The organism is Falsiroseomonas sp. HW251 (assembly GCF_050563545.1).
Taxonomy (GTDB): Bacteria; Pseudomonadota; Alphaproteobacteria; order Acetobacterales; family Acetobacteraceae; genus Falsiroseomonas.
Genome location: NZ_JBNXUM010000008.1, coordinates 1 through 220,121 on the forward strand (window position 1 = coordinate 1; position 220,121 = coordinate 220,121).

The window sequence follows — 220,121 nt, forward strand, 5'->3', positions numbered from 1 at the left end:
AAACCCCGCCTGCCCCGGGCCAGTCGCCCAACCAGGGACACCACCTCGGAGGTGATGGGGTCTCGCCGATACCGTGGCGAGGGCGACGAAGATAGCGGCCGGAGCCGCTGCTTTCAAGCCCTGCCTTTTCGGCGACCGTCGAACCGCGTGGTCCGTCGGTGAGGCGCTGTTTATTGGTCTCACCGACCGGTGTCAACGCGCTGTCATGCAGCGCGCATCATGGCAGCCATCCCGCGGCGCATGCTTGACGCATGCGCCTGCGAATCAAGCGGCTTCCCGACGCGATTCCGGCCCGGCCTGCGTCACCTCGAGCCCGTCCGGGCCCGCGGTCACACTCAGCCGCTCGCCATCCCTCACGCGGCCTTCCAGCAGGAGGTTCGCCAAGCGGTCCTGCAGGCTGCGCTGGATGACGCGCTTGAGCGGCCGCGCCCCATAGGTCGGGTCGTAGCCTGCCTCGGCCAGCCATTCCCGCGCGCCGGCATCCAGATCCAGCGTGATCTGCTTGTCCGCCAGCAGCTTGCGCAGCCGGCCGAGCTGGATGTCGACGATCGCCGCCATGTCCCCTCGTGCGAGGCGCCGGAACAGCACGATCTCGTCCAGCCGGTTCAGGAATTCCGGCCGGAAGCGATCCCGCACTGCTCGCATCACCGCGGGTCGCGCGGCCTCGATGTCGGACGTCTCCGGCAGTTCCGCGATCGCCTGGCTGCCGAGGTTGCTCGTCAGCACGATGATGCAGTTGCGGAAGTCGACCGTCCGACCCTGCCCGTCCGTCAGCCGCCCGTCGTCGAGCACCTGCAGCAGCACGTTGAAGACGTCCTCATGCGCCTTCTCGACCTCGTCGAAGAGCACGACCTGGTAGGGGCGGCGCCGCACGGCTTCCGTCAGCACCCCGCCCTCGTCGTACCCGACATAGCCGGGTGGCGCGCCGATCAGGCGGGAGACCGCGTGCTTCTCCATGAACTCCGACATGTCGATGCGCGTCATCGCGCGCTCGTCGTCGAAGAGGAACTGCGCGAGAGTTTTCACCAGTTCCGTCTTGCCGACGCCGGTGGGCCCGAGGAAGAGAAATGACCCGATGGGCCGGTTGGGATCCTGCAGCCCTGCACGCGCACGCCGCACGGCCTTGGAAACCGCCTCCAGCGCCTCCTCCTGGCCGATGACGCGCTTGCGGAGCTCGTCTTCCATCCGGAGCAGCTTCGCGCGCTCGCCTTCCAGCATCTTCTCGACGGGAATACCGGTCCAGCGGCTAACGACGGCCGCGATGCCCTCTTCGGTCACCGCCTCGTTCACCAGGCGCGCATCGCCGTCGCTGGCCGACGCCAGCTTCTTCTCGAGCTGCGGGATCGTCGCGTAAAGCAGCTCCGACGCCTTCGTCAGGTCGCCGCGGCGCTGTGCGAGCTCGACCTCGGTGCGGGCCCTGTCGAGCTCCTCCTTCACCTTCTGGCTCTCGACGACCTTGCCCTTCTCGGCCTCCCAGCGCTGCGTCATCTCGCGCGAGCGCTCCTCGAGCTCGGCGACTTCCTTCTCGAGCTTGCCGAGCCGGTCGCGGGACGCGGCGTCGGTCTCCTTCTTCAGCGCCTCGCGCTCGATCTTGAGGCGCATGAGGTCGCGATCGACCGCGTCCAGCTCCTCGGGCTTGCTGTCCACCTGCATGCGCAGGCGGGAGCTCGCCTCGTCCACCAGGTCGATCGCCTTGTCCGGCAGGAAGCGGTCGGTGATGTAGCGGTTGGACAGCGTCGCGGCGGCGACCAGGGCGGCATCGGTGATACGCACGCCGTGATGCAGCTCGTACTTCTCCTTGATGCCGCGCAGGATGGAGATGGTGTCCTCCACGCTGGGCTCGCCGACGAAGACAGGCTGGAAGCGACGGGCGAGCGCCGCGTCCTTCTCGACATGCTTGCGGTACTCGTCGAGCGTGGTCGCGCCGACGCAGTGCAGCTCGCCGCGGGCGAGCGCGGGCTTGATCAGGTTGGACGCGTCCATCGCGCCATCGGCCTTGCCAGCGCCGACCAGCGTGTGCATCTCGTCGATGAAGAGGATGATGTCGCCGGCGGCCTGCTCGACTTCCTTCAGCACGCCCTTAAGACGCTCCTCGAACTCGCCGCGGTACTTCGCGCCGGCAACCATCGCGCCGAGGTCGAGCGCCATGACGCGCTTGTCCTTCAGCGCCTCCGGCACGTCGCCCTTGGCAATGCGCAGCGCGAGCCCTTCGACGATCGCGGTCTTGCCGACGCCGGGCTCGCCGATCAGCACGGGGTTATTCTTCGTCCGCCTCGCGAGGACCTGAATGGTCCGCCGGATCTCCTCGTCGCGTCCGATGACGGGGTCGAGCTTGCCGTTCCGCGCGGCCTCGGTGATGTCGCGCGCGTACTTCTTGAGGGCGTCGAACTGCTCCTCGGCGTTCTGGCTGTTCACCGTGCGGCCCTTGCGGAGATCGGCCACCGCCTCCTCGAGGCGCTTCGGCGTGACGCCGGCCTCGCGCAGGATGCGCGATGCGTTGCTATCGACGGCGAGCAGCGCCTGCAGCAGACGATCCTGCGCGACGAACTCGTCGCCGGCCTTCTGCGCATGCTGCTGCGCGGCGTCGAGGACGCGGATGATCTCCGGCGTGAACTGGGGCTGGCCGGCGCCGCCGCCCGAGACCTTGGCGTGCTTGGCGATCTCGGCATCCACGGCCTGCTTGGCGCGGTTCGGGTCCCCATTGGCGTTGCGGATCAGGCCCGCGGCCGCGCCCTGCTCGTCATCGAGCAGCGCCTTCAGCAGATGTTCGGGGGTGACGCGCTGGTGGTATTCGCGGATCGCGATGGTTTGCGCCGCCTGCAGGAAGCCGCGCGCACGGTCGGTGAACTTCTCGATGTCCATTCCTCGGTCCCTCTCTTGAGCGGACGTGAACGATGAGGCCGATGTGCCTGCCGTCCCCGATCGGGCAACGGAGGATCACCGGATGCCAGGAATAGTGGTATGCGGCCCCCCGCGGTTTCAAGGAAAAGGCGTATGCGCGTCGAGCGTATCAGTCGCTATCCCGTGAAGGGTCTGTCGCCGGAATACCTCGAGGACGTCGAGCTTGCCGCCGGCGAGGGCGTTCCGCACGACCGCCGCTTCGCCTTCGCCCATGCCGACGCGCCCTTCGATCCCGCGGACCCGAAGTGGCTGCCGAAGCGCCACTTCGCCTGCCTGGCCGCGCATGCGCGCGTCGCCCGCGTCCACTCCGCCTACGACCCGCGATCGAACACGCTGCTGCTTCGGACAGAGGGTGCGGCGCCGCTGGCCGCCGACCTCTCCGACCCCGCGCAGCGCGAGGCCGCGGCGGCCTGGATGACGGCCCTCATGGGCGAGGAAGCCCGCGGGCCCATGCGCTTCGCGGAGGTCCCGGGCCACGCCTTCACCGACATCCCGAACAAGGCCGTCTCCCTGATCGGCCTGGCCTCGATCGCCGAACTCGGGGAACGCGCGGGGATGGTGCTCGATCCCCTGCGCTTCCGGGCGAACCTGCTGTTCTCCGGGGCGGCGCCCTTCGCGGAACTCGATTGGGTCGGGCGGGAGATCCTGCTGGGCAAGGCGCGCCTGCGCGTCTTCAAGCGCATCGTCCGCTGCCCCGCGACCACCGTGAACCCCGCCACCGCGCAACGCGACGCCAAGCCACCGCTCTGGCTGCGCGAACACTACGGCCACGCCGACATGGGCATCTACGCCGAGGTGCTGGATGGCGGCACGGTCGCCGTCGGGGACGGGCTGGAGCTGGTCTGAGGGGGTCGCGAGCTGCCCGGGGAGGACGCTGTCCTCCCCGTACCCCACCTGCAAAGGGCCAGTGGGCCCTTTGAACCCATTGGTTCAACGACGAAGGGGCAGGGGACAGGAAGCCCCCTCCCCCTTCGTCGTTATACTAATCGCGGGTCCAGAGGCCCGCCGGCCCCTGGCGGGGTGGGTACGGGAGGGGCGGCGCCCCTCCCGAATGCAACCCGCGACAACCCTCAGTTCGGCTCCCGCCCTTCCGGCAGGCGGTCGTCCTGCTGTTCGCCGTCCAACGCCTGGCCGTTGGCGTGGCCGTTCATCTCGGGCTGTTCCGCGCCGCCTTCCTGGCCGTCCTGGTCGGGGCCGTTCTGGTAGCGGCTGCGCGGGTGGTGCTGCTGCCCGCCCTGCTGCTGCTGGGCCTGGTTCATGGCGTTAAGGATGCGGAAGTAGTGTTCCGCATGCTGGAAGTAGCTCTCGGCCATCACGCGGTCGCCCGCGCCGGTCGCGTCGCGGCCGAGCTGGAGGTACTTCTCGAAGAGCTGCTGCGCCGTGCCGCGGATGCGGACGTCGGGGCCGTTGCTGTCGAAGACGTGGTTGCGGTTGAGCGGCTGGTGGCCGCTGCCTCCGCCGCCGCTGCTGCTCTGGCGGTAGCCGCCGCCACCCCCGCCGCCGTGGCGGTGATTGCCTCGGCTGCGCATGCGCTTCATGTTCATGTGTCGGGCGTTCGCCGTCTCGCATAGGCGCTGCCGGCGGGATGACCCGACCGGGAACGCGGTCTCGCTGGTTGCATCAGCGGCCGCCGGGGAGCCGTTGGCCCGTCCTGGGGCTGCTGGCTTGGCCGACGCTGCCGGGCGCATTCCGCCCGGTGCCGCGACAGCAACCTAATGTGCCGGCCGCCCCGCGCCAATGGATTTTTTCAACGGCGTTGCCGTCCCGGACGGAGGACCAGCGCCCGTTCGACCCCGCCGAGGTCGCTCCGGCACCCCTCCGGGACCAGCCCACCCGAGAGGGCGAGGGCCTCCACCGCCTGGCGCTGGCCGGCGCCGAGCTCGATCACGGCGGCCCCGCCGGGGGCCAGCAACCCCGGCAGGATCGCGGCGAGGTGACGGTAGGCCTCGAGCCCATCCGCCCCACCGTCGAGCGCCGAGCGTGGTTCGTGCCGCGCGACCTCCGGCATCAGCCCGGCGATCGCGTCGGATTCGATATAGGGCGGGTTGGAGAGGATGAGGTCGAAGCGGCCCGCCAGCGCCGCCGCCCAGTCCCCGGCCAGGAAGGCGGCGCGGTCGGCCAGGCCGTTGCGGGCGGCGTTGGCGGCGGCCAGCGCCGCGGCCTCGGGCACCAGGTCCACGCCGATGCCGAAGGCGTTCGGCCGTTCGGACAGGACCGCCAGCAGCAGGCAGCCCGTCCCGGTGCCGAGGTCCAGCACCCGGATCGGCGCCGCGGGCTCGGGGAAGAGGTCGAGCGCGGCCTCGACCAGGGCTTCGCTGTCGGGGCGCGGGATCAGCGTTGCCGGCGAGACCGCGAGGTCCAGCGTCCAGAAGCCCTGCATGCCGAGGATATGCGCGACGGGGGTGGCGACCAGGCGGGCCTCCAGCGCGGCGCGGAAGCGGGCGGCCGCGTCGGGCGGGACCGCGGCGCGGGGGTCGCGCAGCAGCGCCTCGGTCGTGGCGCCGAGGGCATGGGCGAGGAGGAGGCGGGCCTCGAGGCGCGGGTTCTCGATGGCGGCGGCGCGCAGCACCTGGCCGGCCTGGCAGAGAAAAGCGCCGACGCTCTCGCCGGGGTCGCAGGACATGGAGGTGGTCTGCGCCAGGCGCGGGCGGGCGGGCAAGCCAGGCATTTTAGGCTTTTGGGATTTTAGCCTTTTGGCCCTCAAGCCGGGCCCGCTTCGGACAAATTCCCCGCCCCACCCGGCCGGGGGGATCGGCGGCGTTGATGGGATAGGACGAGGCATGGCGGGAACAATACAGGAACATACCGTCAGACCGCAACGACGAATGGCGCGGCACCGCCGGCTCGGCCAAGCTCGGCACCCCTTCCGGGAAGGACGCCATGGACGACCTGCTGCCGATCGCCGCGCAGGCCGGCGCGCTGCTCAAGGCGCGGAAGGAGACGATCGCCGTGGCGGAGAGCGCGACCGGCGGCCTGGTCTCCGCCGCCCTGCTCGCCGTGCCCGGGGCTTCGGCCTATTTCCTCGGGGGCGGGGTGGTCTACACGCGGGCGGCGCGGGCGGCGCTGCTCGGGATCCCGGCCGAGAGCCTCAAGGCCACGCCGGGCGCCTCGGAGCCGATGGCGGCGCTGCTGGCGGAGGGCGCGAAGGCGAGGCTCGGCGCAACCTGGGGCCTGGGCGAGGCCGGGGCGGCGGGGCCGACCGGCAACAGCTACGGGCATGACGCCGGGCACGGCGTCTTCGCCGTGGCGGGCCCGGTCGCCCTGACGCGGACCATCGAGACCGGCAGCCCCGACCGCGTCGGGAACATGCGGGTCTTCGCGGCGACGCTGCTGACGATGCTGACGGAGGCGCTCGACGCCGCGCCCTGAACAGGGCTGGGCCGCCCCCCTGCCCCTGGACGCCGTCGCCCGGGGCGGGCAAGCCGTCGCCCAACCTGCCGAGGAAGCAAGCATGCCCCGCTCCGAGATCGCGGACGCCAACGCCATCGTGGCCTCGGTCACCCATCTCCTCGACCTCGTCCACGAGGCCGAGGAGAACGAGGTCCTGCTGCGGATCTATGCCGACGAGGACGCCTTCCGCCTGGCGCATCCGGATGCCGAGCACCTCGACAATGCGCTGCATGCCCGCATCGTGCGGACCGCCGCGCGGGCGGCCTGGCGCATCGGCTACGACATCACGGTGATCCGCCTGCGCGCCGCGCCGCTGCGCGCCTGGCTGTCCCGCCAGGGCCCCTCCGGCCCCGGCGCCGAGGCCTATGAGGGCGAGCCCGGCGACACGCTGGAGGACGAGGCGGCGCTGCGCGCGCTCGGCCTGAACCCGGCCGAGCTGAAGGAAGCCCCGCGGAAGCCCGCGCAGGGCAAGACGCTCGCCGCCCGCATGGCGCGCTGGGCGACCGACCCGGAGGCGGATGAGAGCCTCATCGGCGACCTCACGGAGGAATTGCTGTCCCAGCGCCTGGACGGCGCGCTCGGCCCGCTCGCGACGATGCTGGAGCCCGAGGACTTCGCCTATGCCAGGCACGAGATCGACCTGACCGCGTCCGCCTGCGTGATCGGCGACAAGGGGAAGCAGCGCGAGGGGCTGCTTTTCGTCAGCCCCGTGCTGCGCGAGGGCGACGCCCCGCGCGGGCCCGAATTGCCGGCCGGGCTGCAGGCGCGGCTGACCGGCATCGCACTCGACCCGTCCTTCGTCGAGCTCATCCTGGCCCCCTTCTGGGTGCCGACCGCGGCGCTGGCGCGGCTGAAGCCATCCGAACTGCGCGAGGCCGCGGAGGCGCTGGCCAGCGGGCAGGAGCCCGTGGTGCCCCGCGCGGCACCGGCGGACCGCGACGTCTGCCTGCTCGGCCTGACCATCCCGATGGTCGCGCGCGACGAGCAGGACGAGGAGGAAGACGAGGCGGATGGCCGGCTCGATGCCTGGCTCGCCGTGGTCGCGGACGCCGCCGGCGGCGGCCGGGCGGAGCCGCCGCTGTCGCTGGCGCGCGCGCTGGACCTGCTGCGCCGGGTCAAGCTCGCCGTGCCCGACGAGGCCGGGCTCGAGGACGAGGACGAGGACGACGAGGAGGAGGAGGAGGAGGAGGACGACGAGGAGGCGGTCGAGGTGGACGAGGCGCTGGTCGAGGCGCTCGTCGAGCATCTCGCTGCCATCGGCACGGGCAGCGCGCTGCTGACCGGCTTCGAGGACGGCGTCGTCGCCATCGCGATTGCCGGCGGCGCCCCGGACATCGAGCCCGAGCCGCTGCGGCGCCTGCTGGCCGATGCGCTGGCCGAGAGCGGATTGCTCTTCGTCTCGCCGGGCGTGAAGCCTGCGCGCGGCCATGCCTTCCTGCTGGAGCGCGGCGAGGCCCAGGGCCTGTCGGCGGAGGACGCGGCGGCCGCCTTCGCGGAGGAAGCGATCGAGGACTGGGCGGCGGCGCCCGGGACCTGGGTGGCCGCGCCGCCGCTGGACTACGACCCTGCGATGCAATGAGGCGCGGCGGCCGGCTGCGCGTCTTCCTCGACCCGATCTGGCGCCCCCTTAGGCGCCCCGTCCGGCCGCGCCAGGCGCCGTAGCAGGTGCAGCGGCGGCGCGCGGTGGTTGGAGCGATTGACCTTGGTGTCCAGCACGCGGCGCCACGCCAGCATGCCGCCGACCACCCGCACGGCCTCGCGCTCGGCCAGCGGCAGTGGCCAGGCGGGGTGGTGAAGCCGGAAGACCTCCACCGCCTCGGCCCAGGCGCGGGCCTCCGGCGCGCCGTTCGCCATGAGGCCGCGGTAATGGGCCTCCGCGTCGCGGGCCGCGACGACGTCGAGGTCGAACGGGGGCGGGACGGAGTCGGAGGGCATGGATCGGATGTTAACGCGCATTAGAACAAAACACGAACTGATTCGCATGCCGTGCAGGCGGCCCAGCAGGTCCGATCGGGCGAAGCGCCCGGCGCGCTGCACTCTCCTCAAGCGCCTGCCACGCGCTTGCCGGTGTGGGGGGCAGCCCGAGGCCGCTCGCGCCGGCGACAAAGCGGCGCCAGGGCTTCAGCGGGGAAAGGCTCGGCGGTGTCGGGGTTACGCAGAGCGTTGGCGCGTGGTCCGCGCCGCCCCGCTTTGCCCAGTAGTGCGGGCCTGGAAGATCGGCTTAAGATGCCCGCATAGCGGTCCGAAGTTCGGATGGCGCACGCAGGCATGTCGGGACGCATGGGGCGGAAGGCTCGGCCAGCACGGCTCGGGGTGGTGGTGAACCCGATTGCGGGTCTCGGCGGGCGTGTCGGCCTGAAGGGCACCGATGGAGCCGAGACCCTCGCCCGGGCGCGCGAACTCGGCGCGGTGCCGGATGCGGTGCCGCGCTGCGCGGCGGCGCTGGCCTGCCTGGCGCCGCTGAGCGAGGCGATCGAGGTGATCGTGGCGCCGGGCGAGCTCGGCGAGGTCTCGGCGCGCGCGGCGGGGCTGAGCCCGCGCATCCTTTCCGGCTTGCCGGCGCCAACGGGCGACGCCGGCGATACGCGACGCGCCGCGGCCGCGCTGCTGGAACTGGAACCGGACCTTCTGCTGTTTGCCGGCGGCGATGGCACGGCGCGCGACGTGCTGGCCTCGGTCGGCAACGCCATCCCGATCCTCGGCGTGCCGACGGGCGTGAAGATGCACTCTGCGGTCTTCGGCACCACGCCGCGCGCGGCCGGCCGGACGGCGGCGAAGTTCCTCGCCGGAGAGGCCAGGCTGCGCGAGGCCGAGGTGATGGACCTCGACGAGGAGGCGCTGCGCGAGGGCCGCGTGAGCGCGAGTCTGTATGGCGTTGCGCGCGTGCCGCATGAACGCGGCCTGATGCAGGCCTGCAAGGCCGGCGCCAGGCCGGACGACGAGGCCGCGCTGGACGCTCTGGCGCGCGTGCTCGCGCGCGACTGGCCGCGCGAGAAGCTGATGATCCTGGCCTGCGGCACCACCCTGCGGCGCGTGAAGCGCGCGCTGGGCGGCGAGGGCACGCTGCTCGGCGTCGATGTCGCGCTGGACGGGCGGCTGATCGCGACGGACGTGAACGAGGCGCAGCTGCTGCGGCTGATGGAGCGCGCGCCAGCGGGGATCGTGGCCGGGGCGACCGGCGGGCAGGGCTTCCTGTTCGGGCGCGGCAACCAGCAGATCAGCGCGGAGGTCATCCGCCGTGTCGGGCGCGAGGGCATCACGGTGATGGCGGGGCAGAACAAGCTGGCGGCGCTGGATCCGCCCGTGCTGCATGTGGACACCGGCGACGCCGAGGTGGACGCGATGCTGGCCGGCTATACCCAGGTCCACACGGCGCCCGGACAGCGCATGGTGATGCGGATCGCCTCACCGGACTGAACACAACCACGAACGGGAGAATCGTATGGGACATCCCTGGATGGCGAATGCGACGGAGGAGGCGAAGGCAGCGATGCTCGCCGCCATCGGCGCGCCCAGCATCGAAGCGCTGTTCGAGCAGATCCCCGCGGAGCATCGCTTCCGCGGCACGCTCGACCTGCCGCCGGCGCTGACCAGCGAGGTCGCGCTGAAGCGGCACATGCTGTCCCTGCTGAAGAAGAATGGGGACTGCGAGCAGAACCTGTCCTTCCTGGGATCCGGCATCTGGCAGCACCACGTCCCCGCGATCGTGGACGAGGTCGTGGGACGCACGGAGTTCCTGACCAGCGTCTGGGGCACGCCGTCCTCGGACCACGGGCGCAACCAGGCTTGGTTCGAGTTCTGCTCGATGCTCGGCGAGCTCGTCGGCATGGAATTCGTCGGACTGCCCGTCTATTCCTGGGGCTGCGCGATCGGCAATGCGGTGCGCATGGCGTCGCGGCTGAACGGGCGGCGCGAGGTGCTGGTGCCGGCCGGCATGGATCCCGAGCGGCTGGACGTGGTGCGCCAGTATTGCGAGCCCGAGGGCAGCCATGGGCATATCGCGGTCGTCGCCGTTGCCTGGGACAAGGTGAGCGCGATGCTCGGCCTCGATGACCTCAAGGCGAAGCTCAGCGAGAAGACAGCTGCGGTCTATATCGAGAACCCCGGCAGCTTCGGCGTGATCGAGGCGCGGGGTGCCGAGATCGGGCGCCTGGCGCGGGCGAAGGGCGCCGAGTTCATCGTCGGCGTCGATCCCATCTCGCTCGGCGTGCTGGCGCCGCCGGGCGATTATGGTGCCGACATCGTCGTCGGCACGATCCAGACGCTGGGCGCGCATATGCTGGCCGGCGGCGGCGCTGGCGGCTTCATCGCGTCCCGCGACGAGGAGCGCTACGCGCGCGAGTATCCCACGCTCAACATCTCCATCGCGCCGACCGACAGGCCCGGCGAGCACGGCTTCGCACTGAGCCTGGCGCACCAGTCGAGCTACGGCATGCGCGAGGAAGGCAAGGACTGGACCGGCAACTCGGTCTACCTGACCACCATCGGCTGCGCCGCCTACATGGCGCTGCTGGGGCCGCAGGGCTTCAAGGAAGTCGGCGAGGTCATCCTGCAGCGCGCGCATCACGCGGCGAAGCTGGTGGCGGAGGTAAAGGGCCTGCGCGTCGTGTTCCCCGGCGGCTTCTTCAAGGAATTCGTCGTGAACTTCGACGGGACGGGGAAGACGGTCGCGCAGGTGAACGCGGCGCTGCGCGCGAAGGGGATCTTCGGCGGGCGCGACCTGTCCGCGGATTTCCCGGCGCTCGGGCAGAGCGCGCTCTACGCCGTGACGGAAGTGCACACCGCGGAGGACCTCGCCCGGCTGGCCGGCGCGCTGAAGGAGATCGTGGCATGAGCGAGCCCCGCGAATACCACCAGGCCCGCTGGAACGAGCCCGTGGTGATGGAACTCGGCGCGCCCGGCCGGCGCGGCATCACCTTCTCTGCCCCCGACAGCGCCGCCGCGGTCGGGCCGGCCGCCGACCTCCTGCCGCCGGCGATGCGCCGCGCGGCTGCGCCCGTGCTGCCGGAGATGACGGAGCACGACGCGCTGCGCCACTACGTCCGGCTATCGCAGCAGGTGCTGGGGATGGTGGGGATCAGCCTCTTTGGCACCTGCACCATGAAGTACAACCCGCGCCTGTCGGAAGCGCTTTCGCTGCGGCCGCAGATGGCGGAGATCCATCCGCTGCAGGATCCCTCGACGCTGCAGGGCATGCTGGAGATCGTCTGGAACTTCGAGCAGATCCTGAAGGCGCTGTCCGGCATGGACCGCTTCACCTTCCAGGCCGCCGGCGGCGCGGATGCCGCCTACACCCATGTCTGCGTGACGCGCGGCTGGCTGGAGGCGACCGGCCAGCTTGGCAAGCGCGACGAGATCGTCACCTCGATCCAGGCGCATCCCTGCAACCCGGCCACGGCCGCGGCGGGCGGCTTCAAGGTGATCACGCTGCCGCTCGAGGAAGGCGGCTATCCCTCCGTCGCGGCCCTCAGGGCCGCGATCGGACCCCGCACCGCGGCACTGATGATCAACAACCCCGACGACATGGGGATCTACAACCCGCACATGAAGGAATGGGTGCGGCTGGTGAAGGAAGCGGGCGCGCTCGCCTTCTACGACCACGCCAACTTCAACGGCGTGATGGGGAAGATCCGGGCGCGCGACCTCGGCTTCGACGCCTGCATGTTCATGCTGCACAAGACCTTCGGCGGCCCGAAGGGCGGCGGCGGGCCGGCGACCGGCGCCTATGGCTGCACGGAGGAACTTTCCCGATTTCTGCCGAAGCCCATCGTCAACAAGACTGCGTCAGGCTTCACGCTGGATGCGCCCGCCGATTCCGTCGGCAAGGTCCGCGAGTTCATGGGCAACCTGCACATCGTCATGCGCGCCTATGCCTGGGCGCGCGGCATGGGGGCGGAGGGGATCAACGAGGCCTCCGACCTCTCCGTGCTGGCGAACAACTACATGGAGAAGGGGCTGCTGGCGATCCGCGGCGTCTCCAAGTCGCACCCGACGATCGACGGGCCGCGCATGGAGATGACGCGCTATTCCCTCGGCCAGCTGAAGGAGGAGACCGGCATCGGCGTCGGCGAGGTCGCGAACCGCATGACCGATTTCGGCGTGGACGCGCCCTGGCTCGCGCATGAGCCCTGGCACTTTCCCGAGCCCTTCACGCCGGAGGCCGGCGAGCTCTGGTCGAAGGAGGACATCGACACCTGGGTCGCGGTGGTCCACAAGTGCTGCGAGGAGGCCTATGCGACGCCGGATGTGGTGCGCACCGCGCCGCACAACGCCGCCATCGGCAAGGTGAACGGCGAGGGCTGCGAGGACCCCGCGCGCTGGGCGACGACCTGGCGGGCGTATCTCCGCAAGCACCGCGGGGGCGCGCAGCAGCAGGCGGCGGAGTGACCACCCCGCGCCCTTGGGAGTGGCCGGAGGAACGCTGGCGGTCCGCCGTCGGCCGCGTCCGCGCGGGGCGGCGGCTGCGGCCGACATGGCCGGGCGGCGCGCGTTGCGCCGTCGCGCTCTCCTTCGACTGCGACCACGAGACCTTCGCGATGGGCGGCGGGGACGAGAGCGTGGGCCGGCTCGCCTGGGGCGAGTTCGGAAGGCGCGTCGGCGTGCCGCGGATACTCTCCGTGCTGGAGAAGCACGGCGTGCCCGCGACCTTCTTCTGCCCTGCCGTCGCCGCGCTGATCGGGCCGGAGGAGCCGGCGCGGATCGCCGCCGCGGGGCACGAGATCGGAATCCATGGCTGGATCCACGAGAACACCTCGATCCTGGATGCCGCGACCGAGCGCGAGCTGATGCTGCGCGCGCGCGACGCGCTGGCGAAACTGTCGGGGCGCGATCCCGTCGGGCATCGCGCGGCGCAATGGGACCTGAGCCCGCACACCATCGCGACGGTGAAGGAGCTCGGCCTGCTCTACGACAGCAGCATGATGGCGGATGAGGAACCGTATGAGCTGCTGCTGGACGGCGCGCCGACGGGCCTGGTCGAGGTGCCGGTGGAATGGCTGCGCGACGATGCGGTCTATCTGCTGTTCAACCGCAACCCCACGACGCGGCCCTATGCGACGCCGGAGGACGTATTGCGCATCTTCCTCCGCGAATTCGACGCGGCATGGGAGGAAGGCAGCGTCTTCCAGCTTGTGATGCATCCCTTCGTGATCGGCTATCGCAGCCGGATCTGGATCCTGGACGAGATCATCCGCCACGCCGCGGCGAAGGGCCGGGTGTGGTTCACCACGCATGCGGAGCTCGCGAGGCGCTGCCTTGGTGCGTGAGGTGGCGGTCGCCGTGATCGGCGGCGGCATCGTTGGGATGTGCGCCGCGCTGGAACTCGCGCGCGAGGGCGAGCAGGTCATCGTGCTGGACGATGCCGGGCGGCTGTCCGGCAGCAGCGCCAATGCCGGCAGCCTGCACGTCCAGATGCAGAGCCGCTTCATCCGGATGTATCCCGACCAGGTGCCGGGGCTGGAGCGGTCGCTGCCGCTTTATGTCGCGGCGGCGCGGCGTTGGGCGGAGCTGGAGAAGGAGCTCGGCACCAGCTTCGAGCTGAAGGCGTCCGGCGGGTTGATGGTGGCGGAGACACCGGAAAGCTACGAGTTCCTCGCGCGCAAATGCGCGCGCGAGGCCGAGCTCGGTCTGGATGTCGCGATGATCGGGCGCAACGAGCTGCGCAGCATCGCGCCCTATCTCGGCGACAGCGTCATCGGCGCGGAACTCTGCGCGCATGAGGGCAAGCTGAACCCGCTGCTCGCCAACCGCGCGATCCGCGAGGCGCTTCTGGCGTTGGGCGGTGCGATCGAGGGCGCGGCGCGGGTCGAGCGGATCGAGCGCGACGGCGCGGCATGGGTGCTGCACATGGCGGCCGGCGCGATCCGCGCGGGCCGCGTGATCGTCGCGGCCGGTGCGGGGACCGGCGCGCTGCTCGCGCCGCTCGGGCTGCGCGTGCCGACGGTGGCGGAGCCGCTGCACATGAACATCACCGAGGCGACGCGCCCCGTGCTGAACCACCTGGTGCAGCATGCCGAGCGCATGATCACGCTGAAGCAGCTCGCCAGCGGGCATGTCGTGGTCGGCGGCGGCTGGCCCGCGCGGATCGAGGCCGGGCATCCCACCGTCGAATTGTCGAGCCTGACGGGCAATCTGGGCCTGGCCGCGCATCTCGTCCCGGGCATCGCGTCGCTGCGGCTGCTGCGGACGTGGGCCGGCATCAACACCACCGGTGACGGGCAATGCGTGCTGGGCGAGGCGCCGGGCTGCCCCGGCCTGTTCCTCGCCGTGCCGGGCGATGCGGGCTACACGCTCGGGCCGCTGGTCGGGCGGCTCGCCGCGGCTGCGCTGCGCGGCGGTGACGCGGGCTTCGACATCGCGCGATTTTCCGCTGCGCGCTTCGCCTGAGGGCTACTCGATCGCGGCCTGGATACGCGCCGCGGCGTCCAGCATCTCGCCCAGGAAGGTGGTGCGCAGCTCCTCCAGCGCCACGCGCGAGGTCGGGCCGCAGATGTTGATCGCGCCCACCGTCACGCCGCCGCGGCCGCGCAGCGGGACCGAGAGCGACCGCAGGCCGAGCTCCAGTTCCTCGTCCACCATGGCCCAGCCCTGGCGCCGCGCCTGGTCAACCGCCTGCAGCAGCTTGCCCTTCGCCGTCACCGTCTTCGGCGTACGCGCCTCCGGCTTCGAGGCCGCCAGCACGCCCTCCGCCGCCGCCGGCGTCAGACCAGCCAGCAACACGCGTCCGACCGAGGTGCAATAGGCCGGCGTGCGGCTGCCCACGCGGAGATCCACGTTGATGAGGTGCCGGGCGGAGGGGATGTGCAGGACGTACAGCACCTCGTTCCCGTCCAGCACCGCGCCGTAGCAGCTCTCGCCGAGCTTTTCCGATAGCGCCGCCAGGATCGGCCGCGCGACGTCCCAGACCGAGGACGTCGCCATCACGGCATGTCCCAGCTCCAGCAGCCGCGGCGTCAGCGCGAAGCGCTTGCCGTCGGTCTCGGCGTAGCCCGCATGCACGAGCGTGAGCAGGAAGCGCCGCGCGGAGGCGCGCGTCAGGCCCGTGGCCTCCGCCACTTCCGTCAGCGTCATGCGCGGGCGGTCGCGCCGGAAGGCCTTCAGCACCTCAAAAAGCCGCAGCGCGGAATGCACGAGCTCACGGTCGCCACCCGCCCGCGGCTCCTCAGTCAGGCTGTCGTCCAGCACCTCGGCCAGGCCGGAATCGTTGTCGGTCATCCCGCCACCTTCCCACACCGGTGCATCTTGGCGTGCGTTCGCCAAGCGAACAAGTGGGCTGTTCGCGTGCGCGTGGCGAAACCCCTCTTGATGACGACGGAGCAATCCTGTTCACTCTGCGAAAGCCTGTTCGCAAGGCGCCACGGGGAGAAAGAGGGACATGTCCGACCGCATCACCTTGGGCCGCCGCGCCCTGATGGGCGGCGTCGCCGCCGCCGGCCTCGGCGCGCCGCTCGTCGCGCGCGGCCAGCAGCCGATCCAGTTGCGCTGGTGGTCGCCGCAGACCGCGCCGGCGCAGCGCGAAGCCTACATGTTCCAGATCCGCACCTTTGAGGAAGCCAACCCCGGCGTGCGCGTCGCCTTCGAGCCGTCGAGCGACGAGGGCTATCCCGCGCAGCTCGCCGCCGCCTTCGCATCCGGCCAGGTGCCGTCCGTGGTGACGCACCTGCCGTCCTTCGCGGTCGCGACCTACTGGCAGTCCAACCTGCTCGAGCCGATGAACGACGTGATCAACGCCGTCGGGCCCGAGAACTACTACCCCGGCGCCAACGGCATCTACGAGATCACGCAGGGCCAGTACGCCGGCACCGGCATCGGCAATTCCGCCGCCAACATGCTCTGGATGCGCCAGGACCTGATGCAGGCCGCCGGCGTCACCGAAGCGCCGCGCACCTGGGACCAGCTGCGCGCGGCCTGCCAGCGCATGCAGCGCGGCGGCGTGTTCGGCGCGCCCCTGCCCTATGGCCGCAACTCCATGACCAGCCTGATCTTCATCTGCTTCGTGCATGGCGCGGGCGGGCAGATCTTCACGCCGGACCTGCAGGTCGCGGTGGACAGCGACCAGTTCCGCAACGCGCTCGAGTTCTACAAGTCGATGCGGGAGTTCTGCCCGCCTGGTGCCACCGGCTATTCCTGGGGCGACAGCCTGACGGCCTTCGTCTCCGGCGCGACGGCGACCGGCATCTATGCCGGCCGCGTGCTGGCCAATGTCGCGGCGCAGAACCCGCGCATCGCGGCCAGCGTGACCTGCCACGACTACCCCACGGTCTCGGCCCAGGTCGCGCCCTGGACCTTCAACGACTTCCCCTCCGTCATGATCCCGCGCGCCGCGCAGAACATGCCCGTGGTGAAGCGCTTCGCCGCGCATCTCTTCCGCGCCGACGGCTACATCCGCCAGTTGCACGCCGCACCCGGCCATGTGCTGCCGGTGCTGAAGACCATCTCGGCGATGCCGGAGTACCAGGCGAATGCGATCATCCAGGCCAACCGCGCCGCGGTGGACCTGATGAGCGACCGCGCCGCGTCCGGCCACAACCTCGGCTGGGAGAGCCCGCGCCACCGCCCGAACACCAAGGCCGGCGCGATCATCGCCAGCCACGTCCTGTCCGAGGCCGTGCAGCGCTACGTCCTCAACAACGAGCCGATGGCGCAGGTGGTCTCCACCACTGCGCGGCGCCTCGATGAGCTCATGAAGGCCTGAGCAGGGCGGGCGCATGTCAGCGCAGGCGCCCGCCATTTCCGGCGTGACGGCCGCGGATCGGGCGGCGCGCAATCCGCTGGACCGCGGATACGCGCTGCTCGGCATGATTCTGATTGCGCCGACGGTGCTGATCTTCTGCGCGGTGATCGTCTATCCCCTGGGCTCCGCGCTGTACCTCTCGCTGTTCTCGGTCTTCACGCCGACGCTGGCGTCGAGCTTCATCGGTTTCGACAACTACACCGCGCTGGCAGCGTCGCCCGAGTTCTGGCGGAGCCTGCTGAACAACTTGATCTGGACCGTGCTGACGCTCGCCTTGCAGATCGTGCTGGGCGTCGCCGCGGCGCTGATGCTGAACCAGGCGATCCTGTTCCGGAGCCTCGCGCGCAGCCTGATCCTGTTCCCGTATTTCGTGTCCACCGTCGTCGCCGTGCTGGTCTGGCGCTGGCTGTTCAACGACCTCTACGGGATCCTGAACTACATGCTGATGTGGGCCGGTATCCTGAACATGCCACTGGACTGGCTGGGATCCATGCCGAACGCCATGGTCAGCGTTGTGCTGGTCGGCGCCTGGAAGTACTTCCCCTTCGTCGTGATCGCGGTGCTGGCGCGGCTGCAGACCATCCCGGAACAGCTGTACGAGGCCGCGACGATCGACGGTGCCGGCGCCTGGGGGCGCTTCTGGGACGTGACGCTGCCGCAGCTGCGCGAGGTGCTGGTCGTCGTGGTCCTGCTGCGCGCGATCTGGGACTTCAAGGAATTCGACCTGATCTATCTGCTGACCGGCGGCGGGCCGATCATCGGGACGCAGACGCTGCCACTGATGGTCTACAAGGAAGCCTTCGGCCTGAACCAGATGGGCCGGGCGTCGGCGGTCGCGGTCGCGATGATGCTGGTCATGCTGGTCTTCATGCTCGCCTATTTCCGCGCGCTGAAGTCGCGCGGCGAGGACGCAAGATGAACCTCCGCGCGCCTTATGGCACGACGAAGAAGATCGCCGGCGCCGTCGCCTTCAACATCCTGGCCTGGACGATCGTTCTGGCCACGGCCTTCCCCCTGGTCTGGATGGTCATCACCTCGGTCAAGCCGCAATTCGAGCTGTTCCGGATCCCGCCGACCTTCTGGCCGGAGACGATCACCTTCGAGCACTACGCGAACCTGCTCTGGACCACGCCGTTCCTGACCTACATGCGGAACTCGCTGGTGCTGTCCACCGCGACGACGCTGCTGGTGGTCGCCGTCGCGACGCTCGGCGCGCACAGCCTGGTGCGGTTCCGGTACCCGGGGCGGGAGAGGCTGGCGCAGCTCGTGCTCTTCACCTACCTGCTGCCATCCGTCGTGCTGATCCTCCCGCTGTACCTGATGATGGTCTGGCTCGGCGTCGCGAACACGCTGCTGAGCCTGGTGATCGCCTACACCACCTTCGCGCTGCCCTACGCGCTGTGGCTGCTGCGGAGCTTCATGCAGGGCATTCCGGACGACCTGGAGAACGCGGCGCTGGTGGATGGCGCGACGCGGATGAGCGCCTTCTTCGACGTGATCCTGCCGCAGGCGCTGCCCGGCATCATCAGCACGTCGTTGTTCACCTTCATCCTGTCCTGGAACGAGTATCTCTACGCGCTGGTGCTGGTGAACACAGATGCCGCGCGCCCGCTGACAACCGGCGTGATGAGCATGCTCATCAGCGCCTTCAACATCGAATGGTCCTTGCTGATGGCGGCTTCCGTCATGATGAGCATCCCGCTCATCATCATCTTCGCCTTCCTGCAGAAGTTCCTGACGCGCGGCTTCGGCGCGGGCGGGGTAAAGGGATGAGCGATCGCAGCGCCGAGGGCGAGGTCCGCTTCGAAAAGGTCCGCAAGGTCTTCGGGTCGAACGTCGTGGTGCGGGAGCTGGACCTGGCGATCAGGGGCGGGGAGTTCCTCTCGCTGCTCGGCCCGTCGGGCTGCGGGAAGACGACGTCCTTGCGCATGCTCGCGGGGCTGGAGTTCCCGACCTCCGGCACGATTGCGATCGGCGGGCGGGTCGTGAACGATGTGGCACCCGGCGCGCGGGACGTCGCGATGGTGTTCCAGTCCTACGCGCTCTATCCCCACATGACGGTCGCGGAGAACATCGCCTATCCCCTGAAGAAGCGCGGCGTCGCGAAGGCCGAGCGCGAGACGCTGGTCAGGCGCGCCGCCGAATCCCTGCACCTGACGGAGTTGCTGCCGCGCAAGCCGCGCCAGCTGTCGGGCGGGCAGCAGCAGCGCGTGGCGCTGGGCCGCGCGCTGGTGCGCGATCCCCGCGTCTTCCTGCTGGACGAGCCTCTGTCGAACCTGGACGCGAAGCTCCGCGCCCATATGCGCGCCGAGCTGATCGAGCTGCACCAGCGCGTCCGCCGGACCTTCGTCTACGTCACCCACGACCAGCTGGAAGCCATGACCATGTCCGACCGCATCGCGGTTATGCATGAAGGCGTGCTGCAGCAGGTCGGCACGCCCGGCGAGGTCTACAACAGCCCGGCCAACCTGTTCGTGGCGGGCTTCATCGGCGCGCCGACCATGAACCTGCTGCGCGGCCGGGCCGAGGCCGGCGGCTTCGCGCATCCCGCGCTCCGCCTCGGCCTGACCGGCGCGGCGGCTGGCGAGATGGTGCTGGGCCTGCGGCCCGAGGACATCGTGGTCGGCGACGGCCCGTTCGAATCCCGCATCCGCCTGGTGGAGCCGCATGGGCATGAGCAGATCGCGCAGCTCGACATCGCCGGCGGCGACGTGCTGACGATCCGCGCCGACGCCGCGCTGCCGCTGGCCGCCGGCGAGGCGCTGCGCTGGGGCGTGCGCGCGGCGAGGCTGCACCTGTTCGATGCCGCATCGGGCCTGCGCCTGGACGCCGCCTGCACCGCGCCGCAGCCTATCGCGGCCTGAGGAGGAATACGATGGACCGCAACAGCGTGGACTGGTCGGGCCCGATGCCCGCGGTGACGACACCCTTCGACGCCGAGGGCCGCGTGGACGCCGCTGGCTTCCGCGCCAATGTCCTGCGGCTAATGGAGGAGGGCGCGACCGGCGTCGTCGCCTGCGGCTGCACCGGGGAGTTCTGGTCGCTGGCGATGGAGGAGCGCAAGGCGCTGTACCGCGAAGCCGCGGCGGCGGCGAAGGGCCGCGGCACGGTGATCGTCGGTACGGGCTGCGTCGGTGCGGCCGACACCATCGCGCTGGCGCATGCCGCGAAGGAAGCCGGCGCCGACGGCATCCTGGTGCTGCCGCCGTATTTCGTGAAGCTGACGGATGACGAGGTCTTCGCGCATTTCGCCGCGGTCTCCGCGGCCTCGCCGCTGCCGATCGTCGCCTACAACATCCCGGGCAATGCGGTGAACGCGATCTCGCCGGCCTTGGCCTCCCGGCTGGCGGACCTCGAAAAGGTCGTGGCGATCAAGGAGAGCAGCGGCGACTGGAACAACTTCTACGCCACGCTGCTGGCGGTGAAGGACCGCATCCGCGTCTTCTGCGGGCCGTCGTCCGTGTTCGGCGTGCCGGCGGTCCATGCCGGCGCGGACGGCACGGTGGACTGCTTCCCCAATGTCTGGCGCGGCACGACGGAGCTCTGGTACGCCGCGCGCGATCCCGCCCGCCAGGCGGAGGCAGAGCGGCTGCAGGCGACGTCACGCCGCCTGACCGACCTTTTCGTCAGCGGCGGGCGCACGCTCTATCCCGCGACGAAGGCGGCGATGGATCACCTCGGCTTTCCCGGCGGCGGCGTGCCGCGGCCGCCGCTGCAGCCGCTCAAGGGCGAGCCGTTGGATGGGCTGAAGCGGGGCCTTAAGGAACTCGGGATCGGCTGAGATGGACCTCGGGATACGCGGCCGCCACGCCATCGTCTGCGCGGCTTCCAAGGGCCTCGGGCGTGCCTGCGCGGAAAGCCTGGCGCGCGAGGGGTGTGACCTCACCATCATGGCGCGCACGCCAGGCCCGCTGGAGGAAGCGGCCGAGGCGATCCGCCGCGCCCATGGCGTGCGCGTGACCACCGTCGCCGGCGACGTCAACAGCGATGCCGGGCACGACGCGCTGCTGGCGGCCTGCCCGGCGCCGGACATCCTGGTGACCAGCCCCGGCACCCGCCAAGTGCCAGGTGACTTCCGGACGTGGGACCGCGCGGAATGGCAACGCTGGTGGAACGAGCATTTCTACACCGCGGTGGAGCTGATCCGCCGCACCGCGCCCGGCATGTGCGACCGGAAGTTCGGCCGCATCGTCAACATCAGCGTCTCCTTCATCAAGTTCCCGCAGGTGGGCTTCGCGCACAGCCATTCCGCGCGGGCGGGTCTGGCGGCGGCGATCGCGTCCATGGCGCGCGAGCTCATTCCGCACAACGTCACCATCAATAGCGTCTGCCCTGGCCTGTTCGACACCGAGGCGCTGCGCGTGAACCTGCATGGCCACGCAAAGCGCGGGAACACGACCTATGAGGCGATCGTACAGGACCGGCTGAAGACATGCCCCGCGGGCCGCTTCGCCGATCCGATGGAGTGCGGAGACCTCGTCGCCTATCTCTGCAGCGCGCAGGCCGGCTTCATGACGGCCCAGAACCTCGTCAACGACGGCGGCGTCTATCAGGGCCTGTTCTGATGGACGCGATGCTGCCCGCCGCCGGCCGTGTCGTCGCGATTTCCGGCGCGGGGCGCGGCCTCGGCGCGGCGATCGCGCGGCGGCTGCATGCGGAAGGTTTTTGCCTGGCCTGCGGCGTTCGCGATCCCGCGCGCAAGCTCGCGCTGGAGGGCGGCGCGCGCGTCACCTGGCATCGCTACGACGCAATCGATCCCGCCAGCGCCGCGTCCTGGATCGAAGGCGCGGTCGCCGCGCATGGCAGGCTGGACGCGCTGGTGAACAATGCCGGCATCCTCAAGCGCTTCACGCTGGAGGAAGGCGACGAGGCCGCGCTCGACGAGATGTGGGCGGTGAACGTGAAGGGCCCGCTGCGCGCGATCCGTGCGGCGATGCCGCATCTGCGCGCCTCGGGGCATGGGCGGCTGGTCAACGTCGCCTCCACCGACGGCAAGCGGATCCGCGATCCCTCGGCGCCGCTGGGCTACGCCATGACCAAGCACGCGCTGATGGCGCTGACGCATGCCGCGCGCTTCGCGGGACATGAGGCCGGCGTGCGCGCGACCGCGCTCTGCCCCGGTGCGATCGACACGGAGCTGATCGCGGGCCTGCCCGGCGCGACCCCCGCCGCCGGGCGCATGAGGCCCGAGACCATCGCCGAGATCGTCTGCCTGCTGCTCCGCCTGCCCGACCAGGCGCATGTTGCGGAGATGATTGTCAACACGCGCCTCGAAGCCATGCTCTGACCTCAACAGGAGGGACCCGCCATGACCGATCTCCGCGTCGCCGCCTCGACTTTTCCCTTCCTCTATTCCCATTCCGGCCATGGGGCGCTGAAGCACCTGGCGTCGCAGGGCTACCGCAACTTCGAGCTGATGATCTTCCCGCCGCATCTCTGGCCGTCCTCGATGTCGCCGGCGGAGAAGAGCGAGCTGAAAGCCTGGCTCGACGGCAACGGCTACCGCATCACGAGCTTCTGCTACCCGCTGCTCGACAACAACCCGAACAGCACCTGCCCCATCATGCGGCGCTACACGCTCGATCGCTACAAGGAGGCGATCGACCTCGCGGACCAGCTGAACTGCCCCTTCGTCTGCGCGATCCCCGGCCCGGTGAACTCGCTGATCAACCCGCCGGTGCCCTGGATGCGGGAGTGGTTCGTGCAGGGCATGAAGGAGCTCGTGGCGCACGCCAAGGGCAGCCGCACCGAGATCATCCTGGAGAACGTGCCCTTCACCTTCCTGCCGACAGCGAAGGACATGCTTGATGTCGCCAACGACATCGACGCTTCCGTCGGCATCAACTTCGACGTCTGCAACAGTGCCTACATCAAGGAGGATCCGGCCGCCGCGATCCGCATGCTCGGCGCGCGCGTGAAAAACGTGCACATCAGCGACAGTGGTTACGAGGTCTTCAAGCACGATCGCCTCGGCACCGGGATCGTGCAGCCCGGCCCGGCCGCGGTCGCGCTCAAGGAGATCGGCTACAGCGGGCTGACGGTGCTCGAGATCATCACCGACGCCTGCCAGCCCGGCACCGACCCCGATGGCGACCTCGCAGCCAGCCACGACATCCTGGCCGCGCAGGGCTGGGAGAAGCGCCCGGCGAAGCGCTGATCACTCCAGGCCGCCATCCACACGCAGCAGGCGGCCAGTGATGGCGGAGGACAGGTCGCTGGCGAGAAACAGCGCGGCGTTGGCGACCTCCGCCTCCGTCGCGATGCGACCCAGCGGCGTCTCCGCGTCATGCGCCGCGAAGGCTTCCTCCGCTGCGGGGCCGCCGGAAGCGGCGCGCGCGGCGATGCGGGCCCGCAGTGCCTCGGTCGCCACCGGCCCGGGGCCGAGCGCATTGACGCGGATGCCGCGCGGCCCGAGTTCCTGCGCCGCGACGCGCACGATGCCGAGCACCGCATGCTTGGTGGCGTTGTAGAGCGCCTGCCTCGGCGCGCCGCGTTCCGACATGATCGAGCCCATCGCGACCACCGCGCCGCCGCGCGGCATCAGCGGCATGGCGTGCTTCAGCGTGGCGGCGACGCCGCGGACGTTCACCGCGAAGACGCGGTCCCAGTGATCGAGGTCGAGCGCGGTCAACTCGCACCAGGGCGGCACGATCCCGGCATTGGCGACCAGCACGTCCAGCCGGCCGTGGCGCGCGGCGACCTCGGCGAAGGCCGCCGCGACCTGCGCCTCCTCGGCGACGTCGCAGGCGATGTCGCCGCCGGCGAGGTCGAGTGTCACGACATCAGCGCCCTCCGCGCTGAAGCATGCGGCGATGGCTGCGCCGAGGCCGCGCGCGCCGCCCGTCACCACCGCGACGCGGCCAGCCAGCAGACCGCCTCGACCCGCCATGGCTCCCTCCCGCGCGATGCCTACATCGCGGCCGGCGCGCCCGTGTCGCCCTCGGCGAAGCGGGTGAAGCGCAGCGGACGGGGATCCAGAATCGGCGCATCGCCGGCGACGAGGTCCGCCGCCAGCCGTCCCGCGGCGGGCCCGACGCCGAAGCCGTGGCCGCTGAACCCCGAGGAGACGAAGAAGCCCGGCAGGCCTGGCACCGGACCGATCGCCGCGACCGCGTCGGGTGTCGAGTCGATCCAGCCGCCCCATTGCTGCGCGACGACGAGCCCCTTCAGCGCGGGGAAGACCTGCCCCAGCGCCTCCAGCGCGGCGCGGATCGTCGGCGCGTCCGGCGCGGGGTTCAGCACGCGCGTCCTCTCGAAGGGCGAGACGGTGTCGAGCGACCAGCGCGCCAGCGCCTCCGGCCCGCTGAAGAAGGACCGCCCGATGCCGACCGAAATCGATTCCGACCAGCGGTCGCGCAGCATCGGCAGGAACTGCCGGGCGTAGCGCAGCCCCTGCGGCGTGACGTCGATGCGGCCGCGGTTGCGGATCGCGACGGTATAGCCGCCATCGAGCCGCCGCCGGAGCGTGACGCCGGGCGTGGACAGCCCGCCCTCGATCACCGCCGGCCCTGGTGTCGTCGCGAAGGCGGTGGAGCGGACGCCGGATTGCGGGAAGTCGATGCCGTGCCAGCGGCAGAACAGCGATGTCCAGGCGCCTGCCGCGCAGAGCACGCGCGCTGTGCGGATGCGCCCCCGCTCCGTCACCACGGCGCTGACCGCGCCGGCCTGCGTTTCCATCCCGCGCGCGGCGCAATCCTGGTGGATGGTCGCGCCCAGCCGCCGCGCGGCCTCGGCCAGCGCGGGCGCCGCCATGGTGGGCTCGGCGCGGCCGTCGGAGGGCGAATGCACGCCGCCGATCCAGCGCCCCTGCCCGCCCGGCGCCATGGCGTTCGCCTCCACGGCGCCGAGCATGCGGCTGTGCACCTGGTGGTCTCGGGCCATGGCGACCCACTTCTCCCACCGCGCCAGGTCCGCCGGCTTGTCCGTGACATAGACCAGCCCCTCGCGGCGGAAGCCGAGATCCGCGCCGATCTCCGCCGAAAGCCCCGCCCAGCATTCCAGCGCCCATTTCGCCAGCGGCAATTCGCGCTCGTCGCGGTTCTGCTGGCGCACCCAGCCCCAGTTGCGGCCGGACTGCTCGGCGCCGATGCGGCCCTTCTCCACCAGCGCGACGCGGTGGCCCTTCTTCGAGAGAAAGTAGCAGGCGGCAACGCCGGCGATACCGCCGCCGATCACGACCACATCGGCCTCGACGGGCAGATGCGGATCGCTGGCGACCGGCACCAGGGGGAAAGGGATGTCGCGCGCCGGATCACTTGGCCTGTCCATCACGCCTCCTTCGCCGCGCCCGATTCGGCGCCTTCAATAGCGCGCCTTGGCCTCCACCTCATAGCCGCGGCGGGCGATCAGCATGGTGCGGTCGAATTCGCAGACAAGCGTGCCGTGCTGGTTGAAGCCGCGGGTGCGGACGCTGACGATGCCGGCGTTCGGACGCGACTTCGATTCGCGCTTGTCCAGCACCTCGCTCTCGGCCGCCAGGGTGTCGCCGGCAAAGAGCGGGTGGGTCAGGCGGATCTCCTTCCAGCCGAGATTGGCGATCGCCTTCTGCGAGACGTCGGACACACTCATGCCCACCAGCAGGGCGACGGTGAAGGGCGAGCAGACGATGCATTTCCCGAACTCGGAATGCTTCGCGTACTCCGTGTCGAAATGCATGGGGTGCTGGTTCATCGTCAGCAGCGTGAACCAGGTGTTTTCGGTTTCCGTGACGGTGCGGTTGGGGCGGTGTTCGTAGACATGCCCGACCTCGAAATCCTCGAAGTAGCGGCCGAAGGATTCGCGGAAGCGGCCGGGCGCGATCTCGTTGTGAGTCTGGACCATGGCGGGTTCCTCCGATCGGCTTGCGACTTGTCCGGACAAGTGTCCTGGCGCCGCGCGGCCGCGTCGTCAAGCCAGGCGGCGATAGGGCGGCGCTGCCGGCACCGGCGTGTCGAAGATGGAAAGCTGCGTGGCGGCGACGATCAGGCCGAGCTCGCGGCAGCGCGCAGCCGCGCGCTGCCGATGACCGAGGGCGTCGCCGCAATCAGCATGGCGGCGGCGAGCCAGGGGCTGCCCGCCGGCAGCACCGGCGCGAGCAGGGCGTAGACGATGGCCGGCATGCCAAGCGTCACCCAGGCCAGGATCAGCAGGGCGAGGCCCGCCCGGCGCAGCACGCCCGAAAGCGCCGCCGGCTCGATCCGCAGCAGCGCGAGCATCATGATCGCGAGCGAGACGCGTAGCAGCGCGGGCCGCGTCGCCCCGGCCAGCGGGGCCAGAGCGATGCCGGCCAGCGCCGCGCCTGCGATCAGCGCCATGCCATACGCGGGATCGCGGCCGTTACCCGCGCAGCGAATGCGGCAGGATGGTCACGAGGTCGGGCACCAGCGTGATCAGGCCGGTGAAGATCATCATGATGACGCAGAAGGGCCAGGCATAGGCGGCGATGCGGAAGATGCCTTCCCTGGTCAGCCCCTGGATGACGAAGAGGTTGAAGCCGACCGGCGGCGTGATCTGCGCCATTTCGATCGTGATGATCAGGAAGACGCCGTACCAGATGGGATCGAAGCCCGCCGCGACGGCCAGCGGCAGCGTCACCGGCAACGTCATCACGATGGCCGAGAGCCCGTCCAGCACGCAGCCCAGCGCCAGGTAGAACAGCAGGAGGACGAGGATCAGCATGTAGGGATGCAGGCCGAGCGCCTGGATCGCATTCGCGACATCCGCAGGAAGGCCAAGCCGCGCCATCGCCTTCGACAGGAACAGCGCGCCGACCAGGATCAGCCCGATCATGGAGCAGGTGCGCACCGTCCCGAGCAGCGCCTGCCACAGGCCGCGCAGCGTCAGCGTGCGCTGCCCGACCGCGACCAGCAGCGCGCCCAGCACGCCGATCGCCGCGGCTTCGGTGATGGAGGCGAAGCCGAAATAGAGGCTGCCCATCACGAAGCAGATCAGGAAGACGATGGGGACGAGGTTCGCCAGCGCCTTCAGCGCCTCGGCCCGCGGGATGGCGGGCTCCATCGGGGGCACCAGCGACGGCTCGCGCCAGGCCTTGAAGGCGATCCAGCCCATGAACATCGCGGCCAGCACGATGCCGGGCAGGACGCCCGCCATGAAGAGCTCGAGGATCGAGACATCGGCGACGACGCCGTAGACGATCATGGGGATAGAAGGCGGGATGAGGAAGCCGAGCGTGCCCGCGCCGGCGAGCGAGCCGACCGCGAGCCGCCGGTCGTAGCCGCGCGAGAGCAGTTCCTGCAGCGTGATCCGCCCGACCGTCGCGGTGGTGGCGGCCGAGCTGCCGGAGACCGCGGCGAAGAGCGCGCAGCCCATGACGTTCACATGCACCAGCCGCCCCGGCAGCCGCCGCGTCCAGGGCGACAGGCCACGGAACAGATTCTCCGACAGGCGGGTGTGGAACAGCAATTCGCCCATCAGGATGAAGAGCGGCAGCGTGATGAGCTCGACCGCCGTGGAGGACGACCAGATGTCGCCGGCGAGGAAGCGGTCCACCCGCATGTCGCGGAAGGCCGCCAGCGCGACGATGCCGATGGACATCAGCGAGATGCCGACCCAGATGCCGCCCGCCAGCGTGACGAACAGCATCCCGAGGACGAGAACGAGCGGCGCGGTCATTCGACGCCACCGCCGGTGAGGCCCGCGGAGAGGTCCGCCGGCAGTTCCAGCACGAGCCGCGTCAGCCGCGCGAGGAAGGCCAGCCAAAGTAGCGTGACGCCGAGCGTCAGCAGGCCCTGCGGCAGCCAGAGCGGCGTGTTCATGGGGTAGAAGCTGGTGGAGCCGAAATCGAGCGTGCGGAACCATTGCTGCCACAGCGCCCAGGTCGCGAAGCCGATCACGCCGATGGCGAAGACGGTGCCGGCCATGTCGAGCAGCCGGGCCGCGCCGGGCGGCAGCGCCTGCATCAGCACCGCGACGCGGATGTGGCCCCCCTGCCGCAGCGTCCAGCCCGCGCCGCAGAACAGCACCACGCATTGCAGGTAGACCGGGTACTCGACTGCCCAGGGCTGCGACCACTCGAAGAAGGACGTGACGATCACCTCCGTGATCAGGATCAGCGCGAGCGCCGCGGCAGCGATCGCCGCGACGCCGGCGCCGACCGCGCAAGCCGCGTCGATCGCCGCGAGGATCGCCCTGACGGCGGCCGGCGGTTCCCGTCCGTCGGTGCGGGCGATCACGCCCGTCCGACGCGCTGCTTGAACTGCTGGATGACCGGCGCAGCGGCGGCGTTCTGGCGCGCGAAGTCGTCGGCCATGGTCGCGGTGGCGGAACGCAGCGCGGTCAGCAGCGCGGGCGCGGGATCCTCAACGGTCATGCCGTTCTGGCGCAGCTCGTTCATGCGGAGGTCGTGTTCGCCCTTGGAGACGCTCCAGAACTCCGGCTCCAGCCGCCTGGCGAGATCCACGATCTGGGTGCGCGTCGCCGCCGGCAGGCGCTGCCAGGCATCCCGGTTCACCACCATCAGGTTCGACGCCCATAGGTGGTTGGTGATGTAGGTGTGCTTCAGGAACTCCCAGTAGCGCTGCGCGACCGCGGTCGTGCCGCTGGTCATCACGGCGTCCACGCGGCCGGAGGCAAGCGCGGGCACGACATCGGGGTTGGTCAGCTGCTGCGGCACCATGCCGAGCCGCGTCACCATCTCCGCCGTCACGCGGTCATAGGTGCGCATGCGGATGCCGCGGAGGTCGCCGGCCGCCGTGATCGGTCGCTTGAAGTACATGCACTGCATCGGCCAGGGCACGATGTAGAGCACGATATTGCCGCGGCGCTCGAGCTCCCTCTCCCAGGTCGGGCGAACGAGCTCGTGCATGATCTTCAGCTCGTCGTAGTTGGCGATCAGGAAGGGAATGGATTCGATGCCGAGCAGCGGCACGTCGCCCACGTTCTGGAAGCCCGCCATCTCCGCCATCGGGACCACGCCGTCGCCGACGGCGCGCACCGTCTCGTTCGCGCGGACACCGAGCGAGCCGCCGGGGTGAACGGTCATCTGGACGGCGTTGTTGGTGACAGTCGCGACCTCGCGCGCGAAGCGCTGGGCGTTGACGGTGTGGAACTCGCTCGGGCCCCAGGGGATGGAGACATCCCAGCGGACGGGCGCCTGGGCGCGCGCGGCGGTGGCGGTGCCGGCGAGTGCCAGGCCGCCGGCGGTGCGCAGGATGTCGCGTCGCTGCATCGTTCGTTCCCTCGTCTTCCCAGTGGCGGCGATCTGACCATGCGGGCGGGGGCGAGGCAACACTTGTTCGGACAAATCCCGCCGACCCCTGGCCAGGCGCTTCGGGGGGTGGCTAGGCTGCGGGTAGTCCAGCGGGAGCATGCCCATGACACAGGCCGAGGCACATTTCGGCGCGACGATCGGCACGCTGCCGGACAGCGTGGCGCTGCTCCGGCGCCACGCGCCGGAGGCCTTCGCGGCCTATCTTTCCGCGCGCGAGGCCGCGTATCGCCTTCCCGGTGCCGGCGGGCATCTCGATCTCGCCGCGAAGGAACTTGTCTTCATCGTTCTCGACGTCGCGGCCGGCCATGCCGAGGGCGCGGTGGCGCATGCCGAGGCCGGGCTGCGCGCCGGGCTGACGCCAGCGCAGATCATGGAGGCGCTGTCCATCGCCATCCTGGTCCATGGCCACCAGTGCTGGGCGCGGGCCGGCGCGGCAGTGATGCAGCGCGTGGACGAGCTTGCGGCATGACCGGCGCGGTCCGCCTGCTGCGCCGGGACGTGGTCGCGACGCTGCTGCTAGACCAGCCGTCGCGACGCAACGCAATGACCTCGGCGATGTGGCGCGCCCTGCCGGGACTGGTGGAGGAGGCCGCCGCCGATCCCGCGGTCGCCGTGCTGCGCGTCGAGGGCGCGGGCGGGCATTTCTGCGGCGGCGCGGACATCGCGGAATTCGCGGAGACCTACGCGACGCCAGCCAGCACCGCAGCGGCGAACAGCGACATCGGCGCCGCCGTGGAGGCGCTGGCCGGCTTCCCGAAACCCGCCATCGCGGTGATCCGCGGCGCCTGCGTCGGCGGCGGCGTCGCGCTGGCGCTGGCCTGCGACCTGCGCTTCGCGGCCGCGGATGCGCGCTTTGCGATCACGCCCGCGAAGCTCGGCCTGATCTACGGCCAGGCCGACACGACGCGGCTGATGCGCGCGGTGGGCGCGGCGCGGGCGAAGGACCTGCTGTTCACGGGAAGGCTGTTGGATGCGGCGGAGGCGCTGCGCATCGGCCTGGTGGATGAAGTCCGCGCGCCCGACGTGCTGGACGAGGCGGTCGCCGCCTGGCTTGCGCCGGTGTCATCGGGCCCACGCGCGGCGCTGCGCGACATCAAGGCGATGATCCGCGCGGTGCAGGACGGCGCGCCGCCCGGCTCGCCCGCGCTGCGCGCGCTGTTCGACGACGCCTTCGCCGGCGAGGACTTCCGGGAGGGCTACCGCGCCTTTCTGGAAAAGCGGGCGCCACGCTTCACGGCGCGCTGAGCGCCTCAGCGAGGCCGGTGAGCAACGCCTCGGCATGGGCGCGGCCGACGAGTTGCACCGAGGCCGGCAGGTCGTCGGCGGGCCAGGGGATCGCGATCGCCGGCAGGCCCGCGATGTTCGCCAGCGCCGTGAAGTCGGCCTGGTCCGGCGGGGTCGGCATGCCGAAGGCAAAGGCGCGCTGCGGCGCGGTCGGCATCAGCAGAGCGTCGCAAGTATCGAGCGCCCGCAGCGCGCCGGCGCGCGCCTCGGCAAGCCGGAAGGTCGCGCGCGCCAGGCGCACCGCGCCGGCGTCGCGGCCGTATTGCAGCGCGGCGCGGAAACCGGGCGAGGTGGCGGCGGGATCCGCGATGAGCGCCTCATGCAGCGCGGCGGCCTCGGCCTCGATCAGCAGCAGGCCGGCGCGGCGCACGGCGCCGGGGTCCCAGCCCGGCACGGCGACCGGCACCACGGTGGCGCCGAGGTGGCGCAGGCGTTGCGCAGCGTCATCCCAGGCGTCGCGGATCGCCTTCTCCAATGGCGCGACGAGCACGGGTTCGGGCAGGCCGATCCGCAGGCCGTGCATGGTCGGTGCGGCATCCGGCACCGCGCGCCAACCCGCGGGCGCGGGGCGACAGGCGGGGTCGCGCGGGTCGTCGGTGACCATGGCCTCGAGCCCGCGCGCGGCCAGGCGCGGCGTGCGCGCCAGCATGCCAACATGGTCGAGCGACGGCGACAGCGGAACCACGCCGTGGCGGGAGATCAGGCCGGCCGTCGGCTTGATCCCCGTCACGCCGCAATAGGCCGCGGGGATGCGCACGCTTCCCATGGTGTCGGTGCCGATGGCGAGGTCGGCGAGGCCCGCCGCGATCGCCGCGCCCGACCCGCCGGAGGACCCGCCCGGCGTGAAGCCGTGCCGCAGCGGGTTGTGGCAGAGGCGCGGCACGTCGGTCGTCGCGCCGAGCGCGCCTTCATGCATCGCGACCTTGCCGAGGATCGCGATGCCGGCGGCGCGCAGCGCCGCAACGCAGGGCGCGTCCTGATCGGGGATGCGATGCATGCCGGCGAAGCCCGCGCTCGTCGGCATGCCCGCGACGTCCACATTGTCCTTCACGGCGAGCCTCAGGCCGGCCAGCGGGCCGGCGCCGCCCGACTGCGGCGCGTGGTGCCAGAAGATGTCGTGGGGATCCGTCACTTCCGCTCGTCCAGCAGCCGGATCGGCTTCTGGCGGCTTTCGACCTGGGTCAGCGCCGCCAGCGCGCCCGGTGCTTCCAGCGCCACCGCGATCTCCACGCCGAGCCGCGTCTTGAGCAGGCCTTCCAGCCGCTCGCGCAGCCCCGCCGTCATCTCGCCGCGGACCTCGACATGCGCGGTCATCGCGTCGCGCGTGCCATCCTTGTGCACGCGGCAGATGAACTCGCCGGTCGCGCCTTCGGCCTGGTCGACCAGCAGCGCGCCGATGCCGGTGGGAAAGAGGTTGATGCCGCGCAGCTTCACCATGTTGTCGCTGCGGCCGAGGAAGCCGCGGATGCGGCGGAAAGGCAGGCCGAGCGGGTTGGCGCCGATCACCTCCTCCGTCACGTCATGCGTGTTGAAGCGGATGATCGGGAAGATGTCGTCCTTGAAGAGGCAGGTGCAGATCATGTCGCCGAGGCGCCCTCTGGGCACCGGCGCGCCGGTGTCGGGATCGGCGATCTCCAGCGCATGCGCGTCTTCCCACACATGCATCCCCGTCCGGTCGGGGCCTTCGCCGGCGATGATCCCGGTGTCGCCGACGCCGTACCAGTCATAGACCGCGGCGCCGCCCCAGGCGGCCGAGAGGCTCGCCTGGGTCTCGCTGCCAAGATGGGCGCAGATCAGCCGGATCGGGATGTCGCGGCCGGGTTCGAAGCCTTCCTCGCGGGCGACATCGGCCAGGCGGCGGATGAAGTCGGCGAAGCCGACGATCGCGGTCGCGCCGAATTCCTTCATGATGAAGACCTGCTGCGCGCTGCGCGTCTCGACGCCCGTGCCGGCCGACATGAAGCGCGCGCCGACCCAGTGCTGCACGGTCTCGCGGACGTAGTGGCCGCCATTGATCAGGCCATGGCCGTAGACGCTGTGCACGACATCGTCGCGCGTCATGCCGGCGAGGAGGTAGAGCCGCGCGAGCAGGCGATTCTGCACCTCGCGCGATTTCGGCCCGAACAGCAGCGGCTGCGGCTTGCCGGTGGTGCCGCTGGTGGTGTGGAAGATGATCTGCGGACGGCGCTCCGGCGGGTGCGCGTCCTGGCCGTGGAAATCGCCGAGCGGCGGGAAGCGCGCGACGGAATCCATGATATCGGCCTTGTCATAGGTCGGCAGCTTCGGCAGGTCGTCGAGGCTGCGGATGTCGCCCGGCTCGATGCCCTTGGCGCCCCAGAGGCGTTGGTAGAAGGGAACTCGCCAGGCGAAGGCCATGACTCGGGAAAAAGCGCGTTCCTGCCGGGCGCGAAGCTCGTCGCGTGACATGCAAGCGAGCGGGCCGGGGAAGTCCGCGCCGATGGGGTAGTCGCGGCGCAGCGCGTCCGGGTCCATCGCGGTGATGTAGTCGTAGGTCATGCGCGGTGGTCTCCCGGCAGCGCGGCGTTCAGCGCGGCGACCGTGCCGCCCTCGGCGAGCGCGAGCGCGGCGGCGACGATGGCGTCCGGCGCGACGCCGGCGCTGCCCATCAGCATGCATGCCTTGGCGACGATGGCGGCGTCGTCCAGCGGATTTTCGGGGTCGCCGAGCGCATCGGGCATCGCCTCACGCAGCGTCGTGCCATCCGCCAGAGTCACTGCGACGGCGGCGCCGAAATGCGCGGGATAGGCGCGGGTGAGCGCGGGATCCTCCGCGACGGTCACGCGGGCGCGCAGGGCAGAGAGGTCTGCGCGGTCCAGGGCCGGCGGATCGAAGGCGGAGAGCGGCGGCTTGCCGTCCAGCAGCGCGACGGCGACGGCGTGCTGCAGGGAGAACTTCGCCTCGACCGTGCTGCGCGGCACGGCGCGGTCGCAGAAGGCCAGCGCGTCGGCGTAGCTCTCGACGCGCACGGCTTCGATCGCGCGGCCGGCGACGCGGTCGCGCAAGGCAAGTGCGGCGTCGATGGTGGGATGCGCGTGGCGGCAGGCGGGCCAGGGCTTGAAGCTCGTCTCGTGCGCCAGCCAGGGCGCATCGGGCGTGTCCAGCACGCGATACGGCTTCGCATCCGATGCGAGGCCGGCGAAGACGCCCTGCGGGCCTTCCAGGATCAGGCGCGGACCGGTCAGGCCGAAGGCCGCAAGCTGCGCCGCTTCCAGTCCCATCGCCGCGGCGCGCGCGGTGTGGAGTTGCTTCGTCATCACGGGCTCATGCCGGCACTGCCAGACGCCGCCGGCCTGGGTGCCGGCATTGCCGAGCGCCCAGACCAGGCGTGTCGCATCCAGGCCGAGCAGCGAGGCGCAGGCCGCCGCCACGCCAAAGACGCCCATCGTCGCCGTCGGGTGGAACTTCGCGTAGTGGCCGCCGCCCATGGCGCGGCCGATGCGGATCTCCGCCTCGTAGCCGCGCAGGATCGCGTCCAGCAGCGCGCCGGCATCCGCGCCGCGTTCCACCGCCAGCGCAAGCGCGGCAGGGATCACCACCGGGCCGGGATGCAGGATCGCCTCGCGGTGGACGTCGTCCATCTCCAGCACGTTGCCGAACGCGCCGTTGGCGAAGGCGGCGTCGCGCGCGGTCAGGCGCGGGCCGAGGATCACGCGCGCCGAGCCCGGCGGCTGCGACGCGGCCTGGGCGCGGAAGACGGCGCCGGCCTCGCTGGCCGCGCCCGCGACGGCACAGCCGATCCAGTCCAGCAGGTGCAGCGTGGCGCGGCGGCGATCCGCCGGCGCGATGCGCCGCGCCAGCAGCGCAGCGAGCCCCTCGGTCAGCGAGGCGTCAGTCATGGGCGCGGCGCCGCGCATCGGCCACCACCTCGGCCGTGTGCTCGCCGAGCGCCGGCAGGCGTGGGTTCAGCGATCCCGGCTCGTCGCGATACTTGATGGGCAGGCCGAGATGCAGGTTGCCTTCCTCGTCGCGCACCAGCATGTGCCTTGCGACACTGTGCGGCTGGTGCAGCGCCTCCTTCAGGTCGAGCACCGGCGCGAAGCAGACGTCGCGGCCGGCGAACCAGGCTTCCCATTCTTCGCGCGTCTTCGTGGCGAAGGTCTCGCGGAGGAAATCCTCGGCCGGCTTGTGCGCGGGGCCGGGCGGGCCGGAAGCGCCGGCGATCAGGTCGTCGCGGTCCAGCGCGTGCAGCAGGGTCTCGACGAATTTATGCTCGCTGCCGCCGAGCACGACCCAGCGGCCGTCCTTCGTCGCGTAGATGTTGTAGAAGGCGCCGCCGCCCCATTGGCGTTCCTCCTTCGGGCGGGGCGCGCGGTCGTCGCCGAAGACGGCGCCGGTGGCGTTGGGCAGCCAGGACAGCGTCGCGTCGAACATCGCGATGTCGATGACGTCGCCGCGTCCGGTCTTCTCCCGCCGATACAGCGCCATCAGGATCGCGGACAGCGCCAGCAGGGACGCCGTGACGTCGGCGACCGGCACGTTGGGATGCGTCGGCTTGCCGTCCTGGCCGAGGTTCACGCTGACCGTGCCGGCCAGCGCCTCCACCGCCAGGTCATGCGCGGGGCGGTCGCGCAGCGGCCCATCCTGGCCGAAGGCGGAGATCGAGCAATACACCAGGCGCCGGTTCAGCGCCGTCATCGCGGCCGCACCGATGCCGAGGCGTTCCGCGACGCCGGGACGGAACGATTCCAGCATGACGTCGCAGGTCCTGGCGATGTCGTGCAGCGCCGCGAGATCGGCCCTGTCCTTCAGGTTCAGGACGATGGATTTCTTGCCGCGATGCGTGTTGCGGAACCAGACGCTCTCGCCATTCGCGCGCGGGCCGATGTTCCGCACCGGCTCGCCGGAGGGCGGCTCCAGCTTGATCACCTCCGCGCCGTGGTCGGACATGACGGTCGTCAGATAAGGCCCGGGCAGGAAGAGCGAGAGGTCGAGGACGCGCACACCGTTGAGCTTCATCACACCGCCCCCAGCGTGCGGAGATGCGCGATCTCGTCTGCCGTGTAGCCCACCGCGGCCAGCGCGGATTCCGTGTCGGCGCCATAGCCCGGACCCGGGCGGCCGGTCAGACGCGCGCCGTCGAGTCGGATCGCGCTGGCCACCGTCGTCAGGTCGCGGCGATGCGGATGATCCAGGTGCAGCACGCCGCCGCGGTCGCGCAGATACGGGTTGTCCAGCGCCTCGGCGAGCGTCAGGACCGGCGCGACCGGCACCTTGCCCGCGAGCAGCGCGACCCATTCGGCCGAGTTCTTCACCGCCATGACGGGGTCGAGGATGGCCATCAGCACGTCGCGATTCGCCAGGCGCTCATCGAAGCCGCGGAAGCGCGGGTCCTTCGGCAGGTCGGGCAGCCCGATCGTCTCGCAGTACCGGCGCCAGAAGCCCGGCTTGATGCACATGACGAAGACATGGCCGTCGGCCGTCGGCATCATCTCGCAGGGCACGATGAAGGGATGGCCGCCGCGAGGGCGGCGCGGCACGGCGAAGCCCTCGTTCAGGTACCAAGTCGCGACATAGGTCAGGTTCTGGATCGCGACATCGTAGAGCGAGACGTCGAGGTCGCGGCCGATCCCCGTCGCGCGCGCGCCCATGACGCCGGCGAGGATCGAGATCGCGGCCGTCAGGCCGGAGAGCATGTCGATCACCGGCAGGCCGGCGCGGGCGGGCGTGCTGCCAGGCTCGCCGGTCAGCGCGCAGAAGCCGGCCTCGGCCTGGGCGAGGTAGTCATAGGCCGGCCATGACGCGCGCGGCCCGTCGCGGCCATAGCCGGAGATATGCACGCAGACGATCGAAGGCTTCACCTTCGACAGCGCGGGCCAGTCGATCCCGAGCCGCGCGGGCAGATCGCCGCGCAAATTGTTCGCCACGGCATCCACGTCGGCGACGAGGCGATGCAGCGCCACCTTGCCCTCGGGCTTGCGGATGTCGAGCGTGATGGCGCGCTTGTTGCGGTTGAAGGACTGGAAGTACTGGCTGTCGTTCTCGCCGAGACGGTAGTCGCCGGTGTGCCGCGCGATGTCGCCGGGCGGCCCGCCGTCGGCGGTGGGCGGCGATTCCACGCGGATCACCTCCGCGCCGAGATCGGCGAGGTTCATCGTCGCGAAGGGGCCGGCGCCGAACTGCTCGAAGGAGAGGATGCGCAGGCCGGCGAGAGGCAGGGGTTTCACGCCGGATTCCGCGCGATGAGCTGCCTGGCGATGATGATGCGCTGCATCTCGTTCGTGCCCTCGCCGATACACATCAGCGGCGCATCGCGGTAGTAGCGCTCGACGTGGTATTCCTTGGAATAGCCGTAGCCGCCATGGATGCGCATCGCCTCCAGGCTGTTCTCGACCGCAGCCTCGGAGGCGAAGTACTTCGCCATGCCGGCTTCCATGTCGCAGCGCTCGCCCTTGTCGTAGGCGCGCGCGGCGTCGTAGGTCAGCAGCCGCGCCGCCTGCAGCCGCGTCGCCATCTCGCCGAGCTTGAGCTGGATCGCCTGGTGCTCGCAGATCGGCTTGCCCATGGTCTTGCGGACCTGGCTGTAGCGCACGGAATCCTTCAGCGCTGCGGAAGCGAGGCCGCAGCCGCGCGCCGCGACGTTGATGCGGCCCAGCTCGAGACCCGAGAGCGCGGCCTGCAGGCCCTTGCCCTCGCCGCCGATCAGGTTCTCGGCGGGGACGACGTAGTCCTCGAAGACGAGCTCGGCGCTGTCGATGCCCTTGTAGCCCAGCTTCTCGAGCTTGCGGCCGACGCGGAAGCCCGGACCCTTCGGCGCAAGGACCATGGACATGCCCTTGTGGCGCGGCTCGGCCTGAGGGTCGGTCTTCACAAGCAGGGCGAAGCAAGTGCCTTCAATGCCGTTGCTGATCCAGGTCTTGGTGCCGTCGATGACATAGCCTTCGTTGGTGCGGCGCGCCCGTGTGCGGATTGCCTGCAGGTCGGTGCCGCAGTCGGGCTCGGTCAGGGCCAGGCCGCCGCGGATCTCGCCGGTGGCGAATCTCGGCAGCCAGGCGCGCTTCTGCTCCTCCGTCCCCATGCGGGCGACGATCGCGGCCATGATGAGGTGGCTGTTGAAGATGCCGGACAGCGACATCCAGGTCTCGGCAATCTTCTCCACGATCTTCGCATAGGTCGTGGCGGACAGGCCGAGGCCGCCATACTCCACAGGAATCGTCGCGCCGAAAAGGCCGAGCTCCCTCATCTGCGCCACCATCTCGTGCGGGTATTCGTCGGCATGCTCGAGCCGCAGGACGTGCGGGCGCACATCGCGCTCAAGCCACTTCTCGATGGCGTCGAGGAGCGCGTCGTCGTCAGCCTGGCGCGCGGTGTCCATGTCCATCGCCTAACTCCCGCCGGATTTGTCCGGACAAGTTAGCGCAAGCCGGCCCGCGGTCAACCGCGGCCGGCGAGAAGCGTCGGCAGCGCCGCGATGTCGGGCAACGCCTCGATCCCTGCAATCATCTCGATGACGCGGTGCGCGCGGTCGCCCGGCAGCGGCCGCTCGGCATGGCCGCAGCAGCGCAGGAACTTCTCCTCGTTCTCGGCATCGGTCAGCGCGGCCTTGGGGTGGCCATAGGCATGTGGCAGGACCATCTCGTGGACCGTGCCCGACTTCAGCGTGATCACGAAGCGCTGAGGATCGAGCGCGTTCTCGTTGGTGCTGCCGTCGGCCTCGTGGCGGATGCGGGCGGCATAGGCGTGCACGCGCGGATCGCGCAGCGCCTCACCGCGGAAATGCGGGACGTCGCAAGCGCCGTTCGCTAGCCAAACGCCGCCGACGAAAGGCAGGCAGAGTTTGGCGTAGTTCGACGCGGGATCGGGCACGAGCGGGCGGCCGACCAGGCGGCGCACCAGCGGGGGCGCGTAGACCACGACCTCCGCGACGTCTTCGGCGCCGAAGCCGTGCTGGCGCGTCATGTCGCGCAGCGCATGCACCAGCCCGTGCGTGAGGCGGCCCGAGGGGAACGGCTTGTGGGAAAGCTCCTCGATCTCCCACCGCTTGCCAAGGCGCGCTTCAACGCGTTCCGGGTGGAACTGCCCGTCTTCGATCAGGACGTAGTAGCCGTAGCGGCCATGGAAGACGTCGAGCGGCCCGACGAGCCCAGCAGCGGCGAGGTCGGTCGCGGCGATCGCGCCGCGCGCGTTGTAGCCGATCTGCAATCCGAGCGCGGGCGAGCCCTCGAGATGTGCCTGCATCGTGCCGCAGGTCTGGGCGTACATGTGGCCGAAGGCGCTGCGGATGGTGACGGCGTCGAAGCCCGCGAGGTTGCCGATCGCGGCCGTCGCGCCGAAGCCGCCGGCGGTGGCCGGGCGGAAGAAGCGCAGCGGCGCGTCGGTCGCCATGCCGAGGTTGCCTGCGACATCCACGCCGACCGCCATGGCGGCGAGGAAGCGCCTGCCGTCCACCGCGCGGCCTCGCGCGGCCTCCCGCTCCGACCAGGCGATCAGCGCCGACAGCAGCGTCGCCATGGGATGCACGACCGCGCCTTCGTGGACGCAGTCGAATTCCAGGCAGTGAATGAGATAGGCGTTGGCGATCGCCGCCGATCCCGCGGACATGCGGTGTCCGCCGACCCAGGACGTCGCTTCCTCTCCCGGCCCCCAGGACCGCGCGAGGTCCAGCACCTGCGCGACGCCGGTCCCGGAACTGCCGGCGACGCCGACGCCGATGGTGTCCAGCAGGAAGGTCTTGGCCTTGGCGATGGCGGAAGGCGAGAGGTCCTCGAAACGCACGCGCGCGGCGTGGCGGGCCAGGGCTTCGGTGACATCGTAGCTCATCGTGCGGCGGGCTCCGCGGGGGCGGGGGTGTGGGCGGCGAAGGCGCGCGCGATCTGCAGCCGCGTCGCGAACCAGACGCCCGCCTTGCCGCGGGCATGCTGGACGAAGCGGTCGAAGGCACGGATGCGGCCGGGGCGGCCGATGATCCGCAGATGCACGCCGAGCGACATCATGCGCGGCGCGGCGGCGCCTTCGTCGTAGAGCACGTCGAAGGTCTCGACGGCGTAGTCCAGCCACTGCGCCGGCGTGTAGCCCGGCGCGAGCCAGAACTTCATGTCGTTGCAGTCGAGGGCGTAAGGCATGATGACGATGGCGCGCGGCCCGGCATCGGTCTCCACGACGTCCCAGCGCGGCACGTCGTCGGAAAAATCGTCCATGTGGTAGACGAAGCCTTCCTCGGCCAGCGTGCGGCGCAGCCGCGGCGAATGCAGGTAGCGCGAGAGCCAGCCGAGCGGCCTTTCGCCCGTCGTCGCGCGGATGCTGTCCACGGCCTTGCGGACGAAGTCGCGCTCGCGCGCCTCGTCGTAGGAGAACTGGTGGATCCAGCGCCAGCCATGGCTGCAGGCCTCGTGCCCGCCTGCCGCGATGGCGCGGCCGATCTGCGGCGCGCGTTCCAGCGCGACGGCGGCGGCGGTGAAGGTCGCCGGAATGGCGTGCTTCGCCAGGATGGCCTGCACGCGCGGCCAGCCCGCGCGTATGCCGTAGTCGTAGTTCGACTCGTTGGCGTAGTTGCGGATCGGCACCTTGAGATGAACGCCGAGCTCGTCCACGGGCTCCGGCCCCTTGTCGCCGTCGCGGACCGACATTTCCGCGCCTTCCTCGACATTCACGACGATACTCAGCGCGAGGCGCGCGTCACCGGGCCACATGGGTCATCAATCCTTCTGGCTCTTGAGCCGCATCGCGTAGGTGAAGCGTTCCGCCGGGTGCCAGCTGCGGGAGACGATCATGGTGCGTCCGTCGGCTTCCACGTAGCGGCGGAGAAAGTGCATGCCGATGTCCCGCGCGCGACGCTTCAGCGGCGCGGCGATGGCGGGAGGCATCGGGCCCGCGGTGATCTCCTGCACGACCTCGACCGCCTGCACGCCGAAGCGGTCCTCGATCGCGCGGTAGATCGCGCCGCGTTCCGGCAGGTCGGTCTCGATCGACACGAAGCGTGGGGCGATCAGCACGCTGGCGGTGGCGAGCGGCCGACCGTCCTGCCCTACTCGCAGGCCCTCCAGCTTCAGCCAGGGCTCGCCGGCCGCGCCGAGCGTCTGCGCGGCTTCCTCCGGCGTCAGCGGCGCGACGCCGCGGCTTCGCACTAGCAGCCGCGTGTCGGCCGCGTATTGCCGCAGCCCGTCGATGGAAGGAATTGCATGGACTTCCCCGCGCGAGGGCTCGCGCGCGATGACGAGGCTGCCCGAGCCTTGCCGTCGTTCCACCAGCCCCGCCTCCGCCAGGCGCCGCAGCGCTTCGCGGATCGTATGGCGCGAGACCCTGTGGCTGGCGCAGAGCTCGGCCTCGGTCGGCAGCAGCTCGCCGACGGGATGCCGGCCCTTCGCGATGGCCTCGCGCAGCCGGGCCTCGATCCGCGCGTAAAGCGGCAGCCCCTCCGCCACGTCAGTGCTTCTCGAGCAGCGCGCCGAAGCCCTGCACCTTGTCCGTGATGCCGTTCTGGCGCAGCGCCCACCAGTAGGTCGCGGTATTGATGGCGACCACGGGCTTGTCGAGCCAGAACTCCGCGACGGCGGCGAGCCGCGCCATCGCGAGGTTGGTGCCGACCTGCACGATGGCGTCCACGGAGGAATCGTTCAGCTCGATGATGCAGTCGCGCAGCGTGCGTTCGCTGACATGCGCGATGGCGACGGGGCTTTCGCATTTCAGCCCCTTCAGCGCCGCGACCTCGTAGCCGCAATCGTTGAAGAAGCGGATGACCTGGCGGTCTCCGACGGGCTGGTAGGGCGTGATGACGGCGATGCGCTTGGCGTCCGGCTTCAGCGCGCGCAGCGCGGCGCGGCAGGCATCCGACCCCATCGCCACCTTCACGCCGGCCCGCGCCTCGATCCGCTTCTCGAGCTCGACGGATCCTTCGAGCCCGTCCCAGAAGGTCTCGGCCGACATACCCATGACGAGGTAGTCGGGCTCGCAGGTCATCACGCTGTCCACGGCCTGCATGATGGTGCCGCGGATCGCGTCCATCAGGCGGTTGAAGTCGTCGTCGCCGGCGAGCTTCATGTTGGGGATGTCGATGCGGCCGAAATGGTTGGTCACGCCGACCGGCCGCATGGCGTCGAATTCCGGCTGGACGGAGGTGTTGGTGGAGGGCGCGATGACGCCGAACTTGCGCCGCCATCCCAGGCTGTCCGTCATGCCGCCGTTCTCCTTCCCGCCAGCGGCGATCCTAGCGCCGCCCGCTTGTCCGGACAACTTCCCGCGGCGGCCTCACCGCGCCGCGATGGAGGGGAGGAACAGCGCGATCTCCGGCACCACCATCAGCACGGCGATGGCCAGAATGTAGACCGCGCAGAACGGCAGGACACCCGCGAAGACGTCGCCGATCTGCCCGCCGTCGCGCCGCATCCCCTGCAGGACGTAGAGCACCGTGCCATCGGGCGGGCTGATCAGCGCGATCTCCACCAGCATGGTGACGACGACGCCGAACCAGATAGGGTCGTAGCCCAGTGCCATCACCACGGGGAAGATCACGGGGATCGTCGTGATGATCATGGAGAAGCCCTCCATGAAGGTGCCGAGTGCCAGGTAGAAGCCGATGATCAGCGCCATGATCATCCAGGCCGGCAGCGGCAGCCCGCCCACGGCCTTCGCCATCATCTGCGGGATGCCGAGCAGCGTGATGACGTAGTTCAGGACATAGGCGCCGAGCAGGATCAGCCCGATCATCGCGGTGTTGCGTGCCGTCGCCTCCGCGCTGTGGTGCAGCATGCGGAAGGTGAAGCGCCGCTCGATCACCGCGATCGCCAGCGCCGCGACGACGCCGAGCGCCGCCGATTCCGTCGGCGTCGCCAGGCCGGCATAGATGGTGCCCAGCACCACCAGGATCAGCAGCAGCGTCGGGATCAGTCCCACTAGCGCGCGCAGCTTCTCCGCCATCGGGATGGGCGGGCCGGGTGGGGGTGCCGCGTCGCGCTTCAGCAGGATCACGGCAATGAAGAAGGCCATCACCAGGATGGAGGGGCCGACGGCCGCCAGGTACAGCGCGCCGACGCTGGTCTCCGTGATCAACGCGTAGATGATGAAGGTGATGCCCGGCGGAATCAGGTTGCCGAGCGCCCCGCCCGCGGCAAGCGAGCCCATCACCATCCGCGAATCATAGCCGCGGCCCTGGAAGAACGGCATCGCGACCGATCCCATCGCGGCCGCCGTCGCGACGCTGGATCCGCTAATCGCGGAGAAGACGCCCGATGCCACGATGTTGGTGTGCAGCAGCCCCCCCGGCATGCGGTCGAGCCAGACGTTCAGCGCGCGGTACAGCCGCTCCGACAGGCCCGCCCTCAGCAGGATCTCGCCCATCAGCAGAAACAGCGGCACCGAGACCAGCACGAAGCTCGATGACGGACCCCAGGCGGTCTGGCCGAGGAATGCCCAGAAGGGCCTGTCGGAGAACGCGAAGCCCGCGAGCAGGCCGAGCACGCCGAGCGCCGCGCCGACATAGATGCCGGCCGCGAAGAAGCCGCAGAAGACGCCGAGCACCAGCAGCACCGGCCCGATCGGCACCTGCTCCCCGCCGCCGACGCCGAAGGCGGACATGCCGGCGAACAGCGCCAGCACGACCAGGATGAAGACGACGGCGATCATGCCTTGGTCTGCTCCGCCTCTTGCAGGGCTTCCAGCGCTTCCTCAGCCTCCTCGGTGTAGCTGCGGGAGGAGAGGTTGCGCTCCACCTGGGCGGCGTCGCCGGCGAGCGCGAGCAGCAGGTTCTCCACCAGCATCAGCGCGATCAGCAGCAGGAACACGATCAGCCCGCCGGCCCAGAGCCCCTGCGGGATGGCCAGCGGGATGCGCAGCGCGCTTATGTCGGTGGCGCCGAAGAGCAGGCTTTCATCCACCAAATCCCACGCCCCCATGGCGACAAAGCCTACGAAGACGCCGAGCAGCAGGAGCGAGAGCAGGTGCAGCGGCACGCGCGCCGGTCGCGGCAGCCGGTTGATCAGCATGTCGATGCGGACATGGCTGCGGGTGGCCAGCGCATGCGCCAGCCCCCAGGACAGTCCGAAGGCCAGCGCATAGCCCGAAAGCTCCACCGTGGATCCCGTGCTGACACGCAGGATGGAGCGCCCGAGCACCTCGGCCGCGATGAAGAACGCGCAGACCACGAAGCCCCAGCCCGCCGCGATTCCCATCGCGGTGGCCAGCGCGCCGGTCGCGCGGCGAAGCAGGGTGGCGAGCCTCAGCATTGGCAGGCCGGCTGCGTGACGCCCGCCACCCCCATCTCAGCGCGCCTCGAAGCGCACGCCGGAGATCGGCGCGACGATGCGATTGTAGGTCTCGCCGCAGGGCGCGCCGCAGCGGCGGACGAAGGCCGGCAGGATGTTGTCGGTCAGGAAGCCGCGCAGCGCCTGCAGGTCGGCCGGCGTCGCGCGGGTGTAGGTCATCGGCCGGTTCTCGACGAGGCGTCCGATCGAGCAGCCCGAACGCTCGCCCGCATTGCAGGCGATGCCGTCCTCGGTCGCCTCCTCGCCGAGCTTCCACTGCTGGTCCTGCAGCTCGGTCATGGCCTGGGTGATGAGGTCGCGCGCCGGCGCGTCGAGCCGGTTCCACCAGGCAAGGTTGGCGAAGTAGCCATAGACAGACCAGGCGACGGGCAGCGTGTACATGTGCGTCGTCACCTCGTACCAGCGCGCGCCGTTGCCGCTGCCCGTGCCGGTGATGGCGCAATCCACTACGCCGCGCTCCAGCGCGCCGTAGACCTCGGGGAAGCCGATGCCGACGGCCTGGCCTCCGACGGCCGCGACGAAGTCGTTGATGGACCCGCCGCCGGTGCGGATGCGCTTGCCCCGCAGGTCCGCCAGGCTGTTCACGCGTTCCCGGCAGAACAGCACCTGCGCGGGATAGGGCGCCATGCCGATGATGCGCACGCCGAAGCGCTCGAGCTGGCGGTTGAGGTCGGGCAGCAGCGCATCGGCGACCTGGCGCGCCTGGCCGATGGTCGGGTTCAGGCCGGCAAGGTCCACCATGTCGAGCATCGGCACGTCGCCCGCTACCGTGTTCAGCGGCACGCCGCCGATCTCGACCTGTCCCGACCGCACCAGGCGCACGATCTCCGGCCCGTTCAGGTTGCGCTCCGGCCAGGAGGATAGGGTGACGCGGATGCGCCCGTTGCTGCGGGCGGCGAGCCCGTCGCGCAGGACGGGGATGTCCACGCGCGTATATTGCGGGATGGCGGGGGAAGGCTGGGTGACCGCCTGGATGTTCACCTGCGGTCCCTGCGCATGGGCTCCGCCGGCGAACAGCGCGGCCCCCATCACGGCGCCGAGCAGCGCGCGTCCCGGTATCCTCATGTCCCTCGTCTCCCTGTGTCGGCCGCCGAAGCGCCGCGGCACCGCACACAGATTGCGACAAGGCGAGCCGCCCGCCCAGGGGGGATCGGCGGAGAAGTCCGGACAAATCCAGGCAGGGAGGCGCGGCCCGGAGCAGGCCCGGGCCGCGCGGTGTCGTCAGGCGTTGCGGCGCGCCGCCTCGATCTCCTGGTAGAGGGCGCGGCCGCCGGCGCCGCTGTCGGCCAGGATCGGCTCATAGGCGCCGCGGGTCGCTTCCCGCCACGGGCCGATCGGCGGGTCCACCAGGACGATGTTGCGCTCCCGCATCTGGCGCACCGCGTCTGCGGTGAAGTCTTCGTGGAACTTGATCCCTTCGGCCATGGCCTCCGCCATCGAGTCGCGGATCGCGCGCTGGACCTCGGACGGCCAGGAGTTCCACTTGGCCTGGCTGAAGATCAGCATGGTCGGCGTCTGGTGGAAGCGGCTGAAGGTGTAGTGGCGGATGACCTCGATGAACCGGTCGGCGACGATGATGTCGGCGGAGAAGTCGGCTCCGTCCACCACGCCGTTCTGCAGCGAGATGAAGACCTCGCCGAGCGGCATCGGGGTCGGCTGCACGCCGACCGCCTGGTAGGACTGCACGAAGGCGGCGGTCTGCAGCACGCGCAGCTTCAGCCCGCGCAGCTCCGCCGGCGTCGCGATCGGGCGTGACCGCGTGCCGATGTTGCGTTCGAAGATCGCGCCGAAGCCGCCGGCGACAAGGCCATGCGCTTCCACGCGGCTGAGGATGCGGTCGCCGAGCGGGCTGCGCAGCACGCGGTTGGCCTGGGCGTAGCTGTCGAAGAGATGCGGCAGCGACAGCACCTTGAACTCCGGCACGGTGCCTTCCATGGACACGATGCCGACGAAGCAGCCGTCGATGACGCCGGTGCGGGCGGACTGGATCAGGCGGGGCTCCGTGCCGAGCTGCGCGGCGGGCGAGACGCGGATCTGGGCGCGGCCGTTGGTGCGCTGTCCCACGAGCTCGCCGAGCTTGGTCGCGGCGATGTGGTAGAAGCTGCGTTCGGCCAGCACATGGCCGATGGTGATCTCCACCGGCCGCCCCTGGGCGCGGGCGACCCATGGCATGGCAATGAGGCCGGTCGTGACCCCGGCTAGCGCGCGTCGCGTGATCATTCCTGTCTTTCTCCCTCGTTGGTGGTGACGCCTCATCACAGCAGGGCCAGCGACAGCGCCGGCACATAGGTGATGATCAGGATGTCCACCGTGAGCACGGCGAGGAAGACCAGCAGCGGGCGCGACAGCTCCTCCATCGAGATCCGCGCGATCGCGCAGGAGATGAAGAGATTGGCGCCCACCGGCGGCGTCACCATGCCGATCGCGGTGTTGACGATCAGGATCAGGCCGAAATGCGTGGGGTCGATCCCCATGCCGACCGCCACGGGATGGAGCAGCGGCCCGAGGATCAGGATGGCGGGCAGCGGCTCGAAGAAGATGCCGACCAGCAGCAGCAGGATATTGACCAGCAGTAGGAAGACCAGCGGGTCGTCGGACACCGCGCGGATCGCGTCCAGCATCATGTCTGGCGCGCGCAGCAGGGCCAGCACATAGGCCAGGATCGCGGTGAAGCTGACGATAATCATCACGACCGCCGAGGTGACCGCGGCCTGGCGCAGGATGCCTGGCACCTCGCGCCACTGCAGCTCCCCATAGACCAGCGTGCCGACCAGCAGCGCGTAGAAGACGGCGACGACGGCGGCTTCGGTCGGGGTAAAGATGCCGCCGTAGATGCCGCCCAGGATGATCACCGGCATCATCACCGCGGCCCAGGCGCGCCTCAGCGCGACCGCCACGCCGCGCGTCCAGGGGCCGAGGCGGAAGGGCTCCACCTCGCCATAGCCGCGCAGCGCGCTCAGCACGACGCAGGTCACGATCAGCGAGACGCCGATCAGGATGCCCGGCAGGATCCCCGCGATGAAGAGATCGGTGACCGAGATGCCGGTCAGCATCGCGTAAATCACCATCGGCACCGAGGGCGGGATGATCACGCCGAGCTCCGCGGACGACGCGACGGTCGCGGCCGCGAAGGCGGTGGGGTAGTTTGACCGCTTCATCTGCGGGATCAGCACGGATCCGACCGCGGCCGCGGTGGCAGCGGAGGAGCCGGAGATCGTGCTGAACATCATCGAGGTCAGCACGACGGAGGCCGCAAGCCCCCCGCGCAGCCAGCCCAGCAGCGCGACCGCCAGCTCCACCAATCGCGCCGCGATGCCGCCGGACTGCATCAGGAGCCCCGACAGGATGAAGAGTGGCACGGCCAGCAGCACGAAGCTGTCCGTCGCCTCGAAGATGATCTGCGGCAGCGCGATGAAGGGGATGCCGCGATCCGCCAGCGTGACCAGCGGCGCGATGCCGAGCGCGAAGGCGATGGGCACGCCCAGCGCCAGCAGCGCCATGAGAAGAACGAAGGCGAGCGTCACGTCAGTCCAGCGCCTCCTCGGCGCCGATCGAGCGGATGTCGGCGCGCGTCGTCCAGGCCTCCAGCATCAGCCCGATCGTGTTCACCACCATCAGCGCGCAACCCACCGGGATCGCCGCATAGACCCAGTGCATCGACAGCCGCATGACGGAGCTCGCCTCGGAGCGGCCGAATTCCACGAAGGTCCAGCCGACCTCGACCAGCAGCACGAAGAAGCCGAGGCAGATCACCAGCGAGAGGTAGCGCGCGGGCTGGCCCAGCCGGCCCGGCAGCTTCGACACCGCGAAGTCGAGCGCCATGAGCTGCGCCCTGCGGCAGCCATAGGCCGCGCCCAGGAAGACCATCCAGCACAGGAGGTAGCGCGCCAGCTCTTCGGTCCAGGCGGCAGGGAAGTTGAGCCCGGCCGGGGCCAGCACGAAGCGCACCAGCACCTGCAGCAGCACCACCGCCGAGATGCCGGCCAGCAGCGCGGCCAGCGCCCAGCCCACGGCGCGGTTCAACCCGTCTATCGCGGCGAGCGCGAACCGCATGCCTTCCCCTTGGACGATGCGGGATGATTCTAGGCAGAGAGCGCCGGGGGGGACAAGATATGTTCGCACCGCAGACGGAGGGATCGCCATGCGAACAGGGTCACTTCAGGGGAAGGTGGTCCTGCTGACCGGCGCGTCGAAGGGGATCGGCGCGGCGACGGCGCGCGAACTGGCCGCTGCCGGCGCGCATCTCATCGCCCACTACAACAGCGACCGGGCGGGGGCGGAAGCCGCGGTGACCGACGTGCCGGCGGAACGGCGCCTGCTGCTGCAGGCCCATGCGGCAGACCCGATGGCGATGGACCGACTGTGGCGGGACGCCGAGGCCTGGCAGGGCCGGATCGACGCGGTGGTGCTGAACGCCGCGACGATGGTCCCGGGCGGCGGGATCGAGGACCCCGAGGTCGAGTGGGACGAGGCCTGGGACCTGCAGTGGCGCGTCAACGTGCTGGGCCCGGCGCGGCTGATGCGCCACGCCGTGCGCCACTACAAGCCGCGCGGCGGCGGGGTGATCGTCACCATCTCCTCCTGGGCGGCGCAGCGCGGCGTGACCAATCCCGCGATGGTCGCCTATGCCGCGACAAAGGCGGCGGTGAAGGCCGCGGCCCAGACCATCGCGCGGGGCTACGCGAAGGACGGCATCCTCAGCTACGTCGTCGCGCCGGGTGTGGTGCGCACGCGCATGTCGGTGGATTTCGCGGCCACCCAGGGCGGCGAGGACAAGGTCAGCGCGACGCTGGCGATGGGCGAATGGGTGACGCCGGAGGAGCTCGGCCGGCTGGTCGCCTTCCTCTGCGAAGGCAGCGTCAGGCACCTGTCGGGCGCGACGCTCGACGTGAACGGCGCGACCTACATCCGATGAGGCGGATGCCGGGCGCGCCGTCAATCGCTTCCACGGCTACGCCGCCTTGGCAAAGCCGTACTCGTCCATCATGCGGTCGAGCTTCTGCAGGAGCTTCGTCATGACCGCGACGCGCTGGCGGCCTTCCTCGCCGAGCGAGCGGAAGGTGGTGATGGGCGGTCGGACGTCTCCCACCGGATACCCCGCCGCCGCGGCCAGCGCCTTGGAGTAGCACTGGTGGCCGTAGAGGGGATGGCCTTCCTTGATGATGTTCGTGATCTCGTCCAGCACGTGCTGGATCGCGATCGCCTCCCGCACGCGCCCGGCCTCGAGCAGCGGGAAGAGCGCGGTGGAGGCACGCGGCGCGTAGTTGCCATAGGGGTCCACGTAGCCGACGGCGCCGAGCCTGTAGGATTCGACGACACGCTCGCCGGCGAAGACGTTCATCACGCCCTCCGTCGCCTCGACGATATCGAAAACGCGGCCGACATCCATGCTGGCTTCCTTGATGTAGCGGACGTTCGGCAGGTGTTTCGTCAGCCGCGCGACGAGATGCGGCTTCATGTCGACATGCGTGGTGAAGGGGTTGTTGTAGAGCATGACGGGGATGCCGACCGCCTCGCTGATCGCGGCGTAGTAGGCGAAGATCTCGTCCTCGGTCGGGGTGTAGTAGTAGGGCGGCGCGATCATCAGCCCGTCGGCGCCGAGGCGCTCGGCCAGCTTCGCATAGCGCACCGCGGTCGGGGTGTGGGCGTTGGTGGCGCCGACCATCACGGTCATCCGACCGCGGCAATGCGCGACGGTCTCGGCGATCAACTGCTCGCGCTCGGCGTCGGAGACGGTCAGGAACTCGCCGGTCGTGCCGAGCAGGATGACGCCCGGCACGCCGGAGCGGTGCTGCCAGTCCAGGAAGCGCTTCTGGGCCGCGATGTCGATCGCGCTGCCGTCCTCGGTGAAGGGCGTGACGGTGACGGTATGGCAGCCGCGGAACGGTGTGGTCATCTCATCCTCCTTGGCGCCCAGGCGGCGCGTCCCGGTCCTGCACGGGCGGGACGGGTGGCCCGGCCGCGACTGCCGATGTGCCCGTTCCGCGCGCGCTTGCCAAGCGCGCCGGTGCGGTGCGCATAGGCGACGGCATGGAGAACGCGGCGGAGTTCGTGGTGATCGGCGGTGGCCTGGCGGGCTGTGCGACGGCCTGGCACCTGGCGCGCGCCGGCGCCGAGGTGCTGCTGCTCGAGCGCGACGAGATCAATGCCGCGGCATCGGGCAACAACTCCGGCAGCATCCACGCGCAGATCCCTGTCGAGCCCTTCCTGAACCAGGGCGAGGCCTGGGCGCGCCGCTTCGCGCCGACGCTGCGGCTGATGGTGGCCGGCATCGCGCGCTGGAAGGAGCTGCCGGCCGAGCTCGGCGCGCCGGAACTCGAGGTCAGCACGAAGGGCGGGCTCGTCGTCGCGCGGCGCGCGGCGGAGCTGGACATGCTGAGCAGGAAAGCGGCGATCGAGCGGGCGGAAGGGCTGGATGTCCGCCTTCTCGGGCGGGAAGAGCTGCTGTCGCTGGCGCCCTATCTCGCGCGCGACACGGTGGGCGGGGCATTCTGCCCGATCGAGGGCAAGGCAAACCCGCTCGTCGCGGCGCATGCCTTTGCCCGCGCCGCGCAGACCGCCGGCGCGCGGATCCGGCGCCGCACCGCGGTGACCGGCCTGCGCCGCGATGGTGAGGCGTGGGAGGTCGCGACGACGGCCGGCGTGGTTCGCGCGCACCGCGTGCTGAACTGCGCCGGCGCCGAGGCCGGGAAGGTGGCGGCCTGGCTCGGCCTCGACCTGCCGATCGAGGCGCATCCGATCCAGGTCACGGTGACGGAGCGCACCGCGCCCATCGTGCCGCACCTCGTCTATTCCGCGGCCGACCGGCTTTCGCTGAAGCAGACCGCGCAGGGCAGCATCGTCATCGGCGGCGGCTGGCCCGCGCGGCTGGATGCCGCGACGGGGCGCGCGGTGGTCCGCATGGACCAGCTCGCGCCGAACCTGAGGCTGGCGGTGGAAGCGGTGCCCGCGGTCGCGCGGCTGCGCGTCGTGCGGAGCTGGGCGGCGGTGGTCAACGGCACGCAGGACTGGCGGCCGCTGCTGGGGGAGATTGCCGACGGCGTCTTCCTCTGCTTCTTCCCCTGGATGGGCTTCACCGCGGGACCGCATGTCGCGCGGCTGGTCGCGGAGCTGGCGCTCGGCCGCAGGCGCCGCGACGATCCCGAGATCGCGGGCTTCGCGCCTGGCTGAGCCGGGAACCCGTCAGTCGACTCTGAGCGCCGCGAAGAAGGCCGCCCGGTCGCGCGCGCCGCGCATCAGCAGCGACAGGTCGTTCTCCGTCAGCACCATGCGCATGCCGGAAGTGACGAAGCCGCGCCAGGGCGCCTCCTCGCGCGGGCCGCCCATGCCGGCGAACTTGCCAAGTGCCGCCGCGGCGGCGCAGACGGTTCCGACGGCCTCCTGCAATTCGAGCGCGTCGTAGCGGCCGGGCAGGCCGAGGTCCCACAGCAAATCCGACGCGCCGATGAACAGGCCGTCGATGCCCACCACGCCCGCGATCGCGGCGGCGTTCGAGACTGCGGTCGCGCTCTCGATCATCGCGACGACGACCACCTCATCGTTGAACCGCTCGCACGCATCCCTGAGCGGAAGCTCGTAGCCGAATTGCGGCAGCGTGCCGGGCACGGAGAGATGACCGCGAGGCGCGAATCGCGCGGCGGCCGCCACCGCCGCGGCCTGCGCCGGCGTGTCCACATGCGGCACGAGAAGCCCGAGCGCGCCGTTGGTCAGCAGTCCCGTGATCTCCGCGGGGTCATGGCCCGCAGGGCGCGCGATCGGCAGCACACCGGCCCGGATCGCGCCCAGCGCGATGTCCTGCGCGAGATGCGGCGCGGCGGGGCTGTGCTCGTGATCCAGCATGATCCAGTGGAAGCCGCAAGCCGCGAGGATGGCGCCTGCCTCCGCGCTGCGGGAAAAGCGCACATTGCTGCCGAGCGCGATCTCGCCGCGCGCCATGCGCGCCCGGAACGCCGTGCCGAGGCCCATCGAGATACCCTCCCCCACGGCGCACCGGCGCCCGTGTCGCGGCTTCCAACTTGGCAAGCGCGGGCGAAGCTGCCTAGGCTCACGCTGTCGCGGAACGAACGACCCAAGGGGAGACGAACGAGATGCGTGATCCGGTCAAGCGCCGCGCCCTGCTTCTCGCCGCCGCCGCGGGCCTCACCGCCCCGCAGGTCGCCCGCGCGCAGGCCACGCTCAACCTGCGCTACGCGAACGCGTCCAATGCGCAGAACATCTCGAACGTCTTCGCCGAGCGCATGATGAAGCTGGTGGAGGAGCGCAGCGGCGGGCGCATCCGCACGCAGTTCCTCTACAACCTCGGCAGCGAGCAGACGATTGTGGAGGGCGTGTCGCTCGGCACGATCGACATGGCGATCAGCGGCTATACCGGCATGCCGGAATTCGACGCGCTGTACTTCCCCTTCCTGCTGCGCGACCTGCGCCACGGCGTGCGGGTGATGGCCGGCCCGATCGGGGAACGCTGCCGGCAGGCGATGCAGCAGCGCTACAACATCCGCCTGGTCGGCGTGACGAATACCGGGCCCTTCCTGCTGTCCACCAAGACGAAGATCGGCTCCTGGGCCGATGTGCGCGGCCGCAAGATCCGCGTCCCGCCCTTCGCCGCCTATGTCGAGGCGATCCGCGCCATGGGCGCCGCGCCGACGCCGGTCCCCTTCAACGAGGTCTACCTCGCGCTGCAGCAGGGCGTGGTGGACGGGCTGGTCACCAACCTTAATGTCATGATCGTCAACAAGTTCTTCGAGGTCAGCACGAACGTCGCCTCCAACGAGTTCGGCGTCGGGCTCGACAAGTTCATCATCTCCCAGCGCAGCTACCAGCGCATGACGCCGGAGCAGCGTAGGATTTTCGACGACACCTGGGCGGAGGTGCAGCCGGCCTCGGTCGACTACGCGATCGAGAACGCGGCGAAGGATTTCGACGCCTGGCGCGCGCGCAACGGCGCCGACAGCGTCTATGCGCTGGATCTCGGCGAGCTCGAGCGCATCCTCGCTCCCTCCGCGCGGCAGTTCTTCGAGGCGACCTTCGGCCCCGGTTCCTTCGACGTCGTGCAGCGCGCCTGACGTGGAGGTCGATGGCGAGCACGGGGGATACCGCCCGCAGGGCCTGATCGCGAGGCTGCTCTGGCTCGCCTCGGGCATCCTGCTCCTCGTCATCACGGGGCTGGTGCTTTACGCGACCTTCGCGCGCTACTTCTTCGCCGCCGCGCCGATCTGGAGCGAGGACGTGCCCCGCGTCCTCTTTATCTGGCTCACCTTCCTGGCGGCGCCGGTGGCAATCCTGGCAGGCCTCAACATCCGCGTCGGGCTGGTGATCGAACGGCTGCCGCCGCGCGCGGCCAAGGCCAGCGAGGTCGCGATGCACCTGGTCGTGCTCGCGATGCTTGGCGTGCTGTTCTGGTGGAGCCTGCCGATCCTGCGCCTGCGCTGGGGCGGCACGATGATGACCACGGGCTGGACCAACGCGGTCTTCATCCTGCCGCTGACGCTGGGCTGCGTCGCCATGGCGGCGGCGCAGACGGTCCTTCTGGTCAAGGCGCTGCGCCGATGATGCTGCTCCTCCTCCTCGGCGCGACGCTGCTCTTCATCACCCTCGGAATGGAAGTGGCCTGGGCGATCGGGGCGGGCTGCCTGGTCTACATGGTCGCCTCTCTCGCCACCGACTTCCCCATCAACTTCGTCCTCTTCCCCCAGCAATTCCTGGACGGGGTGGACAGCTTCTCCCTGCTCGCGATCCCGCTCTTCATGTTCGCGGGCGGGCTGATGACGGCGGCCGGCGTGACGGAGCGGCTGGTGCGCTTCGCCTCCGCCATGGTCGGGCACGTCAATGGCGGGCTCGCGAATGTCGGCGTCACCGCGAACTTCATCATGTCCGGCATGTCGGGATCGGCGATCGCCGATGCGGCGGCGACGGGATCCGTGCTGATCCCGGAGATGAAGCGGAAGGGATACCCGGCCACCTTCTCGTGCGCGGTGATCGCCTCGGCCTCCACCGTCGGACCGATCATCCCGCCCTCGATCTCCTTCGTGTTGCTGGGTGCGATCGTCAATCTCAGCGTGGGCAAGCTGTTCCTGGGCGGCGTGATCCCGGGTGTCCTGATGTTCGTCTCGATGTTCGCGCTGACCTGGTGGATCGCGCGCCGGCGAGGCCTGCCGCGGGAGGCGAAGGCGAGCACGGAGGAGCGCCTGTCGGCCCTCTGGAGCGCGGTGCTGCCGCTGGCCGCGCCGCTGCTGGTGATCCGGTCGATGGTGATCGGCATCGCAACCCCGACCGAGGCCGCGGCGATCCTGGTGCTCTATGTCCTGATCCTCGGCACCGTCATCTACGGGACGCTGACCTTCAACAAGATCCTGGCCTGCGCGGCCCAAGCGTCGCTGGTGACCGCCATCGTCATGCTGACCGTCGGCACCTCGCAGATGTTCACCTGGCTGTCCGTGCAGGAGCAGTTCGGGGAGATGCTGACCGACGGCATGCTCTCCATCACCGACAACGTCTTCCTGCTGCTGCTGCTGACCAACGTCATCCTGCTGGTGCTCGGCACCTTCATGGAGCCGCTGCCGCTGATGCTGGTGCTCGCGCCGATCCTGTTCCCGATGTTCACCGACATGGGCGTGGATGCGATCCACCTGGGCGTGGTGATGACGATCAACCTGATCCTCGGCCTGCTGACGCCCCCCGTGGGGCTGATCCTGTCGGTGGTCTGCGTCATCGGGCGCGTGGACATCATGGACGTGTTCCACGACGCCCTGCCCTACATGGCGATGCTGACGGCGGTCCTGCTGCTCGTGACCTACTGGCCCGCGACGGTCACCTGGCTGCCGAACCTGCTGCTGCCATGACGGAGGCCGACTACGTCGTCGTCGGCGCGGGCTCCGCGGGCTGCGTGCTGGCGGACCGGCTGACCGAGGACGGGCGCACGCGCGTCGTCCTGCTGGAAGCCGGGCCGCGGGACCGCAATCCGCTCCTGCGCGTGCCGATCATGACGGGGATGCTGCTGCGCGGTCGCGCCTACAACTGGGCGATGACCGGGGAGCCGGAGCCCAGCGCGAACGGACGCCGGCTGGACCAGCCGCGCGGCAAGGTGCTCGGCGGCTCCTCCTCCATCAACGGCATGGTCTACACGCGCGGCTTCGCGCTGGACTACGACAGCTGGGCGCAGCGCGGCCTGCCCGGCTGGTCCTATGCCGATGTCCTTCCGTATTTCCGGCGCGAGGAGCATTTCGAGGAAGGCGCCGACGACTTCCACGCTCAGGGCGGCCGCGTGCAGGTGTCGCGCCCCGCGCCGGACAACCCGCTCTTCGACGCCTGGAAGGAAGCCGGTGCGCAGGTCGGCCTCAAGGCCTGCCGCGACTTCAACGGCGCCGACCCCGAGGGGGTGGGCTTCTTCCACTTCACCATCGGCGGCGGCCGCCGCGTCGGCAGCGCGCAGGCCTATCTGCGGCGCGCGGAACGGCGCCAGAACCTGGAGGTGCTCACCGGCGCAACGGCGTCGCACCTGATCTTCGATGGCGCGCGCTGCGCCGGCGTGGCGCTCGCGGACGGGCGCGAGATCCGCGCGCGGCGGGAGGTCATCGTCTCCGCCGGCGCCTTCCATTCGCCCTGGCTGCTGCTGCGCTCCGGCCTCGGCCCGCCGGAAGAACTGGCGCGGCAGGGCATTGCGGTCCGCGCCGCGCTGTCCGGCGTCGGGCGCGAGTTGCAGGACCACCAGATGGCGCGCGTGCTGATGGAATGCACCCAGCCCGTCACGCTGTTCCGACTGCGGCGCATCGACCGCGCGGCGGCGGCGCTGCTGCAGGCGCTGGTCTTCGGCACCGGGCCTGCGAGCCGCTTCCCGCTGCTCGCCGGTGGCTTCCTGAAGACCCGGCCGGGCCTCGACTGGCCGGATATCCAGTGCCATTTCCTGCCAGGCCTGACCACGGCCAGCCTGCGCTGGAATCCCTTCGCACCGCAGGGACCGCTGGACCGGCACGGCTTTTTCGCCAACGCCTATGTGCTGCGGCCCTTCAGCCGCGGGCGCGTGGGACTGTCGGGCCCGTCCGCGCAGGATCCGCCAAGGATCGAGGGTGGCATGTTCGCCGACCGACGCGACCTCGAGACTCTGCGGGATGCGATGAAACTGCTGCGCCGCATCTTCGCCCAGCCCGCCTTCGACGCCTTTCGCGGCGCGGAGATCGCGCCGGGCGCCGCCGCGCAATCCGACGAGGAAATCGAGGCCTATCTGCGGGAGACCGCGCTGACCGCCTATCACCCCGTCGGCACCTGCCGGATGGGCATGGACGCAGCCGCGGGCGACGTGGTGGATGCTCGGCTGCGCGTCTTCGGCGTCCCGGGGCTGCGGGTGGTGGATGCCTCCGTCATGCCGGCGCTGACCAGCGGCAATACGCATGCGCCAACCATGATGATCGCGGAGAAGGCGTCCGACATGATCCGCGAGGATGCGGCCGCCTAGCCGGCCATCGGTGGCACCCAGGCCAGGATATGCGTGCCGACCAGGCAGGTCTCGCCGTCCTGGTTCACGACCTGCAGCGCGGCGCGCGTGCGGGCGCGGGCCGCGTCCACCTCCTCGATCACGTAGCGGGCGGTCAGCGTATCGCCGGCGAAGACCGCGCGGGTGAAGCGGATACGCTCATAGCCCGCCGAGACCGGCGTGCCTGTCGCGCCGCGCTGCACCGAGCGCCGCGACATCATGCTGGCCGTCGTGGAGAGCAACCCCATGACATGCGCGCCATGCGCGATGCAGCGGCCAAAAGCGGTGCGGGCGGCAAAGCCGGGATCCACATGCACGGGATCGTCGTCGCCGCTGATCCTGGAAAAGGCGAGGATGTCGTCCTGCGTGATGGTACGCGTGTATTCCGCGCTCTCGCCGACGGCCAGGAAACAGGGCGGCGTCACGGAAGGCGGTCCGCATTCGCGCGCGGGGCTCGGCCGGGCAGGCGCGACGCCAGGCCCATCGGGCCGTCCTCGAACAGCGCGGCATCCATGCGCCGCAGGTCCGGCGAGACGGCGGGTACGAACGCCATGCGGGCGATCACGTCCCGCGCCTCGAGGCCCGGTGCGACCTCGATCAGTTCCGGCCCCTCGGCGCCGAGGCGGAAGACCGCGCATTCCGTGACATAGAGCACCTGCTGCCCGCGCTGCCGCGCATAGGGGCCGGAGAAGGTGACCTGCTCGACCTGCTTCACGGCCTTCTTCGACTCGCCCGCCGTCAGCGTGCCGCCGAAGATTACGCGCTTCGCGCCCTGGCTGATGTTGATGAACCCACCCGGCCCGACGATGCGGCCGCCGAATCGCGAGACATTGACGTTCCCAGCCGCGTCGAACTCCGCGAAGGACAGGAACGCCAGGTCCAGCCCGCCGCCATCGTAGAAGTCGAACTGGTAGGGCTGGTCGATCTGCGCGTCGGGGCTGCGCGCGGCGCCGGCCTCGTTCCCGCTGGCGGGCGCGCCGCCGATGTTGCCCTGCTCGTTGGTCAGGCAGATGCGGTGCAGCACCGCTTCCTCGGCTGCGACATTCGCGATGCCGGTGGAGATCCCGGAGCCGAGGTTGCAGATCGCGCCCTCGAACAGCTCCAGCGCACCGCGACGCGCGACGACGCGGCGCGGGCCGGCGGGCAGCTTCGGCACCTCGTCCAGCGTCACGCGGTGATGACCGGAATAGGCCAGGCTGTCCTGCGTCTCGTAGGTCTGCCACTGGTCCGGCACGATGACGAAGGCGTCCACCAGGATGCCCGGCACCTTCACCATCTTGGGGTGCAGGGTCGCGCGCGGCACCTTGCGCTTTGCCTGCGCGATCACGATGCCACCCTGCCGCCGCGTCGCCTGTGCCATGGAGAGCATGTCGAGCGTCACCGCCTCGTGCTCCATCGAGAGGTTGCCGTCCTCGTCGATGGCGGAGCCGCGGATGAAGCAGACATCCACCTTGTAGGGCCTGTAGAGCAGGTATTCGTCGCCCTTCAGGGTGATCAGCTCGACCAGGTCCTCCGCCGAGCGCCGGCTCTGCCGCCCGCCGCCGAGCCGCGGATCCACGAAAGTGTTGAGGCCCATCTTCGTGATCAGCCCGGGACGTCCCGCCGCCATCTCCCGCATCAACTGGGACAGCGCGCCCTGCGGCAGGGTGTAGGCCTCGATCTGCTCGTCCAGCGCCAGGCGCGCGACGCCGGGGCTGTTGACGAAGGTGCCGGAGACCGCGCGCTTCAGCAGCCCAACATGCGCGAGATGCCCGGCGCCGCGCGTCTGGCCATCACCGAGCCCCACGGGATGCAGCGCGGTGATGCCGCGCGGCGCGCCGGTCGAGAGGAAGCGCTGGCCGACGGCTTCGAGCAATGCGTCGGGGACGGCATGGCCGCCGCCCGATCCGCCGACCAGCAGCGTATCGCCATCGCGCAGCGCTGCGGCGGCCTGCGCAGCGGTGATCTCCCTCATGCGACCTCCTGCGGGGGCTTCAGCGATCCCGGCGCGTGGCACAGCACGCGATGGCCAGGCGCGATCTCGATCAGCGGCGGCGGTTCCGCGCAGACCGGCAGCGCGACGGGGCAGCGCGCGCGGAAGGCGCAGCCCTGCGGCAAGCGCAGCGTGGACGGCGGCTCGCCACCGAGCACGATGCGCTGCCGCCCGGGTTCCGGCACGGCCGACAGCAGCGAGACGGTGTAGGGATGGGCGGGGCGCGCGAAGAGTTCGGCCGCCGGCGCTTCCTCCACGATGCGGCCGAGATACATCACGGCGACGCGGTCGCAGAAGGCGCGGACGACAGCCAGGTCATGCGCGATGAAGAGATAGGCGAGCCCCATCCGCTCGCGGAGGTCCAGCATCAGGTTCAGCACCTGCGCCTGCACGTTGACGTCGAGCGCCGAGACCGGTTCGTCCGCCACGATCATCGCCGGCTCCATGGCGAGCGCGCGGGCGATGGAGATTCGCTGGCGCTGGCCGCCGGAGAATTCATGCGGGAAGCGTTCGGCCCAGGCCGGGTTGAGCCCGACGGTGTCGAGCAGCGCGCCGACGCGCTCCCGCGCCTCGGCGTCGTTGGCGACGCGGCCATGCACCAGCAGCGGCTCGCCCAGGATCTGCCCGACAGTCATGCGCGGGTTGAGCGAGGCGTAGGGATCCTGGAAGACCATCTGCAGCTTCGGACGCAGGCCGCGCAGAGCCTCGCCCGAAAGCGTAGTGATGTCCTGGTCCATGAAGCGGATCGTGCCGGCATCCGGCGCGTGCAGCCGCGTGACGAGCCGTGCGAGGGTGGATTTCCCGCATCCGCTCTCGCCGACAATGCCGAGCCTCTCGCCGGGCTGCACACGAACCGAGACGCCGTTGACAGCATGCACCACTTGGCGCGGCGCGAAGAAGGATTCCCTCGGCAGCGGGAAGTGCTTGACCAGCCCCTCCGCCTCCAGCAGCGGCGGCGCGTCGCGCTGCGCGACCACCGCGGCCTGCGCCGGGATTGCCGGAGGCGGCAAGGGCTTGCCGTCCATCGTCACCCAGCACCGCGCCATGCGGCCCGGTGCGACCTCGGCCAGCGGCGGATGGTCGACGTGGCAACGTGTGATGCGGAAGGGGCAGCGCGGAGCGAAGCGGCATCCCGTGGGCATCGCCAGCGGATCGGGCGGCATGCCATCTATCCCCGGCAGCCGCGCGGCCACCGGCGCATCCAGCCGCGGCACCGCATTCGCCAGCGCCCAGGCATAGGGATGACGCGGGTCGTCGAGCACCGCGGCGCTCGGCCCCTCCTCCACCACCTCGCCGGCATACATCACCACGATGCGCCGGCAGAGCGTGCCGATCACGCCGAGGTCGTGGCTGATCAGCACGATTGCGGTGCCGAACTTCGCGTTGAGTTCCGCCAGCAGATCCAGGATCTGGGCCTGGATCGTGACGTCGAGCGCGGTCGTCGGCTCATCTGCCAGCAGCAGGACGGGATCGTTCGCCATGCCCATCGCGATCATCACGCGCTGGCGCATGCCGCCGGAGAACTGGTGCGGATAGGACCGCGCCGCGCGCTCGGGCGAGGCGACGCCCATGCGGCCGAGCAGGCGCACGCCATGCTCCCGCGCCTCCGACCCGCCCATGCGGCCATGCGCGACGACATGCTCCGTCACCTGGCGCAGGATGCGGATCACGGGGTTCAGGCCGGCCAGCGAATCCTGGAAGACCATCGCCGCACTCGCGCCGCGCCAGGCCGTGAGTTCGGATTGCGACATCGCCAGCACGTCGCGGCCTTCGAACAGGACCTCGCCGCCTTCGATGCGCGCCGGCGGTTCCAGCAGGCGCATGACGGACTGCGCGGTGACGGACTTGCCCGACCCGCTCTCGCCGACGATGCCGAGGGTCTCGCCCCTCGCTACCGTGAAGGATACGCCGTCCACCGCGCGCACCGGCCCGGCATCGGTGTGGAACACCGTGACGAGGTCGCGGACCTCGAGGACCGGCGCCGTCACCGGTTGCGCGCCTTCGGATCGAGCCAGTCGCGCAGCCCGTCCCCCAGGAAGTTGAAGCCGACGACGACGGTCAGGATCGCGAGACCCGGGAAGGTCGCAACCCACCATTGCTCGACCAGCTCGCGGCCTTCCGCGACCATGGATCCCCATTCCGGCGTCGGCGGCACGACGCCGAGGCCGAGGAAGGACAGGCCCGCGAAGGTCAGGATCGCGATGCCGAGGTCGAGGGTGCAGAGCACGGCGATCGGGCCCAGCGTGTTGGGCAGGATGTGGCGCGTCAGGATGCGCGTCTGCGACAGGCCGAGGACGGTCGCGGCCTCGACATATTCCTGGCTGCGCTGCACGATCGCCAGGCTGCGCGCCAGGCGGGCGAATTTCGGCCACCACACCACCAGCATGGCGATGATGGTGTTGGTCGTGCCGATGCCGAGCGCGGCGGCCAACGCGAGCGCGAGGATGATCGGCGGGAAGCAGAGCACGAGGTCGGTGACGCGCATCATCGCCTCCTCCCCCCAGCCGCGCAGCCAGGCCGCGAGGATGCCGACCGCGGTGCCGATCGCGGCGCCGAGCAGCACCACGGTGAAGCCCGCCAGCAGCGAGATGCGCGAACCATGGATCAGCCGCGACAGCACGTCGCGGCCGAGGATGTCCGTCCCCAGCCAATGTGTCGCGGATGGCGGCGCCAGGCGGTTGGCGAGATCCTGCGCCTCCGGCGGGAAGGGTGCGAGCCAGGGCGCCAGGAGCGCGACCAGGATCCAGGCCAGCACGATCGCGCCGCCCGCCCAGGCCAGCCCGAAGCGCCGGACGCGACGCCGCCAGCGCGGCAGCGGAAGCGCGAGCGTCGCACTCATCGGCGCACCCGGGGATCGAGCACGGCGTAGGAGAGATCCACCAGCAGGTTCACCAGGAGATAGGTGGCGGAGACCACCAGCGTGATGCCCATGATGGCCGGGAAATCCAGCGCGGCGGCGGAGCGGAAGGTGTAGCGGCCGAGGCCCGGCCAGGCGAAGATCGTCTCCGTCATCACCGCACCGGTCAGCAGGTTGGCGTAGGCGAGGCCACCCAGCGTCACGACCGGCACGAGCGCGTTGCGCAGCGCATGGCGCAGCACGACGGCGCGCTCCACCAGTCCCTTGGCGCGGGCGACCCGGACGTAGTCCTGCTGCAGGCATTCCAGCATCGCCGCCCGCGTCGTGCGCGTGATCAGGCCGAGCGTCGCCGCCGCCAGCACGATAGCAGGCAGGACGAGATGGGCGAGCGCGTCGTGGAACGTCTCCCAGTCGCCGTCACGCGCGGCATCGATCAGGAAGAAGCCGGTGCCGCCCTCCGGCGGGAAGGCGATGGGATCCAGCCGCCCCGGCCCCGGCGCCCAGCCGAGCCAGCCGTAGAAGATCGCCAGCATGATGAAGGCGAGCCAGAAGGTCGGCGCCGACACGCCGAGCAGCGAGACGATTCGGGCCGCGGAGTCCACCACGCTGTCCCGCCAGACCGCCGCGGCGACGCCGAGCGGAATGCCGACCAGCAGCGCCAGCCCGAAGGAAACGGTCGCGAGCTCGATCGTCGCCGGTGCGAACTGGATAATGTCGTCCAGCACCGGCCGGCGCGTCGCGATGGAGGTGCCGAGGTCGCCATGCAGCAGGCCCTGAAGGAAGATCCAGTACCGGTCCCACAGCGGCAGGTCGAGGCCCCACTTCGCGCGCCAGCGCGCCACCACCGCGGGGTCGCTTGCCAGGATGTCGCCGAGCTGCGCGAGGACGGGATCGCCGGGGACGAAGTTGGAGATCAGGAAGATGATCAGGCTGGCGAAGAGCGCCATCACGACGGCCGAGACGAGGCGAAGCGCGATGTAGCGGAGCAAGCTCTGTTCCCTCTTCCTGCTGCCGATGCTACAGGCGTTGGATCGATCTAATCAAGGCGTGCCGCCGCAGAGCGGCCGGAGGAACGCGATGGACGGGGCGATCGGCCTGACGGTGGCGGAGAACGTCGCGGAGCTGGTGGTCGACCGGCCGGCCAAGCACAATGCGGTGACCCCGGCCATGGCTAAGGCGCTGGCGGAGGCCTGCCGGACCATCGATGCCGATGCCGCGGTCCGCGTCGTGCTGCTGCGCGGCGCCGGGGAACGTGCCTTCTGCGCGGGCAGCGACCTCAATGCCCTCGCGACCTACCCGACGGCCTGGGATTTCCGCAACCGCGTGGAATACGCGACGGCGATCCGCAACCTGCGCAAGCCCGTCGTCGCGGCGCTGCAGGGCTGGACGCTCGGCGGCGGGGCGGAGATGGCGCTCGGCGCCGATATCCGCATCGCCGCGCAGGGCATGCGTCTCGGCTTCCCCGAGGTGACGCGCGGCTGGGTCGGCGGCGGTGGCGCCTCCCAGCTTCTGCCTCGCATGATCGGCACGGCGCGCGCGATGCGCCTGCTGATGATCGGCGACCCGATCGAGGCGGAGGAGGCGGCGTCGCTCGGGCTCGTGGATCGCGTGGTGCCTCAGGCCGATCTCCTTCCCGCGGCGCGGGCGCTGGCGGCGCGGATCGCGGGCTTCAGCCCCGTCGCGGTGCAGGCGGTGAAGGCCTCGGTCCGGATGGCGATGGAAGCGCCGCTGACCGCGGGCCTCGCCTATGAGAACGAGATGAACGTGCTGTGCTTCGCCGCGGGCGATCACCTCGAGGGCATCCGCGCCTTCGCGGAGAAGCGAACGGCGAGCTTCAGCCGCTGAAGCCCGCCGCGCCGGCATTCAGGCTGGCTTCACCTTCCCCATCTCGAGCTGCCATCCCGCGGCAGTGAGTGGGAAGTCCTTGACGTTGTTGCGCACCGCGATCTGGTAGTTCGGCTGGAACAGGATGAAGTGGTGCGCGACATCCACGACGCGGCGCTGCCATTCCACCCAGAGCGCGGCCTCTCGCTCGGCGTTCTGTTCCTCCGCGGCTTCCTTGACCAGCGCGGTCATGTCGGGCGGCACGTTCCAATGCACGCGGCGCGCGACACGCTCCACCACCGCGGCGGCCCAGAGCTCGTTGCTGACGGCCGGTGGGTTCCAGAAGGTCAGCACGCCGCCCGCGGCCCGCCCCTGCGTGTAGAGCGTGCGCAGGTTCACCTGGTCCATCGGATTGAGCCGCACGCGGATGCCGACGCGCGCCAGGTCGGATTGCAGCTTCTGGCCCAGCACCTGGTAGCTGACGCCGGCGACGGCGGCGTTGCCGTAGGCGATCTCCATCTCGAACCCGTCGGGCACGCCGGCGGCCTGCAGCAGCTGCCGCGCGCGATCGAGGTTCGTGTTGAATCCGACCTGGCGCGCGATCGCCTCGGTGCTGCCGGAGACGCCGATCGGCAGGAAATGCGCCGGGCGCTGCGCGGCGCCGCCGAGCAGGTTGTTGATGATGCCGTCGTAGTCGATGGCGTAGCCGATGGCGTGCCGCGCCTCCTTCTTCGCCAGCACGGGATTGGCCTGCGGGTTCTCCGTGACCGCCATGTAGACGAAGTCGAGGCTCGGCATGCGGTCGATGCGCACATTGGCGTCACCGCGCAGCGTCGCGATCTGCTCCGGGATCAGGTTGAAGGCCGCGTTCACGTCGCCGCGGCGGACCGCCAGCAGCTGCGCCGCGCTGTCCGAGAGGTGGCGGATGACGACGCGCTCATAGGGCGACGCGCCGCCCCAGTAGTTGGGGTTGCGCTGCAGCAGGATCTGGTTGTTGCGTTCCCAGCGCACCAGGCGGAAGGGGCCGGTGCCGGCGGAGTTGCCGTTCAGCCATTCCGTCGCCTTGTCGCTGTCGCGCGCATCGGCCGCGTCGGTGCCGCCCTGCGGGACGAGCGCGGCCTTCTCGCAGATGCCGTTCCCGGGCGCGGCGAGTATCGGCAGGATCGGCGCGTTCGGCGCGTTCATGATGAAGTCCACGGTCTTCGGATCCACGACTTCGACGCGGTCCACGGCCTTGATGTATTGCTGCGTCTGCTCCTTCATGTTGATCAGGCGCATGAAGGTGAAGCGGACGTCCTCTGCCGTCAGGGGATTGCCGCTGGCGAAGCGGACGCCGTCGCGCAGCGTGAAGCGCCAGCCGCGCCCGTCCGGCGTTCGCGCCCATCGCGTCGCGAGGGAAGGCTTCACGTTGACGTAGTCGCCGGGCTCCAGCGTCACCAGCGCGTCGTAGCAGGCGGCCAGCGTCATCGGCGGCGTGTATTGTGCTTGGCGCACGGGATCGAGGGTGATGGTGTCGCTGATGTCCACGCCGATCACGAGCGTGCTGCCGCGCGCCTGCGCCTGCACGACGGCGGGCAGCATGGACGCCGATGCGGCGGAAAGACCAAGCAGGCGCGCAAGCGTGCGCCGGTCGATCGGGTTGCTGGACATCGAGAATTCCTCCTGCCGGATCCTTGTGTCGGATCGTGTCGGACGGCAGCCTAACCAAGCCATCCGGGGCGGGGAAGCCGGAATCCGGGGCGGGAGGCGTGACATGGATATCACCGGCGCGACACGTCTGTTCGCCATCGTCGGCGATCCCGTCGCGCCGCTGCGCTCCCCCGCGCTGTTCAACGCGGCCTTCGCGCGGCTGCGGCGCGACGCGGTCTTCGTCGCGATCCAGGTGGCGGCGGAGGATTTGGCGCAGGCCTGGCCGGGGCTGGCCGCGATTCGGAACCTGGATGGGCTGGTGATCACCATGCCGCACAAGGAAGGCGTGGCGCGGCTGCTGCCGGCGCTAGGCCCGACGGCGCGGCTGACGGGATCGGTGAACACCGTCCGCCGCCGTGCCGACGGCGGGCTGGAAGGCGAGATGTTCGACGGCGAGGGTTTCCGGGACGGGGTCGAGCGCGCGGGCCATGCGATCGCGGGACGGCGCGTCCTGCAGGTCGGATGCGGCGCGGCCGGGACGGCGATCGCCTGCGCCCTGGCCCGGGCCGGCGCGGCGGAGCTTGCGCTGAATGACGTGACGGCGGCGCGCGCGGAGGCGCTTGCGGCGCTGCTCCGGAGCAATTTCCCCGGCACGCGCGCGGTCCCTGCCCCGCCCTATCCCCGCGGCTTCGACATCGTGGTGAACGCGACGCCGCTCGGCCTGCGCGCGGGCGATCCCCTGCCTCTCGACGCGTCCGGCCTGGCCGCCGGCCAGCTCGTGGCGGACGTCATCCCGAACCCGGAGGTCACGCCGTTGATTGCCGCAGCCCGCGCGCTGGGCTGCGCGACGACGACCGGGCGCGAAATGCATGAAGGCCAGGCCCGGCTCGCGGCCGCCTGGCTCGGCATCGAGGGCTTCTAGGGCTAGGCCGGCAGGCGGTGCACCATCTGGTCCGTCTCGCCGGCCTGCACGACCTCGCCGCGCTGGTTCAGCAGGGTCAGGTCGAAGGTGACGATGCCGCGGTCCGCGTGCCGCGTCTCGCGCTTCGACACGACGCGGATGCCAGCGTGGATGCGGTCGCCGACCAGGATCGCCCCGGTGAAGCGCCAGCGCCAGCCGAGCGCCACGATTGCGGCGACGCGGGTGGTGGCGCGGTTCTTCAACCCGTCGGCCAGCGCCAGACCCAGAAGCCCATGCGCGATGCGCCCGGGATAGCCGAGCGAGCGCGCATAGTCGTCATCCACATGGATGTCGTAGAAATCCCCGGACAGGCCGGCGAAGGCCAGGATGTGGCCCTCGGTCACCGTGATGCCGGGCGTGTCCCACGCCATCCCGACCGCGATCTCCTCGAAGCGGAGCCGCCCGTCAGAGGCTGTGGACATGCAGGCCGCCATCGATGTGGAAGGAATCGCCCGTGCTGAAGGGCAGCGCGCCGGAGGCCAGCAGCGCGACCGCGCGGCCGATGTCGTCGGGCTCGCCCCAGCGCCGGATCGGCGAGAGCCCGGCGGCGATGCGTTCCTCGTAGCGCGCGGCGACCGGCGCGGTCATGTCGGTGCGGATCACGCCGGGGCGGATATCGTGCACGGCGATCCCTTCCTCCGCCAGGCGCAGCGCGAAGAGCCTCGCGATCATGGAGGTCGCGGTCTTCGACGCCACGTATTCCGCCCGATCCGGCGAGGCCATGAAGGCGTTGGCCGAGGAGATGAAGACCAGGCTGCGCGTGCCGCGATGCGGCGCAGCGGCCGCAACCATGCGGCGCGCGACGGCCTGGGCCAGGAAGAAGGTCCCGCGCGCATTCAGGCCGAAGCAGCGGTCCCAGGATTGCGGCGACACCTCCAGCAGGTCGCCGCGCTTCATAGCGCCGACGCCGGCGTTGGAGACCAGGCATTCCAGGCCACCGAAGCGCGACCACGCCGCCTCCACCAGCGCGGCGTGGCCGCCGAGGTCCGCGACGTCGCCCGGGACGAAGGCGAAGTCGCCGCCGGCGGCGCGCACCGCGGCCTCGGTCTCCGCCGCGCCCTCCTCCTCGATATCGGACGCCACGATGTCGAAGCCCGCGCCGGCGAGCGCAACACCGATCGCGCGGCCGATGCCGCGGCGGCCCCCGGTGACGAGGGCGGCGGGACGCGCGCTCATGCCAGCACCGTCCGTGCCATGATCATGCGCTGGATCTGGTTGGTGCCTTCGTAGATCTGCGTGATCTTCGCGTCGCGGTAGAGCCGCTCGACCCTCACGCCGCGGATGTAGCCGGAGCCGCCGTGGATCTGCACGGCGTCGGCCGTACGCACGACCGCGGTATCCGACGCGAAGCACTTTGCCATGCTGGCGGCCAGCGTCGCGCGACCGCCGGAATCCAGCAATCGAGCGGCTTCCATGATCATCAGGCGCGCGGCCTGGGCATCCTTCGCCATGTCGGCGATCATCCACTGCACGGCCTGGAACTCCGCGATGGGCCTGTCGAACTGCACGCGCTGCTTCGCCTGGGCGACGCTGTCCTCCAGCGCCGCCATCAGGATGCCGAGCGCGAGCGCGGCGATGCCGATGCGGCCCTTGTCCAGCACCGACATCATCATGTGGAAGCCGCGCCCTTCCGTGCCGAGCAGCGCCTCGGCCGGCAGGCGCACCGCGTCGAAGGTCAGCCCGCCGACCGGCGAGGCGCGCTGACCCATCTTGTGCTCCTTCCGCCCGCGGGAGACGCCGGGCGCGTCGAGATCGACGAGGAACACCGACATGCCGCGATGCCCGGCCGCCGGATCGGTGCGCGCCAGCACCGCGGCGAAATCCGCGACGGGCGCGTTGTGGATCCAGAGCTTCGCGCCATCCAGTACCCAGCCCGCGCCGTCGCGGCGCGCCGTGGTCTTCAGCCCCGCGAGGTCCGATCCCGCGCCTTCCTCCGTCAGCGCATAGGCGCAGCGACGGCCGGCGCGCAGCAGCGGGCGGAGGTAGCGGTCCTGCTGCGCCGGCGTGCCGTGCTGCGTCAGCAGCGTGCCGAGAAGCTCCACCAGCCCGACCTGATCGGCCACCGAGGCGTAGCCACGCGCAAGCTCCTCCATGACGAGCGCATAGGCCAGCGCGTCGGCCCCCGCCCCGCCCAGCGCCTCCGGCACGGTGATGCCGAACAGGCCGGCCGCGGCCAGCTTTTCGTAGAGCGCCCGCGGGTATTCCTCGGTCTCGTCCAGCGCGGCCGCGACAGGCGCGACCTCCGCCTCGGCGAAGCGGCGCGCGGCGTCGCGCAGCGCGGCGTGCACCTCGGACAGCCCCTGGGCTTCCAGCAGCTCGATGCTCATGCGGCCCCGCAGGAGGAACGGATGACGAGTTCCGGCGCGACGATGACGCGGCGCGTCGGCGTCGCGGGATCGGCGATGCGCTCCAGCAGCAGCCGCGCCGCGGCATCGCCGATCGCGGCGGCGCCGGCGCGGATGGTGGTCAGCGCGGGATGCCATTGCGCGGCGGCGCGGACGTCGTCGAAGCCGGTGACGGCGACGTCGCGGCCGACGGCGCGCCCGGCGCGCGCCAGGCCGACCGTCGCGCCGAAGGCCACGGTGTCGTTGAAGCAGACCAGCGCCGTCGGCCCGGATCGCGGCAGGCCCGCGACGATGGACGCGGCCTCCCCGATGTCCGACAGGCAGGGCAGGTGCCGCGCTGCCAGTCCCGCCTCTCGCATTGCCAGCGCGTAGCCCGCCAGGCGCTGGCGCGAGGTCGAGCTGTCGGCCGCGGCCCCGAGATAGGCGATGTGGCGATGGCCGAGCCCGATCAGGTGCCGCGTCGCCATCGCGCTGCCGGCGCGATGATCGGTGCCGGCATGCGCGCCCGCGCGGAAGCCACGCACGACCGTGACGCAGGGCATGCCCCAACGCGCCACGGTGTCGAGCAGCGCGGGCCGCGTGCCCGCGGCCGGCACCAGCAGCACGCCGTCCACGCGCTGCTCGCGGAAGCGTTCCAGCATCAGCTGCTGGCGCTCGCGCGACTCCTCCGTGTTGGCCAGGAAGGCGACCAGGCCGGAGGATTCCAGCGCGGCCTGCACCCCCGCGGTGAGCTCGGCATAGAAGGGGTTGGTGATCTCGCAGACGACCAGGCCGATCGCGCCGGACCGGCCGGAGCGCAGCCGCGCGGCGAGGCGATCGTAGACGTAGCCCAGCCGCCCGGCCGCGGCGCGCACGCTCGCCACCGTCTCCTGCCGCAGGCGCGGGGAGCCCTTCAGCGCGAGGGCCGCGGTCGAGCGCGCGACGCCGGCCTCGCGCGCGACATCCTCGATACGGACGGGGGTGGCGTGGCGCATGCTGTTGGACCGATCCAACAGTAGCGGCGCCGGGCCCGTGCGGTCAAACCGCGCGGGCCCGACGGGTCAGGCCGGCCTGTCGCCAGCCAGGGTGACGCGGTGCATGACGCGGCGGAAGCCGTGGTAGTCGTTGACGGGATTGTGCAGCACGCAGCGATTGTCCCACAGCGTCAGCGACCCCGCCTGCCAGCCGATGCGGCAGGTGAATTCCGGGCGTACCTGATGGCGGAACAGGTACTCGAGCAGCGGCGCGCTCTCCTCCTCCGTCATGCCGGCGAAGCGCGTGGTGTGGCCGGTGTTGACATAGAGCGCCTTGCGCCCGGTCTCGGGGTGGGTGCGGACCACGGGGTGCTCGGCCTCGTAGACCTGGCGCGCATCGGACCGGGCATTGTCCTTCATCCGGTCCTCGCGCGTCTTCGTGACATCCGCCTTGGCGGAGGAGTTCACCGCGCGCAGCGGACCGAGCAGCCGCTTCATCCCCTCCGACAGCGCCTCATGGGCGGCATGGCCGCTCGCGAAGAGCGTGTCGCCGCCGAAGGGCGGAACCTCCCGCGCGATCAGCATGGTCGCCATTGGCGGGCATTCGAGATAGGCGGTGTCGCTGTGCCAGAGGCCGCCGAAGTTCACGCGCTCATGCTCGAGCTTGACGACGGGGATGACCTCCGGCGCGTCGGGCAGACCCTTCACGAAGGGATACTCGACCACCTCGCCGAAGCGGCGCGCGACGTTGGCGAGGTCGCGCGGCGACAGGTGCCCCTGCTCGCGGAAGACGACCACCCCATGGTCGAGCCAGATCGCGCGCAGCCGCGCGACCTGTTCCTCCGGCATGTCGGGGGAAAGGCGGATACCGCGCAGCTCGGCGCCGAGCGCGCCGGAAAGACGGCGGATGACGAGGTCAACCATCGCCCTCAATCCAGCCGGATGCTGTTCGCCTGGATCACCGCCTGGAACGCGCCGCGCTGCGTCTGCAGGAAGCGCGCGAAGTCTTCCAGCCGGTGTGGCCGCGCATCGAGGCCGACGGCCGCGCAGCGCTCCTTCGCCTCGGGCGTCGCGAGGATCGCGGCGACGTCATTGGCGAGCTTCTCGCGCAGCGGCAGCGGCGTCGCGGCCGGCGCGAGCAGCCCGATCCAGGCGCCGATGTCGAAGCCGGCCAGCCCGTCGCCGCGCGCCAGCGGCGGGATGTCGGGCGCGAGCGACGACCCCTCGGCGAAGGAGATGCCGAGCGCGCGCAGCCGCCCCTGCTGCACGAGCCCCGCCGAGGCCGCCCAGGTCTCGATGGAGTAGTCCACGCTGCCGCCGGCGACTGCGGTCAGGCCCGGCGCGCTGCCCTGGAAGGGCACGTGCAGGCTCTTCAGCCCCGCCCGTGCGTGGAACATCAGGCTTATCAGATGCGCCGTCGCCCCGGTGCCGGAGGAGCTGTAGCTGTAGCGGTCCGGGTTGGCCCGCACCGTCGTAATGAACTCCGCCAGGGTGCTGGCGGGGAAGTTCGGGCCGGTCACCAGCACGAAGGGCGCCGCGCCGAAATTGCAGACCGGCGCGAAGTCGCGCTCGGCATCGTAGGGCGTGCGCTGCAGCAGGGGCGAGATGGTGACCGGGCCCGAGGAGGCGACGAGCAGCGTTGTCCCGTCCGGCGCGCCCTTGGCGACGAAGTCGGTGCCGATCATGCCGCCCGCGCCGGGCCGGTTCTCCGGCACCACGGGCTGGTTCAGCTTTTCCTGCAGGAAGCGCGCGACGACGCGGCCCGCGAGGTCGGCGGCCTGGCCGGGCGGCCAGGGGATGATGAAGCGGATCGGCGCGGCCTGCTGCTGGGCCCGGGCGAGGGACGGCAGCGCCATCCCTGCGGCGGCGGCGACGAGGGCCCGGCGTTGAAGCATGACTTCCTCCCGTTTGTGGCGACGTATGTCGCGCCGGGCCGGAAGCTTGGCAATCCCCGCGGCGGGCACCCGCAAGGGTCAGGCAGCCGGCACGCCGGTTTCGCCGCAGGCCAGCCTGCGGGCGACGTCGAGAAGCACCTGCGCGCCCGCGACAAGGTCCGCGGGCGCCGTATGCTCCCGCGGGTTGTGGCTGATGCCGTCGGCGCTTGGCACGAAGATCATGGCGGCAGGGCAGATCCGGGCCATCATCTGCGCGTCGTGCCCGGCACCCGAGGTCATGCGCCGGCAGCGCAACCCATGCCGCGCCGCGGCGTCCTCGATCGCGCGCAGGATCGCCGGGTCGAAGGTCACGGGCCCGGACCGCGCCAGGCGCTCGACGGCGATCGTGACGCCCTCTGCCGCGGCGAGCTCATCGAGGAAGCGCGACAGGGCCGCCTCCTCCGCGCGCAGCCTGTCCTCGTCGGGGTCGCGCAGATCCACGGTGAAGACCGCGCGCGAGGGGATGACGTTGATGGCGTTGGGCTCGAATGCCATGCAGCCGACCGTCGCCACGGTCGGCGCATTGGCGCGCGACACCCTGTCGCGCAGGAAGGTGACCACGCGCGCGGCCGCGAGCCCGGCGTCCCGGCGCATGGACATCGGCGTCGTGCCGGCATGGTTGGCCACGCCCTCGATCGTCACGCGCTGCCAGGAGATGCCCTGCAGGGTCGCAACCGCGCCGATCGGCACGCCCTCGCGTTCCAGCACCGGCCCCTGCTCGATGTGGAGTTCGAGATAGGCGTGCGGGCGCAGGAAGCCCGGCTCGTGCGGGCCGGCCTGGCCGATTCGCGCGAGTTCCTCGCCCAGCACCGCGCCGTCCGTCCCGACCGTGGCGAGCGCCGCCTCCACCCCGAGACCGCCAGCATGGACGAGCGAGCCCATCATGTCGGGTGCGAAGCGCACGCCCTCCTCGTTGGTGAAGGCCGCGACCGCGATGGGCCTCGCGGGTTGCACGCCGGCCTCGCGCAGCGCCTGGACCACCTCCAGCCCGCCCAGCACGCCGTAGCAGCCATCGTAGATTCCGGCATCGACAACGGTATCGATGTGGGAGCCGATCATCAGCGGCGCCGCGCCCGGCGCCCCCGCCTGCCAGACGCAGAACAGGTTGCCGACGCGGTCCAGCATCACCTCGAGCCCGGCATCGCGCATCCAGCCCGCCACGGCCTCGCGCCCGGCGCGATCGGCGTCGGAGGCGGCGAGCCGGGTGAGCCGGCCTTCGGCGTCCCGCCCGATCGCGCCGAGCGCCTGCAGCCGGCCGAGCAGCCGCGCGCCGTCGATGCGCGGCCCGGTCACGCGCGGCCGAACTCGTTCCGGTGCAGGCGGCCGCCCTGCATGATCAGGCGCAGGTTCCGCTCCGGCGCAGCGAGCAGCGTGATGTTCTTCAGCGGATTGCCCTCGCAGACAATGAGGTCGGCGAGCGCGCCTTCGCGGATCTCCCCAAGCCGGCCCTTCTCCTGCAGGATCTCCGCGTTCACGGAGGTCGCGGAGCGCAGGATGTCGGCGGGCTTCTGCACTCGGCCGCGGATCGCGAATTCCTGGGACTGCGCGTATTCCATCTCGCCCATCAGGTCGGTGCCGAAGCCCATCCGCGCCCCGGCGCGCTCGCAGGTGTCGAGCAGGGCGATGCCGGCGCGATTCACCAGGTCGAGCTTCTCCATCACGAAGCGGCTGAGGCCGAGCCTCTCGCCATGCTGGGCCGTGACCTCGTAGCAGACGAGGGTCGGGACGACATAGGCGCCCTTCTCCGTGACGTAGCGCGCGGTCGCCTCGTCGATGAAGTTGGCGTGCTCCACGGTGCGGATGCCCGCCGAGACGGCGTGCCGGATTGCCTCGGTGGTGTAGGTGTGCGCGACGACGTACTTGCCGCGGGCGGCCGCCTCCCGCGCGCAGATCTCGAGCTCCTCCCGGGAGAACTGCACGCCTTCCAGCGGATCCGACGGCGAGCCGACGCCGCCCGAGGCCATCACCTTGATGTGGTCGGCGCCCTTGCGCAGCTCGTTGCGGACGGTGCGCCGCATGTCTTCCGGCCCGTCCACGATGCGGGAGAAGAAGACGAAGGCATTGGCGTTGTAGTCGATGTCGTAGCGGCTGTCGGTGCGCCGGCGATGGTCGGCATGCCCGCCCGTCTCGGATAGCGCGGGGCCTCCGACATAGAGGCGCGGGCCCTGGATGAAGCCCTGCGCCACGGCGTCGCGGATGCCGACATCGGCGCCGCCGACGTCGCGCACGGTGGTGAAGCCGCGGTCGAGCATCGCCCGGATGCGCGGCACCGCCATGGCCGTCATCAGCGTCAGCGGGATGGTTTCGTTGCGCGACGCCACCAGGTTGATCGCGAAGACATGGACATGCGCGTCGATCAGGCCGGGCAGCAGCGTGCCGCCGCGGAGGTCGATCACCTCGGCGCTGCGGGCTGCGATCGGGCGGTCGGACACGGCCTCGATCCGCCCGTCCACCACGAGGACCTCAAGGCCGGGCAGGGCCTCGTCGGAGGTGCCGTCGAAGACGAGGCCGTTGCGGAAGAGCGTCGCGGGCATTGCGGGTTCCTGCGGGTCAGCGGAGCCGGGGGTCGAGCTGGTCGCGAAGCCAGTCGCCGAACACGTTCACGGCGACCAGCATCCCCGACAAGGTGAGCGCGGGGAAGATCACCACCCACCACTCCCCGGAGAAGAGATAGCCGTAGCCGATGCGGATGAGCGTGCCGAGCGAGGGCTCCGTCGGCGGCACGCCGAAGCCGATGAAGGACAGCGTCGCCTCCGCCATGATCGCGAAGGCGATGTCGAGGGTGGCGAGCACGAGGATCGGGTTGAGCACGTTGGGCAGGATCTGCCCGACCATGATCGCGACATGGCCCCGCCCGCCGAGCCGCGCGGCCGCCACATAGTCCTTCTGCCGCTCCACCAGCGCGGCTCCGCGCACCAGGCGCGCGAAATGCGGCCAGTGCGAGATGCCGAGCGCCAGCACGACGATCGGCATCGCAAGCGCGGCGCGACGGTCGGCCGGCAGCAACGATTGGGAAATGCCGCCGATGAGCAGCGCCAGCAGCAGCGCGGGGAAGGTGAACTGCACATCCGCGATGCGCATCAGGACGCTGTCGAGGGCGCCGCCGGCATAGCCGCTGGAAAGCCCCGCGACCGTCCCGAGCGCGACGGAGATCGCGACCGCCATCAGCCCGACGATGAGCGAGGTGCGCAGGCCGTACAGGATCAAAGACAGCAGGTCGGCGCCCTGGCTGTCGGTGCCGAGCAGGAAGCGCGGGTCGCCGCCGGCCATCAACGCCGGCGGGAGGTGGCTCTCGAGCAGGTCGAGGGACGCAAGGTCGTAGGGGTTCGTCCGCGCGAGCCAGGGCGCGAGCAGCGCCGCCGCCACGACAAGCAGCAGCACGAGCGCCGCCAGCGTCGCCGCCGGCGCGCGCAGCAGCCGCCGCAACGGCGCTGGCAGGGGGAAGCGCGCGCGGACGGCGGATGCGCCCTTCATGCCGCCCCCTGTCCCGCCATGGCGCGGATGCGCAGCCGCGGATCGGCCGCGGCATAGAGCAGGTCCACGACCAGGTTGATCGTCACGAAGAACAGCCCCGCCGTCATCAGGAAGGCCGAGATCACCGGCACGTCGGTCTGCGCGAGCGCCTGGAGGAACAGCAGCCCCATCCCCGGCCATTGGAACACCTGCTCCACCACCACCGCGAAGGCGACGAGGTAGCCGAGCTGGATGCCGCTGACCGTGATGATCGGGATCAGCGTGTTCCGCAGCGCATGGGAGAAGTGGATGCTGCGGTCCGGCAGGCCGCGGGCGCGGGCGAAGCGGATGTAGTCGGTGCGCAGCACCCCCAGCATCTCGGCCTGGACGAGGCGCGCGACGAGCGCGATCTGGCCGAGCGCGAGCGCCACCGCGGGCATCACCAGCGACTTCAGGCCCGATGCGGTGAGCAGTCCCGTCGTCCAGAAGCCGAGGCTCACCACCTCGCCTCGCCCGAAGGAAGGCAGCCAGCCCAGCATGACGGAGAAGACGAAGATCAGCAGGATTCCGGAGATGAAGCTCGGCACGGAGACGCCGACGACGGAGACCGTCATCAGCGCGCGCGCGAAGCGCCTCTCGCGCCGCGCCGCGGCATAGACGCCGAGCGGCACGCCGACCAGCACCGAGAGCAACAGCGCCGCGAAGGCGAGCTCCAGCGTCGCCGGCAGGCGCTCGGCGAAGAGATCGAGGACCGGGCGCTGCGCCCCGTAGGAATTGCCGAGCCGGAGCCTCAGCAGGTCGCCGAGATAGGCGAGGTAGCGCAGCGGCAGCGGATCATTGAGGCCTAGCCGCGCCCGCAGCGCCGCCCGGTCGGCCGCCGTCGCGTCGAGCCCGAGGATGCTCGCCACGGGGTCGCCGACGACGTTGCCCAGGATGAAGGCCAGCAGGCTGACGACCAGCATCACCAGCAGCGCATGCGCCACGCGATGAGCGAGGAAGCCGATCATGCCGCGCCTCTCACCCGACTAGGTCGCGGTCCCGCGTCCCGCGCCCGCATCAGGGCCGCAGCACCACGTCCTTCAGCATCACCGCGGAATCTGCGCGCGGCGCGATGGTCACGTTGCGGCGCATCGCCCAGGTGATCATGGGCTGGTGCAGGTAGACCGCATGGACCTCCTCCCGGCCGATGGTCAGGCCGCGGCGGTAGAGCTGCTCGCGCCGGGACGGGTCGAAGGTGCGGGTAAGCTCCTCCGTCACCGCGTCGAACTCGGCGTTGCTCCACATCGCCCAGTTGGTTCCGCCGGTGCCGCGCTCGCGGCTGCGCGTCGCCATGACGGAGACGAAGGTGTCCTGTGTGTCGCCGGAATTGCCGGCCGCCCCGATCAGATGGAAGGAGGAGTTCGGGCCGTTCACCAGCATGCGCGCGAATTCCGGCCAGACCATGCTGCGCACGCGCACCTCGATGCCGACGCGCGCCAGCATGCTCGCGACCGCGCGGCAGATCTCCTCGGTGTTGACGTAGCGGGCGAGCGGGCAGTTGAGCTGGGTGACGAAACCGTCGGGATAGCCGGCCTCCGTCAGCAGGGCACGGGCGCGGGCGACATCGGTCGGCCAGCGGACGTCGAGGTCCCGCTGGTAGCCGCCGAAGCCCGGCGCGGAGGCGGTGCCGACCACCGCCGCATGGCCGCGCATCACGCGATCCACAATCAGACGCGCGTCGATCGCCTGGGCGATGGCGCGTCGGACGCGCACGTCGCGGAAGGGGTTGGCGTTCAGCGGCTGGCCCTGCCTGTTCCAGGTGTCGAGCGCGACGTCGCGGGTGCCGTCCATCTCGACCTGCATGATGAGCTGCTGCGGCGCCTCGACGACGGACATGTCGGGCGCGGCACGGATCCGCTCGATGTCCTGCAACGGCACGTCGGTGATGAGGTCGAGCTCGCGCGACAGCAGCGCCGCGACGCGCGTGGGTGCCGAGGCGATCGGCGTGTAGATCGCCCGTTCAAGATTGCCGCCGGGGCTACCCCAGTAGCGCACGTTGCGCTCGAACACGGTGCGCGTGCCGGGCTCGTGCGAGGCAAGGCGCATCGGGCCCGTGCCGTTGGCGTTGCGCAGCGTATGGGCCTCGGTGCCCTGCGCGCCAAGATCGGGCACGCGCTCCACGCCGTTGGCGCGCAGCCAGGCCTCGCTCATCACATACAGCCGGACCATCTTGCGCGGCAGGATCGGGTCCGGCGCGGCCGAGACGACGTCCACCGTCGTCGCATCCACCGCGCGGGCCTCCCTGATGCCGCCGAACAGCGCGCGGTAGAGCGGGCTTTCCTTCTGCCGCATGATGGAGAAGGCGACGTCCTGCGCAGTGAGCGGCGCGCCATCGTGGAAGGTCACGCCGGCGCGGACGGTGAAGCGCCAGGTGTTCTCCCCGGCGGGCTGCCAGGCCGTGGCGAGGCCGGGCTCGATCTGCATCTCGGGCGTGAGCGCGACGACGGTGTCGTAGACCTGCAGCACCAGGGCGGCGGTGACGAAGTCGTTGCTCGCATGCGGGTCCATGGTCAGCGGCGGCGTCGTGCCGCCGTAGCGCAGGGTCTGCGCGTGGATCGGCAGGCCCGGCAGGAGGAGGGCGGCGGCGAGCGCCAGGACCCTGAGCAGCGGCTTCACGCGATCTCCCTCTGCGCCGTTCGGTTGACGGGATCGTGGCCGAGGTTGAAGCTTGCGGCAACCAGGTTCCGGGCGGAGGGCCGTGACGGCTTCGGGCACGACGGCCGAAGGGCGGATGGAGCTGGCGGGCGCGCAACCCGTCATCGCGGTGCGAGACCTCACCGTGACGCTCGACACCGAGGCCGGGCCCGTGCCGCTGCTGCGCGGCGTGAGCCTCGATGTCATGCCGTCCGAGGTGCTCGGCGTTGTCGGTGAATCCGGGGCCGGCAAGTCCATGCTCGGCAACGCGATCACCGGACTGCTCGATCGCCGCGTTTCCGTCACCGGCGGCGCGGTGCTGTTCCGCGGGCGCCCCATCGACGGGCTGCGCGGGGAGGCGATGCGGCGGTTGCGCGGGCGGGCCATCGCCACCGTCTTCCAGGACCCGCTCACCTCCCTCAACCCGGTCTTCACCATCGGCCGCCAGCTCACCGAGACGATCGGCGAGCATCTCGGCCTGTCCGGGGCCACCGCGCGGGCCGAGGCCGTGAGCCTGCTCGCGCAGGTCGGCATTCCCGCCCCGGAGGCGCGGCTGTCGAGCTATCCGCACGAATTCTCCGGAGGCATGCGCCAGCGCGTCGTCATCGCGCTCGCCCTGGCCGGACGGCCGGCGATCCTCATCGCCGACGAGCCGACGACCGCGCTCGACGTGTCCATCCAGGGCCAGATCATCGAATTGCTGCGCGATGTCTGCGCCTCGCGCGGCACCGCGATGCTGCTGATCACGCACGACATGGGCGTCATCGCCGCGCTCGCGACGCGCGTCGCGGTGCTCTACGCCGGCCGCGTCGTGGAAGTCGGGCCGGTGGAGGAGGTGCTGCGCCGCCCGCGGCATCCCTATACGCGGGGGCTGATGGACTCGATCCCGGAGATCGGGCGGCGGCTCGGCCGGCTGCACCAGATCCCGGGCGCCATGCCGCGGCCCGATACGCTGCCGCCGGGCTGCCCCTATGCCCCGCGCTGCCCGCGCGCGGCCGCGACCTGCGCCGACGCGGTGCCGGCACTTCAAGGGCACGGGCCCCACCAGGCGGCCTGCTTCCTGCCGCTCGAGGCCAGCGCCGCGGCATGAGCGCGCAGGCCGCGCTGGTCGTCGTCCGCGACCTCGTGCGGCATTTCGACGTGTCGCCGCCCTGGATCGTTCGCCAGTTGAACCGGGAGAAGCGGCGGATCCTGCGGGCGGTGGACGGCGTGTCCTTCGACATCCCGGCCGGCCGGACCCTTGCCCTGGTCGGGGAGAGCGGCTGCGGGAAGTCCACCGCGGCGCGCTGCGTTGCCGGGCTGCTGGCCCCGACGGGCGGCGAGGTGCGCTATCGCGGCACCGACATGCGCGCCATCACGCGCGGCCGCGCCGGGCTTCGCCGCGAGGTGCAGATGATCTTCCAGGATCCGTATGGCAGCCTCAATCCGCGCCTGCGCGTGGGACGGACCATTGCCGATCCCATGAAGGCACTTGGCGTCGCGCGCACGCGCGGCGAGATCGCCGACGGCGTGTCGAAGCTGCTGATCGAGGTCGGCCTGTCTCCGGCGGATGCGCGGAAATACCCGCACGAGTTCTCCGGCGGGCAGCGCCAGCGCATCGCCATTGCCCGCGCGCTGTCGAGCGCGCCGGCCTTCCTGATCTGCGACGAGCCGACCTCCGCGCTCGATGTCTCGGTCCAGGCGCAGATCCTCAACCTGATGCGCGACCTGCAGGCGAGCCACGGCCTGACCTATCTCTTCATCAGCCACAACCTTGCGGTGGTGGACCACATGGCCGACGAGGTCGCGGTGATGTATCTCGGCCGCATCGTGGAGATCGCCGGCCGCGACGCGATCTTCGCTGCCCCGGCGCATCCCTATACGAGGCTGCTGCTGCGCGCATCGCCCTCGGCGGCCGAGATCGGCAAGCGCTATGATGCCGCCGCGGCCGAGGTGCCGAACCCCGCCGCCCCGCCGCCCGGCTGCGCCTTCCATCCGCGCTGCCCCCATGCGACGGCGATCTGCCGGGAACAGCGCCCGGTGCTGCGCCAGGCCGAAGGCCGCCTGGTCGCATGCCACCACGCCGGCGCCGTGTGAGGCCGCGCGCCGTCTTCCGATCTTAAGGAGATGTTCGGGTGTTAGCGTCGGGCGGAACTGAACCGCATGGGCCACCCAGCGGTCCCGCTACATGATCCTGGAAGCTATTAGCACCGTCAGCGATACTGCCACCGTCCGGCTCTCGGGGCATAGGCTGACGGTTCGCGTGGCGGCGTGCGGCGAAATCTGCACTGAGGCTGCCGGGCGCGATCAAGCCGAGAGCGATGTGGAGCCGCACGGCGCTGGACTCCCTGGCTGGCCGGGCGACCGCGGCTCGGCGCACGGTTGCTACTCCACGCGGATCCCCGCGCTGCCGACCACCTCGCGCCACATCGCGATGTCGTTGCGAAGGCGCGTGGCAAAGACTTCCGGTGAAGAGGCCAGCAGCGTGCCGCCCAGGCCGCGCACGCGTTCCTGCAGCACCGCATCCTGGCGGAGCGGCACCAGGGCCGATTGCAGCCGCGCCGTGACCTCGGGCGGCGCGCCGCGTGGCACAAGCAGGCCGTTCCAGGCGGCGCTGTCGAAGCCGGGATAGCCCTGCTCGACCATGGTCGGGACGTCGGGCAGCAGCGGGCTGCGCTCTGCCGTGGTGACTGCGATCACCACCGCTTCGCCGCTGGCGACCTGGGGCGCGATGTTGACGAGGTTGTTGAAATTCACCGGCGCCTCGCCGGAGACGACTGCGCGCGCCATGTCCGGAGCGCCGCGATAGGGCACTACGACGAAATCCGTGCGCGTACGCAGGCGGAACATCTCTGTCAGCATGTGTGCAGATCCGCCGGGCGCGGTCATGGCGAAGTTCACCTGGCCGGGACGCTCGCGCAGCCAGGCGACGAGGTGGGCCACGTTCCGCGCCGGCACGGCGCGCGGGTTCACCACCAGCACGTTCGGCCCCAGCACGAGCAGCGAGACCGGCGCGAAGTCGCGCTCGATGTCGTAGGGCAGGTCGCGGTAGATCGCGGCGTTGATGCCCGTCGCCCCCGCATTGCCGAGCAGCAGCGTGTAGCCGTCCGCCGGCGAGCGGAAGGCGTTCTCCACGCCGATGCGCCCGCCGGCCCCGGGGCGGTTGTCGATCACCACCGGCCGCCCGAGCGCGGCTTCCAGATGCGGCGCGACCAGCCTGATCGTCACGTCGTTGCCCGCCCCGGCCGCGTCCGGAGCAACGATGCGGACGGCGCGCTGCGGCCAGGCGCCTTGCGCCAGGGCGGGTGCGGGCATCAGCGCCGCGGCGAGCAGATGACGGCGGCGGATCATGGTGCTGGCCTCCCTTCAGGCGCCGCGGCGGATGCGGAAGAACGGCGTCGCCTTGGCGGGCCTGATGTCCGTCAGCGTCCCGCGGTAGTGCCGCAGGTCGTAGACCCGGTAGGGGTGGCGCGCGCAGGCCTCCTCGTCGATTTCGATACCGAGGCCGGGCCGGTCCGGGATCTCCATCCAGCCATCCTCCAGCACCAGGTCCTCGCCCGGCACGACCTCCGCGCGCCAGGGCACGTCTGTCGCCATGGTCTCGAGGATCATGAAGTTCGGGATCGCGGCCGCGAGGTGCAGCGTCATCGCGTTGCCGACCGGTCCCATCGGGTTGTGCGGCGCGACCGGCTTGAAGGCGAGCTGCGCGAGCCAGGCGATGCGCTTCGTCTCGCCGAGCCCCCCGGCATGGCAGACGTCGGGCTGGAGAATGTCGGCGGCCCCCTTCGCCAGCAATTCCTGGAAGCGGTGCGGCTCATAGAGCCTCTCGCCGGTCGCGATCGGGATGGGCGAGCGTCGCTTGACCTCGGCCATGGCGTCGATGCTGTCCGGGGGGATCGGCTCCTCGAACCAGGCCGGGCTGAAGGGCGCCAACTCCTCCGCCATCGCGACAGCCGTCGGCACGTCGAGCCGGCCGTGGCCCTCGATCATGAGATCGACCTCGGGCCCGACGGCCTCGCGCACCGCGCGCACGATCGCGACGGCGCGCCGCCGCGCGGCGCCGTCCATCTGCATCCAGGCCGTGCCGAAGGGATCCCATTTCAGGGCACGGAAGCCCATCGCGAGGGCCGTCTCGGCCTTGCGGGCGAAGTCGGCGGGCTCGCGCGCGCCGGCGAACCAGGCATTGGCGTAGCAGGGCACGCGCCGGCGATGCGCACCGCCGAGCAACTCGTAGACCGGCACGCCGAGCGCCTTGCCCTTGATGTCGAGCATCGCCGCTTCCAGCGCGCTGAGCGCGGAGCGCAGCACCGCACCGGTGCGCCAGTAGCTCTCGCGCAGCATCGTCTCGACGTGATGGTCAACGGCGAATGGGTCCTGGCCGATCAGCGCGCGGCCGCATTCCTCGATCATCGCGGCGACGGCGCGCTCGCGCATCTCGAGCGTGCCTTCGCCGACGCCGGTGAGGCCGCTGTCGGTCTCCAGGACGACGAAGACGAAATTGGCGCGGAAGGCATCCACAATATGGGTGCGAAGCGCGGTGATCTTCATGCGGTGTCCTTGGAGTGAGCGGGCGGGCTCATCGCATCAGCATGCCGCCATTGACGTCGAGGACCGCGCCGGTGATCCCGACCCCTGCCTCCGATGCGAGGTAGACGCAGGCCGCGGCCATGTCGCCGACCTGCTGCAGCCGGCCCAGCGGCATGGTCGCGGCCAGCGCCGCCAGGCCCGCCGGGCCGTGCGCGGCGGCCGACATCTCCGTCTCCACCACGCCGGGCGCGACGACGTTGACGGTGACGCCCATCGGCGCGCCGGTGCGCGCGAGCGTCCTCGCCATGGTGTGCACCGCGCCCTTCGACGCGGCATAGGCGACATGGCCCTTCAGTGCGCCCTGGTGGCCGACCACCGAGCCGATCAGGATGATCCGCCCGCCCGTACCGCGCGCGCGGAAGCCTTCCATCGCCGCCTTGCAGCAGAGGAAGACCCCGGTGAGGTTGACGCGCAGCACCTCCTCGAAGGAGGCGCGGGACGTCGCGAAGATGTCCTCGGCCCGCGTGATGCCGGCGGCGCAGACCATGATGTCGAAAGGTCCCTCGGCCGCGAAGAGGCCGGCGACCTGCGCTTCCTCCGTCACGTCGCACGCCAGCACCGCGCCGGCCGCCGCGCGGTCCGCCCGTGTCACGCGGGCGCCGGCCTGCTCCATCCCGTCGGCAATGCCGGCGCCGAGGCCGCGTGCCGCGCCGGTGACCAGCGCGCACCGACCGGCGAGCGAGAAGGACGTCATCGCCTCAGCCCCCGATCATCGCGTTGGGCAGCGCCACGCTCAGCCAGGGCATGAAGGCCACCGCGAGCACCGCGGCCATGATCGCCAGCACGAACCACCAGATGGTGCCGGTCACCTCGCGGAAGGGCGTGCCGCTGACCTGGCAGGTCACGTAGAGCAGGATCCCGACCGGAGGCGTGATTCCGCCCACCACGATGCAGAGGATGATGATCATCGCGAACTGGATGGGGTCCATCTGCAGCGCGGCCGCGATCGGGATGAAGGCCGGCACCAGGATCACCATGATGGCGATGCCGTCGAGGAAGAGGCCGAGGAACAGCAGCACCGCGATGATCGCGAGGATCACCAGCGTGCGGTACTCCGCCAGGCCGCGGATGAAGGCGGCGATGTCCTGTGGCATGCGCCCGACAGCCAGGATCCAGCCCAGCACGGCGGCGATCGCGATCACGAAGAGGATGACGGCCGTGCTGATCGCGGTCTCGCGGCAGGCGCGCCAGACATGGGCCCAGGTCAGCTCGCCATAGAGGAAGCCGAGGACAAGGGAGTAGACCACGACGACGACGCCGGCCTCCGTCGCGCCGTACCAGCCGAACAGCAGCCCGGCCAGGATCAGCGCCGGCGCCGCCAGCGGCCCGGCCGCCGCGACGGTGGCGCGGCCGAGATGGCCAAGGCCCTGCCATTCATCGCGCGGATAGCCTCTGCGCACGGCGAAGATGAGCACCGTCGCCATGAAGACGAGGCCGATCAGCAGCCCCGGCACGACACCGGCCAGGAACAACTTGCCGATCGAAAGATTGGTCATCGCGGCATAGACGACCATGACGATGGAGGGCGGGATGATCGGCCCGAGCGTGGCGGCCGCGGCCACGAGGCTCGTCGCGAAGCGGCGGTCGTAGCCCTGCTTCTGCATCGCGGGGATCAGCACCTTTGCCAGCCCGGCCGCATCCGCCGTGCCCGAGCCCGAGATGCCGGAGAGCAGCACGGCCGTGGAGACGGTGGCGAGCCCGAGCCCGCCGCGGATCCAGCCGATCGCCGCGCGGCAGAAATTCACCAGCCGATCCGTGAGCCCGCCGGTGTTCATCAGCTCGCCTGCCAGGATGAACAGCGGCACGGCGAGCATCGGGTACTTGTCCACCGCATTGACCAGGCGCTGCGCCACGACCTCGAGCGGGAGATGCCCGAGGAAGGTGACGAAGGTCGCGACCGCGGCCCCGCCCATCGCGAAGGCGATCGGCGTGCCGATGGCGACGAGCAGCGCGGCGACGGCGACGAGGAAAGCGATCACATCAGCACCTCGTGCTGCGGCTGGCCGGAGCGATCGAGCGGCTCCAGCACGGCGAAGGCGATGCTGAGCACGCCGCCCACCGGCAGGGCGAGGTAGAACAGGCCGTAGGGGATTTGCATCGCCGCGCTGAGCTGCCCCATCTCGGCGACCGCCATGCTGGTGCCGAAGGCGACCATGACGCCGCTGAACCCGATCAGCACGCCGCGCACCACCGCCTCCAGCAGCGGCAGGATGCGCGCGGGGTAGCGGTCACGCGGCTGGAAGATCAGGAAGTGCATGCCGCGCTGCACCGCGACCGCCGCGCCGACGAAGACCGTGTAGATCATCATCAGCACTGCGAGCTCGGCCGTGCTCGGCAGCGAAAGGCCCAGCAGGTTGCGCGCGAGCATATCGGCGAGCATGACGAGCACGATCGCCGCGATCAGCCCGCCGCAGAGCTGCGTCAGCAGCTCCGCGAGCCGGACCGAGATCCTGCGCCGCGAGCGGGCGGAGAGGTCCATCACCGCCTCAGCGGACCGCGGCGATCTGCGCAATGAGCTCCTGCGCGCTGCGCGAGTTGTTCACGAGCTGAGGCCAGGCGGGCTCCAGCCGGGCGCGCAGCGCGGCCTGGTCAATGTCGTGCATCTGGATGCCGCGCTGGGCGAGAAAGCGGTAGGATTCCTCCTCGAGCTGGATGGCCTCGGGGTTGCCGATGCGGCGGAACTCGGCCGCACATTCGCCAAGCACCGCGCGCTCGCGCTCCGACAGGCGGGAGAAGCGCCGTTCGTTGATAACGAGCATCATGAGGTTGTACATGTGCCGCGTGCGCGTTACGTGGCGGCCGACCTCGTAGGAGCGCGAGCTGACGAAGCCCTCGGGTGTGCTCTCCATGCCCTCGACGAGGCCGGACTGCATGGCCTGGTAGACCTCGGTCCAGTCCACCGTGACCGGCTGCGCCTCCAGAAGCTGGAACATGCGGACCCAGATCGGGATCGGCGGCGAGCGCAGCTTCATGCTGCGGAAGTCGCCTATCGCGAGGATCGGCCTCGACACCGTAAAGAAGTCGCGGAAGCCGTTGTGCATGTAGGCGAGCGGCCGCACGCCCTGGCCGCGGACCAGCATGTCGGCCACGGTTCGGCCCGGCGCGTCGTCCATCGCGCGCTCGGCATGCGCCCAGTCCGTGAACATGAAGGGCAACTGGAAGGCCGCGAGCTCGGGCTGCAGATTCGACATGTAAGCCGTGTCGGTCAGCGACATGTCGATCGCGCCGAGCTTGAGCTGCTCGACGAGCTCGCGCGCCGTGCCGAGCTGGCCCGCGGGGTAGTGCGTGATGGCGAAGACGCGCTCGCGCTCGGCGCAGGTCTTGAAGCGTTCGACCGCGAGCGTGTTCTGCGACTCGATCGCGCTGTGATGCGCGAGAACGAGGCGCGTCTGCGCGGCGGCCGGTGTGGCGATAGCGAATGCAGAGGCAGCTGCCAGGGCAGCGCCCGCGATCCAGGTTTTCATGAAGCGATCCTCCCTCTCAGCCCAGCTGTGGCGGGAAGTTTTTGATCAGAGCGGATCACGAGTCAAGATATTTGATCATATTATGCGCTGCTGGCCCTGCACAGGATCAGGGATCGCGTGCTATGTGAGTGGGACGGAGGTGACGCGCGTGACGGTGGAAGCACTTGCCCTGGCGATCGAGGATGGCGCGGCGGACCGCATCGCCGCGGCGATCTCGCGCCTGATCGTCGATGGCGAATTCGGGCCCGGCGACCGGTTGAAGCTCTCCGATCTCGCCAAGCGCTTCGGCGTCAGCCTGATGCCGGTCCGGGAAGCCCTGTGGAAGCTTGAGGGCAGCGGCCTGGTGCAGAACATCCCGAACCGGGGTGCCGTGGTGCGCGCCGTGGACGCGCAGCACATCGCAAACGTCTACGAAGTGCGCGGCGCGATCGAGGCGACGCTGATCGAGCGCGTCGTGGGCGTCGTCACCACCGGCGACCTCGACCGCATCGAGGCCGCGCGGCAGGCCGTGGAGCGCGCCGTGAAGCAGGGCAACCCGCGCGCCATCCTGATGACGGACGCCGCCTTCCACGACGCCATCTATGCCATCGCGGGCAACGACCTCGCGGTCGCAATGCTGCATGGCACGGTGCAGCTCATCCGCTCGATGCGCCTGCGCGTCGGCTTCGTCCCGGACCGGCTCGCGGCTATGCTGCGCGAGCACAGCGACATCGTTGCGGCGATCCGCGAAGGCGATGGGCGGCTCGCGGCGCAGCGGGTTCGGCTGCACACCAACGGCGCGCGCCAGGCGATGATCGCGGCGCTGGACGCGCTGGTGTCTGCACCAGGACCCAGGCGGCGCCGTCGAACTGCGCCTGAGTAAGACCAGGAGCGGGCCGGCTACTCACTGGCTTGCATCAGTAAGAGAGCTCGCTTTGGATCGAACTTACGCGTAGCCGGGCGGCCGGCAGGGCTACCGCAGAAGTGGGCGGATTGCCGACCTTGCTCACGAGCTCTCACTTGCGTGCAAGGCCGGCTCGATCTCGGCCGTCAGCGGCTCGGCCCGCGGCAACAGCAGCGCGCGGCGCGCGTCACAATTCGCTCCTGCAGCAGGGGCAGGACGATTGGCAGGAGATGTCAAGGCGGTGGAGGCCCGGCTCGTCGGACAGCAGGGCCGTGGCCGCCTCTCACTTCCTACGCGGCGCTACCTGTCCGCCTTCGCGGTGTCCGCTGCCACGTGCCCACGCATCGGCCGCCTGGCCGCGAGCGGCTCGAGCAACCCCCTCGCCCGCTGCAGGCGCGCTTCCTGCTCGCCCAGAAGCGGCGGCCTGAGCGACAACAGATGATCCAGCCCGGCGAGCACGCGGCGACGATCCTCCTCGCTGCGGGCGAGCCTCGGCAGGGCCTGGATCGCGCGCTCCTCATCCGCCTCGAGCGCCACGAATTGCTGGCGCACGATCTCCTTGAAGCAGGCCAGGCCCGGGCGCTCATGTTCCGGCAGCATCGTGCCGAGTTCCTGCAGCGCGGCGAAGCCGCGCTCGTCCACGCGCCCACCCGGGCGCAGGATGTACATCACCGCCCGTACGAACGCCTCGATCGCACCCCCGCGGGCGACGGCCGCTTCGGCCTCGGCCCGCCTTGCGACCACCGACGCCTCCCGCACCACCTCCCGCTCGATGCGCCTCGGCGGTCCGCCGTTCTCTGCGGCAAGGCCCAGCACCGCCTGCAGGGCCGGCGAGCCGTAAACCGACAGGAAGATCTGCTCGACCAGCATGTCGCGCGTGTTGGCGCAGGCCTTCAGCCAGGCCTCGATGCCGTCGGAAGCCAGGTGCTCCAGCGCCGACAGCGGGTTGCGGGCATCTGCTGGCCGGCGATCCCGCCGGACCATCTCCGCCCAGGGCCCGACCGCGGCCATCCACGGATTGCGGTCGGAGAACGCGGTGAAGCGCAGCCGGTCGGGATGCAGCGCGCGCTGCGCCGCGGCCGCGGCCGGCGTGGCCATGGCGCGCAGCAGCGGTCGCGCCAGGGTGGCATAGAGCCCCTGGTTCACCTCGGACAGGCGGGCCACGGCCTCGAACCGCGCATCATCCGCAGGGTTGTTCCGCACCAGCGCCCGGACATCGTCGAGCGACCGCTTCTCCAGCTCGAAGAGATAGCGGCCGTGGACAAGCTGCGGGTTGGCGGTGTCCTCATCGACCTCGGTGATCACCGCCTCGTAGATGCCCGGCGGCATGAGGTCGATCAGGTCCATGCACTGCACGAGTTCGCCATGCTCCTTCGTCGCCACCTTGCCGGAGACGAAGATGCCGAGATGGCCGACGCTGGGGTGCAGCGTATAGACGATCGTCTGGCCGCCGGAGACCACGTCCTCGTCGCGCTCGTAGAGATCCAGGATCCAGCCCAGCGCCTGCGGCGGCGGCGTGATGTCGTCGCCCCACGAGCAGAAGACGATGATCGGCGAGCGGATGTTGCGGAGGTCGATGCGCAGGCCGTCCGAGGTACGCAGCTGGCCGGTGCTGAGCCGGTTACCGACGAAGAGGTTGTCGGTGATGTACTGCATCTCCCCGGCGTTCAGCAGCACGGGGCTGCCCCACCACTTCTCGAACTCCAGGAAGCGCGGCGCCTCTGTGTCCACCTTGGCGTAGACGTCGTAGAGCTTCTTCCAGTAGTGGTTCTCGGGGTGCATCACCTCGAAGTTCGTCACAAGGCTCGCACCGTCGAAGATGCCGGAGCCAAGATCGCCCGCGAGCGAGGTCAGCCAGGTGCCGCCTAGCATCCCGCCGAGATAGCGCATCGGGCTCTGGCCGCGGATGCCCGCCCAGTAGGAAAGCGGCGAGCCCACGAGGAGGATCGGGCCTGGAAGGTCGGGCCGAATGGCGCACATCATCATGACCTGCCAGCCGGCCTGGCAGTTGCCGATCAGGACCGGCCTGCCTTCGGCGGCGGGATGGCGCGCAGCTACCTCCTCGACGAAGCGCGCCTCGGCGCGGCAGACATCCTCCACCGTCTGTCCAGGCACCGGGTCGGGCAGGAAGCCCACGAAGTAGCAGGGATGCCCGGCCTCCAGCGCCTTGCCGATCTCGCTGTCATGCTTCATGCCGCCAATGCCAGGACCATGGCCGGCGCGCGGATCGAACACCACGAAGGGTCGCTTGCGCTCGTCCACGACGGCTCCCGGAGGCGGGACGATGCGCACCAGGCCGTAGTTCACGGGCCGGTCGAGGTCGTGGCCGTGCAGCACCAGCTCGACGTCGTAGGACAGCACGTTAGGCGCGTCGCGAGCTGCGTATTCCAGCGCGTTGTTCCCGCGCTGGCGCAGCACGTCGAGGAACAGGATCGCGCGCTGCGCGGCGTCGAGGCAGTAGGAGCCGACGGGGTCCGCCGGCCAGCCGGTGGGCGGGGACGGGGCTCGGTCCAGCACGGGAAGCGCGTTGCGCGTCGTCGCGATGATCGCGTTCGAGATGTCCTGCGACGGCATGGTTCTTCACTCCTCGTCCGGTGAATGCCAATGGAGAAAGAAGCCGACGTCGCCGGGCATCCCGTCGGGCCAGCTGATGATCTCGGCCTGCAGCTGGAAGCCCCGCTTCTTCAGCTCGCGCTCGTAAAAGGCGTAGGCGCGCGCAGCGAGCCCATCGAGGTGCTCGTGCCAGTCCCCGGCATGGTTGCTGATCGAGCGCCCCTGGTCCGGAAGCCAGTCGGATGGGCATTGCAGGACCAGCACGCGCTTCTCCCCGGCATCGACGGCGCGGCGCACGAGCCTGGCGACCTGGCCCATCGCATCCGCGGGCACTTCCTGCTCCATGAAATGTTGGCGCAGCTTTGCCCGTTCGGCCCGCGCCGCCTCGTCCTGCCTGCGTGCTTCCTCCGCCTGCGTGCGGCGCTTCTCCGTGATGTAGGCGTGGATGGCCCTTGCGCTGAGCCCGTCGTCGGTGATGTCCATAGATCCTTCTCCGCTCAAGAAACGCCTTCCGGTGTCGGCTGGTCGGCATTCCGCCGCGCCCGGTCGTGGCTCACGCCATGGTCCGGCGCACAGTGTCGAGGTCGTATCGGCAGACCCGGCAGAAGCTGAGGAACGGGTCGGGATCGGGGCGATGCGACAGCGCCTCCCGCGCGAGCTCCCCGAGCTGCATGGCTGGCTGAAGCGAGATCTCGATGATCGCCTTCAGTACCGCCTCCGCCTCCTCGACGACTTCCGCCGAGGCGAAGAGCCGCATGCGATTGATCAGGCCGATGGCCAGCAGCTCGGATTTCCCGAGCGCGAGCTTCCCCTGGTCGCGCACATAGGCCCGCAGCAGAAGATCGGAGGCGTTCATCATGAACTCCGCGTAGATCGCCTCCCGTTTCGTGGTCTCATGCGCGATTCGCTGCAGGCGTTCCTGATTGCGCTGGGTGTAGGCGGCGACGACCAGCGAGGCGCCGCCGCCGATCAGTGCACCCACAAGCGCCGCACCTGAGCTGACGAGCGTGCCGTCCATCACGGGGTTCCTGCCGGCGCCAGGTCCGCGGCCACCACTTGCTGGCGGGCAAGCACGGCACCGGCCTTCTCGTCCCGCAGGTCGCGCACGCCGGCGGCCTCGGCCACCGGCCTGATGCGGAACCACGCGACATAGAGCGCAGGCAGGAAGATCAGCGTCAGCACCGTCGCGACGGCGAGGCCGCCCATGATCGCGTAGGCCATCGGTCCCCAGAAGATGGTCGGCGCGATCGGGATCATGCCGAGGATCGCGGCGGAAGCCGTCAGCAGGATCGGCCGAAAGCGGTGCATCGTGGCCTCGATCACCGCATTCCAGGGATCGAGACCGTGCTCCACCTCAGTCCGCACCTGGTCCACCAGGATCACCGAGTTGCGCGCGATCATCCCGGTCAGTGCCAGGATCCCGAGCATGGCGACGAAGCCAAGCGGCTTGCCGGAGAGCAGGAGCGCTGCCACGACACCGATGACGCCGAGCGGCGCGACGCTCAGCACCAGGAAGAGCCGGTTGAAGCTCTGCAGCTGCAGCATCAGCACGGTGAAGATCAGCACGAGCATAAGCGGCATCGCCGCGAACACGGAGGACTGCGCCTTCTCGCTCTCCTCCACCGTGCCGCCGACCTCGACATGATACCCGGCGGGCAGGCTGGCATTGAGCTCGGCGATGCGCGGCGCGATGGCCTGCACGACCGTCGCGGGCAGAGCGCCCTGCGCGACATCGGCCTGCACCGTCAGCGTCGGCCTGCGGTTCCGGCGCCAGACGATCGGATATTCCTGTCCATACTCGACCGAGGCGATCTGGCCTAGCGCGACGGAGCGTCCACCGGGCAGCGGGACCTGCAGCGTCCGGATCGTGTCGAGCGACATGCGCTGCTCGGATGCGGCACGCACCAGCACGTCCACGAGATAGATGCCGCTGCGCAGCTCGGTCACCGTCGCGCCGGTGACGACGGTATTGAGCGCGAGCGCCAGCTGTTGGGAGCTGAGGCCGAGCAGGCGGGCCTGATCCTGGTCCACCCTGATCCGCAGGGTGCGAGCCGGCTCCATCCAATTGTAGTTGACGTTCCGGACCGAGGGATCGGCGCCAAGAATGTCGGCCACCTTGAAGGCAATGTTGCGCACCTCGCCCGCGTCCAAGCCGCGTACGCGGTACTGCAGGGGCCAGCCAACGGGCGGCCCGAGTTCGAGCGGGTAGACGCGCCCGACCACATGCGGGAAGTCGGCCTCGAGCGCCTGCTCCAGCCGCGCCCGCACGCGCTCGCGCTGTTCGAGGCCCTTGGTGACGACCACCGTCTGGCCGAAGAAGTCGTTGGGCAGCTGGAGGTTGAGCGGCAGGTAGAAGCGGACGGCGCCCTGCCCGACATAGGTGCTCCAGTGATCCACATCCGCGTCGTCCTGCAGCAGCCGGTCGAGCCGCATGGCGGCCTCGCGCGTCGCGTAAATGGACGAGCCCTCCGGCAGCTGCAGGTCCACCAGCAACTCCGGCCGGTCGGACGGCGGGAAGAACTGCTGCGGCACCAGGCGCATGCCGTAGAGGGATGCCGCGAAGATCGCGAGCGTGACGGCGATCGTGATCCAGCGTGCGCGCATCGCCAACGTCAGGACGCGCCGGAAGGCCCGCATCACCGGGCCATTGCCGACCTCATGCACCTCCTTCGGCTTCTTCAGCAGCCAGACGCCGACCAACGGCGCGAAGACGGCCGCGGCGATCCAGGACGAGATCAGCGCGATGGCGACGACGGCGAAGATCGAGAAGGTGTACTCGCCCGCCGCGCTGTGTGCGAAGCCGATCGGCACGAAGCCGGCGATTGTGACGAGCGTACCGGTCAGGCGCGGGAAGGCGGTGGAGCTGAAGGCGAAGGCGCCCGCATCCTCCTTGGTGTCGCCATGCTCGAGCTGCGTGACCATGCTCTCGACCGTGATCATCGCGTCATCCACCAGCAGGCCGAGCGCGATGATGAGCGCGCCGAGCGAGATGCGCTGGAGGTCGATCCCGAAGAAGGCCATCGCCGCGAAGACCATGGCGAGCACCAGCGGGATCGAGATTGCTATGACGGCGCCCGCGCGCAGGCCGAGGCTGATCAGGCTGACAGCAAGCACGATCGCGATCGCCTCCCACAACGCCTCCATGAACTCGTCCACCGCGTGCTCGACGGTGACGGGCTGGTCGGAGACGAGGGGCGCCTCGATCCCGACAGGAAGGTCGGCGGTGATCTCCTCCATCGCCTGCTCGACGTTGCGGCCGAGCGCCAGCACGTCGCCGCCGCTGCGCATCGCGATGGCAAGCCCGATGGCGTCCTGCCCGTTGACGCGGAACATGGGCTGCGGCGGATCGGCCGGGCCGCGCGTCACCCGTGCGATGTCGCGTAGTGGGATCATGCGTCCGTTGACAGCGAAGTTGACGTTGAGGATGACGTCCTCGTTCTCGAAGGCGCCGGAGACGCGGACCAGGATCTTCTCCCGCTCCGTCTGCACCGTGCCCGTCGGGCTGACGGCGTTCTGCGTCTGCAGGGCGGCGATCAGCGCCGCGCGGTCGAGGCCGAGGCCCGCCATCCGCTCGGTCGAGAACTCGATGTAGACGCGCTCGTCCTGCGCCCCGATCACGTCGATCTTGGAGATGTCCTGCAGCTGCAGCAGGCGCTGGCGGACGTCGTCCACGTAATCGCGCAGCTCCCGCCTGGTGAAGCCGTCGGCGGTGAAGCCGTAGACGATGCCGAAGGTGTCGCCGAACTCGTCGTTGAAGAAGGGCCCCTGGATGCCCTGCGGCAAGGTCTGCTGGATGTCGTGCACCTTCTTGCGGACCTGGTACCAGATGTCCGGCACCTGGGACGCCGGCGTCGAGTCCCGGAGATACACGAAGATCGTGACGACGCCGGCGCTGGTGTAGCTCCGGAGGTAGTCGAGGCTCGGCGTCTCCTGCAGCTTGCGCTCCAGTCGGTCGGCGACCTGCTGCAGCGTGTCCTCCAGCGTCGCACCCGGCCAGACCGCCTGCACGACCATGGTCTTGATGGTGAAGTCGGGATCCTCGCTGCGGCCGAGCGTGCGATAGGAGAAGACGCCGGCGACCACGACCATGATCATGAAATAGGCCATGAGCGAGCGGTGACGGATCGCCCAGGCCGAGAGGTTGAAGCGGGTCACGACGCGCCTCCGAGCTGGCGGACCCTCTGGCCCGGACGAAGCATCTGCACGCCCGCGGTGACCACAACGTCGCCGGGCTCGAGCCCCTGCGAGACGACGACGCTGGACGGGTCGTAGCGCGCGACGTCCACGCCGCGCAGCGCGACGCTCTGGTTGGCGCGATCGAGCACCCAAACGGCCGGTCGCCCGTTCGCCTGGGTCAGCGCGCTGGCGGGAATGGTCACACCCTGCGGCGCGGCGAGCTGGATGCGTCCGCTGACGGTGGAGCCCAGCCGCATCGCCTCCGGCGGGTCGGCGATGCCGACCTTGACCTGGAAGGTGCGCGTCGCGGGATCCGCCTGCGGCGCGACCTCGCGCACGCTGCCGATGGCCCGGATGGTCGGATCGTCGCCGAGGGCGATCTGCACGACGGGATCGCGCGGGGCGGTGCGGATGAGCACCTCCGGCACGTCGAAGACGGCGTCGCGGCCGCCTTCCTGCGCGAGCTGCGCGATCAGCTGACCGGCGCGGACCACCTCGCCGGCCTCGGCGCCCGTTGCCGTGATGGAGCCCGCGGCATCGGCGCGCAGGACCGTGTAGCCCAGCTGGTCCTGCGCGATGCGCAGCTGCGCCTGCGCCGAGGTGACCTGCGCCTCCGCGGTCTGCAGCGCCTGCTGCGCGTCGTCGAAGCGCGCGCGCGGCGTCCAGCCCTGGCGGAGGAGCTCCTGCTGCCGCCAGAAATTCTGACGCGCCTGCGTCAGCACCGCCTCGGCTGCCGACAGATTGGCCTGCGCCGATCGCAACATGTTCTCCTGGTTCTGCGGGTCCAGGCGGGCGACGACCTGGCCGGCCCGGACAAGGTCGCCGACGGCGACGGGTCGTTCGACGACACGCCCGTCGATGCGGAAGGCAAGGCTGCCCTGGTCCCGCGGGCGGACATGGCCGGTCAGCGACACGGTCTCGCCCTCCGCGCGCTGCTCGACGGTCACGGTGCGGACGGGCCGGACCTGCGCTTGGCGCGGAGCCTGCTGGTCGCAGCCAGCAACGCCGACGGCGATCAGGGCGGATGCCAGGAGTCGGGATCTGTACATGGGCCTGCCTTCGAGAGGTTGACGCGGGCACTCACGCCCGCGCCGCTCGTCCGCCGTGGCCGGTCCGACGGGCGGACCGACCACAGCGGACCCCGGGTCGGGTGGTCTGAGGGGGTGACCCGAGGCTGCGGGGTGCCTCTACGCCCGGACCTCGCCCGGGTGGGGTGAGACGTGGTTTGTTGTGGTTAGATCGGCGGTTAGGGCGAGCATGCGCGACGCGGGCAGGGCGCCTGGTCTATGGTCGTGCCGCCGAGGCGATCCTGCGCTGCAGTGAGGCCGCGATGGAGCATTATTCTCCGCTTGCCGATCCTGCCCTGATCTTCGACGGATTCCGGCTCCTGCCCCGGCAGCGGCTTCTGCTGGAGGATGGCAAGCCCGTACGCATCGGAAGCCGGGCCTTCGACATCCTCCTCGCGCTGCTCGAGCGGCGCGGCGAGCGGGTCGGCAAGGCGGAGCTGATCGCGCGCGCCTGGCCGGGCACCCATGTCGTGGAAGGCAACCTGAAGTTCCAGATCGCCGCGCTGAGGCGCGCCCTGCGTGACGGGCAGGACGGCAGGCGGCTCATCGAGGCCAGCAAGGGACTGGGCTACAGCTTCGTCGCGGCCGTGACCGTCGCCGAGGGCGGCGGCCGCGCGCCGGAGAGCCACCACTCCGCGCCGCCGGCCGAAGGCGCGCGTCGCCACAACCTGCCGGAGCAGATCACCGCGCTGGTCGGGTGCGACGACATCGTCGCGAAGCTCGCCGATCAGCTGGCGCGGAACCGCCTGCTCACGATCGTCGGCGCCGGCGGCATCGGCAAGACCTCGGTGGCGCTGGCTGTGGCGGAGCGGTTCGTCGGCGTCGAGCCAGACGGCGTGTGGCTTATCGATCTTGCGCGGATCACGGAGCCGGGCCAGCTGCTCGGCGCCGTCGCCGGTCCGGTCAACGTCGAGGTCAGGTCCGGCATGACCATGCGCGACCTCGTTGCCGCCCTGCGCGCGCGGCGGATGCTGCTGGTGGTCGACAATTGTGCGCATCTCATCGACGCCGCCGCCGAACTGGTCGCGGCAGTGCTGCGCGGCGCGCCGCAGATCCGCATCCTGGCCACCAGCCGCGAGGCACTGCGCTGCGAGGGCGAGCGGCTCTGCCGGCTCGGGCCGCTCGACGCACCGCCGGCGACGGCGAGCCTCGGCGCGGCCGAGGCGCTGCGGTTTCCCGCCGTCCAGCTCTTCGTCCAGCACGCCGCGGCCAGCCTCGACGGCTTCGAGCTGACGGACGAGGACGCGCCCCGCGCCGCCGAGATCTGCCGCAAGCTCGACGGCATCCCGCTCGCGATCGAGCTCGCGGCCGCGTGGGTGGGCGTGCTGGGGCTGCGCGGGCTGGCGGCGCAGCTCGACGACCGGCTCCGGCTGCTGACCGGGGGCCGCCGCACCGCCCTGCCTCGCCACCGGACGATGCGCGCGGCGCTGGATTGGAGCCATGACCTGCTGCGCCCGGCGGAGCAGACGATCTTCCGCCGCCTCGCGATCTTCGTCGGCGGCTTCACGCTCACCGCCGCCGCCGGCATCGCCGGCGAGGAGAGCCTGCCGGCCGACGACGTCGTGCAGACCGTACTGGCCTTGGCGGCGAAGTCGCTCGTCGTCGCCGACCTGGACTCGCCCGGGTCGCGATTCCGGCTGCTTGACACGACCCGCGCCTATGCCCTCGAGAAGCTCAGGCAGGCCGACGAGGTCGCGCCGGTCGCGCGGCGGCACGCCACATGGTTGCTGGCGCTTCTGGAATCCGTCGCTGACCGCGAGCGCCGGGAGGGCGACGAAGGATACGCGGCGGCCGAGGCCGACATTGACAACCTGCGTGCCGCGCTGGCCTGGGCCTTCGACCCCGCGGGCGATGCGGCCATCGGCGTCGGCCTGGCTGCCGCGTCGCTCCCGCTATGGTTCTCGACGTCCCTCCTGGGCGAGGCCCATGGCTGGACCGAGCGGGCGCTCGATCTCCTCGAAGAGGCAGGGCTGCGCGGCACCTGGCAGGAGATGATGCTGCAGACGGCCTTCGGGGTCTCGCTCCAGGCCGTGAAGGGCAGGACCTCCGACGCCCACCGCGCATTGACCCGGGCCTTGGCAATCGCCGAGCAGCTCCAGGACCGCAGCCATCGCCTGCTCGTGCTCCATGACCTCTGGATCTACCACATGCGCGTCGGCGAGGTCCGGACGGCGCTCGACCTCGCGCGCCAGGCCGAGGCGGTCGGTGGCGCGTTGGCCGAGCAGGGCGCGACGGCGACGGCAGCCTGGATGCTCGGCAGTACGCTGCACTTCGCCGGCGATCACGCCGCGGCGCGCGCGCAACTCGAGCCCCTGCTCCTCGAAGCCGAGCCCTGGCCGGGGCGCCACCAGATCCGGCGGGCCGGCTTTGACCCGCATGTCTCCGCACGATACATCCTGGCCCATGTCCTCTGGGTGCAGGGGCACGGCGACCAAGCGTCCGATGCGGTGCACGCGGCGTTGGAGCAGGCGCGGCGCGTCCGTCACCCCCTGACACTGTGCTCAACCCTCGCCTGGGGCGCATGCGCGCTCGCGCTTCTCGCCGGCGATCTAGAAGACGCCGCAGGAAGTGCCGCGGAGCTTATCGATCTCGCGCAGAAGCACGCTTTCGCCGACCACCTGTCCTACGGGCTGGCGGCACAGGAGATCATCCGCCTGCAGCAGGCCGGTCCGGCTGCCGGCGCCGACCAGGTTCGCGCCGCGCTTGCCCGCTGGCGTGCGTCGCAGTGGCATGCCTTCCTCAATATCGGCGACTTCGCCCTCGCGGCCGCCCAGGCAGGCTTCGGCGAGGAGATCGCGGCAACCGTGGAGGAGGCGCTGCAGCGGGCCGAGCGCAACGGGGAGTTCTGGGCCTATCCGGAGATCCTGCGGATCAAGGGCGAGCTTCTGCTGCACGATGCTCGGGTCGGGGCCGCGGCGCGGGAATGCTTCACGCTCGCGCTCGACCGGGCGCGGGCGCAAGGCGCCCTTGCCTGGCAACTGCGGTCGGCGACGAGCCTGTACCGCGTGGATCGTGATCGGGGCGACGCCGCGGCGTCCCGCGACCTGCTGGAGCGGACCATCGCCGCATTCCGCGAGGGCCTCGGTAGCCGCGACCTCAAGGTGGCCCGCCAGCTGCTTTCGGGCGCGCCTGACCAGGACTAACCGCCTCTCACCAGACCTCACCCCACGTCGCCCCGGTGGCGCGCTAGGAGCGGGATTGATGCGGCGAGGAGGAGGGAAGTGCCGATCCGCAACATTGGAATCGTGGGCGCGGGGACGATGGGGACCGGCATTGCAGAGGTCATGGCCTCCGCCGGCCACGACGTCGTGCTCGCCGACATCGACGGGGCCACGGTCGCAAGGGGGCTGACGACGATCGCCGAAAGCCTTGAAGGGCGGCTGGAGAAGGGCAGGATGTCGCCGGTGGAGCGGGACGCGACGCTCCGGCGCATCCGGCCCGTATCCGGCGACATCGGGCTGCGCGACGCCGACCTCGTGGTGGAAGCGGTCATCGAGGACGCTGGTGTCAAGGCGACGGTGCTACGGGCCATCGGCGACGCCGTGCGACCCGATACGATCATCGCGACCACCACCTCCTCGATCTCCGTCACCAGGCTGGCCTCCGTCATCGCGCATCGTGAGCGCTTCATCGGCATGCGCTTCTTCAATCCCGCGCCGGCGATGGCGCTCGTCGAGGTGGTGCGCGGGCTGCAGACCAGCGATGCCACCCATGACGCCGTCGAGGCGCTGGCGATCAAGCTCGGCAAAGTCCCGATCACGGTCAGGAACGCGCCGGGATTCGTCGTCAATCGCCTCCTCTTTCCAATGCTGAACGAGGCCTTCGTGGTGCTCGCTGCCGGCGATGCCAATCCCGCCGATATCGACGACGCGATGAAGCTCGGCTGCCGGCATCCAATGGGCCCTCTCGCGCTGGCGGACCTCATCGGTCTCGATGTCCTGCTGTCGGCGATGCAGTCGCTGCATCGGGAGCTCGGTGATCCGAAGTACCGCCCCGCGCCGCTGCTCGCCGAGCTGGTCGCCGCCGGCTACCTCGGGCGGAAATCAGGCCGCGGCGCCTACCGCTACTGACGCCGATGCCGCTGGCGCCCTGTCGGCTTGCAGAGCGCCACCAGATGACCAGGCACCACGCTGTGTCGAACCCGCTTGCGCCAGCACCACAGCAGGCTGCGGCTCACCTCGTGCCGCCCCGCTACCTCGTCGAAGCATAACGCTGGCCGCCCCACCTCGGCGACGATCCGCAGCCTAGCCTCGACACGCCATTGGCGGCGACGCTCACGCCGCCGATGCCAAGATCAGCCTTCGGCTGAGAGGCGGCGGATGGCGTCGGGGCGGTCGGCCACGCCAGGCTGCAGCTCGATTCCAAGGCCCGGCGCATCACTGACGCGCACCTTTCCATCCGCGACCACGGGCAGGTCCGTCACGAGCTCGGTGTACCAGCCCGTGTAGAAGGCGCGCACGCTCTCCTGGATCAGCGCATTCGGGGCGTGCAGCGAGAAGTGGCAGGACGCCGCATAGACCACCGGGCCGGTGCAGTCGTGCGGGGCCACGGGTACCTGCCAGGCCTCCGCCATGCCCGCGATCTTGCGCGCTTCCGTCAGCCCGCCACACCAGGACAGGTCGAGCATCACGACGCCGGCGACGCCGGTCTCGAGGTATTCGCGGAAGGCCGGCACGCCGTTCAGCGTCTCGCTGGCGCAGATCCAGGCCTCGCAATGCGGAGCATAGTCGCGGAGGTCGCGCACCGAGTCCAGGCGGAAGGGATCCTCGTGCCAGTAGGTGCGGTAGGGCGCGAGGGCACGGGCGAGCCGCTTGGCCATCGGCAGGGACCAGAGCGAGTGGAACTCCACCATGATGTCCATGCGGTCACCTACGGCCCGGCGAATCTTCTCGAAGGGCTCAAGCGCGCGCCGCAGCTCCTCCGGCGTGATGTCGAGGCCGCCGCTGCGCTCCGCCGGCGGGTCGAAGGGCCAGATCTTCATGCCCGTGATGCCCTGCTCGAGCAGCGAATGTGCCAGCTCGTCCGCGCGATGGAGGAAGGCGTCGAGATCCTCGTACGGTCCTTCCGTCTCGCCCGCATGCCAGTTCGCGACGGATTGCGCGCGGGCATCGCGGATGTACTTGTAGCCTGCGCAGGTGTTGTAGACGCGGATCGCTTCCCGCGTACGGCCGCCGAGCACCTCGCAGACAGGGCGGCCGGCGGCCTTGCCGACGATGTCCCAGAGCGCGATGTCCACAGCCGAGACAGCGCGCGTCTCCACCCCGCTGCCGCGCCAGCCCAGGTAGTCGCGCAAGGCCAGCCGCGCAGCCTCGATCTGACGCGGATCGCGACCGAGCAGCTTCGGCGCGCACCAGTCATGCAGGTAGACCTCGACCGCGCCGGGCGAAAGGAAGGTCTCGCCCAGACCGACGATCCCCTCATCCGTGTGCAGCCGGACCCAGATGAGGTTGCCGAACTCCCGCAGGCGGATGGTCTCGAGACCGGTGATCTTCATCGTCCTGGTCCGCTTGAAAGGGCCGGGTCAGCCGCCCGGCCGGCCCGCGCGGAGCTTGTCGAGTTCCGCTATCATGCGGTCCACCACGTCGCGCCCGATCTGGTCGGCGTGGCGGTTCCAGACGACGCGGGCTTGCTCGCGCATCCGGGTCTGCTCGGCCGGGGAGAGTTCGTTCACCTGCATGCCCGCGCGGCGCAGCGAGGTCAGGCTCGCGTCGTTGCCCTGGCGGTTGGCGCGTCGCTGCACGTCGCGCGCCTCCACGCTGCACTCGCGCAGCACGGTCTGCTCGGCGGGGCTCAGCCGGTCCCACAGCGCCTTCGAATAGAGGACGAGGAACGGCGTGTAGGCGTGGCGGGTCAGCGAGAGGTAACGCTGCACCTCGCTGAAGCGGCTGGTCTCGATCGTGACGAGCGGATTCTCCTGCCCGTCGATCGCGCGGGTCTCGAGCGCGGTGAAGACCTCACCGAAGGCCATCGGAATGGCGTTCGAGCCCATGTTGCGGAAGGTGTCGAGGAAGATGTTGTTCTGCATGACGCGCATGCGCACGCCGTTGAAGTCCTCCCACTTCGTGATGGCGCGGCGGGAGTTCGAGGTGTTGCGGAAGCCGTTCTCCCAGTAGGTCAGGTTCACCAGCCCGATCCCCTCGAGCCGGCGGCCCATGTCGGCGCCGAAGTCGCCGTCCAGGATCGCATCCGCTTCCTGCTCGTTGGCGAAGAGGAAGGGCAGGTCGAAGACGCCGAGCGCGGGCAGCATGCCGACGAGGGGGGAGGAGGAGGTGACCACCATCTCCTGCGTGCCGGCGCGCAGCGCCTGCGTGGCCTGGAGGTCGCCGCCCAGCGCCCCGCCCCAGAAGCCCTGGATGCGCATGCGGTTGTCGGTCCGCGCGGCAGCGCATTGCGCAAGCGCGCGCACCGCGGCGCCGTTCGGATGGTCCTCCGTGACGCCGTTCGAGACGCGGATCGTCCGGCTCTCGAAGGTCTGGGCCGGGGCGGGCGCCGCCCAGGCAAGCCCGGCGGCGGCAGTGGCGGCGAGCAGCAGGATCTTGAGCTTCGTCATGGTTTCCTCCTGTTGTTGAGCGGCCCTAGCCGCCGAGTGCGCGCAAGGGCCATGTGACGAACATCGTGAGCAGCTCGACCAGGTCGATCTGGCCGCGCACGAAGCGCAGCGGCTGCAGGACAAGGTCGGGGAAGAGCACCAGCAGGAAGAGCACCACGGTCTGTGCCAGCAGGAAGGGCAGCACGCCGCGGATGACCGCCCCCATCGGCACGCGGGCGACGCCGCAGACCACGTTCAGCACGATGCCCACGGGCGGCGTGATCAGCCCGATCGCGTTGTTCATGATGAACAGCACGCCGAAATAGACTTCGTAGCCCGGAATGCCGTTGACGCGTCCAACCTCCTTCACCAGCGGCATCAGCACGGGCGTCAGGATCAGCACCGTCGGCGCGAAGTCGAGCGCGGTGCCGACGACGAGCACCAGCGCCATGACGATCATCATGAAGATGACGGGGTTGTCGAGCAGCGGCTCAAGCACGCTGCGCAGCTCGCCCGGGATGTTCGCCTGGGTGATCAGCCAGGCGGAAGCCAACGCGGAGGCGACGAGGAACATCACGACCGCGGTCATCTTCGCAGCCGCCAGGGTCACGCCGTAGAGCTCCGACAGGCGGAGCTCCCGGTAGATGAAGGCGCCGACCAGGAAGGCATAGGCGACCGCGACAACCGCGGCCTCGGTCGGCGTCACCACGCCGAACTTGATCCCGCCGAGTATGATCACCGGCATCAGCAGCGCGAAGAAGCCGTCCCGGCCGGAGCGCAGACGATCCGTCCAGCTGCGGCGGGGCAGCGTGTCGAGCCGGTCGCGCCGGCAGACGATCGCCCAGGCGACGACGAGGGAAAGGCCCATCAACAGTCCCGGGAAGACGCCGGCCAGGAAGAGCTGCGTGATCGAGACATTGGCAGCGACGCCGAAGATGATGAAGCCGATGGAGGGCGGGATCACCGGCGCAATGATGCCGCCTGCAGAGATCAGCCCGGCGGAACGGGGGATGTCGTACTTCGCCTCGCGCATCATGGGGATGAGGATTGCCGCGAGTGCTGCGGTATCCGCCGCGGCGGAGCCCGAGAGCGCCGCCATGATGACCGCCGCGAAGATCGCGACGTACCCCAGGCCGCCATGGATGTGGCCGACGAAGCTGAGCGCGAAATCCACGATGCGGCGGGACAGGCCGCCCTTGTTCATCAGCTCCCCGGCAAGCAGGAAGAAGGGCACGGCGAGGAGCTGGAAGCTGTCCGCGCCAATGATCATGTTCTGCGCAATGATCTGCGTATCGAAGATGCCGAGCCAGAGCATCAGCGCGAGCGCGCAGGTCAGCAGGGCGAAGGCGACCGGCATGCCGATCGCCATCGCGCCGCAGAGCGAGGCGAGGAAGACGACGATCGTCATCTATTCCAGCCCCTGGCGCGTCGCCGCGCCGCGCTCGTCCTCCGCTTCGCCGGCGAAGATCGCGATCTCCCGCTCGTCCAGGCGGCCGGTCAGCAGGCGGACGAGCCGAAGCGCGACCATCGCGCCGACGCCGATCGAGGTGAAATATCCGATCCCGTGGACGAAGTTCATGGGCAGGCCGCTGATCGGCGCCACATTGCTGGCGTTGATCGCGTGCTGCTTCCAGGTGCCCCAGAAGAACACGGCGCAGCAGACCAGGACGAGCGCGTCGGACACGGCAAGGCAGGCGAGCCGGCCGAGGCGCGGCAGCACGCGGACCAGCGTGTCCACGCCGAGATGCGCATGCTCGCGATGCACCGCCACGGCCCCGACGAAGGTCAGCCAGACGAAAAAGTAGCGCGACATCTCGTCCGAGATCGCGATGCCGCTGTCGAAGACGTAGCGCAGGACGACGTTGCCGAGGACCATCGCGACCATCGCACCCAACAACGCGACCATCAGCACCTCGAGCAGGCGGAAGCCGCCATCGACAAGGCGATCGAGGAGGGTCCTGGCCGGCATCATGGGGCGCCGGCAGACGAGCGAGGCCGAGTGCGATCGCAGCTGCACGACGCGCCCATCCGATCCTCCCTCGTTCCGGTGCCCGGACAGGTTTGCAGATCAGGGCGGGCTGTCAAACATCTCGCTGGCAGATCGGGCATATTGAGTGCATTTTTTGACAGCTTTGACAGCAAGGGGGTTGTCGCCGCAAGCCATGCTCAGCGACCGCGTGTATGACGAGCTTCTCGCCTTGCTGGGCTCCCGCCTCTGGCCGCCGCATTCGCGGCTGCCCTCTGAGCTCGAGCTGACGCGCCGCTTCGCCGTCTCGCGGCCGATCCTGCGCCAGGCGCTGGCACGGTTGCGGGCCGAGGGCCGGATCGATACGCGCAAGGGCTCCGGCACCTATGTCCGCGACCTGCCGCCGCCGGTCCCGCCGGTGCTCTACGGGCAGCTCGGCAGCATCCCGGAAGTCCGCAGCTTCATGGATTTCCGCTGCAGCCTGGAGAGCGAGGCTGCGGCCTGCGCGGCCGGGCTCGCCGATCCCGCCGCGCTGTCGCGCGTGGCGGCCGCGCATCAGCGCCTCGAGGCGGCGCTGCTGGCGGGAAGCGCTGCGCGAGACGAGGACGTGGCGTTCCACCTGGCGATCGCCGAGGCCACCCGCAACCGCTTCTTCGTGACCACGCTAGAGGCGCTCGTCGAACAGATGAAGTTCAGCATGCACCTCACGACCGAACTGGTCCGGCGTCCGCAGGCGGACAGCGCGGCGGAGGTGATGGCCGAGCATGCCGCGATCGCCGAGGCGATCGCGGCCCGGGACGCCGATGCGGCGCGCGCGGCGATGCGCCATCACCTCGCGAGCGGGATCCAGCGTCTCTTCAACGGAGTGCCCTGACCGGGAGTCCCGCGCCGCCCCCTTCGTGGCAAACTCGCTGCGGTCGCGCTGCGCTTCGTCATGAGCATCGGCGACAGTCTTCTGCTGCTTCGAGCGAACGTGGCGCCTCGCCGAAACCTGCTGCTGGGTGACGCGAGGCGCTTGAAGTCGCAGGGTCTCGGCACTCGGCTTCCGCTGCGATCGCGAGAGTCTGCCCAGGGTCGACGGCAGTCGCATGCGGAACGCCAGGAGGCGGTCGTGTCCGCCCCAGGAGGCGGCGGACCGGCTGCGGCTCGCGCTAGAGCACCCACTCCGCTGCCAGCGCGCTACGGCTTGCGCTACAGCGCTGTCAGCGGCGGGGACTCAACTTCGCATGCGGGCGAGAGTATGCCCCGGTTCAGCAGAAGTGGGCGCCGCGCGTCTCCACCGGCACCGCATAGAGCGACTGGCTCGCGGTCATGAACAGGATGTTCCGCCGCGACCCGCCGAAGCAGACATTCGACGTGACCTCCGGCAGCCGGATCTGCCCGATGCGGTCGCCGTTCGGCGCGAAGACGTGGACGCCGTCATAGCCATCCCCCCCGCCGCTCGTCGCCGACCAGATGTTGCCGCGCACGTCGGCGCGGATGCCATCCGCGAAGCCGGTCTTCTGTTCGAGCGCCATGTTGGCGAAGTTCCGGGGGTTGCGCAGCCGTGGGCCGTCCACGTCGTAGGCCCAGATGATGTTCTGCGCCTGCGGGTAGTGGGTGGAACCGGTGTCGGCCACGTAGCAGGTGCGGTAGTCCGGCGAGAAGCAGAGCCCGTTCGGCTTCAACGGCTCGTCGGCGACCTTCGTCACCTGGCCGGACTGCGCGTCGATGCGGTAGATCGCCTCCTTGATGAATGGGCGCGGGCTGTTGTCGGCCTCTGGCGCGCGTTCGCCCTCATAGCTGACGAGGGCGCCGTAGCCCGGATCGGTGAACCAGATGCTGCCGTCCTCGGGATGCACGATGCCATCGTTCGGCGCGTTGAAGGCGCCGTCCGGGCCACGCGCCGCGACCACGGTGATCCGCCCATCCGGCTCGTAGCGTGCGACGTCGCGGTTGAGGTGGCGGAAGGCTATCTGGCGACCTTCACGGTCGAAGGTGTTGCCGTTCGAGAAGCCCGACGGGCTGCGGAAGCGTCGGTGGACGCTCATGTCCTCCTCGTTCAGGCGTAGCGCCTCGTTGTTCGGTATGTCGGACCACACGAGAAAGCGCCCGGTGGCGTGCCAGGCCGGGCCCTCGGCCCAGAGCGTGCCGGTATAGACGCGCCGGATCGGTGTGTTGCCGATCGCCGCGCGGAAGCGCTGCGGGTCGAGCGTGATAATGTCGGGATCGGGGTAGCGCTGCGGCGGCGCATTGGGGCCCCAGCTTCGCTGCGCGGCCGCTGGCAGGGCGAGCGTTGCGGCAGCTGCGGCGAGCAGGCCTCGCCGCGCGAGATGCGTGTCGGTCATCCTGGTGTCCCCTCCTCGGCCATGCGGCACGGGATCAACGTGGCCCCCTGGACGGGGTAAATGGCGTCAAGGCTGCGCGAGAGCATCGTGTGGCGTTCGGACCGGCCGGTCCTTTGCTGGGGTGGGCGCCGTGAGATGCATGATGGCGCGCCAAGCCGGCGCCACCGCGTCGGGCACCAGCGGACCCTCCTGAAGCTTGCCGCCACGCAGTTGCGTGACGTGGTCGACGTCGGCGATACGACCCGCGTCGGTGGCAGACGGTGCGGATGATGGGCCTCGACGCGCCCGAGCTGCACGGCCGATGCCCTCCGCCGTCCACTCCACCCTCGCGTAGGAAGCCGGAGAGGCTCAAATGCAAGGTCGCCGTTCACGTGCCGGGGCACGTGGCCGCTGACGAACCCGGCGCCACGTTGGATATTCGATGGTCCGGGGGGCGGGCGGCCGAACGGTCTGACCGACGCACAACGAGGCACTCGTTCTGATCGTCGAAAACGGATACAGGTCGATGACCCTGGTCGGCGACGTGATTTGCCCCGTGCGGCTGCTTTGTGCTGCGGGTTCTCTCGCATTGGGCAGACCTGCTGAAAACAGCGATGGTGTCTTCTCCGGGGGGACGGGACATTTTCGGGAAGGAAGACCCTGCGCACCTGCGTGCGCTCGCGCAGGAATGTCGCGACCTCGCGCGGCGCATCAGCTTCCGGCCTGACCGCGAGCGTCTCCTGGAACAAGCGACGGCCTTGGAGGCGTCGGCCGACAGCCTGGAAGCCCGTCAGGCCGCAAAGCAGAACCGCGCGCCGGACGAGACGACGTCGCCCCGGAACGCCCGCGGACCGCGATAGCCGAAAGAACCAGTCGGCGACGTAGCCGTTGCGGGACGATGCTCGCCCGCCGAATGTTCCGCCCCGCCGTCCTGCGCTCTTTCTCCACCTCCGCCCGCTGGGCGGCGTCGGCCCTGCTTGCCTTCATCGCGTTCGGCATCCGGTACTGGCTCTTCGTACGGACGCCGGTGCTGCCCGACGACTGAAAGCTAACCTCAGAGGTCGGTGAGGGCGACGTCGGCGTCAGCCTGACTCGAACGTCAACGTCATTTTCGCGGTGGCCAGTCACGAGCACGAACTGCCGCGTATTTTCGGCCGCCTCCAGGCATCGCCGTCAGCTCGAGCGCACGGCCGAACCTGACCCGGCGCCGGCTGGTCGCCGGATCTGCTCACTCGCGGGCCACCTTCGTCCGCACGACGTAGCCGGCGAAGCAGAGCCCGCGCGCAAGCCGCGGCACTCGGGTGCGGCCGAACTGAGTTGGCACGTACGCCTGTGCAGCGCCCAAGCCGGCGCAAGTTCGTGCTGCCTGCGGCAGCGGTCGGTTCGCCGAACCGCGGCCGGGTCAAAGCCGTCCTGGGCTACGTCTTCGCGCAGTCCATCCGCAGCATCGCCGCCTCGATCGGCATCCTGCCCGACCGGCCCGCGCGGCGCGCCCGCGCCGTGGTGGAACGCTGCACGCTGGTCAACAACACGCGCGGCGGCCTGTTCGAGGCCTTCATCGGCCCGGGCGCGATCGTGGCGAAGGACCAGGCGATCGGCCGCGTCGTGGCGCTGGACGGACGGGAGGTCGAAGTGATCCGGTCGCCCGTCGGCCCGGCCTACATCGCCGCGATCCGCAAGACCTGGTCGGCAGTGACCTCCGGCGAGATGGTGGCAGAGTGCAACGAGTTTGTGGCCTCGTGGCGGGGGAGGCATCGCCGGCGTCGGCGTGACGAGCGCGGCCATGGGCCGCGTCGCGCGGTGCGGTCAGCCTCGGCTCGGCTCGGCTCTTGCCAGACGGCCTTAGACCGGCCGGGCCGGAAGCGAAGCCACGAAACGTTCCTGCGGCGGCGCCTCGCCCGGATTGCGCCAGCGTAGCGCGTGAAAGGCCACGTAGGGGCGGAACTCGTCATGCAGTCGTCGCAGTTCCGTCACCGCATCGCCGTGTCCATCGACGCGCAGATCGAGGATCGCGTGCTCCTCCGCCGCCTCGTGCACGAGCAGCGCGGCCGATCGCTCCGGCAGATGGCCCGCGCCGCCGACCTGGCCGCCAGCGTCGCGGCCGGCCTCTAGCGCACGCACCAAACGCTCGCCGAGCTCGGCTGCCGGATCGGCGGCGAAGGCCGCTGCCATTGCCTCGGCGACGCCTCGGTCCTTGAGCACATTGCCGCAGGCGACGAAATCCGGCCCGCCGACATGCCCGGCCCAGTCCCGGCAGCGCGGGCCGGTATGGCAGGCGGCGTCGCCGCGCTGGTCCAGCACCGCGACCTGACGGAAGTCGAATTGCGGGTCGGCGCTGCGCAGCATCTGCAGCACCTGCGCGGCGGGATGGCCGACGCGCAGCAGCCTTGCGCCGAGCGACTTCAGGGTCGGATTCACGAAGGCCTGGCTGGTCAGCGCGCCCACGCCGCTGATCACCACGGGGCACAGCCCGCCGACCGCCAGCGAATAGGTCGCGATCCCGACGCCCAGCGCACCCGTCCGGCCGCACCGTCCCAGCAGCGTGTAGGTCATGCGTTGCCCCTCATGCCTCGGCTCGGCCGCGTTACGTCGCGTCGTGCCGGCATCGGCGATGCGGGCGCCTTCACCGCCTGGTCAAGCCGGCGAAGCAGGTAGCCCGCGAACTCCTCGGCGGCTAGCGGCAACGCGCGGCCGCGCAGCGTCACGATTTCCACATGGCCCTGCGGCATCGGCGAATCCTCCACGGGCACCACGGCCAGATCGCGGTTCGGCGCCTCGCCCGCCACCATCAGCCGCGGCAGAAAGGTGATGCCCTTGCCGTTCAGGGCGAAGCGGCGCAGCAGGTCGATGGAGTTCGTCTCCAGTGCGGGCGTCAGGCGCAGACCAGCGGCGGCCAGCGCAGCATTCAGCAGCGTGCAGGTGCCGCCGCCGGTCAGCGGGATACCGATCGGCCATTGCAGGGTCTGGCGCACCGTGACGCTCGGCAGCGTCGCAAGCGGATGATCGGCCCGCATCACGGCGCAGAGCGGCTCCGCGATACGGCCGCGCACCTGCAGTTCCGGCACGGCGCTGCACCCGAAGGCGATGCCGATATCCGCCTCCGCTTCGCGCACGGCATCCAGCACCTGCGAACTGCCCGCGACGACGACGGCGAATGCGATCCCGGGATGGTCGGCGCGGAAATCCGCGATCGCCGTGGGCACCAGGTGTGGGATCGCGGATTCGATGACGTGCAGCCGGACGGTGCCGCGACGGAGGTTCTGCAGCGCATCGAGTTCGGAGCGAAGCCGCTCCGCGTGGAAGCTGGCTTCGCGCACATAGTCGCGCAACAGCGCGCCGGCCTGGGTGAGTTGCACGCCTCGGCGACTGCGTTCGAACAGGCGCGCGCCGACCTCATCCTCCAGCGCCTGGACCTGTCGGCTGACGGCGGATTGCGCGATGCGCAGGTGAAGCGCGGCGGCGCGGATCGATCCGAGCCGCACGATGGCGTCGAAGTAGCGAAGGGATGTTCTCAGCATGGCCATTGTCCCGACCTCCACGCCAACCCAGCATGATCCAATCCCGGCATCATGCGAACGCCTATTTTTGGCGTTCCCGTTCGGCGGGCTCGCGTGGTGGCATCAGCGAAGACGGCCGCGGGGCCGCTTTCCGTCGAGGAGGCCATCATGCCGGACATCACGGGCGAGGCGATCGACCAGCTCATCACCATCGAGGCCAAGAACCGCGGCATGCCGCACAACGTGCTGCGCACGATGTACCAGGCTGCCCGCGCGCGCTCCGGCGGACGGCCGCTCAGCATGCTCTGCGCGGAGGCACTGAAGAAGGCTCTGGGGCCGAAGGACACGGTGCTGGTGCTGACTGGCGCTGGCTATGAGCCGACGATGCCGAAGGGTGAGAGCGACGGCCCGCCCGGCGCCGTCTCGCTTGCGCGCGCGCTGTACAAGGGGCTCGGCGCCGTTCCCGTCTTCGTGAACGAGGCCTGCCACGCCGATCCCGTCATCGCCTCCTCCCTCGCGGCGGGGCTGATGGTGAAGACCTTCGAGGAAGCGCGGGACTGGAGGCTCGGCGCCGCGATGGAGAATGCGCCGCTGAACCAGAACGCGGTCGCGGCCTGGACGCAGGAACTGCTGGACCGCACCAAGCCGAAGGCCGTGGTCAGCGCGGAACGGCTAGGGCCCGGCATCAACGGCATCATCCACACCGCGACTGCCCTGCCGCTGCAGGGCCCCGAGAATTTCTGCCGCTTCGAGGTCGTGGACATCTCGCCCGTGGTGACGGAGGCGAGCAAGCGCGGCATCCTGACCATCGGCATCGGCGACCACGGCAACGAACTCGGCTTCGGCGCGATCCGGGACGCCGTGGTGAAGGCGATGCCGAAGGGCGAAATCCTCTGCACGACGGTCGAGACCGACATCGTCCTGCCCGCCATGATGTCGAACTGGGGCTGCTACGGCATCGAGGCCGCGCTGGCCTGGCTGCTGAAGAAGCCGGAGATCCTGCACTCGCCCGCGCAGGAGGAACGGATCCTGCGCGCCTGCCTCGACAACGGGGGCCTCGAGGCGATGTTCTGCACCACGGAGTTCTTCGTGGACGGGTTGATGGGCGAGACGTCGATGGCGGTGTTGCAGTTCCTGCGGGACATCGTGGGCAAGAACCTCGAAGGCGGCACCACCGGCCTGACGCACTGAGCAGGGAGCGCGCGCCATGTCGGACTATGTCGGCGACAACATCGACCGGCTCGTCACCATCGAGCTGAAGAACCTCGCCATGCCGCACAACATCGTCGTGAAGATGTACGATGCGGCGCGCGCGGAAGGCGGCGGCCGGCCGATCTCGATGCGCGCCGCAGAGGGGCTGATCGCCAACGTGAAGCGCCACGATGCCGTCTTCGTCGTCACCGGTGCGGGCTATGCGCCGGGCATGCCGACGGGCGAGAGCGACGGGCCGCCCGGTGCGGCCTCGATCGCGCGGACGCTGTATCGCGGCCTCGGCGCCGTGCCGGTCTTCGTTTGCGAGAACAAGCATGCCGGGCCGATCAAGGCGTCGTCGGAAGCGGCTACGCTGATGATCCGCCCGCCGGAGCCCGCGAAGCGCGGCTTCGGCGCGGCGGTGGAAACGGCGCCGGACGATCAGGGTGCGGTGAAGGCCTGGGCGGCCGGCCTGTTCGAGCGCTGGCAGCCCAAGGCGATCGTATCGATCGAACGGCTGGGCCCGGCGAAGGACGGCGTGGTCTACAACGCGACGGCGATCCCGAAGGGCCCGGAGACCGGCATCATCGACATCGCGGAGGTCTTCCACGAGGCGGAGCGGCGCAAGGTCTTCAGCATCGGCATCGGCGACCACGGCAACGAGATGGGCTTCGGCCGCATCCCCGACGCCGTCGCGCGCATCATGCCAAAGGGCGAGACGCTGTGCACTGTCGTGCGCACCGACGTGCTGTTCCCCTGCCTGATGTCGAATTGGGGCGCCTATGCGATCGAGGCCGCGCTGGCCTTCCTGCTGAAGGATCCCGCGCTGATGCATGGCTGGAAGGCGGAGGAGCGGATCATCCGCACCTGCCTCGACGCCGGCGGGCTGGAGGCGATGTGGTGCACCACCGACTTCATCGTGGACAGCGCGGACGGCGAAAGCTCGATGGCGGTGGTGCAGCTGCTGAACAACATGGTGCGCCTGGCACTGCAACCGCCTACGCGCGGCGTGGCCCACTGACGGGGCGCTACCCCTTCAGCGAGGCCACGAACTGCTCCTGTGGCAGCGCGACCTCCGGGTTGCGCCAGCGCTGCCGGCGATAGGCGATGTAGGGCGCGTAGGTCGTGAACAGCGCGCGCAGGGCGGTCACCGCATCGTCATGCATGTCGATGCGCAGGTCGTTCTGCGCGTGCTCCTCCTGCCCGTAGACGATCAGCGCGGCGGAGCGTTCCGGCAGGTGCCCATTGCCGCCGACCTGGCCGCCGGCGTCGCGCCCGGCCTCCATGCCACGCAGCAGGCGTTCCGCGAGGTCCATGCCCTCGGACTTCTCGAAGGCCTCGGCGATGGCATCCACGACGCCCGGGCCCGCCAGCACGTTGCCGCAGGCCACGTAGTCCGTGCCGATGCGATGCCCGGCCCAGGCGCGGCAGCTCGGGCCGGTATGGCAGGCGCCGTCGCCGCGGCGGTCCAGCACCGCGACCTGGCGGAAGCCGATCTTCAGGTCTGACGCAACCAGCAGTGCCAATGCGTGCGGCGCGGTGTGGCCGAGATCGAGCAGGCTCGCACCCAGCGTGCGCAGCTGCGGGTTTGCCCAAGCCTGGCTGGCAACCGCACCCTTGCCGCGCACCACCTGCGGGGCGGAAGCGCCGACCGCCAGCGAATAGGTCGCGATCCCGACGCCGATCGCGCCGGTCCGCGCGCAGCGCCCGAGCAGCGTATAGGTCATGGCGTCCTCCTCAGGCGGTGGCGGGGATGCGGATGCAAGCGGCGCTGTGGCCAGGCCCGACCTCGATGGCGGGCGGGAGGGCGTCGGCGCAGGCTGGCATCGCGATGGGGCACCGCGTGCGGAAGCGGCAGCCCGAAGGCGGCGCCGAGGGGCTGGGCAGGTCGCCCTGCAGCACGATGCGCTCGCGCGTCCGCTCGATCTCGGGGTCCGGCACCGGCGCCGCCGACAGCAGCGCGCGGGTGTAGGGATGCGCGGGCCGTGCGAAGACCTCTGATGTCGGGGCGTGCTCCACGATGCGGCCGAGATACATCACCGCGACGGCGTCGCTGACCTGCCGGACGACCGACAGGTCGTGCGAGATGAAGAGGTAGGAAAGCCCCAGTTCCTTCTGCAGGTCCTGCAGCAGGTTGATGATCTGCGCCTGGATCGAGACATCGAGCGCCGAGACCGGCTCGTCGCAGACGATCAGCTTGGGCTCCACCGCCAGCGCGCGGCAGATCGCGATGCGCTGCGCCTGGCCGCCGGAGAGTTCGTGCGGATAGCGCTCCAGCATGCGGGACGGGATGCCGACGAGGTCGAGCAGCCGCCGCACGCGCCGCGGCCTTTCCGGCCCTGGCGCCAGGCCGTGGATCTCCAGCGCCTCCGTGATCAGGTCCACTACCGGCATGCGCGGATCGAGCGACGCCGCGGCGTCCTGGAAGATGATCTGCATCCGCCGCCGGAAGGGCAGCAGCGCGCTGCGCGGCAGCGCCGCGATGTCTAGCCCGTCGCAGAGGATACGCCCGGCCGTCGGCTGCACCAGGCGCAGCACGGCAAGCCCCGTGGTGGACTTGCCACAGCCGGATTCGCCGACGAGCGCCAGCGTCTTCCCGCGCTCCAGCACGAAGGACACGCCGTCCACCGCGCGCACTGGCGGGGCCGTGCCGCCGATCAGGCGCCGCGGCGGCGCGAAATGCACCTGCAGGTCCTGGACCTCCAGCAGCGGCGCGCTCATGCCGCGCTGCGCTTCCAGAACGGGCGGAGATCGGCGTGGCAGGCCGCGGCATGCGCCTGCCCCATCTCGCGCATCGACGGCATCGCCGTGCGGCATGCGTCCACAGAGACGGCGCAGCGCGGCAGGAAGGGGCAGAGCGACGGCGGCTCCGACAGCGAAGGCGGCAGCCCCTCGATCGGCGTCAGCCGCGCGATGTCACGGTCGATCCGCGGCGTGCAGCCCATCAGGCCCACGGTGTAGCCATGGCCGGGGCGCGCGAAGACCTCGTCCACCGGACCCGTCTCGACGATGCGGCCGGCATACATGACGTTGACGCGGTGGCAGAGGCCCGCGACGAGGCCGAGATCGTGGCTGATCCAGATCACCGCGGTGCCAGTGTCCCGCGTCAGGCGTCGCACGAGGTCCACGATCTGCGCCTGGATTGTGACGTCGAGCGCGGTCGTTGCCTCGTCCGCGATGAGCACGCGGGGCTGGCAGGACAGCGCGATCGCGATCATCACGCGCTGGCGCATGCCGCCGGAGAACTGGTGCGGGAAGGCCGAGAGCCGCTTTTCCGCGAGCGGGATGCCAACCATCTCCAGCAGCTCGATCGCGCGGCGCTTCGCGGCATCGCGGTCCATGCCGCGATGGCGGCGCAGCGCCTCCGTGATCTGCCGCCCGATCGTGAGCACGGGGTTGAGGCAGCGCATCGGATCCTGGAAGATCATCGCCATGCGGTCGCCGCGCAGATCGCGCATCTGCCTCTTGCTGGCGGTCAGCAGGTCCATGCCATCGAAGCGCAGCGCGTCGGCCGTGACCTCGCCCGGCGGCTGCGGCACCAGCCCCATGATGGAGAGCGCCGTGACACTCTTGCCGCTGCCGCTCTCGCCGACCAGGCCCAGCACCTCGCCCTCATGCAGGTCGAAGGAAACGCCGTCCAGCGCGTTGGTCGTCCCGCGGTCGGTGCGGAAGCGCGTGCGGAGGTTGCGGACCTCGAGCAGCGGCATCAGCGCTTTTCCTTCGCCGGGCCGCTGCGCCAACTACGGGGATCAAGCGCGTCGCGCAGCCCGTCGCCGAGGAAGTTGATGGCCAGCACCGCGAGCATGATCGTCCCCGTCGGCGCCAGGAACATCCAGGGCGCGTCGGCCATGTAGCGCCGCGCCTCCGCGAGGTCGCGACCCCAGCTCGGCGTTGGCGGCTGGGTGCCGAGCCCGAGGAAGGACAGCGACGCCTCCGCGATCACGGCGGCCGAGAAGCCGATGGTCAGCTGCACGACGATCGGGCTGAGGATGTTGCGCAGCACGTGGCGCAGCGCGATGCGGCCGGGCGAGGCGCCGAGCGCGCGCGCGGCGGTGACATAGGTCTCCTCCCGCGCGGCCAGCGTGCTGGCGCGCACCAGGCGCACCAGCACGGGCACCTGGACGACGCCGAGCGCGATCATGACGTTGGTGATGTCCGGCCCGAGGAGCCCCACGATCGCAACCGCGAGCAGCAACGGCGGGAAGGTCAGCATCGCGTCCATCAGCCGCAGCACGACATTGTCCACCCATCCCCCCGCCAGCCCCGCTAGCAGCCCAAGCGGCACGCCGAGGAAGGAGGCGAAGGAGACGACCAGAAGCCCGACCGAGAGCGAGACCTGCGAGCCGTAGAGCAGGCGCGAGAAGATGTCCCGCCCGAAATGGTCGGTGCCGAGCCAGTAGACCTCGCCCGGCGGCCGCAGCTTCGCCGAGAGGCGCATCTGCGTCGGATCATGCGGCGCGACCAGCGGCGCCAGCAGCGCCGCCGCGCAGAACAGCAGCAGCACGACGAGCCCCGTCATGGCCGCGGGATTGCGGCGGAACTGCCGCGCGGCGAGGCGCAGCCCCGCGGCCCGGCGAACCGGACGATCCTCCTCGATGGCGGCGGAGGCGGCGATGCCATCCGGCATGTCAGTAGCGGATCCGGGGATCGAGCACGGAATACAGCAGGTCGGCCACCAGGTTCGTGAAGAGGAAGAAGATCGCGATCACCAGGGTGAACCCCTGGATCACCGGAAAGTCGCGGCTGACCACGGCGCTCAGCACCGCCGATCCCATGCCGGGGATGGCGAAGATGTACTCGATGGTGACCTGGATCCCGACGAGGTAGCCGAATTGCACCGCGACCATGGTGACGAAGGGGATCATCGCGTTCTTCAGCGCGTGCAGCAGCACGATGGTGCCCGGCATCAGCCCCTTCGCATGCGCGGTGCGGATGTAGTCCTGCGACAGCACGTCGATCATCGAGGACCGCAGCAGGCGCGTCAGCACCGCGGTCTGCAGCGTGCCCAGCGCGACGGCCGGCAGCACATAGGGGCGGAGGGAGGACAGCAAGCCGCCTTCCGCCGCTTCCTCCGTACCGATGCCGGTGATCGGGAACCAGCCCAGCGTGATCGAGAAGACGTAGATCAGGATCAGGGCCAGAGCGAAGTTCGGGATCGCGAAGCCCGCCACCGTGTAGCCCGTGCAGAGCCAGTCGATCCATCGGTTGCGATACAGCGCGGCGAGAATGCCGAGTGGGATGGACAGCACGATCGCATAAAGCATCGCCGCGCCGGCCAGCCTCAGGCTGACAGGGAAGCGCTCCGCCAGCATCTCGGTCACGGCCGTATTCAGACGAATCGAGCGCCCGAGATTGCCCTGCAGCAGGTCGCCGACCCAGTGGACATATTGCAGCAGCACCGGCTCATCCAGCCGGAATTCCGCGCGCAACGCCGCCACCGCCTCCGGCGAGGTCTGCATCCCCAGCATGATCTGCACGGGGTCGCCGGGCGTCGCGCGCACCACCAGGAAGACGGTCAGCGTCGCGACGACCAGTACGACCGGCACCTGCACGAGACGCCGGGCGAGATAGCTCCACATCCGTTTGCGCGCGCCTCAGGTCCAGGCGATCTGGTCCATGAACTCGATGTATTCCTGGGGCGTCGGCGTGAAGCCCGTCAGGCGTCGGTCGAAGATCTGGGTGAAGTTGACATTGCAGTGATAGATCAGCGGACATTCCTCAAGCGTTAGGTCGACGACCTGGTGGTAGATGGCCTCGCGCTTCGCGGGATCCGTCTCCTCCCGGCCGCCGTCGGTCAGGCGGTCCATCTCCGCGTTTCTAAGGGCGGAGGACGAGCCGCCGCTGTTGAGGAACCACCAGGAGGTTGCATCGGGGTCCGGCGCGACCAGTGTGATGTCCTCGAGGTGCTGCTCGAATCGGTTGTTGAGCCAGAGGTTATTGAAGCCGCCCATGTCCATGTTGCGGATGCGGTAGGTGATGCCGATCTGGCTGACCATGGCTGCGACGAGCTCGAGCTCCTTGCGCAGCCAGTCCTTGTCGCTGGTGATGACGTCCACGCTGTAGCCGCGCACCCCCGCCTGCGTCATCAACTGCCGCGCGCGGTTCAGGTCGCCGTTCTTGGGGTAGCGCATCAGCGACTGGCGATGGCCCATGTAGCCCGGCGGGATCTGATTGTCGGTGATTGTCGCCTCGCCCGCGTAGATCTCGTTGACAATGGCCTCGCGGTCGATGGCGTAGGAGATCGCCTGGCGGACCCGCTTGTCCATCATCGGCAGGTTCACCGTGCCCGTCAGGTTGAACTGCTGGTAGTCCCAGTTCCAGCCGACCACGGTAGTGGAGGTGAAGTTCGTGTTCCGCTTGGCCTGGGCGACCTCGCGCGGCTCGGGGTGCGTCATGAAGTCCAGCTCCCGCCGCTGCAGCGCCTGCAGCCGCACGCTGGAATCTGGGATGGCGCGGTAGAACAGGCGGTCCATCTTCGGCAGCCCCGGGCGCCAGTAGTCCGGGTTCTTCGAAAGCACCACCTCGGTCCCGCGCACGGATTCCACCAAGTAGGGGCCCTGGCCGATCGGTCGGCTCTGATAGGCCTGCGGCCCGATCTCCTTGTGCGCCTTCTCCGACACGACGTTGCCGCCATAGCCCAGCGTCACCGCCGGCAGCGGGCCGAAGGGACGCTTGGTCTTGATCTCCAGGACATGCGTGCCGTCCGTGCGCATCGTGTCCAGCGCGGAGAAGGAGGAGCCGAACCAGGCGCTGCGCGTGTCGATGTGGTACTGGAAGCTGTAGAGCACGTCCTGCGCGGTCATCTCGCCGTAGCCTCGCTGCCACTTCACGCCCTCGCGGATCTTCACGCGCCAGGTCAGCGGGTCGGTCTGCGTCCAGGCTTCGGCCAGCCAGGGAATGATGCGCCGGTTCTGGTAGTCGATGCGCACCAGGCCATCGAAGACGTTGTTGACAATCAACCCGCCCTGGATGTCGTGGCGCACCACGGGGCTGATGTTGCCGAAGTCGCCGCCAAAGACGCCGATGCGCAGGTCGCGCCGCGTGCCCTGAGCGAAGGCCGGCGTTGACAGGCGTGATGCCGCGACGGCGGAAGCGGCGCCGGCCAGCAGCCCGCGGCGTGACAGCGAAGCGGAGATCGCGTTCATCGGGCCCCCCGATATCTGGTGGTGTCCGCCTGTGCGACCTGGCGATCCCTTCCGGCAGCGCCTTGCAGGCGTCCTTGGGCGACTGCAGCACGTCGGCGGCGTGGATCGAAAGACGCATTATTGTGCGTGGCCCGATGCCCGTTCGGCATCGTCCGGGCGCCGCGGCGCCATGCCGGGTCGGCATCACCCCGGCACCATTATTGCGCCTTGGCCGCGGGCAGGGGTCGTTGTTCGCTGCCGGCGCAGCCAGGTGGAGGATGCCGTGCCTGACATCACGGGCGGAGCGATCGACCAGCTCATCACCATCGAAGCCAAGAACCGCGGCATGCCGCACAACGTGCTGCCGCCGATGTACGCCGCGGCGCGCGCGCTGGTGGGCGGAAGGCCGATCAGCATGGTCGCGGCGGAACGCCTGCGCGCCGCGCTGGGACCGAAGGACACGGTGCTGATCCTGACCGGCGCGGGCTATGCGCCGACCATGCCGAAGGGCGAGAGCGACGGCCCGCCCGGCGCCGCATCGCTGGCACGCGCCCTCTACAAGGGCCTGGGGGCGGTGCCGGTCTATGTGAACGAGGCCTGCCACGCCGACCCCGTCATCGCGTCCTCCCACGCCGCGGGGCTGATGGTGAAAAGCTTCGAGGAGGCGCGGGACTGGCGCCTCGGCGCCGCGATGGAGATCGGCCCGGCGAAGCAGGAAAACGTCGCGGCCTGGACCGCCGCGCTGCTGGACCGGACGAAGCCGAAAGCGGTGATCAGCACCGAGCGGCTGGGACCGGGCCTGGACGGCTACATGCACTACGCGACCGCGCTGCCTTTGCAGGGGCCGGACAAGGCCTGCCTGGCGGATGTCGTGGACATCTCGCCGGTGGTCACGGAGGCGAGCAAGCGCGGCATCCTGACGATCGGCATCGGCGACCACGGCAACGAGCTCGGCTTCGGCGCGATCCGGGACGCCGTGGTGAAGGCGATGCCGAAGGGCGAGATCCTCTGCACGACGGTCGCAACCGACATCGTCCTCCCCGCCATGATGTCGAACTGGGGCTGCTACGGCATCGAGGCCGCGCTCGCCTGGCTGCTGAAGCGGCCGGAGCTGCTGCACTCCCCGGCGCAGGAAGGCCGGATCATCCGCGCCTGCCTCGACGCCGGCGGGCTGGAGGCGATGTACTGCACGACCGACTTCGTGGTGGACAACCTCGCCGGCGAGACGTCCATGGCGGTGCTGCAGTTCCTGCGCGACATCGTCGGCAAGAACCTCGAAGGCGGCACCACCGGCCTGACGCACTGACGGGGCGCACCATGGAAGACCGGATCACGACGATCGCCTGCGCCAACATCGACCGGCTGACGACGGTCGAGATGCGGCGGTCCGACTATTCGCGCGGCGTGATCGCGCATCTCCACGAAGCGGCCGTCGCAGCGCAGGGCGGCGGCCCGTTGTCGCTGCTCGGCGCGCGCTTCCTGCAGGAGAAGGTGCTGGCCGGGCGGCACGTCCTGATCACCACCGGCGCCGGCGACCCGAAGCATTTGCCGGCCGGCGAGACCGACGGCCCGCCAGGCGCGACGCAACTCGCGCGCCTGGTCTGCGCGCTCGGCGGTGTGCCCATCCTGCTGACCGAGGCGGACTACGTCGCGAACCTGGCGGCAACCGCGCTCGCCACGGGCCTCGGCCTGCGCGCGCCGGAGGTCGTGAGGGAGATCCCCTACACCACCGCCGTGTTGCCGATTGCCGCCGGGCCACAGGCGGAGCAGGAGGCCGAGGCCCTGCTGGCGCGCTTCGATCCCTGCCTGCTGATCTCCATCGAGAAGATCGGGCCGAGCCCGGCCGGCATCGGCCACACCGCGTCCGGCATGCCGACGCACCCGTCGCGAGCCCGGGCGGAATGCATTTTCGACCTGGGCGCCGCGCGGGTCATCGCCTCGCTCGGCATCGGCGACAACGGCAACGAGATCGGCTTCGGCAAGATCATCGACGCCGTGCGCACGCACAAGCCGCGCGGCGAGGCGCTGGCCACCCGCGTCGCGACGAACGTACTGGTGCCCGCGAACTGCTCGAACTGGGGTGCCTATGGCATCGCGGCGGCGCTGGCGATCCTGCGCAACGACCCGTCGCTGCTGCACAGCGCGGAGGAGGAGCGGCGCATCGTCACGGCCTGCGTGGACGCCAACGCGGTGGACGGCTCCACCGGCCGCCACATCCTGGAGGTGGACGGCATGCCGCTTGCGGTGCAGTGCGCCCTGATGGACATGCTGCACGGCATCGTGCGCAACGCATTGATCAGGGGCTACAAGCGGCCGTTCTAGAAGCCCCGCGCGCGCGGCGGGTCGAGCTCCCGCGCGGCGATGTTGTTGAGCAGCGTGACGACGGCGGCGTTGGCAACCGCTGGAATGCCGTCGCATTCCGCGATCACCCCACCGCCGCCGCCATCGGTCAGGCCGAGCCCCACGCCGACATGGTGCAGCGCGACCTCGACCTCGGGGTCTCGGCACAGAGAGAGGTCGCCGCGCCGCATCGCCAGCGCCGCCATCACGCCATAGCTGCCGAGATTCGACGTGCTGCCGATCACCAGGATGTCGGTCGGCAGCGCCGAATAGATGCCGCCGCCGCAGGGCGTCGCGGCTTCCTGGTTGTGCTCCGGCATCCGCGCGATCAGCGCCTCCCGGATGCGGCCGAAACCGACCTCGTTGCCGCCGTCGCCGATGCCGATGGTGGTCCGGCCGAGCGCCGTCGCGGTGCGGAACAGGTGGTCCACGTTCACCTGGAAGGCGTCGCGGGGCACGCCGCTGATGCCGTGCAGATGGCCGTTGATGTTGCCGCCGAGCCGCTCGATGGCGATGACGATGTCGGCGCCGCGCGCGATCTCCTCCTGTTGCGCCGTGTCGCCCATGCGCAGCGTGGCGGCCGCGGTGCCGAGCTTCATGAAGCGCAGCAATCCCTCGATCGGGGGGATGCATTCGATGTCCGACCAGATCGTGGCGTCATGCCCGATGGCGCCCAGCGCGCGGGCCAGCGCCACCGCGCCGAAGGGGCCGTCGTTCTCGCCGGCCGGCATGTGCTGCGGAACGGCAGCGCCTGTGACGATCGCGACCTTCCCGGGCGGGCGATCCAGCGCCGCCGCCGCGGCCAGCACCAGCGGCTGGTCCGACTGCGCGCGGGCCGTCTCGTAGAGCACCCATTTGAAGCCCCTGCCCCGGCCGCGGCGGCGCATCTCCACCGCCAGCAGCCGGTCCATGTTGTCGGCCGCGATCTCCATCGCTCAGAAGCCCCGCTGGTAGCTCTTGAGGCTGTTGCCGACGACCTCGTGCAGCATGGTGATCAGCGAGGTCTGCACGGCCTGCGACGTGCCATCCACCATCGGCACCTGGCGCGCATAGGCGCCGTCGAAGGCGCCGGCGGCGGCGCAGGCCAGGATCATGCGGTCCTCGTCCGCGGTGGAATGCAGGACCTCCGGCCGGCGCTCCAGGGCAGCGAGCGCCGCGGCGATGCCATAGGCCCCCCAGTTCGACACCGCGGCGGAGAGCAGCACGTCGGTCTCCACGATCGTGGCGACGCCCTGCCCGCAGGGGCATTTGCACACCCGACCCGCGGGCTGGATGCCGCGCACGGCCTCCGCGACCTTGCCGAAGCCGATCTCGTTGCCGCCGTCGCCGATGCCGACGGAAAAGACGCCGCGCGCCTTCGCCTCGCGCGCGATCTCCTGCGCGTTCGCCATCATGTCGTCGGTGCGGCCGGTGCCGAGGATGGAATGGAAGATGCCGGCGCTGTTGGGCCCGGCCTTCTCCACGAAGACGACGGCCTTGGGCGCGAAGCGGTCGAACAGCCGCGCCGCTTCCTTCGCGCCGGCGTCCTTGCCCAGCGGGAACACCGAGGCGGCGGCGACGCCGTCGCGCTTCGCGAAGTCGCTCTCCGCCATCACGGCGAGGCCGATCCCTTCCGAGGACGCGATCACCGGGCCCATGTTGCGCTCCTCCGCGACATAGACCGGCTTGGCGCCGAGTCCGACCTCCAGCGCGCGCGCGATCGCGGCGGCGCCGGGCGGGCCATCGGTCTCGCCCTTCGGCAGCCAGGGCGGCGTGCCGGCGCCGGTGACCACCAGCACGTGGTCGCCGCGCTTCAGCGCCTTGCGGAGGCCATCGGCGGCGAGAAAAGTCAGCGGTACGTCGCCCTGCGCGGCGCGCGCGGCGTCGTACAGGCGATGCGTCACGCCGCGCGGCAGGCCCTGGCCGAAGCGCATCTCGATGTTCACCAGGCGGTCAATGTATTCGCAGGTGATCTGGTCCACGCGGCACCTCCCTCGATGCCGGTGATTGCGCCGCCGCCGGGGCACGCCTGCAAGCGCGAAAATCTCGCGACCGACGATGCCGCGCGGGCATCGCCGCGCCGCGTTCAGTCGAGCTTGCGCCCGGCATAGCCGGCCGGCCGCTCCAGGTGCTTGCGCACGATGTTGCCGAGGATCTGCACGACCGCGACCGACGTCTCGCCCTCCAGCCCGTCCACCAGGAACTCCGCGGAGAAGGCCATGGCTTCCAGCACGCCGGCCTCGAAGCAGCGGCGCAGGACGCGGTCCTCGACGGCCGGCGTATGCATCAGCCCGGCATCGCCGAGCCGGCAGGCCAGCGCGGCCTCCACGGCATAGCTGCCCCAATTGGCATTGGCGGCCGGAAAGACGAAGTCGGCGCCCACCGTCGTCGCGAGCTTCGCGCCATGCGGCATGACGGCGACGGTCGTCTCGCGGATCGCGCCAAAGCCGGCCTCGTTGCCGTGGTCGCCAATGCCGATGGTCAGCGCGCCGGCTCCGGCGGCCAGGCTCATCATGGCCGAGATGTCGGTGACCCCACGATTGATGCCGTTCGGCCCGGACAGCGGCAGGCCCCGCGCGGCATAGATCGCGCCGTCCTCGCCGGGCGCCAGGCGCTCGATCGCGATCACCGCAGCGGGGCGCAGCGTGGCGACGAGGTCGCGCATCCAGGCATCGGCCTCATGCTGTTCCGCCGGCGCGGCCGCGATCACCGCGCCCATGCGCGTCTCCAGCGCCTCCGGCAACGGACGCAGGCTGAGGCTGGACGCGGTCGCCGCGGCGGCCATCACCTCGGCGTGGTGCGCCTCCACCGCGAATACCGGCACCGCGCCGAGGCCCTTGTGCAGGATGCGCGCAAGCGCCGCTGCGCCGGGCGGACCGTCGCTCTCGCCCTTCGGCATGGTCGGCATGTAGCCCGCGCCCGTCAGCAGGATGACGGCGTCGCCGGGCTTCACGCGCGCCAGCAGCGCGTCGGCGACGGCGGAGGCAATCGGCCCGCCGGCGAGCGCGCGGGCCGCGTCGTACAGTGGCCGCAACACACCGCGCGGCATGCCGGCGTTCTTGATCTCGAGCGTGACGAGCTGGTCCAGCGCCTCGCCCGTGAAGTCGGTCGTCATGCCGCGCCACTCCTCATCGTCCGACGCGCTTGGGATCGAGCAGCTCCCGCAGGCCGTTGCCCAGCAGGTTGATTCCCAGCACCAGCAGGATGATCGCACAGCCCGCGAGGTTGGCGATCCACGGCGCGACCCAGAGGCGTTCGCGCCCCTCCGCCAGGATGTTGCCCCAGGTGGCCGTCGGTGGCGGCAGGCCGAGGCCAAGGAAGGACAGCGCGGTCTCCTGCAGGATCAGCTGCCCGACCTGCAACGTCGCGACGACGCTGAGCACCGGGATCATTTGCGGCAACAGGTGCCGCCACATGACATAGCCGCTGCCGGCGCCGGCGGCGATCGCGGCCTCGACATAGGGACGTTCCCGCAGGCTGCGCCCGAGGTTGAAGGCGACGCGCGTGTAGACCTCCCACCCCGCGAAGCCGAGAACGAGGATCAGCACCGTGACGCCGCCGCCGAAGACCGCGACGACGACGATGGCCAGCAGGATCTCGGGGATCGCTTGCCAGGCGTCGGCGAAGCGCATCACGACCTGCTCGACCCGCCCGCCGAGATAGCCCGCGAGGATGCCGAGCGTTGTGCCAATGGACAGCGCCAGCACCATGGAGACGAGCCCGACCAGGATCGACAGGCGCGATCCGAAGACGAGCCGGGACAGCAGGTCGCGACCGAAATTGTCGGTGCCAAGCGGATGCGCCCAGGATCCGCGGTCCGCCCAGACCGGCGGCCGCAGCCGCGCCATCAGGTCCTGTTCGTAGGGGTCGAAGGGCGCGAGCAGCGGCGCCAGCACCGCGCAGGCCACCATCGCCAGCACCAGCGTGGCGCCGATCGCCACCTTGACGCGCGGGCCGAGTAAGCGGCGGCCCATCCGCTCAGCGCAGCCTGATGCGGGGGTCGATCGCGGCCTGCACGATGTCCACCAGCAGGTTCGCAAGCACGATCGTGACCGCCACCACGAAGACGCCCGCGATCACGACGGGGACGTCGCGCTGGAAGATCGCGGCCACCATCAGCCGCCCGACGCCGGGCCAGGCGAAGACCGTCTCCGTCACCACCGCACCCCCCATCAGCCTGCCAAGCTGCAGGCCGATGAGGCTGACCACGGGGTTCAGCGCGTTGGGCAGCACGTGACGGAACAGCGCGCGCGCCGAGCCGACGCCGCGGGCCCGCGCGGTGGCGACGAACTGCTCCCGCGCCGTCTCCAGCACCGCGGTGCGCGTCACCAGGATGAAGTTCGGCAGCAGGAAGGCCGTCAGCGTCAGCGTCGGCAGCACGGCGCCATGCCAATCCTCGCGCCCGGACGTCGGTAGCCATCCCAGCTCAAGCGCGAAGAGCTGGATCAGCAGGATGCCCAGCCAGAAGGACGGCATGGACTGCCCCACCACGGCCAGCGCCGTCAGCGCGAAGTCGGGCAGGCGGTCGTTCCACACCGCGGCCGCGATGCCGCCGAGCACGCCCAGCACGACTGCCAGCACCAGCGCCATCGCCGCGAGTTCCAGCGTCGCGGGCAGTCGCGCCATCACGACCTCCATCGCCGGCGCGCGGTGCTGCAGGCTGGTGCCGAAATCGCCGCGCAGCAGGTCGCCGAGGAAGCCCGCGAATTGCAGCGCCAGCGGCCGGTCGAGGCCGAGGCTCTCCCTCAGCAGCGCCTCCTGCTCCGGCGTTGCGTCATTGCCGAGGTAGATCGCGACGGGATCGCCGGTCAGGCGCAGCACGACGAAGACGAAGACGACGACGATCAGCAGCGGCACCGGAACCAGCAGCAGGCGCCGCAGCAGATAGGCCAACTAGCGCAGCTCCACCCGGTGAAGCCGCAGCAGGCTGTCGCGCGGCGGGTTCCAGCCGGCGGCGACGCGGTTGCTGCGGCCGAAGATGCGCGGCAGGCCGAAGAGGAAGATGGAGGGCATCTCCTCGTGCATGATTTCCATCATGCGGTTGTAGGCGGCCCGGCGCGCGCCTTCATCCAGCGTGTTCCGCGCTTCCTCCCACAGCCGGTCGAATTCGGCGTTGGTCCAGTAATTGCGGCGGCTCGCCTCGGTGTACCAGACCGTGTTGAAGTCGGCATCGCCGACGCTGAACCAGCCGACTTGGTAGATCGGCCCCTGTTCGCGGGCGCGTTCCATGCGCGCCCAGACCGCGCCCTCCTGCACGGCGACCGAGGTCCGGATGCCAACGGCGCGCATCATCCCTGCCGCGGCATTGGCGATGTCGACGTCGGAGAGGTAGCGGCCGGACATGGTGTTGATGCGGGTCTCGAAGCCGTCGGGATAGCCGGCCTCCCTCAGGAGGGCGCGGGCGCGGGCGGGATCATAGGGGCGCGCGCGCAGGTTCGGGTTGTGGCCGAAGGTCGCGCGGGTGACGAGTTGCCCGTCCAGCACGCTGCCGTTGCCCTCCAGCATCTGCTGGTGGATCTGCGGCTTGTTGATCGCGAAGTCCACGGCCTGGCGGACCCGGACATCGTTGAACGGCGGCACGCGCGTGTCGAAGGTCAGCACCAGGCTGACGGAGCTTTCGACGGCGTCGATGGACAGGTTGCGCCGCTGCCGGACGGACGGGATGAGGTCCACCGGCACTTCCTCGATAATGTGCGTCTCGCCCGCCAACAGCGACGCGACGCGCGTCGAGCCTTCCGGGATGGTGCGGATGCGCAGGCGCTCGACGCGTGGCCGGCCGCCCCAGTAGTCGGCGTTCGCGGTGAGGTCGTAGCGGTCGCCAGGGATCCATTCGCCGTAGAGCCAGGGCCCGGTGCCGACGGGACGCCGCCAGGCCTGGTCGGGGCCGAGCCGTTCCGAGATCGCCTTCTGCTCGATCGCGATGTCCGCAAGGCCGCGCAGCAGCAGCGGCGCGGGGTTGGTGGTGCGGATGTCCACGGTCTGCGGATCCACGACCTCGACCGAGGCGATGCCCGCGATGCGGCCCTTGCGCACATAGACCGTGCGCGGGTTGGTCACGTACTCGATCGTGTACTTCACGTCTTCCGCCGTGAAGGGCGTCCCGTCGTGCCAGCGCACGCCGCGGCGGAGGTGGAAGCGCCAATGCGTCGGGCTCAGCGTTTCCCACCGCTCCGCAAGGGACGGGACGATATCGTCGTTGTGGTCGCGCGCGACGAGCGGATCCCAGGTTTGCGAGACCAGCGAAAGCGTGTTGTAGCCGGCTGCCGCGGGGCTGATGCTGTCCGTGAAGATCGCGGCGCCCACTACAAGCGGCCCGCGCTGCTGCGCGACGGCGGGAAAAGCGACGGCGATCGCCGCGGCCAGGGCGAGGAGTGGCTTGCGCATCGCAGTCTCCCTCAGTGACGGCCCGGCGGCGGCAGGCCTCGCGCCATTAGCCAATGGTCGTCGCGCCCGATGTCCGGGGTGTAGGGCCTCTCCTGGAAATACGGCCCGAGCGGCGAGATCCGGTCGAAGATGCGGCGCAGCTCCGCGATCGGCTCGTCATCCAGGTCCACGCGCAGGTCGAGGTAGGAGAAGGGCTCGTCCGCATGCACCAGGATGCAGGCGGAGTTCTGGCCTTCCTTCTGCCCGCCGGCGCGACCGCCGGCCTCGATGCCGCGTATCAACCGCTCCTCGAGGGCTGGTCCTTCGTCCAACACGGCCGCGGCCATCGCCTCCACCACCGCGGCGGAAACGACGGCGTTTGCCATCGCCAGCCAGCCGTCGCCGGTGATGTGGCCGGCGTAGAAGTTGTTCGTCTCGCCCGTGAAGGCCGCGGCGTGGCCGTAGATGTCCACGACGCCGATCTGCCGGGACGCGCGGCGGGGATCGCTGTCCGCGAGTTCCTGCACGACCTTCGGCGCGTGCCAGCCCAGCGCGATGAGCCGCTGGCAGGTCAGCGTCAGGCGCGGATCGGCGACCGCCTGCACCGATCCCGCCGCCATGCGCGACACCACGACGGGGCAGCGATTGCCCACGGCGACGGACCGCGTGGCCATCGCCACGCCCAGCATGCGCGTGCGCGGGCAGCGCGCGACGACGGTGAAGGTCATGCCTTGGCCTGCCTTTCCTTGGCGGCGATCCAATCGGCCTCGCCGCCCAGCGCATGGGGCTGGGCCGGGCGCAAGGCGTAGTAGTCGATGGTCGGACGATAGAGCTCCAGGACGCGGCGCAACTCACCGATGGGCTCGTCATGCTCGTCCACGCGCAGGTCGATCAGGGGATAGGGGTAGCTGCCATAGACCAGCAGCGCAGCCGAATGCTGGCCGCCATGCTGGCCGCCGGCGTCGCGCCCGGCTTCCAGTGCGGCCATCAGCCGGTCCTCGACCTCCTGCCCTTCGCGCGCGCGGAAGGTGTCGCGCATCGCGCTCGCCGTGCGTTCGCTGATCAGGCCATTGCCCATCGCAACCATGTTGGGTTCGCAGAAATGGCCGGACCAGTCCTTGTTCTGCGCGCCGGTGCGCGCGACCGCGTTGCCGTCGCGGTCGATCACGCTGAGCTGGCGCCATTCGACATGGGGGTCTGACGCCGCGATCTCGTCCAGCGTGCGCTGCGCGCTGTAGCCCAGCTTCATCAGGTTCAGCCCGAGCGGCCCAAGCCGCGGATCGGTCACCGCCATCGTAACCGTGATGCCGAGGCCGGGCTCGATGAAGGGACAGCGCGCGCCGACCGCGATCGGCCGCGTCGAGATCGCGACACCGAGCTTGCCGCTGCGCGGACAGCGCGCCGAAATCGCGAAGGTGGAGAATTCCTCGCCGAACGGGTGCATCGGGCCAACCTTCGATGGAACGCGGAAAGGCTAGTGCCAGCGCGTTGCCTCGGGCAAGGCGCAATGTTTATGCTGCCCCGATCGCCGCACGGCATCACGGAGGGTGCTTCCATGACCTTCACCATCGCGGCCCGCTGCCCGGAGACGGGCGCAATCGGCATCGGCATCGCGACATCCTCGCCGGCCGTGGGATCGCGCTGCGTGCATGTCATGCATGGCATCGGCGTGATCGCGCACCAGGCAACGCCCGAGCCGCGGCTGGCGCGCTGGGGCATGCGGATGCTGGAAATGGGCGCGAAGGCCCCGAAGGTGCTGAATGAACTGGCGGATGGCGATCCCGACATCGAGTTCCGCCAGATCGCGGTCATCGACACCACGGGCATCGCCGTGGCGCGCACCGGTGCAAACAACAAGAACCATTCCTCGCACCTGATCGGCGACGGCTTCGTGGCGCTCGGCAACTTCCTGGAAGGCGCGCATGTCGTGCGCGCGATCCATGACGGCTACCTCGGCAGCAAGGGCGAGCCCTTCGAGGAGCGGCTGATGCGCGCGATCGAGGCCGGGCGCGACGTCGGCGGCCAGTATCCCGAAGGCCAGACCTCGGCTGCGCTGCTGGTCTACAAGGACAAGGCGGTTGCGCATGTGGACCTGCGCGTGGACCACAGCATGGAGCCGATCGCCGAGCTCCGGCGCCTGCTGGAATGGTTCAAGCCCCTGCTGCCCTTCTACGAGGAGCGCTGCGACAACCCGCTGGTCGGCCGACACAAGGACTGGCTGAAGGCGCGCGGCGTCGACCGCCGCTTCGGCGAGGTGCCGCCGCATGTCGCGGAGAAGCGCGCGCGAGGCGAGGGGCCGCCGGCCGCGTGAGCCTGCTCGCGGTCGAGGACCTCTCCATCGCCTTCGGGCCGCCGTCGGGGTCACTAACGGTCGCTGACGGTGTCGCCTTCGACGTCGAACCCGGAGAGACCGTCGCGCTGGTGGGCGAGAGCGGCAGCGGGAAGTCTGTGACCGCGCTCGCGATCATGCGCCTGCTGGAGAGCCCGGGCCGCATCACCCGCGGCACGATCCGCTTCGCCGGCCAGGATCTTGCGACGCTCGACGAACGCGCGATGCGCCGCATCCGTGGCGACCGCATCGCCATGGTCTTCCAGGAACCCATGGCCTCGCTGAACCCGGTGCTCACGGTCGGCGCGCATGTCACGGAGCCGCTGCTGCTGCACCAGGGCCTCGATCGCGCCACGGCACGGAAGCGCGCGGTGGACCTGCTGGACCGCGTCGGCATCCCGTCGGCCGCGCGACGGATCGACGAGTATCCGCACCGGCTTTCGGGGGGCATGCGCCAGCGCGTGATGATCGCGGCGGCGCTGGCCTGCAAACCTGACCTGCTGATCGCGGACGAGCCGACCACCGCGCTCGACGTGACGGTACAGGCGCAGATCCTGCGGCTGCTGGCGGAGCTTCAGCGCGACCTCGGCATGGCGATGCTGTTCATCACGCATGATCTCGGCATCGTCGCCGAGCAGGCACGGCGCGTCGTGGTCATGTATGCCGGCCGTGTCGTCGAGCGCGCGCCGACCGCCGCCCTGTTCGACACCCCGGCGCATCCCTATGCGGCGGCGCTGCTGCGTTGCGTGCCTGGGGATGACGACACCGACCGCCTGGAGGCGATCGACGGCGTCGTTCCGGCACCGGACCGCCTTCCACCGGGCTGCCGGTTCGCGCCGCGCTGCACGCTCGCCATGGCCGAATGCACCCTCGCCCCGCCTGCGCTGCGCCGCGCCGGCCCGCTGCACGAGGCCGCCTGCATCCGGGTGCCGGCGTGACACCGCTGCTCGATGCGCGGGGCCTGTCGAAGCGCTTCCCGGTCCTGGGCGGCGCGTTCGGCCTGACGCAGGTCGGCGAGGTCCGTGCGGTGGAGGAGGTGGACCTCACCATCCACAGCGGCGAGGTGCTCGGCCTGGTTGGCGAGAGCGGCTGCGGCAAGTCCACCCTCGGCCGCCTGCTGATCCGCCTGATCGAACCCAGCGCCGGCCAGGTGCTGTTCGAAGGCCAGGACCTCGCCGCGGCCCGTGGGAACAGGCTCCGCCAATTGCGCCGGCGCATGCAGATGGTGTTCCAGGATCCCTTCGGATCGCTCAACCCGCGCATGCGCGTGGCCGAGACCGTGGCGGAGCCTCTGCGCCTTGCTGGCGTCGGGCGCGTCGAGCGCAGGGCGCGGGCGGAGGCGCTGCTGGCCCAGGTCGGCCTGCCGGCAGAAGCCGCGCACCGCTATCCCCACCAGTTCTCCGGCGGGCAGCGACAGCGCATCGGCGTCGCGCGCGCGCTGGCCCTGGATCCAGCGCTGGTCATCTGCGACGAGCCGGTCTCGGCGCTAGATGTCTCGGTGCAGGCCCAGGTCGTGAATCTCCTGCGAGACCTCCAGCGCGCGCGGGGGCTCGCCTACCTCTTCATCTCGCATGACCTGCGCGTGGTCCGGCATATCGCGGACCGCGTTGCCGTGATGTATCTCGGGCGGATTGTGGAAAGCGGGCCAAAGCGCGCGACCTTCCAGGCGCCGCTCCACCCGTATACGCGCGCGCTGCTCGCGGCCGCGCCGGTGCCACGCCCGGGCGGTCGCGCCGCAGAGGAGCCCTTGGCCGGCGAGATACCAAGCCCCCTCGCCCCGCCCTCCGGCTGCGGTTTCCACCCTCGATGCCCGATCGCGATGGCGCGCTGCCGTGAGGAACGGCCGGTGCTGAGCGGCGGCGAAAGACAGGTTGCCTGTCATCTTGCATGACGCGGCTCCGCCGGAGTGAGGCCGGCGGCCGATTGCGCGCGGCTAACGCGTTAGCGGCGAACGCGGTTTCGTCCGGCTCCTTGGAGCGAATCGAGCGCAGATACCTGGGCAAACTGCTGCGGCTCACGCTGCTGGCACCGCATGTTGTGGAGGCGATTCTGAACGGGCGGCAGACGGTTAACGTGGCCTTGCCGCGACTGCTGGAGCCGTTTCCCGTGGGGTGGTCAGTACACCAGCGCGCTCGAGGCCGGCGCAGCACCCTCGTGCTGCGGCCTCGACTGACCGCTTTGGACGCGCCCGGAAACGGACGAGCCCGGGGCACGTAGTCGCGCCCAAAGAGCTGCTCCGGAAGCCCGGCTCCAGCACGAAGGCTGATTCTAGCGATCCCTCAGCTCACGCGCTGGAGGAGGCAAACAACTTTCGCAGGCCCAATTGCGCCTGCTCCGGACGCTGCACATACTCCTGCCCAAGCCCACCTTCGCAGAGGACCCGCGCGATGCGTGACCAGGACGCCGTGGCAGCCCCAATGCCTGCATCCTCCCGCCGCGCGATCCTCGGTGCCGGCGCCGCGCTTCTCGGTCATCCCGCCCTCGCCCAAGCCCAGCGCTGGCGGGGGCGCGAGGTCGTCGCGACTGCCTTCGGCGGGCCCAGCCAGGACCTCATCCAGCGCCTTGTCTTCGACCCCATCGTGCAGGAAACCGGCGCCCGCGCCACCCAAACGCCGCTCCTCTCCGCCCAGGCTTTCGCCCGCATGCGCGCCGAGGCGCAGAGCCCGCAGGTGGACCTCTTCATGTTCTCCGGCGGACAGGAGAAGCCGGCCAAGGCCGACGGCCTTACCCAAGCCATTCCCGCCGGCGCCAACTTCGCCGGCGTCCCCGCCCACTTGAAGGACCCCGACGGCCACTGGATCGCCTGGGGCCTGGTGACGGAAGGTATCCTGTACCGTACCGACAAGGTCGCGACGCCGCCGCGCAGCTACCGCGACTTCTTTAGGCCGGAATTCGAAGGCCGCATCGCCTTCCCGCACATCACGAACGGCTACGGCACGGACTTCCTGGTTATGCTCGCCAAGACTTTCGGCGGCAGCGAGCAGAACATGACCCCGGGTTTCGACGCGCTCCGCCGCATCGCCGCCCGCGCTACCATCTTCCGCGCCGCGGCTGAGGTGCAGACACTGTTCTCCACCGGCGACATCTGGATCATGCCCTATGACGGGGCCTCGGCGATGCGCAGCACGGCGATGGGTATTCCCGTCGGCTACGCCGTACCGGAGGAAGGCGCGCCCTACTCGCTGCTTGTGGGCTGCGTCGCGCGCCGCAGCCGCAACGCCGACATCGCCAGCGCCGTGCTCGACGGTCATCTCGCCCCCGCGGTGCAGGCCGCGATCGCGCGCGAAGTCGGCTGGGCGCCGGTCAACGCCGCGACGCAGCTGCCGCCCGACGTCGCCCGCTACATGGCGCCGACGGACAAGCTGGCGACCCTCGACCGTGACGCCATCAACACCAACCGCCCCGCCTGGACCGAGCGTTTCAACCGGGAAATTTCCAGCCGGTGAATGCCGGCGCGCGGCAAGGCCTGATCGCCGCCGGCCTGATCGCGCCGGCGGCGCTGCTGTTCGGGGTGCTGTTCGTCTGGCCGCAGATCGGCCTGTTCGGGCAGTCCTTCACGCCGCCGCCCTTCGGGCTGGCGTCATACCAGCGCTTCCTGGGCGATGCTTATTACCTCGGCGTGCTGGCCAACAGCCTGGCACTTGGGGTCTGCGTCACGCTGGTCTGCCTGGCGCTGGGCTGGCCACTCGCCTTCCTGCTGGCGCGCACGGAATCGCGCTGGGCGGGGCTGCTGCTGCTGCTGACGACTTTCCCGCTCTGGGTCAGTGCGGTGGTGCGCAGCTTCGCTTGGATGGTGCTGTTCTACCGCGGCGGCACGATCAGCCGGCTGCTGCAGGGCAGCGGGCTGGTGCCGCCCGACTTCCAGCTTCTCGGCACCTTCTCCGGCGTTGTGGTCGCACTGGCCCAGGTTCTGCTGCCGATCATGGTTCTGACGCTCTACGCCGTTATCCGCGGCATCGACCGCGACCTCGAGCATGCCGCGATGAACCTCGGCGCGAGCCCCGGCGCGGCGATGTGGCTGGTGACGATGCGGCTCGCGCGGGGGGGGATCCTGGCGGGGTCGCTGCTGGTCTTCTCGCTGTCGGTCAGCGCCTTTGCCACACCCTCGCTCGTCGGCGGGGCCCGGGCGCATTTCATGGCGGTGACGATCTACGAACAGACGCTGGAACTGCTGGACTGGCCCTTCGCCGCCGCGGTCGCGGCGATCCTGGTCGTCATCGCCCTGACCGTCGCGCTGGTCTATGGCCGCCTGCTGGCGGACGAGGAGCGGTGATCTCGCTGCGCCATCCCCTGGGCTGGCTGCTGCGCATTTCCGCATTGGTCACCTTCGTCTACCTGCTGGGACCGCTACTGGTGATCGTCGCGGCGTCGCTGTCCGACACGGGGTATCTCGCCTTCCCGCCGCAGGGGCTTTCGCTGCGCTGGTACCGCTCGGCGCTGGCCGATGCGCGCTACGTCGACGGCTTCCTCGTCAGCCTGCGCCTGGGCGCGACCGTCGCGCTGATCTCGCTGGTGGTCGGCACCTCGGCGGCCGTCGCGCTCACGCGCTTCCGCTTCCCCGGCCGGGCGCTGATCGAGGCTTTCTTCCTGTCGCCGCTCGTGCTGCCGGGCCTGGTGCTGGCCGTGGCGCTGACGCTGTTCTTCGCCTCCAATCCGATCCTGCCGCCGGGCATGACAAGGCTCGTCGCCGCGCACCTCGTGGTCGGCGTGCCTCTGGTGCTGCGAGTCATGCTGCCCGTGCTGAAGCGCGTGGACCAGTCGGTCGAGGAAGCTGCGCAGAACCTCGGCGCGACGCCGCTGCAGGCCTTCTTCCTGGTGACGCTGCCGGCACTTCGGCCGGGGCTCTTCGCCGCCGCCGCGCTCGCCTTCATCTTCTCCTTCGACGAGGTCGAAATGGCGCTCTTCGTGGGTTCCGTCCGTGAGGCGCCGCTCACCGTCGTGCTCTACGGGGCAGCCCAGATGGCCTTCGATCCGACCGTTGCCGCAGTCTCCTCCCTCCTAATCCTGCTCGCGCTGGTGCTGATGGTCGCGCAGCAGCTCTACGCGCAGCGATGAGCGGGGCGGAACTCGTCCTGGACGGCCTCGCGCGCCGCTATGGCGCGACCGTGGCGGTGGATCGCGTGGACCTGGCGGTCGCGCCTGGTGAACTCGTAGCGCTGCTCGGTCCCTCGGGCTGCGGCAAGACCACGACGCTGCGCATGGTCGCCGGCTTCGTGGAGCCGAGCGCCGGGCGCGTGCGTCTGCGCGGCCTAGATATCACGACGCTGCCCGCTCATCGCCGCGATGCCGGCATGGTGTTCCAGTCCTATGCGCTGTTCCCGCATCTCTCGGTCGCCGAGAACATCGCCTTCGGCTTGCGCCGCCGCGGCGTCGGCCGCGCGGAAATCACCGAACGCGTCGGCCGCATGATCGACCTGCTGCAGCTGACCGGCCTCCAGGACCGCCTGCCCCGCCAGCTCTCGGGCGGGCAGCAGCAGCGCGTCGCGGTCGGCCGCGCCCTGGTGATCCGCCCCGCTGTCGTGCTGCTGGACGAGCCCTTCTCCAACCTCGACGCCCTGCTGCGCGAAGGCACGCGGATCGAGTTGCGGCGCCTGCAGACCGAACTCGGCTTGACCACGCTCTTCGTCACGCATGACCAGGCCGAGGCGATGGCGATCTCCGACCGCATCGCGGTGATGCACAAGGGCAGGCTCGAGCAGCTCGGCACGCCGCGGGAGGTCTACGACCACCCCGCCACGCGCTTCGTCGCCGGCTTCATCGGCCGCGCCAACCTCTTCGAAGTCATGACGCACGCTGCCGGCGGCCAGGTTTCGGAGGATGGCATCAATCTGAACGGCCCGTGCGCCGCGACGCTGGTGCTGCGCCCCGAACGCATCTCGCTGGACGAGGCCGAGCCAGGCCCGGCCAACGCCGCCCGCGGCACGGTGGAGGTCGTCTCCTTCCTCGGCACGGGCGTGCAGCTCATACTGCGCCTGGCGGGCGGCCGCGCGCTGATGGTCGAAGGCCCGGCCGCGCTCGCCGACCGCTTCCGCCCCGGCAGCCCCGCCACGGCCCGTTGGCACGCCGAGGACCTGATCTCGATCCCGGCGCGTTGAGGCGCCGACAGCACGGAGGAACAGCCATGCGCTTCGGCACCGCGGAGGCCGCGCCCGGCGAGCTCGCCAAGGGCGTCATCGAGCTCGGCAGCGACCCCATCCTTCCACTGCTCTCGCCCGTGCTGCTCGCCCGCGGCGCGCAGCCGGGCCCACGGCTCTACATCCAATGCCTGATCCATGGCGGGGAGAATGTCGGCCCCATCGCGGCGGCCCGCTTCCTGCGCGGGCTCGACCTGAAGCAGATGAAGGGCAGCATCGCTGCGCTGATGTGCGCCAACCCGCTGGGCCAGCGGCAGCACAGCCGGCTGATCACGCAGGACGGCACCAACCTCAACCGCATCTTCCCGGGCAAGCCCGACGGCAGCGTCGGCGAGCAGATCGCGCATCGCCTGCTGGCGTTGGCCGGCGAGCATGGCGGGGACGCCGTGCTCGACCTGCATTCCGGCGGCGAGCTGACGATCACCGCCTTCTACGTGATCTACGACGCCAAGGTGATGGGACCTGCGCAGCAGAAGGCGCAGCAACTCGCCGCGCAGATCGGCAGCCGATACCAATGGGGCGCGTCGGAGGATTGGATGGAGGGCACCTACCTCACCAACGTCACGCGCCGCCACGGCATCCCGAGCCTGATCATCGAGAGCGGCGGCGGCGCGCGCGTGCGGGAGGAGGACTTGGCGAACTTCTCCACCGCGCTGCATGGCGCCGCGCGCGCGCTCGGCATGATGGCGGGCGATCCGCCCGCCGCGACCGACATCCGCCGCGGCGGCAACGCCGTGCATGTGAAATGCACGCGCGGCGGCTACTGGAACCCCGCGATCGAGCCCGGCCAGGACATGACCAGCGGGCAGTTGATGGGCGAGATCGTCGACATGTATGGCGAGGTCGTGGAGACGATCCGCTGCCCCACGCCGCAGGCCTGGGTCGGCTCGATCCGCCGGCCCTGGATGCCGCTCTATGCCGGCGACCAGGTGGTTGAGGTCGTGGAGCGCAAGCCGTGACGCTCGCGGAATTCACGGCCTGGGCGGCGCGGCTCGGTCTGGACCGGCTCACGGAGGACGACCTCGCTGAGCTGCATCGCGGCTGGCTGGGCATGCAGCGGCAACTGGACCGGGTCCGGGCGGGCCTGCGTGCGGACGACCTGCCGCCCAAGCCGCCGCTCGGGACATGAGCGACCTGGTCTGGCTGACCGCGGCCGGGGGTGCGCGGCGAATCGCTGCGGGCTCGCTCACCTCGCAGCGCTGGACGGAGGCGCTGCTGGCGCACGCCGCCGCGCTGCAGCCGCGCCTTGCCGCCTGGATCACGTTGGACGAGGCCGGCGCGCTGGACGCCGCGCGCGGCGCCGATCGCGCGACGCCGTGCGGTCCGCTGCATGGCGTGCCGCTCGGCCTGAAGGACTGCATCGACACGGCCGGGCTGCGCACCACCGGCCACTCGCGGCTTCACCTTCACCGCGTGCCCGTGCGCGATGCGCTAATCACCGCGCGACTGCGAGAGGCCGGCGCCGTCATCATCGGCAAACACGCGATGTACGAGCTGTCCTATGGCGGCCCTTCCTTCGACCTGCCCTTCCCGCCCGCGCGCAATCCCTGGGATCCCGATCGCATCCCCGGCGGCTCCTCCTCCGGCTCCGCCGCGGCCGTGGCGTCCGGCCAGGGACCGATCGCAGTCGGGACGGATGCCGGCGGCTCCATCCGCCAGCCCGCTTCCTATTGCGGCGTGGTCGGGCTGAAGCCGACGCTGGGCCTTGTGCCGCGCGAGGGCGTGCTGCCCATGACCTTCACCATGGGCGAGGCCGGCCCGATGGCGCGCACGGCCGAGGACGCCGCGCTGCTGCTCGACGCCATTGCCGGGACCACGACGGCCGCGCGCATCGCCGAGGGCGTCGCCGGCGCGCGCATTGGCGTGCTGCGCAACTTCTTCGACGGCGCGGAGGTCCGCGCGGCGGACGCGGTCATCGCCGCGGTGGAGAATGGCCTGTCGCTGCTGTCTTCGCTCGGCGCGCGCGTGGCCGATGCCGAAGCCCCGTCACCCCGCGACCTCGACGCCTGCGGCCGGGTCATCCTGCTCGCCGAGGCTTTCGCGAACCACGAGGCGCAGTTGCGCTCCGACCCCTCCGTCTATGGCCGCCTCGCGCGGCACCGCTTCGCGCTCGGCGCCTTCCTCTCCGCCGCCGACCTGCTGCAGGCGCAGCGCCGCCGCATGGCGCTGGCGGCGCAGATGGATGCGCTTTTCGACGGCCACGATCTGCTGGTCTGCGCCGGCGAGGTCTCGGGCGCGCCGCGCTTCGACGAAGCGGTCTCCGGCGAGAGCTTCCCTTTCGTTGCGCAGCTCTCGCTGCGCATCCCGTTCAACCTGACGGGCCACCCCGCCCTGGTCCTGCCCTGCGGCTTCGATGAAGAAGGCATGCCGCTCGCGCTGCAGATTGTCGGGCGGCGCGGCGAGGAGGCGCGCCTCCTCGCCGCCGCGCACGCGCTGGAAGCGCGCCTCGGCCTGCGGGACGCCCGCCCGCCGCTCAGCCTTCCCGCCTGATCTCCAGCATCTTCGCGCCGCGCAGCCGGATATCGGCGCATTCCTTCGCGAAGCCCGGCAGGTCCTCCGGCAGCATGCGGCCGAACATGGTGACCGGCGTCCAGCCGAGCGGGCCGAAGACGCGTCCGCCGTCGCCGTAGAACATGCCGATCTCCCAGAACTCGTCGGTGAGACCCTTCATCATGTTCGGGGCCTGGTAGAACCACAGCACGTCGCCCGGTGTCGGGATCACCGTCTGGTTCTCGCCAGGCAACGCTCGGGGATCGAAGGTCTGGGCGGATTTCGGCAGGCCGATCATGATCTCCGGCCCTGCGAACATCGCGTGGAAGCTGAGCTCGCGGACCGGCTGAGCCAGCGCGTTCCAGATTGCCTCCACTGTCTGCGGTGCCAGCGTCTCGTGGAGTTCCACGCGGCCGCTCACCCCGGCATCCACGAAGGTGAATCGCAGCATCCTGGGCATCCGGCTCTCCATGGCTCGTGACGCGCCATGACAATCGCTCGCCGCCGTGCGGTCAAGGGAAGGCGCGCTCTTACCGGCACCGGGGGGAGCGCGCCTCCCGAGGGCCGGTCGGCAGGTCGGCGACCGAAGTCCGCTTGCGCCACTTGGCGATGGTCTTGGGGTTTACCCCGTAGCGGTGCGCCAGTTCCCTCAGGCTCGCTTGACTATGCTGGGTCGCGCGACGGACCGCCTCTTTCGTGGTGGCGCTGCCGTGGAGAACCTGGCCCATAGCGGGTCCTTCCATGCCGGGGAAAAGACTGCACCATCAAACCCTGGGATCAAACAGTCCCGGGCCGCCGTGGACAAACTCAGCTTCGTGCACGGACTGGTGCACGCCGGCGCGACGCTCAGTTCCGGGCGGCCCTGACAGCAGACAGCGCCGCGGCCAAGCGCGCCGCCCAGGCCGTTCGGCCCTCGCCACCTTCGAGCAGGTCCTGACGCACCTCGATCAGGGCGGCGTCGATCCCTCGCTGGTCGCCATGGACGGGGACCGTGTAGTCCTCGGCCGGCTCGATGCGGTATGGCTCGTTGTCGCCAACCACGATGTCCCCTGCGCCCGACAGCGCAGCCACCAGCGCAGCACCGAAGCCGGCGGCCCGCGCGTACAGCACGCCGGCGTGCCAAGGCCGGCGGTGGCCGTGGAAGACAGGCGTGAAGCTGTGGACGCCGATGACGATCGCCCGCCGGCCTGCACCCGCCCGCTCGTCGAGATGCTGCGTCACGCGCGCGTGGAACGGCGTGAACCAGGTCGCCGTGCGGCGCAGCCTCTCCTCCTGCGGGAGGTCGCGATTGCCGGGGATCTCCGTCGCTTCGCTGACGATCGGGATGCTCGTCGGCGCCCAGAGCGGTCGGTTCAGGTCGATCAGCAGCCGCGAACAGCCCGACAGGAAAAGCGGCGCATCGAGCAGTGCCGACAGGCGCATGGCGAGAGCGGCCGCTCCGATGTCCCAGGCAATGTGCCGCGTAAGCTCCTCCGGTGGCAGGCCCAGAGCCGCGTAGCGCAGGGGGATGTGGTTCGATGCGTGCTCGCACAGCAGCACGAAGACGGACGCGCCTTCCTCGTTGACGACGGTGACGGCCGGAGGGTGCGGGGCCAGGCGCCCCCCCGCGGCCGATCCGTGCCTCATCGGTCGACCGGCGCAGCGAAGAACGGAGGCGCCGCGGTGTCCTGCGGCGGCACCTCTTCCGTGACCACCATGAAGCCAGCGAGCGTGCAGGGCCCGAAGGTCGTCGCGAGCGCGACATCCGTTGCATCGCGCCCGCGCGCCATCAGAATGCGGCCGACCCGCCGGACGTTGTGGCGCGCGTCGAAGGTGTGCCAATGGCCGCCGAGATAGGCCTCGAACCACGCGCTGAAATCCATCGGTGCGTCGGAGGCCGGCACGCCGATGTCACCGAGGTAGCCCGTGCAGTAGCGTGCGGGTATGTTCATGCAGCGGCAGAGCGCCACGGCGAGATGCGCGAAGTCACGGCAGACGCCGCGCCGGTCCGCATGCCCGGTCCAGGCGGTCCTGGTCGAATCGGCATGCTCGTAGCCGAAGGTGATGCGGTCGTGCACGTAGTCGCAGATCGCCTGCACCCGCGCCCAGCCCGGCGGCGTGCCGCCGAACAGCGACCAGGCCGTGTCGGACAGCCTGTCCGTCTCGCAGTACCGGCTTCCTAGAAGATAGACCAGCACGTCATCCGGCAGATCCTGCACGGAATGCTGTGAAGCCTCCAGCGCCACCGCATCCAGCGTGCCGGGGTCCGTCACCATGAGCTCGGCCGCCATCGTGAGGCGGCCGACAGGTGCGACGATACGGGTGCAGATGTTCCCGTAGACGTCGCGGTACTCCGTTGGGCCGACGGGTGGATCGAAGGCGATCCGCTGCGGGCCGAGCAGATGGGGCATCCGTTCGGGATGGATGCTGAGGGCCAGCAGCATCGGGGTCGGCTGCGGGCAGTCATAGGCGATTTCGAAGCCTGCACGGATCAGCATGAACGAGGATCTCCGGGACGTGCCGAACGCCGCCGAGGGACGGGCGTGCATGGCGGGTGGGCGGAATTCACGATCGTGCCGCGGCAGCGCGGCGCGGGCTGGCCTCGGGCCGGCCAGGTTCGTCGGCAGTCACGTCGACGGCGACCGTCATGCCGAGGCTGTCGGCGGGGAAGCCGGTCCATGTGCCGTGCAGCGGCAGCGCCTGCGCGGGATCGCGCGCCACGGCGACGCGGATCAGGTCCCGGTTGCCGACGATGCCGTTTGTGGGATCGAATTCGACCCATCCGGCACCAGGAAGGTAGACCCGCGCCCAGGCATGCGTCGAACCGCCGCCGGTGTGATGATCCGTTAGGCTTCCCGGACCGTACACGTAGCCCGACACGAAGCGAGCAGCGAGCCCGAGCGAACGCGCCGCCTCGATCATCAGCAAGGCGAAGTCGCGACACGTGCCGCTGCCGAGCTTCAGCGTCCTGACCGGCTCCTGCGTGCCCCGCTCGTGGCGGGCGACATAGGTCAGTTCGCGCTTGATCGTGTGCGTCATCGCGGTGAGCAGGTCGATGGTGCGCGTCGGCCCGTTCGCGTTCAGGAAACGACGTGCCCAGAGATCCACTTGGCGGTCTCGATCGGCATAGTGCCGCTCGATGGACCTCGCGAGATCGGGCATCTCGTCCATGCCGTAGGAGAACGGATAGGTCGTCGCATAGTCGTCGAGCTGGAAGTCGAGTTCGTTCAGGGGCCGGTGTTCGAGCCGCACCATGCTCTCGAAGCGGAGTTCCCGCGCGCGGCCGGCGAAGCGCGCGACGGCGACGCTGTTGCCGAACACGTCGTGGACCCAGCGTATCTCCGACGGCGCCGGCGTGATGTCGAGCTTCACCTCGAGCAGGCGCTGGTCGTGACCCTCGCGGGGGCGGAGCATCATGCGATGCTCCCCGAAGGCGACGGGCTGACGGTAGCTGTAGGTCGTGACATGGCGGACGACGAGGATGGGCATTGCGCTCCGCCTCAGGACTGGTGCTGGCTCTGCGACTGCCGGACCTGCGGCGCGCCGAAGAAGGCGATCGCGAGATCATCGGTGGCCGCGACGAGGGAGCGTTGGACCTGGTCCAGGAATCCGTGCAGGCCCTGCGCGATGACCTGATCGATCGTGATCGCGCCGAGCGATGCGTTCAGTGCGGCGAGCCCCTTGGCGGCGGACGCCCCGCCCGGCAGCCCGTGCCGGCTGCGCAGCACGCCGAGGATCCGGTCGGCCTCGCCGACGCAGAATGTCACTGCACGAGGAAAGCGGGGATGCAGCAGCAGGAAGCCGGAGACGCCGGCCGGGGTAACGCCGCCCGGTACGACACGCAGGTAGGCGTGGTGCGCCGCCGCCGAGCGCAGCACGATGTCCCACTGGCTCACATCGATGCGCTGCCCGACATCCTCGGCGCGGGGCAGCAGGGCGTGGTACTTGATGTCGATCAGCCGCGTCGTCTGGTCCGCGCGTTCGATGAAGCGGCCGAGGCGGTAGAAGTAGGATCCCTGGTCACGGTGCAGGGTGCCGTCGGTGATGCCGGTATGCGTCTGGCACGCCTCCTTGATGCGGCCGAGCAGCCGCGTCAGGCCGGATGGCGCGAGAGCCGCCGCGTCGATCTCGCTCACCCATTTGTGGAACACGTTGAGCTGCGCCCACATCTCCGTGGAGATCAGCGGCCGCAGGACCCTCGCATTCTCCCGCGCGGCGGCGACGGCGCTGACGATGGACGTCGGGTTTGCGCGGTCCGTCACGCAGAATCGGAGAACCGCGTCGGGCGTCGGCGCGCCATGTGTTGCCGCAAAGCGCTCCTCGTCGGCGTTGAGTTGCAGCACGGGCAGCCAGACCTGTTCGCCGCGGCGGTCGCGCGCGAAAGTCGCGTTGACGTCGAGGATGCGCGCCAGGTTCTCAGCCCGCTCGACGTAGCGCGCGAGCCAGAAGATGCTCTCCGCGTAGCGGGCGAGGAGCTCCTCAGCCAAGGACCCAGGTGTCCTTCGATCCGCCGCCCTGCGAGGAGTTCACGATCAGCGATCCTTCCCGCAGCGCCACTCGCGTCAAGCCGCCAGGCAGCACCCAGGTCTGCGCGCCGGTGACTGCGAAGGGCCTGAGGTCCACATGACGCGGCTCCACCCGGTCGCCGATGAGGGTCGGCGTGACGGAGAGATCGAGGCAGGGCTGACTGATGTAGTTGCCGGGATCGGCGATCAGTCGCGCTCGGCAGGCCGCGATCTCCGCCTGCGTCGCACGGGGCCCGACCATGATGCCGTAGCCCCCGGATTCACCCACCGGCTTGACGACGAGCTCCGCCAGGTGATCGAGCGTGTAGCGCAGCCCGTCCGGCTCCCGGCAGATGTGGGTCTCGACATTCGGCAGGATCGGCTCCTGGCCGAGATAGTAGCGGATGACCTGCGGCATGTAGGCGTAGATCGCCTTGTCGTCGGCGACACCGGTGCCGACGGCGTTCGCCAGGTTGACGTTGCCGGCGCGGTACGCGCGCACAAGTCCGCGCACGCCGAGCAAGCTGTCCGCCCGGAATGCCTCAGGATCGAGGAAGTCGTCGTCGATGCGGCGGTAGATCACGTCCACCCGCGCGAGCCCGCATGTCGTGCGCATCCAGACGCGGTCCTTGGCGTCCACCTCGAGGTCCCGTCCCTCGACAAGCGGCACGCCCATCTCGCGCGCGAGGAACACGTGTTCGAAGAACGCCGAATTGTATGGGCCGGGCGAGAGCAGCACGAGCGCAGCATCCGTCACCCCGGGCGGCGCCACCTCGCGCAACGCCGCGCGCAGCCGCTGCCCGTAGTCGTCGATCGGCCGCACCGCGATACCCTCCAGCAGGTCCGGGAAGGCGCGCATGGTCATGTGCCGGTTCTCGACGACGTAGCTCACGCCGGATGGCGTGCGCGCATTGTCCTCGAGGACACGGAGGCAGCCGCTGCCGTCGCGAACGATGTCCGTGCCGGAGACGTGCACGTAGGTCCGGTGCGGCAGGTCGAGCCCCTGCATGGCTGGGCGGTAGTTCGCGTTGCCCAGCACAAGCTCGGCCGGAATGACGCTGTCCCGCAGGATTCGTTGGTCGTGATATATATCGTGCAGCAGATGGTTCAGCGCCACGACGCGCTGGGATATGCCGCGTTCCACCTGCTGCCACTCCTCGGCCGAGATCAGCCGCGGGATAGCATCGAAGGGAAGGACCCGGTCGATCGCAGCGTTGTCGGAGTAGACGGCGAAGGTGATGCCGCGGTCATGGAGCTCGGCTTCGGCGTCGATGACGCGCGTCCGCATCTCCTCCACAGACAGCCCAGCGAGGCGGCGCAGGAGAGGCCCCCCTGCGCTGGCGCCGAGCAACTCGCAGTAGAAATCGCCCGGCGTGTAGTCGTTCAACATGGCATCTTGAGTCCTGCTTGCCCGGTGTCGGTGCACGCTGCAAATGCGGACCCAGCACGAACAGTGCCAGGGCTCCGGACAATCTGCTCAGAAGCATCGACTGGCGGCCAGCCTTAGCCGCTCCGTCGCGCGCCTCGGGTCACGTATGCGCGCGGCGTAGGTCTGCGTAGGCCCAGGATACCCATAATCCAGCCCGTCAGGGGGTTCTCGCCTGAATGCGAGGAACGGCGTCGTGCGGGCAGAGCAGCGAGGGCCACGAATTGCCTGAAGACGAGGCTTGCCGGCGCGCTAGAATGCGGTGTCGTCCACCTGTTCCCGGAGGACCACATGGCCAAGGGTCAGAAGCGCAGCGGCCGAGAGCCGAAGAAGCCGAAGAAGGAGAAGCCGAAGAGCACAGCGGCTAATTCGCCGTTTGGCGCGCTGCGGTCCAAGCCGATGACTGAACCCTCGGAGCCCAAGAAGTAGGGCTTCCACATTGTCGTCTGCCGGCGCGCCGGTTTGGCCGCGCCAAGTGCGATTTTGCGCGGCGAGTTCAGGTGGGACGACGACGCCCGGAGACGTGGAGCGGGCTCAATTGCTGCTCCCTTACGATCCACTCAATTCCGTCCCGAGCGCTGCGAGCACGATAGGTTCGGTCTAGGTCGTCTCCGGGCAGCGCGCGGGTAATGGTGTAGATGCCGGCGGGAGCATGGGGGTTCGAAAGGCCAGGATGGAATTCGACATCTTGGCCCACCGCGAACTTGTGCAGAGCCATTTCTGTCCTCCTTTCAGGGGCGGCGTGCGACCCGGCACGTCGCGTCCTGCACAGCCTTAACGGCCAACAGTGGGCGCGGGTCCCCGGCGAGCCACGGCCTTATCGGACCGAGCGCGCCATCAGCCGTGGCACCCGCGAAAGTAGCGGCAGGAATTTTACGATGTGTTTTGTGCCGAGCCCTAACAGCAATACTGCTTTTCAATCTGCGGGTGCACGCCTTCGCGCCTAGGTCGGGCCATGGACGCCGGCCCCCATCCGGTGCCCTGTAAGGTAACCTTACATGCCGATCCGGCGTGTGACTGATCGGCGGCCAAGGGCAGGTCGTCAACCACGCCCGAGGGCTACAGCAAAGTCCGAGCTTCGCGCGGATATCGTTGAAAAAGGCGCATCGCGGGCCGGCCCTGGCAGCGGCGCCTTTTTGGGCGATTGAGTGCGGCCCGTAGTGTCCCGCTCCATCCGCTTCAGTTGGCGGGCGCTGGCGTCGGCAGCGGGATCAGCTTGGCGAGCTTTTGGAGGTTCTGATCTGCGGCGGCGGAACCGGCGCCGCAAAAAAGCCGACTTTGCGGCAGCGTTCACGACCGACTTGCCGCCCGCCTATGACGAAGCGTCGATGCACACGAAACGTGCGTGACGTCAGGCAGGCGGCTTGCCGTGCCTTCAAGGAGACGCGCGCACCTCGCGTCTGGGCTCCAGGTGACGGACCATCAGCTCGGCGCCCGCGGCATCGACGTGCTCGAGATCGACCTCGCTTCGCTTCGGACGTCGCAGGCCGGGCCGCGGCGTCTGCAGGACTGATTTGACCAGTCCGGCCCGGCGGTGATCGGCAGGGCTATCGGCGCGGCGGTTGGCAATATCCCGACCGATGCGGTCGCCATCGCCGTCATCACCTCCTGCACCAATACCTCCGACACCGGGTTGCTGATCGCGGCGAGGCTGGTGGCCCGAAGGCAGGTACCCTAGGCCAAGTGCCAAATCCCGGGGGCGAAGACTCCCTGACGCCGGGCTCGCCGGCTGCCGTGCAACGCTTGGCGCACGTCGGCCTGCGGGCGGACCTTGAGACGCTTGGCTTCGGTATCGCTGGCCATGGCTGCGCGACCTGCATCGGCAACGCAGGCCCACTGCTGCCCGCCGTGGCGGACGGGGTCGAAACGCGCGGCCGCTGAGGCCTCCGGCTCCTGGGCCGCGCCCGAGGCGTCGGCGACGGCGCGCGTGCCTTAGGAGGTTGCCTCATCTATCTCCGCCCGCCGCCCTTCGTGACGACGGCGGCGCGGCCGGCCGTACGCGACCTCGCCGCACATCCGCTCCTGGCGCTGGGCGGCGACGTGACGACGGACTTGGGCAGGAGATCCACCAGCGCGCGCAGAGGCGCGCTGGCCTCGCCCGACCACACGAGGTGCGTACGATTTCTGCGCAACCGCCGCGGCAGCGGATGGCGCTGCACCGACGCGCCCAGGACCGCCTGGTCGAGCACCTCTGCCGGCACGATGGCGACGCCGGTGCCGGCCGCCACGCAGGCCACGATCGCGTGGTAGGAGCCGAGGTCCAGTATCCGTTCGGGCGAGGCGCCCCCCTCCGCCAGCCACTCCATCAGGCGCCGGCGGTAGGAGCAGCCATGCGGGAACGCCACCAGCGTCCGGCCGCCCAGGTCAGCCGGGTGGCGGAGCGCGGGCGTGCCCTTGGCGCTGACGAGCACCAGTTCCTCGTCGAAGGCGGGCACCGATGAGAGGCTTCCCGTCTCGAAGGGCTCCGACACGAATGCGGCCTCGACCTCGAAGCGCTCCAGCCGGCGGAGGAGCGTGCTCGTCGTGCCGGTCTGCAGTTCGATCGAGACGTCGGGGTAGCGCGCATGGAAGGCCGACAGCACCGGCGGCAGCCTCGCGCCCGCGGCACTTTCCAGGGAGCCCAGCCGCAACACGCCCCGCACGACGCCGCTCCGCAGCTCCTGCTCGGCCAGGTCGGCCATCTGAAGCAGCCGCTCGGCGTGGCCGAGCAAGGTGCGGCCCGCATCGGTGAGGATCAGACCGCGGCCCTGGCGGCGGAACAGGCTTACCCCCAGCCGCTCCTCGAACTGCTTGACCCGCGTAGTGACGTTGGAGGGCACGCGATGCAGCCGTTCGGCCGCGCGCGTCACGCCGCCCTCCCTCACCACGCAGCGGAAGATGTGCAGGTCGTCCAGATCCATTGTTCTCATTAAGAGAACCATACGACTTGAAAATTCAGTATTCAATGCGTCTCGGAAGGTGTCCCATTTGGGCCGCCCATGACCAGCAAGCACCTTCCGTCCGCGAACCCGCTCCCCCCGACATGGCTCGTCGTCGGCGGCGGCATCGTTGCCCTCGCCGCCGCCATGGGCGTCGGCCGGTTCGCCTTCACCCCGCTGATGCCGCTGATGATGCGCGACGGCACCCTGAGCGCCGCGGCCGGCGCCGAATGGGCGGCGGCGAACTATGTCGGCTACCTCATCGGCGCCTTGACCGCCTCCTGGTTCTCCCGTGACCCGCGGCGCGGCGTGCAATTGTCCCTCGTCGGCGTCGCACTGACGACGCTGGCCGCGGCCTGGATCGGCGGGGAGACGCCGGCCCTTCTCGGTGCCGTGCTGCGCGCCGCCGCCGGCGTCTTCAGCGCCTGGGCGCTGGTCTGCGCGAGCAGCTGGTGCCTGGCCGAGCTGGCCCGGCGGCAAGTCCCGCAACGGGGCGCCTGGATCTACACCGGGGTCGGCCTGGGCATCGCGCTGGCCGGCCTGCTCGCTTGGCTCGGCGGGCGGCAGCCGGCCCGCTGGCTGTGGCTGGAACTGGGGCTGATCGCCGTCGCGGGTGCGGTATTCGCAGCGCTGGGTTTCACAGGCCGAGGCCGCGCGTCCGCATCGGCAGCGGCACGCCGGTCAGGGACGGTCGCGCCAAGCAGGATGCAGGGGCTTCTGGGGCTGGTGCTGTGCTACGGCACCTTCGGCTTCGGCTACATCGTGCCGGCCACCTTCCTGCCCGCCATGGCGCAGCAGCTGGTCCCCGACCCGCTGGTGTTCGGGCTCACCTGGCCCCTCTTCGGGCTGGCCGCCGCCCTCTCCGTCGCAGCCACCGCGCGGTGGCTGCCGGATTGGCCGCGCCGGCGCGTCTGGGCGCTGGCGCAGGGCACGATGGCGGTCGGCACCGCCTTGCCGCTGGCCACCCAGGCCCTCTGGGCCCTCGCCGCCTCGGCCGTGCTGGTGGGCGGGACGTTCATGGTGGCCACGATGGCGGGCCTGCAGCTGGCGCGCGAGCAACTTCCGGCAAACCCGACACCGCTGCTGGCCCGGATGACCGGCGCCTTCGCCGCCGGGCAGATCGGGGGCCCGCTCCTCGTCCGTCTCCTCGGCCCTGGCAGCTGGGCGGGCTGGGATGCTCTCGCCTGGGCGAACGCGTCGTCCACGGTGCTGCTGGCGCTCACGGCGGTGTGGCTCTGGCGCGATGCGGAACCCGTCCACTCACCACTGAGGCAAGCGCGATGACCTTTGCTCGTTCCATGACCTCCGCATTCAGCTTCCCCGAAGCCGGCCTGCCCGAACGGCTAGGTCCGCCGGCGACGCTCGACGCCGCGCAGCAGGACGCGGCGGACGAGCTGATCAACGGCCCGCGGCGCGGCGTGTACGGCCCCTTCCGGCCCTTGCTGCACCGCCCGCCGCTGCTGCGCGCGGTGGCCAAAGTGGGCGAGATCCTGCGCTACGAGGGCACGCTCGACGCCGCACTGCGCGAATGGACGATCTGCGTCGTCGCGCGCGATCTGTCCAACGTCTTCGAGTGGGACATGCACCGGCCGCTCGCGGCCGCAGCCGGGGTGCCGGGTGCGGCGCTGGCCGCGCTGGATACCGGGCAGCCGTTACCAGACGATTTGCGCGCCGACCTTGCGCTCGCTCGGACCGTCACAAGCGAACTCATCGGCCAGCACCGCCTGAGCGACGCGACCTACTCGGATGCGCTCAGCCAATGGGGCGAGCCGACGACGGTGGAACTGCTCACGCTGGTGGGCTACTTCGCCATGGTGTGCTGGCTGATGAACGTGGCGCGCACGCCGGGCCGCCTGAGTTGACGCTGCTGCCAGTTGACAGCCTCGTGCCTCTCGACAACTCCGGCTCCAACCGCCGCTCGCCCGCTTGAACGACCGCGTCGGGACGTCCTGGCGGCTCGACGTACGCAGCCGACCGGCAGGCCCCGAAAATCTCAGGCGGCGCTGAGTCGAGGTCAGGTAGTAGTTCCGAGCTGTAGCGTTCACCTGGCGCTCCCTGGGCTCCGTCAGCGCCGGTCGAGGATTAACCTGATGCCTTCCCGGCAGACCGGGAGGACCTCACGGACCTCGTCCCGGCCGAGGATTGGACGCATGTGCCCCTCGACGAGGAAAGCGGCATCGACCGCGATCATCCGCTCCAGGCTGGCGATCCATGTCTCCGGCGGCCGCAGTCGCAGGCCGCGCAGCAGCGAGAGGTTCCGATAGGACTTGTAAATGTCGTCGCCGCGCCGGAGAACGCCCCGGTTCGGGATCCAGACCGCCACGTTCTCCGGCGACTAACCCAACGTGTGGATCAGCCGCAGCCGTGCCCCCGCGACCTCGACCATCTCCTTGTCTCCCCAAAGGTGTGGGTGCGCAGCCGCGCGTGCGGCCGGCTTCGCTCAGGGCCGCCCGGCCGCCGTCGCGGAGGCCGGCATCTTCTCCTGTCCCGTCAGCAGCGGACGGAAGCGGACGATCTCGGCCGCGATGAAGTCGCAGAAGGCTCGTACCCGCGGCGTTGCGCGCAGGTCGGCGTGCATGACCAAGTAGACCTTGGTGCTGAGCTCCGGCCCCGGCGACAGCACGGCCTCGAGGTCGTCCTCCGCGCCGCCGAGCAGCATCGGCAGGGGCGCGAGCCCGGCGCCTGACTTCACCGCTGCCAGCATGCCGAGCATGGAATTGCCAGTCGCGGCGATCCGCGCGCGCGGCGCCGCATCCACGGCCATCGAGGCGCGCGATCCCGCCCAGGCCGAGGCGACAATGCGCGACCACCTGACCCGCGCGAACGCGCTTTATGACAGCCTGCTGCGCGGGGAAGCGGAGGTCGCGGAGGCCACGTTGTGACGGAAGATCAGGCCGCGGTGCTGACCTTCGGCACGGTGGAGCCGCCGCTGGCGCGCCTTGTGCTGCAGGCCGGCGCGCTGCGCTGCGTGCTTCAAGGCGGCGCGCTGCGGCATGTCGCCTGGCGCGGTGTGGAGGTGCTACGCGGCGTCGCCTATCTGTTGCGCGACACCGACTGGGGCACGCCGGGAGATCAGCCCGTCCCAGCCGGTCCTAGACATCCGCGCCCTGACTTGCCGGCCGGCACCGGGGATCTCCGTGACGTGCGGCATGAAGGCGGACCTCCCGCTCGATCCGGCCGGAAAGTTCGAAATGGAGGACCAGCGCAACTGGTCCGACGCCTCCTTCAAGACCTATGTCGGCTCGCTGCTCGATCCTTGGCCCTATCGGCTGGAACCCGGCGTCGCACGCCGGCAGCGCGTTGAGGTGGCGATCATGGACGACGGGCCGGCGTCGCCGGGTATCGCAACCGGCGATGCAACGCCGCAACTCGAGATTGGCGATGCCGGGGCGACGATGTCGCGGCAGCGCGGCTCGCGATGCTCCGTCCTGGCTGGCTGGTCGTGTCGCTCGAACTCGACGCGCCAGGGCAGCGCGAACAGCTAGCCGCTGCGGCGGCGCTTGCCGTGCGATGTGGCGCGCAGGTTCAGCTGGAGATCGTGCTGCCTGCGGTCGCGCCGGCGGCTGCCGAGCTCGCGGCCGCAGCGCGGCTCTGCGCGGAAGCGGGGCTATCGCCCGCGGCTGGCCAGTCCGGGCTACTTACCAGTCCCAGTCACGCGCGGAGCCGGACCCCGTTGAGGTCGCCGTGACGTCATCGCCGACGTCGTGAAACTTGGAACGCTCTTCGAACGCTCTTTCCCGAGGACCCGTGTGGCGGATATCGAGGCTGCGATCTCCCGCGGGCGGGGAGCAAACGGCGATGACCGAGCGCAGACCGCTGTCGCTGCATGTCCCGGCGCGTCCAGTTCGGCCAGGGGACGAGCCGGACTTCAGCCATATCGCCATGGCCCGTGCGGGCGAGGTGCGCCGGCCGCCGGTGGAGGTTGCGGCGCACGAGATCCATGACCTCGCCTATTCCATCATCCGCGTGCTCAACCGCCAGGGCGAGGCTGTCGGCCCCTGGGCACCGAGGCTCGATGCGGATGCGCTGAAGGCGGGGTTGCGGGCGATGATGCTCACCCGCGCCTTCGATGCCCGCATGATGATGGCGCAGCGGCAGGGCAAGACGTCTTTCTACATGCAGTGCCTGGGCGAGGAGGCGATCGCCTGCGCCTTTCAGACGGCGCTCGCAAAGGGTGACATGAACTTCCCGACCTACCGGCAGCCCGGGCTGCTGATCTCCCAGGGATGGCCGCTGAAGGAGATGATGTGCGAGATCTTCTCCAACTCCGCCGACCGGCTTCGCGGGCGCCAGATGCCGGTGCTCTATTCCGTGAAGGAAGCGGGGTTCTTCTCTGTCTCCGGCAATCTCGCCACTCAGTACGTCCAGGCGGTGGGCTGGGCGATGGCGTCCGCGATCAGCGGCGACACCCGCGTCGCGACGGGCTGGATCGGCGAGGGATCGACGGCCGAGAGCGACTTCCACGCGGCGCTCGTCTTCGCCTCGGTCTTCCGTCCGCCAGTCGTGCTGAACATCGTCAACAATCAATGGGCCATCTCGTCCTTCCAGTGGGTGGCGGGCGGCGAGAGCGTGACCTTCGCCGCGCGCGCGCATGGCTACGGAATTCCCTCGCTGCGCGTGGACGGCAACGACTACCTCGCCGTGCAGTCGGTGGCGTGCTGGGCGGTGGAGCGCGCGCGGCGCAACCTCGGCCCGACCCTGATCGAGTTCGTGACCTACCGCGCCGGGCCACATTCCAGCTCCGACGATCCCTCGCGTTACCGGCCGAAGCAGGAATCCGATGCCTGGCCGCTCGGCGACCCGATCGAGCGGCTGAAGAAGCACCTCATCGTTCTCGGTGCCTGGACCGAGCAGCGGCACACTCAGCTCCAGGCCGAGCTCGACGAGGAGGTCCTGCTGGTGCAGCGCGAGGCCGAGCGGCTGGGCACGCTGCAATCCGGCCCGCGGCCCGATCCCGCCACCATCTTCGAGGACGTCTTCCGCGACATGCCCCGCCACCTGCGCGAACAGCGCGCGGAAATGGAGGGCTGACCGTGCCGCGCATGACCATGACCGAGGCGATCCGGAGCGCCATGGACGTCGCGATGGAACGCGATCCCCGCGTCGTCGCCTTCGGCGAGGATGTCGGCCGCTTCGGCGGAGTCTTCCGCTGCACCGACGGGCTGCAGGCGAAGTACGGTCCGTCCCGCTGCTTTGACACACCGATCAGCGAGACGGGGATCGTCGGCGTCGCGGTCGGCATGGCCGCCTACGGGCTCCGCCCCGTCGCGGAAATCCAGTTCGCGGACTACATGTACCCGGGATACGACCAGCTGGTGTCGGAGGCCGCGCGGCTGCGCTACCGCTCCGCCGGCGACTTCACCGCGCCGATGGTCGTGCGCATGCCCTGCGGTGGCGGCATCTTCGGCGGGCAGACGCACAGCCAGAGCCCGGAAGCGCTGTTCACCCATGTCTGCGGGCTGAAGACCGTCATCCCCTCCAACCCGCACGACGCCAAGGGGCTGCTGATCGCGGCGATCGAGGATGATGACCCCGTCATCTTCCTCGAGCCGAAGCGGCTCTACAACGGACCCTTCGACGGCCATCACGACCGCCCCTCGGTGCCCTGGACGCGTCATCCCCGCGCCGAGACACCGGACGGCCACTACACCGTGCCGCTCGGCCAGGCGGATGTGGCGCGCCAAGGGCAGGACGCGACCGTGCTGGCCTATGGCACGATGGTGCATGTCGCGCAGGCCGCGGCCGAGGAGACCGGCGTGGACGCCGAGATCATCGACCTCCGCACGCTGGTGCCGCTGGATGTGGAGACGATCGAGCGTTCGGTCGCGAAGACCGGCCGCTGCCTCATCCTGCATGAGGCGACGCGCACCTCCGGCTTCGGCGCGGAACTCTCGGCCCAGGTGCAGGAGCGCTGCTTCCACCATCTCGAGGCGCCGATCCTGCGCGTGACGGGATGGGACACGCCCTACCCGCATGCGCAGGAATGGGACTACTTCCCCGGCCCGGCCCGCGTCGGACGCGCGCTGCGCAGACTCGTCGAGGAGGCCGTCTGAGATGGGCGCGACTTTCGTCGTAAAGCTGCCCGACATCGGCGAAGGCATCGTCGAGGCCGAACTGGTGGGATGGCACGTCCAGGTCGGCGATGCCGTCAGCGAGGACCAGGTCATCGCCGAGGTGATGACCGACAAGGCGACAGTCGAGATCCCTGCCCCCTGCGCTGGCACCGTCACCGCGCTCGGCGGCGAGGTCGGCGAGAAGCTCGTTGTCGGCAGCGAACTGCTGCGGCTGGAAGCGCCGGCGGCAAGGCAGGCGGCCGAGCCCGCATCCGCCGCGCCCGAGCCGGCCAGGCCGGAGCCCGCCGCGGCCGCGGCGGCGCCCGCAGCCGAGACGCCACGACTCGCGCCGCAGCCGGCGCCGGCGGCTTCGCACGCGCCGCAGCGTTCCGTGCTGTGCTCGCCGGCGGTGCGGCGGCGGGCCCACGATCTCGGCCTCGACCTTTCCGGCATCACGGGCACGGGGCCGGAGGGGCGCATCCTGCATGCGGATCTCGACGCTGTCCTGCTCCGCGGCAGACGGCCGCCGGTCAGCGGCGACGAGGTGCAGGAGCTTCCGGTCATCGGCCTGCGCCGCCGCATCGCGGAGCGGATGGCCGACTCCGCGCGGCGCGTCGCGCACTTCTCCTATGTCGAGGAAGTGGACGTCACCGCGCTGGAGGAGCTTCGCGCCACGCTCAACGCGGAGCCAGGCATCGCGGACCGGCCCAGGCTCACGCCTCTGCCCTTCCTGGCGCTGGCGGTGATGCGCGCGGTCGCAGAGTTCCCGCAGATGAACGCGCACTACCACGACGAGGCGAACCTGATCCGTCGCATGCGCGCCGTCCATCTCGGCATCGCCACCCAGACGGCGAACGGCCTCATGGTGCCCGTGATGCGCCACGCCGAACGCCTGACGCTCTGGGATTGCGCCGACGGCATTCGGCGGGTCGCGGAGGCTGCGCGCGACGGATCGGCGAAGAGGGAGGAACTCGGCGGATCCACCATCACCATCACCAGCCTCGGCCCGCTGGGGGGCCTGGCCAGCACGCCCATCGTCAACGCGCCGGAGGTCGCGATCATCGGCACGAACCGGATCGCGACCCGTCCCGTCTGGCAGGAGGGCGTCGGCGTCGTGCCGCGCAGGATGATGAACCTGTCCTCGTCCTTCGACCACCGCGTGATCGACGGCCACGACGCCGCGGTCTTCGTGCGCCGCATCAAGGCGCTTCTCGAGACGCCGTCGCTGCTCTTCGTGCCGGACCGCGGCTGACGGGAAACGGCCAGGGCAGCCCCAGGCGGTTCACCGCCCCGCTGCGCGCGGCGGTGCCGGAGGCGGCGGCGGCACGCGCGGGACGGCCTGGAGTGGCGACGCCGGCGTCGGCGCGCGGGCCTGCAGCGCGTCGACCTGCCGCCGCACCTCATCGAGTTGCGCGCGCAACTCGGCGGCGCGCGACGCAGCGGCAGTCTCGCCCGACCGCAATGCCTCCACCTCGCCAGCAAGGGCCGTGGCACGAGCCTCCAGCGTCGCCATGCGATGCGAGGCCGAGGCGACCTGCATCGCAAGGACGACACAGCCCGCCGTGACCAGCAGCCCCGCGGCGCCCGCTGCCCAGGTCACCCAGCCGCGCGGAGGCGAGGCCGCCGTCGAGTTTCGCGTCGGCCATCCCGAAGGGGGTTGGGGCGCCGCGGCCGGCCTGGCCGATGCTTCCTGGCTTGGTTGCGGAATGACCACCATCAGCTCCGCTCCGCGTCCCCCGGCGGTCCGGCGGCCTCGAGCGCCTGCTCCAGGTCAGCGATCAGATCGTCGGGGTGCTCGATCCCGATCGAGAGGCGAACGAGGCCATCCGTGATCTCGAGGCGCTGCCTCGTCTCCTTCGGCACGCCGGAATGGGTGGTCGAGGCCGGGTGGCTCGCGAGCGATTCCGTGCCGCCCATTCTCACGGCGAGCTTGAAGACGCGGAGCGCATTCAGCATCCGGAAGGCCTCGGCCTGCCCGCCCCGGATCTCCAGGCTGAAGGTCGAACCGGGGCCGGTGCACTGCGCGTGGTAGACGCGTTGCGCGTCGCTACCCTGCGGCAGGGAGCCCAGCGCATGCACGCGCGCCACCCTGGGATGGCCGGCCAGGAAGGCCGCAACGGCCTCGGCGTTCCGGGCCGCCTCGCGCATGCGGAGCGACAGCGTCTCGAGAGAGCGGCCGACCATCCAGCAGGAGTGCGGATCAAGCTGCGTGCCGATGGCGCCGCGGAGCAGGCGTATCGGCTGGATCCGCTCGCGGCTTCCCGTCACCGCCCCCCCGACGAGGTCGCTGTGGCCGCCGACATACTTGGTCAGGCTGTAGACGGCGATGTCGACGCCATGCGCGAGCGGCTTCTGGAAGACCGGGCCGAGCATCGTGTTGTCGCAGACGATGACGGGCCTATGCCCCTGGGCACGGCTAATCCGCTCCGCCGCGTCGCGCACCAGCCCGAGGTCCACGAGCGAGTTGGTGGGATTGGCCGGCGTCTCGACCAAGATGACGCTGACCCGCCCCCTTGCCATCGCGGCGTCCGCGGCGGACACAATGGCCGCCTCGCTCAGGCCGTCCGCGAAGCCTTCCGCGTGCACACCCTGGCCCGCGAAGGTCCGCATCAGCAGCGTCTCGGTGCCGCCATAGAGCGGCTGGGAGTGTAGGACAACATCGCCCGGCCGTGCATGGGCCAGGATCGTTGTCGCGATCGCCGACATGCCGGAGCTGAAGACGAGCGCGGCCTCGGCTTCCTCAAAGGCCGCGAGCCGGTCCTCGACGATCTCGGCGTTCGGGTGATTGAACCGCGTGTAGACTAGCCCGGCGCCGCCGTCGGGCGCGGGCTTCCGGCCGGAGACCACGTCGAAATAGTCCCTCCCCTCCTCCGCCGAGCGGAACACGAAAGTGGAGGTCAGGAAGACCGGCGGCTTGACCGCGCCTTCGGACAGGGCGGGATCGTAGCCGTAGCCCAGCATCAGCGTCTCCGCATGGAGGCGCCGGTTGCCGATCCTGTCATCGTGGCTGCGGTCCCTGGTCAACCCGCTCGGCTTCCTGCTGGCGCGACATGAACGCCGGAACCGCGGCGCAGATGCAGCACGCGGGCGATGCCGCGAGAGTTGCGTCCCCTCGTTCGGCCGCCTGGCCGACGGGCGCCGCATCGTGCCTCCGCCTGCCCGGAGGTTCCGCGCGGCGGCTCAGGCACGCGGCGGCGACCGGGCACATCGGCCACGTCCTTGCTGCTAAGCGTAGCAGTCGCGCCGATGGGGGCGACTAACGTCTGCTTGGGGTCGGGTACAGCAGTAGCCCTCGCCGCGCGTCCGACAAGCAAGGCAACAACGCCGCTTTCCCAGCAGCTGCGTTCCAGTACCGCCCGGCAACAATGCTTCGGTGCCGCGACATAACTGAAACCCGGCGCGGCGTGTCGCAACACGGCGGCGAAACGTCGCTCCTGCATAACGGTCTCCGCCGGCGCTGGTGCCGGCAACAACACAGACCAACAGGAGATCGACAATGTTCAAGGGTTTCGTCCTCGCCGCCGCCCTCTTCGCCGCCGCCCTGCCGGGCGTCATGGCGCTGAACGCCGCGCAGCCCGCACAGGACCCGGTGGTGCCCGCGAAGGTCACGCTGGCCGTCGCCACGCTGGCCTGACACGTGATGCGGGAGGCGACACGGGGCGCTCCACCGGGGCGTCCCGTTCGTCTTTTCTGACGGGAGGCTTCGTCATGCGTCCAACCACGCCGCGCCTGATGCGCAACATCGCCGCCGCCACGCTGCTGGCCGCCGCGGCGCTCGGCCTCGTCATCGGCCTGAAGATCGCCGTCACGCTCGCCCGCACCCTGCTGCATGGCGAAGCGCCGGACTGGTCATCGCTGCTCGCGCTGCATGTCGCGCCTGGTGAGCTGCTCTCGATCCTGCTCTTCGCCGCTATGATGACGGCCGAGATGCTGATCGTCGGCTGGCACGACAGCTCCGCCAGGATTCTGCTGGGCGACAGCGACAGCGGGAAGACCGATCTCTGGTGCCTCGTGCTTGGCCTCACTCGGGCGGACCAGCTGGTCGTCGCGATCGCGACATTCGGCACCTTCGGGCTTGTCGCCGCCGCGATTCCTTCTCTCGCGGTGGTGCCTGTCGCACGCGACCTGCCGTTCTGGCTCGCGGCACCGCTCGCCGTGCTGGTTGTCAGCTTCGTCGGCTACTGGTCACACCGGATGATGCATACCGCGCTGTTCTGGCCGCTGCATGCCTTCCACCACGCCGCCGACGAGTTGACCGTCGCCACCGCCTTCCGCGGTCATCCGCTGGACCTCGCGCTGGAAGGGCTGCTGCGGATGCTGGTGCCGGCGATGCTCGGCTTTCCCGGCGAGGCGATCCTCTTCGCGGCGCTCTGCATGAATGCGCAGACGCTCTATTCGCATTCCCGCATGCCGGGCCTGCCTGCGTTGGAGAGGCTCGTGGTCTTCGGCCCGCGCGCGCATGAGCTGCACCATTCCGTCGAAGAGCGGCACCACGACCGCAACTTCGGCACCTTGGTCATCTGGGATCGGCTGTTCGGCACCTACATCGAGAGCGAGATGCGCCCTGTTGCGATCGGCGTCGACGATCCGGAGCGGCTGTATCGCGGCAACGCGCTCGCTTCCATGCTGGCGGTCCAGGCGAGCTGGATGCGGCAGATCGGCATTCTCCTTGGCGTTGCACGGAACCGGGCCGACATCTCGGAAAAGGTCGCCGACGCCAGGTCGGGGCGATAGGGGATCAGCCTCGTGGCAGCCGGTGTCTGACCGGCTACCGTGGAAGTGGGCGGAGTGCAGACTCTCCGAAATGCATCAGCCGGCGATCGGCGTCCAGGCCGCGTTACGACGCGATGATTCGACCGCGGCGAGGATGAACCGCATCCCGCGCAGCCCTTCCGCGATGCCGGGCACCAGCAGGCACGTGGGATCGGGATCGCGCCCGTCGATGCGCGCGCTAATCTGCTCCGCCAAGTCGCGATAGAGCTGCGCGAAACCCTCGAGATAGCCTTCGGGATGCCCGGCTGGGATACGGCTTGCATGGCCGGCGACGGCGGAGGAGCCGGGACCGGCTCGGCTGATTATCCGCGGCGGCTCGCCGAAGGGCGCAAGGCGCAGCGCGTTCGGCTGCTCCTGGTGCCACTCCAGCCCGCCCTTCTCGCCAAAGACGCGCAGCTTCAGCCCGTTTTCGTTGCCTGGCGCGACCTGGGACGACCACAGGCTGCCGCGCGCGCCTCCAGCGAAGCGCAGCAGCATATGCGCGTTGTCATCCAGCCGGCGTCCCGCGACGAAGGTTGTGAGCTCCGCCGCCAGGCTGTCGCAGGTCAGGCCCGTGACGAATTCTGCGAGGTTGAAGGCATGCGTGCCGATGTCGCCAACGCAACCCGCGGCTCCGGACCGCGCGGGGTCGGTGCGCCAGTCGGCCTGCTTCTGACCTGTCTCTTCCAGCCGCGTCGTCAGCCAGTCCTGGGGATACTCGACCTGCACGACCCGGATGGCGCCAAGTTCGCCGGCGGCGACCATTTCGCGGGCCTGGCGCACCATGGGATAGCCCGTATAATTGTGCGTCAGGCCGAAGACGATGCCGGCGCGCTGCAGCACGCCCGCCAGCGCCTCCGCATCCTCCAGCCGATGCGTCAGCGGTTTGTCGCAGATCACGTGGATGCCGCGATCGGCGAACGCGCGAACCGGCGCGGCGTGCATGTGGTTCGGGGTCACGATAGCGACGACGTCGATGCCGTCGGGCCGCCCGGCCTCGCGCTCCGCCATCTCCTCGAAGCTGCCATAGGCGCGGTCGGGCGCGATGTGCAGTTCCGCCGCGCTGGCCTTGGCGCGCGCGGGATCAGACGACAACGCGCCGGCCACCAGCTCGTAGCGGTCGTCGAGCCGCGCGGCGATGCGGTGCACGGCGCCGATGAAGGCGCCCTGCCCGCCGCCGACCATGCCGAGGCGCAGACGCCGTCCCGCCGCGCCACCCTTGCCTGCCTCGATCGTCATCTCAGCCGATACCCAGCAGCTTGCGGTTGGTCGCCATGTCCACGCCGCTCGCCGCGAAATCGTCGAAGGCACGCGCGGCGACCTGGATGATGTGGTTCGCGATGAAGGGTGCGCCCTCGGCCGCGCCCTGCTCGCTGTCCTTGATGCAGCACTCCCACTCCAGCACGGCCCAGCCGTCGTAGCCGTATTGCGAGAGCTTGGAGAAGATCGCGCCAAAATCGACCTGCCCGTCGCCGAGCGAGCGGAAGCGTCCCGCGCGGTTCGCCCAGGGCTGGTAGCCGGAATAGACGCCCTGCCGCCCCGTCGGATTGAACTCCGCGTCCTTCGCGTGGAACATGCGGATGCGCTGGTGGTAGGTGTCGATGTAGTCGAGGTAGTCGAGCTGCTGCAGGACGAAGTGGCTGGGGTCATAGAGGATATTGCAGCGCGGGTGGTTGCCGACGCGCTCGAGGAACATCTCGAAGGTGACGCCGTCGTGCAGGTCCTCGCCGGGGTGGATCTCGTAGCAGACATCGACGCCCGCCTCCTCGAAGGCGTCGAGGATCGGGCGCCAGCGCGCGGCGAGTTCGTCGAAGGCGGTCTCGACCAGGCCCGCGGGGCGCTGCGGCCAGGGGTAGATGAAGGGCCACGCCAACGCGCCGGAGAAGGTGGCATGCGCCGTCAGGCCGAGGTTGCGCGAGGCCTGCGCGGCCATGCTCATCTGCTTCACCGCCCATTCCTGCCGCGCCTTCGGGTTGCCGCGGACCTCGGGCGCGGCGAAGCCGTCGAAGGCAAGGTCATAGGCGGGGTGCACGGCGACAAGCTGGCCCTGCAGATGCGTCGACAGCTCCGTCAGGGCGACGCCGGCTTCGGCCAGGGTGCCCTTCACCTCGTCGCAATAGCCCTTGCTCTCCGCGGCCTTCGCAAGGTCGAAGAGGCGCGCGTCCCAGGACGGGATCTGCACGCCCTTGTAGCCGTGGCCGGCCGCCCAGCGAGCGATGTCCCGAAGGTTGTTGAAGGGCGCCGCATTCCCCGCGAACTGCGCGAGGAAGATGGCCGGCCCCTTGATGGTCCGCATGGTCATGGCGCGTTCCTCCGGCGGCGCGGTCAGCCCTTGACGGCGCCGTTCGTCAGCCCGGCGACGATCTGCTTCTGCGCGACGAGGAAGAAGATCACGGCGGGCACCAAGGTGAGGGTGATGAAGGCGAGGATCATGGGCCAGTCCGTCGAATACTCGCCAGCGAAGTCCATGATGGTCAGCGTCCAGGGATAGGAGCTGGACGAGTTCAGCAGCGTCAGCGGAAGCAGGTAGCTGTTCCAGCTGTGCACGAGGGAGAAGACCGCGACCGTCGCCAGGATCGGCCGCGACAGCGGCAGCACGACATGCCAGAGGAAACGGCCATAGCCGCAGCCATCGATATTAGCGGCGTCCCACAGCGCCTCCGGCAGCTGCCGGAAAAAGCCCCACAGCAGCAGGATCGCCATGCCGAGCCCGAACGCCGCTTGAGGCAGGATCACACCCCAGTAGGTGTCGAGCAGCCCGAGGTTCCGCACCCGGATGAAGAGCGGCAGGATCGCGGTGGCAGCGGGAAACAGCAGCCCCATGAGGAAGTAGGAGAAGAGCAGCTTCTTCCCGAAGAAGCGGATCTGCGCGAAGGCGAAGGCCGCCAGTGTCGACACGACCAGCGTCAGCAGCACCGTCCCGCCTGCCAGCAGCACCGAATTGCCGAGCGAGCGCCAGAGCCGCCAGCTCGTCAGCGAGGACAGGTAATTGTCGAGGTACCAGTCGGACGGCAGGCCGAAGGGGTTCACGCGCAACTCGCCCATCGTCTTGAAGCCGCCGATCGCGACGGTGACCAGCGGGATCAGCACGAAGCCGGCGACGGCGAGCAGCGACAGGTGGCGGGCGAAGGGGGATTCGTCGCGCATCAGTCGCGCTCCCTGAGGACGAAGCGGCGATAGACCAGCGTGAAGCCGACGCAGGCGATGAACAGCACCACGCCGACCGCGCTGCCAAAGCCGATGTTCATGCGCGTGATGCCGAAGGTGTACTGGAAGCTGACCACGGTGTGAGTCATGTTGGACGGCCCGCCCGCGGTCAGCGGCATCACGACGTCGAACAATTGCAGCGAGCCCACGACGCTGAAGAAGATCGAGATCCGGATCGCCGGCCAGAGCATCGGCAGCAGGATGTAGCGGAAGGACTGCCAGCGCGTAGCGCCGTCGATCTCGGCGGCTTCCCGCAACTCGCGCGGAATGTCCTGCAGCCCCGCGACGTAGATCATCATGTGGAAGCCGAAATACTTCCATACCACGACGGCCAGGATCGTGTAGATCGCGAGGTCCGGGTCCGCCAGCAGGAAGGGCGGATCGAAGCCGAGCGCCCGGGCCGCGGCGGCGATCAGGCCGACATTGCCGTCGAAGACGAAGCGCCAGATCAGCCCCGCCGCGATCTCGCCCAGCACATAAGGCAGGAAGAAGATCGTGCGGAAGATCGTGCTGACCCTTCCGCCGCGCGCCACCAGCATCGCCAGCCAGAGCGCCAGCGGCAGTTGCAGCAGCAGCGAGACCACGACGACCAGCATGGTGTTGATGACGGCCGTCGCGAAGACGGTGTTGGCGAACAGCAGCTCGTAGTTGCGCCAGCCCACCCAGTTGGTCGGCGTGCCGTAGCCGTTCCAGCGATAGAAGCTGTACCAGGCGGCCTCGGCCACCGGCAGCACGACGAAGAGCGTGAACAGCAGCGTGGCGGGCAGCAGGAAGCCGCCTGCCGTCGCAGTGCGGGCCAGTGCCGCCTGCCGCCGATGGCGCCCACGCTCGGCATTGCCGAGCGCGGCCGGGGCGGAAAGGGTCTGTGCGCCGCTCACTCTCGGCCCGTCCTTACTGCTCGAGTTCCCAGGCGTCCTGGATCATCCGCCCGACCTGGCGCGTGGTGATCCGGCCGGTCGCCAGGTCAGCCGAGGTGTCGTTCGCAACACGCCCGACGGAGGGCCCAAGCATCTGGTCGTAGAAGTTCTGCACATAGGCCGCGCGCGAGAGGTAGCCCGCGATCTCGCGCAGCATGCGGTTCTGCAGCGCCTCGCCAGCGCCGCGGGAGGCCGGGATGAAGAAGCCGCGCTCGGCCGCTTCGCGCTGGATGGCAGGGCTCGTGTAGAAGCGCAGGAAGTCAACGGCCTCGGGCGGCGCGCCGCGGGTGACGAGGAAGCCGTTCACGCCGCCCACCACGTCGTTCGGCGCGGCCCGGCCGCCTTCGACCTGCGGGAAGGGCAGCCAGCCGAAATCGCCGTCGGGCACGCCCTGCTGGTTGGCGCTCTGCGTGCGCTGGGTGTTGACGAACCAGTTGCCCATGACCTGAAGGGCGACGCGGCCGTCGCCGAACTGGCCCGCGGCCTGCGGCGCGGTGTCGCCGAGGAAGCCGCGCTGGAAGGGCTGCAGGTCGATCAGCTGCTTGAAGAGATCGCTCGCGCGCTGGAAATCGGGCCCGGCGAAGCCCTGGCCCTGGCGGTTGAACGCGGCCTCGAAGGCCTGGCGGCCGCCGACGCGCAGCGACAGGCTCGCCCAGATCATGTTGAGCGGCCACTTGTCCGACCCGCCGACGCTGAAGGGCTGGATGCCCGCGGCGCGCAGCCTGCGCACGGCCTCGAGCAGGCCGTCCCAGGTGCGAAGGCTCTCGGGATCCACGCCGGCCTGGGCGAGCAAGCGGCGGTTGTAGAACAGCGCGACCATGGTCTGGTGGGTCGGTGCGCCATATACGGCGCCGCGGCGGCTCAGCGCCTCGACCGCGCCGGGGTTGAGGCTGTCCGCCCAGGCGCCGCGCATCTGCGCGGAGATGTCCTGCAGCAGCCCGGCCTCGGCCTGCGCGTACATCACGCCGCCGCCCCAGGTGTAGATGAGGTGCGGGCGCTCGTTCGACTGCAAGGACGTCGCGAGCTTCTGCTTGTAAGGCTCGCCCGACATCACCTCGATATTGAAGCGGACATTCGGGTGCGCTTCCTGGTAGCGTCGCGCGACATCGCGCTGCCAGGCTGTGGTCTCCGGCGTGTTCTCCGAGATGAACCACCGTATGGTGGTCTGGGCGAAGGCGGGGAGCGAGGACGCCATCAGTGCAGCGCCGACGGCGGCTGCGCGCAGCCAGATGTGCATCGTTTCCTCCTTTTGCGCCTGCGGGCGCGCCTCGTTAATTCAGGCTCCGTATAAACATGCTGGCCGGATGCAGGCCGCGTCAACAACCATCTGCACACTCACGGTAGCCTGAACGCATTTTTTTCGACCGCCGTATTTAAGCGCTTGACGCTCCCCGGCACGGGGCCAATCCTGCCCGCACGGAGGAACGCGACGACCGCATGAAAACGGCCGACCCCGAGCTCATGCGGGCGATCAACCGCTACCACGTGATCGATGCGATCCGCCGCGACGGACCGATCGCGCGCGTCGAGATCGCGGCGCGCACCGAACTCAGCCCCGCCTCCGTCTCCGCCATCACCGCGCAACTCATCGAGGAAGGGCTGGTCGACGTCCACCACGTCGGCTCCGGCGGCGACGGCGCGCGCGGGCGGCCGCGCGTGCTGCTCGGGCTCAACCCGAAGGCCTACCACGTCGTCGGCGTGAAGCTGACGCCCTTCCGGATCGGCATCGCGGTCACCGATGCGACCGGCGCGAGCCTGGCAAGCCTGGTGCTGCCGGTCCGCGTCGCGCGCCAGGCGCCGGACGTCGTCGCCGACCTCGTCGAGGACGGCGTGCGCCGCTGCGTCGCCGATGCCGGCCTGCGCATGGACGCGATCAGCGGCGTCGGCGTCGGCCTGCCCGGCGTCATCGATGGCGTCAGCGGGATCTCGCACTGGAGCCCGGTGCTCGGTCCCAACCCCGTGCGCTTCGCCGAGGCGATCGCCGCGCGGCTCGGCGTGCCGGCGTTGCTGGAGAACGATGCGAATCTCGTGGCGCTGGCGGAGCACTGGTTCGGGCTCGGTCGCGACCTCTCCTCCTTCGCCGTGGTCACCGTGGAAAACACGATCGGCCTCGGGCTGATCGTGGATGGAAAGGTCTATCGCGGCGCGCATGGCATCGCCCCGGCGCTCGGCCACACCAAGGGGGAGGCCGCTGGCAGGCCTTGCCGCTGCGGCCAGCGTGGCTGTCTTGATGCCTATGCCTCGGACTGGGGGCTGCTGCGCCAGGCGGAGGAAGCGGGTCTGCTGACGCAGGGCGACGACGCGCCGCAGCGCGTGGACGATCTGGCGCTGCGCGCGCGCGACGGCGAGGAGGCGGTCGCCGCGCTGTTCCGCGAGGCCGGCGCCGCCGTCGGGCTGGCCATCGCCAACCTTGTGAACCTGCTCAACCCGCCGCGCGTCATCCTGACCGGCGAGGGGCTGCGGGCCGGCAAGCTGCTGAGCGAGCCGCTGCTGGAAGCGGTCGCGGCGAACGTGCTGCCGAGCCTCCGCGACGGCACCGAGATCATGTTCCACGGCTGGGGCGACGACATGTGGGCGCGCGGCGCCGCCACCATCGTGCTCCGCCGCATCTACGAAGCCCCATGGAACGCCACGGACTGGAACAGGCCGGGCTTGGAGGAAGCATCGGCATGAAGCCCGTCACCGTCGGCCTGATCGGCTGCGGCAACATCAGCGCGGCCTATCTGCGCGGCGCCGCGCATTTTTTTCCGGAGTTGCAGATCGCCTGCTGCGCGGACGCGAACCCCGAAGCCGCAGCGAAGCGCGCCGAGGAATTCGGCATCCGCGCCACGAGCGTCGAGGCGCTGCTCGACGATCCCGCGATCGAGGTCGTGCTGAACCTGACGACGCCGCAGGCGCATGTGCCGATCGCGCTCGCTGCCATCCGCCACGGCAAGCATGTGCATACGGAGAAGCCGCTCGGCACCTCCACCGCCGAGGCGCGGCCGCTGCTGGAGGAAGCCGCGCGTGCGGGGCTGCGCGTGGGCTGCGCGCCGGATACCTTCCTCGGCGGCGCGCACCAGACCGCGCGGCGGCTGATCGACGAAGGCGCGATCGGCGCGCCGCTGTCGGGCACGGCCTTCATGCTCAATCACGGGCACGAGCACTGGCACCCCGATCCCGCCTTCTACTATGCCGCGGGGGGCGGGCCGATGTTCGACATGGGTCCGTACTATCTGACGAACCTGGTGAACCTGCTCGGCCCCGTCGCGCGCGTGCAGGGATCGACCACCACGGGCTTCGCGGAGCGCACGGTCGGCAGCGGGCCAAAAACCGGCGAGGTCATCAAGGTCGCGACGCCGACGCATGTCACGGGCCTGCTGCACTTCGTGAACGGCGCCGTCGTCTCCGTCACGACCAGCTTCGACGTCTGGCAGCACCGCCACGGCAACATGGAGATCTACGGGACCGAGGGCAGCCTGGTGGTCCCCGATCCCAATCGGTTCGGCGGCACGGTCTCGCTCGCGAAGCGGCGGGAGCCCTGGGCGGATGTCCCGCTCTCCCACGGCTTCGCCGACGGCAATTTCCGCATCCTGGGTCTGGCGGACATGGCGCGCGCCATCCGCACCGGCCGACCGCATCGCTGCAACGGCGACGTCGCCTTCCACGTGCTCGAGATCATGGAGGCCTTCGGACGTTCCAGCGATAGCGGCCGGACGGTGGAGATCGAAAGCCGTTGCGAGCGCCCCGCCCCCTTGCCGCCGCGCTCCGTGCTCGGCGACCTCGACTGAAGCGAAGGAAAGCGAACCATGGCGAAGCAGGCCCTGATCGTCTGGGGCGGATGGCTCGGTCATCAGCCCGAGGAATGCGCCGCGATCGTGGGCGGGATGCTGCGCGAGGAAGGCTTCGACGTGGTGACGGAGAACACCACCGAAGCCTACACCGATCCCGCCCTGCCCAACTTCAACCTGATCGTGCCGATGGTGACGATGTCCACCATCGAGAAGGAGGAGGTTGAGGGCTTATCCGCCGCCATCCGCTCCGGCGTCGGCATGGGCGGCTTTCACGGCCAGATGGCCGACAGCTTCCGCAACGAGGTGAAGTACCAGTTCATCGTCGGCGGCCAGTGGGTCGCGCATCCCGGCAACATCATCGACTACCGCGTCAACATCACGCGTCCCGACGACCCGATCATGCAGGGGATCCAGGATTTCCCCTACCGTTCAGAGCAGTACTACATGCATGTCGATCCCAACAACGAGGTGCTCGCGACCACCACCTTCGGCGGCGAGCACGCCGACTGGATCGAGGGCCATGTCATGCCCGTGGTCTGGAAGCGCCGGCACGGCAAGGGCCGGGTGTTCTACTCGTCGCTCGGTCATGTCGCGTCGGAGTTCGAGGTGCCGGAGATGCGCACGATCGTCCGCCGCGGCCTGCTCTGGGCGGCGCGGGACTGATCGCCGCGGCCGGGCAACGTCAGGCGGCGCTACGTGGCGGTACCCGCATCGCGCAGCGTCGAGGACCGCACGACAAGCTCGCCGGAAAGCCTGAGGTCCTGCGCGCCCGTTCCGGCATGAGGGCCCGGCATCGCCCAGGCCACAGCTTCCTCGACAATGCGCTCGACGGGCTGGCGGATGGTCGTCGGCTGGTAGCGCGGCCATGCGGCCATCGGGATGTCGTCAAAGCCAGCCACCAGCATGTCGCGGGCTCGCCAGGCCACGCACCTTCCGCAGCGCGTCCATCCCGCGCCGGCTGCCAGGACGTCGTTGGCGAAGAAAATCGCTTCGGGCTGCTTCGCCAGGGATAGCGCCTGCGCCGCCTGCCAGCCAGCCAGCGAGGTAGCTGTACTCTCCCGCATGCACCGCATCGGTCAGCGTCATGCCGTGCTCCGCGATGCGCGTGATGAAGGCGTCGCGCCGCTCCCGCGCGATGACGGTATGGGCGAGACCCCCGACATAGGCGACGCGGCGTACGCCGCATTCGTGGAAGTGGTCGGCGACGGCGCGCGTGCCGGCGATGCTGTCGCAGCTGACGTATTGGAGGTCGGTCTCGTCCGCGACGCGGTTGACCAGCAGCATGCGCCGCCCCTCCGCGGCCCAGAGCAGGTCCCTGGCGGACAGCACCGTCGCCGAGATGACGATGAGCGAGGGAACGCCGCAGAGCCGAAGCGCGGGAGCTGCTGCTTCACGTCGACGCCGCGGGTGATGTTGAACAGCAGCGCCGGCAGCTCGGCTTCCGGCAGGCGCAGGGTCAGGCGCCGCAGGCAACCGTCGCGGAGCAGGACGCGGTCGCGGCTGCAGAAGTCGCGCAGGAGCCCGCTGAAGCCGTCCTGGGCGTCCTCGGTCGCCTGTCCTCCGCCGAGGTCGCCACGGCCGTCCTGACCGCCTGGGACGCCTCGCTGGGCCAGCCCCCCAGGGCCAGCGCTGGAGGACGCGATGGCGACCCTCCGCACCGCGCTGGCGGGCAAGTCGCCCCGGCCGACCCGGCAGCCTAGCGAGCCGCGCAAGCCGCGCGAGGGCACGAAGCAGGAGCAGGTTCTGGCCCTTCTCCGCCGTGAGGAGGGGGGCCACCGTCGCGCAGATCTGCGACGCCACGGGCTGGCAGCAGCACACGGTCCGCGGCTTCTTCGCGGGCCTGAAGGAGCGCCAGGGGATCGAGGTCCAGGTGCTGGAACGGGTCCGCCAGGCCGCCCCGAACAAGCAGGGCGCGCGCGGTTCGTACATGGTCTACCGGGTCGCCGGCTGAGGCGACCCGGCAGCGTGGTCACCAGCCCTGGGCACTCTGCGGATGCTCGAAGAAGAAGCGGAGCATCTCGCGCGATGCATCTGGGCCCCGCGGGTCGGTGTAGGATCCGGCGGCGCTGCCGCCCGACCAGGCATGGCCGCCACCATGGACCAGCCATTGCTCAAGGACCGGCTGGCCTGCAGCATCGGCATGGATGGTGCGACTGTAGGCGTGGCCATCCGGCACCTGCCCGCGCTGCACCTCCGTCCGTAGGCCGCCGGCCGCACCCGATTGGGCGATGACCTGGTCACCGTTGCGGGGATGGACGGTGCCGTCCTTGTCGGCATGGAACACGATGGTCGGGACGATACGCCGGGTTCTTCCAGCTGCTCCTGCGCGTCCGGGTTGCTGTGGCGCGGCAGCGCCCTGGCGCATGGCGGCAAAGGCCGAGGGGATGTCGCGCGCGGCACCGCAGGCCAGACCGGAATGCACCCCGGCCGCGGCGTACAGATCGGGGTACGCCTGCGCCATGATAGCGGCCGCCGCACCGCCGGCGGACAGCCCGGCGACGTAGACGCGCCTCGGGTCGACCGCGTGGTCGCGCATAATCTGGCGCGTGATACCGGCGATCAGCGCAGGTTCGCCCTGGTCGCGCCGCTGGTCACCCGGGCTGAACCAGTTCCAGCACTTCTGGGCGTTCGCCGATTGCGTCTGGCCCGGATAGACGACCAGGCAGGCGTGCTCCTCAGCGAGCGCGTTCATCCGCGTACCGGCCGCGAAGTCATCGGGCGACTGGGTGCAGCCGTGCAGCATGACGACCAGCGGCACCGCCTCGCCGCGATAGGTGCTCGGGATGTAGAGCTTGTAGCCGCGGGTGCCGGCGTCGCTGCTGAAGGACCCAGCCACGAACTGGGCGCCGTCCGGCAACGGCTCGGCCGTACGCGACATTGCACCCTGCGCCAACGCGCCCAGGCCCTGAGCCAAGCCACCCTGGTTTATCTGGTCGAGGAAGCCGCGCAGCCCTTCCGGCATCTGCATCGTGGCCGTGCCCAGGCCAGCGGCCGGCCAACGGCCGGTAGCTGCTGTTCGCGGCTCCGCGGCAGTTGGAGCCGGCGCGGGACCGGATGCCTCGCCCGTCTCGGGATCGACGTCGATGACGCGCGGCAGACGCCCAGCAGCCTGCCCTGCCGTATCCTGCCGCACGGTCGCCGCGGTGTCAGCCGGCGCCTCACCGCGGAACAGACGCTGCAGCAGCGCGGAGGCTTCGGTCAGTTTACCTTCGCGGGTGAGACGGGTCGCCTCGAGCATGTGGTTCGGGAGGATCGCGTTCATATCTGGTGCTTTCAATGCGTGGACACAGGCCAGCCGTCCTCACGAGGAGGCTCGCTCTGCATCCCGTCGTGGAATGCCAAGGGTGGAAACGAAGGGTCACCGTCCCGATGCGGGTCGGCAGCCACCCGGTCAGCGGGTGCGGTCGGCGAGGGCGGCCTTCACTGCGGCGCTGGCCTGCAGCGCCCCCAGGACGGAGATCGAGGCGATCGTCGCTTGAGCAAGCTCGGGTGTGACATCGGCCGCGATGCTGGCAAGGCCGAGCACCCGAATGTCGAGACGCTGGCCTGCTGCACGGGCCGCTTCGAGATCCGCACGGCTGAAGTGCCGCAGCCCGAGATCCAGGCTCTTTCGGGCGACGGATTGTTTAGTCGCGTCCGCATGGCGTTCGATCTGGTTGCGGATTGCTGTGCGGATGAAGTCAGTCCGGTTCGAGTAGAAGCCGTCCTGCACCAGCAGATCGATGTGGCCGAGATCGACATAGCCGAGGTTGATCGTGATCTTTTCGGTGTCGCTGCTGGCTTTGGGCCGCAGTTCGTGCACGTTGACCGCCATCCCATAAACATCCTATCACCATCTGACTGGATGGTAAGTGGACCCTCCATGGCTGGTTTCAAGCACCTCCGATGACGCTGGTTGGCTTTGCCGCCTGGAGATACCGAAAGCGCCTGCCCGGCGCAGGCGACCTGATAAATGCGGATTTACGCGGCGACGGCGCAGAACGATCGCGAGCTGATCAGCGAGCGGACGCGGGCTGCGCTGGTGGCCGCCAAAGCGAGCGGCGTCACAGAAGCCCAAGCAGGCTGCCGGCGCGCAGCCGCGCAGCGAGCTGAGGAGCCGGGCGCTCGCGACGGAATGATCGCTCCGTCGTTAGCCGTCGCAGGAGCAACGCGTTGCGCGAAGGGCATGCGCCCTGCGAGATCGGGTATAGGACCTTGCCCTGATGTGGCGGCGTGTGGGACGAGTTCGACAGCAAACTGCCCAAGCATCCCGGCGCGCTGGTCGCGATGATCGCGGCGCTGGGTGGGGACCTGGCCGGGGAGCACACGGCGCGTCGCATGGCGGAACTCGGCTTGCAGGCCAAGAGGCTGCAGGCGCAGCGGCTGCGACTGCAGATCGTGTACCTGCGTCAGGAGAGGTTCGGAACTAGTGGCGCAGCGAGAGTCCGATGGGGGTCGGACCCCGGCTGCAGTAGTGGTCCGAGGATCTCCGCGCGCCTGCGAGTGTCGATGAGATGCGCCGGCTCGTATCCCGCCCCTGTCAGTTCAGCGGGCCGGCTTCTGGATGTTCCAGATCACGGGGAAGCCGAAGTCGATGACGCCGCGCAACTCCGACCGCCAGACCGCGGGGCTCCGGAACTGGCCGGCAATCGGAAAGGTCGCGGCCTCGAAGGCCAGCTTCTGCAGCTGTCCCGCGAGCTCGCGGCGCTTCGCGGGATCGCTCTCAGCCTCGAAGGCTTCGATCACCGGCGTCATCGGCGCGTCGCAATAGCCCCAGGGCTGGTTGTCCGTGCAGTTGAAGCCGACGCCCATGTTGGACAGCGGGTTCGCCAGGTCGAAGCCGGTGTAGACGACCGGGACGATGTTCCAGCCGCCCTGGTCCAGCGGCTGCTTCTGCACCCAGCGCTGCGCATGCGTCGCCCAGTCCGCGGCCTGCACATCCACGTTGAAGCCGGCGCGCTTCATGCGATCGATCAGCACCAGGCCGAAGGGGTTCAGCAGCGGGCTGTCCGCGGGCAGCAGCAGCACGACGCGCTCGTTGTTGTAGCCGGCCTGGCGCAGCAGCTCTCGCGCGCGATCGAGGCTCGGTCGCGCGATGAGGTCGGAGCCGTTCGTGCTGCTGTAGGCCGCGCCGCACATGAAGAGAGACGTGCAGTCGGGCTGGCCGAGGCCGGGTCCGAAGCCAACGCCGCCCAGGATCTCCTCGCGGTCCAGCACCTGCTGCACGGCGCGGCGCACCAGCACGTTGTCGAAGGGCGGGAAGTAGTGGTTGAGGCTCGCGGCATACATCAGCTCGGCCTGGCCGCCCGCGGCCGCGATCGTCATGGCGCGGTTGCTGCGCAGGCGCGGCAGGTAGTCCACCGGCGCGTATTCCAGGTAGTCCACTTCGCCGGTCTGCAGCGCGGCGACGCGCAGGCCGGGATCGGACATGGTCAGCATCTCCACGCGCTCGACCTTCGCGATCTTGCCACCGGCCAGCCCGTCCGCGGGCTCGTCGCGCGGGACGTAGCGCGGGTTGCGGCGGAAATGCGCGCGCTCGCCGGGCACCCAGCCCTCGCGCTCGAAGATGAAGGGACCGGAGCCCACGATCTCCCGCACTTGCTGCGCGGGCGGCGTGCCGTTCGCGATGCGGGCGGGCATGATGAAGGGGACGTGCACGCTCGGCTTGCCCAGCGCTTCGAGCACGCCGCCGAAGGGCCGCGCGAGCTTCAGCACGAAGGTCCGCTCGTCGGTGGCCGACAGGTCCGCGGTCGCCGCCATGAGGCGCCGGCCGATCGAGTCCCGCCCGCCCCAGCGCTTCAGCGAGGCGACGGCGTCCTCTGCCGTCACCTTGGTCCCATCGTGGAACTCCAGGCCCGGTCGCAGCACGAAGGTCCAGGTCAGGCGGTCCGCGCTGATCTCCCAGCCCTGCAGCATCTGCGGGCGGTACTCGCCCTTGCCATCCATCGAGACCAGCGTGTCGAAGGCAAGATAGGCGAAGTTGCGAGTGACGAAGGACGGGCTGGAGATCGGGTCGAGGTTCTGCAGCCCGACATTCACCACGAAGCGCAGCGGCTGCGCGCGAGACTGCGCGCGCGCGCTGCCCGCCGTCACCGCGGCGCCGATCCCGGCCAAGGCCGTCCGTCTCGTCAGCATCACTCTTCCTCCTCCCCGTCCTATGCTTTTTCCTGTGCCACCCAGGCCGCGGCAACCTCGGCGCAGGTGGCGAACCACACGCCGTCGAAGCCGCGGATGAAGTCGATCATCCCGCGCAGCAGCGCGATGCGGCTCGGCCGGCCGCTGAGCTGCGGGTGCATCACCAGGTGATAGAAGGCGCCCCAGCGGTGGATCTCGCTAAACTCGTCCTGCCAGATCTCGCGGATATGGCCGTTGGTCATGATCGGCCGCGGCGTCTTCACCGAGAACAGCGTGAAAGGTGCGTCGTCCAGACTCCAGTGATAGGGGAGCTCCACCAGCTGTCGCCCACCATCGGGATGCGGCAGGCGGTACGGGTTCACGTCTCCCATCATGGAGCTGTCGTATTCGAAGCCGTGCCTGTCGAGCAGCCGCACCAGCTCGTCCGTCGTCTCGCCGGCGGGCGATCGATAGCCCTTCGGCACGACGCCGAGCACACGCTTCAGCGCCTCGAGCCCGCGCTCCATCTCCTCGACGTCCTTGTCGGGGCGGTCGGGGTCGGGCCAGGCGTGGGAATAGCTGTGGTGTCCGATCTCATGGCCCTCGCGCAGGATCATCCCGGCGCGATCCGCGTGGTTCTCGACCGTCCAGCCCGGGATGAAGAAGGTGGCCTTCACGCCGGCCTCCTTCAGCGTCTGCAGGATCATCGGCACGCCGACCTTGGCGCCGTATGTGCCCTGGCTGAGGGTGCCGGGCCGCCGCGCGTTGGAGGGATCGCGCGACAGCCACAGCGTCTCCGCGTCGAAGTCGAACGTCAGCGCCACGGCGACCCGCGCACCGTCCGGCCATTTCACGCTCATGTCGATCATCAGTTCTCCTCCCGCGGCGGGTGGCGCGCAACGAGCCAGCCGCCATCAACCGCCATGACATGGCCGGTCACGAAGGATGCATCGGAAGAGGCCAGGAAGGCGATGGCCGCGGCGACCTCCTCCGGCTGGCCGGCGCGGCGCAGCGGCGTCGGCGCGAGCATGGTGCGGCGGTACCAGTCGCCTTCCAGCAGGCCGGCGGTCATCGGCGTCTCGATCAGGCCCGGCGCGACGGCGTTAACGCGGATGCCGGCGGGACCGAGTTCCGCCGCCAGCGTGCGCGTGAACTGCGCGACGCCAGCCTTCGCGACGGCGTAGCCGATCGTGCCGGGATGCCCGACCAGGCCATAGACCGAGGCGACGTTGACGACGGCGCCGCCCGGCCGCGGGAGGTGCGGGACCACCGCGCGCGTCACGCGCAGCACCGAGCCGAGGTTCACGTCGATCAGCCGCGCCAGCAGCGCATCGTCGGATTCCGACAGCGGCTTCGACCCGCCGATGCCGGCATTGTTCACCAGCACGTCGATGCGGCCGTGACGCTCCAGCGCCAGAGCCGCGATCCGCTCGCCCGCATCGGGTGCGGCGACGTCGACAATGAGCGCCGTCGCGCCGAGCGAGGCGGCGACGTCCTGCACAATCGGTTCGCGATCCGCGAGCAGAAGGGCGGCGCCTTCTTCGGCGAGCCGCCGTGCGACGCCGGCGCCGATCCCGCGCGCGGCACCGGTGACGATGGCCACGCGGCCGGCGAAGCGGGCGGCGTCAGGCAAGGCGGCCTCCATCGATCGGCAGCGCCGCGCCGTTGATGTAGGACGCGGCGTCGCTCAGCAGGAACAGCACGGCGCCCGTCACTTCGGACGGCGCGCCGAAGCGGCGCGAGGGGTTGCGCGCCTTGAACGTCGCTTCGACCGCGGCGGCCTCCTCGCCCAGCGCATCGAAGACGCCGCGCAGCATCGGCGTGTCGATCTGGCCGGGGCAGACGGTGTTGGCGCGGATTCCCTGCGCGGCGTGAGAGACCGCGACGCTGCGCGTCATCAGCACCACCGCGCCCTTGCTGGCGGAATAGGCGGGGAAGATGGCGTTGCCGGCGAGCCCCGCGCCGGAGGCGATGGTGACCACCGCGCCGCCGCCCGCGGCCTCCATGCGCGGCAGCGCGTGCTTCAGCGCGAGCCAGGTGCCCTTCACGTTGACCGCGAAGAGCCGGTCCCAATCGGTCTCCTCGACATCCGGCAGCGCGCGCGTCGGGCCGAGCATGCCGGCCGCGGTCACAAGCAGCCGCACCGGCCCCAGCCGGTCGAGCGCCTCCGCCGCGCGCGCCATGTCGGCGGCAACGGAGACGTCCCCCGCCACGGGCACCGCGCCGATCGCCGAAGCCGCGCCATCCAGCGCCGCCGCATCTCGGTCCATCAGCACGAGCCGCGCGCCTTCCGCAGCCAGGGCCATGGCCACGTCACGGCCTAGGCCCGAGGCGGCGCCGGTGACCAGGCCGACCCGGCCGTCAAAGCGGCCGCTCATGGCCGTGCCCCCGCACGGCCCTGCAGCAGCTTCAGCGCGGCGACCCCGCGGGGCGGCGCCGGATCGTCGGCGAAGCGCAGCTCGGCCAGCAGGAAATCCGTTGTGCTCTGGATCTCGTCGCGGATCGCCGCGGCCGCGGCCGCGCCGTCGCCACGCGACAGCGCCGCGACCGCGGCCTTATGGCGCGTGAAGGGCGCACGCCAGCGCAGCAGTTCAGCGCGCGCGAACCAGTACATCGGGCCGCGGCGCAGCCAGAGCGATTCGATGAAGCTCAGCAGCATCGGCGACCTCGCGGCGCCGTAGATCTCAAACATGAAGTGCTGGTTCTCCGTCAGCACCGCCGCCATGTCGCCGCGGTCGCGTGCGGCATCGAGCTTCGCGATCCGCCGCTCCAGCCGCGCGAGTGCGGTCTTGCCGAGATGCGCGGCCGCCAGGCTCGTCGCCAGCGGCTCGAGCTGCAGGCGGATGGCGCGGAGCTCCAGGAAGGCCGCGCGGCTCAGCAGCGGCACCACCGCCGTGCCGGAGGGCGTGACGTCCAGCACCTGCTCCGCCACCAGCCGCTGCAGCGCCGCGCGTGCCGGCATCGGGCTGGTGCCGAGGGCCGCGGCGACCTTGCGGATGGAGAGCCTGTCGCCCGGCACGAAGCTGCCGCCCATCAGCGCGTGGCGTATGGCGTCGTAGGCCTGCTGTTCCAGCGAAGCGTCCCCGGCAGCGATTTTCGTGATTGCGGCCTGCGGCATTTTGTTATCACACTACGATCTGCGCGGTCGTGGCAAGCGTCTTCGCAAGGCATGAGGAGGAACGGGTCGGCATGGCCGAGGACATCTTCTACGTCGTCGAGCTCGCGCTGCCGCGGGAGCACCTGCCGGACTTCGTGACCTGGTATGCCGGCGTGCACGCGCCCCACCTGTTCCAGGGTGGCTTCACGACCTGCACCTCCTACCTCGCGGTCTCGGGCGGGCTGTCGGTAGTGGACATATACCAGGCCAAGGACTGGAGCCTGTTCCATTCCGCGCCCTTCGCGCGCTACCGCGCCCTGGCCTCCGCCGATCCCTACCGGCCCGCCATCCTCGCCGAGGTCACGAACCCGCGCACGGTCTATCACCACCACGCAGGCTCGCCCCTGCCGTCGCGCGATCCGGCGGCGCCGTTCCATGCGGACTGGGTGCTAATGTGGCGCTTCCCTGGCGACGCCTCACTGGAGAAGCGGGTCGCGGCGTGGCTGGACGACGAGGGCGATGCCGCGCTGCGGCGTCTCGGCGCGCAGGGCGTGCGGCTGCTTCATCGCGGGAAGGACACGCCGACCGGCACGTCCTTCCGCCCGGCGCTGGCGGTCGTGACGGAATGGGACCGCCGCCCGGCGGAGGCGGCGGCGAACGCCGCGCTGCCGGACTGGATTCGCGCAGCGATCGGAGACGAGGAAGGCTTCGCGGGCCTCAGGCTCTATCCCTGGCCGGACGTGCCGGCCTCGCGCGCCGAGATGCTGAAGCTCACCGCGGGGGCCAGGAGCTGACGCGCGTGCCAAGCCTGCTCTTCTCGTCGATCCGGCTGCGCGGCCTGACGCTGCCGAACCGGATCGTGATCGCGCCGATGTGCCAGTTCAGCGCACGCGACGGCAATGCGACGGACTGGCACCTGATCCATCTCGGCCACCTCGCGCTCTCTGGCGCCGGCTTGCTGATGATCGAGGCGACGGCGGTCGAGCCGCGCGGCCGCATCAGCCGCGAATGCCTCGGCCTCTACAACGACGAGAACGAGGCCGCGCTGGCCCGCGTGCTGGCGGTGGCGCGCGAATACAGCCGCATGCCGATCGGCCTGCAGCTTGGCCATGCCGGGCGGAAAGGCTCCCTGCGCAACCCCGCCGACGGCAAGGGCCGCGGCCACGCGACGGAAGCCGAGGGCGGCTGGCAAGTGCTCGGCCCCTCCGCCATCCCCTTCGCGCCGGACTGGCCGACCCCGCGCGAGATGGACCGCCGCGACATGGACGAGGCGATCGCCGCCTTCGTTGCAACGACTCGGCGCTGCATCCGGCTCGACATCGACCTGCTCGAGATCCACGGCGCGCATGGCTATCTGCTCAGCAGCTTCCTCTCGCCCATCGCGAACCGGCGGCAGGACGCCTATGGCGGCAGCCCGTCGAACCGCATGCGCTTCCCGCTCGAGGTGTTCGAGGCGGTGCGCGCCGCCTGGCCCGAGGACCGACCGCTCGGCGTGCGCTTCAACGGCACGGACTGGGACGGTCGCGGCATAGGGACGGAGGAGGCCGCCGCCTTCGGCTGTGCGCTGGGCGCGCTGGGCTGCGACTTCGTGGACGTCTCGACCGGCGGCAACAGCTTCGCCTCTATCCCGAGCGGCCCGGGCTACCAGGTCCGCTTCGCGTCGAAGGTCAGGGAAGCCGGGGCGATGCCGACCATGGCTGTCGGCCTGATCCGCGAGCCCGCGCATGCCGAGGCGATCCTCGCCGCCGGCCAGGCCGACATGATCGCGATCGGGCGCGGCTTCCTGAACGACCCGCGCTGGCCCTGGCACGCGGCGGAGGCGCTTGGCGTCTCGATCGAGGTGCCCTTCCCGTATTCCCGCGCCGCAACGCGCGCCGACGTCCCGTCCTACGGCCGGTGAGGAGCAGCATGGATTTCGCCGCCCGAAAGAGCCTCGACCTCGCGACCCGTTTGCGGATGCTTGAGGATGCGGAGGAAATCCGCTGGATGAAGGCGTATTACGCGCAGGTCTGCGACGACAAGTTCACGAGCGACCACAGGCCGAAGCCGCAGGAGGAGATCGACGCGGCAATGCGCCCGATGGTGGACCGCGTCTTCGCCGACGACGCGGTCTGGGACGGATCGCCGAACGGCGCCGCCCCGATCGTCGGGCGGGAGGCGATCTTCCAGCGCCTGCGCCTCAGCGCCTGGACCTTCGCCATGCACTACTACGTCAACCCGCTGATCGACATCGACGGCGACCGCGCCCATGCGCGCTGGATGCTGTGGGAGCCCTGCACCGCGGCGGCGGCGAACCAGGCGCTCTGGATGTCCGCGATCACGCATGAGAATTATGTCCGCACGCCCGAGGGCTGGCGGCTGAAGCACTACAGCGTGGACTACAAGTTCCTGACCCCCTTCGACCGGCCCTGGACGGACCGGTCGGCCTCTTCCCTCTGACGCAGGAAATCTGGCCATGAAGCGTCGCACCCTGATCGCCGGCGTCTCCGCCGCAGTTGCCGCGCCCCGCTTCGCCGGCGCGCAGCGCAGCCGCGTGCTGCGCTTCATCCCGCAGAACGACCTGAACATCCTCGACCCCGTCTTCACCACGGTCTACGCGACGCGCACCCATGGGCTGATGGTGTTCGACACGCTGTACGGCACCGACGGCAGCTTCCGCGCCTCGCCGCAGATGGTCGAAGGGCATGTCGTCGAGAACGACGGGCTGACCTGGCGCCTGACGCTGCGCGACGGGCTGAGGTGGCACGACGGGGAACGGGTGCTGGCGCGGGACTGCGTCGCCAGCATCCGCCGCTGGGCGCAGCGCGATCCCTTCGGCCAGGCACTGATGGCCGCAACCGCGGAACTCATCGCCGGCGACGACAGGACCATTGCCTTCCGCCTGAACCGCCGCTTCCCGCTGCTGCCGGATGCGCTGGGCAAGCTGCCGACCCTTCTGCCCGTGATGATGCCCGAACGCCTGGCGCGCACAGACGCCTTCACCCAGGTGACGGAGATGGTGGGCAGCGGTCCGTTCAAGTTCCTGGCGAACGAGCGGATCTCCGGTGCCCGCAACGCCTATGCCCGCAACGAGGACTACATCCCGCGTTCCGGCGGCCGCCCGGAATGGACGGCGGGGCCGAAGGTCGTGCACCTCGATCGCGTGGAATGGACCACGATCAACGACCCCGCGACCTGCGCCGCGGCGATGCAGAGCGGCGAGCAGGATTGGTGGGAATACGTCGCCAACGATCTGGTGCCGGTGCTGCGCCGCGCGCGGAACGTGCGGGTGGAGATGCAGGAATCCACAGGGATCCTCAACGTCTTCCGCCTGAACCACGTCCAGCCGCCCTTCAACAACCCCGCGATCCGGCGGGCGCTGCTGGGCGCGATGAAGCAGGAAGACTTCGTCATTCCCGTCGCGGGATCCGATCCCTCGATGTGGCGCGTGCCGACGGGATTCTTCACGCCGAACACGCCGATGGCCAACGATGCGGGGATGGAGGTGCTGACCGGCCCGCGCGACTACGACAAGGTCAAGCGCGACCTGGCCGCGGCCGGCTATCGCGGCGAGAAGGTGGTAATGCTGATCGCGACCGACCCGGCCTTCGTGAAGTCGCTCGGCGATGTCGGCGCCGACATGCTGCGCAAGGCCGGCATGAACGTGGACGCACAGTACATGGATTTCGGCACCTACCTGAACCGGCGTGCCAGCAAGGAACCAGTCGAACGCGGCGGCTGGAGTGCGGCGATGACGGCGCTGTCCGGCCTCGATATGGCGACGCCGGCGGTGCAGGCGATCCTGCGCGCCAACGGGCCGAACGCGATGTTCGGCTGGCCGGAACTGCCGCGGCTGGAAGCCTTGCGGGACGAGTGGTTCGCCGCCGAGGACCTCGCGGCCCAGCAGCGCATCGCGCGGCAGATCCAACTGCAGGCCTTCGAGGAAGTGCCCTACATCCCCGCGGGCCAGTTCTTCCAGGTAACCGCCTACAACCGTCGCATCCGGGACGTTGTGCCTGGCTACTCTGTGTTCTGGAACTTGCAGAAGGATGGCTAGCGACGACGACCAAAGCGGCGGCGCTGTTAGCGCCCGCCCTGCCGCAGACATCTGCAATCGACTTCTCAAAGATGACGACCAACCAGCTCGAGACGATCTATGAAGCGATCCTCTTGCTCGAGGGCAATGAGAAGGCGCCTCCGCCGCTGATGCCACCTGGCGACCCCGAGGAGGAGCAGAGTCAGCACTGACCCGGCGTCGAGCCGGCGGTGAGGTCCCGATTGCGCGACAGCTAGACTGCAAAGCCTGGCTCCAGCACGGGCCCGCGGAACTGAGACAGGTCAAGTGTTGAGCGCACACCCACCCCAGCCCGATCCGTCGCCAGCCAGCGATCCGCGGCCTCGTGTCCCAGCTCGCGCATCGAATGCAAGAAAGCCCAACTTGCATCCTGGTGGCTGCCAGTCTTCAAAGCCCGGAACTCCTGCTCTGCGCCGATCACGTGGAGACGTGCATCACGCAGCCGCGCGAGGACGCCCCACGCCTCCGAGTGGTCCTCCAGGACGCGCTGCGCTAGTGCGAGCGAACGCAGTTCCTGCCGCAGCGCCGCGCCGAAGGTCATTTCCTCCGTCCGCTCGAGGATTGCGGTGGCGCCGATCGGCACGCCGGGCCGCGCGACAGGTGTCGTGCGCACCAGCAGGATGTCGGGCGGGGCGCCAGCTTCGATCAGCGGCCGCAACGGCGGGTTGCTCGCGAAGCCGCCGTCCCAGTAGGGCTCGCCGTCGATTTCCACCGCCGGGAACAGCTGCGGCAAGCAAGCGGAGGCCAGCAGCACCTCGGGTGTCACCTCCTCGCCCTGGAACAGCCGCGCTTCGCCCGTGCTGACGCGCGTCGCGGAGACCACAAGCCGCGGCGCGCCTTCGAGCCGAAGAGCTGCTGGATCGAACAGCCCATCGAGCACCGTGCGAAGCGGGTTAAGCCCAAGCGGGTTCACCTCGCGTTGGGTGAGGCGCCGCGTGGTCTGCCGCAGGGCATCCGCCATGGGCGAGACCATGTAGCCGAACGGTGAGAGCCACGCCGTCGGCAAGTCAGGCGAGCCAGAGATGACGGCCACGCGGCGCCAGAAGATCTCCAGCAGGCGTTTCGCCTCGGCCGGGCCCCCGATCGCGAGACCCTGGACCAGCATGGCAGCGTTCATTGCCCCAGCGCTCGCCCCGCTGACGACCTCGAAGCGCAGGTCGGGCGTGTCGAGCAAGCGGTCCAACACCCCCCAGCCGAAGGCGCCGAGCGACCCTCCCCCTTGCAGGGCAAGCGTGATTGGTTGCGTGACCATGTCGTCGTATGCCGGGTCTAGCGGCACGGCGCTCAATGCTCGCTCGGCAGCGGCGGCACTCCGCCCTTACCGTTCGAGGCGAGGATCCTGACGGTCAGGCAGATCGCTGCGATGACAGCCAGAGCGGTCAAAAAAGAGAATGCTTGCATGAGAGGAACCTCCGCTGTTCCTCCCCAAGCGAGCTACAGACGCAATTGCTGCGTTGCGAAATCCAACTCTAAAAAAGCTTCCGGGATGCATGCGTCTGGATCTCGATTTATTTCAGGCTATTACAGACACGAGCCAGCACAGGTCGTCGGCACGGTGCCGGTGCGGGTGGTGGCCAGCGCGTATTCGGCGCTGATCAGCCCGCGCGTGGCGGCCTCGCGCAAAGGGAAGCAGGTGGACGCTGGCGGGCACCGATGGCGGGGGCGGGTCGGCTGTCTAGGCCGCGAACTCCGCTTCCGACACGGCACGAGCTCGCCGGTGACCGTGCTCTTGAGGGGACGGTTGCTCATCGCAGACCCGGCAATTCGAGGGGTGAAGGTGCCTAGGGCGCGCGGCATGCGCGCCGGCTGCAGGAGCAGGCTTTTCAGTATGCCGCGCGACGGATCGTCCTTCAGAAGCTGGTCCTCGCGGCTCTCCACGGTGAAGATCGGCTGGGGCGCATCGATGCGGCGATTGTCGAGTTTCTCCCGCAGTAGTCGCCGGCGCCCTTGATGGAGGCGGTGCAGGCGCCCCGCGGCGTCGGGCTGGCGACGGCGGCGCGGCTTGATAGGATGATGGAGCGAGGTTTGGCGGGCCCGGTCCGGCGATCCGCGACATCGCTGCGCGTCTGCCACTGATCAATGGTCTTCGGGTTGACGCCGTGGCTGCGGGCCAGGGCTCTCAGGCGACGACTTCGCCGCGACGTTGCTGATGCCCCTGGACGACTTCAGGAAACAGGTGGCGCCGCGCGACAGAGCGACCCGATACCGGAGCCTGGCAGTGGGAAGTGTTCCGATTTCGCTTACCCGGCTGCTTACCGCACGTTTGGATACGAGAACGCCCGCGCCGCGATAGCCTGCAAACGACGAAGATGGTTCCGAATTTTTGGTAGCGGCGGGCGGACTTGAACCGCCGACCCCGGCATTATGAGTGCCGTGCTCTAACCAGCTGAGCTACGCCGCCCCTTGGGGCTCGTCCAGGGGCCGGGGAAGTAAGCCGCGGGGCCGTACCTGTCAACGACCGCTCAGGCCGCCGCCCGCGCCGCCCGTCGGATGAAGCCGCCGGCGAGCACCCGCGGCCCGTCATACAGCACGCAGGCCTGGCCCGGGGCGACGACGTTCGGCTCGTCCAGCACCAGGCGCAGCAGGCCCGCCGCCGCGTTCCAATGCGCAGTCGCGTCCCGCGGCGGCTCGCGCCCGCGCAGCCTGGCCTGGACGCGGATCGGCACGGCGGGCGGCTCGGCGAGCCAGTTCACCTCGCCGGCGATGACCTCCTGGCCCGGCAGCGCCTCCCTCGGCGCGACCACGATGCGCCGGCGCGGCGCGTCAATCGCGGCGACATGCAGCCTCTCGCCGCCGCCGATCCCAAGGCCCCTGCCCTGTCCGACGGTGTAGCGCCCGATGCCGCGATGTGTGCCGAGAACGCGGCCTTCCAGGTCAACGATCTCGCCGGGCTCGGCGGTTTCGGGGCGAAGCTTCGCGACGGTCTCGGCGTAGTGGCCGGCGGGCACGAAGCAGATGTCCTGGCTGTCCGGCTTCTCCGCGACAGGCAGTCCGAGACGCGCGGCTGCCGCGCGCACGGTGGCCTTGTCCGGCATGTCGCCGAGCGGGAAGCGCACGCGACCGAGCTGCGCGCGCGTCGTCATCGCCAGGAAATAGGTCTGGTCGCGCGTGGGATCGGCGGCGCGGTGCAGCTCGGGCCCGTCCAGGCGGCGGGCGTAGTGGCCGGTCGCCAGCGCCTCGCAGCCGAGGTCGTCAGCCAGCGCCACCAGGTCCTGGAACTTCACGGTCTGGTTGCAGCGGACGCAGGGGATCGGCGTCTCGCCACGGGCATAGGTGTCGGCGAAATCCTCAATCACCGCGCTGCGGAAGCGTGCCTCGCGGTCCAGCACGTAGTGCGGGATGTCGAGGATGTCGGCGACCCGCCGCGCATCGTGGATGTCCTGCCCGGCGCAGCACGCGCCCTTCTTCTGCACGGCGGCGCCATGGTCATAGAGCTGCAGCGTCGCGCCGATCACCTCGTGCCCGGCTTCCTTCATCAGCCCGGCGACGACCGAGCTGTCCACGCCGCCCGACATCGCGACCAGCACGCGCATGGCTATCCGCCCGCCGCCGCGTCGAGGCCCTGCTGCCAGAAGCGGCTCTCGAGGCGCGTGGCTTCCGCGAAGGTCGCGGCGATGATGCGGAAGCGCGCCTCGCCGCCATGGCTGACGCCGAGCGCGTCGATCCGCCGCGCGGCGGCCTGCGCCATCGCCTGGTAGCCATCGGCGGCGTAGGTGTCGATCCAGGACTGGTAGGGGTTGCCGTCAACGCGACGGCGCGGATCGGCCATGATGCGCCGCGCGACTTCGGCATAGCCCACGGTGCAGGGCGCGAGCGCGACTTCGAGGTCCAGGATGTCGCCGGCCAAGCCACGGTCGATGACGTAGCGGGTGTAGCTGACGGTCTCGGCACTTTCGGGCGTCGCCAGCACCTCGGCCTGCGGGATGCCCCAGCCCTCGCAGTAGCGGAGATGCATGGTGGTCTCGGCCAGGATCGCGGCGATCGCCTCGGTCTTCTCGCGCATCGCCGCGATGCTCTCCGCCTTGAAGACGGCGAGCGCCTTGGCGCGCGCGAAATGGATCAGGAAGAGGTAGTCCTGGATGAGATAGCGACGGAAGGAAGCGAGCGGCAGCGTGCCGTCCGACAGGCCATGGACGAAGGGGTGCCAGGTGTAGGCCTCCCACTCAGCCGCACAGGCCGCGCGCATCCGGCGGTAGAGGCCGTCTTCGGCGCCGAAGGGGGGGAAATGCTCCAAAATCACTGCTGCGTTCCCCCACCCTTCTCCCTCCCCCGCCGCCGGGGGAGGGAGAAGGGTGTCACCCCAGCGCGTTCCGCGTGCCAGCGGGCAGCTTCACCACCAGCCCGTCCAGCGCATCGGTCATGATGATCTGGCAGCCCAGCCGCGACGTCTCCTGCAGGTCGAAGGCGAGGTCGAGCATGTCCTCTTCGTCCTCGGTCGCGGTCGCGAGCTTCCCGTACCACGACGCGTCCACCACGACATGACAGGTCGAGCAGGCGAGCGAGCCCTCGCAGGCACCCTCGATGTCCACGCCGTGCTTGTGCGCGATCTCCAGCACCGACAGGCCGAGCGGCGCGTCCACTTCCTTGCGCGTCCCATCGCGCTCGATGAAGGTCATCTTCGGCATGTCAGGCCCTATTCCGCGGCGTCGGCCGGGGTGCTTGTGGCGGCGATGGCGGCCCGCCAGGCAGCGCCGAGCGCCGCGGCCGCCAGGTCCACCTCGGCGGGGGAGGTAAAGCGACCGATCCCGATCCGCAAGGTGGCGCGCGCCCGGGCTTCCGGGATTCCAAGGGCCTTCAGCACGTGCGAGGGCTCGACCTCGGCCGAGGAACAGGCGGAGCCCGTGGAGACGCAGACCTCCGGCGCGCCTTCCATGAGCTGCTGGGCCGTCACCCCGCCCGGGAAAGCCAGCGATAGGTTGCCTGCCACGCGCCGTTCGAGATCCGCATTGACCTCGATCTCCGGCACCTCGGCCTGCAGCGCGGCGAGAAAGCGGTCGCGCTGCCCGGCGATCCGGCCGGCGTCGAGCACGGCTTCCTGCGCCGCGATCCGCGCGGCCTCGCCGAGGCCCACAATCAGGGGCGCCGGCAGCGTGCCGGAGCGCAGGCCCCTCTCCTGCCCGCCGCCCGAGAACAGAGGCACCAGGCGCACGCGCGGGCGCCGACGGACGTAGAGCGCGCCGATCCCCTTCGGCCCGTAGATCTTGTGGCCCGAGATCGAGACCAGGTCGGCCCGGACCGTGCCGACATCCAGCGCCATCCGCCCGCAGCCCTGCGCCGCGTCGGTGTGGAACAGCGCGCCATGTCGCTTCGCGATTGCGCCGATCGCGCCGAGGTCCTGGATGACGCCGATCTCGTTGTTCACCGCCATGACGGAGACGAGCAGCGTCGGCGCCTGCGCCAGCGTCGCTTCCAGCAGGTCGAGGTCGAGCAGGCCGGAGGGCAGGACGGGCAGCAGCACGGGCTCGAAGCCCTCGGCGGCGAGGTCCCTGACGCTTTCCAGGACGCATTTGTGCTCGGTTGCCAGCGTGACGACGCGGCGGCGGTCGGTGTCCTGGGACCGCGCGAAGCGCGCCGCGCCCTTAATGGCGATGTTGTTGGATTCCGTGGCGCCCGAGGTGAAGACAATCTCCGACGCCTCGGCGCCGATCAGCGCCGCGACATGGCCGCGCGCGGCCTCGACGGCTTCCTCGGCCTCGCGGCCCATGGCGTGCTCGACGGAGCCGGGATTGGCGAAGTTCCGCTCCCACCACGGCCGCATGGCGGCGAGCACGCGGGGGTCCACCGGCGTGGTCGCGTGGTTGTCGAGGTAGATCGGGCGGTTCGGCCGGCTCATCGCGGCCCTATGTGGAGCGGGACGGCCGCCTGGTGAAGTGCGTCAATAGTGGCTCAGCACCTCGTCCAGCGCACGCTGGATGCGCCGACGGGACTCCTCGTCAAGGGCGAAGGACGCGACGGGCGGGCCGATCAGGTTCGCCTTGCAGGCGCGCGCGCCCGACCAGTTCCACCGGCAGGCAGTGGTTGACCGCCTGCCTGGCGCTTCGGCTTTCCGTCACGGCCCATCGCGGCCGTCATGCGCATGCCTGCACATGATCTAGGACGCTGCCCCGCCGCGTGCCAGCTTCGCGCGCATCGCTCCCCAGGCCGCCACGAAGCGCTCCGCCGCATCCGCCGGCGTGTTCCAAGGCAGCGACACCCGGATCGCGCAGCCCGCGAGGTCGCCCAGCCCCATGGCCGTCAGCACATGGCTGCGCGCGACCTTACCCGAGGAACAGGCCGCCCCGGCCGACACCCGCACCCCCGCCAGGTCGAGCGAGATGACCTGCGTCTCCGCCGGCACGCCGGGCAGGACCAGCGACGTCGTGTTCGGCAGCCGCGGCGTCCCGGCGCCGGCGACCAGCGCGCCTTGCGCGACGCAGGCCGCCTCGATCGCGTCGCGGATCGGCGCCAGCCGCGTCGCCGCCTCCGGCAGGGCGGCGGAGGCGGCCGCCGCCATCCCCGCGATCGCCGGCAGGGGCTCGGTCCCGCCGCGCCGGCCGCGTTCCTGCCCGCCGCCCGCAATCAGCGGCGCCAGCGTCAGCCCCGGCCGCAACAGAAGCGCCCCCGCGCCCTTCGGCCCGCCCATCTTGTGACCCGACAGCGCCAGACTGTCGGCGTTGCCCAGCCCCAGCGGCACCCGCCCCGCCGCCTGCACCGCGTCCACATGCAGCAGCGCCCCCGCTTCGCGGCACAGCGCCGCGGCCTGTGCGATGGGGTGCAGCACCCCCGTCTCGTTGTTTGCTGCCATCAGGCAGACCAGGGCAGGCGGGCCATCCAGGGCACGCGCGAGCGCCGCGAGGTCGAGCGTCCCGTCAGCCAGCACCGGCAGCGCCTCCGCCCCCGGCGCGGCTGCCAGCACCGCAGGATGCTCGGTCGCGCCGACCAGGACGCGCCGGCCGGCCGCCAGCCCGCGTACTGCCAGCGCATTCGCCTCCGTCCCCCCGGCGGTGAAGACGACATCGCCGGCCGAGGCCCCGCAACACGCCGCAACCGCCTCCCGCGCGGCTTCCAGGACGCGCCGCGCCGCGCGGCCCGCGCCATGCACCGAGGACGGGTTGCCGGCCAGGTCCATGGCGCGCAGCGCCGCCTCCCGCGCCTCGGGGCGGAGCGGCTCGGTGGCGTTGGCGTCGAGATAGAGCTCCATCGCGCCCGGCTTAGGGCGCTACGGCGCGACCGTCACGCCCTTCGGCGGCGCGGCCCGGCCGGCGACCTGCCCGCCAATCACGTCGGCCAAGGTCAACCCCTCCAGGAACAGCCGGATCTGGTCGCCGAGCTCGGCCCAGAGCTCATGCGTCAGGCAGCGCTCCCCGGCCAGGCAGCCCGGGCCGCCCTCCTCGCATCGGGTCGCCTGGATGGGCTCGTCCACCGCCAGCACGATCTCGGAGACGGTGATCTCCTGCGGCGCCTTGGCCAGGCGGTAGCCCCCGCCGGGGCCCCGGGCCGAGGTCACCAGCCCCGCCCGCCGCAGCGGGCCGAAGAGCTGCTCGAGATAGGCGAGCGAAAGGTGCTGGGCCTGAGCGATCTCCGCCAGGCTGAGCTGACCGCGGCTTTCGGTGTCGCGGGCGGAGCCGCGGGTCGCCTCCTCCCGCGCCATCTCGCGCGCGGCCAGTTCGACCATGGCCATCACGGCGTAGCGGCCGCGGGTGGAAAGCCTCATGCCATTCGCCTTGTGGTTGTGGCTTCAGGCACCAAGGGTGAACGGACCGACACGCCGGCCAGTTGGCATGCCCTGGGCGGGCGGCTCAGATGCAGGAACATGGGGGCCGCACCATGAATCCGATATGAAACCGCACCTCGCATCCCCTATATTAGCGCTGCCTCGGGGCTCGGGAGCCCGCCTCGGGGTTCGTCCACGGGACGCCGACTGCCGCGTACCCACAACTGCCATGTCCGGACCCTGATGACCGCGCCAGCGGGTCGCAGGCGAAGCTATTGTTCCCGACCTGCCCCGTCAACAATCGGGGGCCTGGGCGGGAACCGCGCCGGAAGGGCTGGGTTGGGGTGGTGGCAGCCCGGACGTGGATGCGCGGCCGCGAGGCTCCCCAATTGGTCTGGTGCGGACAGCGCCCGGCCCAACCGAGACTGGACGCAACGCGCGATGCCCGAAGTGATGTTCGCAGGCCCTGATGGCCGTCTCGAAGGCCGCTATCACCACGCGAAGCAGGCCAACGCGCCGGTGGCGCTCGTGCTGCACCCCCACCCGCTGCACGGCGGCACGATGAACAACCGCATCGTCCATGCGCTCTATCAGCGTTTCCAGGGCATGGGGTTTTCCACCCTGCGGTTCAACTTCCGCGGCGTTGGCCGCAGCCAGGGCCGCTATGACGGCGGCATCGGCGAGATCTCGGACGCCGCGGCCGCGCTCGACTTCCTGCAGGCGGTGAATCCGAACGCGTCGTCGCTCTGGGTCGCGGGCTATTCCTTCGGCTCCTATGTCGGGATGCAGCTGCTGATGCGCCGGCCAGAGATGTCGGGCTTCGTCTCGATCAGCCCGCCGGCAAGCCATTACGACTTCGGCTTCCTCGCGCCCTGCCCCTGCAACGGGCTGATGCTTCACGGCTCCGACGACGAGCTGGTGCCGGAGAGCAGCGTGCGGAAGCTCGTCGAGAAGCTTAACACCCAGAAGGGCATCAAGATCGACTACCGCGTGATGCCGAGCGCCGGCCATATCTTCACGCCCCCGCAGGCCGAGCAGGTCGCCGCGGCGGCGGAGGACCACATCAACACGGCGCTGAACCGCACCCGGATGGCCCTGGCAGCGGACTGACGGAGCTAGGCAGTTCCACGAGGCCAAGGGCCGCTCCCGGCAAGGGGGCGGCCCTTGGCGTTTCTGGTGGATGCGGGAGTTTGCAAGGAATATAGTCCTTGCATGCTCAGCGACGCCCTCCCCCGCCCCTCGGTTCCCTCCCCCGCAAGCACGGGACGGAAGCATCTATTCCCGGAACGGCCGCCCAATTTGTCCGAAGCGCGCGTCCGCGGATCCACGCCACCCAATTTGTCCGAAACCCGCCGCTACAACAGCGGCCCGGTAATCCGCCCACCCGTCATCGGCGCCGACACCGCAGTCGTCCCAGGGAAGGTCAGCGGCAGCCCGCGCCAGACCCGGGCGGCCAGCACCCCGAAGGCCTGCGCCTCCAGCGCGTCGCCGTTCCAGCCAGCGACCTCGACCGGCCGCACGGGCTCGGTCAGCGCCGAGGCCAGGGCACGCATCAGCGCGGGGTTGCGCCGTCCCCCGCCGCCGACCAGCCACTGCACCGGAGGCGCCGGGAAATGCCGCGCCGCGGACGCGACGCAGACCGCGCAGAATGCCACCAGCGTTGCCGCGCCGTCCGCCGGCGACAGCGACGCGGCCCCGGCCTCCTTCAACGCGCGGTCGAAATCCAGCCGGTCGAGCGATTTCGGCGGTGGAGCCGCGAGATAGGGATGGGCGATCAGCGCCGCCAGCACGCCGCCATCCGGCTGCCCCGACGCGGCCAGCCGCCCGTCGCGGTCATAGGCTTCCCCGGTCGAGCGCCGCGCCCAGTCGTCCAGAGGCCCGTTCGCCGGCCCGGTGTCGAAGGCGATGAGCTCGCCGTCCTCGCCGATCCAGGTCACGTTCGCGACGCCGCCGAGGTTCAGCACCGCTAGCGGCTTCGGCAGGTTCCGCGCCATCGCGGCGTGGACGACCGGCACCAGCGGCGCCCCCTGCCCGCCGGCCGCGACATCGTTGGACCTGAAATCATGGGCGACGGACAGCCCGGTCTCCCGCGCCAGTCGCTGCGCGTCGCCGACCTGCCAGGTGAAGGGCTGGCCGTTCCAGCCGGGCCGCTTCGGGCGATGGAGTATCGTCTGCCCGTGGAAGCCGATGAGATCCGCCTGCCAGGCGATCGCCTTCACCGCCTCCACATGCCGCGCCGTCAGCCGCGCCACGCAATCCGCCAGGAAGGGATCGTCGGGCGTGAGGTCCGGCGCCCGATCCAGCAGCGTCCGGAGATCCCGCCGCAGCGCCGCGTCATAAGGCAGCGTCAGCGACGGGCCGAGACGCCCGATCACCTCGCCATCCGTCTCCACCCAGGCGGCGTCCACCCCGTCGAGCGAGGTGCCGCTCATGAGGCCTATCGTTCTCAGCACCGCCGCAGCGTGCTACGCCCCGCCTCCTTCCGGAAGCCCCTGGCGTCACGATGAGCACCACCGATTTCCTGCACGAGGCCCGCGCGCGCGGCTTCATCCACCAGGTCACCGACGAGGCCGCGCTCCGCGCCAAGCTCGCCGGCGGCGGGGCGACCGCCTATGTCGGCTTCGACTGCACCGCGGACAGCCTGCATGTCGGCCACCTGCTGTCGATCATGCTGCTGCGCCTGTTCCAGAAGCACGGCCATCGCCCGATCGCGCTGATTGGCGGCGGCACGACCAAGGTCGGCGATCCCTCCGGCAAGGACGAGGCGCGCCAGCTTCTCACGGAGCAGCAGATCGAGGCGAACAAGGCCGGCATCCGCCGCAGCTTCGAGAGCTTCCTCGATTTCCACGATGGCCGCGCGCTCATGCTGGACAATGCGGCCTGGCTGGACGAGCTGCGCTACATCCCCTTCCTGCGCGACGTCGGCCGCCACTTCAGCGTCAACCGCATGCTGACCATGGACAGCGTGCGCCTCAGGCTGGAGCGTGACCAGCCGCTGAGCTTCCTCGAGTTCAACTACATGCTGCTGCAGTCCTACGACTTCCTGGAACTGCACCGGCGCGAGGACTGCATCCTGCAGATGGGCGGGTCGGACCAGTGGGGCAACATCGTGATGGGCGCCGACCTGGTCCGCCGGATGGCCGGCGCCGAGGCCTTCGGGCTGACCACGCCGCTGCTGACCACGGCGTCGGGTGCGAAGATGGGCAAGACGGCGGCGGGTGCGGTGTGGCTGAACCCGGATCGCCTGCCGCCCTACGACTACTGGCAGTTCTGGCGCAATGCCGAGGACGCCGATGTCGGCCGCTTCCTCGCGCTCTTCACTGACCTGCCGATGGAGGATGTCGCGCGCCTTTCCGCGCTGCGCGGCGCCGAGATCAACGACGCGAAGAAGGTGCTGGCGACCGAGGCGACGGCTCTGCTGCACGGTCGCGCCGCCGCCGAGCAGGCCGCCGAGACCGCGCGCCGCACCTTCGAGGAAGGCGTAGCGGCGGACACGCTGCCGACGCATGTCGCGACGCTGCCCGCCAACGTCGTGGACCTGCTGGCTGAGGCGAAGCTCGTCGCCAGCAAGGGCGAGGCGCGTCGGCTGATTGCGCAGAACGGTGTCCGCCTGAACGACGCGCCGGTCAACGATCCCGCGGCGCAGGTGACGTCGGCGGATCTGCGCGACGGCGCGGCGAAGCTCTCCCTCGGCCGCAAGCGGCACCTGCTGGTGAAGGCGGGGTGAGGCTGCCGGACGCCTCGCCGCTCGCGCGTCTGTTCGACGCACCGATGCGGCCGGGGTGGCTTGTCTGGATCGGCCTCCGCCCCGCCCGCCGCGAACCCGTCGTCGAGGTGGACCAGGCCCGCCTCGAACCCGGCGCCGGCCTGCGCGGCGACCGCTGGCGCGGCGGCGCTGCTGGCGCGCGCCAGGTCACGCTGATCGCCGCCGAGAACCTGGACGCCATCGCCTCCTTCCTCGGCCTCGACGCCGTCGAGCCCGCGCGGCTGCGACGCAATCTCGTCGTGGAAGGCGTCAACCTGCTTGCGCTGAAGGGCCACCGCTTCCGCCTCGGCGGCACGCTGCTGGAGCACAGCGGCGAATGCCACCCCTGCTCCCGCATGGAGGAGGCGTTCGGCCCCGGCGGCTACAACGCCGTGCGCGGCCAGGGCGGCATCACCGCCCGCGTCATCGAGGGCGGCGCGATCCGGCTGGGCGATGCGCTGACGCGCGCCTAGACCAGCACGTACTCCGGCGCCAGCGCATAACCGAGATCCGCCAGCGACCCGATCGTCATCGCCGACAGCTCCGCCGCGCCGTCCACATAGCCCGTCATCACCTCGTTCCCGAACGTCCCCTCGTCCCAGTGCGTGTAGGCGGTGCCGGCGCTGCCATCGGTCTCGACTGGGATGCGGCCGCCGGTCTGCGCGGCAAGGTCGGGGTAGAGCGCCTGGAACCAGGCATTGCCGTTCGCCCCGGTGTAGAAGGCGCCGTCCCCGGTCACCTCTACCAAGCCCAGCATGGCCCAAAGCGTGCCGAAGCCGAGGCCGTGCAGCATCTCGTGCAGCACGACGCCGGGCCAGGCGCCGCTCTCCTGCATGGCCTCGGCATCGGCCTCGTCGAAACGCAGCGCAGCGAGGGCCGGCAGGTCGCCGGCGACGCGGATCGCCGTCGGCCCGCCCTGGCCGATCACCCGGCCCTCGCTGTCGATCGGCGCCAGCGCCGCGGTGAAGAGGATGTCGTCCACCACGCGGGTCGCGCCATCAGCGGAGACCAGCGCGTCCGGCACATCGCTGGCGATGACCGAGGCGATGAGGTTCGCGGCATCGATCACCGCCCACTGCAGCGCTGCGGTCCAGTCGCCCTGGAACGCGACCTCGACGTTGTACTCGGCGAAGTCGGGAATGTCGGGACTATCGCTTCGGTAGTAGGCAGTCGCCACGCCGCCGCCCCAGCCCGCGCCGCCTTCCTCGTCCATTGCCCTGCTTCCTTCCTCGCCCGTGCGAGGAAAGCAGGCAAGTGCAGAGAAGAGCGCATCAATCCAGCTTGATGCGATGAAATGCAGCAATAAGCTTCCAAAAATGGCGCACAGGCGGCCTGTATTCGGCCGCCTATGGAAAGAACCGGAGCGGGACCTATTTGAGAGCCTTCGCCGCCTCGATGACCTGGGCCGCGTGCTCCTCCGGCTTCACCTTGCGCCAGACCTTCGCGATCTTCCCATCCGCGTCGACCAGGAAACTGCTGCGCTCCATGCCCATGTAGGTCTTGCCGTACATGCTCTTCTCGACCCAGGTGCCGTAGGCCGTCGCAACCTTCTGGTCGGCGTCGGAGGCGAGCGGGAAGGTCAGCCTGTACTTCGCGGCGAACTTCTCGATCGGCGGGATGGGATCGGGCGAGACGCCGATCACCTCGAGCCCGATCTTCCCGAGCTGCGGCAGCGCCTCCTGCACGCCGCAGGCCTGCTTGGTGCAGCCCGGCGTGTCGGCCTTGGGGTAGAAATACAGCAGGTAGGGCTTGCCCTTCAGCGCCGCGCTCGAGACGGTCCGCCCGCCGCTCGCCGGCATGGACCAGGACGGCGCCACGGCGCCCTCGGCCGGGCCCGCAGCCGGCACGGGAGCAGCCTTCGGCACCGCGGGCTTCTTCGCCGGGGCCGCCTTGGCAGCCGCTTCCTTCTTCGCGGGGGCTGCCTTCACCGCCGGCTTCCTCGTCGTCGCCATCATCGTCTCCGTCACGCCGCTTCGGGCTGGTCCAGCGGGCCGATGCGGCGCAGGAAGACCTCGCGCACGGCATCCGCCACGTCGCGCATCTGTGTGCGCAAGTCCGACTGGTCAACCGGCGATCGAGGCAGCAGCGGCGCAACCAGCGCCAGCAGGGAGGCCGCGATCGGACCTGGCAGTTCCGGCTCCTTCCAGCGCCCAACGGTCAGGCGGCGATGCGCGATCACCGTCCGCCAGAGGCGATCCGCCGCGACCAGCGTCGCGGCTTCCCCCTCCGCCAGCAGCCCGGCCCTGGCCAGGTTGGCCAGCCCGATCCGCGTGGTGGGCGACACCAGGCCCGGCACGCGATGCGCATGCGCGACCGTCAGCGCCTGGGCCACGAATTCCGTCTCCACCAGGCCGCCGCGCATCAGCTTGCAGTCCCAGGGCCCCTCGGCCGGCAGGTCGCGCAGCATGCGCGCACGCATCGCCGCCGCATCCGCCAGCACCGTCGCGGGATCGGCGGCGCGGGTCTGCGCCGTCTTCAGCGCGGCCTCGATCTTCTTCCTCAGCCCCGGCGGCCCCGCCACGAAGCGCGCGCGGGTCAGCGCCATGCGTTCCCAGGTCCAGGCTGCCTCGGCCTGGTAGCGCCGGAAGCCCGGCAGCGACACCGCGACCGGCCCCTTTGAACCCGAGGGGCGCAGGCGCATGTCCACCTCGAACAGCTTGCCCTCCGGCCCCGGCGAGGTCAGCGCCGCCACGACCTGGTTGGCGAGTCGCCCGAAATACTGGCTCGGCGGCAGCGATTTCGGGCCGCCTCGGCTCTCGGCCGCGTCCTCGGCATGGTCGTAGATCAGGATGAGGTCGAGGTCGGAGGCCGGCAGCATGTCCCGTGCGCCATGCTTGCCGAGCGCCACGACGCCGAGCGCCCCGCCCGCCACCTTGCCGTGGCGCTCCGAGAAGTCGGCGCTGATCCGCGGCAGCAGCGCGCCGATCGCGGCATCCGCGAGCCCGCTGCGTGCGATGCCCGCGGCATCGGTGTCCATCGTCCCTTCCAGCGCGGCGCAGTCGATCTCGAAGCGGCGTTCCGTCACCACGCGCCGTGTCGAATCCAGCGCTTCTTCCAGGTACCGCGCCTCCTTCACCAGCGCGGGTAGCGCGAGGGCGGGATCGGCAGCGGACAGCGTGCCCGACAGCAGCGCGTCGAGCGCCGCGGGGCTGCGCGCGACATGGTCCGCCAGCGCCGGCGCCGCGCCGAGCACGAAGGCGAAGCGGTCCAGCAGCGCGGGGTTGCGGTGCAGCAGGCTCAGCGCCTGCACCCCCGCCTGAAGCCGGCCGAGCGCAGCGTCCAGCCGCAACAGCGCCTGGTCGGGCTGCGGCTGCTTGCCGAAGGCCGAGAGCAGCGCCGGCATCAGCGCCGTCAGCAATTCCCGCGCGCGCTCGCTGCGGGTGGCGCGGGTGTGGCCGTGGTGCCAGCCGCGCACCATCGCGGCGATCGCGGTCGGGTTCTCGTAGCCCATGCGGCGTAGCGTCGCGATGGTCTCGGGGTCGTCCTCGACGCCGGTGAAGACCAGGCTGCCCCCGCCATTCTCGGCGCGGCCGAGTTCGGGCTCGGCCTCGAACAGGCTGGCGTAGCAGCGCTCGACGCGGGTGAGGTGGCCGAGCAGCGCGGCGCGGAAGCCCTCCGGCCCGTCGAAGCCCATGAAGCTCGCGATGCGCGCCAGGCCCTGCTCGTCCTCGGGCAGGCGATGCGTCTGGCGGTCGGCGACCATCTGCAGCCGGTGCTCGACCTGGCGGAGGAAGACATAGGCGTCGGCCAGATCCGCCGCCGCCCGCCGCTCGATCCGTCCCGCCGCCGCCAGCGCCGCCAGCGCGCCGAGCGTCGTGGGATCCCGCAGCACCGGATCGCGCCCGCCCCAGATCAGCTGCAGCACCTGGGTCGAGAACTCGATTTCCCGGATGCCGCCCCGGCCGAGCTTCACGTCGTGGCCGGCGACCTGCACCTCGGCATGCGCGCCCTTGGCGCCCTTGTGGGTGTGGATCTGGCGCTTGATGGAGTGGATGTCGGCGACGGCCGCGAAATCCAGCGACCGGCGCCACACGAAAGGGCGGATCTCGCGCAGGAAGGCCTCGCCCAGCGCGAGGTCGCCAGCGACCGGCCGCGCCTTGATCATCGCCGCGCGTTCCCAGTTCTGGCCGAGGCTCTCGTAGTAGACGATGGCGGCCGGCAACGCGACGGCGAGCGGGGTCGCGGCGGGGTCCGGGCGCAGGCGGAGATCGGTGCGGAAGACGTAGCCCTCCTCCGTCCGCTCCTCCAGCAGGCGGACCAAGTCGCGGGCCAGCCTGACATAGATGGCGCCCGCCCGGTCCGCGTCGTAGGCTGCCGCCATCGGGTCGTAGAGCACCATGAGGTCGATATCAGAGGAGTAGTTCAGCTCCCGCCCGCCGAGCTTGCCCATGCCGAGCACCACCAGGCCGGAGCCCTTCCCTGCGCCCCTGGCACCCCGCCCGGGGAGCCGGATCTCGCCGCGCGCCTGCGCCTCGCGCAGCAGGTGCGAACAGGCGGCGTCGGTGCAGCCATCGGCCAGCGCCGACAGCGCGCCGGTCACGCGATCCAGCGGCCAGAGCCCGGACAGGTCCGCCGCCGCCGCGATCAGCGCGGCCTGGCGCTTGACCTGGCGCAGCGACGCGCCGACCTGCGCGCGGCTCGCCCCGGGATCCAGCCGCCCGAGCGGGTCCATCGCCATCGCGAAGGCCGCATCCGGGCCGCGTTCGGCGAAGCGCAGCAGCGTCGCGGAATCCCGCACCGCGAGGTCCGACAGGTAGCCGGAATGCCCTCCCAGCGCGGCCAGCAGCGCGGCACCGTCCTCGGTCTCGGCGAAGGCGCGTTCGGCCGTGCCGCGCTCGGCGAAGCGCTGGACCAGCAGGGCCGCCTCCGCCGTGTCGAAAGGCCGGGGCAGCCGGTCGGCCGACAGGCCGCTGTTGTTCTTCGCCATGCCGGGGCAGCCTCGTCATGAGGAACGCCGCGGGTCAAGTGGCGCGGGAGGCGCACCGGGTCGTCCACTACGCGCTGGCGCTGTTCACGGTGCTGCTGCTCGGCCTGGCCGTTCTCGGCTGGCGGCTCGCGCAGGGGCCGATCGAGATCGCCTTCCTGGCCCGCGCGATCGAGAACGAGGTGAACACCGCGGACTCGCCGAGCCGCCTGTCCATCGGCGAGGCGACCATCGCGTGGGAAGGGTTGCGGGGCGAGGCGATGTCCCCGCTCGATCTGCGGCTGACCGGCGTCAGGCTGCTCGGCCGCGACGGCGCGCTCAGGGCGGCGCTGCCGGATGCCGCGGTCAGCCTCTCCATTCCCTGGCTGCTGCGCGGCGAGATCGCGCCACGCCGGATCGAGCTGCGCAATCCCGTGCTGCGGCTGCGCCGCGCCGAGGATGGGCGGCTCTCGGTCCAGCTTGCCCGCCCCGACGCCGAGCCCTCGGAGGAGCCGGCCGGCAACTCGGTCGAGGACATGCTGGCCGAGCTCATGAAGGCGCCGAACGACGGCTCCCCGCTCGGCGCGCTCGCTGCCTTCAGCATCACCGGCGGGCAGATCATGGTGGAGGACGCGCAGCTCGGCGCGGCCTGGTCGCTGCAGGATGCCGCGATCGAGCTGCGGCGTCTGGCAGGCGGCGGCGTCACCGGCCAGGGCTCGGCGGTCGCGCGGATGGGCGACGGGCGCCTGCCCGTCGCGGTGACCGCGGAGGCCGCCGGCAACCCCGCACGCCTGACGCTGCGCGCCACGCTGCCGGAAGTCCGGCCCGCGGCGCTGTCGCAGCTTGTCCCGGCCTTCGCGCCGCTGGCGGGCCTCGATGCCCCGGCGCGCGTCGAGCTTTCGGCGCGGCTCAGCGGCGACGGCGTGCTCGAACAGGCGGGGCTGCGCATCGCGGCACGCGCCGGGGCGGTGGATCTCGGGGAAGGCCGGCGCATCCCGCTCAACCGGCTGGAGGCGACGGCGGAATGGACGCCGGCGGGGCTCCGGGTGCCGCGCGCGCTGGTGCAGCTGGCGGGGCCGGCCACCCCCGTGCTGACCGCGACGGCCGATGCGGCGCGGCGCGACGGGCGCTGGCACGGCTCCGCGCGGCTGGCGCTCGATGCCGCGCCGCTCGCGGAGCTGGCGCGCTGGTGGCCGACGGGCGTTGGATCGGGCGAACGCGCCTGGATCCTGGAGAACGTCACCGCCGGCACCGCGCGCAACGGCAACTGGGAGATCGAGGCCGAGGCGCCGCAGGACCTCTCGACCTTCGCGCTGAAGACGCTGCGCGGCACGCTGGAGGTGGAGGACGCGACCGTCCACTGGCTGCGCCCCATCCCGCCGGCTGAGCGCGCGACAGGCCGGGTGACCTTCTCGCCCGAGGAGATCGCGGTGCGCGTCGCCACCGCAAGGCAGGCCGGCACGCAGCTGCAGGTGAAGGACGCGGTGATCCGCATTCCCTTCGCCCCCGACGGCTCCGCCACGATGGACATCCAGCTCGGCGTGGCGGGACCGGTGCCGGACGCGATCGCCGTCCTGCAGCAGCCGCGGCTGCATCTGTTCGACCGTCGGCCGCTGCCGATCAAGGACCCGCAGGGCACGCTGGAAGGCCGCGTGTCCATCGGCTTCCCGCTGCTCGCCGACCTCGCCATCGAGCAGCTGCGCATCCGCGCGACGGCCCAGGTCCGGCAGTTCCGCATGGCCGACGTGCTGATGGGCCGCCCGCTGGAGCGCGGGCAGTTCGACCTGACGGTGGACACCGAGAGCCTGAGGGTGACCGGCACCGGCGTGCTGGCCGACATCCAGGCCCGCCTCGGCGTCGAGATGGATTTCCGCCCGGGCCCCGCGAACCAGGTGGTGATGCGGGAGACCGTGCAGGCGCGGGCCGATGCGCGCCAGCTCGCGGCGCTCGGCCTTGCGCATGAGGACGTCGTGCGCGGGCCCGTCGGCCTCGATGTCCGCACGGAGCGCCGGCGCAGCGGGCCCGCGCGCGCGACGGTGCGGGCGGATCTGCGCGAGGCCACGCTCGTGCTCGATGCGCTGTCCTGGAGCAAGCCGCCGGGCCAGAACGCGGGCGCGGAAGCCGTGCTTCGCATGACCGGCGACAGCCTCGACGCCATCGAGAGCTTCCGCATCGAGGCGCCGTCGCTGCTGCTGCGCGGCAACGTCGCCTTCGGACGCGGCACGCGGCTGGATCGCGTCGCGATCACCGAAGCGCGGATCGAGGACAGCCGCTTCGCCGGCGAGGCGCGGCCGCCCGCCCAGCAGGGCAGCCCCTGGACGGTATCGCTGCGCGGCGCGGTGCTCGACCTCAGGCGCCGCATGGCGGAGGAATCCGCGCCCGGTCCCGTGGCCGCGCCGGCGCCGCCGGGCCCGGCGATCTCCGCCGATGCGCGGTTCGAGCGACTGCTGCTCGGCCCGCAGCGCGAATTGGCGGGGCTGGAAGCGAGGGTGGCGCTGGATGCCCATGGCGTGCTGCGCGAAGGGCGCATCACGGGCCGCGCCGGCGCGAACGGTCCCTTTGACATGACGATCACGCCGCAGGGCAATGACCGCGCGGTGCGGATTACCGCGCAGAACGCCGGTGCGCTGCTGCACAGCTTCGACGTGCTGCCGCATCTGGAGGGCGGGCGGCTGACGGTCACCGGCACCTTCGCCGGCAATGCCCGCGGCGCGACGCTGACCGGCGAGGCGGAGATGGACGACTTCTCCGTGCGCAACGCGCCGGGCTTCGCGAAGCTGCTGCAGGCCATGACGCTGTTCGGCCTGGTGGAGGCGCTGTCGGGGCCGGGGCTCGGCTTCTCGCGCCTGGTCGCGCCCTTCACGCTGACGCCGGACGCGCTGGTGCTGGACGATGCGCGCGCCTTCTCGGCCTCGCTCGGGCTGACGGCGAAGGGCACGCTGGACCGCCGGCGGCATCGCGTGGCGCTGGAGGGCACGATCGTGCCGGCCTACATCCTGAACTCGCTGCTCGGCAACATCCCGATCCTCGGGCGGATCTTCTCACCGGAGCGCGGCGGCGGGCTCTTCGCGGCGACCTACCGGCTGAACGGGCCGCTCGACGATCCCGCGGTCAGCGTCAATCCCTTGGCCGCGCTGACACCGGGCTTCCTGCGCGGCATCTTCGGCAGCAGCCTGCCGGCCGCGCCGCAATAGCGATCAATCGGCGCCGGCCTTCTGGCCGGCCGCGTCGTTGGCGACGACGGTGCGGGCGCGCTGGACCTCCTCATCAAGCCAGCGCCCGTGATGCTCGCGCGCCCAGTTGAAGTCCACGTCGCCGTCGCGCATGCCCTCGAAGGCGCCCTCGGTGCCGGCGGTGCCGAGATAGGCATGGCCCAGGATCAGCGCGATCATGCCCATCGCCACCAGCCCATGCGCGACATGCGCCCATTGCTGCGCCGAGATGTCATCGAGCAGGCCCGGCATCATCAGCAGGATGCCGGTGACGGAAAGCAGCACGCCGCCCAGCATGCTAAGCCAGTAGAGCGCCTTCTGCCCCGCATTGAACTTGCCCGCCGTCGGCGGATGCTTCGACAGCATTCCGCCGGCCTTGATCCATTCGACGTCCACGCGGCGGATCAGGTTCTCCCGCCCCCAATGCACCAGCATCACCAGCACGCCGAGCATGAAGGCGAAGGCGGCGCCCTGGTGGATCGCCTGGCCCCACCACGTCGCCGCGGTGAAGGCGGGCGCGCCGATCACCGGGCGCAGCGCGTAGGCGCCGTAGGTGATGTTGAGCCCCGTGAGCGCGAGCACGACGAAGCTGATCGCGACCATCCAATGACTGGTACGCTCCAGCAGGGTGAAGCGCGTGACGCGCCGGCCGGACCGCCCGCCCGCGATGCGCGTCGGTCCGTGCAGGAGGTGCCAGGCCAACAGCGCCGCCACCGTCAGGCACAGCACGACGAGGCCGCCGATGGTCAGCCAGCGCGTCCGCCAGACCCGCCAGTCCCGGCCCTCCGGCTGGATGAGGAGGCCGGCGGCCTGGTTCGGGATGGAGACGCGGCCTTCGAGCTGCCCGAGGCGCTCGACATCGCCGGCCTGCACCGGCGATTGCAGCGCAAGCGGGGGACCGAAGGGGATCGGTGCGGGCGTGGATTGCCGCGGGCGCGGCGCGGCGTCGCCGGTCGCGGGTGCGGGGCTGGTCGGGTGCTGCTCGGGGTTGGTGGGCTGGGGCGCGTTGGCGCCGCTGGCGTTGCCGCCGGCATCGCCGCGGCCGGCGCCGACCTCGGGTGCGGCGGACTGGACGGAGGCGTCGCCGCCCGGCCTGCCGCCAGTCTGCTGTGGCTGGTTCGGCGCCTGCGCCGGGGCCGGCGTTGCGTTCTGCGGCGTCGCGGACTGGGTGGAGGGATCCACGGCCGGCAGTGCCGGCGCCTGGGCGAAGGCGGGCGCTGCCAGCAGCAGCAGGACGACCGGCAGCGCGCGCATCGTCACGCCTCCTGCACCGTCGTGCGATAGGCCGTGCGCCAGCCCCAGGCGCCGGAGCCGAAGCCGCGGGCCTGCACGCGCTCGCGGTAGATGTCCGCGATAATGCGCTGGTCGCCCGCGAGCAGCGCCTTGGTGCTGCACATCTCGGCGCAGAGCGGCAGCTTGCCGTCGGCGATGCGGTTCGACCCATATTGCGCGTATTCCGCCGGCGTGTCGTCGGCCTGCGGGCCGCCGGCGCAATACGTGCATTTGTCCATCTTGCCGCGGCCGCCGAAATTGCCCAGCCGCGGGTATTGCGGCGCGCCGAAGGGGCAGGCGTAGAAGCAGTAGCCGCAGCCGATGCAGAGATCCTTGTCGTGCAGCACCAGGTTGTCCGCCGTGCCGTAAAAGCAGGAGACCGGGCAGACCGCGGCGCAGGGTGCGTCCGTGCAGTGCATGCAGGCCATGGAGATGCTGCGCTCGCCGGGCTTGCCGTCACCGATGGTCACGACGCGGCGGCGGTTGATGCCCCAGGGCACCTCGTGCTCGTTCTTGCAGGCGGTGACGCAGGCGTTGCATTCGATGCAGCGCTCGCTGTCGCAGAGGAAGGCGAGACGAGCCATCGCTAAGCCCCCCTGATCTGGACCAGCGTGACCTTCGTCTCCTGCATGAAGGTGACTGGGTCGTAGCCGTAGGTGGTCACGGTGTTGACGCTCTCGCCGAGCACGATGGGATCGGTGCCGGGCGGGTAGAAGCGACGGCGATCCTCGCCCTGCCACCAGCCCGCGAAGTGGAAGGGCATGAAGGCGACGCCGGGGCCGACGCGCTCCGTGATCAGCGCCTTCACCCGCACGCGGGCCTGGTTCTCCGCGCCCAGCACCCAGACATGCTGGCCCTCGCGGATGCCGCGCGCGGCGGCGTCGCGCGGGTTGATCTCGACGAACATGTCCTGCTGGAGCTCGGCGAGCCACGGGTTGGACCGCGTCTCCTCGCCGCCACCTTCGTACTCCACCAACCGGCCGGAGGTCAGGATGATCGGGAAGTCGCGCGCGACCTGGTGGCTGCGCATCTGCACGGAAAGCCCGAGATGCGGCACCCGGAAGCCGCGCCGGTCGCGCAGCGTAGGATAGGTGCCGCGCGGCGCCTGCGCGTTCGGGTCCGCCGCCAGCACTGCGGCCTGCTCCATCGTCGGGATGAGGTCGGTGCGCGGCGTGTAGATGGGCTCGCGGTGCACCGGTACGGGGTCCGGCAGGTTCCAGCAATTCGCGCGCGCCTTGGCGTTGCCATAGGCCATCACGCCATGCTCCATCGTGACGCGGATGATCCCGCCGGACAGGTCGGTCGCCCAGCTCACGCGGTCCTCGTTGCCGCCCTCGGCGACGCGGCGGATGGTGGCCTTCTCCTCCTCCGTCAGCTCGTCGTACCAGCCCAGCCGCTTCATCACCGCGACTGTGAATTCGGGATAGCCGTCCTCGATCTCGCTGCCCTTGGACCAGCTGCCTTCGGCCAGCAGCGTCTGCCCGTTGCGCTCCACGCCGAAGCGCGCGCGGAAGGTGCTGCCGCCTTCCTTCACATGCAGGTTGGTGTTGTAGAGGATGTGCGTCCCGGGATGCCGCCATTCCGGCTTGCCCCAGCACGGCCAGGGCAGGCCGTAGGTATCGCCGCGTACCTCTTCCGGCGCATCGTCGCTCGCCTTCAGCGTCTTCAGGTCGAAGAAGCGCTGGTTGACCATGTGTGCCTTCAGCCGCTCCGGCGACTGGCCGGTATAGCCGATGGACCAGAGGCCGCGGTTCATCTCGCGCAGAATGCTCTCAGCGGAGACGCGGCCGTTCGTGACCTCGATGTTCTTGAACATGCGGTCCGCGAAGCCGAGGCGCTGTGCCAGGTCGTACATCACATCGTAGTCGTTGCGGCTTTCGAAGATCGGTTCGACGATCTTGAAGCCCCATTGCAGCGACCGGTTGGATGCGACGCGGCTGCCCTCGAACTCGAACCCCGAGCACATCGGCAGAAGGTAGGTGCCGTTCTTCCGCTCCGAGCTCTGCGAATAGGTCGTGGGGTGCGGGTCGCAAACGACCAGCAGCTCGAGCTTCTCCATCGCCTTCACGGCTTCGGGCATGCGGCTGACGGTGTTGCCGCCATGGCCCATGACGACCATGGCCTTGCAGTTGTCGGGCTGCTCGACCTGGTCGCGCGGCAGCGTCACGGCGTCGAACCAGCGCGTGGACGGGATGCCCGGCGTCTCCATGAATTTCTGGGAGACGAAGCGGGACTTCAGCCACTCGTAGTCGGTCTCCCAAACGCGGGAAAAATGCCGCCAGGCCGCCTCGTCCAGCCCGTAATAGCCGGGCAGCGTCGCGACATCGAGGCCGAGGTCCGTCGCACCCTGCACGTTGGTGTGGCCGCGGAAGATGTTGGCACCCGTCCCGGGCAGACCGACATTGCCGGTCGCGAGCAGCAGGATGCAGTAGGCCCGCACATTGGCCGTACCGACCGTCTTCTGCGTCGCGCCCATGCACCAGATCAGCGTCGCGGGCTTGTTGAAGGCGAAGAGCTGCGCGATGCGCTTCAGCTGCTCCGGCGGGACGCCGGTGACGCGCTCGGTCTCCTCCGGCGTCCACTTCTCGACCTCGCGCCGGACGTCGTCCATGCCGAAGACGCGTTGCGCGATGAACTCCTTGTCCTCCCAGCCCTCGTGGAAGACGTGCCAGAGGATGCCCCAGACCACGGGGATGTCGGTGCCCGGCCGGATGCGGACGTGCTCATGCGCATGCGCGGCGGTGCGGGTGAAGCGGGGGTCGATGACGACCATGTGCGCGCGGTTGAAGTCGCGCGCGGCAAGCACGTGCTGCATCGCTATCGGATGGCTTTCGGCGGGGTTGCCGCCCATGATCACCATCGTCTTGGCGTTGCGGATGTCGTTGTAGCTGTTGGTCTGCGCGCCGTAGCCCCAGGTGTTCGCAACGCCGGCGACGGTGGTGGAGTGGCAGATGCGGGCCTGGTGGTCGCAGTTGTTGGTGCCCCAATAGGCCGCGAACTTGCGGAAGAGATAGGCGGCCTCGTTGGTGAACTTGGCGCTGCCCAGCCAGAAGACGGATTCCGGCGTGCTGCGCTCCCGGATGTCCTTCAGCTTGTCCGCGATCTCGCCCATCGCCTGGTCCCAGCTGAGGCGCCGCCATTCGCCGTCCACCAGCTTCATGGGGTAGCGCAGGCGACGCCCGCCGAGCACGATCTCGCGGACCGATGCGCCCTTGGCGCAGTGCGTGCCGCGGTTAATCGGGCTGTCGAAGGTCGGCTCCTGCCCCATCCAGACGCCGTTCTGCACGCGCGCCGTGACCGTGCAGCCGACCGAGCAATGCGTGCAGACGTTCTTCACGATGGTGACCGGCGCGGTGCGGTCCACCGTCTCGGTGGCCGCCCTCACCTGCCTCGGCGTCAGCGTGCCGAGCGCGGCCAGCGCGCCGGCGCCGAGCCCCGCCTGAGCCAGGAAGCCACGGCGGTCAAGCCCGCCCGTCGAAAGGCCGGCATAGGCGGTGGCCAGGCGCTGCCTGGCCGCGCGCGCCTCAGCCCGCTTGACCAGCATGGCGCGTCAGCTCCGGTTGGTGCGGTAGAACGCGCGGACGTGCTCCGTCTCGCGATAGCGCGGCGCGCGCTTCTGCTGCTCGGTCTCGGGCTGGGCGGGGATGCCTCCGCGGCTCCCATCGGCGTTGAAGGCTGCCGCGGGCGTCGCGACTGCGACGCCCATCAGACCAAGCAGGCGCCGCCGCGCCGCGTGTCCCGTTTCCTTGAGCCCAGCCATAGCGTCCCCGACAGCGATGCTGCGGGGCGGAACGCGCCAGGCGCGCCCGCGATCCCTCGGGACGGGCCTATTCGGCGGCGGGCGGATTCTCCGGCCGGACCAGATCCTCGGCCAGCGTCCGGCGCATGAAGGTCGGCCAGAGGGCGCGGGAGGTCGCGGGCTCCGCCGGGGCGGGCGGGCGCGGCTGAACGCGCATATCGGCCAGGGTTTCGCCTGTCTCCGTCATCGCGCCGCCCTCCTCCGCCGGTTCCTCCGGCTACGGTCAGAGTGCCTTATCGTCGCCGAAACGTGCAACGAAGGGTTGCAAGATGACGCGGACTTGACCGGCCCGCCGGCATTGCGACAGCGCTGCGACATCGGGGAGACACGCGATGAAGCTGACCGGCGTCAGGCTGGACAGCTAGCTCCCGGCCTTCTCCCAGCCTCGCGGGCCCTGCTGCCAGTAGGTCAGCGCATGGCCTGCGGCTTTGGCGTCGCGCCAGCGCTGCCGGGCGGCGGCGACCGAGGCCTCGTCGGCGCCGTCAAACAGGTCAAGCACGCGGTCGAAGGCGCCGAGCCGCGCCGACGACATCCCCTCGAGCAGGAAGAGGAAGCGCGCGCCGTTGGGCGCGCCTTCCCCCCCGGCATCCTCCGTCGTCAGCCAGATCGGCTGGTAGTCGGCGTGACCGGCCGTCGGCGTCCCATGCGGCAGCCAGTCAGGCTCGGTCGCGGTCCATAGCCCGGCATCCAGCGCCTCCAGCCGCTCGCGGCTCGCGACCAGCACCATGGCGCGTCCGCCGCCCTGCAGCACGCGTCCGAGCAGCCGGGGCAGCGCCTGCTCCAGCTTCGTGCGGGTCAGGTGGTAGAAGCCGTAATCCGCCATCGCGTCAGGCGTGCAGAACGCGGAGGCCGAGATGGCGCTCCATGGGGTCGAAGTCGCGGTCGCGGTGGAGGAGCTCATGGCCGTGGTGCAGGCAGAAGGTGCCGATGAGCAGGTCGATGGTATTGCGAACGGCGACGCCCTTGGCGCGCAGAGCGCGGAAGTGCCGCGCGGCCCGCGTCGCGATCAGGTCGTCGGTGATCGGCAGAACCAGGAAGTCGCGCAGCATCTCCTCCGTCCTCGCTGCCTCTCGTTCATGGGACAGGCCTATCAGCACTTCGCACAGGATCAGGTCACCGACGATGATGCGTCGCCTTGGCAGCAGGTGGTCGAGCAGCTCGGCCTCGGGGCTTCGCACGTGGCGCAGGAAATCGACCCACACCGACGTGTCCACCACGATCACGAGCGGCGGCTCTCCTCCAGGTCGCCCTTCCAGTCGACCTTGCCGCGCAAGGCGCGAATGCGCGTCTGGCGCTGGACCTGCAGCAGCATGCGAAGCCCCTCCTCCACGGCCGCGCGCTTCGTCGGCAGGCCGGTAGCCTTGAGGACGTCTTCCATCAGCTTGTCGTCGATCTCGATGTTGGTGCGCATGAGCCGGCCCGATGTGTAAAAGTAAGACGGATATACACATCATGGCGCCGCGGTCCAAGGAACGGCGTGGTGGTCCTCTTCCTCGAACCGCGCTGCCACCAGCGCGTCCAGGAGGCGCACGCCCCAGCCCGTCGCACCGGCCGGCCCCAGCGCGTGCGGGCGGATCAGCGTGTCCACGCCGGCGATGTCCAGATGGGCCCAGGGAACGCCGCCCGCGAATTCCCGCAGGAAGGCCGCGGCGTGGCTGGCGTCGGGGATGAAGCGCGCGGCCCAGCCGCCCTCCCCCCGCGACGACGGCACGCATTGCCTGATGTCGGCGATGTCGGAGGCGAGGTCGACGCGGTGGCTCTCTCCAATCGGCATCGGCCAGAGCCGCTCGCCGACCTGCTCGCCGGTCGCGGCCAGGCTCGCCATCAGCGCGGCGTCGTTGCCGAAGAGCCCCGCGCGATGCGTCCCGAGCGCGGAGACGATCGCGCCCGTCAGCGTCGCGAGGTCCACGACCGCGCGAGGCTTGAAGCACAGCGCGTGGTGCAGCGCGTCGGCCAGCACCAGGCGGCCCTCGGCGTCGGTGTCCACGACCTCCACCGTGCGGCCGGACAGGGTGCGCAGCACGTCGCCGGGGCGGTAGCTCCCGGCGCCCGTCGCGTTCTCCGCGATGGCGAGGACCGCGACCGCCGGCGCGGGCGAGTTGCGCAGCGCCAGCGACAGGATCGCGCCGGCGCAGGCCGCGGCACCCGCCATGTCGGCGCGCATCGCCTCCATCCCGTGCGCCGGCTTGATGGAGATGCCGCCGGTGTCGAAGACGATCCCCTTGCCCACGAAGGCGACGGGCGGCGCGTCCAGCGTGCCGCGCCAGCGCAGCACCGCCAGCCGAGGCCCGTGCGCGCTGCCCGAACCCACCGCGAGCAGCGCGCCGAAGCCGTCGCGCGCCAGGCGCTTCGGGCCGAGGATCTCGACCTCGATCCCATGCTTCGTGAGGCCACGCAGGCGGCGCGCGAATTCCTTCGTCGTGAGGTGATTCGCGGGCTCCGAGACCAGGTCGCGCGCGAAGAGCGTGCCGCGCACTGCGGTCTCGGCGCGAGCCCAGGCTTCCCGCGCGGCGTCGCGATGCGGGGTCGCGACCGTGACGCGCTTAAGCCGCGGCGTGTCGTCGCGCTTGCGATGCCGGTCGAAGCGCCAGGCACCGAGGCAGAATCCGGCGAGGAGTTCGGCCGCCTGCAAGGCCGACAGGTCGCGCGCATCGAGCGCGACGTGCGGAATCCCGGACCAGTGCCGTGCAACCGCGGCGCCGGCCCGTTCCAGGTCGTAGCGGGCGCCGGCGCCGATGCCGGCCAGCAGCCGGCGCGGTACCGCGGCAGGTTCGAGAAGCTGCCCGGGCTTGGCCGCAAAATGCGCGGACTCCGCGGCGCCGCGCAGCGCGTCGGGCACGGCCGCGACGGGCTCCACGACCGGCAGGTCGTCCGGCGGCGCGTGGCGGAAGACCGGCTTCAGCATGGGGCGCGCGTCGCGCGCCTCAGCCCTCCTCCTCCGCGGCCACCAGCCGGTCCAGCAGGCGCACGCCGAACGCCGTCGCGCCCTTCGGCATCGTCGCGGCGTCCTTGCTGCTCCAGGCCGTGCCGGCGATATCCAAATGCGCCCAGGGCTTGCCGTTGGTGAAGCGCTGCAGGAACTGCGCGGCGGTGATGGAGCCGCCGGGCCGCCCGCCCACGTTCTTCATGTCGGCGATGTCGGACTTGATCTGCTTGTCATAGGCGTCGCCGAGCGGCATGCGCCAGCACTTCTCGCCCACCGCCGCACCGGCCGCCATGATCTTTTGCGCCAGCGCGTCGTCGTTGCTGAAGAGGCCGGCATGCTCATGCCCCAGCGCGATGATAATCGCGCCGGTCAGCGTGGCGAGGTCCACCATCCCACGGGGATCGAAGCGCTCCTGCGCGTACCACATGACGTCGCCCAGAACGAGGCGACCCTCGGCGTCGGTGTTGATGACCTCGACCGTCTGGCCGGAATAGGTCTTCACCACGTCGCCCGGCCGCTGCGCGGTGCCGGACGGCATGTTCTCCACCAGACCGACCAGGCCCACGACATCGGCCTTCGCCTTGCGCCCGGCGATCGCGGCGATGGCGCCGACCACCGCGCCGGCGCCGGCCATGTCCCACTTCATGTCCTCCATGCCGCCGGCGGGCTTGATGGAGATCCCCCCGGTGTCGAAGGTCACGCCCTTGCCGATCAGCGCGAGCGGCTTCGTCTTCTTCCCCTTCGGCGCGCCCTTCCACTGCATCACCACCATGCGCGGCTCCTTCGCCGAGCCCTGCGCGACGCCGAGCAGCGCGCCGAAGCCGAGGCGCTTCATCTCCTTCGGCCCCAGCACCTCGACCTCCACGCCGAGGCGTTCGAGGCCCTTGCAGCGCTCCGCGAATTCCACGGGGTCGAGGACATTCGGCGGCTCGCTAACGAGCTCGCGCGTGAGGAACACACCGTCGGCGATGGCGCGCAGCGGCGCGAAGGCGGATTTCGCCGGCGTGGCGGAAGACGTCGCGACGGCGATGCGCTCGAGCTTCGGCTTGTCCTCCTCCTTTTCCGTCGTGCGGTAGCGGTCGAAGCGCCACGCCCGCAGCAGCGCGCCGAAGCCCATATGCGCGGCGAGATTCGGGTCGAGCGTGTCCGCCGCGACCGTCGCCTCGCGGTCCTGCGCCAGCGCGGCGGCCAGCGCGCCGCCCGCGGCCTCCGCGCCTTCCGGCGTCACCTCGCCGGCCTTGCCGAGCCCGATGGCGACCACCTTGGTCCAGGATCCGACCGCCCAGAGCGTGGTGGACTGGCCCTTCTTTCCCTTGAAGCCCGCAGCGTCGAGCGCGCGGGAAATCAGCCCGCCGGACGCCGCATCGGCCTCCTGCGCCAGGCCCGCGGGCGGGTCGCCCTCGGTCATCGGCAGGATCAGGGCGCAGGACTTGGGCAGGGCGGGCTTGACGAAGGCGATGTCGGGCATGGGTCCGTTCCGTGTGTGGAGGACAGCCTAGCATCCGGCCCGCCCGGCCCGGCAACCCGGCACCCCGTCGGCTTGGCGCGGGGACTGGCGAGGCGTAATCGGATCGCCATGGACGAGGACGCCCTGGTCGCGCTCGCCGCGCGACTCGCCAAGGAAGCCGCCGCCGCCGTCATGGCCGTGCGCGCGGCCGGCTTCGCGGTGGAGCGCAAACGCGACACCTCCCCCGTGACCGCCGCCGACCGGCTCGCCGAGGCGCTGATCGTCGAAGGCCTGCGCGAGGCCACGCCGGACATCCCCGTGGTGGCGGAGGAGGAGGTCGAGGCCGGTCGCGCCACCGCCCATGACGGGCTGCTCTGGCTGGTGGACCCGCTGGACGGCACAAGGGAATTCGCCGGTGGGCACGACAGCTTCGCCGTGAACATCGGCTTGGTGCGGAACGGGCGCCCGTGGCTCGGCGTCGTGGCGCTGCCCGCGATGGACGAGATCTTCGGCGGCATCGTCGGCCGCGGCGCTTGGAAGCAGGACGGCAAGGGCATCCGCGCCGCGATCGCCGCCCGCCGCCCGCCGCCCGAGGGCCCCGTCGTCTTCGCCAGCCGTCACTACGCCGCCGATCCGCGCATCGCCGATTTCGCAAAGCAGCACGGCGCGTCGAAGGTCGTGAACATCGGCAGCGCCGAGAAATTCTGTCGCCTGGCGGAGGGCGTCGGCGACCTCTATCCCCGCCACGGCGAGACCATGGAGTGGGACACCGCGGCGCCGGAGGCGGTGCTGATCGCGGCCGGCGGCAGCATGGCGGACTGGTCGGGGGCGGCGCTACGCTACGGGAAGCCGGGCTGGCGCAACCCACCGTTTCTAGCACGCGGAGCGGCATGACGAGGGTCTTGACTGATGTCGCCGAGGCCGCGTCGTTGCTGCGCGCCGGCGAGCTCGTGGCGTTCCCGACCGAGACGGTCTATGGCCTCGGCGGCGATGCCCGGAATGCGCGGGCCGTCGCCGGCATCTTCGCGGCGAAGGGCCGGCCGCAGTTCAACCCGCTGATCAGCCATTTCCCCGATTCGGATGCGGCGTTCGAGGAGGTGGTGCCGGACGAGCGCGCGCGCGAACTTGCCCGGCTGTTCTGGCCGGGCTCGCTGACGCTGGTGCTGCCGCGGCGCGCATCGTCGCGGATCGCGGACCTGGCCGGCGCGGGGCTGGACACGCTCGCGGTGCGCGTACCGGGTCACCCGGTTGCGCTGGAACTGGTGCGCCTAGCCGCGACGCCGGTCGCGGCGCCCTCCGCGAACCGCTCGGGCGGCGTCAGCCCGACGAATGCGGCGCATGTGATGGAAGGCCTGTCTGGCCGCATCGCGGCGGTGCTGGATGGCGGTCCCTGCGAGGTTGGCGTCGAGAGCACCGTGCTGGACCTGTCGTCCCGCGGCGCCGCCCTGCTGCGTCCGGGTGGCATCACGGCCGAACAGATCGAGGCCGCCATCGGCCCGATCGGCCGCGCGCTGACGCGGGCCGCGGGCGAGGCGACGCAAAGCCTGCGCAGCCCCGGGATGATGCTGTCGCATTACGCGCCGTCGCTGCCGGTGCGGCTCGGCGCCGCCGATGTCGCGTCCGAAGAGGCGCTGCTCGCCTTCGGCGCGCCGCTGCCGGGCGCAGGCGCCATGTGGAACCTATCGCCTTCGCGCGACCTGGCGGAGGCTGCGGCGCGACTCTTCGCGGGGCTGCGCTGGCTGGACGCGGAAGGCCGGCGGCTCGGGCTGACGCGGATCGCGACGATGAGCGTGCCGGATCGCGGGCTCGGCGCTGCGATCAACGACCGCCTGGAAAGGGCGGCGGCGCCGCGGGACTGACGGCCCTCACCTGAAGGGCGGCGACCACATCAGCCCGCCGTCGCGCGCCAGCCTGTCCCGCCCCCTCTCGAGCCCGATCGGCGCCAGGTTGCGCTGCCAGACCTCGCCGTAATTGCCCACCGCGCGGATCGCATTCGCGGCCCAGGCGTCGTCCAGCCCCAGGGCGCGGCCGAACTCGCCGGCGCGGCCGAGAAGCCGCTGCACCTCGGGGCTCGCGTCAGACCGAGCGCGGTCCTCGACATTCACGGCGGTCACGCCGTGCTCCTCCGCCGCGACCAGCGCATTCAGCGTCCAACGCGCGATGTCGAACCAGCGCCAGTCGCCCTTGCGCACCAGCGGGCCCAGCGGCTCGGCGCCGATCGTGTCGGGCAGGATCACGTAGTCATTCGCGCGCGGCCCCTGCCCCGCGCGGATGGAGGCCAGGCCCGACCGATCGGTCGTGTAAGCGTCGCAGCGCCCGGAGAAGAACGCCTGCGTCACCTCCTGGAAGTTCTCGATCACCACCGGCGTGAAGCGCACGTTGTTGCTGCGCGCCCAGTCCGCCAGGTTCAGCTCCGTCGTCGTGCCGGGCTGCAGGCAGATCGTCGCACCGTCCAGCCCACGCGCATCGGCCAGGTTCAGGTCGCGCCGCGTGATGAAGCCCTGCCCGTCATGCATGATCACGCCGACGAAGGCGAGCCCGATGGGCACGTCGCGCGCGAAGGACCAGGTGGTGTTGCGCGACAGCAGGTCCACCTCGCCGGATTGCAGGGCGGTGAAGCGCGTCTGCGGCGTGGTCGGCACGAAGCGTACCTTGGCGCCGTCGCCCAGCACCGCGGCCGCGACGGCGCGGCAGAAATCGGCGTCGAGCCCCCGCCATTCGCCCCGCGCATCGGGCTGCGACAGCCCCACCACGCCGGTCGAGACGCCGCAGGACAGCTGCCCCCGGGCCCGCACCGCGCCCAGCGTGTCGGGCGGCGGCTGCGCGACCGCCGGCGCGGCGAGCAGCAGGGAGGACAGCAGAAGGACGAGGCGACGCATGGGCGCGATCTCCTGGACGGCATCACGCGAACCCGCGTGCCCGCGCCGGGTTCCGGGGCTTGATCCACGCCCCTGCCCGCGCTCCGCTGGCCCGCATGGCCGATGCGCGCCCCACGCTTGCCCAGCTCGTACTGACCTATGCCCGGATTGGCCTGCTCGGCTTCGGCGGCGTCAATGTCTGGGCGCGCCGCGTGCTGGTGGAGGAGAAGCGCTGGCTGACTGACCAGCAATACGCCGAGGTGCTCGGCCTCGGGCAAGCGCTGCCCGGGCCGAACGCGATGAACGTCGCGATCCAGCTCGGCGACCGCTGGCATGGGCCGCGCGGGGCACTGCTGACCCCGCTCGCGCTGTTTGCCGGGCCGCTCTGCGTGCTGGTGGGGTTGGCCGCGGCGCATGACCGCTGGGGCGAAATCCCGCTTGTGCGGTCGGTGCTGGCCGGCACGGCGGCGGCAGCGGCGGGGATGGTGATCGGCACCGCGCTCAAGATCGCGCGCAACCTGCAGCCGTCCCTGCCGGTGCTGGCCGTCGGGCTCGCCGCGCTGGCCGGTGCGCTGCTGCGGCTGCCGCTGCCGGTGATCGTGCTGGGCCTGGCGCCGGCCGGCATCGCCGCGGCCTGGTGGACGCGGCAGCGGGCGGCGCGATGAGCGCCATCCTCTGGCAGCTCGCGACCGGTTTCGCCGCGATCTCGCTGATGGCGGTCGGCGGCGGCATCGCGGTGCTGCCGGAGATGAGCCGCCTGGTCGTCGAGGTGCAGGGCTGGATGACCCATGCCCGCTTCGCCGAGCTCTACGCGCTGGCGCAGGCCGCGCCCGGGCCGAACGTGCTGGTGGTCGGGCTGATCGGCTGGCAGGTCGCGGGGCTCGCCGGGATGCTGGTCGCGACGGCGGCGATGACCCTGCCCTCCGGCGCGCTGGCCTTCGGATTCTCGCGCCTCCGGCGCCGGCTCGCGGGCAGCGCGCGGATGGAACTGGTCGAGAAGGGCCTGGTGCCGATCGCGGTCGGGCTGATCCTGGCCTCTGGCCTGCTGCTCGGCCATGCCGCGGCGACGGGGTGGCTGCCGGTGGCGATGGTGGTCGCCTCCTCTCTCATCGTGTGGCGGACGACGGTCAATCCACTCTGGGTGCTGGGGGCGGGGGCGCTGGTCGGGGCGCTGTTCCTCTCGCCGCCGTGAACATTGTTTCGCCGCCCGCGAAACAGTCGCGACGCGGCACGAAGCAGAACGACATCGCGGCGAAACCGAGAGGGATCACAAGGGGGCCATGCCCGGTCGCAAACCGGACCACGCCAGGGAGAGACCCCGATGTTCGACAAGCCCCGCCTCGCCGCCGGCCTGACCCTCGGCGCCTTCGCCCTGGTCTGCCTTGCCGGGCTGGCGCGCTTCGCCCCTGACGCGGCACCGATCGCCCAGGCCGAGGCCCGCCCCGCGCGGACCGCCGAGCCCGCCGGTACGCGCACGCCGGCCGAGGTGCCCTGGGGCGCCATCGCGGCCCGCCTGCAGATGGGCAACTGACGCTGTGGCGCCGGGCTGCTACCCGAACCGCGTCCAGGTCCGCTGCGGCCCGATGTCGATGTGCACGAAGTCGCGGTAGAGCCCGATCCCCATGAAGCCAAGCCGGCGCTGCAGCGTCCAGGCCGCCAGCCCCACCTGCCCGATCGGCATGCCCGGCACGCTGACATCGACCGCAAGGCCGCGCAGATGCAGGCTGGCCGGCGCCGCGCCTTCGATCGAGGCATTGGTCTGCGGCGTGCGATAGCCGGACCGCACCAGGAGCGGGCGCGAATAGCCCCATTGCTCCTGCAGCACCGACATGATGTCGATCAGCAGCGGCGGCAGCGGCCCTTCCATGCGCTGGCCGATGTCGCGCAAGAGGTGGCGAAGCCTGCCCAGCGCCGCGCCGTCGTAGTCCTGGCCCGAGCGATAGGCCGTCGCGACCTCCTCGCCCGCCCCGTTCCGCGTCCAGATGAAGCGCTCGCCTTCCGCGCGCGCGGCTACGGGCGCGAGCAGCGCGCCTCCGGCCCCGAGCAGCTTGCGTCGTCCGAGCGTCACGCGCCGGAAGCTAGCGCGGCCTGCGGCCATGTCCAGCGCGGGTTGCGGACACCGCACCTAGAGTCGGCCCACCAGGTCGCCGAAGCACCAGATCAGCGTGCCGACCACCAGCAGGCCGAAGCCCACCTTCTCCGTGACCCGGCGGTCGAGGTCGCGCTGCAGGCGCCTGAAGCTCTCGAGCCGCGCGGTGCGCTGGACGCCGTCCGCGTATTCCATGTCGGCCACCGCGCGATCAGGATCTTGCGGCTGGCCAGCACCAGGCCGAGCGCCGCCAGGTCGCGCCCGACCGCGCGAACCACATCCGGCCGCCCGTGACCAGGCTGGCCCAGACGCAGCCCGCGACGGACGCAAGCGACGCCAGCATGAAGCCGCGCTCGACGCGGCGGAGGGAGCGCGAGGAGGCCTCGGCGGCCAGGACGTAACGGTCGGGCATCGGGGCGCCCGGATGGCCCCGTCTCAGCCGACGCGCAGGAGCGCCGGCCCCTGCGCCCGCAGCCATTCCACCGCGGCGTCGCGGTTCGGCGTCAGCTGCTCGACCAACGCCCAGAAGCGCACGGAGTGGTTGAGCTCGCGCAGATGCGCGATCTCATGCGCGACGACGTAGTCCGTCACCCATTCCGGAGCCATCACCAGCCGCCAGGAGAAGGCCAGCGTGCCATCCGGCGCGCAGCTGCCCCAGCGGCTGCGCGTATCCTTCAGCCGGATCACGCGCGGCTTCACGCCGAGCGCCGCGGCATGCGGGACAGCGAGCGCGCCGATGCGCCGCTTCGCCTCCGCGCGCAGGAAATCGCCGACACGGCGCGGCAGGAACTCGCGCGCGCCGGTCACGACGATCTCGCGCCCCTCGATGAAGGCGCCGCCGCGCCGTCGCGGCTCGTGCCGGATCGCATGCGTCTCGCCGCCGAGCAGCAGCTTCGCCCCCGGCGCGAATTCGATGGGTGGCGCCAACGCGGCCAGGCGTTCCAGCACCCAGGCTTCGTGCTGCCGCAGCAGGGCGATGCCGGCGCGGCGGCCGGCGCGCGGCGGCAGCGTCACCACCACCTCGCCCTCGCGCGGGCAGATCAGCAGCGAAACGCGGCGCGCGCGTGCCGAGGCCCGCCAGCGCACGGGGATGCGCGCGGCGGGCGCGAGCGCACCGCGCGGCGGCGGCAGGACGACGATCTCCGATTCGGGCAGGGCCATTGCCATCCAACATGGCAAGGACCGCCCCGCCAGGGCAACGGCTTGACACGCTTCGTGACGTCGGTGGGAGTGGAACGATGCCGCTCGCCGGGAAGATGGCCGCCCTGATCGCCACCGGCGCGCTGTCGAGGCTGACGCCATCCATGGCGAAGATCGCGATGGAGCACGGCATGCGCCCGCTCCGCGTCGCGACCATCGCGGCGGCCTCCGCGGCCGTGCTGCTCGCCGCGGCGGCGTAGCGCGGGCAGCGCCCGCGCTTCGGCCGCGCGCATCTCGTCCACTACGCTGCGGGCGGGATCGTCGGCATGGCCGCCGCTGTCGCCCTGGTCACGCTGGAGACGCGCGCACGGGCCTGACGCAACCGCGCAGCGCCTCGCGCGTCGCCCTCCGACGAGAAGGAGGACGCCATGAAGCTGATATGGGCCGCGATGCTCGCTACCGGGATGGCCGGGGCGGCGATGGCGCAGGGAACGGGCATCGGCGGGCAGACCGGCGCGGCGACCTCGCCGGGCATCGGCGGCCCGCAGAGCGGTATGGCCGGCGGCGCGACGGCGGGCGGCGCGGGACGCGAGGAACGCGGCGGCGGCCTGGCGAATGACCGCGTGATGTCGGGCGGCGGCTTCGACGTGCCGCGCAGCGCGGTGGCGCCGCAAGGTGGCGGACCCACGCTCTCGCCGGCCGATCGCAGCCCCGTCGGTGGCAGCGCGATCGGCGGCAGCGGCGTGCCCGGCACGGCGACCGGGACGCCGTCCCGCTAGCCCGGCAGGTGCTTGAGCTCAATCTCGACAAAGGAGAGCGGCGCGGTGCCCGCGTTCACCACGTTGTGCTCGACACCGAAGGCGCGGGCATAGCTGACGCCGGCCTTGAGTTCCGCCGTCGCGGTCTGCCCGCCGGGCAATTCGAGCAGCAGCGTGCCGTCGGTCACGGGCACGACGACGTAGTTCATGCCGTGCCGGTGCCAACCGGTCTCCGCGCCGGGATCGAAATCCCAGCGCGTGACGCGGGTGTGCGCGTCGTCCACCTGCAGCGTCGCCGTCGCCGGGGCGCGGCAGCGCAAGGGCTCGGCGCTCACTCGGCAGCGGCCTTCAAGCCGAGGCCCGGCAACGGCAGCGCGCCGGCGGCCTGCATCGCATCCCACGCGACCTGGCCCTCGGCCTTGGTCAGCGGCAGGTGCGGCGGGCGGACCATGCGCCAGCCGTCATGGCCTGTGCTGCGCGCGATGATCTCGCGCAGGCCCGGGATCAGCGCGACCGCCGTCGCGGCCTTGCGGGTCGCGTCGAGCACGGCCTGGGCCGCATCGGCCTCGGGCCCCGTGCGCTTCTGGTAGACGATCTGGCCGAAGCGCGCGTTGATGTTGGCGGCGGCCGTGATGCAGCCCGCCCCGCCCTCGGCCAGGATCTTCTGCACGTAGTTGTCGGCGCCGGCATAGACCTCGAACCCGTCCTTGGCGAAGTGGTCGATCATCGCCTTCATGTTGGCGTAGTCGCCGGAGCTGTCCTTCACGCCCTTGACGACACCGGGGAAGGCCTTCAGCAGGCGCGCGATCAGGTCGAGGCTGAACGGCACCGCGGATTGCTGCGGGAAGTGGTAGAGGTAGATCGCGATCCCGCCGCCGACGCGGTTCACCACCTCGGAGAAGTACGCGAAGAGCCCGTCGTCGCTCGGCCCCTTGTAGTAGAAGGGCGGCAGGACGAGGACGCCGCGGCAGCCCTGCGCCTTGGCGTGCTTCGTCAGCTCCACCGTGTCGGTCAGCGACGCGCAGCCCGTGCCGGGCATCAGCCGCGCCACCGGCACGCCGCGGGCGGCGATGCCTTCCAGGATCTGCCTGCGTTCGTCGAAGCCGAAGCTGTTGGCCTCGCCCGTCGTGCCGAGGATGCCGAGGCCGTTGCAGCCATTCGCCAGCAGCCACTTGCAGTGCGCGGCATACCGATCGAGGTCCGGCGAGAGGTCCGGTTTCATCGCCGTCAGCGCCGCGGCATTGACGCCGCCGAAGAGCGCGTCCTTCATCCTGCTTGTCCTTCCTTCCCCATGGGCTCGATCGGGCGCGCGGCGCGCGGGATGCGGCCGGGCCATTGGACAATGTGATCCACCAGCGGGCCGGCATCGCGTTCCCGCAGCACCTTGCCACGGACAGAGACGCCGGCCTTCACCACGGTCTCGGCATCGCCGGAGACCAGCGGGTGCCACCACGGCAGGTCGCTGCCCTCGGCGAGCAGGCGATAAGCGCAGCTCGGCGGCAGCCAGTCGATCGCCTCGACGCGCTTCGGCGTGAGCTTCACGCAATCCGGCACCTTGGCCTTGCGGTTCGCGTAGTCGGAGCACCGGCAGGACTGCGTGTCGAGCAGCCGGCAGGCGACGTTGGTCCAGCCGAGTTCGTCGGTGTCCTCGTCGCGCAGCTTGTGCAGGCAGCAGCGCCCGCAGCCGTCGCACAGGGATTCCCACTCGGCACGGGTCATCTCGCCGAGGGTCTTCGTCCGCCAGAAGGGCTGGGTCGCCGCCATCCGCCCTTCTGTAGTGCGGCCGGCCGTCTCAGGCCAGCCGCCTGAGGGCGATCAGGAAGCGCTGCGCCGCAACTTCGGGCGGCCAGGGCTCCCAGGGCGTCCCGCCAAACTCGGCGGCGAGGGGGTCGGTGGCCATCACCGCCGCCCGGATACCGAGCGTCCCGCGGACCTCCGCCACCGACCAGCCCGCGACATGCACGGCCTCGGCCGCGGCGATCGCGACATCGAGCTTCTTGTGGAGCTTCTTCTGCTCGGCGTCCCAGGGCGGCAGTGCGTAGCGCGTGGCGACCGCGGCGCCGAGGCTTTCCTGCAACTGCCGGAAGCCCTCGCCGAGGAAGGGCTTCAACGGGGAGATGCAGTCGAAGTTGATCAGCCCCTCTTCCGCATCGTGCAGCAATTCGCGCCGCAGTTGGGCCCGGGTGGCGGCGGGCTTCGCGGCGTGCCGCAGCGCCAGCACGCCGAGCGAATGCTGCGCAACTGACAGCGGCGCCGGCCAGGTGGAATGCCCGCCCCAACGGAAGGTGCGCGCCAGGCCCGTGGCCAGGTCCTCGTCGGTCCAGTCGAAGGGCGTCGGCGCCAGCAGGTCCAGCCGCCGCCCGGAGGGCAATCTTATCCATGCCCGGGCTTCGGTGCGCGTCCCCATCGGGACGCGACATAGGCCCGTTCCGAAACCCTTGCGAGACTACCCGCCCGCGACGCCCGCGATGACCTTCCCGCTGCCGCCGCAATGGGGACAGGGCACGCCGTTGAAGATGCCCTTGCCCTGGCAGTCCGGGCAGATGTCCTCGCCCGTGCCCGGCGTGCCGGGCGGGGCGACGTCGCCGGGGTTCATCTTCGATCCGCCGGCCTTGCCGGCCTCGTCCTTGATGTCAGCCATGCTACGCTTCCCCGAAACGCCGCCAACGCGGCGCCTCCGCCCGCGTTCACCCCCATGAAGCAGGAGCGGCAGCGATGAACGACAACGAAGCCGGCCGGCGCGGCGGCGCGATGCAGCCCCCGGCGGCGCCGGCGATCAGCTGGAGCGACTGCCTGGCCGATCCGCGCCACCTGGCGGAGGGCATTGCCGCCAATCCGGTGCTCCGCAACCTCGACCGGATGTGGAATGCCAACCCGCTGCGGGACGTGATCCCCGTGGACTGGGCGGAGGTCGCCTGGGCCTTGCGCACCGTCGGCCTGCGCCGCGCGCAGTATCCCGGCCGCGCCTTCACCGCCGCGCTGGCCCTGCAGGCGGATCTGATGCGGGCCGCCGCCGAGACATGGACGGGCGCGATGCGGCGCCTCTGGCTGGGCCCGGAGGCCGAGGCGCCGCCCGCCGGCTCCGACAAACGCTTCGCCGCCGCGGCCTGGCAGGCGAACCCGGCCTACCGGATGCTGCGCGACGCCTATCTCCTGGCCTCCGACTGGCTGGTCAACGAGGCGGAGGCCGAGGATCTCGACCCCCGCATGAAGCAGCGCCTGGTCTTCCATCTCCGGCAATTCACCGATGCGATGAGCCCTGCGCTGCTCTTCGCCTCCAACCCCGCCGCGATCCAGCGCGCCATCGAGACGGGCGGCGCCAGCCTCGTGGACGGCACGCGCAACCTGATGGAGGACCTCGCCGCCGGCCGGCTTTCCATGGTGGACGAGACCGCCTTCGCGCCCGGCCGCAACCTCGCGCTGACGCCCGGCAAGGTCGTGCTGCGCAACGCGCTCTGCGAACTCATCCAGTACGCGCCGACCACGCCGCAGGTGCACGCCGTGCCGCTGCTGATCCTGCCGCCCTGGATCAACAAGTACTACATCCTGGACCTGCAGCCGAAGAACAGCCTGGTGCGGCACCTCGTCGCGCAGGGCTTCACGGTCTTCGTGGTCTCCTGGAAGAACCCGGACGAGTCCATGGAGGAGCTGGGCTTCGAGGACTACATGCGCCTCGGCGTGCTCGAGACCTCGGACGCCGTGCGGGAGATCGCCGGCAGCAAGACGCTGAACGTCATGGGCTACTGCATCGGGGGCACGCTGCTGGCGATGGTGCTGGCCGTGCTCGCGGCCCGCGGCGACGCGCGCTTCGGATCCGCGACCTTCATGGTCTCGCTGCAGGATTTCTCCCGCGTCGGCGACACCGCCGTCTTCATGGGCGAGCCCGAGGTCGAGCTGATCGAGCAGCAGATGATGGCGCGCGGCTATCTCGACGCGCGCGAGATGTCGAACATGTTCAACCTGTTGCGCGCCAACGACCTGATCTGGTCGAACGTCGTCAACAACTACCTGCTGGGGCAGCGCCCCGCCGCCTTCGACCTGCTGTACTGGAACGCCGACGGCACGCGCATGACCCGCGCCGCGCATTCCTGGTACCTCCGCAACACCTATGTCGAGAACCGCCTGGTGCGGCCCGGCGACGTGGTGCTGGACGGCACGCCGGTGGATCTCGGCCGCATCCGCATCCCCATCTATGCCGTCGGCGCCGAGCGCGACCATATCGTGCCCTGGGACGCGGCTTGGCGGATCACGCAGCTGGCGGGCGGCGACGTCCGCTATATCCTGGCGAATTCCGGCCACATCGCGGGGATCATCAATCCGCCCGGCGGCAAGGGCTACTGGTTCACCGGCCCGCCCGCGCCCGATCCCGCGACCTGGCGGAAAGCCGCGCAGCGCAACGACGGGTCCTGGTGGACCGACTGGGTCGCCTGGCTCGCCGAACGCAGCGGCACGAAGGCGAAGCCGCCCGCCCTCGGCAGCCGCAGGCACAAGCCGCTGGAGGACGCGCCGGGGCGCTACGTGCTGGAGAAGTAGCGGCTTGCGCGACTCGGGCCGTCGGGCAATGTCGCGACGTGAGGTTCATCCACGCCGCCGACATCCACCTCGACAGCCCGCTCGCCGGCCTGCAGGCGCGCGCCGAGCCGCTCTCCGAGGAACTCCGCAACTGCACCCGTCAGGCCTTCAGGAACCTGGTGGACCTCGCGATCGCCGAGAACGTGGCCTTCGTCGTGATCGCCGGCGACCTCTATGACGGCGACTGGAAGGATTTCTCGACCGGCCTGTTCTTCGCGGCCGAGATGCAGCGCCTCGGTCGGCCCTGCTTCCTGCTGCGCGGCAACCACGACGCGCAGTCCCTGATCACCAGGCGGCTGAAGCTGCCGGACAACGTGCATGAATTCTCCTCCCGCCGGGCGGAGAGCTTCGTCCGACGCGACCTCGGCGTCGCGCTGCACGGCCATTCCTTCCCCGACCGCGAGGTGCCGGAGGACCTCTCCGCGACCTATCCCGATCCGGTCCCCGGGCTGCTCAACATCGGCGTGCTGCACAGCTCCGCCGACGATCCCGGCGACCACGCGACCTATGCCCCCTGCACGCCGGAGCGCCTGCGCGACAAGGGCTACGACTACTGGGCGCTCGGCCACATCCACATCCGTCAGGTGCTGCATCAGGGCCATCCCTGGATCGTCTTCCCCGGCAACATCCAGGGCCGGCACGCCAGGGAGACCGGGCCGAAGGGCTGCACCCTCGTCACCGTCGAGGAGGGGCGGATCGCGACGGTCGAGCATCGCGACCTCGATGTCCTGCGCTGGGCCGTTTTGGAGGTGGATGCCACCGACGCCGACGAGGACGAACTGCTCGCCCGCCTCGGCGCCACGGTCGGCACGGCGCTCGCCGCCGCGGCGGAACGCCCGCTGCTCGCGCGCCTGACGCTGTCCGGCGAGACCGCGCTGCATGCCGCGCTCCCCGACCGCGTCGAGGAACTCGTCGCCCATGCCGCGGGCGCGGCGATCGAGGTCGGCGGGCGGCTCTGGATCGAGAAGGTCCAGCTCCGCACCCGCGCGCCGGCGCATCTCGCGGCCGATACGCTGGACCCGCTGCGCCAGGCCTTTCTCGCGGCGTCACAGGACCCCGCCGTCGCCGACCCCCTGCGCGAGGAGATCGAGGCGCTGCGCCTGCGCCTGCCGCCGGCGATCCGCGCCGAGGCCGACATGCCCGCGGACCTCGCGCGCCTGGCCGAGGAAGCCTGGGACGCCGTCGTCGCCGCGCTGGCCGCGGAAAGCGGGCGATGAGGCTGCTGGCACTCGACCTGCTGCGCTACGGGCATCTCACCGACGCCTGCCTGCGCTTCCGGGACAACGCCGGGCTTCATGTCGTGCTCGGCGCCAACGAGGCCGGCAAGTCCACCGCGCTGTCCGCGATCGGCGACGCGCTGTTCGGCTTCCCGCACCGAAGCGACTTCGCCTTCCTGCACGACGGCAAGGAGCTGCGCATCGGCTTCGAGGTCGCGTCGCGCGACGGCAGCCGCGCGGGCTTCGTCCGCCGCAAGGGCCGACATAACACGCTGCTGGACGCCGCCGACCAGCCGCGGCCAGAAAGCGCGCTGCAGCACTTTCTCGGCGGCGCGACGCGCGATCTCTTCCAGAAGGCCTTCGGCCTGAACGCCGCGACGCTGCGCGACGGCGCGAAGTCGCTGATCGAGGGCGGCGGCGCCGCCGGCGAGGGGCTGCTCGCCGGGATGGGCATGCCGCATCTGCGCCGCGCGATGGACCGCCTGGACAGGGCGGCGGACGAGCTGCATGGCAGCCGCCACAGGCAGCGCCGCCTGCCCAAGGCGCTCGACGATTTCCACCTCGCGCAGCGGAATATCGAGGCCCATCTCGTCCGCCCGAAGGAGTGGTCGGACACGCGGGAAGCGCTGGAGAAGACCGGGCACGAGCTGCGGCGCATCGCTGAGGAGACCGCCGCGCTGAAGACGGAGGAGCTGCGCCTGCGCCGCGCGCGCGCCGTGCGGCAGCCCCTGGCGACGCTCTCCGCCCTGCGGGACGAGCTGGGCGACGTCGCCGAAATCCCCGCCATGCCGCGCGATGCCGATGAACGCCTCGCGACGCTCACCGCCGCGCTGGACAGGGCCGAGCAGGACGAGGCGAGGGAGGAGGAAGCGGCCGCGCGGCACGACGCGGAGCTCGCCGCCCTGCCGCGCGACCCCGCGATCCTCGCGCGGCAGGACGCGGTGGATCGCCTGGCGCAGCTTGCCGCGACCGCTTCCGGCGCCGAGCGCGACCTGCCCGAGGTCCGGCAGGACGCCGCGTCGCAGCGCGGCCGCATCACCGCGGCCGCCGCGAATCTCGGACTGGACGCGGCGCCCGAGGCGGTGATCGCGCGCCTGCCGCAGGAGCGCCAGCGCCGCGACGCGCAGCGCCTGATCCGCGGCCATACCGCGCTGCTGACCAGGCTGCAGGGCGCCGAGGAGGCGCTCCGCCAGGCCGAGCGCCGCCACGCCCGCGCGGCCCAGGCGCTGTCCGAGGCCATGCGCCCCGCCGCCGCCGCGCCGTTGCGCCGCGCGGTCGAGACCGCGCGCGGCGAAGGGCCGCTCGACCGCGACCTAGCCGCGGCGGAGCGCGATCTGGAGGCAGCGACGCGGCGCGTCGCGGCCGCGCTGTCGGCGCTGCCGCTCTGGTCCGGCGATGCCGCGGGCCTCGCGGCCTGCGCGCTGCCGCTCGCCGCGAGCTGCGAAGAAGCGGCGCTGCGGCTCGACGCCGCGGAGGCCGCACTGGCGACCGCCCGGCACGACGGCGCCTCGATCCTGGCCGAGATCGCGACTCTGGAAGCGAGCCTCGAGGATCTCGCGCGCGGCGGCACGGTGCCGACGCCGGACGTCATTGCGGCCGCCCGCGCACGCCGTGACGAGAGCTGGCAGGTGATCCGGCGTCAGCTCGCGGGCGACACCGCGCCAGACCCCGCGGGGCCACCCGCCTTCGAGGCGCTGCGGGACGAGGCCGACCGGCTGGCCGATGCGCGTGCCGAGGACGCGCAGCGTGTCGCCGACTATGCCGCGCGATCGGCGCGCCTGCTCGCGCTGCGCGCGCAGCACCAAGAGGCCGTGGGACGCGACACAGCAGCGGCCGCGGCGCTGGCCGAGGCGGAAGCGGGATGGCACGGGCTTTGGGCGCCGTCGGGGCTGGCCGCCGGATCGCCCGCGGTGATGCGCGAATGGCGCGCCGCGCGGGACAAGGTGCTGGACCTCGACACGCG

At 70.5% G+C, this 220,121-nt stretch carries 216 protein-coding genes, 1 tRNA gene and 2 pseudogenes (1 of these 219 running past the window's edge); 80 read left to right on the top strand and 139 right to left on the bottom strand.

The window, feature by feature from the left end; all coding sequences use genetic code 11:
- Positions 1 to 264: 264 nt before the first annotated feature.
- The gene (clpB, locus tag ACLF3M_RS11120; protein WP_430656992.1) at positions 265 to 2,862 is read right to left on the bottom strand and encodes an ATP-dependent chaperone ClpB; all 2,598 of its coding nucleotides are present in this window, start codon (positions 2,860 to 2,862) and stop codon (positions 265 to 267) included.
- Between the two features lie 132 nt (positions 2,863 to 2,994).
- Here clpB and ACLF3M_RS11125 point away from each other — a divergent pair, with 132 nt between their 5' ends.
- Entirely contained in the window at positions 2,995 to 3,747 is a 753-nt protein-coding gene (locus tag ACLF3M_RS11125; RefSeq protein ID WP_430656993.1) for an MOSC domain-containing protein, read from the top strand.
- A gap of 224 nt (positions 3,748 to 3,971) precedes the next feature.
- Here the strand turns inward: ACLF3M_RS11125 and ACLF3M_RS11130 are convergent, their stop codons facing one another.
- Together ACLF3M_RS11130 and prmC are read right to left on the bottom strand one after the other, a co-directional pair.
- On the bottom strand, positions 3,972 to 4,445 hold the full coding sequence (locus ACLF3M_RS11130; RefSeq protein ID WP_430656994.1) for a DUF4167 domain-containing protein: 474 nt from the start codon (positions 4,443 to 4,445) through the stop codon (positions 3,972 to 3,974).
- Positions 4,446 to 4,648: 203 nt separating this feature from the next.
- Positions 4,649 to 5,524, bottom strand: coding sequence for a peptide chain release factor N(5)-glutamine methyltransferase (gene prmC, locus ACLF3M_RS11135; protein WP_430657214.1), 876 nt, complete (start codon positions 5,522 to 5,524; stop codon positions 4,649 to 4,651).
- 257 nt (positions 5,525 to 5,781) lie between these two features.
- Here prmC and ACLF3M_RS11140 point away from each other — a divergent pair, with 257 nt between their 5' ends.
- On the top strand, positions 5,782 to 6,270 hold the full coding sequence (locus tag ACLF3M_RS11140; RefSeq protein WP_430656995.1) for a CinA family protein: 489 nt from the start codon (positions 5,782 to 5,784) through the stop codon (positions 6,268 to 6,270).
- Between the two features lie 82 nt (positions 6,271 to 6,352).
- Positions 6,353 to 7,870, top strand: a complete 1,518-nt coding sequence (locus ACLF3M_RS11145) for a hypothetical protein (RefSeq protein ID WP_430656996.1) — start codon at positions 6,353 to 6,355, stop codon at positions 7,868 to 7,870.
- Here the strand turns inward: ACLF3M_RS11145 and ACLF3M_RS11150 are convergent.
- Positions 7,849 to 8,226: a hypothetical protein gene (locus ACLF3M_RS11150; RefSeq protein WP_430656997.1), complete on the bottom strand. Its 378-nt coding sequence runs from the start codon at positions 8,224 to 8,226 to the stop codon at positions 7,849 to 7,851. The two genes, ACLF3M_RS11145 and ACLF3M_RS11150, sit on opposite strands and share 22 nt — an antisense overlap.
- Positions 8,227 to 8,571: 345 nt before the next feature.
- Here ACLF3M_RS11150 and ACLF3M_RS11155 point away from each other — a divergent pair, with 345 nt between their 5' ends.
- From ACLF3M_RS11155 to ACLF3M_RS11175, 5 genes are read left to right on the top strand one after another with little or no spacing between them, the layout of a single operon-like run.
- Positions 8,572 to 9,708, top strand: coding sequence for an ATP-NAD kinase family protein (locus ACLF3M_RS11155; protein ID WP_430656998.1), 1,137 nt, complete (start codon positions 8,572 to 8,574; stop codon positions 9,706 to 9,708).
- A 25-nt stretch (positions 9,709 to 9,733) separates the two neighbouring features.
- On the top strand, positions 9,734 to 11,125 hold the full coding sequence (gene gcvPA, locus ACLF3M_RS11160; protein ID WP_430656999.1) for an aminomethyl-transferring glycine dehydrogenase subunit GcvPA: 1,392 nt from the start codon (positions 9,734 to 9,736) through the stop codon (positions 11,123 to 11,125).
- On the top strand, positions 11,122 to 12,678 hold the full coding sequence (gcvPB, locus tag ACLF3M_RS11165) for an aminomethyl-transferring glycine dehydrogenase subunit GcvPB (protein WP_430657000.1): 1,557 nt from the start codon (positions 11,122 to 11,124) through the stop codon (positions 12,676 to 12,678). The genes gcvPA and gcvPB overlap by 4 nt, the downstream gene beginning before the upstream one ends.
- On the top strand, positions 12,675 to 13,556 hold the full coding sequence (locus ACLF3M_RS11170; RefSeq protein WP_430657001.1) for a polysaccharide deacetylase family protein: 882 nt from the start codon (positions 12,675 to 12,677) through the stop codon (positions 13,554 to 13,556). Before gcvPB ends, ACLF3M_RS11170 begins: the two co-directional genes overlap by 4 nt.
- Positions 13,549 to 14,676: an NAD(P)/FAD-dependent oxidoreductase gene (locus tag ACLF3M_RS11175; RefSeq protein WP_430657002.1), complete on the top strand. Its 1,128-nt coding sequence runs from the start codon at positions 13,549 to 13,551 to the stop codon at positions 14,674 to 14,676. The genes ACLF3M_RS11170 and ACLF3M_RS11175 overlap by 8 nt, the downstream gene beginning before the upstream one ends.
- 3 nt (positions 14,677 to 14,679) lie before the next feature.
- On the opposite strand, the gene ACLF3M_RS11180 is transcribed toward ACLF3M_RS11175, so the two are convergent.
- Positions 14,680 to 15,504 (bottom strand): IclR family transcriptional regulator domain-containing protein, encoded by an 825-nt coding sequence (locus tag ACLF3M_RS11180; protein ID WP_430657003.1) that lies wholly within the window; start codon positions 15,502 to 15,504, stop codon positions 14,680 to 14,682.
- A 160-nt stretch (positions 15,505 to 15,664) separates the two neighbouring features.
- Between ACLF3M_RS11180 and ACLF3M_RS11185 the strand changes: the two genes are divergently transcribed.
- From ACLF3M_RS11185 to ACLF3M_RS11220, 8 genes are read left to right on the top strand one after another with little or no spacing between them, the layout of a single operon-like run.
- Positions 15,665 to 16,984, top strand: a complete 1,320-nt coding sequence (locus ACLF3M_RS11185; protein WP_430657004.1) for an ABC transporter substrate-binding protein — start codon at positions 15,665 to 15,667, stop codon at positions 16,982 to 16,984.
- A 13-nt stretch (positions 16,985 to 16,997) separates the two neighbouring features.
- Entirely contained in the window at positions 16,998 to 17,942 is a 945-nt protein-coding gene (locus tag ACLF3M_RS11190; RefSeq protein ID WP_430657005.1) for a carbohydrate ABC transporter permease, read from the top strand.
- Positions 17,939 to 18,796: a carbohydrate ABC transporter permease gene (locus ACLF3M_RS11195; protein ID WP_430657006.1), complete on the top strand. Its 858-nt coding sequence runs from the start codon at positions 17,939 to 17,941 to the stop codon at positions 18,794 to 18,796. Before ACLF3M_RS11190 ends, ACLF3M_RS11195 begins: the two co-directional genes overlap by 4 nt.
- A complete protein-coding gene (locus tag ACLF3M_RS11200; RefSeq protein ID WP_430657007.1) occupies positions 18,793 to 19,887 on the top strand; it encodes an ABC transporter ATP-binding protein in 1,095 nt (364 codons plus the stop codon). Before ACLF3M_RS11195 ends, ACLF3M_RS11200 begins: the two co-directional genes overlap by 4 nt.
- 11 nt (positions 19,888 to 19,898) lie before the next feature.
- Positions 19,899 to 20,804, top strand: a complete 906-nt coding sequence (locus tag ACLF3M_RS11205) for a dihydrodipicolinate synthase family protein (RefSeq protein WP_430657008.1) — start codon at positions 19,899 to 19,901, stop codon at positions 20,802 to 20,804.
- A 1-nt stretch (position 20,805) separates the two neighbouring features.
- A complete protein-coding gene (locus tag ACLF3M_RS11210) occupies positions 20,806 to 21,588 on the top strand; it encodes an SDR family oxidoreductase (RefSeq protein ID WP_430657009.1) in 783 nt (260 codons plus the stop codon).
- Positions 21,588 to 22,310, top strand: coding sequence for an SDR family oxidoreductase (locus tag ACLF3M_RS11215; protein WP_430657010.1), 723 nt, complete (start codon positions 21,588 to 21,590; stop codon positions 22,308 to 22,310). The genes ACLF3M_RS11210 and ACLF3M_RS11215 overlap by 1 nt, the downstream gene beginning before the upstream one ends.
- Before the next feature lie 21 nt (positions 22,311 to 22,331).
- Positions 22,332 to 23,180, top strand: coding sequence for a sugar phosphate isomerase/epimerase family protein (locus tag ACLF3M_RS11220; protein WP_430657011.1), 849 nt, complete (start codon positions 22,332 to 22,334; stop codon positions 23,178 to 23,180).
- Here the strand turns inward: ACLF3M_RS11220 and ACLF3M_RS11225 are convergent, their stop codons facing one another.
- From ACLF3M_RS11225 to ACLF3M_RS11255, 7 genes are all read right to left on the bottom strand, one after another.
- Entirely contained in the window at positions 23,181 to 23,912 is a 732-nt protein-coding gene (locus ACLF3M_RS11225; protein WP_430657012.1) for an SDR family NAD(P)-dependent oxidoreductase, read from the bottom strand. It lies immediately after the preceding gene.
- Positions 23,913 to 23,932: 20 nt separating this feature from the next.
- Positions 23,933 to 25,291, bottom strand: coding sequence for an NAD(P)/FAD-dependent oxidoreductase (locus ACLF3M_RS11230; protein ID WP_430657013.1), 1,359 nt, complete (start codon positions 25,289 to 25,291; stop codon positions 23,933 to 23,935).
- A gap of 33 nt (positions 25,292 to 25,324) precedes the next feature.
- Positions 25,325 to 25,843 carry a MaoC family dehydratase gene (locus ACLF3M_RS11235; protein WP_430657014.1) on the bottom strand — a complete coding sequence of 173 codons (519 nt, stop codon included), beginning with the start codon at positions 25,841 to 25,843 and terminating at the stop codon, positions 25,325 to 25,327.
- Positions 25,844 to 25,983: 140 nt separating this feature from the next.
- A complete protein-coding gene (locus ACLF3M_RS11240; RefSeq protein WP_430657015.1) occupies positions 25,984 to 26,316 on the bottom strand; it encodes a hypothetical protein in 333 nt (110 codons plus the stop codon).
- Positions 26,317 to 26,338: 22 nt separating this feature from the next.
- Complete coding sequence (locus ACLF3M_RS11245; protein WP_430657016.1) at positions 26,339 to 27,634, bottom strand: TRAP transporter large permease; 1,296 nt, start codon at positions 27,632 to 27,634, stop codon at positions 26,339 to 26,341.
- Positions 27,631 to 28,194, bottom strand: a complete 564-nt coding sequence (locus ACLF3M_RS11250; RefSeq protein WP_430657017.1) for a TRAP transporter small permease subunit — start codon at positions 28,192 to 28,194, stop codon at positions 27,631 to 27,633. Before ACLF3M_RS11250 ends, ACLF3M_RS11245 begins: the two co-directional genes overlap by 4 nt.
- The gene (locus ACLF3M_RS11255; protein ID WP_430657018.1) at positions 28,191 to 29,189 is read right to left on the bottom strand and encodes a TRAP transporter substrate-binding protein; all 999 of its coding nucleotides are present in this window, start codon (positions 29,187 to 29,189) and stop codon (positions 28,191 to 28,193) included. The genes ACLF3M_RS11250 and ACLF3M_RS11255 overlap by 4 nt, the downstream gene beginning before the upstream one ends.
- 145 nt (positions 29,190 to 29,334) lie before the next feature.
- Between ACLF3M_RS11255 and ACLF3M_RS11260 the strand changes: the two genes are divergently transcribed.
- Together ACLF3M_RS11260 and ACLF3M_RS11265 are read left to right on the top strand one after the other, a co-directional pair.
- A complete protein-coding gene (locus ACLF3M_RS11260; RefSeq protein WP_430657019.1) occupies positions 29,335 to 29,700 on the top strand; it encodes a carboxymuconolactone decarboxylase family protein in 366 nt (121 codons plus the stop codon).
- Positions 29,697 to 30,476, top strand: a complete 780-nt coding sequence (locus tag ACLF3M_RS11265; protein WP_430657020.1) for an enoyl-CoA hydratase-related protein — start codon at positions 29,697 to 29,699, stop codon at positions 30,474 to 30,476. Before ACLF3M_RS11260 ends, ACLF3M_RS11265 begins: the two co-directional genes overlap by 4 nt.
- On the opposite strand, the gene ACLF3M_RS11270 is transcribed toward ACLF3M_RS11265, so the two are convergent.
- The 16 genes from ACLF3M_RS11270 to ACLF3M_RS11345 all read right to left on the bottom strand — a co-directional run bounded on the left by ACLF3M_RS11270 (position 30,463) and on the right by ACLF3M_RS11345 (position 47,782).
- Positions 30,463 to 31,647, bottom strand: coding sequence for an amidase (locus ACLF3M_RS11270; protein WP_430657021.1), 1,185 nt, complete (start codon positions 31,645 to 31,647; stop codon positions 30,463 to 30,465). The genes ACLF3M_RS11265 and ACLF3M_RS11270 overlap by 14 nt on opposite strands.
- Complete coding sequence (locus ACLF3M_RS11275; RefSeq protein WP_430657022.1) at positions 31,644 to 33,032, bottom strand: phenylacetate--CoA ligase family protein; 1,389 nt, start codon at positions 33,030 to 33,032, stop codon at positions 31,644 to 31,646. Before ACLF3M_RS11275 ends, ACLF3M_RS11270 begins: the two co-directional genes overlap by 4 nt.
- Positions 33,029 to 34,372, bottom strand: a complete 1,344-nt coding sequence (locus tag ACLF3M_RS11280) for an MmgE/PrpD family protein (RefSeq protein WP_430657023.1) — start codon at positions 34,370 to 34,372, stop codon at positions 33,029 to 33,031. Before ACLF3M_RS11280 ends, ACLF3M_RS11275 begins: the two co-directional genes overlap by 4 nt.
- Complete coding sequence (locus tag ACLF3M_RS11285) at positions 34,365 to 35,492, bottom strand: CaiB/BaiF CoA transferase family protein (protein WP_430657024.1); 1,128 nt, start codon at positions 35,490 to 35,492, stop codon at positions 34,365 to 34,367. The genes ACLF3M_RS11280 and ACLF3M_RS11285 overlap by 8 nt, the downstream gene beginning before the upstream one ends.
- Positions 35,492 to 36,700 (bottom strand): CaiB/BaiF CoA transferase family protein, encoded by a 1,209-nt coding sequence (locus ACLF3M_RS11290; protein WP_430657025.1) that lies wholly within the window; start codon positions 36,698 to 36,700, stop codon positions 35,492 to 35,494. Before ACLF3M_RS11290 ends, ACLF3M_RS11285 begins: the two co-directional genes overlap by 1 nt.
- Positions 36,697 to 37,854, bottom strand: coding sequence for an acyl-CoA dehydrogenase family protein (locus tag ACLF3M_RS11295; RefSeq protein ID WP_430657026.1), 1,158 nt, complete (start codon positions 37,852 to 37,854; stop codon positions 36,697 to 36,699). The genes ACLF3M_RS11290 and ACLF3M_RS11295 overlap by 4 nt, the downstream gene beginning before the upstream one ends.
- 53 nt (positions 37,855 to 37,907) lie before the next feature.
- Positions 37,908 to 39,293, bottom strand: a complete 1,386-nt coding sequence (locus tag ACLF3M_RS11300) for an MmgE/PrpD family protein (protein WP_430657027.1) — start codon at positions 39,291 to 39,293, stop codon at positions 37,908 to 37,910.
- Positions 39,290 to 40,162 (bottom strand): polysaccharide deacetylase family protein, encoded by an 873-nt coding sequence (locus ACLF3M_RS11305; protein ID WP_430657028.1) that lies wholly within the window; start codon positions 40,160 to 40,162, stop codon positions 39,290 to 39,292. The genes ACLF3M_RS11300 and ACLF3M_RS11305 overlap by 4 nt, the downstream gene beginning before the upstream one ends.
- A gap of 6 nt (positions 40,163 to 40,168) precedes the next feature.
- Complete coding sequence (locus ACLF3M_RS11310) at positions 40,169 to 40,894, bottom strand: GntR family transcriptional regulator (protein ID WP_430657029.1); 726 nt, start codon at positions 40,892 to 40,894, stop codon at positions 40,169 to 40,171.
- A gap of 1 nt (position 40,895) precedes the next feature.
- The gene (locus ACLF3M_RS11315) at positions 40,896 to 41,645 is read right to left on the bottom strand and encodes a maleate cis-trans isomerase family protein (protein WP_430657030.1); all 750 of its coding nucleotides are present in this window, start codon (positions 41,643 to 41,645) and stop codon (positions 40,896 to 40,898) included.
- Between the two features lie 72 nt (positions 41,646 to 41,717).
- A complete protein-coding gene (locus tag ACLF3M_RS11320) occupies positions 41,718 to 43,091 on the bottom strand; it encodes a TRAP transporter large permease (protein ID WP_430657031.1) in 1,374 nt (457 codons plus the stop codon).
- Complete coding sequence (locus tag ACLF3M_RS11325; protein WP_430657032.1) at positions 43,088 to 43,690, bottom strand: TRAP transporter small permease subunit; 603 nt, start codon at positions 43,688 to 43,690, stop codon at positions 43,088 to 43,090. Before ACLF3M_RS11325 ends, ACLF3M_RS11320 begins: the two co-directional genes overlap by 4 nt.
- 36 nt (positions 43,691 to 43,726) lie before the next feature.
- Positions 43,727 to 44,794 carry a TRAP transporter substrate-binding protein gene (locus ACLF3M_RS11330; RefSeq protein ID WP_430657033.1) on the bottom strand — a complete coding sequence of 356 codons (1,068 nt, stop codon included), beginning with the start codon at positions 44,792 to 44,794 and terminating at the stop codon, positions 43,727 to 43,729.
- 156 nt (positions 44,795 to 44,950) lie between these two features.
- Positions 44,951 to 45,949 (bottom strand): TRAP transporter substrate-binding protein, encoded by a 999-nt coding sequence (locus ACLF3M_RS11335; RefSeq protein WP_430657034.1) that lies wholly within the window; start codon positions 45,947 to 45,949, stop codon positions 44,951 to 44,953.
- 35 nt (positions 45,950 to 45,984) lie between these two features.
- Positions 45,985 to 47,253 carry a TRAP transporter large permease gene (locus tag ACLF3M_RS11340; RefSeq protein ID WP_430657035.1) on the bottom strand — a complete coding sequence of 423 codons (1,269 nt, stop codon included), beginning with the start codon at positions 47,251 to 47,253 and terminating at the stop codon, positions 45,985 to 45,987.
- Between the two features lies 1 nt (position 47,254).
- The gene (locus ACLF3M_RS11345) at positions 47,255 to 47,782 is read right to left on the bottom strand and encodes a TRAP transporter small permease (protein ID WP_430657036.1); all 528 of its coding nucleotides are present in this window, start codon (positions 47,780 to 47,782) and stop codon (positions 47,255 to 47,257) included.
- Between the two features lie 88 nt (positions 47,783 to 47,870).
- On the opposite strand from ACLF3M_RS11345, the gene ACLF3M_RS11350 reads away from it, so the two are divergent.
- Positions 47,871 to 48,644, top strand: a complete 774-nt coding sequence (locus tag ACLF3M_RS11350) for an SDR family NAD(P)-dependent oxidoreductase (RefSeq protein WP_430657037.1) — start codon at positions 47,871 to 47,873, stop codon at positions 48,642 to 48,644.
- A gap of 36 nt (positions 48,645 to 48,680) precedes the next feature.
- Here the strand turns inward: ACLF3M_RS11350 and ACLF3M_RS11355 are convergent, their stop codons facing one another.
- Positions 48,681 to 49,625, bottom strand: coding sequence for a dihydrodipicolinate synthase family protein (locus tag ACLF3M_RS11355; RefSeq protein WP_430657038.1), 945 nt, complete (start codon positions 49,623 to 49,625; stop codon positions 48,681 to 48,683).
- A 134-nt stretch (positions 49,626 to 49,759) separates the two neighbouring features.
- On the opposite strand from ACLF3M_RS11355, the gene ACLF3M_RS11360 reads away from it, so the two are divergent.
- The gene (locus ACLF3M_RS11360) at positions 49,760 to 50,899 is read left to right on the top strand and encodes an NAD(P)/FAD-dependent oxidoreductase (RefSeq protein ID WP_430657039.1); all 1,140 of its coding nucleotides are present in this window, start codon (positions 49,760 to 49,762) and stop codon (positions 50,897 to 50,899) included.
- Between the two features lie 12 nt (positions 50,900 to 50,911).
- On the opposite strand, the gene ACLF3M_RS11365 is transcribed toward ACLF3M_RS11360, so the two are convergent.
- Positions 50,912 to 51,694 (bottom strand): aldolase/citrate lyase family protein, encoded by a 783-nt coding sequence (locus ACLF3M_RS11365; protein WP_430657040.1) that lies wholly within the window; start codon positions 51,692 to 51,694, stop codon positions 50,912 to 50,914.
- 122 nt (positions 51,695 to 51,816) lie between these two features.
- On the opposite strand from ACLF3M_RS11365, the gene ACLF3M_RS11370 reads away from it, so the two are divergent.
- The 4 genes from ACLF3M_RS11370 to ACLF3M_RS11385 are packed head-to-tail and all read left to right on the top strand — an operon-like array spanning position 51,817 to position 56,177.
- Entirely contained in the window at positions 51,817 to 52,791 is a 975-nt protein-coding gene (locus ACLF3M_RS11370; protein ID WP_430657041.1) for a TRAP transporter substrate-binding protein, read from the top strand.
- A 1-nt stretch (position 52,792) separates the two neighbouring features.
- Complete coding sequence (locus ACLF3M_RS11375) at positions 52,793 to 53,278, top strand: TRAP transporter small permease (RefSeq protein ID WP_430657042.1); 486 nt, start codon at positions 52,793 to 52,795, stop codon at positions 53,276 to 53,278.
- Positions 53,275 to 54,567, top strand: a complete 1,293-nt coding sequence (locus tag ACLF3M_RS11380; RefSeq protein ID WP_430657043.1) for a TRAP transporter large permease — start codon at positions 53,275 to 53,277, stop codon at positions 54,565 to 54,567. The genes ACLF3M_RS11375 and ACLF3M_RS11380 overlap by 4 nt, the downstream gene beginning before the upstream one ends.
- On the top strand, positions 54,564 to 56,177 hold the full coding sequence (locus ACLF3M_RS11385) for a GMC family oxidoreductase (RefSeq protein WP_430657044.1): 1,614 nt from the start codon (positions 54,564 to 54,566) through the stop codon (positions 56,175 to 56,177). The genes ACLF3M_RS11380 and ACLF3M_RS11385 overlap by 4 nt, the downstream gene beginning before the upstream one ends.
- Here ACLF3M_RS11385 and ACLF3M_RS11390 read toward each other — a convergent pair.
- From ACLF3M_RS11390 to ACLF3M_RS11410, 5 genes are read right to left on the bottom strand one after another with little or no spacing between them, the layout of a single operon-like run.
- Positions 56,174 to 56,620, bottom strand: a complete 447-nt coding sequence (locus ACLF3M_RS11390) for a MaoC family dehydratase (RefSeq protein WP_430657045.1) — start codon at positions 56,618 to 56,620, stop codon at positions 56,174 to 56,176. The two genes, ACLF3M_RS11385 and ACLF3M_RS11390, sit on opposite strands and share 4 nt — an antisense overlap.
- Complete coding sequence (locus tag ACLF3M_RS11395) at positions 56,617 to 58,149, bottom strand: acyl CoA:acetate/3-ketoacid CoA transferase (RefSeq protein WP_430657046.1); 1,533 nt, start codon at positions 58,147 to 58,149, stop codon at positions 56,617 to 56,619. Before ACLF3M_RS11395 ends, ACLF3M_RS11390 begins: the two co-directional genes overlap by 4 nt.
- Complete coding sequence (locus tag ACLF3M_RS11400) at positions 58,146 to 60,155, bottom strand: dipeptide ABC transporter ATP-binding protein (RefSeq protein ID WP_430657047.1); 2,010 nt, start codon at positions 60,153 to 60,155, stop codon at positions 58,146 to 58,148. The genes ACLF3M_RS11395 and ACLF3M_RS11400 overlap by 4 nt, the downstream gene beginning before the upstream one ends.
- A complete protein-coding gene (locus tag ACLF3M_RS11405; RefSeq protein WP_430657048.1) occupies positions 60,152 to 61,006 on the bottom strand; it encodes an ABC transporter permease in 855 nt (284 codons plus the stop codon). The genes ACLF3M_RS11400 and ACLF3M_RS11405 overlap by 4 nt, the downstream gene beginning before the upstream one ends.
- The gene (locus tag ACLF3M_RS11410) at positions 61,003 to 62,013 is read right to left on the bottom strand and encodes an ABC transporter permease (protein ID WP_430657049.1); all 1,011 of its coding nucleotides are present in this window, start codon (positions 62,011 to 62,013) and stop codon (positions 61,003 to 61,005) included. The genes ACLF3M_RS11405 and ACLF3M_RS11410 overlap by 4 nt, the downstream gene beginning before the upstream one ends.
- 88 nt (positions 62,014 to 62,101) lie before the next feature.
- On the opposite strand from ACLF3M_RS11410, the gene ACLF3M_RS11415 reads away from it, so the two are divergent.
- Positions 62,102 to 62,869, top strand: a complete 768-nt coding sequence (locus ACLF3M_RS11415; RefSeq protein WP_430657050.1) for an enoyl-CoA hydratase/isomerase family protein — start codon at positions 62,102 to 62,104, stop codon at positions 62,867 to 62,869.
- An 18-nt stretch (positions 62,870 to 62,887) separates the two neighbouring features.
- Here the strand turns inward: ACLF3M_RS11415 and ACLF3M_RS11420 are convergent, their stop codons facing one another.
- Positions 62,888 to 64,498: an ABC transporter substrate-binding protein gene (locus ACLF3M_RS11420; RefSeq protein ID WP_430657051.1), complete on the bottom strand. Its 1,611-nt coding sequence runs from the start codon at positions 64,496 to 64,498 to the stop codon at positions 62,888 to 62,890.
- A 103-nt stretch (positions 64,499 to 64,601) separates the two neighbouring features.
- Here ACLF3M_RS11420 and ACLF3M_RS11425 point away from each other — a divergent pair, with 103 nt between their 5' ends.
- Positions 64,602 to 65,399, top strand: coding sequence for a shikimate dehydrogenase family protein (locus tag ACLF3M_RS11425; protein WP_430657052.1), 798 nt, complete (start codon positions 64,602 to 64,604; stop codon positions 65,397 to 65,399).
- A 2-nt stretch (positions 65,400 to 65,401) separates the two neighbouring features.
- Here ACLF3M_RS11425 and ACLF3M_RS11430 read toward each other — a convergent pair whose 3' ends face one another.
- The 11 genes from ACLF3M_RS11430 to ACLF3M_RS11480 form a co-directional block, all read right to left on the bottom strand.
- Positions 65,402 to 65,860: a MaoC family dehydratase gene (locus tag ACLF3M_RS11430; protein WP_430657053.1), complete on the bottom strand. Its 459-nt coding sequence runs from the start codon at positions 65,858 to 65,860 to the stop codon at positions 65,402 to 65,404.
- On the bottom strand, positions 65,844 to 66,614 hold the full coding sequence (locus ACLF3M_RS11435) for a 3-ketoacyl-ACP reductase (RefSeq protein ID WP_430657054.1): 771 nt from the start codon (positions 66,612 to 66,614) through the stop codon (positions 65,844 to 65,846). The genes ACLF3M_RS11430 and ACLF3M_RS11435 overlap by 17 nt, the downstream gene beginning before the upstream one ends.
- Positions 66,611 to 67,765 carry an acyl-CoA dehydrogenase family protein gene (locus ACLF3M_RS11440; protein WP_430657055.1) on the bottom strand — a complete coding sequence of 385 codons (1,155 nt, stop codon included), beginning with the start codon at positions 67,763 to 67,765 and terminating at the stop codon, positions 66,611 to 66,613. Before ACLF3M_RS11440 ends, ACLF3M_RS11435 begins: the two co-directional genes overlap by 4 nt.
- Positions 67,762 to 68,757, bottom strand: coding sequence for a LacI family DNA-binding transcriptional regulator (locus ACLF3M_RS11445; RefSeq protein ID WP_430657056.1), 996 nt, complete (start codon positions 68,755 to 68,757; stop codon positions 67,762 to 67,764). Before ACLF3M_RS11445 ends, ACLF3M_RS11440 begins: the two co-directional genes overlap by 4 nt.
- Positions 68,758 to 68,823: 66 nt before the next feature.
- Positions 68,824 to 69,660, bottom strand: coding sequence for a TauD/TfdA dioxygenase family protein (locus tag ACLF3M_RS11450; RefSeq protein WP_430657057.1), 837 nt, complete (start codon positions 69,658 to 69,660; stop codon positions 68,824 to 68,826).
- Positions 69,661 to 69,665: 5 nt separating this feature from the next.
- Positions 69,666 to 70,631, bottom strand: a complete 966-nt coding sequence (locus ACLF3M_RS11455) for a Bug family tripartite tricarboxylate transporter substrate binding protein (RefSeq protein WP_430657058.1) — start codon at positions 70,629 to 70,631, stop codon at positions 69,666 to 69,668.
- A 78-nt stretch (positions 70,632 to 70,709) separates the two neighbouring features.
- Entirely contained in the window at positions 70,710 to 71,963 is a 1,254-nt protein-coding gene (locus tag ACLF3M_RS11460; protein ID WP_430657059.1) for a Zn-dependent hydrolase, read from the bottom strand.
- Positions 71,960 to 73,204: an amidohydrolase family protein gene (locus ACLF3M_RS11465; protein ID WP_430657060.1), complete on the bottom strand. Its 1,245-nt coding sequence runs from the start codon at positions 73,202 to 73,204 to the stop codon at positions 71,960 to 71,962. Before ACLF3M_RS11465 ends, ACLF3M_RS11460 begins: the two co-directional genes overlap by 4 nt.
- 16 nt (positions 73,205 to 73,220) lie before the next feature.
- A complete protein-coding gene (locus tag ACLF3M_RS11470; protein ID WP_430657061.1) occupies positions 73,221 to 74,144 on the bottom strand; it encodes an ABC transporter permease in 924 nt (307 codons plus the stop codon).
- Positions 74,141 to 75,130, bottom strand: a complete 990-nt coding sequence (locus ACLF3M_RS11475; protein ID WP_430657062.1) for an ABC transporter permease — start codon at positions 75,128 to 75,130, stop codon at positions 74,141 to 74,143. Before ACLF3M_RS11475 ends, ACLF3M_RS11470 begins: the two co-directional genes overlap by 4 nt.
- Before the next feature lie 49 nt (positions 75,131 to 75,179).
- Entirely contained in the window at positions 75,180 to 76,778 is a 1,599-nt protein-coding gene (locus ACLF3M_RS11480) for an ABC transporter substrate-binding protein (RefSeq protein ID WP_430657063.1), read from the bottom strand.
- A gap of 82 nt (positions 76,779 to 76,860) precedes the next feature.
- Between ACLF3M_RS11480 and ACLF3M_RS11485 the strand changes: the two genes are divergently transcribed.
- Both ACLF3M_RS11485 and ACLF3M_RS11490 read left to right on the top strand, forming a co-directional pair.
- On the top strand, positions 76,861 to 77,886 hold the full coding sequence (locus ACLF3M_RS11485) for an ABC transporter ATP-binding protein (RefSeq protein WP_430657064.1): 1,026 nt from the start codon (positions 76,861 to 76,863) through the stop codon (positions 77,884 to 77,886).
- The gene (locus ACLF3M_RS11490) at positions 77,883 to 78,872 is read left to right on the top strand and encodes an ABC transporter ATP-binding protein (protein WP_430657065.1); all 990 of its coding nucleotides are present in this window, start codon (positions 77,883 to 77,885) and stop codon (positions 78,870 to 78,872) included. Before ACLF3M_RS11485 ends, ACLF3M_RS11490 begins: the two co-directional genes overlap by 4 nt.
- Before the next feature lie 288 nt (positions 78,873 to 79,160).
- On the opposite strand, the gene ACLF3M_RS11495 is transcribed toward ACLF3M_RS11490, so the two are convergent.
- From ACLF3M_RS11495 to ACLF3M_RS11520, 6 genes are read right to left on the bottom strand one after another with little or no spacing between them, the layout of a single operon-like run.
- Positions 79,161 to 80,126: a Bug family tripartite tricarboxylate transporter substrate binding protein gene (locus ACLF3M_RS11495; RefSeq protein WP_430657066.1), complete on the bottom strand. Its 966-nt coding sequence runs from the start codon at positions 80,124 to 80,126 to the stop codon at positions 79,161 to 79,163.
- A 15-nt stretch (positions 80,127 to 80,141) separates the two neighbouring features.
- Positions 80,142 to 81,323: a mandelate racemase/muconate lactonizing enzyme family protein gene (locus tag ACLF3M_RS11500; protein ID WP_430657067.1), complete on the bottom strand. Its 1,182-nt coding sequence runs from the start codon at positions 81,321 to 81,323 to the stop codon at positions 80,142 to 80,144.
- A gap of 28 nt (positions 81,324 to 81,351) precedes the next feature.
- Entirely contained in the window at positions 81,352 to 82,056 is a 705-nt protein-coding gene (locus tag ACLF3M_RS11505) for an SDR family NAD(P)-dependent oxidoreductase (RefSeq protein WP_430657068.1), read from the bottom strand.
- Positions 82,057 to 82,060: 4 nt separating this feature from the next.
- Positions 82,061 to 83,341 (bottom strand): TRAP transporter large permease, encoded by a 1,281-nt coding sequence (locus tag ACLF3M_RS11510; RefSeq protein ID WP_430657069.1) that lies wholly within the window; start codon positions 83,339 to 83,341, stop codon positions 82,061 to 82,063.
- Complete coding sequence (locus ACLF3M_RS11515; RefSeq protein WP_430657070.1) at positions 83,338 to 83,841, bottom strand: TRAP transporter small permease; 504 nt, start codon at positions 83,839 to 83,841, stop codon at positions 83,338 to 83,340. Before ACLF3M_RS11515 ends, ACLF3M_RS11510 begins: the two co-directional genes overlap by 4 nt.
- Before the next feature lie 7 nt (positions 83,842 to 83,848).
- Positions 83,849 to 84,826: a TRAP transporter substrate-binding protein gene (locus ACLF3M_RS11520; RefSeq protein WP_430657071.1), complete on the bottom strand. Its 978-nt coding sequence runs from the start codon at positions 84,824 to 84,826 to the stop codon at positions 83,849 to 83,851.
- A gap of 124 nt (positions 84,827 to 84,950) precedes the next feature.
- On the opposite strand from ACLF3M_RS11520, the gene ACLF3M_RS11525 reads away from it, so the two are divergent.
- The gene (locus ACLF3M_RS11525; protein ID WP_430657072.1) at positions 84,951 to 85,688 is read left to right on the top strand and encodes a GntR family transcriptional regulator; all 738 of its coding nucleotides are present in this window, start codon (positions 84,951 to 84,953) and stop codon (positions 85,686 to 85,688) included.
- A 321-nt stretch (positions 85,689 to 86,009) separates the two neighbouring features.
- On the opposite strand, the gene ACLF3M_RS11530 is transcribed toward ACLF3M_RS11525, so the two are convergent.
- The 5 genes from ACLF3M_RS11530 to ACLF3M_RS11550 form a co-directional block, all read right to left on the bottom strand.
- Positions 86,010 to 88,283, bottom strand: a complete 2,274-nt coding sequence (locus ACLF3M_RS11530; RefSeq protein ID WP_430657073.1) for a DUF3141 domain-containing protein — start codon at positions 88,281 to 88,283, stop codon at positions 86,010 to 86,012.
- A gap of 6 nt (positions 88,284 to 88,289) precedes the next feature.
- Positions 88,290 to 88,745, bottom strand: coding sequence for a hypothetical protein (locus tag ACLF3M_RS11535; protein WP_430657074.1), 456 nt, complete (start codon positions 88,743 to 88,745; stop codon positions 88,290 to 88,292).
- Between the two features lie 70 nt (positions 88,746 to 88,815).
- Entirely contained in the window at positions 88,816 to 89,280 is a 465-nt protein-coding gene (locus tag ACLF3M_RS11540) for a hypothetical protein (protein ID WP_430657075.1), read from the bottom strand.
- Positions 89,280 to 92,417 (bottom strand): efflux RND transporter permease subunit, encoded by a 3,138-nt coding sequence (locus ACLF3M_RS11545; protein WP_430657076.1) that lies wholly within the window; start codon positions 92,415 to 92,417, stop codon positions 89,280 to 89,282. Before ACLF3M_RS11545 ends, ACLF3M_RS11540 begins: the two co-directional genes overlap by 1 nt.
- The gene (locus ACLF3M_RS11550; protein WP_430657077.1) at positions 92,414 to 93,487 is read right to left on the bottom strand and encodes an efflux RND transporter periplasmic adaptor subunit; all 1,074 of its coding nucleotides are present in this window, start codon (positions 93,485 to 93,487) and stop codon (positions 92,414 to 92,416) included. The genes ACLF3M_RS11545 and ACLF3M_RS11550 overlap by 4 nt, the downstream gene beginning before the upstream one ends.
- A 164-nt stretch (positions 93,488 to 93,651) precedes the next feature.
- On the opposite strand from ACLF3M_RS11550, the gene ACLF3M_RS11555 reads away from it, so the two are divergent.
- A complete protein-coding gene (locus tag ACLF3M_RS11555) occupies positions 93,652 to 96,648 on the top strand; it encodes an ATP-binding protein (protein WP_430657078.1) in 2,997 nt (998 codons plus the stop codon).
- A gap of 78 nt (positions 96,649 to 96,726) precedes the next feature.
- Positions 96,727 to 97,575, top strand: coding sequence for a 3-hydroxyacyl-CoA dehydrogenase NAD-binding domain-containing protein (locus tag ACLF3M_RS11560; protein ID WP_430657079.1), 849 nt, complete (start codon positions 96,727 to 96,729; stop codon positions 97,573 to 97,575).
- Here ACLF3M_RS11560 and ACLF3M_RS11565 read toward each other — a convergent pair.
- The 5 genes and pseudogenes from ACLF3M_RS11565 to ACLF3M_RS11585 form a co-directional block, all read right to left on the bottom strand.
- A pseudogene (locus ACLF3M_RS11565) lies at positions 97,569 to 97,769 on the bottom strand (transposase); the annotation flags it as partial. The gene ACLF3M_RS11560 and the pseudogene ACLF3M_RS11565 sit on opposite strands and share 7 nt — an antisense overlap.
- Positions 97,770 to 97,799: 30 nt before the next feature.
- On the bottom strand, positions 97,800 to 98,999 hold the full coding sequence (locus ACLF3M_RS11570) for a mandelate racemase/muconate lactonizing enzyme family protein (protein ID WP_430657080.1): 1,200 nt from the start codon (positions 98,997 to 98,999) through the stop codon (positions 97,800 to 97,802).
- 27 nt (positions 99,000 to 99,026) lie between these two features.
- Positions 99,027 to 100,055, bottom strand: a complete 1,029-nt coding sequence (locus ACLF3M_RS11575) for a TRAP transporter substrate-binding protein (RefSeq protein ID WP_430657081.1) — start codon at positions 100,053 to 100,055, stop codon at positions 99,027 to 99,029.
- 25 nt (positions 100,056 to 100,080) lie between these two features.
- Positions 100,081 to 101,442, bottom strand: a complete 1,362-nt coding sequence (locus ACLF3M_RS11580) for a TRAP transporter large permease (RefSeq protein WP_430657082.1) — start codon at positions 101,440 to 101,442, stop codon at positions 100,081 to 100,083.
- Positions 101,443 to 102,003 (bottom strand): TRAP transporter small permease, encoded by a 561-nt coding sequence (locus ACLF3M_RS11585; protein WP_430657083.1) that lies wholly within the window; start codon positions 102,001 to 102,003, stop codon positions 101,443 to 101,445.
- Between the two features lie 193 nt (positions 102,004 to 102,196).
- On the opposite strand from ACLF3M_RS11585, the gene ACLF3M_RS11590 reads away from it, so the two are divergent.
- Positions 102,197 to 102,874: a FadR/GntR family transcriptional regulator gene (locus ACLF3M_RS11590; protein ID WP_430657084.1), complete on the top strand. Its 678-nt coding sequence runs from the start codon at positions 102,197 to 102,199 to the stop codon at positions 102,872 to 102,874.
- A gap of 376 nt (positions 102,875 to 103,250) precedes the next feature.
- Here ACLF3M_RS11590 and ACLF3M_RS11595 read toward each other — a convergent pair whose 3' ends face one another.
- The gene (locus ACLF3M_RS11595) at positions 103,251 to 104,327 is read right to left on the bottom strand and encodes an SMP-30/gluconolactonase/LRE family protein (RefSeq protein ID WP_430657085.1); all 1,077 of its coding nucleotides are present in this window, start codon (positions 104,325 to 104,327) and stop codon (positions 103,251 to 103,253) included.
- An 877-nt stretch (positions 104,328 to 105,204) separates the two neighbouring features.
- Here ACLF3M_RS11595 and ACLF3M_RS11600 point away from each other — a divergent pair.
- Both ACLF3M_RS11600 and ACLF3M_RS11605 read left to right on the top strand, forming a co-directional pair.
- Entirely contained in the window at positions 105,205 to 105,351 is a 147-nt protein-coding gene (locus ACLF3M_RS11600; RefSeq protein WP_430657086.1) for a hypothetical protein, read from the top strand.
- Positions 105,352 to 105,665: 314 nt separating this feature from the next.
- Entirely contained in the window at positions 105,666 to 106,223 is a 558-nt protein-coding gene (locus tag ACLF3M_RS11605; RefSeq protein WP_430657087.1) for a hypothetical protein, read from the top strand.
- Here ACLF3M_RS11605 and ACLF3M_RS11610 read toward each other — a convergent pair.
- Together ACLF3M_RS11610 and ACLF3M_RS11615 are read right to left on the bottom strand one after the other, a co-directional pair.
- Positions 106,149 to 106,859: a DUF1028 domain-containing protein gene (locus ACLF3M_RS11610; RefSeq protein ID WP_430657088.1), complete on the bottom strand. Its 711-nt coding sequence runs from the start codon at positions 106,857 to 106,859 to the stop codon at positions 106,149 to 106,151. The two genes, ACLF3M_RS11605 and ACLF3M_RS11610, sit on opposite strands and share 75 nt — an antisense overlap.
- Positions 106,856 to 107,845: a LysR family transcriptional regulator gene (locus tag ACLF3M_RS11615; RefSeq protein ID WP_430657089.1), complete on the bottom strand. Its 990-nt coding sequence runs from the start codon at positions 107,843 to 107,845 to the stop codon at positions 106,856 to 106,858. The genes ACLF3M_RS11610 and ACLF3M_RS11615 overlap by 4 nt, the downstream gene beginning before the upstream one ends.
- A gap of 126 nt (positions 107,846 to 107,971) precedes the next feature.
- Here ACLF3M_RS11615 and ACLF3M_RS11620 point away from each other — a divergent pair, with 126 nt between their 5' ends.
- Both ACLF3M_RS11620 and ACLF3M_RS11625 read left to right on the top strand, forming a co-directional pair.
- Positions 107,972 to 108,994 carry a glutamate cyclase domain-containing protein gene (locus tag ACLF3M_RS11620; protein WP_430657090.1) on the top strand — a complete coding sequence of 341 codons (1,023 nt, stop codon included), beginning with the start codon at positions 107,972 to 107,974 and terminating at the stop codon, positions 108,992 to 108,994.
- A gap of 16 nt (positions 108,995 to 109,010) precedes the next feature.
- On the top strand, positions 109,011 to 110,015 hold the full coding sequence (locus tag ACLF3M_RS11625; protein ID WP_430657091.1) for a glutamate cyclase domain-containing protein: 1,005 nt from the start codon (positions 109,011 to 109,013) through the stop codon (positions 110,013 to 110,015).
- A 7-nt stretch (positions 110,016 to 110,022) separates the two neighbouring features.
- On the opposite strand, the gene ACLF3M_RS11630 is transcribed toward ACLF3M_RS11625, so the two are convergent.
- From ACLF3M_RS11630 to ACLF3M_RS11655, 6 genes are read right to left on the bottom strand one after another with little or no spacing between them, the layout of a single operon-like run.
- Positions 110,023 to 110,721, bottom strand: a complete 699-nt coding sequence (locus tag ACLF3M_RS11630) for a DUF1028 domain-containing protein (protein WP_430657092.1) — start codon at positions 110,719 to 110,721, stop codon at positions 110,023 to 110,025.
- Between the two features lie 10 nt (positions 110,722 to 110,731).
- The gene (locus tag ACLF3M_RS11635; RefSeq protein WP_430657093.1) at positions 110,732 to 111,715 is read right to left on the bottom strand and encodes an ABC transporter ATP-binding protein; all 984 of its coding nucleotides are present in this window, start codon (positions 111,713 to 111,715) and stop codon (positions 110,732 to 110,734) included.
- Positions 111,712 to 112,701, bottom strand: coding sequence for an ABC transporter ATP-binding protein (locus tag ACLF3M_RS11640; RefSeq protein ID WP_430657094.1), 990 nt, complete (start codon positions 112,699 to 112,701; stop codon positions 111,712 to 111,714). The genes ACLF3M_RS11635 and ACLF3M_RS11640 overlap by 4 nt, the downstream gene beginning before the upstream one ends.
- Positions 112,701 to 113,621, bottom strand: coding sequence for an ABC transporter permease (locus ACLF3M_RS11645; RefSeq protein WP_430657095.1), 921 nt, complete (start codon positions 113,619 to 113,621; stop codon positions 112,701 to 112,703). Before ACLF3M_RS11645 ends, ACLF3M_RS11640 begins: the two co-directional genes overlap by 1 nt.
- A gap of 1 nt (position 113,622) precedes the next feature.
- Positions 113,623 to 114,573 carry an ABC transporter permease gene (locus ACLF3M_RS11650; protein WP_430657096.1) on the bottom strand — a complete coding sequence of 317 codons (951 nt, stop codon included), beginning with the start codon at positions 114,571 to 114,573 and terminating at the stop codon, positions 113,623 to 113,625.
- A 15-nt stretch (positions 114,574 to 114,588) separates the two neighbouring features.
- Positions 114,589 to 116,139 carry an ABC transporter substrate-binding protein gene (locus ACLF3M_RS11655; protein ID WP_430657097.1) on the bottom strand — a complete coding sequence of 517 codons (1,551 nt, stop codon included), beginning with the start codon at positions 116,137 to 116,139 and terminating at the stop codon, positions 114,589 to 114,591.
- Positions 116,140 to 116,401: 262 nt separating this feature from the next.
- On the opposite strand from ACLF3M_RS11655, the gene ACLF3M_RS11660 reads away from it, so the two are divergent.
- Both ACLF3M_RS11660 and ACLF3M_RS11665 read left to right on the top strand, forming a co-directional pair.
- Entirely contained in the window at positions 116,402 to 117,424 is a 1,023-nt protein-coding gene (locus ACLF3M_RS11660; protein WP_430657098.1) for a glutamate cyclase domain-containing protein, read from the top strand.
- An 11-nt stretch (positions 117,425 to 117,435) separates the two neighbouring features.
- Positions 117,436 to 118,440, top strand: a complete 1,005-nt coding sequence (locus ACLF3M_RS11665) for a glutamate cyclase domain-containing protein (protein ID WP_430657099.1) — start codon at positions 117,436 to 117,438, stop codon at positions 118,438 to 118,440.
- Here ACLF3M_RS11665 and ACLF3M_RS11670 read toward each other — a convergent pair.
- From ACLF3M_RS11670 to ACLF3M_RS11705, 8 genes are all read right to left on the bottom strand, one after another.
- The gene (locus tag ACLF3M_RS11670; RefSeq protein ID WP_430657100.1) at positions 118,437 to 119,390 is read right to left on the bottom strand and encodes a glutamate cyclase domain-containing protein; all 954 of its coding nucleotides are present in this window, start codon (positions 119,388 to 119,390) and stop codon (positions 118,437 to 118,439) included. The two genes, ACLF3M_RS11665 and ACLF3M_RS11670, sit on opposite strands and share 4 nt — an antisense overlap.
- Positions 119,391 to 119,393: 3 nt before the next feature.
- On the bottom strand, positions 119,394 to 120,419 hold the full coding sequence (locus ACLF3M_RS11675; protein WP_430657101.1) for a glutamate cyclase domain-containing protein: 1,026 nt from the start codon (positions 120,417 to 120,419) through the stop codon (positions 119,394 to 119,396).
- A 104-nt stretch (positions 120,420 to 120,523) separates the two neighbouring features.
- Entirely contained in the window at positions 120,524 to 121,552 is a 1,029-nt protein-coding gene (locus ACLF3M_RS11680; protein ID WP_430657102.1) for a glutamate cyclase domain-containing protein, read from the bottom strand.
- Between the two features lie 13 nt (positions 121,553 to 121,565).
- Complete coding sequence (locus ACLF3M_RS11685; RefSeq protein ID WP_430657103.1) at positions 121,566 to 122,411, bottom strand: ABC transporter permease; 846 nt, start codon at positions 122,409 to 122,411, stop codon at positions 121,566 to 121,568.
- Positions 122,412 to 122,415: 4 nt separating this feature from the next.
- The gene (locus ACLF3M_RS11690; protein WP_430657104.1) at positions 122,416 to 123,330 is read right to left on the bottom strand and encodes an ABC transporter permease; all 915 of its coding nucleotides are present in this window, start codon (positions 123,328 to 123,330) and stop codon (positions 122,416 to 122,418) included.
- Complete coding sequence (locus tag ACLF3M_RS11695) at positions 123,331 to 124,821, bottom strand: ABC transporter substrate-binding protein (protein ID WP_430657105.1); 1,491 nt, start codon at positions 124,819 to 124,821, stop codon at positions 123,331 to 123,333.
- Between the two features lie 11 nt (positions 124,822 to 124,832).
- Positions 124,833 to 125,528: a DUF1028 domain-containing protein gene (locus tag ACLF3M_RS11700; protein WP_430657106.1), complete on the bottom strand. Its 696-nt coding sequence runs from the start codon at positions 125,526 to 125,528 to the stop codon at positions 124,833 to 124,835.
- On the bottom strand, positions 125,525 to 126,244 hold the full coding sequence (locus tag ACLF3M_RS11705; protein ID WP_430657107.1) for a DUF1028 domain-containing protein: 720 nt from the start codon (positions 126,242 to 126,244) through the stop codon (positions 125,525 to 125,527). Before ACLF3M_RS11705 ends, ACLF3M_RS11700 begins: the two co-directional genes overlap by 4 nt.
- 111 nt (positions 126,245 to 126,355) lie before the next feature.
- On the opposite strand from ACLF3M_RS11705, the gene ACLF3M_RS11710 reads away from it, so the two are divergent.
- The 10 genes from ACLF3M_RS11710 (at position 126,356) to ACLF3M_RS11755 (ending at position 135,753) form a co-directional block, all read left to right on the top strand.
- On the top strand, positions 126,356 to 127,111 hold the full coding sequence (locus ACLF3M_RS11710; RefSeq protein ID WP_430657108.1) for a DUF1028 domain-containing protein: 756 nt from the start codon (positions 126,356 to 126,358) through the stop codon (positions 127,109 to 127,111).
- A complete protein-coding gene (locus ACLF3M_RS11715; RefSeq protein ID WP_430657109.1) occupies positions 127,108 to 128,067 on the top strand; it encodes an ABC transporter ATP-binding protein in 960 nt (319 codons plus the stop codon). The genes ACLF3M_RS11710 and ACLF3M_RS11715 overlap by 4 nt, the downstream gene beginning before the upstream one ends.
- Complete coding sequence (locus ACLF3M_RS11720) at positions 128,064 to 129,020, top strand: ABC transporter ATP-binding protein (protein WP_430657110.1); 957 nt, start codon at positions 128,064 to 128,066, stop codon at positions 129,018 to 129,020. The genes ACLF3M_RS11715 and ACLF3M_RS11720 overlap by 4 nt, the downstream gene beginning before the upstream one ends.
- 496 nt (positions 129,021 to 129,516) lie before the next feature.
- Positions 129,517 to 130,575 carry an ABC transporter substrate-binding protein gene (locus ACLF3M_RS11725; protein ID WP_430657111.1) on the top strand — a complete coding sequence of 353 codons (1,059 nt, stop codon included), beginning with the start codon at positions 129,517 to 129,519 and terminating at the stop codon, positions 130,573 to 130,575.
- Entirely contained in the window at positions 130,572 to 131,402 is an 831-nt protein-coding gene (locus ACLF3M_RS11730; RefSeq protein WP_430657112.1) for an ABC transporter permease, read from the top strand. Before ACLF3M_RS11725 ends, ACLF3M_RS11730 begins: the two co-directional genes overlap by 4 nt.
- Positions 131,399 to 132,184, top strand: coding sequence for an ABC transporter permease (locus ACLF3M_RS11735; RefSeq protein WP_430657113.1), 786 nt, complete (start codon positions 131,399 to 131,401; stop codon positions 132,182 to 132,184). The genes ACLF3M_RS11730 and ACLF3M_RS11735 overlap by 4 nt, the downstream gene beginning before the upstream one ends.
- Positions 132,181 to 133,224, top strand: a complete 1,044-nt coding sequence (locus tag ACLF3M_RS11740; RefSeq protein ID WP_430657114.1) for an ABC transporter ATP-binding protein — start codon at positions 132,181 to 132,183, stop codon at positions 133,222 to 133,224. The genes ACLF3M_RS11735 and ACLF3M_RS11740 overlap by 4 nt, the downstream gene beginning before the upstream one ends.
- 26 nt (positions 133,225 to 133,250) lie before the next feature.
- Complete coding sequence (locus tag ACLF3M_RS11745) at positions 133,251 to 134,222, top strand: succinylglutamate desuccinylase/aspartoacylase family protein (protein WP_430657115.1); 972 nt, start codon at positions 133,251 to 133,253, stop codon at positions 134,220 to 134,222.
- Complete coding sequence (locus tag ACLF3M_RS11750) at positions 134,219 to 134,392, top strand: hypothetical protein (RefSeq protein ID WP_430657116.1); 174 nt, start codon at positions 134,219 to 134,221, stop codon at positions 134,390 to 134,392. The genes ACLF3M_RS11745 and ACLF3M_RS11750 overlap by 4 nt, the downstream gene beginning before the upstream one ends.
- Complete coding sequence (locus ACLF3M_RS11755; RefSeq protein ID WP_430657117.1) at positions 134,389 to 135,753, top strand: amidase; 1,365 nt, start codon at positions 134,389 to 134,391, stop codon at positions 135,751 to 135,753. The genes ACLF3M_RS11750 and ACLF3M_RS11755 overlap by 4 nt, the downstream gene beginning before the upstream one ends.
- Here the strand turns inward: ACLF3M_RS11755 and ACLF3M_RS11760 are convergent.
- The 7 genes and pseudogenes from ACLF3M_RS11760 to ACLF3M_RS11790 form a co-directional block, all read right to left on the bottom strand.
- Positions 135,737 to 136,213 (bottom strand): DUF3830 family protein, encoded by a 477-nt coding sequence (locus ACLF3M_RS11760; RefSeq protein ID WP_430657118.1) that lies wholly within the window; start codon positions 136,211 to 136,213, stop codon positions 135,737 to 135,739. The genes ACLF3M_RS11755 and ACLF3M_RS11760 overlap by 17 nt on opposite strands.
- 85 nt (positions 136,214 to 136,298) lie before the next feature.
- A pseudogene (locus tag ACLF3M_RS11765) lies at positions 136,299 to 136,481 on the bottom strand (IS481 family transposase); the annotation flags it as partial.
- A 118-nt stretch (positions 136,482 to 136,599) separates the two neighbouring features.
- Positions 136,600 to 137,379, bottom strand: coding sequence for an N-formylglutamate amidohydrolase (locus tag ACLF3M_RS11770; RefSeq protein WP_430657119.1), 780 nt, complete (start codon positions 137,377 to 137,379; stop codon positions 136,600 to 136,602).
- The gene (locus tag ACLF3M_RS11775) at positions 137,376 to 138,230 is read right to left on the bottom strand and encodes a transglutaminase-like domain-containing protein (RefSeq protein WP_430657120.1); all 855 of its coding nucleotides are present in this window, start codon (positions 138,228 to 138,230) and stop codon (positions 137,376 to 137,378) included. Before ACLF3M_RS11775 ends, ACLF3M_RS11770 begins: the two co-directional genes overlap by 4 nt.
- Before the next feature lie 67 nt (positions 138,231 to 138,297).
- Positions 138,298 to 139,221: a transglutaminase family protein gene (locus ACLF3M_RS11780; RefSeq protein ID WP_430657121.1), complete on the bottom strand. Its 924-nt coding sequence runs from the start codon at positions 139,219 to 139,221 to the stop codon at positions 138,298 to 138,300.
- A gap of 11 nt (positions 139,222 to 139,232) precedes the next feature.
- On the bottom strand, positions 139,233 to 140,219 hold the full coding sequence (locus tag ACLF3M_RS11785; RefSeq protein WP_430657122.1) for an alpha-E domain-containing protein: 987 nt from the start codon (positions 140,217 to 140,219) through the stop codon (positions 139,233 to 139,235).
- Positions 140,212 to 141,627 carry a circularly permuted type 2 ATP-grasp protein gene (locus tag ACLF3M_RS11790; RefSeq protein ID WP_430657123.1) on the bottom strand — a complete coding sequence of 472 codons (1,416 nt, stop codon included), beginning with the start codon at positions 141,625 to 141,627 and terminating at the stop codon, positions 140,212 to 140,214. Before ACLF3M_RS11790 ends, ACLF3M_RS11785 begins: the two co-directional genes overlap by 8 nt.
- A gap of 1,719 nt (positions 141,628 to 143,346) precedes the next feature.
- On the opposite strand from ACLF3M_RS11790, the gene ACLF3M_RS11795 reads away from it, so the two are divergent.
- Entirely contained in the window at positions 143,347 to 143,544 is a 198-nt protein-coding gene (locus ACLF3M_RS11795) for an aconitase family protein (protein ID WP_430657124.1), read from the top strand.
- 68 nt (positions 143,545 to 143,612) lie between these two features.
- Here ACLF3M_RS11795 and ACLF3M_RS11800 read toward each other — a convergent pair whose 3' ends face one another.
- Positions 143,613 to 144,563: a LysR family transcriptional regulator gene (locus ACLF3M_RS11800; protein ID WP_430657125.1), complete on the bottom strand. Its 951-nt coding sequence runs from the start codon at positions 144,561 to 144,563 to the stop codon at positions 143,613 to 143,615.
- A gap of 78 nt (positions 144,564 to 144,641) precedes the next feature.
- On the opposite strand from ACLF3M_RS11800, the gene ACLF3M_RS11805 reads away from it, so the two are divergent.
- Complete coding sequence (locus ACLF3M_RS11805; RefSeq protein ID WP_430657126.1) at positions 144,642 to 145,865, top strand: YbfB/YjiJ family MFS transporter; 1,224 nt, start codon at positions 144,642 to 144,644, stop codon at positions 145,863 to 145,865.
- Between the two features lie 14 nt (positions 145,866 to 145,879).
- Entirely contained in the window at positions 145,880 to 146,443 is a 564-nt protein-coding gene (locus ACLF3M_RS11810) for a carboxymuconolactone decarboxylase family protein (protein ID WP_430657127.1), read from the top strand.
- A 203-nt stretch (positions 146,444 to 146,646) separates the two neighbouring features.
- Here the strand turns inward: ACLF3M_RS11810 and ACLF3M_RS11815 are convergent, their stop codons facing one another.
- Both ACLF3M_RS11815 and ACLF3M_RS11820 read right to left on the bottom strand, forming a co-directional pair.
- Complete coding sequence (locus ACLF3M_RS11815) at positions 146,647 to 146,904, bottom strand: hypothetical protein (protein WP_430657128.1); 258 nt, start codon at positions 146,902 to 146,904, stop codon at positions 146,647 to 146,649.
- A 117-nt stretch (positions 146,905 to 147,021) separates the two neighbouring features.
- Positions 147,022 to 147,345, bottom strand: coding sequence for a LysR substrate-binding domain-containing protein (locus tag ACLF3M_RS11820; RefSeq protein WP_430657129.1), 324 nt, complete (start codon positions 147,343 to 147,345; stop codon positions 147,022 to 147,024).
- Here ACLF3M_RS11820 and ACLF3M_RS11825 point away from each other — a divergent pair.
- The 5 genes from ACLF3M_RS11825 (at position 147,293) to ACLF3M_RS11845 (ending at position 151,886) form a co-directional block, all read left to right on the top strand.
- Positions 147,293 to 147,463 (top strand): hypothetical protein, encoded by a 171-nt coding sequence (locus ACLF3M_RS11825; RefSeq protein ID WP_430657221.1) that lies wholly within the window; start codon positions 147,293 to 147,295, stop codon positions 147,461 to 147,463. The two genes, ACLF3M_RS11820 and ACLF3M_RS11825, sit on opposite strands and share 53 nt — an antisense overlap.
- A gap of 267 nt (positions 147,464 to 147,730) precedes the next feature.
- Positions 147,731 to 148,066: a hypothetical protein gene (locus tag ACLF3M_RS11830; RefSeq protein ID WP_430657130.1), complete on the top strand. Its 336-nt coding sequence runs from the start codon at positions 147,731 to 147,733 to the stop codon at positions 148,064 to 148,066.
- Positions 148,067 to 148,379: 313 nt separating this feature from the next.
- Positions 148,380 to 149,612, top strand: a complete 1,233-nt coding sequence (locus ACLF3M_RS11835; RefSeq protein WP_430657131.1) for a thiamine pyrophosphate-dependent enzyme — start codon at positions 148,380 to 148,382, stop codon at positions 149,610 to 149,612.
- Positions 149,613 to 149,623: 11 nt separating this feature from the next.
- A complete protein-coding gene (locus ACLF3M_RS11840; protein WP_430657215.1) occupies positions 149,624 to 150,634 on the top strand; it encodes an alpha-ketoacid dehydrogenase subunit beta in 1,011 nt (336 codons plus the stop codon).
- Between the two features lies 1 nt (position 150,635).
- Entirely contained in the window at positions 150,636 to 151,886 is a 1,251-nt protein-coding gene (locus tag ACLF3M_RS11845; RefSeq protein WP_430657132.1) for a dihydrolipoamide acetyltransferase family protein, read from the top strand.
- A 30-nt stretch (positions 151,887 to 151,916) separates the two neighbouring features.
- Here ACLF3M_RS11845 and ACLF3M_RS11850 read toward each other — a convergent pair whose 3' ends face one another.
- Together ACLF3M_RS11850 and ACLF3M_RS11855 are read right to left on the bottom strand one after the other, a co-directional pair.
- Entirely contained in the window at positions 151,917 to 152,234 is a 318-nt protein-coding gene (locus ACLF3M_RS11850; protein ID WP_430657133.1) for a hypothetical protein, read from the bottom strand.
- A 116-nt stretch (positions 152,235 to 152,350) separates the two neighbouring features.
- The gene (locus ACLF3M_RS11855; protein WP_430657134.1) at positions 152,351 to 153,658 is read right to left on the bottom strand and encodes a cystathionine gamma-synthase family protein; all 1,308 of its coding nucleotides are present in this window, start codon (positions 153,656 to 153,658) and stop codon (positions 152,351 to 152,353) included.
- A 472-nt stretch (positions 153,659 to 154,130) separates the two neighbouring features.
- Here ACLF3M_RS11855 and ACLF3M_RS11860 point away from each other — a divergent pair, with 472 nt between their 5' ends.
- Together ACLF3M_RS11860 and ACLF3M_RS11865 are read left to right on the top strand one after the other, a co-directional pair.
- Positions 154,131 to 154,268 carry a hypothetical protein gene (locus tag ACLF3M_RS11860; protein ID WP_430657135.1) on the top strand — a complete coding sequence of 46 codons (138 nt, stop codon included), beginning with the start codon at positions 154,131 to 154,133 and terminating at the stop codon, positions 154,266 to 154,268.
- A 74-nt stretch (positions 154,269 to 154,342) separates the two neighbouring features.
- The gene (locus tag ACLF3M_RS11865; RefSeq protein ID WP_430657136.1) at positions 154,343 to 155,368 is read left to right on the top strand and encodes a sterol desaturase family protein; all 1,026 of its coding nucleotides are present in this window, start codon (positions 154,343 to 154,345) and stop codon (positions 155,366 to 155,368) included.
- A 75-nt stretch (positions 155,369 to 155,443) separates the two neighbouring features.
- Here the strand turns inward: ACLF3M_RS11865 and ACLF3M_RS11870 are convergent, their stop codons facing one another.
- Genes ACLF3M_RS11870 through ACLF3M_RS11890 form a run of 5 tightly spaced genes read right to left on the bottom strand, consistent with a single transcriptional unit; the run spans position 155,444 to position 160,747 of the window.
- The gene (locus ACLF3M_RS11870) at positions 155,444 to 156,625 is read right to left on the bottom strand and encodes a Gfo/Idh/MocA family protein (RefSeq protein ID WP_430657137.1); all 1,182 of its coding nucleotides are present in this window, start codon (positions 156,623 to 156,625) and stop codon (positions 155,444 to 155,446) included.
- Between the two features lies 1 nt (position 156,626).
- Positions 156,627 to 157,688 carry a sugar phosphate isomerase/epimerase family protein gene (locus ACLF3M_RS11875; RefSeq protein ID WP_430657138.1) on the bottom strand — a complete coding sequence of 354 codons (1,062 nt, stop codon included), beginning with the start codon at positions 157,686 to 157,688 and terminating at the stop codon, positions 156,627 to 156,629.
- Positions 157,689 to 157,711: 23 nt separating this feature from the next.
- The gene (locus tag ACLF3M_RS11880) at positions 157,712 to 158,533 is read right to left on the bottom strand and encodes a carbohydrate ABC transporter permease (protein WP_430657139.1); all 822 of its coding nucleotides are present in this window, start codon (positions 158,531 to 158,533) and stop codon (positions 157,712 to 157,714) included.
- Entirely contained in the window at positions 158,533 to 159,471 is a 939-nt protein-coding gene (locus ACLF3M_RS11885) for a carbohydrate ABC transporter permease (protein WP_430657140.1), read from the bottom strand. The genes ACLF3M_RS11880 and ACLF3M_RS11885 overlap by 1 nt, the downstream gene beginning before the upstream one ends.
- A 13-nt stretch (positions 159,472 to 159,484) precedes the next feature.
- Positions 159,485 to 160,747, bottom strand: a complete 1,263-nt coding sequence (locus ACLF3M_RS11890) for an ABC transporter substrate-binding protein (RefSeq protein WP_430657141.1) — start codon at positions 160,745 to 160,747, stop codon at positions 159,485 to 159,487.
- A gap of 200 nt (positions 160,748 to 160,947) precedes the next feature.
- Here ACLF3M_RS11890 and ACLF3M_RS11895 point away from each other — a divergent pair, with 200 nt between their 5' ends.
- The 3 genes from ACLF3M_RS11895 to ACLF3M_RS11905 are packed head-to-tail and all read left to right on the top strand — an operon-like array spanning position 160,948 to position 163,946.
- A complete protein-coding gene (locus ACLF3M_RS11895; RefSeq protein ID WP_430657142.1) occupies positions 160,948 to 162,183 on the top strand; it encodes an ROK family protein in 1,236 nt (411 codons plus the stop codon).
- The gene (locus tag ACLF3M_RS11900) at positions 162,180 to 163,280 is read left to right on the top strand and encodes a Gfo/Idh/MocA family protein (RefSeq protein ID WP_430657143.1); all 1,101 of its coding nucleotides are present in this window, start codon (positions 162,180 to 162,182) and stop codon (positions 163,278 to 163,280) included. Before ACLF3M_RS11895 ends, ACLF3M_RS11900 begins: the two co-directional genes overlap by 4 nt.
- An 18-nt stretch (positions 163,281 to 163,298) precedes the next feature.
- Positions 163,299 to 163,946: a ThuA domain-containing protein gene (locus tag ACLF3M_RS11905; protein WP_430657144.1), complete on the top strand. Its 648-nt coding sequence runs from the start codon at positions 163,299 to 163,301 to the stop codon at positions 163,944 to 163,946.
- Positions 163,947 to 163,975: 29 nt separating this feature from the next.
- Here the strand turns inward: ACLF3M_RS11905 and ACLF3M_RS11910 are convergent, their stop codons facing one another.
- Positions 163,976 to 164,269 (bottom strand): hypothetical protein, encoded by a 294-nt coding sequence (locus tag ACLF3M_RS11910; RefSeq protein ID WP_430657216.1) that lies wholly within the window; start codon positions 164,267 to 164,269, stop codon positions 163,976 to 163,978.
- Complete coding sequence (locus tag ACLF3M_RS11915; protein WP_430657222.1) at positions 164,169 to 164,612, bottom strand: hypothetical protein; 444 nt, start codon at positions 164,610 to 164,612, stop codon at positions 164,169 to 164,171. The genes ACLF3M_RS11910 and ACLF3M_RS11915 overlap by 101 nt, the downstream gene beginning before the upstream one ends.
- A 430-nt stretch (positions 164,613 to 165,042) precedes the next feature.
- Here ACLF3M_RS11915 and ACLF3M_RS11920 point away from each other — a divergent pair, with 430 nt between their 5' ends.
- Positions 165,043 to 165,234 (top strand): DUF3489 domain-containing protein, encoded by a 192-nt coding sequence (locus ACLF3M_RS11920; protein ID WP_430657145.1) that lies wholly within the window; start codon positions 165,043 to 165,045, stop codon positions 165,232 to 165,234.
- 18 nt (positions 165,235 to 165,252) lie between these two features.
- Here the strand turns inward: ACLF3M_RS11920 and ACLF3M_RS11925 are convergent, their stop codons facing one another.
- The 7 genes from ACLF3M_RS11925 to ACLF3M_RS11955 form a co-directional block, all read right to left on the bottom strand.
- Entirely contained in the window at positions 165,253 to 166,545 is a 1,293-nt protein-coding gene (locus tag ACLF3M_RS11925) for an extracellular catalytic domain type 1 short-chain-length polyhydroxyalkanoate depolymerase (RefSeq protein ID WP_430657146.1), read from the bottom strand.
- Between the two features lie 129 nt (positions 166,546 to 166,674).
- Complete coding sequence (locus tag ACLF3M_RS11930) at positions 166,675 to 167,097, bottom strand: CopG family transcriptional regulator (RefSeq protein WP_430657147.1); 423 nt, start codon at positions 167,095 to 167,097, stop codon at positions 166,675 to 166,677.
- A 710-nt stretch (positions 167,098 to 167,807) separates the two neighbouring features.
- The gene (locus tag ACLF3M_RS11935; RefSeq protein WP_430657148.1) at positions 167,808 to 169,397 is read right to left on the bottom strand and encodes an ABC transporter substrate-binding protein; all 1,590 of its coding nucleotides are present in this window, start codon (positions 169,395 to 169,397) and stop codon (positions 167,808 to 167,810) included.
- A 20-nt stretch (positions 169,398 to 169,417) separates the two neighbouring features.
- Positions 169,418 to 170,245 carry a polysaccharide deacetylase family protein gene (locus ACLF3M_RS11940; protein ID WP_430657149.1) on the bottom strand — a complete coding sequence of 276 codons (828 nt, stop codon included), beginning with the start codon at positions 170,243 to 170,245 and terminating at the stop codon, positions 169,418 to 169,420.
- On the bottom strand, positions 170,245 to 171,009 hold the full coding sequence (locus tag ACLF3M_RS11945) for an SDR family NAD(P)-dependent oxidoreductase (RefSeq protein WP_430657150.1): 765 nt from the start codon (positions 171,007 to 171,009) through the stop codon (positions 170,245 to 170,247). The genes ACLF3M_RS11940 and ACLF3M_RS11945 overlap by 1 nt, the downstream gene beginning before the upstream one ends.
- Positions 171,002 to 171,754 carry an SDR family NAD(P)-dependent oxidoreductase gene (locus ACLF3M_RS11950; RefSeq protein WP_430657151.1) on the bottom strand — a complete coding sequence of 251 codons (753 nt, stop codon included), beginning with the start codon at positions 171,752 to 171,754 and terminating at the stop codon, positions 171,002 to 171,004. The genes ACLF3M_RS11945 and ACLF3M_RS11950 overlap by 8 nt, the downstream gene beginning before the upstream one ends.
- On the bottom strand, positions 171,751 to 172,494 hold the full coding sequence (locus ACLF3M_RS11955) for a GntR family transcriptional regulator (RefSeq protein WP_430657152.1): 744 nt from the start codon (positions 172,492 to 172,494) through the stop codon (positions 171,751 to 171,753). The genes ACLF3M_RS11950 and ACLF3M_RS11955 overlap by 4 nt, the downstream gene beginning before the upstream one ends.
- Positions 172,495 to 172,565: 71 nt before the next feature.
- Between ACLF3M_RS11955 and ACLF3M_RS11960 the strand changes: the two genes are divergently transcribed.
- The 4 genes from ACLF3M_RS11960 to ACLF3M_RS11975 are packed head-to-tail and all read left to right on the top strand — an operon-like array spanning position 172,566 to position 176,509.
- Positions 172,566 to 173,267, top strand: coding sequence for a hypothetical protein (locus ACLF3M_RS11960; RefSeq protein WP_430657153.1), 702 nt, complete (start codon positions 172,566 to 172,568; stop codon positions 173,265 to 173,267).
- Positions 173,268 to 173,272: 5 nt separating this feature from the next.
- The gene (locus ACLF3M_RS11965; protein ID WP_430657154.1) at positions 173,273 to 174,373 is read left to right on the top strand and encodes an NADH:flavin oxidoreductase/NADH oxidase; all 1,101 of its coding nucleotides are present in this window, start codon (positions 173,273 to 173,275) and stop codon (positions 174,371 to 174,373) included.
- 8 nt (positions 174,374 to 174,381) lie between these two features.
- Positions 174,382 to 174,912 (top strand): nuclear transport factor 2 family protein, encoded by a 531-nt coding sequence (locus ACLF3M_RS11970; RefSeq protein ID WP_430657155.1) that lies wholly within the window; start codon positions 174,382 to 174,384, stop codon positions 174,910 to 174,912.
- A gap of 16 nt (positions 174,913 to 174,928) precedes the next feature.
- Positions 174,929 to 176,509, top strand: coding sequence for an ABC transporter substrate-binding protein (locus ACLF3M_RS11975; protein WP_430657156.1), 1,581 nt, complete (start codon positions 174,929 to 174,931; stop codon positions 176,507 to 176,509).
- A gap of 232 nt (positions 176,510 to 176,741) precedes the next feature.
- Here ACLF3M_RS11975 and ACLF3M_RS11980 read toward each other — a convergent pair whose 3' ends face one another.
- The 9 genes from ACLF3M_RS11980 to ACLF3M_RS12020 form a co-directional block, all read right to left on the bottom strand.
- Positions 176,742 to 177,806, bottom strand: a complete 1,065-nt coding sequence (locus ACLF3M_RS11980) for a patatin-like phospholipase family protein (RefSeq protein ID WP_430657217.1) — start codon at positions 177,804 to 177,806, stop codon at positions 176,742 to 176,744.
- 242 nt (positions 177,807 to 178,048) lie between these two features.
- On the bottom strand, positions 178,049 to 178,600 hold the full coding sequence (locus ACLF3M_RS11985; RefSeq protein WP_430657157.1) for a hypothetical protein: 552 nt from the start codon (positions 178,598 to 178,600) through the stop codon (positions 178,049 to 178,051).
- A gap of 251 nt (positions 178,601 to 178,851) precedes the next feature.
- A tRNA-Met gene (locus tag ACLF3M_RS11990) sits at positions 178,852 to 178,928 on the bottom strand.
- 61 nt (positions 178,929 to 178,989) lie between these two features.
- Positions 178,990 to 180,060 (bottom strand): tRNA 2-thiouridine(34) synthase MnmA, encoded by a 1,071-nt coding sequence (gene mnmA, locus ACLF3M_RS11995; protein ID WP_430657158.1) that lies wholly within the window; start codon positions 180,058 to 180,060, stop codon positions 178,990 to 178,992.
- A gap of 2 nt (positions 180,061 to 180,062) precedes the next feature.
- A complete protein-coding gene (gene tenA, locus ACLF3M_RS12000) occupies positions 180,063 to 180,761 on the bottom strand; it encodes a thiaminase II (RefSeq protein WP_430657159.1) in 699 nt (232 codons plus the stop codon).
- A gap of 61 nt (positions 180,762 to 180,822) precedes the next feature.
- Complete coding sequence (locus tag ACLF3M_RS12005; protein WP_430657160.1) at positions 180,823 to 181,152, bottom strand: ferredoxin family 2Fe-2S iron-sulfur cluster binding protein; 330 nt, start codon at positions 181,150 to 181,152, stop codon at positions 180,823 to 180,825.
- Between the two features lie 8 nt (positions 181,153 to 181,160).
- Positions 181,161 to 182,360 carry a cysteine desulfurase family protein gene (locus tag ACLF3M_RS12010; protein WP_430657161.1) on the bottom strand — a complete coding sequence of 400 codons (1,200 nt, stop codon included), beginning with the start codon at positions 182,358 to 182,360 and terminating at the stop codon, positions 181,161 to 181,163.
- Between the two features lie 258 nt (positions 182,361 to 182,618).
- A complete protein-coding gene (locus ACLF3M_RS12015; protein ID WP_430657162.1) occupies positions 182,619 to 183,707 on the bottom strand; it encodes a cysteine desulfurase family protein in 1,089 nt (362 codons plus the stop codon).
- A gap of 18 nt (positions 183,708 to 183,725) precedes the next feature.
- Complete coding sequence (locus ACLF3M_RS12020; protein WP_430657163.1) at positions 183,726 to 184,220, bottom strand: Rrf2 family transcriptional regulator; 495 nt, start codon at positions 184,218 to 184,220, stop codon at positions 183,726 to 183,728.
- A gap of 441 nt (positions 184,221 to 184,661) precedes the next feature.
- On the opposite strand from ACLF3M_RS12020, the gene ACLF3M_RS12025 reads away from it, so the two are divergent.
- Entirely contained in the window at positions 184,662 to 185,330 is a 669-nt protein-coding gene (locus tag ACLF3M_RS12025) for an alpha/beta hydrolase (protein ID WP_430657164.1), read from the top strand.
- Between the two features lie 245 nt (positions 185,331 to 185,575).
- Here ACLF3M_RS12025 and ACLF3M_RS12030 read toward each other — a convergent pair whose 3' ends face one another.
- Complete coding sequence (locus ACLF3M_RS12030; protein ID WP_430657218.1) at positions 185,576 to 186,670, bottom strand: anhydro-N-acetylmuramic acid kinase; 1,095 nt, start codon at positions 186,668 to 186,670, stop codon at positions 185,576 to 185,578.
- 53 nt (positions 186,671 to 186,723) lie between these two features.
- Between ACLF3M_RS12030 and tyrS the strand changes: the two genes are divergently transcribed.
- Together tyrS and ACLF3M_RS12040 are read left to right on the top strand one after the other, a co-directional pair.
- Positions 186,724 to 187,947 (top strand): tyrosine--tRNA ligase, encoded by a 1,224-nt coding sequence (gene tyrS / locus ACLF3M_RS12035; protein WP_430657165.1) that lies wholly within the window; start codon positions 186,724 to 186,726, stop codon positions 187,945 to 187,947.
- On the top strand, positions 187,944 to 188,438 hold the full coding sequence (locus tag ACLF3M_RS12040) for an MOSC domain-containing protein (RefSeq protein WP_430657166.1): 495 nt from the start codon (positions 187,944 to 187,946) through the stop codon (positions 188,436 to 188,438). The genes tyrS and ACLF3M_RS12040 overlap by 4 nt, the downstream gene beginning before the upstream one ends.
- On the opposite strand, the gene ACLF3M_RS12045 is transcribed toward ACLF3M_RS12040, so the two are convergent.
- The 3 genes from ACLF3M_RS12045 to ACLF3M_RS12055 form a co-directional block, all read right to left on the bottom strand.
- Positions 188,435 to 189,178, bottom strand: a complete 744-nt coding sequence (locus ACLF3M_RS12045; RefSeq protein ID WP_430657167.1) for a leishmanolysin-related zinc metalloendopeptidase — start codon at positions 189,176 to 189,178, stop codon at positions 188,435 to 188,437. The two genes, ACLF3M_RS12040 and ACLF3M_RS12045, sit on opposite strands and share 4 nt — an antisense overlap.
- Before the next feature lie 157 nt (positions 189,179 to 189,335).
- Positions 189,336 to 189,917, bottom strand: a complete 582-nt coding sequence (bcp, locus tag ACLF3M_RS12050; protein ID WP_430657219.1) for a thioredoxin-dependent thiol peroxidase — start codon at positions 189,915 to 189,917, stop codon at positions 189,336 to 189,338.
- Between the two features lie 11 nt (positions 189,918 to 189,928).
- Positions 189,929 to 192,892, bottom strand: a complete 2,964-nt coding sequence (locus ACLF3M_RS12055; RefSeq protein ID WP_430657168.1) for a bifunctional [glutamine synthetase] adenylyltransferase/[glutamine synthetase]-adenylyl-L-tyrosine phosphorylase — start codon at positions 192,890 to 192,892, stop codon at positions 189,929 to 189,931.
- Between the two features lie 17 nt (positions 192,893 to 192,909).
- Between ACLF3M_RS12055 and ACLF3M_RS12060 the strand changes: the two genes are divergently transcribed.
- Complete coding sequence (locus tag ACLF3M_RS12060; RefSeq protein ID WP_430657169.1) at positions 192,910 to 196,062, top strand: AsmA-like C-terminal region-containing protein; 3,153 nt, start codon at positions 192,910 to 192,912, stop codon at positions 196,060 to 196,062.
- Between the two features lie 3 nt (positions 196,063 to 196,065).
- Here the strand turns inward: ACLF3M_RS12060 and ACLF3M_RS12065 are convergent, their stop codons facing one another.
- The 10 genes from ACLF3M_RS12065 to ACLF3M_RS12110 form a co-directional block, all read right to left on the bottom strand.
- The gene (locus ACLF3M_RS12065) at positions 196,066 to 197,334 is read right to left on the bottom strand and encodes a formate dehydrogenase subunit gamma (RefSeq protein ID WP_430657170.1); all 1,269 of its coding nucleotides are present in this window, start codon (positions 197,332 to 197,334) and stop codon (positions 196,066 to 196,068) included.
- A 2-nt stretch (positions 197,335 to 197,336) separates the two neighbouring features.
- The gene (fdh3B, locus tag ACLF3M_RS12070; RefSeq protein WP_430657171.1) at positions 197,337 to 197,936 is read right to left on the bottom strand and encodes a formate dehydrogenase FDH3 subunit beta; all 600 of its coding nucleotides are present in this window, start codon (positions 197,934 to 197,936) and stop codon (positions 197,337 to 197,339) included.
- 2 nt (positions 197,937 to 197,938) lie between these two features.
- Positions 197,939 to 200,896: a formate dehydrogenase subunit alpha gene (locus tag ACLF3M_RS12075; protein WP_430657172.1), complete on the bottom strand. Its 2,958-nt coding sequence runs from the start codon at positions 200,894 to 200,896 to the stop codon at positions 197,939 to 197,941.
- 6 nt (positions 200,897 to 200,902) lie between these two features.
- Complete coding sequence (locus tag ACLF3M_RS12080; protein ID WP_430657173.1) at positions 200,903 to 201,058, bottom strand: hypothetical protein; 156 nt, start codon at positions 201,056 to 201,058, stop codon at positions 200,903 to 200,905.
- 121 nt (positions 201,059 to 201,179) lie between these two features.
- The gene (locus ACLF3M_RS12085; protein WP_430657174.1) at positions 201,180 to 201,338 is read right to left on the bottom strand and encodes a hypothetical protein; all 159 of its coding nucleotides are present in this window, start codon (positions 201,336 to 201,338) and stop codon (positions 201,180 to 201,182) included.
- 174 nt (positions 201,339 to 201,512) lie between these two features.
- A complete protein-coding gene (locus ACLF3M_RS12090; RefSeq protein WP_430657175.1) occupies positions 201,513 to 201,974 on the bottom strand; it encodes a DNA polymerase III subunit chi in 462 nt (153 codons plus the stop codon).
- A gap of 4 nt (positions 201,975 to 201,978) precedes the next feature.
- Complete coding sequence (vapC, locus tag ACLF3M_RS12095) at positions 201,979 to 202,374, bottom strand: type II toxin-antitoxin system VapC family toxin (protein WP_430657176.1); 396 nt, start codon at positions 202,372 to 202,374, stop codon at positions 201,979 to 201,981.
- Positions 202,371 to 202,562 carry a type II toxin-antitoxin system VapB family antitoxin gene (locus tag ACLF3M_RS12100; protein ID WP_430657177.1) on the bottom strand — a complete coding sequence of 64 codons (192 nt, stop codon included), beginning with the start codon at positions 202,560 to 202,562 and terminating at the stop codon, positions 202,371 to 202,373. Before ACLF3M_RS12100 ends, vapC begins: the two co-directional genes overlap by 4 nt.
- A gap of 39 nt (positions 202,563 to 202,601) precedes the next feature.
- Positions 202,602 to 204,056, bottom strand: a complete 1,455-nt coding sequence (locus ACLF3M_RS12105; RefSeq protein WP_430657178.1) for a leucyl aminopeptidase family protein — start codon at positions 204,054 to 204,056, stop codon at positions 202,602 to 202,604.
- 19 nt (positions 204,057 to 204,075) lie between these two features.
- The gene (locus tag ACLF3M_RS12110; RefSeq protein WP_430657179.1) at positions 204,076 to 205,545 is read right to left on the bottom strand and encodes a leucyl aminopeptidase; all 1,470 of its coding nucleotides are present in this window, start codon (positions 205,543 to 205,545) and stop codon (positions 204,076 to 204,078) included.
- A gap of 108 nt (positions 205,546 to 205,653) precedes the next feature.
- On the opposite strand from ACLF3M_RS12110, the gene cysQ reads away from it, so the two are divergent.
- Together cysQ and ACLF3M_RS12120 are read left to right on the top strand one after the other, a co-directional pair.
- On the top strand, positions 205,654 to 206,418 hold the full coding sequence (cysQ, locus tag ACLF3M_RS12115; RefSeq protein ID WP_430657180.1) for a 3'(2'),5'-bisphosphate nucleotidase CysQ: 765 nt from the start codon (positions 205,654 to 205,656) through the stop codon (positions 206,416 to 206,418).
- On the top strand, positions 206,415 to 207,383 hold the full coding sequence (locus ACLF3M_RS12120) for an L-threonylcarbamoyladenylate synthase (RefSeq protein WP_430657181.1): 969 nt from the start codon (positions 206,415 to 206,417) through the stop codon (positions 207,381 to 207,383). The genes cysQ and ACLF3M_RS12120 overlap by 4 nt, the downstream gene beginning before the upstream one ends.
- Positions 207,384 to 207,389: 6 nt before the next feature.
- Here the strand turns inward: ACLF3M_RS12120 and ACLF3M_RS12125 are convergent, their stop codons facing one another.
- Entirely contained in the window at positions 207,390 to 208,403 is a 1,014-nt protein-coding gene (locus ACLF3M_RS12125) for an amino acid ABC transporter substrate-binding protein (protein ID WP_430657182.1), read from the bottom strand.
- 95 nt (positions 208,404 to 208,498) lie between these two features.
- Here ACLF3M_RS12125 and ACLF3M_RS12130 point away from each other — a divergent pair, with 95 nt between their 5' ends.
- From ACLF3M_RS12130 to ACLF3M_RS12140, 3 genes are all read left to right on the top strand, one after another.
- The gene (locus tag ACLF3M_RS12130; protein ID WP_430657183.1) at positions 208,499 to 209,047 is read left to right on the top strand and encodes a chromate transporter; all 549 of its coding nucleotides are present in this window, start codon (positions 208,499 to 208,501) and stop codon (positions 209,045 to 209,047) included.
- Positions 209,044 to 209,574: a chromate transporter gene (locus ACLF3M_RS12135; RefSeq protein ID WP_430657184.1), complete on the top strand. Its 531-nt coding sequence runs from the start codon at positions 209,044 to 209,046 to the stop codon at positions 209,572 to 209,574. Before ACLF3M_RS12130 ends, ACLF3M_RS12135 begins: the two co-directional genes overlap by 4 nt.
- A 129-nt stretch (positions 209,575 to 209,703) precedes the next feature.
- Positions 209,704 to 209,913: a hypothetical protein gene (locus tag ACLF3M_RS12140; protein WP_430657185.1), complete on the top strand. Its 210-nt coding sequence runs from the start codon at positions 209,704 to 209,706 to the stop codon at positions 209,911 to 209,913.
- Positions 209,914 to 209,931: 18 nt separating this feature from the next.
- Here ACLF3M_RS12140 and ACLF3M_RS12145 read toward each other — a convergent pair whose 3' ends face one another.
- The 4 genes from ACLF3M_RS12145 to ACLF3M_RS12160 are packed head-to-tail and all read right to left on the bottom strand — an operon-like array spanning position 209,932 to position 211,632.
- Positions 209,932 to 210,450: a YcbK family protein gene (locus ACLF3M_RS12145; RefSeq protein ID WP_430657186.1), complete on the bottom strand. Its 519-nt coding sequence runs from the start codon at positions 210,448 to 210,450 to the stop codon at positions 209,932 to 209,934.
- Between the two features lie 57 nt (positions 210,451 to 210,507).
- Positions 210,508 to 210,666, bottom strand: coding sequence for a hypothetical protein (locus ACLF3M_RS12150; RefSeq protein ID WP_430657187.1), 159 nt, complete (start codon positions 210,664 to 210,666; stop codon positions 210,508 to 210,510).
- A gap of 16 nt (positions 210,667 to 210,682) precedes the next feature.
- The gene (locus ACLF3M_RS12155) at positions 210,683 to 210,883 is read right to left on the bottom strand and encodes a hypothetical protein (RefSeq protein ID WP_430657188.1); all 201 of its coding nucleotides are present in this window, start codon (positions 210,881 to 210,883) and stop codon (positions 210,683 to 210,685) included.
- A gap of 23 nt (positions 210,884 to 210,906) precedes the next feature.
- Positions 210,907 to 211,632 carry a M48 family metallopeptidase gene (locus tag ACLF3M_RS12160; RefSeq protein ID WP_430657189.1) on the bottom strand — a complete coding sequence of 242 codons (726 nt, stop codon included), beginning with the start codon at positions 211,630 to 211,632 and terminating at the stop codon, positions 210,907 to 210,909.
- A gap of 77 nt (positions 211,633 to 211,709) precedes the next feature.
- On the opposite strand from ACLF3M_RS12160, the gene ACLF3M_RS12165 reads away from it, so the two are divergent.
- Positions 211,710 to 211,871, top strand: a complete 162-nt coding sequence (locus tag ACLF3M_RS12165) for a hypothetical protein (RefSeq protein WP_430657190.1) — start codon at positions 211,710 to 211,712, stop codon at positions 211,869 to 211,871.
- Between the two features lie 168 nt (positions 211,872 to 212,039).
- Positions 212,040 to 212,390, top strand: coding sequence for a hypothetical protein (locus tag ACLF3M_RS12170; protein ID WP_430657191.1), 351 nt, complete (start codon positions 212,040 to 212,042; stop codon positions 212,388 to 212,390).
- Here ACLF3M_RS12170 and ACLF3M_RS12175 read toward each other — a convergent pair.
- The 5 genes from ACLF3M_RS12175 to ACLF3M_RS12195 are packed head-to-tail and all read right to left on the bottom strand — an operon-like array spanning position 212,387 to position 215,010.
- Positions 212,387 to 212,704, bottom strand: a complete 318-nt coding sequence (locus ACLF3M_RS12175; protein ID WP_430657192.1) for a cupin domain-containing protein — start codon at positions 212,702 to 212,704, stop codon at positions 212,387 to 212,389. The genes ACLF3M_RS12170 and ACLF3M_RS12175 overlap by 4 nt on opposite strands.
- Entirely contained in the window at positions 212,701 to 213,639 is a 939-nt protein-coding gene (locus ACLF3M_RS12180) for a dihydrodipicolinate synthase family protein (protein WP_430657193.1), read from the bottom strand. Before ACLF3M_RS12180 ends, ACLF3M_RS12175 begins: the two co-directional genes overlap by 4 nt.
- Positions 213,636 to 214,133, bottom strand: coding sequence for a YcgN family cysteine cluster protein (locus ACLF3M_RS12185; protein WP_430657194.1), 498 nt, complete (start codon positions 214,131 to 214,133; stop codon positions 213,636 to 213,638). Before ACLF3M_RS12185 ends, ACLF3M_RS12180 begins: the two co-directional genes overlap by 4 nt.
- Before the next feature lie 28 nt (positions 214,134 to 214,161).
- Complete coding sequence (locus ACLF3M_RS12190; RefSeq protein ID WP_430657195.1) at positions 214,162 to 214,776, bottom strand: hypothetical protein; 615 nt, start codon at positions 214,774 to 214,776, stop codon at positions 214,162 to 214,164.
- A 39-nt stretch (positions 214,777 to 214,815) separates the two neighbouring features.
- A complete protein-coding gene (locus ACLF3M_RS12195) occupies positions 214,816 to 215,010 on the bottom strand; it encodes a hypothetical protein (RefSeq protein WP_430657196.1) in 195 nt (64 codons plus the stop codon).
- A 74-nt stretch (positions 215,011 to 215,084) separates the two neighbouring features.
- Here ACLF3M_RS12195 and ACLF3M_RS12200 point away from each other — a divergent pair, with 74 nt between their 5' ends.
- The 3 genes in view from ACLF3M_RS12200 to ACLF3M_RS12210 are tightly spaced (at most 38 nt apart) and all read left to right on the top strand, a layout consistent with a single transcriptional unit that may run on beyond the window.
- Positions 215,085 to 216,902 carry a PHA/PHB synthase family protein gene (locus ACLF3M_RS12200; RefSeq protein WP_430657197.1) on the top strand — a complete coding sequence of 606 codons (1,818 nt, stop codon included), beginning with the start codon at positions 215,085 to 215,087 and terminating at the stop codon, positions 216,900 to 216,902.
- Between the two features lie 38 nt (positions 216,903 to 216,940).
- Complete coding sequence (locus ACLF3M_RS12205; RefSeq protein WP_430657198.1) at positions 216,941 to 218,158, top strand: metallophosphoesterase family protein; 1,218 nt, start codon at positions 216,941 to 216,943, stop codon at positions 218,156 to 218,158.
- Positions 218,155 to 220,121: the 5' portion of an AAA family ATPase gene (locus ACLF3M_RS12210; RefSeq protein ID WP_430657199.1), read on the top strand. Its footprint extends 1,498 nt past the window's final position; the window shows 1,967 of its 3,465 coding nt (coding positions 1-1,967); its start codon is at positions 218,155 to 218,157; its stop codon lies beyond the right edge, outside the window. The genes ACLF3M_RS12205 and ACLF3M_RS12210 overlap by 4 nt, the downstream gene beginning before the upstream one ends.

Excerpts from the sequence above, each read along its gene's own strand:
- ACLF3M_RS11535 (WP_430657074.1), bottom strand. The coding sequence starts at position 88,745 with ATGGACATCACCGACGACGGGCTCAGCGCAAGGGCCATCCACGCCTAC.
- ACLF3M_RS12170 (WP_430657191.1), top strand. The coding sequence starts at position 212,040 with ATGAAGCTGATATGGGCCGCGATGCTCGCTACCGGGATGGCCGGGGCG.
- ACLF3M_RS11515 (WP_430657070.1), bottom strand. The coding sequence starts at position 83,841 with ATGGACCTCTCCGCCCGCTCGCGGCGCAGGATCTCGGTCCGGCTCGCG.
- ACLF3M_RS11595 (WP_430657085.1), bottom strand. The coding sequence starts at position 104,327 with ATGACCGACACGCATCTCGCGCGGCGAGGCCTGCTCGCCGCAGCTGCC.
- ACLF3M_RS12120 (WP_430657181.1), top strand. The coding sequence starts at position 206,415 with ATGACGAGGGTCTTGACTGATGTCGCCGAGGCCGCGTCGTTGCTGCGC.
- ACLF3M_RS11580 (WP_430657082.1), bottom strand. The coding sequence starts at position 101,442 with ATGACGATCGTCGTCTTCCTCGCCTCGCTCTGCGGCGCGATGGCGATC.
- ACLF3M_RS11305 (WP_430657028.1), bottom strand. The coding sequence starts at position 40,162 with ATGTGGCCCGGTGACGCGCGCCTCGCGCTGAGTATCGTCGTGAATGTC.
- ACLF3M_RS11500 (WP_430657067.1), bottom strand. The coding sequence starts at position 81,323 with ATGAAGATCACCGCGCTTCGCACCCATATTGTGGATGCCTTCCGCGCC.
- ACLF3M_RS12180 (WP_430657193.1), bottom strand. The coding sequence starts at position 213,639 with ATGAAGGACGCGCTCTTCGGCGGCGTCAATGCCGCGGCGCTGACGGCG.
- ACLF3M_RS11695 (WP_430657105.1), bottom strand. The coding sequence starts at position 124,821 with ATGCGCAAGCCACTCCTCGCCCTGGCCGCGGCGATCGCCGTCGCTTTT.
- ACLF3M_RS11820 (WP_430657129.1), bottom strand. The coding sequence starts at position 147,345 with ATGGCCGTGGATGCGGCGCCGCGCGCGCGGATCGCCGCGACTGGCAAT.
- ACLF3M_RS11365 (WP_430657040.1), bottom strand. The coding sequence starts at position 51,694 with ATGGGCCTCGGCACGGCGTTCCGGGCGCGCATGGCGCGCGGCGAGATC.
- ACLF3M_RS11830 (WP_430657130.1), top strand. The coding sequence starts at position 147,731 with ATGAAGGCGGACCTCCCGCTCGATCCGGCCGGAAAGTTCGAAATGGAG.
- ACLF3M_RS11490 (WP_430657065.1), top strand. The coding sequence starts at position 77,883 with ATGAGCGCGCAGGCCGCGCTGGTCGTCGTCCGCGACCTCGTGCGGCAT.
- ACLF3M_RS11370 (WP_430657041.1), top strand. The coding sequence starts at position 51,817 with ATGCGTGATCCGGTCAAGCGCCGCGCCCTGCTTCTCGCCGCCGCCGCG.
- ACLF3M_RS11680 (WP_430657102.1), bottom strand. The coding sequence starts at position 121,552 with ATGACGACCGACTTCACGGGCGAGGCGCTGGACCAGCTCGTCACGCTC.
- ACLF3M_RS12100 (WP_430657177.1), bottom strand. The coding sequence starts at position 202,562 with ATGCGCACCAACATCGAGATCGACGACAAGCTGATGGAAGACGTCCTC.
- ACLF3M_RS12110 (WP_430657179.1), bottom strand. The coding sequence starts at position 205,545 with ATGCCCGACATCGCCTTCGTCAAGCCCGCCCTGCCCAAGTCCTGCGCC.
- ACLF3M_RS11650 (WP_430657096.1), bottom strand. The coding sequence starts at position 114,573 with ATGTGGAGCTATCTCGCCCGGCGTCTCGTGCAGGTGCCGGTCGTACTG.
- ACLF3M_RS11755 (WP_430657117.1), top strand. The coding sequence starts at position 134,389 with ATGAGCGACCTGGTCTGGCTGACCGCGGCCGGGGGTGCGCGGCGAATC.
- ACLF3M_RS11725 (WP_430657111.1), top strand. The coding sequence starts at position 129,517 with ATGCGTGACCAGGACGCCGTGGCAGCCCCAATGCCTGCATCCTCCCGC.
- ACLF3M_RS11210 (WP_430657009.1), top strand. The coding sequence starts at position 20,806 with ATGGACCTCGGGATACGCGGCCGCCACGCCATCGTCTGCGCGGCTTCC.
- ACLF3M_RS12140 (WP_430657185.1), top strand. The coding sequence starts at position 209,704 with ATGTTCGACAAGCCCCGCCTCGCCGCCGGCCTGACCCTCGGCGCCTTC.
- ACLF3M_RS11350 (WP_430657037.1), top strand. The coding sequence starts at position 47,871 with ATGCGAACAGGGTCACTTCAGGGGAAGGTGGTCCTGCTGACCGGCGCG.
- ACLF3M_RS11255 (WP_430657018.1), bottom strand. The coding sequence starts at position 29,189 with ATGCAGCGACGCGACATCCTGCGCACCGCCGGCGGCCTGGCACTCGCC.
- ACLF3M_RS11470 (WP_430657061.1), bottom strand. The coding sequence starts at position 74,144 with ATGAAGGGCGCATCCGCCGTCCGCGCGCGCTTCCCCCTGCCAGCGCCG.
- ACLF3M_RS11760 (WP_430657118.1), bottom strand. The coding sequence starts at position 136,213 with ATGCCCAGGATGCTGCGATTCACCTTCGTGGATGCCGGGGTGAGCGGC.
- ACLF3M_RS11865 (WP_430657136.1), top strand. The coding sequence starts at position 154,343 with ATGCGTCCAACCACGCCGCGCCTGATGCGCAACATCGCCGCCGCCACG.
- ACLF3M_RS11745 (WP_430657115.1), top strand. The coding sequence starts at position 133,251 with ATGCGCTTCGGCACCGCGGAGGCCGCGCCCGGCGAGCTCGCCAAGGGC.
- ACLF3M_RS11315 (WP_430657030.1), bottom strand. The coding sequence starts at position 41,645 with ATGACGGACAGCCTGGGATGGCGGCGCAAGTTCGGCGTCATCGCGCCC.
- ACLF3M_RS12085 (WP_430657174.1), bottom strand. The coding sequence starts at position 201,338 with ATGACGGAGACAGGCGAAACCCTGGCCGATATGCGCGTTCAGCCGCGC.
- ACLF3M_RS12200 (WP_430657197.1), top strand. The coding sequence starts at position 215,085 with ATGAACGACAACGAAGCCGGCCGGCGCGGCGGCGCGATGCAGCCCCCG.
- ACLF3M_RS11125 (WP_430656993.1), top strand. The coding sequence starts at position 2,995 with ATGCGCGTCGAGCGTATCAGTCGCTATCCCGTGAAGGGTCTGTCGCCG.
- ACLF3M_RS11380 (WP_430657043.1), top strand. The coding sequence starts at position 53,275 with ATGATGCTGCTCCTCCTCCTCGGCGCGACGCTGCTCTTCATCACCCTC.
- ACLF3M_RS11905 (WP_430657144.1), top strand. The coding sequence starts at position 163,299 with ATGGCGAAGCAGGCCCTGATCGTCTGGGGCGGATGGCTCGGTCATCAG.
- ACLF3M_RS11155 (WP_430656998.1), top strand. The coding sequence starts at position 8,572 with ATGGGGCGGAAGGCTCGGCCAGCACGGCTCGGGGTGGTGGTGAACCCG.
- ACLF3M_RS11550 (WP_430657077.1), bottom strand. The coding sequence starts at position 93,487 with ATGTACAGATCCCGACTCCTGGCATCCGCCCTGATCGCCGTCGGCGTT.
- ACLF3M_RS11530 (WP_430657073.1), bottom strand. The coding sequence starts at position 88,283 with ATGCCGTCGCAGGACATCTCGAACGCGATCATCGCGACGACGCGCAAC.
- ACLF3M_RS11890 (WP_430657141.1), bottom strand. The coding sequence starts at position 160,747 with ATGCACATCTGGCTGCGCGCAGCCGCCGTCGGCGCTGCACTGATGGCG.
- ACLF3M_RS11805 (WP_430657126.1), top strand. The coding sequence starts at position 144,642 with ATGACCAGCAAGCACCTTCCGTCCGCGAACCCGCTCCCCCCGACATGG.
- ACLF3M_RS11970 (WP_430657155.1), top strand. The coding sequence starts at position 174,382 with ATGGATTTCGCCGCCCGAAAGAGCCTCGACCTCGCGACCCGTTTGCGG.
- ACLF3M_RS11360 (WP_430657039.1), top strand. The coding sequence starts at position 49,760 with ATGGAGAACGCGGCGGAGTTCGTGGTGATCGGCGGTGGCCTGGCGGGC.
- ACLF3M_RS11225 (WP_430657012.1), bottom strand. The coding sequence starts at position 23,912 with ATGGCGGGTCGAGGCGGTCTGCTGGCTGGCCGCGTCGCGGTGGTGACG.
- ACLF3M_RS11235 (WP_430657014.1), bottom strand. The coding sequence starts at position 25,843 with ATGGTCCAGACTCACAACGAGATCGCGCCCGGCCGCTTCCGCGAATCC.
- ACLF3M_RS11200 (WP_430657007.1), top strand. The coding sequence starts at position 18,793 with ATGAGCGATCGCAGCGCCGAGGGCGAGGTCCGCTTCGAAAAGGTCCGC.
- ACLF3M_RS11700 (WP_430657106.1), bottom strand. The coding sequence starts at position 125,528 with ATGACCTTCACCGTCGTCGCGCGCTGCCCGCGCACGCGCATGCTGGGC.
- gcvPB (WP_430657000.1), top strand. The coding sequence starts at position 11,122 with ATGAGCGAGCCCCGCGAATACCACCAGGCCCGCTGGAACGAGCCCGTG.
- ACLF3M_RS11450 (WP_430657057.1), bottom strand. The coding sequence starts at position 69,660 with ATGGTTGACCTCGTCATCCGCCGTCTTTCCGGCGCGCTCGGCGCCGAG.
- ACLF3M_RS11710 (WP_430657108.1), top strand. The coding sequence starts at position 126,356 with ATGACCTTCACCATCGCGGCCCGCTGCCCGGAGACGGGCGCAATCGGC.
- ACLF3M_RS12160 (WP_430657189.1), bottom strand. The coding sequence starts at position 211,632 with ATGGCCCTGCCCGAATCGGAGATCGTCGTCCTGCCGCCGCCGCGCGGT.
- ACLF3M_RS11790 (WP_430657123.1), bottom strand. The coding sequence starts at position 141,627 with ATGTTGAACGACTACACGCCGGGCGATTTCTACTGCGAGTTGCTCGGC.
- ACLF3M_RS11705 (WP_430657107.1), bottom strand. The coding sequence starts at position 126,244 with ATGCACCCGTTCGGCGAGGAATTCTCCACCTTCGCGATTTCGGCGCGC.
- ACLF3M_RS11940 (WP_430657149.1), bottom strand. The coding sequence starts at position 170,245 with ATGATCGACATGAGCGTGAAATGGCCGGACGGTGCGCGGGTCGCCGTG.
- ACLF3M_RS11645 (WP_430657095.1), bottom strand. The coding sequence starts at position 113,621 with ATGCCGGATGGCATCGCCGCCTCCGCCGCCATCGAGGAGGATCGTCCG.
- ACLF3M_RS12065 (WP_430657170.1), bottom strand. The coding sequence starts at position 197,334 with ATGCGCGCGCTGCCGGTCGTCCTGCTGCTGCTGGCAGCGCCCGCCTTC.
- ACLF3M_RS11520 (WP_430657071.1), bottom strand. The coding sequence starts at position 84,826 with ATGAAAACCTGGATCGCGGGCGCTGCCCTGGCAGCTGCCTCTGCATTC.
- ACLF3M_RS11540 (WP_430657075.1), bottom strand. The coding sequence starts at position 89,280 with ATGGACGGCACGCTCGTCAGCTCAGGTGCGGCGCTTGTGGGTGCACTG.
- ACLF3M_RS12130 (WP_430657183.1), top strand. The coding sequence starts at position 208,499 with ATGGCCGATGCGCGCCCCACGCTTGCCCAGCTCGTACTGACCTATGCC.
- ACLF3M_RS12165 (WP_430657190.1), top strand. The coding sequence starts at position 211,710 with ATGCCGCTCGCCGGGAAGATGGCCGCCCTGATCGCCACCGGCGCGCTG.
- ACLF3M_RS11445 (WP_430657056.1), bottom strand. The coding sequence starts at position 68,757 with ATGCGCCACGCCACCCCCGTCCGTATCGAGGATGTCGCGCGCGAGGCC.
- ACLF3M_RS11860 (WP_430657135.1), top strand. The coding sequence starts at position 154,131 with ATGTTCAAGGGTTTCGTCCTCGCCGCCGCCCTCTTCGCCGCCGCCCTG.
- ACLF3M_RS12010 (WP_430657161.1), bottom strand. The coding sequence starts at position 182,360 with ATGAGCCGGCCGAACCGCCCGATCTACCTCGACAACCACGCGACCACG.
- ACLF3M_RS11840 (WP_430657215.1), top strand. The coding sequence starts at position 149,624 with ATGACCATGACCGAGGCGATCCGGAGCGCCATGGACGTCGCGATGGAA.
- bcp (WP_430657219.1), bottom strand. The coding sequence starts at position 189,917 with ATGGCGACGACGAGGAAGCCGGCGGTGAAGGCAGCCCCCGCGAAGAAG.
- ACLF3M_RS11575 (WP_430657081.1), bottom strand. The coding sequence starts at position 100,055 with ATGACGAAGCTCAAGATCCTGCTGCTCGCCGCCACTGCCGCCGCCGGG.
- ACLF3M_RS11495 (WP_430657066.1), bottom strand. The coding sequence starts at position 80,126 with ATGATCCGCCGCCGTCATCTGCTCGCCGCGGCGCTGATGCCCGCACCC.
- ACLF3M_RS11960 (WP_430657153.1), top strand. The coding sequence starts at position 172,566 with ATGGCCGAGGACATCTTCTACGTCGTCGAGCTCGCGCTGCCGCGGGAG.
- ACLF3M_RS11620 (WP_430657090.1), top strand. The coding sequence starts at position 107,972 with ATGCCGGACATCACGGGCGAGGCGATCGACCAGCTCATCACCATCGAG.
- tyrS (WP_430657165.1), top strand. The coding sequence starts at position 186,724 with ATGAGCACCACCGATTTCCTGCACGAGGCCCGCGCGCGCGGCTTCATC.
- ACLF3M_RS11655 (WP_430657097.1), bottom strand. The coding sequence starts at position 116,139 with ATGAACGCGATCTCCGCTTCGCTGTCACGCCGCGGGCTGCTGGCCGGC.
- cysQ (WP_430657180.1), top strand. The coding sequence starts at position 205,654 with ATGGACGAGGACGCCCTGGTCGCGCTCGCCGCGCGACTCGCCAAGGAA.
- ACLF3M_RS11740 (WP_430657114.1), top strand. The coding sequence starts at position 132,181 with ATGAGCGGGGCGGAACTCGTCCTGGACGGCCTCGCGCGCCGCTATGGC.
- ACLF3M_RS11190 (WP_430657005.1), top strand. The coding sequence starts at position 16,998 with ATGTCAGCGCAGGCGCCCGCCATTTCCGGCGTGACGGCCGCGGATCGG.
- ACLF3M_RS11685 (WP_430657103.1), bottom strand. The coding sequence starts at position 122,411 with ATGGGCCGCCGCTTACTCGGCCCGCGCGTCAAGGTGGCGATCGGCGCC.
- ACLF3M_RS12075 (WP_430657172.1), bottom strand. The coding sequence starts at position 200,896 with ATGCTGGTCAAGCGGGCTGAGGCGCGCGCGGCCAGGCAGCGCCTGGCC.
- ACLF3M_RS11265 (WP_430657020.1), top strand. The coding sequence starts at position 29,697 with ATGACCGGCGCGGTCCGCCTGCTGCGCCGGGACGTGGTCGCGACGCTG.
- ACLF3M_RS11640 (WP_430657094.1), bottom strand. The coding sequence starts at position 112,701 with ATGCCGCTGCTCGAGGTCCGCAACCTCCGCACGCGCTTCCGCACCGAC.
- ACLF3M_RS12125 (WP_430657182.1), bottom strand. The coding sequence starts at position 208,403 with ATGCGTCGCCTCGTCCTTCTGCTGTCCTCCCTGCTGCTCGCCGCGCCG.
- ACLF3M_RS12090 (WP_430657175.1), bottom strand. The coding sequence starts at position 201,974 with ATGGCGGATTACGGCTTCTACCACCTGACCCGCACGAAGCTGGAGCAG.
- ACLF3M_RS11670 (WP_430657100.1), bottom strand. The coding sequence starts at position 119,390 with ATGGAGATCGCGGCCGACAACATGGACCGGCTGCTGGCGGTGGAGATG.
- ACLF3M_RS11780 (WP_430657121.1), bottom strand. The coding sequence starts at position 139,221 with ATGCCCATCCTCGTCGTCCGCCATGTCACGACCTACAGCTACCGTCAG.
- ACLF3M_RS11930 (WP_430657147.1), bottom strand. The coding sequence starts at position 167,097 with ATGGCGGTCAACGTGCACGAACTGCGGCCCAAAGCCAGCAGCGACACC.
- ACLF3M_RS12015 (WP_430657162.1), bottom strand. The coding sequence starts at position 183,707 with ATGGAGCTCTATCTCGACGCCAACGCCACCGAGCCGCTCCGCCCCGAG.
- ACLF3M_RS11610 (WP_430657088.1), bottom strand. The coding sequence starts at position 106,859 with ATGACCTACACGCTGCTGGGACGGTGCGGCCGGACGGGTGCGCTGGGC.
- fdh3B (WP_430657171.1), bottom strand. The coding sequence starts at position 197,936 with ATGGCTCGTCTCGCCTTCCTCTGCGACAGCGAGCGCTGCATCGAATGC.
- ACLF3M_RS11405 (WP_430657048.1), bottom strand. The coding sequence starts at position 61,006 with ATGAGTGCGACGCTCGCGCTTCCGCTGCCGCGCTGGCGGCGTCGCGTC.
- ACLF3M_RS11140 (WP_430656995.1), top strand. The coding sequence starts at position 5,782 with ATGGACGACCTGCTGCCGATCGCCGCGCAGGCCGGCGCGCTGCTCAAG.
- ACLF3M_RS11220 (WP_430657011.1), top strand. The coding sequence starts at position 22,332 with ATGACCGATCTCCGCGTCGCCGCCTCGACTTTTCCCTTCCTCTATTCC.
- ACLF3M_RS11465 (WP_430657060.1), bottom strand. The coding sequence starts at position 73,204 with ATGCCCGCGACGCTCTTCCGCAACGGCCTCGTCTTCGACGGCACCTCC.
- ACLF3M_RS11430 (WP_430657053.1), bottom strand. The coding sequence starts at position 65,860 with ATGTCCACAGCCTCTGACGGGCGGCTCCGCTTCGAGGAGATCGCGGTC.
- ACLF3M_RS12020 (WP_430657163.1), bottom strand. The coding sequence starts at position 184,220 with ATGAGGCTTTCCACCCGCGGCCGCTACGCCGTGATGGCCATGGTCGAA.
- ACLF3M_RS11835 (WP_430657131.1), top strand. The coding sequence starts at position 148,380 with ATGACCGAGCGCAGACCGCTGTCGCTGCATGTCCCGGCGCGTCCAGTT.
- ACLF3M_RS11810 (WP_430657127.1), top strand. The coding sequence starts at position 145,880 with ATGACCTCCGCATTCAGCTTCCCCGAAGCCGGCCTGCCCGAACGGCTA.
- ACLF3M_RS11415 (WP_430657050.1), top strand. The coding sequence starts at position 62,102 with ATGGACGGGGCGATCGGCCTGACGGTGGCGGAGAACGTCGCGGAGCTG.
- ACLF3M_RS12055 (WP_430657168.1), bottom strand. The coding sequence starts at position 192,892 with ATGGCGAAGAACAACAGCGGCCTGTCGGCCGACCGGCTGCCCCGGCCT.
- ACLF3M_RS12045 (WP_430657167.1), bottom strand. The coding sequence starts at position 189,178 with ATGGACGAGGAAGGCGGCGCGGGCTGGGGCGGCGGCGTGGCGACTGCC.
- ACLF3M_RS11870 (WP_430657137.1), bottom strand. The coding sequence starts at position 156,625 with ATGACGATCGAGGCAGGCAAGGGTGGCGCGGCGGGACGGCGTCTGCGC.
- ACLF3M_RS11935 (WP_430657148.1), bottom strand. The coding sequence starts at position 169,397 with ATGCTGACGAGACGGACGGCCTTGGCCGGGATCGGCGCCGCGGTGACG.
- ACLF3M_RS12155 (WP_430657188.1), bottom strand. The coding sequence starts at position 210,883 with ATGCCCGACCGTTACGTCCTGGCCGCCGAGGCCTCCTCGCGCTCCCTC.
- ACLF3M_RS11335 (WP_430657034.1), bottom strand. The coding sequence starts at position 45,949 with ATGATCACGCGACGCGCGCTAGCCGGGGTCACGACCGGCCTCATTGCC.
- ACLF3M_RS12195 (WP_430657196.1), bottom strand. The coding sequence starts at position 215,010 with ATGGCTGACATCAAGGACGAGGCCGGCAAGGCCGGCGGATCGAAGATG.
- mnmA (WP_430657158.1), bottom strand. The coding sequence starts at position 180,060 with ATGCGCGTGCTGGTCGCGATGTCGGGCGGCGTGGACAGCTCGGTCGTC.
- ACLF3M_RS12105 (WP_430657178.1), bottom strand. The coding sequence starts at position 204,056 with ATGCTGAAGCCGGTCTTCCGCCACGCGCCGCCGGACGACCTGCCGGTC.
- ACLF3M_RS11215 (WP_430657010.1), top strand. The coding sequence starts at position 21,588 with ATGGACGCGATGCTGCCCGCCGCCGGCCGTGTCGTCGCGATTTCCGGC.
- ACLF3M_RS11420 (WP_430657051.1), bottom strand. The coding sequence starts at position 64,498 with ATGTCCAGCAACCCGATCGACCGGCGCACGCTTGCGCGCCTGCTTGGT.
- ACLF3M_RS11385 (WP_430657044.1), top strand. The coding sequence starts at position 54,564 with ATGACGGAGGCCGACTACGTCGTCGTCGGCGCGGGCTCCGCGGGCTGC.
- ACLF3M_RS11330 (WP_430657033.1), bottom strand. The coding sequence starts at position 44,794 with ATGAGGATACCGGGACGCGCGCTGCTCGGCGCCGTGATGGGGGCCGCG.
- ACLF3M_RS11895 (WP_430657142.1), top strand. The coding sequence starts at position 160,948 with ATGAAAACGGCCGACCCCGAGCTCATGCGGGCGATCAACCGCTACCAC.
- ACLF3M_RS12190 (WP_430657195.1), bottom strand. The coding sequence starts at position 214,776 with ATGGGGACGCGCACCGAAGCCCGGGCATGGATAAGATTGCCCTCCGGG.
- gcvPA (WP_430656999.1), top strand. The coding sequence starts at position 9,734 with ATGGGACATCCCTGGATGGCGAATGCGACGGAGGAGGCGAAGGCAGCG.
- ACLF3M_RS11440 (WP_430657055.1), bottom strand. The coding sequence starts at position 67,765 with ATGAGCATCGAGCTGCTGGAAGCCCAGGGGCTGTCCGAGGTGCACGCC.
- ACLF3M_RS12150 (WP_430657187.1), bottom strand. The coding sequence starts at position 210,666 with ATGGAATACGCGGACGGCGTCCAGCGCACCGCGCGGCTCGAGAGCTTC.
- ACLF3M_RS11600 (WP_430657086.1), top strand. The coding sequence starts at position 105,205 with ATGCTCGCCCGCCGAATGTTCCGCCCCGCCGTCCTGCGCTCTTTCTCC.
- ACLF3M_RS11130 (WP_430656994.1), bottom strand. The coding sequence starts at position 4,445 with ATGAACATGAAGCGCATGCGCAGCCGAGGCAATCACCGCCACGGCGGC.
- ACLF3M_RS11280 (WP_430657023.1), bottom strand. The coding sequence starts at position 34,372 with ATGACTGACGCCTCGCTGACCGAGGGGCTCGCTGCGCTGCTGGCGCGG.
- ACLF3M_RS11800 (WP_430657125.1), bottom strand. The coding sequence starts at position 144,563 with ATGGATCTGGACGACCTGCACATCTTCCGCTGCGTGGTGAGGGAGGGC.
- ACLF3M_RS11770 (WP_430657119.1), bottom strand. The coding sequence starts at position 137,379 with ATGAGGCACGGATCGGCCGCGGGGGGGCGCCTGGCCCCGCACCCTCCG.
- ACLF3M_RS11185 (WP_430657004.1), top strand. The coding sequence starts at position 15,665 with ATGTCCGACCGCATCACCTTGGGCCGCCGCGCCCTGATGGGCGGCGTC.
- ACLF3M_RS11455 (WP_430657058.1), bottom strand. The coding sequence starts at position 70,631 with ATGCTTCAACGCCGGGCCCTCGTCGCCGCCGCCGCAGGGATGGCGCTG.
- ACLF3M_RS11300 (WP_430657027.1), bottom strand. The coding sequence starts at position 39,293 with ATGAGCTACGATGTCACCGAAGCCCTGGCCCGCCACGCCGCGCGCGTG.
- ACLF3M_RS11475 (WP_430657062.1), bottom strand. The coding sequence starts at position 75,130 with ATGATCGGCTTCCTCGCTCATCGCGTGGCGCATGCGCTGCTGGTGATG.
- ACLF3M_RS11635 (WP_430657093.1), bottom strand. The coding sequence starts at position 111,715 with ATGAGCGCGCCGCTGCTGGAGGTCCAGGACCTGCAGGTGCATTTCGCG.
- ACLF3M_RS11145 (WP_430656996.1), top strand. The coding sequence starts at position 6,353 with ATGCCCCGCTCCGAGATCGCGGACGCCAACGCCATCGTGGCCTCGGTC.
- ACLF3M_RS11245 (WP_430657016.1), bottom strand. The coding sequence starts at position 27,634 with ATGACCGCGCCGCTCGTTCTCGTCCTCGGGATGCTGTTCGTCACGCTG.
- ACLF3M_RS11355 (WP_430657038.1), bottom strand. The coding sequence starts at position 49,625 with ATGACCACACCGTTCCGCGGCTGCCATACCGTCACCGTCACGCCCTTC.
- ACLF3M_RS11435 (WP_430657054.1), bottom strand. The coding sequence starts at position 66,614 with ATGAGCGCGCGTCCCGCCGCCCTCGTCACCGGGGGCCGCCGCGGCATC.
- ACLF3M_RS11900 (WP_430657143.1), top strand. The coding sequence starts at position 162,180 with ATGAAGCCCGTCACCGTCGGCCTGATCGGCTGCGGCAACATCAGCGCG.
- clpB (WP_430656992.1), bottom strand. The coding sequence starts at position 2,862 with ATGGACATCGAGAAGTTCACCGACCGTGCGCGCGGCTTCCTGCAGGCG.
- ACLF3M_RS11320 (WP_430657031.1), bottom strand. The coding sequence starts at position 43,091 with ATGATCGCCGTCGTCTTCATCCTGGTCGTGCTGGCGCTGTTCGCCGGC.
- ACLF3M_RS11585 (WP_430657083.1), bottom strand. The coding sequence starts at position 102,003 with ATGCCGGCCAGGACCCTCCTCGATCGCCTTGTCGATGGCGGCTTCCGC.
- ACLF3M_RS11775 (WP_430657120.1), bottom strand. The coding sequence starts at position 138,230 with ATGCTGATCCGTGCAGGCTTCGAAATCGCCTATGACTGCCCGCAGCCG.
- ACLF3M_RS11195 (WP_430657006.1), top strand. The coding sequence starts at position 17,939 with ATGAACCTCCGCGCGCCTTATGGCACGACGAAGAAGATCGCCGGCGCC.
- ACLF3M_RS11570 (WP_430657080.1), bottom strand. The coding sequence starts at position 98,999 with ATGAAGATCACCGGTCTCGAGACCATCCGCCTGCGGGAGTTCGGCAAC.
- ACLF3M_RS11955 (WP_430657152.1), bottom strand. The coding sequence starts at position 172,494 with ATGCCGCAGGCCGCAATCACGAAAATCGCTGCCGGGGACGCTTCGCTG.
- ACLF3M_RS11950 (WP_430657151.1), bottom strand. The coding sequence starts at position 171,754 with ATGAGCGGCCGCTTTGACGGCCGGGTCGGCCTGGTCACCGGCGCCGCC.
- ACLF3M_RS11880 (WP_430657139.1), bottom strand. The coding sequence starts at position 158,533 with ATGCGCGACGAATCCCCCTTCGCCCGCCACCTGTCGCTGCTCGCCGTC.
- ACLF3M_RS11825 (WP_430657221.1), top strand. The coding sequence starts at position 147,293 with ATGGAATTGCCAGTCGCGGCGATCCGCGCGCGCGGCGCCGCATCCACG.
- ACLF3M_RS11150 (WP_430656997.1), bottom strand. The coding sequence starts at position 8,226 with ATGCCCTCCGACTCCGTCCCGCCCCCGTTCGACCTCGACGTCGTCGCG.
- ACLF3M_RS11325 (WP_430657032.1), bottom strand. The coding sequence starts at position 43,690 with ATGCTGAGGCTCGCCACCCTGCTTCGCCGCGCGACCGGCGCGCTGGCC.
- ACLF3M_RS11925 (WP_430657146.1), bottom strand. The coding sequence starts at position 166,545 with ATGAACGCGATCCTCCCGAACCACATGCTCGAGGCGACCCGTCTCACC.
- ACLF3M_RS11625 (WP_430657091.1), top strand. The coding sequence starts at position 109,011 with ATGTCGGACTATGTCGGCGACAACATCGACCGGCTCGTCACCATCGAG.
- ACLF3M_RS11630 (WP_430657092.1), bottom strand. The coding sequence starts at position 110,721 with ATGACCTATACGCTGCTCGGGCGCTGCGCGCGGACCGGCGCGATCGGC.
- ACLF3M_RS11345 (WP_430657036.1), bottom strand. The coding sequence starts at position 47,782 with ATGCGGTTCGCGCTCGCCGCGATAGACGGGTTGAACCGCGCCGTGGGC.
- ACLF3M_RS11395 (WP_430657046.1), bottom strand. The coding sequence starts at position 58,149 with ATGAGGGAGATCACCGCTGCGCAGGCCGCCGCAGCGCTGCGCGATGGC.
- ACLF3M_RS11845 (WP_430657132.1), top strand. The coding sequence starts at position 150,636 with ATGGGCGCGACTTTCGTCGTAAAGCTGCCCGACATCGGCGAAGGCATC.
- ACLF3M_RS11260 (WP_430657019.1), top strand. The coding sequence starts at position 29,335 with ATGACACAGGCCGAGGCACATTTCGGCGCGACGATCGGCACGCTGCCG.
- ACLF3M_RS12060 (WP_430657169.1), top strand. The coding sequence starts at position 192,910 with ATGAGGAACGCCGCGGGTCAAGTGGCGCGGGAGGCGCACCGGGTCGTC.
- ACLF3M_RS12080 (WP_430657173.1), bottom strand. The coding sequence starts at position 201,058 with ATGGGCGTCGCAGTCGCGACGCCCGCGGCAGCCTTCAACGCCGATGGG.
- ACLF3M_RS11295 (WP_430657026.1), bottom strand. The coding sequence starts at position 37,854 with ATGGACATGGACACCGCGCGCCAGGCTGACGACGACGCGCTCCTCGAC.
- ACLF3M_RS12005 (WP_430657160.1), bottom strand. The coding sequence starts at position 181,152 with ATGCCGAAGATGACCTTCATCGAGCGCGATGGGACGCGCAAGGAAGTG.
- ACLF3M_RS11425 (WP_430657052.1), top strand. The coding sequence starts at position 64,602 with ATGGATATCACCGGCGCGACACGTCTGTTCGCCATCGTCGGCGATCCC.
- ACLF3M_RS12185 (WP_430657194.1), bottom strand. The coding sequence starts at position 214,133 with ATGGCGGCGACCCAGCCCTTCTGGCGGACGAAGACCCTCGGCGAGATG.
- ACLF3M_RS12025 (WP_430657164.1), top strand. The coding sequence starts at position 184,662 with ATGCCCGAAGTGATGTTCGCAGGCCCTGATGGCCGTCTCGAAGGCCGC.
- ACLF3M_RS11180 (WP_430657003.1), bottom strand. The coding sequence starts at position 15,504 with ATGACCGACAACGATTCCGGCCTGGCCGAGGTGCTGGACGACAGCCTG.
- ACLF3M_RS11285 (WP_430657024.1), bottom strand. The coding sequence starts at position 35,492 with ATGAAGCTCAACGGTGTGCGCGTCCTCGACCTCTCGCTCTTCCTGCCC.
- ACLF3M_RS11975 (WP_430657156.1), top strand. The coding sequence starts at position 174,929 with ATGAAGCGTCGCACCCTGATCGCCGGCGTCTCCGCCGCAGTTGCCGCG.
- ACLF3M_RS11240 (WP_430657015.1), bottom strand. The coding sequence starts at position 26,316 with ATGGCGCTGATCGCAGGCGCGGCGCTGGCCGGCATCGCTCTGGCCCCG.
- prmC (WP_430657214.1), bottom strand. The coding sequence starts at position 5,524 with ATGTCCTGCGACCCCGGCGAGAGCGTCGGCGCTTTTCTCTGCCAGGCC.
- ACLF3M_RS11230 (WP_430657013.1), bottom strand. The coding sequence starts at position 25,291 with ATGGACAGGCCAAGTGATCCGGCGCGCGACATCCCTTTCCCCCTGGTG.
- ACLF3M_RS11590 (WP_430657084.1), top strand. The coding sequence starts at position 102,197 with ATGCTCAGCGACCGCGTGTATGACGAGCTTCTCGCCTTGCTGGGCTCC.
- ACLF3M_RS11875 (WP_430657138.1), bottom strand. The coding sequence starts at position 157,688 with ATGACCATGCGGACCATCAAGGGGCCGGCCATCTTCCTCGCGCAGTTC.
- ACLF3M_RS11205 (WP_430657008.1), top strand. The coding sequence starts at position 19,899 with ATGGACCGCAACAGCGTGGACTGGTCGGGCCCGATGCCCGCGGTGACG.
- ACLF3M_RS11505 (WP_430657068.1), bottom strand. The coding sequence starts at position 82,056 with ATGACGTCCTTCTCGCTCGCCGGTCGGTGCGCGCTGGTCACCGGCGCG.
- ACLF3M_RS12135 (WP_430657184.1), top strand. The coding sequence starts at position 209,044 with ATGAGCGCCATCCTCTGGCAGCTCGCGACCGGTTTCGCCGCGATCTCG.
- ACLF3M_RS11665 (WP_430657099.1), top strand. The coding sequence starts at position 117,436 with ATGGAAGACCGGATCACGACGATCGCCTGCGCCAACATCGACCGGCTG.
- ACLF3M_RS11275 (WP_430657022.1), bottom strand. The coding sequence starts at position 33,032 with ATGACCTACGACTACATCACCGCGATGGACCCGGACGCGCTGCGCCGC.